Genomic DNA, 230686 nt, shown 5'->3' with positions numbered 1-230686 from the left:
AATGCGCACGGGACCTGGTGCATGCAGCAGCGCGCGTGTTTCGTCCGGCACATAGAGCCCTGACAAGCGCCTGAGCACTTCGCGCGCCGCATCGCGGTCCATTTCCGGGCCGGGGGCATCGCCGTAGACGGCGGTCTCGGTGATGATATTGGCGATGATTTCAGCCTGGGCGGAGAGTGAATCCACCTTGGCGTCCACAAGGCCGCGCCGGTTCTCAGTGATAGCGAACATGCCGCCGATCACAACGCTGAGCGCCACCAGGTTGGTCATTATGATGGTGGCGCCCAGGCGCGACAGCAGGAGCGGTTTGAGCTGGGCTGAGAGGCGCAGGGCGGCGCGGCGCGCGACCTTAAGCCTCCTTATAACGGTAGCCGACGCCATAAAGGGTCTCGATGCTGTCGAATGAGTCGTCCACGTCGCGGAACTTCTTGCGGATGCGCTTGATGTGGCTGTCGATGGTGCGATCGTCCACATAGACCTGATCGTCATAGGCCGCATCCATCAGGCTGTCGCGGCTTTTCACGAAGCCGGGACGGTTCGCCAGCGCATGCAGGATCAGAAATTCCGTGACCGTGAGACGCACCGGCTTTCCGGCCCAGGTGCAGGTGTGCCGATTGGGATCGAGCAACAACTGGCCGCGTTCGATGACCTTGTGCTCTCCGGTCTCACCATCCGAAGAACCCGCCGGATCCGCCTGCGCGCGGCGTAATACGGCCTTGATCCTGCGGGCCAGCAGCTGGTGGGAGAAAGGCTTGGCGATGTAATCGTCCGCACCGAGGTCCAGACCCAGCGCTTCATCGAACTCACCATCCTTGGAGGTCAGGAATATGACCGGCAGGTTGGAGGACTGACGCACGCGGCGCAGCAACTCCAGGCCATCCATGCGCGGCATCTTGATGTCGAAGATCGCCAGATCGGGCGGCGTTCCGGTCAGATGCGGCAGCGCCTCGGCGCCGTCCGTGAAAGTGCGCACGTCATAACCCTCGTTCTCCAGAAACATGGAAACGGAGGTGAGGATGTTTTCGTCGTCGTCCACAAGGGCGATGGTCGCCATCGTTCGTATCCTGTCTTCTCTCGGTCAAACCGATGTCTATAGCGCTTCATACTATTTGCTGCGCAAGATCAAGCAAAGACATGGTTACCTAGGGTTAAGGCCGGTAGTGCATTACTGTCCGAAACTGCTGGGGAATGAGGCGGAAATGGCGCACGAAGACGTCCATTACGAGGTCTTTCTGAAGAAAAACGTGAAAGCTTCCTGGACCTTGGTCGAGGCGCTGAAGGATCGTAATGCCGCAATGGGGCTGGCCAAGAAGCTGCAGACCAATCATTCCAGCGGGTCGATCCGTGTCGTGCGCGAGGTCTGGGACGCGGAATCGGGCGGCTTTCGCGGCGGGTCGATCTTTGAAGTCGGCCCGGAGAAGTATGCGGGCGACGAAAAACCCGCTGAAGCGAGCATTCCCTGTCTGACGCCGGATGATCTGTCAGGGCCTGCGGCGCGTGACACCTTGCGCCGGGCATTGTCAGATTGGCTTGAGCGCTCTCAGGTCTGCCCGATGGAGTTGCTGCATCGGCCTGACCTTATCGAAGAGCTCGACGGGTCTGATACCGATCTGCAGCACGCCATTCAGAAAGTGGCGATCGCGCGCGCGCAAAACAGCGACGCCTCAGTACACGCCTATGTGCGTTTGATCACCGAACTGGTCCAGCGCGGCATCGAGCAATCTCGCAAGGAAGCCAAGGCGGGCGGCAAGCCGCCGCGTGGAAAATCCTTTGCGGAAACCGCCAGACTTGTGGCCGGAAAGTCTGCGCCGGAAAAACAGATGCGCCGCGCCATCGCGGACCAACTCTCTGAATCCTATGATATGGGCGACAAGGTGCGCCGTCTGCTCGACATGCATGATGACCTGCCTGAGGACGCCCAGGCGCGCGCCTTGGCGGCGACGCATACGGACGCCTTCATGGCTGAAATCCTGTCCTTTGATTCCGCCCTGCGCCGGGTTCTGGGCGATACGGTGGATTTGGGCGACGAGGTTTTGCGCCTGACGGGAATTTATGAAGGCGCGCCTGACAGCCCTGATCTCAGCCGGGCGCCGGATACCGCGCGTCGGCTCGCCACCCAAATCAAGCAAGATTCCTTGCCCGCCGCTCATAATGAGCTGGCCCAGCAAATCCTGGAAAAACTGCGCGCGCCCAAGCGGTTTCGCCCCCGCTCGGTTATGGCGGAGATCGAGCTGGCGCGTAAACTCGCCCAGCGCCTGATTGTCTCGGCGGGGCAGAATCTCAATCTTAATCCTGAAGCGCTTGTAGAGGCGTTCACCCACCGTTCGGCGCGTCTGTTGCAGCCCGACGCCATCGAGGAAGCCTTGTCAGGCGCTCACACGCCAGTCGATCAGATCGAGCGCTTGTTCGCGATGGAAGACCATCTGGTGGGCGAGGAGAACAAGAAGAAGCTCGCCAGCTATATCCGCGGCAAGGTGCAAGCGAACACCACGGTGCAATTCTTCCTGCGCGGTGCGGGCCAGCCGCTCGAGCGTCTGTCGCAAGTGACCCATCTTCAGGCGCGCGCCGTAAAGGGCGGCTTCCCGAAAGCGGACAAGCGCGAGTTGGTTGAGGCGTTCGATACGCTGGGATTGGCGATTCTTGACGCCACAAAGGTCATGGACCGTGTGGCGGGCTCCAATGCGCCCGTTCTGGACCGGGCGGCGGCGCTGCTCAAGCTTGCGGCGACGGGGCTGCTGCCTGAAGGCCGGTGTCGGTACGATGCGCAGGCGCGTGCGGTGCGAATGATGGAAAGTGATGAGGGTCGGGTCGCGGCCGCGTCGCCGGGCGGAGAGCAGAAAATGTTGGCGGTCCAGCAATTGCTGGCGCAGCTGGCGCCGCCTGAAACCCAAGGTGCGCCCGAACCGGACACACCTGAAGAAGGCACAGCCGCCTAGCGCGTCAGGCCGGCATCTTTCAAGCGGTCTTTATAAGCGGTTAGCAATGCGTCGCCGTTCTCGCCCAGCTCGCGCAGATAGTCCCACGAGAAAATGCCACTGTCATGGCCGTCATCAAAGCTCAGCCGAACTGCATAACGGCCGACTGCATCGGCGGCCGTGACCCGAACGTTTGACTTGCCGGGCACCAGCTTCTTCTGGTCAGGGCTGTGCCCTTGTACTTCAGCGGACGGGCTTTCCACGCGCAAAAGTTCGAACGGGATGGCGAAGCGCGCCCCATCGTCATATGCGATGTCCAGCACGCCGTCTGACGCCTTGAAGCTGAGACGGGTCGGCCAGGGGCGATCACTCATGGTTTAATCGTCCAGATTGCGAGCTTCTTCCGGCAACATGATCGGCACGCCTTCGCGGATCGGATAGGCGAGGCGAGCCTGTTTCGAGACCAGCTCATTGGCCTCGCGATCATACTCGAGCGGGCCGCGGCTGACCGGGCAGACCAGGATCTCCAGCAATTTGGGATCCAGAACGGCGTGTTCAGATTTCACATCACTCATGACACAACTTCTTACGTGGGCCTCTGGCGGGCGTCTAGCCTGCCGAGCCGCTTGACGCCTGGCTGAGGCTGTCTTGCATCAGAGTGTCGAGCAGTTCGGCCCGCTGGGGGATGGAGCTCGCCTCCAGAAGGCGTTGTTTGGCGACCGGATCAAAGGGCGCGGCCATGGCCGTCTTGTTGATCACCAGAGACAAGGGCGCCTGTTCCAGCGCTGGCCAGTCGGTTTCGATCCCGACCAGATCGAAATAGGCGTGCAATCGATCCAGAAGACCCGTCACCTCGATCATGGGCGTGAGATGCGCTTCGACCAGGTCCTGGGTAAAGGGCCGGTAGTCTGCACGGGCGACGCGATAGGGTTTGCGCACATCCAGTTCTTCTTCGACAGCGAAGCGCATCACGCCTTCCAGCACCAGCAAATAGCGCCCGTCGGAGGTTTCCTGATGGCTGACGATGCGGCCGGCGCCGCCGACCTGCTCCAGCGCAGGCTTGTCAGAAGAGCCGCCGGGCGCGGGCTGAATGACGCCGATGAAATTGTCGCCCGCCAAAGCGTCATCGACCATGTTGAGATAGCGCGGCTCGAAGACGTTCAGCGGCAAATGCTCCCCTGGCGGCAAGATGCAGCCGCGAATGGGGAAGAGTTTGATCTCGCTTGGCGGTTTGATGATCTGGGACATGGGAGGTCGCTCTTCATGCTGTCGTCTTAACCCAGATAGCCCGATCGGGACCGCAGTCGAGCACTGCAGTCCCGAGAGGGGCTCAGGAAAACAGGATGGAGGAGAGACGGCGACGACCGTTCTTGGCCAGCTCCGAGCCGGCGCCGGCAGATTCAAATACGCGCAGCAATAATTGACGCGCAGCGGCGTCATCATAGTCGCGATCAATCGCAATCGACTCAAGAAGCGCATCCGCTGCGCCGTCCATATCGCCGGCGCCGAGACGCGCCCGGCCCAGAGTGTGCCAGCTCCCGGCGTCGGGCGCGCGCTGAACCGCTGCTTCCGCCTCGCTGACATCCGGCGCGTCCTGGGCTTCGCCAGCCAGCTCCATGGAGGCGCGTACGGCGGCGATGGCGGGGGCGGACTTCAGCGTTTCGGGGGCATTGTCCAGAATGGCCTTGGCCTGAACCGGATCGCCGCTTGCCAGATGCACGCGCGCCATGCCGGCGAGAGCGTCGGCGTTTTCCTTGTCCATTTGAAGAACCGTAGCAAAGTCTTGCGCCGCGCCGCCCAGATCGCCCTGGTCCAGGGCTTCTTGTGCGCGCTCGACCAGGGCGGTCACTTCTTCTTCAGAGACTTCGCCTGTCATGCGGTTGATGAAGTCATTGACCTGGCTTTCGGGCAGGGCGCCCATGAAACCGTCCACCGGCTGGCCGTCCTTGAAGGCGATGACGGCGGGGATGGACTGGATCCGCAGCTGGCCGGCGATGCCGGGGTTCTCGTCGATATTGACCTTGACGAGCTTCACCTTGCCGCCTGCCTTGGTGACCGCGCGTTCGATCGTCGGTCCCAGCTGACGGCAGGGTCCGCACCAGGGCGCCCAGAAATCCACCAGCACCGGCACGTCCTTGGACGGTTCGATCACATCGGTCATGAAGCTCTGGTCGGAGCCGTCCTTGACCAGATCAGCGCCAGCGGGCGCCTGATGACTGTTCGTTCCAAAATTTTCCATGACTGGGGTCTCCTGCAGGGAGCGAAAGTGATTTTTCTTTAGGTGGCCGCTTCAGGGCCGCGATGCAAGCGCATCCACTCACTCCTTAAGGGTCACAATTTCCGGAGCGCGGCCGAGCGCTGTCAGAAATCGCAGCAGATCATGGGAGCGAATGGCGGTGGTGGCGTCGTTCTTCAGCGGATGGAAATTGACGGTGTCGTGCTCCATGAGCGCCTGATCGAGCACGAAGCGCACCTTGTGTTCAGGGTCATTGATCAGGGCGAAGGCCGTGACCGATCCTGGTGTAACGCCCAGAGCCTCTTCAAGTAATTCAGCCTTTCCGAACGATAATCGTCCGCAATCCAGCGTCTTGTGCAGATGTTTGAGGGCGATCTGGGTGGATTGCAGGGCTGAGATCAGGATCAGCACGCCCTTCTTGTCCTTCAGAAACAGGTTCTTTGTGTGGCCGCCGGGCATCTGGGCCTTGATGGCTTCCCCTTCATCGACAGTGAAGACAGGTGCATGCTCATAGGTTTCATGCGGTATGCCCAGTGCGTCCAGATAGTCAAACAAGGCCTGCCGGGAGGCAGGGCGGACGGGAAGCGGGGGCGTTTGGGTCATGGCGTCAGCTCAGCAAGACAGGTCTGAAGAGGCAAGCTGCGCATATACTGCAAAAGCTGTACAGGACAGGCTTGCAAAACGAACGTCGATAAGCGATATACCCGGCCTCGGCGCAAGCCGGACCCTGTACGCAGGTAGTGAGCGGGCGTAGCTCAGGGGTAGAGCATCACCTTGCCAAGGTGAGGGTCGTGCGTTCGAATCGCATCGCCCGCTCCATTTTCTTCAGACGACTATAAGGCTTGTACCTGCAGCCGGGCATTACGCCCGGACAAGCCCCCCAGTTGCCGGCCCGCGGGCCGGCGAAATGCGTTTGAGGCTGCGCCAGCTGTCCCTGTCCATGATCAGGGGCGGACGCAGACCGCGTATCAGGATGGACTTTGCGGGGCGGATCAATCGTCAGCCTTCCCCCGAGGCGTCAAACGGCTTCCAATCCCTCTGGACCGCCTACGGCTTGATCCGCCCCGCCCCATCCCGGTTTACAGTGTTGCCGATCCGGAAACACACATTTCACGCAAGCGTGAGCTTCGATGTGTGGCGAAGACGGTTGCCGCGTCCCATATCTGAATTCGCCAAGGACGGATCTGGGCCCACCGGTCTCCTCCCCAACCGGAAGGCTGCGAAACGCAACTGCGTTTCATCGCCTCCCCGCTCCGGTCTTGGCCAATCGGCTGCAAGCCGAAAACAAGAAAAGAAAGAAGGTTCAACCATGGCCCGCGCCGTTTCACTCGTGATCGCAACTGGAATTTTTCTGACTGTCAGCCTCGTCGCCGCTTGCGCTTCGGGTAATGGTCTCTACATCAGCTCTTGATGAATGAGATTCGCTGAAACCTGTCAGTGAGCCCTACAGGCCTCAGAGTGCGTCCCCCCAGCCTGCCCGATGAGGCCTGCAGGCGCCGCCGGACATGCCTGTCCCCGTCCGGCGGCGCCGCTTAAATATAAAAAACCCCGCAGCCTTGGGCTGCGGGGTTTTTCATGTCTGAGACGGGCGACTATCCTACCAGGGCAGGTCTTCGCCGCTAACATGAAAAAAGCGGCCGCTCATCGCCGGATTGGCGCGAGCGATCAGATCAAGCTGTGCGCTCACCGCTTCGGTGGGGGTCAGAAGGCCGTTCGGTCCGCCCATGTCAGTGCGCACCCAGCCTGGATGCAAGGTCAGCACGACGACGCCCTTGTCCTTGAGATCAATGCTCAGGGATTTGCCCACCGCATTCAGCGCCGCCTTTGAGGCGCGATAGGCGTACCGGCCGCCGCTGTCATTGTCCGCGATGGAGCCCATCCGGCTTGATTGCAGCGCAATCACCTTGAGCTGGCTTTGCGCCACTTGATCAGCAAAGGCTTCCGCCAGCGCCAGCGGCGCCAGAGTGTTGATGCGAAACGTGTCCAGAAAGCCGTCATTGGCGGCCTCACCGAACGATTGTTCCTTTGGCCCCATGACCCCGGCATTGGCGAAGAGGATGTCGATCGGTCCCTTGACCTGATCCTTGAGCGCCTTGGCGGCGTTCAGATCGCTTGCGTCGTACGCCAGGATATTCAGTCGGCCATCGCCGGGATCGAGCGCCTTGAGCGCATCGGCGCTCTCGGGGTCGCGCACAGCTGCGCTGATGGTCCATTCGCGCTTAAGAAGTTGGCTGACATGCTCAAGGCCCAGGCCGCGATTGGCGCCGGTGATGAGAGCGTGGGGCATGGTCGTCTCCGATACGGAAATCTGTTGTTTTTCTGGCCTGAAATCAAGCACAGCCATGATTGCAGGTCTAGCCGCTCAGTACCGCTTGAACCCAGCGCGTGCGGGAGTAGGCTGCAAAGCATATGTTCAGCCTTTTTCGATGAACATTGTCCACCGTCCACCTCTTTTCCGTTTCAGGAGCCCTCTATTATGAACGCCGTGGTCAGCGTCAGGCACGCATATGACAGAGAGGCCTTTTTAAAGGCCGCACGCAGCCGGTTTAAAGCGGCGTTTGGCGACAACGGGCCGGATTCAGAGAGCTTCCTGGACCAGCTCTGGGGCGATGCTCTGGCGGATGACCTCGCGAGCGTGAGTGAACAGGATGCGATTTCGCTGGCCGAAGAGTTCTGGCGGTACGGCGAGGCGCGCCCCGCGGACAAGATTCTGATTCGCGTGCGCACCGCCCATGGCGCGGACGGACGCAGTCTGGATCGCGATATCCTTGAAGTGATCGGTCAGGACCGGCCGTTCCTGGTGGATTCGGTTATGGGTGAGATCGCCAGCCAGGGCTTGGACGTCATGGCGATGTTTCACCCTGTGGTTCAGGTGCGGCGCGATGAAGACGGGAATCGGGCGCCGTCCGGCGGTCGGTGTCTGAACGAATCCATGATCCAGGTGCATCTCGACCTGCTCAGCGACGATGTGCGCGAGCGTCTGGAGGCGGGCGTCCGCGCCACGCTCGACGATGTGCGCGATGCGGTCGAGGACTGGAACGACATGCGCGCGGAGATGGACGATGCGATCGATCATCTGACCAACGCCAACACCTCCGCTTCCAAGGAAGAACAAGAAGAAGCCGTCGCTTTTCTGCGTTGGCTTCGCGACAACCATTTCGCCTTTCTGGGCAGCCGCACCTATCAGTTCGACTTCGACGCTGACAGCGAGATTTCACAGAAGCCGGAAGTGAAGTCTGAATCCGGGCGCGGGGTTCTGCGCGATCCCGACCGCAAGGTGCTGCGCAAAAGCGCAGAACCGATGATGCTGACCCCGGCGATTGAAGCGTATATGCGCGCGCCTTCGCCGGTGATCGTGGCCAAGGCGAATATGAAGAGCCGCGTGCATCGCCGCGTTTACATGGATTATATCGGCGTCAAACGGTATGACGCCGACGGCAATGTGGTGGGCGAAACCCGTTTCGTGGGTCTGTTCACCGCCGAAGCGTATGACCAGATGGCGCGGGAAGTGCCGCTGATCCGCCGCAAGGTCCGCCGTGTGCTCGACAAGGCTGCGAAGGCGCCCGGATCGCACTCCGCCAAAAAGCTTCAGAACATCGTGGAGAACTATCCCCGCGACGAGCTCTTCCAGACTGACGAACAGGATCTGCTGGATATCTCGCTGGGCATATTGCATCTGCATGATCGCCCGCGCACCAAGCTGTTCATGCGCCGCGACCAGTTTGACCGCTTTGTCTCCTGCCTGCTGTTCGTACCGCGTGATCGCTATAATTCGAAAGTTCGTGAACTGGCGGGCGAGACCATTCGGGCGGCGTTCAATGGACGTCTGTCGGCGTTCTATCCGCAGTTCGGCGATGCGCCGCTGGCGCGAGTGCACTTCATCATCGGGCTTGACCCGTTCAACCACCCCGAACCCGACCCGTCCGAACTGGACCGTGAGATGGCCGCTCTGGCCCGGACCTGGGAAGACGAGCTGCATCAGGCGGCGCGCGCTTCGGGCGAGGCGGATTTGCGCCGTGCGGTGACACGCTATCTGGACGGGTATTCCGCCGGCTATCGCGAACGGTTCACCCCCGTAGAGGCGCTGGCCGATATTGGTCGGATGGAGCGCGTAACCACGCGTGGGGAAACCGCCGCTCGCGCCTATCGTGTCGAGGGCGACGCGAAGGACCGGCTGCGCGTGAAACTCTATCGCTGCGGCGAGCCGGTTGCGCTGTCGGGTGTCATGCCGGTGCTTGAGAATCTGGGCCTGCATGTGTTGGCCGAGGCGGGCTATGCGGTGCAACGGCACTCGGATTCCGGTGATGACGCTGTATGGGTGCACGAGTTTGAAGCCTCGCTGAACGGGGAGAGCGCCGAAAAGGTTGAAACGGAAGCGGCGGCGTTTGAAGACGCGCTGCTGGCCGTGCTGGAAGGCCGCACCGAGGATGACGGCTTTAACAAGCTGGTGCTGGGCATTGGTGTCAGCTGGCGCGAAGCGGCGTTCCTGCGCACGGTGGCGCGGTATCGCCAGCAGACCGGCCTCGACCCCTCTCAGGCCATTCAGGAAGAAGCGCTGGCGGAAAACTCTGAAATCGCGCGCGGCCTGATGGAGCTGGTGAACACCAAGTTCAATCCTGACCTCGATTTCGGGGGTGAGAGCCGCGAAAGCCACGCCAAGGATGTCAGCAAGGCGATCCGCATTCTGCTGGAGCGGGTGGAGAGCCTTGACCATGACCGGGCGCTGCGCCGGATGTTGCGCCTGATCGAAGCGGTCTTGCGCACCAACTTCTTCCAGACCGACGAAAACGGTCAGGCCAAGCCCTGGATCTCTATGAAGATTTCCAGCCGGGATGTGCGCGAACTGCCCGATCCCAAGCCTTATCGTGAGATTTTCGTCTGGAGCCCGCGCGTCGAAGGCGTGCATATCCGCTTCGGCCCCGTCGCCCGCGGCGGCTTGCGCTGGTCAGACCGCCGCGAAGACTTCCGCACCGAGGTGCTGGGTCTGGTGAAGGCTCAGCAGGTCAAGAACGCTGTCATTGTGCCGGTGGGCTCCAAGGGTGGGTTTTATCCCAAGCAATTGCCGGACCGTAGTGATCGCGACGCCTGGTTGGCGGAGGGCCAGGAAGCGTACAAGACCTTCTTGCGCGGCCTGCTCGACATCACAGACAACCTTGTTGATGACGCGGTCAAACGCCCCGACAAGGTGGTGTGTTGGGATGACGAGGACCCGTACCTGGTCGTCGCCGCCGACAAGGGCACGGCCACCTTCTCCGACATGGCCAATGGGGTGGCCCAGGACGAGTACGACTTCTGGCTCGGCGACGCCTTCGCGTCGGGCGGCTCGGCTGGCTATGACCACAAAAAAATGGGCATCACCGCGCGTGGCGGCTGGGTCAGCGTCCAGCGCCATTTCCGTGAAATGGGCAAGGATATCCAGTCTGAACCGTTCAGCGTCATCGGCGTGGGCGACATGTCCGGCGACGTGTTTGGCAACGGCATGCTCTTGTCCAAAACGACCCGCTTGATCGCGGCCTTTGACCATCGCGATATCTTCATCGATCCGAATCCAACCGACACCGAGAAAACCTGGAAAGAGCGCAAGCGCCTGTTCGAGTTGGGTCGGTCGAGCTGGCAGGATTATGACAAGTCCCTGATTTCAAGTGGCGGCGGGGTTTTCCCGCGCTCTGCGAAATCGATCAAACTCTCCGATGAAGTTCGTGAACTGACCGGGTTGACCGGCAACACCGCTTCGGCCGCCAATCTGATCCGCGCGCTCCTGAAAGCAAATGTGGAGCTGTTGTGGTTCGGCGGGATCGGCACGTACATCAAAGCGTCGTCCGAGCAGAACTACCAGGTCGGCGACAAGGCCAATGACGCGTTGCGCATCGACGCCAGGGAGCTGAACGCCAAAGTCATCGGCGAGGGCGCCAATCTGGGGGTCACCCAGGCGGCCCGGATTGAGTTCGCCCGCAATGGCGGCCGGGTGAATGCGGACTTTGTGGACAACTCAGCAGGCGTCGACAGCTCCGACCATGAGGTCAACATCAAGATCTTGCTCAACCCGATGATGCGCGAGGGCTCGATGAAGCTCGAAGACCGCAACACCTTGCTTGAATCCATGACCGATACGGTCGCCGATCATGTGCTGGAGCATAATTACGATCAGACCCTGGCGATCACCATCGCCAAGGAACATGCGGTTGAAGACCTGGATGCGCATGAGCGGATGATGGAGCGGCTCGAGCAGGCGGGGCGTCTGGATCGGAAGGTTGAAGGTCTGCCGGCTTCTGACCAGATCCGCGAACTCAAGGATCAGGGCCAGGGCCTGACGCGGCCGGAAATCGCCGTTCTGATCAGCTATGCCAAAATTGCGCTGTTTGATGCATTGGTGGACTCCGATGTCCCGGATGACGCGCATTTCAACCGCTCTTTGGTGACTTACTTCCCGGACAAGCTGGAGAAATTCTCCGACGCCATGCAGGGGCACCGGCTGAAGCGCGAGATCATCGCCACACGCCTTGCCAACGACATGGTCAATCTGGGCGGGCCGACATTTGTGAATCGCGCGATCGAGAGCACAAGCGCGGATATCGCGGCGATCGCGCGTGCGTTTGAGGCCGGGCGCAGCATTTTCCGCTTCAAGGATTACAGCGACCGGATCAATGCGCTCGACAACAAGGCTCCGGCCGAAGTCCAGATCGCCCTTCATGACGAGGTGATCCGTCTACTGCGCCGTCAGACCTACTGGCTGTCGCGTCGGACGCTGGGGCAGGACGCTGTACCGATTGCGGATGTGATCGCGGCCTATCAGCCCGGCGTGGATGAGTTGAAACCGCTGGTGACAGACATCGCCAGCCCGTTTGATTGCGAAGCGCTGGAGAGCCGGTTTCAGTCTTATGTAGCCGCCGGCGCTCCTGAAGACATTGCACGCGACGTGGCGCGGCTGCGTCCTTTGACGTCGTCCTCGGACGTGATTGATCTGGGCAAGTCATCGAATTGGCCGCTGGCTGCAGCGGGTCGGCTCTATCACGCTGTGGGCGCCCGCTTCATGTTTGACCAGCTGCGGGCGGCGGGCAATCAGCTGTCCTCCAACCTGCACTGGGACCGCTTGGCCATGCGTCGTCTGATCGAGGATTTGTATGGCAGTCAGCAGGCGATTTGCGAGGGCATGATGGCCTACGCGCAGGCGGAGCGGCCGGATCTGGTCAAGGATCTCAGCGCGCCGGGTGCGGATTGGGCGTCAGAGGTCGTCAGCGCCTGGGCGGAGGCTCAGAAGCTGATGGTGGCGCGCGCGGACCGGGCGCTGGAGGAAATCACAGCCACCGGTGGCTGGACGCTGTCGAAAGTCGCGATTTGCTCCACGCAATTGCGCGAGCTCGCAGCGACTGTGGACAAGAGCTAGCCTCAACTCTGAGGATTAGAGCCAACCGTTTTCGCGGGCGATCTGAAACGCCTCGATGCGGTTGGCGGCTCCCAGCTTTTGAGTGGCGTCAGCGAGATAGTTCCGCACCGTGCCAGGCGACAGGCTGAGCGAGCGGGCGATATCCTTGTTGGATTTGCCCTCTTCCACCAGTTTCAGTATGTCGCGTTCACGCGCCGTCAGCATCACCGGTGCGCTCCAGGCGCTCTCCGCCAGTTCCGCAGCAATGGCGCGTTGACCCTGCGCCACCCGGCGCACGGCGTTCGCCAATTCCTCGCTGGGCGCGTCTTTGAGCACATAGCCGAGGACGCCGGCCTGCAGCGCCCGCTGAAGATAGCCGGGGCGGGCGAAGGTCGTGACGATCAGAACACGGGTCTCATTGCCCGACTGGCGCAAGGCTTCGGACGCCTCGATGCCGGTCAGTCCCGGCATTTCAATGTCGGTGACGAGAACATCAGGTTTGAGGTCCTGCACAAGACGCACAGCCTCTTCGCCATCCTGCGCCTGGGCCAACAGCTCGATATCAGGTTCGAGCGTCAGAAGGGCGGCCAGCGCGCCACGCAGCAGCGACTGGTCTTCAGCGATGACAATGGAAATCATGAGACTTGCTCCAGGCTCTGCTGGCCAGGTTTGGCGGGAGGCAGGCTGAGGGTGACGCGCACGCCGGAATCCCCACTCTCGATCGTCATCTCTCCTCCCAGGGATTCAATGCGCCGACGCATGCCATCCAGGCCGGTTCCGGCATGAAGCTCGCCGCCACAGCCATCATCCTCGATGATCAGCGCGCCTTCAGGCGCAAACCGGATACGAGCGCTCCGCGCGCCGGAATGGCGAATGATGTTGGTGACCGCCTCTCGCAGAGCCAGGCCCAGCGTGGAATGGGCGGCTTGGTCGAGCTCTGGCGCCTCGCCTTCGACGCTTAACCGGATCTCGGCGGCGGCAAGCGCGGATCGGGCGCGCGCCAGTTCTTGATGAACGGTCGTGACATGCATGCCCGCGACGGCGGCGCGCACATCCTTGAGAGTGATGCGGGCGGCGTCGCGGATTTCGATAATCTCGGTTTTCGCCCGCTTCGCATCAGCGTCCAGAAGGCGCGCGGCCAATTCCGATTTGACGGCGATCGTCGTCAGCGTATGGCCCAACAGGTCGTGCAGATCCTGCGCAATCCGTTCGCGTTCACGCAGCGCCGCCAATTCAGCCTCCATGCGCAAATTTCGCTCGCGTGTCGACACGCGCGCCGCGGTATCATAGCCCGCCATGGTCGCCATGCCCGCCATCACGGCGATGAATTGCGACAGCACCATCTCAAAGATCGTGACATTCAGCAGCCAGGAAGCGCACAGATAAAAAGCGCTGGCGCCCGCCATGACCAGAAGGGCGGTTTTCTGTGGTCTCAGTCCGGCCAGAAGGGTGACAGCGAAAATATGGAAATTGCCGCTCATCCCCACCACAGGGATCAGCGCCAGCGACAGAAAGGACGCGTAGCCGGCGGCCATGAGTATGCGGTGGGTTTTGACGCCATTGCGGTATGGATCACCGGCGTTGGCGTACAGATACACAGGAATGAAACTGCCCACGGCCGCAAAACTGATCAGAGCATCGCGCAGGCCCGGCAGCTGAAAAAACCAGGGTGTGAAATAGAAAGCCAGATAGATCAGGTAGAAGGCCGGACTTTCAGACAAGCCGCGTACGCGACCCGTCCATTTCTGCCCTCGATCATGGGGTGCGGCGTCTTGGGACAGCCTATCGAGCTTTTGGGTCGGTTCTGACGCCATGATGGACGTGTTTCCTGTAGCAAGCAGCGGAGCCGGGTCAGGATTACCCTGCCCTGCTCCGCCACTCAGAGCCAGCCTCTAGCGTTGACGCGCCCAGGCCAGAAGCGCCAGACCCGCCGCAATCGCTGTGATCACAAGCGTTGCCAGGACATGCTCCAGCATCGCTGTGTCTCCACCGGCTCCGCTGACAGAGAGCGCGATTTCGGCGAGATGGAAGCTCGGCAAAGCCTGGGCGATCTCCCTCATGATGCGTGGGAAGATGCTGACCGGCATCCATAAACCGCCCAGAACCGCCATTCCCAGATAGAGAATGTTGGCGATCGCGACAGCGGCGTTGGCCCCGAACACAAAACCCAAAGCCAAACCGATCAGGACAAAGGGAATGGCGGAGAGGACGTGGACCGCCAACAGGCCGAGCCAGACCGCCGCGGGCAGGCTGACACCAGCCGCGAAAGCGGCCACGGCGTAGATCGCAGCCAGCGAAACGCTGGCGATCAGGATGGTTGCCGCGGTTTTCGCCACCAGCAAAGCGGACGCGGGCGCCGGCACGGCGCGCTTGAGGGTCAGCCAGCCGCGCTCGCGCTCCTGCGCCACGCCGGCGCCGAAACCGAACAAGGCCGGCCCCATCACCGCGAAGACGCCGAAGGTGGACAGCAGGTATGGCGCGTTGTCGCGACTGCCGGGGATGATCACGCCGAACAGGGTGAAGAACATCACCGGGAGGATCAGAGTCGGGATCGCAAACTCGGGCATGCGCGCAAGTTTGAGAATTTCAGCCTTGATTTCAGCCAGATATGCATTCGCCATGAGATCAGGCTCCCTCTGGATCAGATTGGCCCGTCAGCGCTTCAAAGGCGTCTTCCAGGGTGGGTTGAGCGACGCTGAGATCGCTGAGGGCGGAATCTGCGCTCAAGAGCGCTTTCAGAAAGGCGACCGACTCGCTGACCTGAAGGCGAACCTTGCGTCCTGACCGGTTCATCGCGATTAATCCGGGCAAGGCGTGAAGCGCCTCATCAGACAGGCTGGTGACGCAGCTGATCACCGCACCGCCCAAGCGGGTGCGCAGACCGTCCGCCGTGTCGTCAGCAATGACGCGTCCGTTTTGCAAAACGACCACCCGGTCGGCCAAGGCGTCCGCTTCTTCGAGATAATGCGTGGTCAGCACCACCAGAGTTCCGTTCGCCGCCACTTCGCGTACGACGGCCCACAGGGCGCGGCGCGCTTCGATGTCGAGCCCGGTGGTCGGTTCGTCCAGAAACAACAGGTCCGGCTGGCCGACCAGAGACAGCGCGAACTGGATGCGCCGCTTCTGACCGCCAGAAAGCTGGCCGTACCGCCGCTTGACGAAATCAGTCAGCGCGCACCGCTCGATCAGGGAGTCGAGATCAGCCGGGTCCGGGTAATAGCTGGCGAACAGTTCCAGTAATTCACGTCCTGTGAGCGTGTCCGCCAGATCTGTATCCTGCATCATCACGCCAACTCGCGTCTTGATGGTGTGATCTCCCGGCTTGGCGCCAAACACGTGCAAGGCGCCCGCGCTGGGGCGAACCAGACCCAGAGCGGTTTGCACGAATGTGGTCTTGCCGGCGCCGTTGGGCCCCAACAGCGCCAGAACGCCGGCGCCGGACACGCTTATGTCCACCGCATCAAGCGCTGTCTTTCGGCCATAGCGCCGGGTGAGCGCGCTCGCCTGCAGGACAGGCGCAATGTCAGGGGATGAAGTCATGGGCTCTCACAGATTGGTTCAGTGGAAACCAAACTCTGTCAGGCCTGAGCATGAGATAGGAGTGACGCGCGTCATCCGGCGCAGGTGACAGATGTCACCTTTTGCGGAGTTCAACCAAACAGATGGATCGCGCCGCCCACCATTGCGCCCCAGAAGGCGCCGCAGGTGAAGATCAGAAAGGCGAGGGTTTGCCGTGGGCTCCAGCGGTTTTCAATCACCGGCTCGGCGAATGCGGTTTCCAGTCGCTCCTGCAAGGCGTGCGCAGGAGAAGGAATGGCGTAAGCCGCAGACGGATCAGCTTTCGGGAACGGAGGCACAACGCCTTGAACAGCGCTCTCAGCGGGAGCGGCAGAGGCGGGGTCGGCGTGCGATTCAGTCTTGCGGTGTGCCTGCATGACAGTCCTCCATGATTATCGAAGGTAGCCGAAAAGGTTGAACAAAGCCCCAACCAGCGTTGTAAATAAAGTATTAACAGGCTCTAAATCATGCAGGCAAAATCAAACAAGACTAGGCTGTGCGCCCTTTATAGGACCGCCACCAGGCCACATACCGTTGCAAGCCCTCGGTGAGCATGACTTTGGGTTTATAGCCGATTTTCGCGTTGAGTCGGCTGATGTCGGCGTAGGTGGCTGTCACGTCGCCCGGTTGCATGGGGCGCATGATTTTGTCCGCTTTCATGCCCAGAGCCTGCTCAAGGGAGGCGATCATATCCATCAGCCCCACGGGCTGGCTGTCGCCAATATTGTAGATTTCGTGCGCGTTGCGTGCCGGCGGTGCATCCAGAACGCCGATCACACCATCAATGATATCATCAATATAGGTGAAGTCGCGCGCCATGCGGCCCTGGCCATAGACCTCGATCGGCTCGCCGCGGGCGATCATCTCGGTAAACTTGTAATAGGCCATGTCCGGGCGACCCCATGGACCGTAAACGGTGAAGAATCGCAAACCCGTTTGCGGAATGCCGTAAAGATGGGCGTAGCTCTGGCTGATCAGCTCACAGGACTGCTTGGTCGCGGCATAGAGCGAAACCGGTGAGACGGTGGGATCGCTTTCCTTGAAGCCTTCGCCCGTCAAGGGGCGGTCGCCATAGACCGAGCTGGAAGAGGCGTACACCAGATGCTCAACGTCGTTATGACGCGCCGCCTCCAGCACCGACAGGTGACCGGCGAGGTTTGAGCGCTCATAAGCGAAGGGATTGTCGATGGAGTAGCGGACACCGGCTTGGGCGGCGAGATGCACGATCCGTCTGGCGCCGGAGCGCGCGACCAGCGCCTTCAACGCGTCGTGGTCGGCAATGTCGGCGCGGACCAGTTCAAAACCTTTGTGGGCGCACAGCCGGGCGGCGCGCGCCTCTTTCAGGGCGGGGTCGTAATAGGTGTTAAACCCGTCAATTCCGATGACGGTTTCACCCCGCGCCAGCAGACGCTCCGCCGTATGCATGCCGATGAAACCGGCGGCGCCGGTGACGATCACAGGCGAGGTCATGCCTGCAGTCTCCCTCCCCGTCGCGGGACGCCGAGGGGCGCGCGAACGGCATTATAAACCTCATCGTCTGCGTCAGGTCAGAAACTGACGACCGAAGCCGATCGCATCGCGCAGAGATGATCAGCCGGTCGTGAAGACGACTGATTCCTGGCGCGACCATGCCCCAAGCCGTCCCCAGCGTCCATATCTGGTCGCTGCGCGCGCCGACGTGTCCTAGACTCCCTCGCCGGCGAACGCCTTCTCGACCACGAAATCGCCCGGCTTGGCGTTCGAGCCTTCCTCAAAACCGCGCGCTTCGAGCATGGTCTTGAGCTCTTCGAGCATCGCCATGGAGCCGCAGATCATGACGCGGTCCGTTTCAGGGTTCAGGGCGGAACGGTCAATCAGCTCAAAAAGCGCGCCGGTCTCGATCAAGGTCGTGATGCGTCCTGTGCGCGGCCCGTCCTCGCGGGTGACGCTGTCAAAATAGACCAGTCGTCCTGCAGCGGCCTCGCCCACCAGCGGATCGGTTTTGAGCGCTTCGACGAGGCTGCGCGAATAGGTCAGCTCGGCGCTGGTGCGGCAGGTGTGGGTGAAGACCACTTCGTCAAATTGCTCATAGACGCCCGGTTCCCGGATCAGGCTGGCGAAAGGCGCAGCGCCGGTGCCGGTGGACAGCATATAGAGGCGCTTGCCGGGCTTGAGCGCATCGGTGACCAGCGTGCCGGTGGGCTTGCGTCCGACCAGCACCCGGTCGCCGGGCTGGATATGACGCAGGCGGGAGGTCAGTGCGCCGTTCTCCACCTTGATGGAGTAAAATTCCAGTGTGTCGTCCCAGCTCGGGCTCGCCACGGAATAGGCGCGCAGAATGGGTTTCTTTTCGCCGTCCAGCCCGATCATCAGGAACTCGCCGGGGCGGAATCTCAAGCTCGAGGGTCGCGCCGTGCGAAAGCGGAACAGATCGTCGGTGAAATGCTCCACTTCTGTGACCTTGCAGGCGAAAAACGCGCCTTGGTCAATCACGTCAGCGTCTTGTACGGCGTCAAGCATATCGGTCTCCGTCAGGCGCTCAGGCCCGCTACAGCGTCCGGTTCAGTCCAGGGCGGAACCGGCAGCCCGCGGGCGCGCAGGAAATCAGGGTTGAAGAGTTTGCCGGCGTAGCGCGCGCCGGAATCACACAAGAGGGTGACGATGGTCTTGCCCGGTCCGAGGTCTTTGGCGAGGGCGATCGCGCCCGCGATATTCACCCCGGCGGACCCGCCCAGCGACAAGCCCTCAGTCTGGATGAGATCAAACAGGAGAGGCAGGAAGTCAGCGTCTTCAATGCGATAGGCGTGATCGACCTCAAGGCCTTCCAATTGACCGGTGATCCGGCCAACGCCAATGCCTTCGGTGATCGAGCCGCCTTCAGATTTGAGTTCGCCTTGGGAGAACCACGAATAGAGCGCGCCGCCTGCAGGATCGGCGAGACCGATTGTGACGGCTGGCTTGGCCGCGCGCAGGGCGGACGCAATCCCCGCCAGAGATCCGCCCGTACCGGCCGCGCAAATGAAGCCATCCACCTGACCGCCGGTCTGTTCAAGGATTTCATGGCCGGTGGTGGCGGCGTGGAAAGCTTTGTTGGCGGGATTATCAAACTGGTTCGCCCACACAGCGTTGGGCAGGCTTTCAGCGATCCGGCGCGAGGTATGGACGAAATGATGCTCGCTGGAATAGGGGGCGGGATCGACTTCAATGATTTGCGCGCCGGCTGCGACCAAGGCTTCGCGTTTGCCGGCGCTCTGCCCGCGCGGCATGACGATCAGCGCCTTGTAGCCCAGCGCGCCCGCGACAAGCGCCAGACCGATGCCGGTATTACCCGCCGTGCCTTCAACGATGACGCCGCCGGGTGTGAGCGATCCGTCCGCTTCCGCCGCCCGGATCAGCCCCAGCGCGGTGCGATCCTTTACTGAGCCGCCGGGATTGAGAAACTCGGCCTTGCCGAAAATCTCACAGCCCGTAGCGTCAGACGCAGCTTTCAGGCGGATCAGCGGCGTGTCGCCGATCAGCTCCACAATCGGTGCGGTCATATTGCGTCCTCTTTGATCAGCCGCCTCAGATCAGGCGGACAGCGCCAGCGCGTTTGGCGCGCTCAGCGCGCACCGGATCAAAGATGCCGCACTCTTCGCGGTCCTGGCCAGCCCAGCGGCCATCGCGAGAGCCGGGCGCGTCCGAGGGCGCGGTGCAAGGCCAGCAGCCGATGGAGGCGTAACCGTCTTCCGCCAGCGGGTGGCGAGGCAGGTCGAGCGCCTTGTAGCGGGCCGAAACCTCTTCGGGGCTCAGGAAGGCGAAGGGATTGATCTTCACCCGCTCCCCGTCAAACTCCACAGCCGGAATGTCGCCGCGCTGACCCCCATGATAACGCTTGCGGCCCGTGATCAGCGCGTCAAACGGGTCGAGCGCGCGGCCCAAGGGGCGGACTTTTCGCAGATCACAGCAGGCTTGGCCGTCTTGGTCATACAGTGTTTCGTCAGGGTCTTGAGCGCGCACCTCGTCTTCATCGGGTGTCAGGACATGCAGGTTGGACAATCCCAAATGCTCGACCAGGCGATCACGATAACGCAGCGTCTGAGGAAAATGCAGGCCTGTGTCCAGAAACAGGATTGGCGTGTCTGAGGCAATCTCGGCCACCAGCGCCAGTCCCAGCGCCGCTTCCGCACCGAACGAGGACAGCATGGCCATGCGCCCGGAATAGATCCGGGCTGTGGTCGCCAGAATGGTTTCGGGAGTCGCTCCGTCCAACTCTGACGCGAGCGCTTCTGCAGTCGCCCTGCGCGCCGCCAGCGCCCGGATATGCAGGGCGGTCGGGCGCGCCGTCACCGCACCGGGGTCAGGCTGGTAGATATAGGGTGCGCCGCCGGTATTGCGGTTGCGGGCCGGGCCTTCGGGGCGTTCGATATCCACTGCGTCAAAGCCCATCCGCAACAGATCATCGACCTGATCGGGCAGCACGGGGCCGACCGCGCGCAACTCGCCCTCAAACCCGGAGCGTCGCAGCAGCGCGGCGAGAGAAAATCCGCGCCCATCCTTGAAGGTCGGAAAACGGATCACGACCCGCTCCGCGCCTTCAATGGCGGCTCGCGCGTCGGCAGGGGCGGCGTCGCCCGACAATTCCACGGACTGGGTCTGCTGGACCCGAGCGAGAGCATCACGCGCCATAGACGGCCTCCTTGAAGGGTTCAGTTCCCAGCCGATTGAGGGTCTGGATGAAGGTTTCCTGGGCGTGAGCGTGCTCGGCATAGACACGTACGCAGGCGATGACGGCGGTCACGGCGTCATCCGCCGACAGGCCGGGCCCGAGGATCTTGCCGATGGCGGCGGCGCCGTCCCCCACACCCCCTAGAGTGAGCTGGTAAACCTCCTCCCCCGCCTTATCGACGCCGAGAAGTCCGATATTGGCCACATGGTGGTGGCCGCAGGCATTGATGCAGCCTGAAATCTTGATGGTCAGATCGCCGGTCGCGTCATCAAGACCGGCCTCATGAAGGCCGGTCGAAATCGCTTGCGCGATGGGGATGGAGCGGGCGTTGGCGAGATTGCAATAATCCAGCCCGGGGCAGGCGACGATGTCGCTGGCGCGGCCCGCATTGGGCGTGGCGAGCCCCGCCTCATCCAGCAGTGCGAAGAGTTTGCCCAGCGCCGCCTTGTCCACATGGGGCAGAACCAGATTCTGCTCTTTGCTGACCCTTATTTCGCTCAGCGCGAACCGGTCGGCGATATCGGCGATGAGATCCATCTGATCCGCGCTGGCGTCGCCCGGTGTGGCGCCCGGCGCCTTGAGCGGGATGACCACGACGGCGCGGTTTTTCACCTTGTGCGGCTTCACATTCACCGCGCGCCAGCGGGCGAAGGCCGAGCCGGTCGGGATGTCGGTCAGCGGCTGGCCTTCAGCGGGCAGGGCGAAATAGCTGCTGACCCGCTCGATCTCTTCCACCGGCAAGGTCAGGGCGCGACCCCGGCTGGCCTCATATTCGGCCTCGACGGCGTCGCGAAATGCGTCAGGTCCCATGGCGTCGACCAGGATCTTGATGCGCGCCTTGTACATATTGTCCCGGCGGCCTTCGAGATTGTAGACGCGCAGGATCGAGGTCAGATAGGCCAGAAGCTCGCGCTGAGGCAGGAACTCCCGGATGATTTTGGCCACAATCGGCGTGCGGCCCTGACCGCCGCCCACATGCACTTCGAACCCGGTTTCTCCGGCGTCATTCTGCACCAGGCGCAGGCCGATATCATGTACGCCAATGGCGGCGCGATCTTCTGGAGACCCGGTGACTGCGATTTTGAATTTACGCGGCAGCCAGGTGAATTCAGGGTGCGTCGTGGACCATTGCCGGATCAGCTCGCACCAGGGACGCGGATCGGCGATCTCGTCCGCCGCGGCGCCCGCAAACGGGTCGGTGGTCGTGTTGCGGATGGTGTTGCCCGAAGTCTGGATGGCGTGCATTTGCACGCCCGCCAGATGGTCGAGCACGTCCGGAATATCCACCAGCGCAGGCCAGTTATACTGGATGTTCTGGCGTGTGGTGAAATGGCCATAGCCCCGGTCATAGGTGCGCGCGACATAGGCGAGCGAGCGCATTTGTTCTGATGACAGAACGCCATAAGGGATGGCGACCCGCAGCATATAGGCGTGCAGCTGAAGATAGACTCCATTCATCAGGCGCAGCGGCTTAAACTCGTCCTCGCTCAGCGCGCCGGAGAGGCGCGCATGAACCTGCTCGCGAAACTCCGCGGTGCGAGCGTCCAGGACGGCGCGGTCAATGTCGTCATACTTATACATGCGCGCCACCCGTGTTCGAGGCCAGCTTGGTGGAGCCCGCGCTGGGGCCGGACAGACGAATGGTCTCGCGCACATGCTTGCGACCTGCCGGTGCAAAGCCGTCCGCCTCAGCATCAATGTCGATGGCGTAGGGGCCGACCACCAGCAGGACATCGCGCAGGCCGATGTTCAAGGCGGCCTCGACCTCATCGGCATTGAGACGGATGGCCTCATCGGCGTGTTCGGTCCAGCTATGGTCCGTCGCCAGATAGACCACACGGCCATCGGTAAGGCGGTTTGCTGTGATGGTTTTCATGCGGCGTGCTCCAGCGCTTTCTGGCTCAGGCTTGCGAGATGCTCGGGCGCATAGGCGACCACATCCCCGATCACGAGGACGGCTGGGCCGCTAAGCTTTTCAGACGAGAGGGTGTGCGCCAGCGCGCCGAGCGTGGTGAAAACCCGCCGCTCGGTGCTCAAACTGGCGTTCTCGATGATCCCCACGGGCGTGGCGGGCGAACGTCCAGCCTCAACCAGACGACGCGACAAGGTCGCAGCCACCGCGACGCCCATATAGACCACAAGGGTGTGGGTGGTTGCAGCGAGGGCGGAATAATCGAGGTCTGGGCCGCCGAGTTTCGGGCGTCCGGTCACAAAGGTCACGGCCTGAGCGGCGTCACGATGGGTGAGCGGGATCTGCGCCTGGGCGCCTGCAGCCAGCGCCGCAGAAATGCCGGGTGTGACATGAACCTCGATGCCAGCCGCGCGAACGGCGTCAACTTCTTCGCCGCCGCGCCCGAAAATGAAGCTGTCGCCGCCCTTCAGGCGCACGACCCGGCGACCGAGCTTGGCCTGCTCGACCAGGATTTCGCATATGCGCTCTTGCGGCACCGGGTGGTCGCCCTGGCGCTTGCCCACATCAATGCGGTGGGCGTCGCGGCGGGCGCGGTCGATGATTTCAGGTGAAACCAGCCGGTCATGCACGATCACATCCGCGTCCCGGATCAGACGCGCAGCTTTCACCGTCAGAAGTTCAGGATCACCTGGTCCCGCGCCCACCAGATGCACCACGCCTTTGGGGGTGGGGGCGTCATCCTTCAGGGCGTCCAGAAGCGCATGACGCACGCCGTCTTCATCGCCCGCATCGGCAAGTTGGGCGGCGGGGCCGCGCAAGGCGCGCTCCCAGTACTTGCGGCGTGCGTCTACGCTCGGGAACGCATCTGAGACGCGCTGGCGCAGCCCTTTCGCGGTTTGCGCCAGCAGACCCACGCCCGGCGCGATGACGCTTTCCAGCGCGCTGCGCAGATCACGCACCAGCACAGGACCGGCGCCGCCAGAGGACAGCGCGATGGTGATGGCGCCGCGATCAATCAGGGCGGGCGTGTAGAAATCGCAGAGCGGCAGATTGTCGACCACATTGACCAGCGCCCCGGCCTTGCGGGCTTTGGCAGCGAGTTTCACCGCGCGCTTTTCATCCTCGATCCCGATGAACACCAACCGGGCGCCTTTGAAGACGTCGTGCGGCCGCGCGCGGGTGTCGATGCGCGTGTTGGGGTTCAGATCCGAGGGCAGGACCGGGGATACGCCGAGCGTGCACCAGATCAGCTCGCAGGGCGCCGTGCGGAACAGGCGCAGCTTGTTCAATGCGGGTTCGCCGTCGCCCAGCACGACCACACGGGCGCCGGAGAGGGGAATGGCGGGCAGGAACTGGTCCATAGAGAGAGGCCTCTTTTCAATCGGCCCCGACTGTCGCCATCATGCGATCTTTTTACAAATCAGTATTTTTGCGCCATATAGAAAGAAATTCTTTTGATGGTGGCATATGGCTGGTCTCGCCCCTCTCAACGCTCTGCGCGCCTTTGAAGCCGCCGCCCGTCAGGGCGGATTTGTCGGCGCTGCGGAGGAGCTCAACGTCACGCCCGCCGCCGTGGGCCAACAGGTGCGCCAGTTGGAGGCGTTGATTGGCGCGCCCCTGTTTGAGCGCGAAGGCCGCAGGCTCGTGCTGACCGAACGCGGTGCGGCGGCGCTGGAGCCCTTGCGGCGCGGATTTGAATTGATGGGGGAGGCCAGCGCGGCCTTGCGGGCCGTTCAGGCGACGCCGACCCTCACGCTGGCGGCGGATCACGATATCATGATCGCCTGGCTCAGCCGGGATTTGCCCGGCGTCGACGCTGCAATTCGTCTGGTTGGGCCTGACGAAGACGCGGAGTTGACGTTGACACGCTCGACCGTGGCCTCGGCGCCTGCCGGGGCGGAGCGTTTGATGGATGAAGTTCTAACCCCTCTGGCGCGGCCCGGCCTTGTATCTGCAGATGCTGGGCTGGACGTGCTTGAGACCCTGCCGCTGATCGAGGATAGCCACAGCGGGCTGGGCTGGGCGCAATGGTTGAGTGCTCGAGGCGGCTATGGGCTGCAAGCGGAAGCGCGCTTGAAAGTCAGCGACTCCCAAGCTGCTCTGGCTTTGGCGGAACAGGGGGCGGGGATTGTGCTGGGGCGTAAGCCTCTGGCTTATGACGCCATCCGCGCCGGACGGCTGGCCCCGGTTTTCGCCAATGGCGATCAGCCCAGCGATCAGGCGTATTTTCTTCACTTTGCCGCCGGACGATCCCCATCCGCCGCCGCAACACGCATCGCTCAGCACCTCAAGGCCTGCGCGGCGGCGCGTCAGGACCTTGCGGGAGAGCTGTGATCAGTTTGTGAGAGCGCAGAGGGGATGAACGGGCCCCATCTCCGGCTCGATATCGGACGCCGGATGATGCGCGGGCCATAGCCAATGGGCCAGAGCTTCCAGGCTGTCGACAATGCGCGGACTAGAGCGGCTGAACAAGCGGTTGCCGTCGAACACGGTGAGCTGACAGCCCTGAGCCTCCAGATGGCGCAACGCGGAGACGGTCTCGCTATCGGATGCAATGTCTTCGATCGTACGCGGTACAGGAAAGCCGCAAGGCGCAATGACCAGTCGCTCAGGATTCAGGGCGAGAATCTCTGTCCAGCTTGTCGTTCGGCTGGGGCGGTCGGCAGTGTTGCCCGCATCCTGTCCCCCCGCCAACGTGATCAGTTCGTGCATCCAGTGCCCGCCAATAAAAGGCGGGCTGGTCCAGTCCAGAAGCACAGTGCGTGGCTGCGGGCCGGGCAGAGAATCTGTACGAACGGCGACAGCGTCAATCCGGGCCTGAAGACTGGCGCGGAGCGCCGCAGCGCGATCACTGACCCCGGCGGCGTCACCAATCAGTGTAATTGTTTCAAGGATGTCGCCCAGCGAATAGGGCTCGAGATTGACGAGCGTGGGCAGCGGAGTGAGCTGGCTCAGAACCTGACTGACCTCGGCGCCGGAGACCGCGCAGACATCACATAAGGCCTGACTGATGACCAGATCCGGCTTGAGCGCAGCCAGCGCCTTCGCATCCAGCGCATAGATCGCATCCTGTCCCTGCAGTTTCTCGCGCACGGCTTTGTCGATGTCACGCGCGGTCTGCGCTTCGAACAGCGCGCTGGTCAGGGACGGCAAGTTATGAACTTGAGGCGGCCAGTCACAGCAATGGGAAACCGCGACCAGATTGTCGGTCAGCCCCAGGGCGGCGACGATCTCGGTCGAGCTTGCGAGCAGGGAGGCGATGCGCATTCGGCAGACTCTAACGGTCAGGTGTCGGGCGTGCGACGAAGGGCGCGATGCCGGTCATCAGATGATAAATCATGCTGGCGGGCACATGAGAGACCGCGGGTTCGAAGTCCTGATCCAGCCGGTCCACCCATCCATGGGCGGGTCCTGGGTTGAGGAAGCGGCTATGAATCTCGTCGATCATCGCTTTCACCGGCGCCTGAGGTGACCCCAAAGTGATATAGGTGCGGAGCCGTTCAAGCTGCGGCCACAGCCGATAGCCGACATCGCCATTGCCCAGCATGTTCAGCGCCATGCCGTCGCGGATGCCGTTGCTCTCTGTGAAGGTGTGTATCCGGCGCAGCCAGCTGCCGCAATCGCGGCCCACAAGGCGGTCGGTCTCGCTCAGCAGATAGATCCATTCATAGCAATGTCCGGGTTCGATCCGGTCGTCGCGGATGCGCGTCCAGTCCGGCCCGAAACGTTCGAGCACCGCGCCGGTCTCAGGCGCGAACATGAAGCGTTCAAACAGCGTGGCGATGGTCTGGATGCGATCAGCAGAAGCGGAGTCGCCCATGACTTCGTAATAGCGCAGGCTGGCTTCCAGAAGATGCATGTGCGGATTGGACAATTTGCCGCCGCCGCCGGTTTCGTGGTCCACCCAGCCGCCATAAATGTCGTCGGCAAAGAGCTCATCGATCAGGGTGAAGGCTTCTTCCGCCAGCGCTTGCCCGCGCGGATCGCCCAAAGCGGCGAGTTCCGCGCCCGCCAGCGCTACAAAGGCATGGTCGTAAAAGTCGCGGCGGGGGTCATTGATCTGGCCCGCGCCGTCAAAGCCATGCGCCCAACCGCCCTGAGGCGCGCGCGCCGGGCCGTTCAGAAACGCGATGGCGGCTTCGATGATGGCGTCCGCGGCGCCCTCCGGGTTCCAGCCCAACTGCTTGGCCCGTGCGAAACTGAACAATTGCCGGGGCGCGACGCGCCCGCGCCGGGGCAAGGCGCTTGCGGCCTCGCCAGCCATGTCGAGGCCTTCAACAAAGCCGCCGGTTGCAGGATCGATCGCCCGCGCGGCCCAGCCCGGCATCACGGTGTTCCAAAGCCAATCGCCCAGGCGCTGGCGCTGGTCAGCGCGCAAAAGGGTTTGCCCCAGAGTCTGGATGGCGGACACGGCCGGCTTGATCCCGGCGGCGCCGTCCAGGCTCGACACCAGCACAGCGTCTCGCGTGGCGATGACCGCAATCGCGTCGAGCCCATGCACAGCCACTTTGGGTCCTGAGGATTGGATGAACACACGCTCGGCGCCCGGCGCGACCACCGCGCCGCGCAGAACGACCGGATCATGGGTCGCCTCGGCGTGCAGGGCGTGCACGGCGCGAAAATCACCCACATCGCTCCATCCCATGGAGGCGGGTAGCACGGAGATATTGTCCGCGGCTTCCATCACCGCATAGTCGATGGATTCAGAGCGGCATTTTGAAAACGCCGTGCGATCCAGCTGGCCGTCTTCGGTCAGGGCGGCCTCTACACTCTCCAGAATGTCGGGCGCATGGGCGGCCAACGCTTCGCGCATCACTTGAGCTGTGAACATGAAGATGCCCGCATTCCAGTAAAACCGTCCGGTTTCGATATAGGTGCGCGCAGTTTCCACATCGGGCTTCTCGACGAAGCGCGCCACGGGTTTGGCGGCGCTGTCGGCGGGCAGGGCTTCGATATAGCCATAGCCGGTGGCGGGGAAGTCAGGCTTGATCCCGAAGGTGACGATCTGCCCCTCGCAAGCGGCGGGCTGAGCGTTGCGGATGGTGCGGTGAAACGCGGCCACATCCTTGATGTGGTGGTCCGCAGGCAGGATCAGCAGGATTTCATCAGGGTCGGCCAGCAAGGCCGCTGCGGCGATCGCGGGCGCGGAGTTGCGGCCCATGGGTTCAAGCACCAGGCGAACGCCGGGCAGTTCGTGTTGCAGCGTATCACGATGGCGACTGGAGCCGATCGCCAGGGCCGGTCCGAACAGGCCGTCATCACTGACACGCGCCAGGGTCTCCGCCACCATGGATTTTGGGCCGGTCAGAGGCAGAAACTGCTTGGGGGTTCGCGGCGTGGACAGGGGCCAAAGGCGGGTGCCGCCACCGCCGCACAAGATGACGGGCGTGACTTTGGTCATGTTCGCTCTCCCCCGGATGGTCAATTCCGCGCCTGTACGCGATCCAGCTATCGCAGGTGCTTTCACGGCATGCAATCAATTGTGTGCAGAGCTGTCTCAGCGAGCGCTTTCTGATCCTGTCCGGCGCCGTTGAGCGCGTGTCAGGCTGGACCCGCCTGGGGCGTCTCATCACTGAGCGCCGCCCAGGCGTCATGCTGGGAGAGGAAAACCTCACCGCTCAGGGCTTTGAGAAAATGCGTATCCTTCAGCTTGTCCATCACAGGCCCCTTCACCTCTGACAAGTGCAGGCGGACGCCCATTTCCGACAGTTGTGCGTTGAGCGTCTCCAGCGTTTCAAGGGCGGAATAGTCCACCTCGTTCACCGCAGAGCACATCAGCACCACATCCCGGATCGTCCCGGCGTCGCGGCTGAGCCGGTTGAGGATCATGTCTTCCAGGAAATTGGCGTTGGCGAAGTACAGGCTCTCATCAATCCTCAGCGTCAACAGCGAGGGCGCGGTCTCAACGGCGTGACGGTGGATGTTGCGAAAATGCTGGGTGCCCGGCACGCGCCCGACTTCGGCGATATGGGGTTTAAAGGTCTTGGTGATGTGCAGCAGGACCGACAACACCACGCCCGATGCGACGCCCACCTCCACGCCCAGCGACAAGGTCAGCAAAATGGTGGCGAACACTGCAATGAAATCGGAAGTGGAATAGCGCCAGGTCGATTTCAGGATCGAGAAATTCACAAGGCTCAGCACCGCGACGATGATGGTGGCCGCCAGAGTCGCCTTTGGCAGAAAATAGATCAGCGGGGTTAGCGAAATGGCGGCGAGCGCGAGGCCGATAGCGGTGAAGGCCCCCGCGGCGGGGGTTTGCGCGCCGGCGTCGAAATTGACCACCGACCGCGCGAAGCCGCCCGTGACCGGGTACCCGCCGGTGAACGCTGCGCCCAGATTGGCTGCGCCCAGTCCGATCAGTTCCTGGTCCGGGTCGATGCGCTGGCGCTTCTTGGCGGCGAGGGTCTTGGCCACAGAGACCGATTCCACAAACCCGATGATCGAGATCAACACGGCGGGAATGAATAAGGCGCGCATCAGCTCCAGCGACACGTCCGGCGCCGTCAGGGGCGGCAGGCTCCGGGGCACGTCGCCGACTAGCGCGACGCCGCGGGCGTCCAGATCAAACCCCCAGGCGAGCCCTGTAGTGGCGGCCACCGCCATCACAGGCCCGGCCTTGGTGATGAAATCGGCCAGTCGCATATTCACGCCGAGCCGGGTCAGAAGAGGCTTCAAGCCCGACCGCACCCCGAACAGGAGTGCGATCACGCCAAGTCCAATGGCGGTCGTCAGCACATGGATATCGCCGGCATGGCCGACGAGCGAGAGGATCATCTCGATGAGCGTATGGCCGTCAGCTGGCACGCCCAGCACATGTTTCAGCTGGCTTGCGGCGATCAGAACGCCGGAAGCGGTGATGAAGCCGGCGATGACGGGATGGCTGAGAAAGTTCGCCAGGAACCCCAGTCTTAAAAGGCCGAGCACCACCAGAAAACCGCCCGACAGAAAGGCGAGCGTCAACGCTGCAGCCGCATAACTCGCGGTTCCGGCTTCGGCCACTTGGCCGATGGTGGAGGCGGTCAGCAATGACACCACGGCGACCGGCCCCACCGCCAGCACCCGGCTGGTTCCGAACAGGGCGTACAGAAGGATGGGCGCGATTGAGGCGTAAATCCCCGCCTCGGGCGGCAGGCCCGCCAGCAGCGCATACGCCAGTGATTGCGGGATCAGCATCAAGGTGACGATCACCGCTGCTGTCAGATCATGCCCCAGCGCCGCTGTGTCATAGCTGCGTCCCCATTCGAAGATCGGGAAATAGCGTTTGAAGTCGGCCATGGGGCTGGGTCGCCTTTCAACGGTGTTCGCAGGGGGCAACACAGCGTCCGCCTGACATCGCCGCTTTGCGATGCAGTATCGGTCCGTCTGAAGACTATGTCAGCCTGTAATCCCCTGAAACATCAAAGCCGACCTGCGGCTTCATGTCGCCGAAGCGACAGCCGCTTGAAGGGCTTTCAGCCTGCATTTCGTCAGGCGCATAGGGTTAATCCAGCGACACGCCCCACCGGGGCGCATGAAACGCCCAGGCGTGTTCAATGATGGTTCTGGCGTCAGACTGGGTCGGCGCAAAGTCGAGACACGCCCGCGCCGTTTGCGATAAGTGCGCGTATCCAAGCCCATGGAAAATAGGTACTTTGCGCCCAGTGTTGATACTGTAGCGTACGGCCAAGCCATTCAGCATGTGATGAGTCAAACTAAAGACGCGCAGAACATGGAGAAGGTACAAGCCGAGCTTTAGAGGCGATACTCAGCTGAACGCATGCTCTCACAATAGTAAGCGCTTCAGAAGGAACTACCACTTCACGCCAGCCAGTCATAAAGGCCGTTGTTAAGGGCGTCGAAATGAGACTGAGGAATGAGTGCGAAGGCCGTGACTGCACCGCCCCAGCCCTCTACCGGGCCGCCCGCTGAGTCAGCGGCTCCGCGCGCGCCAAGCACCATCTGTCCGCCGTTTGTGATCAGGCCGCCAGGCCCGGCGTGGGCGTTATCCTGACGGACTTGACCGTTGCGGATCAATTGGGCGCGGTTGGCGCCCAGGCTCAGGATGAAGCGCGTGTCTACGGTCACGGCGCCGTCGCCCCAAGCGTTGATGCCGGGCGCGGCGTACCAGCGCCAGGTCAGGTCAGGTCCAATGGAGAGCGCCGTGCCGGGCGCGCCATTCCACCAGGAGACGGGATTGTCCCAGGCGCCGCCGGGCGCACCGCGCAGCCGCAGCGCCAGGGTGGCGGGCGCGCCGTCGGGCAACGGGCTGGGCGCGAACAGATGCTGGTCCGGGGTGAAGCTGAGCTGACCCGCGCTCCAAACGGGTTGATGGGCCGGGTTATCCTGACGCAGGACATGACCCAGCCCGCCGCCGTCTCGCCAGTGCGAGACCCGGCCCTGCGCATCCATTGTCATCGTGTCGGGCAGTCGGGCGTCAAACCAGATCGCGCCGGGGTGAAGAAGGTCGGGCGTCCAGGCGGGCGCCGACGCGCCGGAAAACACGGTTGCGCCGATCATGCCAGCACGACCGCGCCGGACGCCGTGGAGCCGCTGGCGCGCACCCGCGTCAGCGCCAGCGGATAGATGACGCCCGGGCGAAGGGCGGGCAGGACGAGCGTATCGCCATCAGCCGTGATGACGGCGAGGTCGCCCGCCGCGGCGACCATCAGCGCGCGGCTCTCAAAGGGCAGGTCGACAGCGTCGTCGGGGGTGATTGACGCGGCGCGGGTCAGCGGGCCCATGGCGCTGCGCGCGCGATGGGCGAAGAGGGTGTCGGTCATGAGGATCTCCAGGTTTCAGCCATGCCCGCTTGGGGCGCCAGACGGATCAAGACTAGCTGCGCGCGAGACCCCTGGGGATGCGTTGCAAACCGATGAAGGTGAAGGCCTTGGCGTCAAACGCGAACGCCCAGGCGCCATCAGGGACAAGTCATCTGGACTGCCCGGTCCCGGTCGTGACGCGCTGAAGGCTCAAGGCCGATCGCATGCTGCTCATGGTGAAACCGATGAACCACGCCGATGACGGGTGCAAAGTCCGCGTGAAGCCTCAGCGAGGATTGGCGGGGCAGACGCGGAGGAGAAGGAGAAAATATGTTGGGCGTCAGATTAGCTTGGATTTTATTATAAAAAAATCAGGGGCTTAAATCTCCGCCACGTCCAGCGTCTTTGGACTGAGTATTCTAAATGCTTGGACAATCCGCCCAGCTGTCAATGAAAGTTGGACAATTTCTATCAAAAAAAGGACCGCGCGAGCGCGGTCACAAGATTGAGAAAGGTTTTAGAGGATTTCGTGAAGCTCGAGCGCGCGGCGTGCGACCAGATCCAATAATGCAAGCGCTTCTTTGCTATCTTTATCGCCGGGAAGTGGTGCCGCCTCCTGCAGCTCGAAGCCGTCGCCTGATCGGCTTTCAACTTCTGCACCGGGCCAAATGTTTTCCGGTTCAATCTGCTGATCGCGGATCTCTCTTAGTCGGCGGTCCTCTTTCCCCTGCCTGAAGCGTGCCCGCAGTTTGACGGTCTCTTCGCGAGCAATAGCGCGAATATCGAACGACCATTTTCGCGATGTTGCTTCGACCACCAAAGTCGGTTCGCAGGTCAATCGGACGGTAGCAGGAATGTGTCTCGTCACGAGGTGCGACTGAAGCGCGTCACGTAAGGAAGTCAGGCGCTCGTCATGAGCATGGCCATCCACCTGAACACCGACCTTTTCATGCACTTCGACTTTACTCACATAGCAGACGGTTCCAGGCCCATAGCTGTTAATCGCCGAAACACCACGCTCGCGAAGACGCTTCATAGCTGCCCGTGGAGTGCAACCCAGAACCGGGGCACACATCGAGGCTCGAACATAATTCGCCTCGAACCGATCTAATGATTCTTGGTCAATCCGCGGTAAATCGTTCCCATCAATACGCTCGCGGAGAAAGCCTAAAGCAATTAGCTCAGCTAACCCTTCGCTAGACACACCTAGACGTGACTTCACCTGGGCGCGGGTCAACGCGTCACGCACCTGAGCGCCCGGGCGAAGGCGAGTATTTCGAAAGTAAGCGACCTTTAAGCCGTCAAAAAATTGTTTATCTGCATCGTATTCGAGCACACCGATCTTCTGATTTCTGATGAGCATCGAGTAAGCCTCAGAGCGCTGGATCGAAGCTTGATTAGCAAAATCGGCCAGGCTGATCCCATAAGGCTCAAGGTTGGTTTTACGGACATCCAGAGCTTTTTCTACGAAAGCTGTCAGCGCTTCAAAGGTGAAGTATCGGCACTCGCCGCGCCGCAACTCCATTTGTAGTGTGCGGCGATTTACGAGATCTTCCACCTCTTCTGTCGAGCACCCCAACCGCGACCCGACATCTTGGGTCGAGAGTAAACCTTCGAGGTGGATTCTGACCTGTACAAGGTCTTGGTCGCTCAGTCTGTGGGCGCGCGTGTTCGGACACCTATCTGAGGACACACCAGCCGCTGCCATAGCTTTCTTCAGGTACTTGGTCTCAAGCTGTAGTTGAGCCGCGGCGGATGACAGCGTCCAAAAGCCATCTGCACCGTCATATCGAGCGAGTTTTCCAGACGGCGTCGCTAAGCCATTTGCAATTCTCGCTTCCCCGAAGGCATCTGAAAGCAATGCCCTCAACTGCGGTGACTTCACGGTTGCAAGTAGTTGAGGCAGATAATGGCATCGAGCGTCATAGCGCTCCTTATCGCTATCGGGCTGAAGCCAATCAGCGCCCCTTAAAGTAGAGATGATCGTTGCAGGGCCTTTTGTTAGAATATCATAACCGGTCTGAGCTGTGCGCCTTATTTCAGTAGGGTTTGCCGGCTTCGGCTCCGTTGCACTGAGCATCCGAGACAAGACTGAAGCTGCCTGCAGTAAGTCTTCAAGCGGCTCGAACTCTTGAGAACCTTCATCTCCATCCGGAACACCGCGTATACGGTCGACGATCGTCCGGTCGAGTAGGCTGGCTGGATGATCTATTGCGTGCTCCAGTCCAATCCTGACCCCGGCGCGGGTCATTCCAATGACGGGTTCGGACCATGCCAAGGGGTCATCCGGCAAGCTGTCGATCAACAGAGTGTTGTGATCCGGGCAGGCCTGTACCGCCACAATGTCCCACCAGCTGCGGACGTGCCGGCTTTCCGCGAGGCAGGCCGGGCAGACCCGTCGAGCTCCCTTCAGGATTTGACGGCTGGCAAGGCGCTCGCCAGCGATTTCATAACCGCCGTCGATCTTCTTGGGCGTGAAGTGGGCCAGCTCACTGAGTCCTTGGATTGGCAGCCCCTGAGCGAAACCAAGTTGCTCATCATAATCCCAGTCGATCCCGCCTAGCCCCAGCGACTGGAGGAACGTGACCGTGCTGAACGCGTAGTTTGCTTCTGCAAGGCGGCTTATCCAGCCATAGATTGGCTCTTCGCTGAGCGAGGCTTCAGGCCAGCGTCTAACTGGCAGTTCATTCAGCGGGTTGATGTTATGAATGGTCATGCTTTCCCTCTCACGCTTAGCTGATTTCATGCCGGAACGGATTGAAAGTCTGACCAGGGCGCTTGCGCTCGTCGTACACCTCGGCGAAGTGGCGCCGCTCGATCCGCGGAGAGTCCTCGTTGAGTGCACTTTCACCGGCCGCCAGTATGAGGTTCTTCAGCAGGCCAATACTGCCCAGAGACGCATTGAACAGTCGGGACGAGTAATCCAATTCAACTAAGCCTGAGCTTTCAAAGGGCAGCTCTTCATCAAACTTCTGGCATAAGACTCTGAAGTTTTTGCGATCATCTGGGTCGTTCCAGTCATAGGGTTGAACGGACTTGTAGGGTAATCCACCGCGCCCGATGAGTTGGCTGTCTTCAGCGATGATCGAATATGTTTCCGGTAAACCGATGCACACAATATTGAACCTACGTAGATTCAAGAGTTTGCGCAGGAACGAGCGCGCAAAGGACAGGAGGCGCTTGTTCTTCTCCGGAAACATTTCTTGGGCTTCGTCGATGATGACGAACTCGACTTCCGCCCTTACGACCTCACGCAAGATCATCTGCATCAGGTTTGCGTTAGTTGTCCGGGGCGACACAGTAATCCCAAGGGCGTCCGTGAAGCTCTCGAGCACTGCCCGAACGCCGCCCTCCACTGGGCAGTCCACGACGACGATCGGGACCTTCACTCCATTATTCGAGATGTATTCAGCGTAATCGGAAACGAACTGCTGCACCCCGTAGGTCTTCCCGGTCCGGCTCGGCCCAATGACAGCGGAAATGTTCCCGCGACCGTGCAGCCCGCCTTCAACTGGCTTGTACGCACGATTGATGAAGCGCATCACCTCACGGTTTCGGGCATGATTCACGAATATGCTGTGCAGCTGCGCATGCTTTTCTGCGCGCTCACTGAAGAGGCCGTCATGCATCGTCTCGTCTCCCGCTCTCTGTACGCGCTGCTTCGCGAAGAATTTCGCTGAGGTCGTCGACATCTTCCTCCGGCCGGTCCGGCTGCTCGTCTTGAAGGAGCGTCGCATCCCTCCACAGCTCGGATTGATCATTCGGCCAGATCTTGTCGCCACCGGTTGAAGCAGACGCGCGCACGAAGGTAGGCTCTTCAACGATGGGAGAGAGCGGAATCGGTTCTGAAGCCACCGGGATATTCCGGATCGTCTCACGCATCTGAATCTCACGGTGCTGTTTGCCGTAAAGGAAGCGCTTGAGCTGCCGATCGATTTTCTTGCGTTTGGTGGTGTCGACAGCGCCTCTCGCGATCTCGGTCAGCTCCTGCCTCGCTCGCCATAACGCGTCTGGCTGCGCCCTCTGGCTTTCCCGAACGCGCGCGTGCTCCAGACACGCACGATGTTGGAAAACCGTGAGCTCTTTTGTGTAGTCTTGCCATCTTTGGCAGACTGGAACCTCAATCACTTCATTTTGATGGTGGTTGCTCAGATAGACCTTTGAAAGGTCATATGGGTCACGTCTGACAGTGTACTTGGCCGAAGCCTTACCGCGAGAAATCGAGCGGTGGTCCGGGTGAGCCAGAATGCGATCAAGCTCTGGTGACCAATAAGTGATGTGGTCCCATTCGACACCGTACTTCTGAACGGTGCGTTCAGTGACTTGGCCAGCCAATGCAAGGAATAGCTCACGGTGTGGCAGCGCTGGAAAATCCAGCATATCGACCTTATCGCGCCAAGCATCGATCGGAGCCTTTCCGACGCCGGGCGTGTCACCGAGGGTCCTGTTCAGCGAACGATTAAAGACGGTGACAATCCATTTGATCGTCAGGTCTGTGAACTCTTTCAGTGTCAGAACGGGTGGATCCAGATCTTCAAAATCGCGGCGCACTACAGCGTTAGACATCGTCGTTCCGGCGAACTGATGTACGAAGCGTGCGTAGTCCGCGAATACCCGCTCATTCCCGCCTTTCGTCCACGGCTCTCGTGGCTGTAGTCGGTGAATTTCGAAACCGAGCTCAGTGGCCGCTGCAACGAGCTGCCCATTGGCGAACTCACGACCATTGTCGATAAAAAGACGGTCAATCCGCCCCATACAGGGCCAGTCTTCGTCAGACAGCCCCTCGATGTGGCTGATGGACTTGCGGTAGATCGTGTGCTTAAGGCCTTCCATGACGGAGGCGTAGCTCGGCTCGTCGAAAGTCACCGCAACACCGATAATCATCGCCGTTGCACGATCTCTAAACATAATAACATTGGGGCGACCAAGGTGGGTGCCGTTATCGGCTATGAGGACGATATCCGCTGGCGTGAAGTCGACCTCCACCTCTTCGTAGGGTCGTTGCGGTCGCGCCCTGGTTTGGTAGGTGCGATGACGCTTCTTTGCGTAATGGCGGCCAACTCTAGCTGTGTCTCTGACGAATGGGGAAACCTGCCGTAAGGCCCGACGAAAAGTAGAGATGCTTGGGCAAACCAGGCGGCCTTTAGAGTCGAGATGCTGAGGCTCGAGCGAGCTGCAGAACGTGCGTCCGTGTCGAGAGCAATTGAAATCATCGATAAACTTCTGGACCTCGCAGAAGGCATCTTCTGCGGTCCCGCCTTGGAGGAACCGGTTTACGCCGACTTCTACGGCCTCCTGTTGCGGTGCAAGCAGGCGAGACTCCCGGCTCCCTTTCAGGTCATGTCTTGGTGCATACGCCGCCAGCCCCAGCTCGTTGAAATAAGCTCTGTGACGCTCCACCCAGTTCAGGACCGAACCAGGTGAGGGGGGATTGTCATCCGCCAGCCGCGCCGCTGTGGACTGAATGGTTTTCTTCAGCCAAGGCTTGGACCTTCGAAAGCCCTCTGGATGGTTCAGCGCGGCCTGAACGTAGGCATGCTTACGCGCTGCCACATCCTTTGCAGCTGGATCTGTTATCGTATCGCTGATGGGCGAGAGCGGAGCCGTTCTTGAGCGCCTCGATCTAAACTTTAACGCCCCGTCACCGTATATTCGCAGCAGTTCGGTATTCTCGAGTACCTTCAGCTCATTATCCTCGGCGCGGACTAAGAGCCATTTTGTCCCCTGCTTGGATTGGACAAAAAACTCCTCTTGGTCGAGCCAGACTTGCTGGCCAGACGAAAGCCGCAATGCTGGATAGGCTCCAGGCTCAAGAGCGTGGGTCTCTATAGTCTCAGTCATCGCGTACCCCTGCCAAGCGCACCAGGGAGTTGCGATCAATCCTACAGTCCTGACTGATCTCAACCTCATTGCCCAACGCCAGACGCATGATCGCTGAGAAGCAGCGTGCTTCGTCTACACAGACAGATTCGCAGACGGCGCTGCAAATAGCCCCGATTGAGGTTTGGTCAGAAGCTCTGGCGATCTCAGCCCTGACGGCAAATTCAACGGTTTTGTCCTGCGGCGCGAAGCGGTGCCGGTAGAGCGTACGAGCGTTGGACAGCCGCGGTTCGGCGAGCAGCTCAGCTTCTGACCAGATTACAAGCTCCGCCCTCCATTGCGTTTGACAGGCTTCACGGATGAAGGGTTCTCGATGCCGCCACCTGTCCTGCTCACAAAACCACCTAGCTTTTGCGTCGATAACTAGCAGCTCATCTGCTTGAGTGAGCGCGACAAAGTCTGGCGTATATTGATGCGGGGTTAGTCCGCCATTCTTATCGGGCATCCAATAGGACAGCGCCTCCGGCTGGCAGACATATTCCCGAATTCGATAATCGACCGAGAGGTGGAGGTGCGCCACCGCCTCCAAGCGGCTTTCAAAGGCTGCGTGTCGGTTTCGGCATTTCGAGCTTTTCGGGAAGATGCCATCGCGCGCAACCCAAACCTTTCCGGGCTTCCAATCGCGAGTGGGCTTGGTGCCGACCTCGAAACCTAGAGCGGCTAGCGTGCCTTTGCGCGCTTCAGTCCAGGCGTGGTTCGTGCCGTCGTATGTCTTAGGATCAGTCATGCCGCATACTGTGCAGCAATTTTTGAAAATCGTCAACGTCAATTTCTAAAAATTGACGAGCCGCTCGCGCTGTGCCAAGTTAACTATAGTTTGGAGGGTGCAATGAAATTGAATTATGTAATTGTAGATATTGAAGAAATAGAGTTCGGCCCTAAATCGATTTCGGAAATGTCGACCCTAGCGATGGACGGGCAACGTAACTGGCGCCAGCGCGGTCACCTTTCACCACCGGACGGGCCGCGCGGCAAAATGAAGGTCCGCTCAATCGCGGCGCTGGCCGTTCGAGCTTGGGCTTCGTTTTTAGGATACCCTCCAAGCGAAAGCAGCAAGATCGGAGCCGACGCGGCTTCGAGTGTGATCTATTGGGCGTTGTTGTCGGAAGTCGCTGGTGTTGACCCGCTCTTGGTGGTCGGGCCGCGTTCGGCTGTAGGCGCGTTCCATCAGAAATTTGATGATGACCACGAAACAGCGCTGAGCATTGCCCAGTTTGAGGGCAAAAAACCATTTACGTTTGTTTTTTGGAGCGATCGCGATTGCCCGAACCTTCGTCATGGTTCCACCGAGGTTGCAGATGAGGATGGCCCCATAGTCACGCGTAGCATCAATCTGGTCGCTTTAGGACGAAATATCGTGGAAGCGGCTCATGGCCCATTATTCAAGATAAGTGTCGGAAATCCTTAGGGGTAGTCTGCTTTGGCGGTCGAAATGAAGTGAGACACAAGTTGTGTTAATCCTGTGTCAGGCCACAGAAAGTTCGCGGGTTGCAGCGATCTGCGGCAAGGAAGGGGGTTACGCTTACCCGTGCCCTGGATACGTGGTCAGCTGTCGTGAATTCGGGCTTCAGCTTCGCTGGGATGAAAGATTGGATTTCTTCGACCCAAACCTCCTGCTTCCTGAGTGGCGCACCATGATTTAGGCGTCACCGCATGAGGAGACTGGCATAATTCTATAGTCAATGAGTAAGATTTAGTCGGCTGGCTCGCTTGGGCTGAAGGGCATGTATCCTTCCGCCCTTGCGCCTTCACGCCAGCTCGGGGCGGCCTCCAGTGAGGCGGCAAGGCGCCAGCGATGTTTGCGCTTGGTGCCGATGTTCCGGACGCTCGGTCGATTGGAGGCGCTTAGCGCATTCATGGACGCCTCGAGCATCCGTTTGTTTGGGGTCGCCGGAACCACGTGCAAAGATCGGCTTTCCAGATGCTCCAGGAAGAACCGGGCGACGTAAGCCAGATCATCCTCTGACAGCTCCACCTTGCGATCCTGAAGAGCCTTGCGCAGGGCTTTTACAATCATCCGCCAGTGCGAAATATCGACTTGGTCAGCCATTGGAAAATGGTCTCGCTGTTTTTGTTTTGTCGGCCCGGTGCAGGGGCAATGAGCTAAAGCGCCATGAGGCGAAGACCGGGTTTGAGTGCCCGTCCTTTCATGCAGCAGCTCATCTTTGAAGTGTCTTTCCTGGTGAGGCGGCAACGATGATAAGTGTGATGAGAGGTGGCACAGGAGTCAAATCAATTTATTGAATTAATTGACTTTTCGTTCTGTCAACATGGCGTTGACGGAACGAAAGCCTTCTGGAAATGAGCTCGTGAGCCACCATGGAGCGCGCATTTGGCTGCCGCATGGATAGATGTACGTCCGTTTGCGCGTGATTTGATCAAATGAGGGCGAGAACAGTTTGCTTCTCCGGTCATTTCAGCGCGCAATCTATAAGGACGAGACCAGCCGGCGCATTACAGATCGAACGGTCGGTTCCCTATTTGGTGGCGCTGAGGAGGAACAGGATCACGCGAGCAGAGCGATCTATGTCCTGAGAAGCAAGTCGGCCAATCCAGCCGTCGCAGAGAAGCGTGAGGTGCTCCACAAGAGTGGAAGGGGCTTCGGCTTCCTGTTAGCCGGAAGCTTGGGTTTAACTTGTTGGTGGCGTTGCCTTGATATTAGAGCATAGTGCCTATCGCTTCTAAAGTACAGAAAATGCTTCCAAATTCATATAGATAACTACTTTGCATTATGCCGATAAGATTCTACATTACGTTTTGTCAACACGTGCATGTGTGGTGATATGGAAAAACTAATTGAACTTCAAATTTTATTTGATATAGTTAAATCAAGGTCGCGCGGGGCGCGCCTTTCCCCCAAAAATAACTTATACCCAATGGACGTGTGAATATGATCACAGCTATCACGGCGTGCGACCCGCGCGCATTTGCCGATAATATGCAGCGCATACCCGATCTGAGTTACGTTATGCGGAGCTCAAATCCATGGGTGCCGACTAGTGTCATGAGCGAAGGGATTATGGTGCCAGCAATGCGGTTGGCTGGCGATAGGTATGTTGATTGTTCTTGGTCGCCTTTGTCTGGACTCAATGTTGACCCGAGTGAGCGTAAGGACCTTGATGCAATTCCAACGGTTGTTCCGTTCAGCACTGTGAGGATGAAATGTGAGAGTCCTTCAGGGCCACACGTTTTCGCTGATCTGAAGCCGGAAATCCTGGGGACTGTACATCTTATCGCTGGCTACTTGAGGCCGACAACTGAAGAGGGTCCAAGTCTAGGCTTTTTTCCTCACCTTATTGAGCCCATACCGGGGCGGAGCGCTTGGGTCGACCGTGAACCCTTGATCTTGAGCTTTGGAGCATTGCGTGCCTGGCTGAGCGTTCACAACGAAGTCCTGCCCAAGGCATTCAATTCGGAATTCAAAGAGGTCAGCGTTAGCCTTGCTATGCGGTGAGGTGGTGATGCCAGTTAATCCGAACCGATGTCGAAAATTAGCATGGCACAGTACTTTAGGAGTGCGGCCCACGCCTCGGTGATCACCGAGGCGTGGGCGTCTTTGAAGGGATGGCAGCATTCCAGAAAGGGTCGTAGCTGATGTCGATGCCGTGCACGTGAAGGAACTCCTACACAATGCGCAGCGACAGCGAGAACAGAAGGTACATCATCATCGCCAGGCGGATGATCTCGGATGATGTCCTGGAATGTTGGAAGGGTTTGGTTGTGCGAGCAGGATTGCCGAAGCTAACGGGCTGTTGCCTCTAACAGCCCCCTCATGAGGATTGAAATGAGGGGCAATGAGCGGGCTTTATGAGGGGTGTGGGCCCCAACGTCGCGCATGAAATGCCCAGGCATGCTCGATGATAGTGTCCGCATCTGACAAAGCAGGCTTAAATCCTAGAAGCTCATCTGCCAAAGAGGGGTCGGACACCAATTGCGCCGCGTCGCCCGGTCGTCGCGGGGAAATTGAATGCGGGACGGGGCGTCCGGTGACGCGTTCGACTGCGCCTATGATTTCCTTGACCGAGATACCTTTGCCCGTGCCGAGATTGCAGGCGAATGACTGAGCGCCGCCCTTGAGACGATCAAGCGCCTGGAGATGGGCTTGGGCGAGATCCATCACATGGATATAATCGCGAACGCAGGTGCCATCGGGCGTATCGTAATCATCGCCGAACAGGTGCATGGGGCCGCCCAGACCGGCCGCGGCCTTGAGCGCGTTGGGCACCAGATGGGTTTCCGGGTCATGCTCTTCGCCGATCTCTCCATCCGGGCTCGCGCCAGCCGCGTTGAAATAGCGAAGCGCAGCGTATTTGAGCGATCCTCTGGATGAGACATCTTCAAGCATCAGCTCGACCACGTGTTTGGTCTGGCCATAGACATTGACCGGCGTTCGGGGCTCATCCTCGGTGATAGGAAGCGTTTGGGGCTCGCCATAGACGGCGCAGGTGGACGAGAAGACCAGATGGAGCACATCCGAGCGCTCCATGGCCTTGAGCAGTGCAACGACCCCAGCGACATTGTTATCCCAGAACGCCAGCGGCTCACGTTGGCCTTCACCAACCTCGATATTGGCGGCGAAGTGCATGACGGCGTCGATGCCCTGGTCTGACATCGCCTGTGTCACGGCGCTGACATTGCGTACATCTTGCTCGATCAGAGGCCCCCATTTCACCGCGTGGCGATGACCGCGAGACAAGTTGTCGAGGACGATCGGGGTATCGCCTCTTTCAGCGAGCGCTTTACAGATGTGCGAACCGATATAGCCCGCGCCGCCAACGACTAATACTCGCATCAAGGCCCCCATTACTGCGATGCAGTGTAAAGAAGGCGAGCGGAAAGCGCGAGCGCAATAGTTGCATAATACGCAAGTTGAAGCGCAAGGAATGCGGGGGGGCGCCGGTCAGTGAGGCTGCGGCTGTCTCTCACGCAGGATGATGAGCTGCGGCCTTCAGGGCGCTCGTAATTCCGGCTCACCGGCGCCAGGGAAACGGGCTCTGGGTTAATGCGTCATTATCTATAAGCACAGGCTCCCCACTATAGTTTGGAGCCGCTGCGGCTCCGAGTTGCCCCTCATTAGACGAAATCTGTGTGTACGCGAGAAAAAGAGCATCTAGAACAATGCACTAAATGGAAACTTGAGTTTAGATAGTCTTAAGGTTACTCTCAAGTAAAATAAATAAAGTGTTAGGGTAAATTTATATTAAGCAAGTAAATAGTACGAATTTTATAAGTTAAAAGGCCAGTCTCCTCGTGCGCAGAAGCACGCAGGAGAACAGACGTGTCCACTCAGAATGAGCAACGGTCCCGGCCCACCCTTTTGTCTCTTCTTGGCCTTGCCCTGGCAGGTCTGTGGTTGACGGCTTGCTCAGCCACCACGCCCGGCGCGCCTCACCTTGTGGCCCATCAGGTGACGGCGCCTCCCGTAGGCGCGTTCGCATTCTGTATGGAAAACCGTGAGGCTTGCGGACTTGTCGACGCAGAGCTGGTGACGAACAATAAAGACATGAGCAAGTCTTCTCCAGCTGTGTTGGAGGAGACGCCAGAGGTATCTGATGCGGTTTCTGAACAAGAGTATTCTGATGAGCAATTGCTCGCTATGGCGTATGTGGTCAACGCCGCGATCAACACCGCGATCTCCTATCGAAGCGATGCTCTGACCTGGAACATGGAAGAACGCTGGGTTCTGCCCATCCGATCGGAAGGCGTCACTTACGGGGATTGTGAAGACTTCGCGCTTGAAAAGCGTGCCGCGCTTCTGGAGGCTGGCGCACCCGCTGACCGGATGCGCATGGCGACAGCCTGGTCACCAGGCACGGGTTTGCACGCTGTCCTGATCTTGCGCCTTGAGGCGGGAGATTATGTGCTCGATAGCGTGTCGCCTCATATCCTCACGGTGGGGCAAACCCGATATGAGTGGCGCTCGCTTCAGACGGGGCCAAGTCTGCTTGAATGGTCGTCGGTCTCAAATGATCCGCTGGGCGCTTCTTCTGCGTCTTATACAGCAGGCTGACGGCTGATGAGGCTCAGCGCGTTGAAATGAACTCGACGCCTGCAGAGCTGATGGCTGCGGCGGTCAGAACGCCGGTCTGGTAGGCGCCCGTATCCAGACTAATCCGTCTGTTATCCTTGCTGGGTTCGGATTGCGGCGTGTGCCCGTGCACGATCATGTAATCAAGCTGGCGCGTATCGTTCAGAAACGCATCCCGGATCCAGAGAAACTCCGCATCTGTCTGTTGGTCTATAGCTTTATCGGGGTCTATGCCAGCGTGTACAAAGAAGTAATCACCACGGATCGCGAAGCTCGAGAGCGATCGGTAAAAGGCGAGATGCTCAGCTGGAAGCTTCTCAGATAATGCCTTTGCAGTTTTCGCCCACGCAGCCTCGTCCTTGCTAAGCCTCACATCCTGGACGCCATAAGAGAGCAGGGTTTCAAAGCCTCCATAGGTGCTCCAGGACGCGCCGACTTCAGGCGTGTCCAAAAACTCAAGCAATGTGGCTTCGTGATTGCCTTTCAGATAGGTGCAATCAATCCCAGACAGTGTGTCTGAATGGATGAGATAATCCACCACGCCCGCCGAGTCCGGGCCGCGATCAATATAATCGCCTAAAAAGACCAACTCGTAATCCGAGTGGCCTGCGTGGTCTGTTATGAGGGGAACAAGACGCTCAAGCAGGTCTTTGCGGCCGTGGATGTCGCCAATCGCGTAAACAGTTAGGTCGGGGGGCGCATAGGACCGTTTGCGTCGGAACAGATCGATGAATGACTTCATCTTGTGTCTATGACCTTCTCAGTCTGCGCCGGGTCAATCTGAATAGTATTTTTGATACGAGCGATAATAATAACCGCCCTGATCATAGCCATAACGCGCTTGAGCTTCCAGATCGACATTATTGAGGACAACGCCGAGGATATTGGCCTTGGAGGCCTCGATTTCATGGATGGCCTTACGCACCACGCTGGTCGAACTCTTCTTCCAGCGCACGGCGACCAGAACCCCGTCAGCTCTTGAGACGATCGCGCGCGTATCCGCCACCGCCAGAACAGGGGCGGTATCAAGAATGACCTGATCATAGCGCTGACGCAGCTGATCAAGCAGCGCTTCAAAAGCGGATGAGCCGAAGACATCGCGCGGTGTAAATGTTGTTTGCGCAACGGGCAAAACGTCGAGACCTGTGTCTGCGTCGCTTACGATGACGTCCTCAAGGTTTGCCGTACCAGACAGGACTTCAAGCAAGCCTTCCTTGGCATTAGGATGGAGCGCTTCAGTCAATAGCCGGCGTCGAAGATCGCAATCAACAACAATGCTGCGAGACCCCGCCATCGCCGAAACGCGCCCAAGGCACAGCGCAGTTGTGGTCTTGCCATCACCAGGCACGGCGGAGGTGATCGCAACGACAGTATTTTGATTGTCGATACCGCTGATCCGGATAGCTGAGCGAATTGTGCGGAAGCTCTCAGAGAAACTCGACAAAGGCTTGGCGAGCACATACTCGCCTGGATCAATGGTTTTACCGCTGATCCGGTCCGCCAACCCTACTTTCAGGCGCGGGACAGAGGCGATATGCGCCAAGCCGAATTGCTTCTCGATATCAGCGTCTGTGTGTATGCCGCTATCAAAGATTTCGAGCGCAAAGACGACGCCAACCCCTGCAATGCCGGCCAGAACGATCCCTAAAGCCAGATTGAGCATGACGTTGGGGGAACTTGGGGTTTGAGGTGTGGAGGCTTGGGCCACCACACGGGCGTCCGCTTCAGCAAGACCCTCGGTCTCATTGGTTTGACGGAAGCGGTTGAGGAAGCTTTCGAACAGGGCGCGGCTGGCCTCTGCCTCACGCTCAAGCGCACGCAGTTGGACAATGGCGCTATTATTCTCTGAAAGCTCGCCCCGAGCTTCCAGCAGGCTGTTCTGCAAGGAGCTGACGCGTTGGGCAGAAACGTTCACTTCGTTCTCCAGGCTGGCGACGATGCGCCCGATCTCCGCTTCAATCTGGGAGTTGATGTCTGCAAGCTCGCGCTGGACGGTCAGGATTTCCGGGTGGCGAGGCCCATAACGGCCACTGAGGTCGGCCTGGCGGCGGGCGACTTCGCCCTGCTGTCGACGCAATTCGCGGATCACTTCGGAGGCGAGAACTTCGGCGATGGTGTCGGACGCCACGCCGCGCTGGAGCTGGCTACGAACAGCGTCAAGCCGGGCGCGGGCTTCGGACAATTCTGCGCGCTGGATAGCGAGCTGACTGTTCAGATCCGCAACCTGTTGCTCTGCGACGGTCGCGCCCTGAGCGTCAATCAGACCGTTAGCGTCGCGGAAACGGGCCACGGCAGCCTCACGCGCCTGAACTTCGTCGCGCAGGGTTTCCACACGATCGTTGAGCCACTCATTGGCGCGCTCGGTGGCGTCGAACTTGGCTTCAAGCTGAGAGGTCAGGTAAGCCTCGGAATAGGCGTTCGCGATATCGCGCGCAAGACTAGGCGTTTGGGACGTCGCCGAGATCTGGATAACGTATGTCAGCCCTGCGCGTCGGACGCTGAGCGCCTCGAGCAGGGCGTTAACTACGGCTCCGCGCTCGCGCTGAGCTTGCTCCTCCGACGTCGGCTGGTCGCTATCGCGTCTGGGAAGTAGCGCGCTGACAAAGGATTTGAGGCCGCTCAGTAGGCCTCTAGAGTCAGAGAGCGCCGCATTGAATTCCGGCACTGCCGTCAGATCGAGCTCGTCCACGACGGTTTCGGCCAGAGAGCGGCTGCGCAGCACCTCGACCTCGGTGTCGACCATGGCGGAATCGGGCGGCATGCCCGAGAGCACCGCCTCGATATCGACCACCTGCGACTGACGGACATTCAACACGACGCTTGCAGTCGCAGTGTAGAGCGGGGTCGCCTGAAGCGTGAAGATCACCACCGCCACGAAGGTGAGAAAGCCCGCCGCGAGCAGGCTCCAGAACCGTCTGCGGAAAACCGCAACTAGCTCACGAATGTCAATCAGATCATCAATCTGAGAAGACGATGAGGGCGGGTTCACATCAGACATGGCGCAACTGTTTCGTCAAAGGACTATCCCGCCTCGTCTTGCACGAGGCGGGCCAGTCGGAAAGAGATTGGAGTCGAGTCTAGCGGCGAAGAACCAGGCTCAGACCAATCATATTCTTGGTATAGTCCTGGTTTCCGGCTGCGCCTGAGGAATCCTGGTCCAGATAATTATAGCTCGCACGAATGCCTGCCGTGCGATTGAGGAAATAGGTGACGCCAGCGGTGATGTTGAGGCGCTCATCGGTGCGATCAATGCCCGAATAGTCGTCTTCGCTAAGGCTGAAGCCGGCCGAGACAATCACATTGCGACGCAGCTCATGGTCCACATTGACACCTGCGCTGGTCGCGAAGAATCCGCCGGAGCCCGCGATGGCGGAGTCCTCGACCGAACGGGACGCATTGAAAGTCACGGTTGTGAGCTGGGTGGGGAACCATTCGACTTGGCCCTCGATGCTCAGACCATCGATGTTCTCAAAGGCCGCGCTATCATAATCCTGCTCGGTGTAGCCGATACCGATCATGCCTCGGGCCATGCCGCGGATGTCGAAGTCGGCGCCGACATCAAAAATGTAGCCTTCAGAGTCGCGCAGGATCGGCACGCTCGGCGGCGCCAGGTCATAAGCGCGTTCATTGTAGCGCAGACGACCGAAGACGGCCGTGTCCGGGCTGATAGCGACATCGCCACGCGCAGAGAGAATGTAGACCTCGCGATCACGGAAATCCTGATCGGCGATGCCGCCGCCGAAGAGCGGCGCATCATCATAATCAAAGGTGTTGAAGTCAAAGCGCCCCTGGAGTTTCACGCGACCGGCGGCGCGCTCTGCCCCGATGAAGCTGGTCCAGGCGTCATACTCGATCGGCTCGGCAGCCTGACCGGCAGCGCCTGCAGAGGTGCGCGGTTCTGTCAGGTTGGAGTACCGCAGGCCCGCATTGATGTTGGCTTCGCGATTGATGTCGAGCTGTCCGCCGAGGCCGCCCGTATAGTTCCATACGCTTTCGTCAGAGTAGTCGAAATGTTCGCGGCGGGTGGCCGAGATGTCCCCGGAGAGGGCGTGACGCGACCAGGTCGTGTCGAAATTCAGCGCCGGGCGAAGAATGGCGATCGTGTCGGATTCCTCGTTGGCGGAGGTGCCGAAGACGTTGTCGGTGAATTCCAGTCCCAGGGTCAGCTCCGGATAGAAAAGAAAAGCGCCGTTCTGCACGCCGCCCGCCGTGTAGTCAGGGCGCGGACGTTGCTGGACGCTGACATTGCGGTCGCGTTCGAACATGCTGTCTGCGCGGTCGGCCTGGGCGATTGCGACGGGCGCAAACCCGACGAAGCTGAGAAGGACGAGGCTGGTCGCTTTCAAAATCATAGTAAACCCCCACCAGCGCGCAGGCCGGTCTTCTTGTCATGAAAAGGGCGGGGCGATGAGCACCCCGCCCGACTATGGTTCAGTCGACGCCCGGCCTAGTAGTCCGAGGTGCCGCCGCCCGCGCCGCCGCCAGCCGGGGGCGGTGAGCCTGCCCCGTCGCCTGCCGGCGCGCCGCCGGCGGTGACGCCGCCAGGCGTCTGGCTGGGTGGGTTGGTGGCGACGTTGGTCGCCGCGATCACGATCGACGGGTTGGTGGCGTTGTTGGTGGCGACAATCACCATGGCCTGAGCCACAGTGGCCGCGTCTGCGCCCGTACCCGCCACAGCAGCTGCGATAGCAGCTTCGATCTGCTCTTCTGTTGCGTCCTCAGGAAGCGCATCGATTGCAGCCTGAACGATGCCGGCAAGCGCAGTCGCGTCAATGGCCTGAGTTTCCCCAGCCGCCGGAGGCACTTGTGCGAATGCGAACGCAGGTGCAGCGAATGCAATGGCGATCGCGCCAAGAACCGAGCTCGCACCCTTGAAAAGATTGTGTTTCATGCCTGTCCCCTCGTGCAGGAGTGCCCATTGGTTAAAAACCATTAGAACAACCGTACCAGCTTTGAACGTCAGGGGCGAGTCGGTTTTCCGGATTCTCCACGCCCGCGGCGCGATGTTGCAGGTGCGCAACACAAGTTTTGCGCGAGTGAAGGCGGTGCCGGAGCATTTCCCTCCCTCAGGGCTCTGGATTATCGATCCCGACCTCACGGCGCCAGCGTTCAGCCTCTCTTCTGGACAGGATGCGGGCTTCACGCTCGGCCATGGACCTTAGATCCTCGGGCAAGCCGTTCCAGGTTTGCGCTGCGAAAGCCAGGCGCCAGGACCGGAACTCATCGTCGCCATAAGGTAGGAGATAATAAGATTGCCTGAGTGCAGTTTCTGTCTCGCCAGCCATGACGGGAATAATGGCGTAGTTGGCATAGGCCAGTTTCGCCCAGACCTTGCCGCTGCGAGGCTCTTTGTCGAGACTCATCAGAAAGGCGGCGCGGGCGAGCGCAAGGTCAGGCTGTTCCAGTCGCAAGGCGCGATCCCCGATGGCTTCCAGCCTGGCGGGGGAGCCGCTCAGGGTTTCGGTTCGGGTCGAAAAGGCGACAAAGCGCGCATCATCCATCTGGGCGAACGAGTGCGCAGAGTAGCGGTCCAGCCCGGCGTAAAGGCTCAACCCGGCGCTGAGCAACAAGGCGCCGATGACCCCGATCCTGAGCCAGCCGGGTCCGGATGCGCGCTTGCGTCCGGAGGAGCCGCCTGCTGCAACCCCGGCGCCCAGGCCGAGAACAAGCGCGAAAAGCCAGAAGAAGGCAGGGATTTCTAGCGCATAATCGACCATGCCATGGGTCATGACGAAGGCTGCGACAACTAGGACGGCGCGCAGGATCAGCGTCTGACTGCGCCGCCGCGCCAGGCCTTTGCGAATGTCGAGAAGCAGCGCGGTCATCAAGGCAAGGGCTCCCAGAGCGCCGATGAAGCCTGTCTGGAACAGCCACTGGAAGCCGATATTGTGTGCGGCGTTCTGGCTGGTGATCAGGCGGGCGTCATCGGCCTGGGCAAGAAAGTCGTTGATATAGGCGAAACTTCCCAAGCCAGAGCCCAGACTAGGATAGAGCCAGATCCCCTCAAGATACCGAGTGAACATGGCGCCGCGCGCATCATCGCCAATGAGTATCCCGTCCTGGGCCAGACGGTCGGCATAAAGACTGCCAGACACGCCATACATCACAAGGCCCAGCATCAGAAGCGCGCCGGGCCCGGCCAGCGTGCGCCACAGGCCTTGACCTGCCCTCAAGTGCGGGGAGCTCTCTGGCTGGCCGAGGCGTGCGCGCCAGGCGGCGGCCCGATCCCATGCCACAAGCAGCAGCGTGCTGAGCATAAAAAGGCTGATGCCGGCGCGCGACCCTGAGAGGAAAAGGCAGCTGGCGCAGACCAGAAGGGCCGTGGCGGGCAGGGACAGTCGCTGGATGCGCGCATCCGCCCGGCCGCCGCGCTTCATCGCGCGCAACAGGCTGGCGAGGGCCAGAAGCCCGATGAGCCCATAGAAGGTCGCCGCAGTGTTCGCCGAGAGGAAAGGCGCAGACAGGCGATCGATCCGATAGGCTCGCTCCAGCCCGAACAGGGTCGTGGGGTCTAGGAAAAAGTCAACGAAACTTGCAAGCCCTATCAAAACACCCATGCTCAGGGTTAGGATGATAACCCACGCCGCGTGGTCGGCCTTGAGCGCTGTCTGGCGCGCAACCATGAACACACTGGCACCAGCCATCAGGCTGGCGTATTCCGCCGCTCCGGTTGACGCCCAGCCCTTGATAAGCCCGATGACATAGAGCGTGCCGCCGCCCAGCAGCCACAGCGCTCCCAAGGCGCTGACCCGCGCTCCGGGCAGGGCCAGAGCGAATGCGGCCAGAGCGCATAAGAGCGTGGAAAACACGAGCGCAGCCAAGGGCTGGTCCGCGCCCAATGTGAGGGCTGCGAGCGCTATGACTGCAAGCGAAGTCGCAGTGGGCCACAAGGATCGAAGCATGCCTGCGCCCCGGTTTCGGGCCTAGAAGAAGCGCTCTGCGATCCGGATGGTGTCGCCCGGCATGACCCTCAAGGTAGCGTTTAGGGGAAGTTCCACCTCGGCGTCGGTATCGGCGCGTTTGATGAATACGGTGCGGGTGTTGGCGCGATAGGTGAAGCCGCCTGCTCGCGCCACGGCGTTCATCACGGTCAGACCGTCCGTGTAGGGATACTCGCCCGACTCCTCGACTTCGCCGAGGATGTAAAAGGGGCGATAGTTGAGCACTTCCGCGCTGACGCGGGGGTCATTGAGGTAGCCGTCAGACAGTCGGCTCTCCAGATCGCTGCGGAATTGCGCGACCGTCTTACCGGCGGCCGGGACTTCGCCCACGAGCGGCAGGGACACCATTCCGGCGCCGTCAACGAAGAACTCGCCCGACAGGTTGTCTTCCCCGAACACGATGATGCGCAGCTGGTCGCCCGAGCCAAGAACATAAGCGGGAGCGAGGCTGGGTTCTGTACCGGCGGATGCGGCGGGATCCAGGGCGGTGTCGGGCGCAGGCGCAGCGCTGGTGGCGCATCCCGCCAGGATCAAGATCGCTGAAATGATCGCAATTGCTCGCAGCAACATCGTGTAGCCCTCACCCTCAAGTCCGCGCATCCTGCCATGCTGCAGAAGCGTCTTCCGAGTAGGTCTAAACGCTTGAGCGATGTTTTCAAGCATATCTGGCGAGGACTTGAATGCGCCAGGAGCCTCTGCTGGCCGGGCAAGAACATCAGGGCGTGTCAAATGATGTATGTACTGGAATACCTTGGGCGGCTCCGATACGCGGCAGGCTGTCGTTGATCCGGCCGCAAGCGCGGCCCGCTGAGGGGCAAATCGTCTGGTGCTTGAATGCGGAGGCTGCCGGACGGCAGTCGGGGTTGCGCAGGCTCGAAAGCGGCGTTCATCGCGTCTGCCGTGTGCCGCAAGATCAGGTCCGGGCTGGTGTTCGCGGGGACTCGGGTGGGTCATGAAGTCCCTGATATTTTGTGATTAATCTCGCTTCGGGTGAGGTGGGCCGAACAGGGCGTGCCGCCCCCTAGGATTAAAAGCTCCTTTATTTACAACTGACGGCGCGCAATAATAGATTGTATGCTGCACAGCAGCAGAGGCTGTGTGTGGGGATCAGGGACGGTCAGCAGCTTGTATCGGGGGACAGTATGAGACGCGAAGCCGTGGGAGAGCTTGAAGAGCCTTCTTCAAGATCAGCGCGCCGCTTTAAGCTGGCGTCGCTGGTTCTGGGCGATGTGTTTGCCGGCGTGCTGGCAGCGAGCGTCTCTTATCTTCTGACCAACGCCTTTCGCCAGAGCGTCGGCTTTGATCCCATCGCAATTGATAGCGCCACCTTCCGGTTGCACCTGTTCATCATCACCAGCCTGACCCTGACCTTGCTGATCTGGTTCCGCTCGAAAGGGCATTACCAGCGGCGGCAGGCTCTAGCCGACCAGATGGGTTCGGTGCTGGCGGGCGTGTTCTTCGCCATGTTGTGCGCGGTGATGGCCCAGTTCGCCACGGTGGAAGTCGGCTCGCGCGTGCTGACGCTGTCTTACTGGCTCCTCCTCTTCCCCAGCCTGATGGCGGGGCGGCTTCTGGCACGTCGTGGGCTGAAGGCGATGAACGCCTGGTCCACCCCGGCCATACTGTTTACATGCACGGCGCGGTCGAGCGAGCTGAACGGCCTGATCCAGCGCCGCAACGAGATTGGCGCCCAAGTCACGAGTCTTGCGACGATCAATGATCTGGGCGCGGACGATCTGGTCAGTGAGATGGCCGAGGCTGCAGCGCGCGGCTTCATCGTGATCTATGCGCCCTCGTGCGGCGACCCGCTCCAGCCGCTCATCACCGAAGCGCTGGTCTTGCGCGGCGTGCCCTTCATTTTGTCGCCGCAGCTGGGGCCGGTGCCGGACCATGCCGAAGTGCTGACCTTCCCGCCTGAAGACCTGACGCTGATGGAGATCCGCAATCCGCTGTCGCGTCCCATGGCCAAAGCGTTCAAGCGCGGGTTTGACCTGGTTCTGGCCGGGTTGGCGCTGGTCGCGCTGTCCCCGCTGCTGGTTCCGATCATCCTGCTGATCCGGGCGGATGGCGGTCCGGCCTTCTTCCGGCAGACCCGCGTGGGACGCCGGGGCGAGGTGTTTGACTGCCTGAAGTTCCGCTCCATGACGGTGAACGCCGAAGAGACCCTGCAGCTCATGATCGAGACCGATCCGGCGATCGCGGCGGAATGGAAGACCTACCAGAAACTGCGCAAGGACCCGCGCATCACCCGCGTCGGACAGTTCATCCGCAAGACCAATCTGGATGAGCTGCCCCAGCTGATCAACGTGCTGCGCGGGGATATGAGTCTTGTGGGGCCGCGCCCCATGACGGTTCAGCAGATCGGCGAATACGGAGTCCAGTTCGCCGCCTATAAGCGCATGCGGCCGGGCATCACCGGCATGTGTCAGGTCAATGGCCGCAATCAGACCACCTTCACCGAGCGCGCGCGACTTGATGCTTTCTATGTGCGCAATTGGTCGCTCTGGCGGGATGTCGTCATCCTGATGCGCACAGTTCGTGAAGTTCTTTTTGCGCGCGGGGCTTAGTTGATTAGATAAGATGCGCATACTCATTCATGGCATAAACTATGCTCCGGAATTTGTTGGCATAGGCAAGTATTCGTCAGAAATGGCGGAGTGGTTTGCTTTGCGTGGCCATGAAGTCAGATTTCACTGTGCGCGCCCGTATTATCCTGAGTGGAAAGTCGCCGATGGGTATGAAGACGGCGGGCTTGATCGGGAAATCCTCAACGGAGTCGATGTGCGGCGCCATGGCATCTATGTGCCAAACGAACCGACCGGTCTTCGTCGTTTGCGGCATCATCTGTCCTGGTTGACCAGTTCACGAAAGGCCGTTGTTAAGTCATCCAAGGCTTTTCGTCCTGATGTTGTGGTGGCGATCGCACCGTCATTGATCGGTGCGCCTGCCGCTCTGGCCGCGGGGCGGGCCGCACAAGCGCCAACAGTCCTGCACGTGCAAGATTTCGAAGTCGGCGCTGCGGGCGCCTCGGGTCTAATAAAGTCCAAGACACTGCTCAAGATCGCGTCCTGGGTCGAGCGCTCACTCATTGAGCGCTTTGATTATGTGACCACGATTTCTGACGCGATGTTGGCGCGACTTCATGCCATACAGATCGAACAAGGACGTACGGCGCTCGTTCGAAACTGGGCCGATGTCGAGGCGATTGGCTATCAATCGCCCAAAGAATCCAGTTTCCGCTCAGAGCTGGGTATCTCAAGTGATCAGACGGTATTGCTGTATGCGGGAACCATCTCTCGCAAGCAGGGGCTTGAGGTTGTTCTGGGCGCTGCTCGCAAGCTGAAAGATCGACAGGATCTTGTCTTTCTTATCTTCGGAGAAGGACCGACAAAGCATGACTTTGAGGCTCAGGCTGCAGACCTGCCCAATGTCAGGTTCGGACCTTTTCAGCCAAAAGATCGCTTCTCCGATTTGCTTGCCGGCGCCGATATTCACCTTCTGCCTCAGATTGAAGAAGCGGCGGATCTCGTTCTGCCTAGCAAACTGACGGGTATGCTCGCGTCAGGCCGGCCCGTGCTCGCTACGACGCCTCTACTCTCCGGTCTCGCTACAGAGGTGGAGGGTTGTGGCCGCATTACGCCGCCTGGAGATGTTCAAGCCTTGGCTGACGCTATTGTTGAGTTGGCGGCCTCTGCTGACCAGATGGCTGCACTTGGCAAAGCGGCGCGGGAGCGCGCCCTGTCACGCTGGCGCATGGAAGCGATCCTGCGGGATTTCGAGAGCCAGCTTTTAGACTGGATTGATCAAACAGACCGTACGCAAGCGAATGAAAGCGTTGAAGCCAGTCTCAATAAGAAGTTCGCCGGCGCTTCTGCGCTGGATTTAAAAAAGTGAGTTTGAGTTTGACCAAGACAGCACTCATCACCGGCATCACCGGTCAGGACGGTTCCTATTTGGCTGAATTCCTGTTGGCCAAGGGGTATGAAGTTCACGGTGTGAAGCGGCGTGCATCTATTTTCAATACGGCCCGCATCGATCACATCTATGAAGATCCGCATACAGATAACGCCCGCCTTAAACTTCATTACGGGGACCTGACAGATACGTCCAACCTCACCCGGCTTATCCGGGATATCGAGCCTGACGAGATCTATAATCTGGGCGCCCAGTCGCATGTGGCGGTCAGCTTCGAAGCGCCAGAATATACAGCGGATGTGGACGCCATAGGGGCGTTGCGTCTGCTCGAAGCGATCCGCTTTCTGGGGCTTGAGAAGAAGACGCGCTTTTATCAGGCGTCCACATCCGAGCTTTATGGCCTAGTTCAAGAAACGCCCCAACGCGAGACGACGCCTTTCTATCCGCGCTCACCCTATGCCGTAGCCAAGCTCTACGCGTACTGGATCACGGTGAATTATCGCGAGGCCTATGGGCTGTATGCGTGCAACGGTATTTTGTTCAATCACGAATCTCCGCGCCGGGGTGAAACCTTCGTGACTCGCAAGATCACACGCGGCCTGAGTAATATTGCTTTGGGGTTGGAGCCTTGCCTGTATATGGGCAATATTGATGCTCTGCGCGATTGGGGCCACGCTAAGGACTATGTTCGCATGCAGTGGATGATGCTGCAGCAGGAAGAAGCAGAAGATTTTGTCATCGCCACCGGCGTGCAATATTCCGTGCGCGAATTCATTGTCTGGACCGCGCGCAATTTGGGCCTGACGCTGGAATTTCGCGGTGAGGGGATTGAGGAAACGGCGACCGTGACAGCGGTTGAGGGTGATCTTGCTCCGGCTGTAGGTGTCGGCGATGTGGTGATGCGTATTGATCCGCGTTATTTCCGTCCTGCCGAAGTGGAGACCCTTTTAGGAGATCCCATTAAGGCAAAGGAGAAGCTGGGCTGGACGCCTGAGATCACGGCACAGGAAATGTGTGCGGAGATGGTCGTGGAAGACCTGAAAACCGCGAAACGCTATGCTTTGATGAAAGAGCATGGTCTTGAAATGCCGATCTCAGTAGAGGGGCGATAAGGGCTAGGTTGGGTGTTAAGACTATGAGTTGTTATTCATCTCTTATTTGGTGCTCAGTTTAGCTCGTGGTTCAAGTTTAAGAGGGGCGTAAATGTCATATACTTCAAAAGAAATTTCCATTGATGGGTATGTTTATGAGAGTTCCACGCAAAATGAATCTCATGGCTATCTGGTGCCTGCACTGGAATATTTCTTTGATAAATACGGGCCAAAAGACAAAAGTGAGCGTATTTTCGATTTGGGCTGTGGTAATGGCTCTGTGGCTAATCATTTTCATCAACGAGGGTATAATATTATCGGTGTTGACCCTTCAGTAGAAGGAATTCAGCATGCTAATAAAGCTTATTCTTTTTTAAATTTAAGAAATGGAAGTGCGTATGATGATCTAGCCCATGAATATGGAAAGTTCAAGTTTCTATATAGCTTGGAAGTTGTGGAACACGTTTACGCTCCTAGAGATTATGCTAGGACTATAAAGTCTTTACTGGCAACTGATGGTGTAGCTATTATTTCGACACCATATCATAGCTACTTAAAAAACCTCGCTTTGGCCATAACGGGAAAAATGGACGCGCATTTTACTGCGCTTTGGGATCACGGGCACATTAAGTTTTGGTCTATAGCCACATTGACAGAACTCCTGAATGAAGTCGATCTTCAAGTTGTTGAAATAAAACGTATCGGTCGTACACCTGTTCTTGCGAAATCAATGATGTTTGCCGTAACTCATAGTAATAAGCTTTCGTGATTATTATGTATCCGCTTGCAAAAAAGAGAATTTGGGTTGCGGGCCATCGTGGGATGGTAGGCTCTGCGCTTGTACGTCGGCTCGCCGCTGAGCAGCCTTCTGAGATCCTGACTGTGACCCGCCAGGAGGTAGACCTAACCCAACAGGACGCGACGCGCGATTGGCTTGAACGCGCGCGCCCGGATGCGGTTTTCGTTCCGGCGGCCAAAGTAGGCGGCATTCTCGCCAATGACACCTACCCCGCGGACTTTCTGTATGAGAACTTGATGATCGCAGCGAACATCATTCATGCCGCTCATGCGGTCGGTGTTGAGAAGCTGCTGTTCCTAGGTTCATCATGCATCTATCCCAAATTCTCTGTACAGCCGATCGTGGAAGAGGCTCTTTTGACTGGCGCGCTTGAGCCGACGAACGAATGGTACGCCATCGCCAAGATCGCCGGCATCAAACTGTGCCAAGCCTATCGGCGGCAGCATGGGGATGACTTCATCTCCGCCATGCCGACCAATCTGTACGGTCCAGGGGACAATTACGACCTCAAGTCCAGCCATGTGATCCCGGCGCTGATCCGCAAGGCACACGAGGCGAAGCATACAGGCGCGGCCAGCATGGAAATCTGGGGTACAGGCGCACCAATGCGCGAATTCCTCCATGTGGATGACTGCGCGGACGCCCTTGTACACCTTATGAAAGTGTATTCGGACGAGGGCCATATAAATGTAGGCTCGGGCGAGGACCTCACTATAGAGCAGCTGGCGCGGCTAGTCATGGAGGTGGTAGGCTTTGAGGGAGAGCTGACCAAGAATACGTCCAAGCCCGATGGCACGCCGCGTAAGCTTATGAGCGCTGACCGCCTTCGCGGCCTAGGCTGGGAGCCGACCATCGCACTGCGAGACGGCCTGGCCCACGCGTACGCTTGTTTTCTTCAAGCAAAGGCTGGCTGAGATGAAACTCGCACTACTGCGATTCCAAGTGCGCTTTTCATATAAAGTGGCCAATTTCGTGGGGCTTGTTTCAGGTTTCGTAGTGGGTCAAGGGTCCATTTTTATAGTAAATAGCTACTTAATTTTCAATCAAGATTACGAATCCGCATTTACATTTTCATTATACTTTTCAATAGCAACGTTATTAATTACGCTTTGTGAGTGTGGCAGCATTCAAATTCTTGCAAGGCATGGTGTTGATAGCTTATCACAGGATGAAAAAAATATACACTTCGACGAATATTTTATTTATATTTGTATTTGGAGGCTATTTTATACCATGTTAATATTATCGCTATCGCTTATGGCGTTCAGTATTTATCATGACGGAAAAATAGCGAACTTCATTGCAGCTTTTTCGCCTGCACTGATCTTTTGGTCAGTAAATTCTGCAGGATTAATAGATTCGCGAGGGGCGTCGGGTGTATCTGGTATTTTAAATAGCATCCCATATATTGCTGCGACATTGGGATTAATACTCTGTATTTTGTATTTCGGTGGACTCAATGAGATTGTCTTAGGAATTTCAATGGCTGGAGGGTATTTTCTTGTAGTGGGCTTACAAACAGTTTATCTGTTAGTAAGTGGATCACGTATAAGTATAAATACCATAAATTTTTCAATATTTAGGAGTGCTGGGCTATCCACTATATCAATGATGGCAGCCATAGCGCCCGGTCAGCTATATCAACGGCTATTGCTTTTGATCGTCGGCGGCATGCTGCCCGTAGAGTATGGCGCAGCCTATGCTTATGCAAAGAACCTCGTATCTGCCGCATCGCAGTTCGTGGGGTTCGCGCGAAGAGTATCGTTTCCAAACACTGTGAGGCTTGTCGGACCAGGGGCCAAGTCACACAGACCAAGTTTGAATGAATTGTTTCAAGCGCAAACGCTTCCATTTTATCTATCTATAGCATTAACGCTTTTTGTTGCAGTCTATGGCCTTGCCGCCATATCGGCTATTAGTGCACAAATTGGACTAATCATAATTTTATTTTCCTTGTCGATATTCTCAGAGTCAGTTTCATCCTCAGTTACTGAGATTGTTATAGGTCGAGGTCTATTTAGTAGGGTCGCCATTGTGCGAATAGCTGCTGTCATTTTTGGAAGCGGAGCGGCTGTTCTTTTAATACCCACTGTTGGAATAACAGGAGCTTTCGTTTCTGATATAACGGTTCACACGACTGTGGCGATTCTAAATTTTTATATAGTACAAAGATGGAGGGCGCAATTATGATATTAATGATTATGTTTACGGCGTTTTCAATAACGCTTGCTCTGGCGCGATACTCTGGAATTCGAAATGCCACGGGATTTTTTGCACTATATGTGATTGTAGGTGGGTTTCTGCCCTATACACAAGTACTCTTCTCTGATCAGCCACCTAGTGGCTTTTTTCGGTACATTGAGGGAGCTGATGGGGATAAAGCGCTCGCTGTTTTAGTATTCGCATCGATAGTGGCTATATTGATTGGGTCAGTTAGATTATCAACCTTCGAGAAAGGCGTATCAAATAAAAATATCGCTTATTCAATTGACGCTAAGCTTACAGCTTACATTTTTGCAATATCCATTGCCTGCCTAACTATATACTTGTGTGTCATGGCCATATCTTATGGAGGAATGGCCCAGTTTACAGGGGCGTCTTATCGGCGTGCGCAGCTGCTGAATTCAACAGTAAATTACTTTAGTTTGGTCAGTTGGGGAGGAATATGCGGAACAACTATAGCTTTCCATTGCTATCGTCGATTGAGTAAGAAACCTGTTCTTACCGCACTAGCTATAATCTCAGTATCTCTTTGCACAGTAGTGACATTAGCATCAGGGGGGCGGTCTGTTTTTATTCTATTCATATTCGGACTATTTCTTGATAAAATCGTTTCCGCCCGTCCGCTCCGCTTATTTGCTTACGCGTCCGCTGGTGTGGTTTTTACCGCCCTGGCATCTTACATGATGTTAACTGCCCGTTATCGGGCTCAGGGTGCGTCCATTTTGGATCAAAATGCTCCGTCAATAATTGAGGGAGCACTGACAGGTACGAGTTACGTTGATCATGTAGCTATATCGATACAGTATGCTGAAAGTGAGGGATATGATTATGGCCAATCCTATATAAACGCCTTTCTTTCATTTATTCCTAGATCAATTTATTCTGACAAGCCTCAATTATTATCTGCTGAGATACGGGCCTTTTTGTTTGGTGACTACTCGGGGGGCGTCCCTCCTGGAATTTTTGGTGAGGGCTATATTGCATTGGGAATATTTGGAGTGACAATTATAGCTTTATTGTATGGTATAGTCCTTCGTCGTACCAATCGTTTGGTGCGGAATGCAATGATAACGAACTGTCCGCTGCGATATGCATGTGCTGGTATAATAATACCATTAGTTGGTTTTGTGTTGGTTCGAGGCGGTGTTGACATAGGTGTTTTTAGAGTTGGAATTCCATTGTTTTGGATTTTTGTATTCGTTACGTTGATACATCGTTTTAACAAAACTCGCTCGACGGCTTCAGGCTCTAACTAAATAGAAAATATTCGATATCTTAGAGAAAGAAGAAGGTATTATGAAAAGAGTTCTGATCGTTAACGCGTACGGTCGCTCTAATCGTGGTGACTCCGTCTTGCTAGATGAGTGTATCGCTGAGATTCGGGAGGCCTTACCCACAGCTGAGTTGTCGGGCGTCCTGTTCGAGGGCCTCGATGATGCTAGGCGAGTTCATCCCGACGTCGTCTGGACTGAACGCATCGGCAACAGCCACGGCCGGCTCCATCGCATTCTAACTTTGGTAAGGCTATCCATCAGCTTATTGGCGATATCCCTCCCGGGGTTTCGCTTTGAGCGGCTGCTTCCAAAATATCAAGCTGAAACTGTTAAACAATTTCGCCAATCAGACATCGTAGTTAGTGCTCCAGGTGGATACATCCATGATACAAACTTTGCATATTATATAGCAATCTTCCATATATACTTAGCGGTGTTTCTAGGTAAAACGGTGGTTCTGGCTCCTCAAAGTATTGGGCCAATTAATGGCCGATTTGGGCGATTTGCAGCAAAGAAAGTTCTGTCTCAGGTAAAGTATATCTGCACACGGGAGGGTTACTCATACAATTTTTTAATCGGTCTGGGACTTGATACGGAATCTATTTATCAAACAGGTGATAGTGCATTCTGGAACGAGGATGTACTAGACGACGATAATATCATCGGATCGGCACTTGCTGAAATCGGCGTCGTTAGTAATGAGAAAATAATCGGTATGACCTGCGTTGACTGGAAATTTCCGCAACATCAGCATCCAAATGCTGCTAAGCAATCCTATTTAAACAGTATGGCTCAGATTGCAGACTTTGTTTATTCTGTTTATGGGCTTCGCAGTGTTATTTTTAATCAAGTAAATGATGATATTTCTGCTGCGCTCGAGATTCAAAAGCGGGCTAGTTCTCCGGTTCTGGTGGACCGTATCCCTCGAGAGCCTAATACGCTTCGTGCATTGATACGCAAATCTCAAATCTTTATCGGGACACGATTTCATTCGTGTATTTTTGCTCTTTGTCTCGGCCGCCCAACTATTGCTGTTTCCTATCTGCCTAAAACAGAATTTATCATGAAGGACTTGGGTTTATCACATCGTGTGCTAAATATCGATGATTTGGAGCTTCAGGTTGCTGAGCGGTTAATCCGCATTGATTTAGCTGATTTGGCCGCTGCAGAAGTGGAGATCGCGGGGGCAGTGAATCGTTACCGTAAGAAGTTCAAGCGATTGAGTGCCGTCATCAATCTTATCCAGACGAGTTAGGTCAGATGATACGCGTAGCCCACGTATGTCCCTCCATTTCTAGAACTGGTGGCGGCGTTTCAGAGTCTGTCCGTCTCCTCTCTAAAGCGGTTGGTGCTAAGGATGGGATCGAGGCTCGGACGTTTTCCCTTCATGATGAGCACTCCGCCGCCGATGTTGCTTCGTGGGACGGTGCACCTCCTAGCCTGTTCTCTCCATGGCCACCCCGGCGGTTCTCGTACTCACATTCCCTATACCGAGCACTTGCGGAGTATGATCCCGACGTGATTCACGTTCATGGAATATGGATGGGACACTGTCTCGCCGTACATCTCTGGGCGTCCCGCGCTCACAAGCCCTACATCATCAGCCCTCACGGCATGCTTCAGCCTTGGATTCGCAAAAGATCAAAGTTTTTAAAGTCAATGGTTAGCCTTGCATTTCATGATAATTTTTTGCGAAATGCGACGAAATTCCACGTCCTGACAGAGGTAGAGCGCCAAGATGTTGCGGAATACGCAACCCGGGATCGCGTATCCGTTATACCGAACTATGTCGATCCTTTTTTGAGTGATTGCCAACGGCCGACTTGGTGGCGTTCTGAGTATGGGAATAGAGTTCTATTTCTGTATTTGGGGAGAATACATGAAAAAAAGGGTTGCCTAGAACTATGTGAAGCATGGGATAAATTATCTTCCAGCAGTGAATTATTTAGAACGCAGGGCCAATTAATTATTGCTGGTTGGAGTGACGGATTGTCAGGATTTGATAAAGCAATCGAAAGACTGCGCGTCAAGTATAGTAATGCAGAATTTGTTGGACCGCAGTATGGGGAAGAAAAGACGCGCACCCTTAGTGCTGCATCTTTCTTCATTCTTCCGTCCAAAAGCGAAGGTCTTCCAATGTCCGTCATTGAGTCATGGTCAGCCGGAGTGCCAGCACTACTGACACCTGAGTGCAATCTGCCGGTAGGTTATTCCAGTGGCGCGGCGTTCCGGCTCTCATCGGATACTTATGGTATCGCCAAAGGAATCGAGCGAGCATTCAATCTTTCATCGCAGGAACGTAGTATTGCGTCTGCTGCTTCTCTTGAGATCGCCAAGGCCAAATTTGCCATTGAGAACGTCAGGGTGGACCTAGCCGATCTTTATCATTCGGCAGTCAGTTCTGTGAGAGTTGGTGATTAGTGTCCCGGAGAAAGAGTTTCGTGACCGCCCCGCTGGAAGCTTCTCGCTCAACACACAAGCCGATGGAAGGTGGGGCGAGTTATCCGCTTCGCCATCGGTTACTGCGTATGGCATGGAAGATCGCTTGGGCGGTGTTGGCGTCCTGGACGCCGCCCCAAGCCAGGCGATGGCGCGTGCTTCTTTTGCGAGCCTTTGGCGCACAGGTTCACAGCTCAGCGAACATCTATGGGAGCGCGAAAGTCTGGTATCCACCCAATCTCTCGATTGGCGCTCAGGCAACGCTGGGGCCAGACGTGATCTGCTATTGCATGGACCGGATCGAAATCGGTGAGCGGGCAATCGTTTCACAGCGCGCGCATCTGTGCGGCGGGACACACGATATTGACGACCCCGATTTTCAGCTTCGCGCCTTCCCGATAATCATCGGCGCGGACGCGTGGATTGCCTCGGAGGCGTTTGTCGGGCCCGGAACAGGGATCGGAGAGGGGGCCGTATTGGGAGCGCGTGGGGTGACGGTCAAGTCTCTGGATCCATGGACCGTTTACGCCGGCAATCCTGCAAAGCCGATACGAGCCCGCAAGCGCAGAGGCAACGCACATGACTGACCTGGCCGTTATCATCCTCACCCATAATGAGGAACGTCACATTCAGCGAGCGATTACCTCGGTGCGCGCGCTCTCCAACGAGATTTTTATTATAGATTCAGGATCGATCGACCGCACCATCGAGCTAGCTAGTGCCCTTGGAGCGACCGTGCTGCACAATCCATGGGTGAACTACGCAGTTCAGTTCCAATGGGCACTGGACAACGCTCCGATCACGGCTAACTGGGTTATGCGACTGGACGCCGACGAGGTTATAGAGCCCGACCTCGTGGCCCGAATTGCCGAGGAATTGCCCACTCTTCCTGCCGAAGTCACCGGGGTGAACCTGAAGCGCAAGCATATCTTCATGGGCCGGTTCATCCGCCATGGCGGGCGCTATCCGCTCGTCCTGTTACGCCTTTGGCGACGTGGTTTCGGTCGGATCGAACAACGCTGGATGGACGAGCACATGATCCTGGAAGGCGGAACGACGGTGACGTTCGAAGGCGGGTTTTCAGACGTCAATCTTAATGACCTCAGCTTTTTCACCGAAAAGCACAACAAATACGCCACACGTGAAGCGGTCGATGTGCTGAATCAGCGATACGACCTATTTTCACGCGACGAAGCTCTATCGACGGAGAGTACGTCCGTGCAGGCATCTACTAAGCGATTCCTAAAAGAGCGATTGTATAATCGGTTGCCCCTCTGGACCGGGCCTCTTTTCTACTTCCTCTATCGCTATTTCATCCAGCTCGGCTTTCTCGACGGTCGAGAGGGGTTAATCTACCACTTCCTCCAAGGGTTCTGGTACCGCTTCCTTGTCGGCGCAAAGGTGTTGGAGCTCGATCGGGCGATCCGCGATCTGCCAGGGCGGGACGAGCGGCGGCTTGAGCTAACGCGCCTTACCGGGCTTAGACTAGGGTAACCCCCCTTCACCCCGTCATCGCCTGTACTCTGCATCGCTGACGACGCGCGGTAGTATGGCGAGCTCGATCAGGGTGCCGTTAGGGCAGTCTAGGATGGAAGGCGGACACGCGACTCCCTTATCCTTTGAGTTACTGTCAAAGGATAAGGGATTTACCGTCCGACGCTGACATAATGAAAGCCGCGCTCTTTCATGTCTGCGGCATCGTAGATATTGCGCAGGTCGACAAGGGGTGAGCCCTTCATGGCTTCCCTGACACGGTCCAGATCAAGCGCCCGGAACTGGTTCCACTCGGTGATGATCACCAGCACATCGGCATCTTCCGCACACAGGTAAGCACCTGACGTCATCTCGACATTGTCCAGAAGCTTCTCCGCTTCCAGCGCCCCGGCCGGGTCATAGGCCTTGATCTTCGCGCCGGCTTTCTGAAGCGCCGGAATGAGGTCGAGGCTGGGCGCGTCGCGCATATCATCCGTATTAGGCTTGAAGGTCAGACCCAGCACCGCCACGGTCTTGCCCGCCACATCGCCGTCGCACGCCTCGATGACCTTGTCCGCCATCGCCGCTTTGCGAGCGTCATTGATCTCGACCACCGTCTCCACCAGTCGCACCGGGCTGTCATATTCCTGGGCCGTGCGGGTCAGCGCCAACGTGTCCTTGGGGAAGCACGACCCGCCATAGCCCGGACCGGCATGCAGGAACTTGTTCCCGATCCGATTGTCAAGGCCGATGCCCTTGGCCACATGCTGCACATCCGCGCCGACCGCCTCGCACAGATCCGCCATCTCGTTGATGAAGGTGATCTTCATCGCCAGTAATGCGTTTGCGGCATACTTGATCAGCTCGGACGTCCGGCGCGCGGTGAATACGATCGGGGTCTCATTCAAAAACAGCGGGCGATAAAGCGCGCGCATCACCTCGCGCGCCTGGTCGTTCTCCACACCCACCACTACGCGATCCGGGCGCTTGAAGTCCTCGATCGCGGCGCCTTCGCTCAGAAACTCAGGGTTGGACACCACAGCGAACCCGGCGTCAGGCAGCGTCTTGCGGATCACCGCCTCGACCTCATCGCCTGTCCCCACCGGAACGGTGGACTTGGTCACCACAACCGTGAACCCGTCCATGGACCGGGCGATCTCTTTTGCCGCGGCGTACACATAGCTCAGATCCGCATGGCCATCGCCGCGACGCGACGGCGTGCCTACTGCGATGAACACCACACCGCGGCTTTCACCGCGTCCGTCAGATCGGTTTCAAAATCAAGACGCCCCTAGCGCACATTGCGCTCGATCAAAAGATCAAGGCCCGGCTCGTAAATCGGCACCCCGCCAGAGCGCAGCTGGTCGATCTTCTCAGCGTTCTTGTCGATGCAGGTCACATGGTGACCAAAATCAGCAAAACACGCCCCCGAGACCAGACCCACATATCCAGTGCCGATCATTGCTACGCGCATATTGTCCTCCAAGATTGCCCGATACGGGTTTAATGGAAGCGCACAATTCCAACAACTGGAAGAAGAGCCATTGCTGTTTAGCCTATTGATGGAGATTCGATTGGCCCGGGGCAAATAGGTAAGGCAGAGATCTGCCCCGATAAAGCGTTTTCCATAAGCGTGGTGACAGGGTGGTGACTAGAGCTTTCGCTGAAAATTTGCAGAACGCCTAAGTCATTGAAAATAATGGCGTATCCAAGAGGGTCCGAACCTCTGACCTCTGCCTTCGGAGGCATAAAATGTTTTAATGACAGATACTTGGCGAGGCCAAAGGATGTGGCGCACGTAAACAGTATGCAGTTCACAGGCTGGCGAGAGCTTCAAAGCTATCCAACTAAATTGGATTATGTCCAACGTTCTGTGAGTTCCAACAAAATATGGCGCGCCTTGAAGGTAATTCTTCGAACGCGCTATTTGAAACATTACAGGATTGGGAGCACCAACTCAAACACTCTGAGATAGACTTCCAAGCTATCTCTCAGAAGCCAAAGGGGCCGCAGCTATGAGCGGCCTTGAGAAAGCAGCAAAGATGGGCGTTAGCGCCCGTTTCAAGGCTGCTGCGGCGCAGCAAGACAAATCCAAGCCCGCACCGCCATTCTCCCTGCGTTTGACCGTTGGAGAGCGCGCAAAGCTGGAACACATGGCCAATGGCATGTCGCTCGGCGCTTATATCAGAAAGCGCCTGTTCGGTGATGATGCAGAGCCGCGAAAGTCACGCCAACGCAGGCCGACTGTTGACCGTATAGCTCTAGCGAGAGCGCTGAGCATCTTGGGCAATTCACGCCTCGCCTCCAATCTCAATCAGATTGCAAAAGGCATCAACAACGGGACACTGCCGTTGGGGCCTGACCTCGAAGCTGAATTGGTAAGCGCATGCGCTGATATTCAGACCATGCGCGAAGAACTCATGAGGGCACTTCGGACGGGCACTGAGGGGCCGTCATGATCCTCAATGGCAATCAACGCGGCGGCGCGAAAGACCTGGCAGTTCACCTCATGAAAGATGAGAACGATCACGTCGAGCTGTATGAGCTTCGCGGCTTTGTGGCCGATGACTTGATGGGCGCTTTTGGAGAAGCGCAGGCGATCAGCAAGGGCACGCGCTGCAAACAGTTTTTGTTCTCGCTGAGCCTGAATCCACCCGAAAAGGAGTTGGTGGCTGTTTCAGAGTTTGAGGCCGCGATCGATAAGGTCGAGAAAAAGCTCGGACTGGAAGGCCAGCCTCGTGCCATCGTCTTTCATGAAAAGAATGGGCGTCGTCATGCTCATGCTGTGTGGAGCCGGATAGATACGGTCAACATGACAGCGATCCAGCTTTCTCACTCTCATCGGAAGCTGAGAGACGTGTCCCGCGAAATCTACAGAGAGCATGGGTGGGAGTTGCCGACTGGTCTGATTGATCGCGACGCCCGTGATCCGAAGAATTTCTCGCTCGCCGAATGGCAACAGGCTCGGCGCGTTGGGAAGGACCCACGAGCGATCAAATCAGCGCTGCAAGATGCTTGGGCCATCTCTAATTCCAAGTTGGCATTGGTGGAAGCGCTTGGAGAACGGGGGTTCACCCTCGCAAAAGGCGATCGACGTGGTTTTGTTGTCCTTGATCGGGACTGCGAGATTTATTCACTTCCCAAATGGCTTGGCATCAAAACGAAGGCCGTTCGTGAGAAGGTCGGGCCTTCTGCCTCTCTAAAGAACGTCGAGGCGGCTAAAGCCGAGACCGCATTGGCCATGACACCGGCGATGCAACGCCTGGAAGCTGAACGGCGCGCCAAGGCGAGAGTGGAGCGTGAGGCTCTAAACAAGCAGCGCAAAGAGCTTGTCCGCGTGCAAATAGCGGAGAGGAAGTCGCTGGAAGAACGTCATCGTAAGCGCACTATTGTCGAAGCCCAAAGACGGCAGGATCGCTATCGCTCCGGAATCGCTGGTATGTGGGACATGCTGCGGGGCGAGACGCGTCGGATCAAGCAAGAAAATGAATTTGAGGCTTGGCAGTGCCGGGTTCGCGATCTTTCCGAGTTGGATGCACTCATCTTTGAGCACTTAGATCAACGTCGCGAACTTAGCCGCGAACTGAAGCAACAGCATCAACGTCAGGCCGAATTGAAACTTTCTCTCACTGATGAGCAACGCAGATACGAGCAAATGCGCAAGCATCTACAACGATCCGCAAAAGTGCTATCATCGCGGAATCTGGACCTGGAACGATAAAGATAAATTGGAATCAAGCATCTTCTTCTGGGACCAAGAGAACACATGGATCACTTTTCGGTGTCAGAATGGTAGTGCGTTGACGTCCTCGGGTCACGCTGACTCGAAAGTTTTGACGTGATCCGTCGTTGACTTCTGCACGATCATTGTTCCGAACGATGCGATCAGGATTTACGACGATTTTGCCCTTCGGTTTGAGCGGCCAGCCTTCAAAGATAATGACCTCGTCGAATTGCTTACCTTTTGCCTTGTGCATGTTCATCACCACCACACCATTCTCAGGCTTGGAGCTGGTGGCAAAGTGTTCCTGTACAAACGCCAGCTGAACGATTGACAGTGCGTTGGCATATGAACCGTTTTCACGCCAATCCCGTGCGAGGTCTTGTCGGAGCTGCGCGCCTCGTTCCAATAGACGGATGTTTCGAACCTCGGTGCCGACTTCCTTTAGGCGTTTACACCCGCCATTTTCCAGCACTGCCCTCACTCCGCGCCAGTCCTTGTCGGGGTCACCGGTCAATTCAAGGGCCCGCGCCGCATCGAAAACCTCGAAGGTGGCCCGCAGGACGCTGTTGCCTGGCGGATTTTTTCCTGCATCGAGAGCTGCGCACCACTTCGCATAGGCCTTCCTTAAACCATAAGCCTCCTTCAGTGCGCCCTTAGTAGGTTTATCACCCCCTTTGCCTTGAAAATAGTTGCAGAGCAGGTCTACGAAAGCCTCACGGTTGCCCGCGCCTTCAGCCTGCAAAAGGTAAGCGATGATATCTGAACCTAGAATTGCGGCCTCCAACTCAATAATAGCGCTATGCGAAATGGCCTGCATTCCCGCCGGAGGTTCACGGAAATTATCGGAGACGAGACGAGTCATCTTTTTAGTTGGCACGAGGACGGCCAACGACCAGTCAATTCTCCCTGCGTCGATCAAGCGTTTCCGAGCCTTGTAGACCGTCGTAACTAGCGCCGTCATTGCTTGGTTGGCGTAAGGTTCAAATAGGAGGCAATCGATTCCTTCGTAATCGTCCTGCCTGAAATTTCCGGAGAGCACATCGTTGCCAAATTTGGCGATGTCAGTGCCCGCACTACGGTGATTGGCATCGCTGAAATCAATTTCAGTGGGATTGAAGGTATCTCGGAAATGGTCGAGGCGTTCGGGATCGGCTCCGATGAAATCGAAGATGCGTTGTTCAGGGTCAGCCAAAGCAATGATGTTTGAGTAAATGCCAAGAGATTTAACGACATGCCATTGCTCGGCATTTGTATCCTGAAATTCATCAAGAATAATGTTCGGGTGCATAGTTGCCAGTAAGCGCCGCAGTCGGTCGCTCCCATGGAGCAAATCGCCAACAAAAGGCGCAAAGAGGTCAAAGCAGATACGTCCCTCCTCGAAAGCTAGCCGCTTCTTCTCCGCAACCTCGGCGTCTTCTTTATTTTTCTTTTCCCGGTCAGAAAGTTTATTGTCTGCGTCGAAGGCATTTCGAACGGCAGAGAGGGCAATGGCCTCTGCAGGTGGGGTGAGTATTTCCAAACGCCGCGGTAGACCGACGAGGTAGCCATGCGCCTTTAGAATCCGCCAGAAGAACGAGTGGTAGGTTTCGACTTCAATTTTTTGCTTGGTATCGCGAGCAATGGTCTGTTCCTGTTCAATCGCCTCGACGACACGAGAAACGCTAGCTCGCGCGAAGCTCAAGAAAAGCACCTTTTGTTGCGGTTTGAGCTCGGTCTCAGCAAGCTGGGCAGCTTTCAAGATTGATACGGTTGTCTTTCCGGAGCCGGGTCCGCCAGTTACGAGCAAATGACCATCACTGGTCAAAACTTGACGCTGCTTCTCAGTCAGCTCCATTGACGGCGGCTCCGAGCTCGGATTGTTCCTCGGTGGGAGCATCAGCTTCACCCTCGACTGTTGCCGGCTCACAAGCCTGCAACAGTTTCTGGCAGGCTTCGCGCAACCACTCCGGAATCTCTTCTTCAGTACATTGAGCAAGAAAGTCCGAAAGCCCCCAATTGCCTTTCGCCCATGCAAAATACTCAGAGAGTGCATTGCGGGCATCAGCAATCGGATCAGGGTATTTTTGAGCCAGATGCGGTGGCCACTCCAAGGTTCCAGCAAATCGTTGAAGGGCCGCGTCCGTAGTGCCCTCAAGGACTAGTGCTTCAATTCCTTTTTTCTCGTGCATAAGAAGAAGCTCGACCTCGGCTTCAATAGCAGCCTGATTTGTAGCGTCCTGTTTGTCGCATAGCGCGAAGGTTCTCTTACCAAGGTCTGCGAAGAGTTTGGCCATTCCAGCGATCTTGGAGTCGCTAGCTGCGTTTAGGGTGCAAATTCCCAAGGCTTCTAGTGATTTGTAACTCGCCGGATTCAACTCTGCCAATCGGCGGCAAACAACTGGGAAAGCAGTGGTTTCTGTTTCGCCTTCTGCAATGAGGACACGCCGCGCGAGCAAACCTTCGCAGAACCGTGTTCGGAAATCTTGCCGGTAAGCCTTTAGTTTCAAATTAGCAGGGAGCGCAATCGACTGCTGACTAAGCTCGCCAACTGCATTTCGACCGAGCACGACGGTTTCATCGAGTCCAAACTCTTCGAGAACGTATGGAGAGTGGGATGTGAACATTGCCTGTGAAGCCAGTGAACGAATTTCGTGCACAATGCGCTTTTGGGCATAAGGGGGAATGGCCGTTTCGGGTTCTTCCATCGCGAATATGACGTTCTGCTTATCAGCGGCGATTTGTGAGAGCATCGCAAGAACCAACATGTTGATGGTTCCAGTGCCCTGCCGATAAAAGGGGGCAGCATGATTGCCCTCACCTGTAGCGATAAAGGCTGTAATCACCTTCCGCAGATGCTCTCTCGTGAGATTTGAAATTTTGAGGTGAGGTTCAACGCCCCACTCCTTGGGCACATATTTCTTTAGGGCCGCATTAATGCTTTCCAAGATGCCGGAGATGCCCAACTTGGGGTCCGCTGCGACCGTAAAATCCGCGAGCTTGTCGATAGTGTCTTCCCACATCTGCGGGCGGACTTCCTTTAGCCTAAGGATGATATCCAGAAGGCTCCCTCGCTCCAGGCTCAAAGCGCGGCTTCCAGTGCGTAAAGAGCGCAGATACAAGAAGCCGCATATCTGCTTGTCCTTTTTTCGGAACTCGACAGGCGTGCCAGCCTCGTTCAGGCTGCGGGTGAAATAAGTCTTCCCCTGGAAGTCGTCTTCATCCGGATCGTACCAGCCGTGAAAGGTGACGCGAAGCGCTTCAGTAATATGATCTGGGTCAACACCTTCTGGGTTTGGATCGTCGTAGAATTTGTCCGCTTTCGCGTCCCAAAATTCCACATAGTCTCCGAAACGAGCCTTCTGGTCTTCTGATAGTTCAGCGATAGCCACCTCGATTACAATGCGTGGAGCTTCGCCAAGCTCGACGTCTCCCGCGTCGGAGGCTTCATCCTGATCTCCCTCGGCTTCACTGTCGCCTTTCGAAACTTGGGCTAGATATTGTCCCTGGTAGAAGTCATGTTCATCTATGGGAGGAAAGCGATTGAGGCGGTCCGGGCCGAGCGCAAGATCCAAAGCTTCAAGGATTGTGGTCTTGCCGGTATTATTATCGCCTATGAGAACGGCATGTTTGGGAAGGACGATGGTCGAATTCTCAATACCGCGGAACTTCCTTATATCGATCTTTGAGACTCTCATTTGCGCCTCACTAAGTTTGCGCCACTTGTATCATAGGCATAATCCGCAATTGTGCCGTCCTTGAACTTTTCAATCGCTTCGTCGATCACGAAAAGCGGGACTAGGAACCACTCACGTGGCTCAACCGGATTTCCGAAACGGTCTTTGATATCGATCTTCAACTGCGCGGGCTCGAAGACGCGGTGTATCAGGCGCTCAAACTTTTTTCGATTGATATTGAAAAGCTCGTAAGTCGCGACAACTTCGACGTCGGCCAAAAGATAGGTCGCATCTTTTGCTGCATTGGCGATGCGCTTTTCAACACTGCCACCCGTAACCCCGATTTTGTGCAACACCTCCCGATTTTCGGCGACAACTGGATGGCTGGATTTGCTCCTCAGCACGTAAATTGTCCCACTGGCCAGGTCTTCGTCTTCCTGCTCTCCTCCGAACAAAGGGCCAGCCGAGAGATCGGTGATGCGGCGTCCGGCTTCATCCTTGTGAAGCGCTCGTTGAAGTGACCGCATTAGCATGTTGCTCTCCGTACCGTTGTCGAAAATCACGCGGAGACGCGCATCGGTCATGCCCTGTGGCGTCAAAAATGCCTCGTCCATATGAGCCACGTAGGCTTTCTGACCGCCAACGACAAAGAAGCGTCCAGGCGCAATTTCCGCTTTCCGCTCGAACGGACGAGTGGTTCTCATTCCGGTATCGAGTTCGTGTTGGACTTGATCGAATAGCGGTTTGAATTTTTCGAAATCATCGCATTTCTCACGATTGGCGATTTCCTCGGCCGCTCGCTTCTCAGCAGCAGATCGCACATGACGCAATTCGGTGATCGACGCAGTTTCGCTCTCGACGCCCAGTTCGCGGAGAAGGGCATCGTCATCAAGCTCTTCTACATCAGGCGAGTCCGCTGGCGATGTTCCTGCCAACAGCCCCTGGTGATCGAGCGGTTCGACCAGTGCCCGGCACTCTTCCAGCTTACGGATACGATCTAACCGGACGGCATAGAGACGCTCGAAAATATCTCGCTCTTCGCCGTGTTGCGGGACGCGATCATGTTCTTCGACGAAGCGCTGAATTTCCTCAAAGCCCGCGATGATACGCTCCTCGCGCGGTGTGCGTGTGACCGCTTTCTTCGCTTCGACCTCGACGCCTAGTTCGGCTAATAGGGCATCATCTTCTTCTGTGAACTCTTTAGCCATTGGCAGCCTCCGCTTTCATGCGGGCGAGGAAGGCGACGCCTTCGGCCATTTTCTTTTCCCAGGCATCTTGCGAGGTAATCGACGGCAAACGTCCACGTTCCTGCTTGAACTTGAGGGCACGTTTAGCGAGGTCTCGCGCCTCTTCAGCGGTGAGCTTCACCTGCTTACCAGACATGATCGCTTTGACCTGTTTCAAGCGGTCTTCGTTCATAGTCTTGGAGAGGATGGCATAAGCCTCTGAGAACGGATTGATCCGGTCGATCAGGTCGATATCCAGTTCGCGAACATCTGTAACGTATTTGCGGACGCCTTCGACAAAGGCCGTATTCGCCTTGATCTCGTTGTCGCTGTTTTCATTCGCGGCCTTCTTGGCTTCTTGAGTGAGGTTCAGCGCCGCGATAGCGCGTTGACGTACTGCTTCCTGATCATCTTCGTCCAGTTCGGGGTAGCGATCCTTGATGATCTTGCCCATACGCACCTGGGTCAGTTCTTCGGGCACAAGCTCCTCATCGAACAAGCCGCGCTCGATGGAGGTTTTGTCCTGTACGAACGCTGTGATGACCTCGTTTAGGTCTTCGCGGCAAATTCGTTCGGCCTCTTGTGTCTTTGGCTCTTTCAAGCCCTTGATCTCGATCTGGAACTGGCCGCTGTCCTCGTTGAAACCGACATTGCATTTATTTGGATCGTAGCCGTCTTCGCCATAGTCGAAATCGGCCTGCGGCCCAGTATTCGGATTTTTAGGTGTGAAGTTAAAGCGTGGCGCGAGAACTTGCTCCATGAGCAAGCTTGCGGCGATGGCTTTCAACGTATCGTTCACCGCTTCAGTCACCGCTTCCTCGGAAGCGTCAGGCTCAGCTATTAGATTGGTGAAGCGGGCTCGTGTTTTGCCTTCAGCGTCACGGGTGGCGCGTCCAATGATCTGTACAATCTCGGTGAGGCTCGAACGGTATCCGACGGTCAGAGCGTGCTCACACCAAATCCAGTCAAACCCTTCCTTGGCCATGCCCAGGGCGATGATGATATCGACATGATCGCGATTATTCTTTTGGCTCGGGTCTTTCAGCGCGGCTGAAACCTTGTCCCGCTTGGACGGATCGTCATCGACCAGATCGGCGATTTTGAGGATGCGCCCATCTGGGCGTTTCACCAGTTGGAAGCCCGTGGTCGGGTCAGTTCCTTGCCAGTCACCCAGCTCCTCAATGATGTGCTCCACCTCGCGGATTTTGTCTTTTGTGCTCTCGCGAGAGTTCACGCTTGGAATGTGAATGATCGTTTTCTGATCAGGATCAAGCACTTTGAGAATGTCGTCGGCGTAAGCACCTGAATAGAAGAAGTAGCCGATATCGAGCGACTTCAGCCACGTATAACCATTGAGCTGCTCGTAATAGGTGTAGGTGACCGGCTCGAATTTCGCTTCATCTTCCGGCATCAGAACCGGGTCGGCATCGCCACGGAAATAGGAACCCGTCATCGCGACGATGTGAACCTTGTCGCGCGCGATGAGAGCGGCGAGATGCTGACCTAGCTTATTGTCGGGATTGGCTGAGACGTGGTGAAATTCATCGACCGCAATCAGGCGACCATCGAAAGCTTCGATCCCGAATTTATCGACGGCAAAGCGGAAGGTCGCGTGGGTGCAGACCAAAATCTGATCGTCGCTTTCGAGAAAGGCTTTAACAGAATTGACCTTGCCGCCGTCTTCCCCAGGCGCGTTGCAGAGATTCCACTTTGGAACGACTGACCAGTCAGCCCAGAAACCGAACTTGGAAAGCGGCTCATCATTGAAGCTTGAGCCGATAGATTTCTCTGGCACAACGATGATCGCTTGCTTCACACCCTGATTGTGCAGCTTGTCGAGCGCGACAAACATGAGTGCGCGGCTCTTCCCTGAAGCAGGAGGGGATTTGATCAGGAGGTATTGCTCACCTCGCTTTTCATAGACCTGTTCCTGCATCGGGCGCATGCCCAGCTCATTCGATTTCGTCGAATTGCCATTGGCAGAATATTGAACTGATACTGATGGAACAGATTTTTCTTTCATAAATACCTCAAGTGTTTGTTTTTACGGCAGCACAACCAAGTCGCCACGCGGTCTCAATATCGTTTTCATCTGCGAGATAAAATTCGCCGCCAAGCCATTCTGCATGGCTAGCCAAATGTCGCTTCATGGCGTCCTCACCGAGCACGGCAACGGCATGGTTAGCGCATAAGGGCAAGCCCAACGACTTGCGTGTGCGATCCACCGTCCAGCGAAATGATCCGCGCGGTATCGCCTTCTGCAAGGCTTGCCGTCGTAGGTCCGGGCTCGCGGACAGGCCGATCTTGATGATTGAACGTGTCTCCCCCTGCCGTCCGAGATAGGCGGAAACATCCCCTGACAGCCTGAGTATGTAGAGATCACGCGGCAGGCTGTGTGAGCCTTGGATCACTTCATAGCCTTCGCTGGCCGCAGGCCCGGCGCGAACCAGCCCACGCTGCGGCTCTTCTTCGGATAACGTCTGCGCAGCAATAGGCTGATAAATCTCGACCTCTTCACAGGGGATCGCTCTCAGACGCGCGATGATCTGCGGATCGGTGAGAATCTCCCCCATCGCCGCAATATGGCGCGCATGACGCCCCAGATCGGGGAAAACCTCCATCGCGCTTGGCCGATATTCCGGAAGATAGCTGAAGGCGCGCAGCGCGCGGTTCGAATGACGCCATTTAGCCGGTTCCCGACCGTGGTGGATGGGATGGGTGAATTCATTACGGTCGCCAGTGTCGTGACTGACAAGGTAGAAGCCCGCAATCTTGCCTTTTAGATCAGGGTCCGTGTCGGTCTGATTGCTGGTCACATAACAAACCGTGATGAAGGGGTTGGATAGCTGCGCCATCAGATTGGCACGGCGCGTTAAGCCGCGATCGCCCGACCAACCAACCGTGCCCCAGGTTTCCGGACTCCATCCCCAGAAAGAAGTGAACAAGACCGAGGTGGCATCGGTCCAGACCTCACTCACATCGGCTCGGCCACGCGCGACGGTCTGGAAATGCGCCTCGAAGGCGTGGACGCTGCCATAGGTTTCGACGACGCGTGTCTGAACCTTGCGCATCATGTCTTGGCCGCGCTCTGGCCACTGGTGGTAGGCGAACATGGCGGTGAAGTCACCGAAGATGCGCTGAGCAATGTCGGATATGACTTTGGCATCACCGCCGGGGCTGTAGGGTCGATCGCTCATGCCGCCCCCTTGGTTCTAGTCATTTTGGTGTAAAGCTCGAACAGCTTTTCGAGCCTCTCAGTGTCATTCTTGAAACGACGCCCAATGTAGATGCGTTCAAGGACTTCATCGTTACGCTCATGCGCAGCACGCAGATCGGCGGGCATTCTCTCGGGGTCGTAGAGATCGGCGATAGTAGCGGGCCAGTGAGCTTCACGAGCCAACAAAATGTCCTCTACGCTTTGTGTTAAGTCGGCTTGGTTCTTTTCTGTCAGTTTGGGAAGCGGAAACGCATTCCATCCCAATGTGTTTGAGTAACGAAAATCTGTTTTTATCTTTCCGCATACTGTTGCGATCCAAATGAGGTGCAATCTGGAACCGATAATCGCCATGTTCCAGTAGGGAGCATCATAGATCGCGAGCGCACTGTCGGAGACAATGGCCTCCTTTGGGAGAAGCCCGAAAGGAAGATATTCTCGTCTTTCAGAAGTATGGCGCGGAATAATTATTGAATGCCGTTGCGCTACATCCTGTATTTGACGAAATTTGTGAGGGTATTGCGCGTAGGGGCGTGTGGTTGCGGCCTTTGCATTAAGTCGGAATTCTCGAACACCATCTAAGAGTTTTTTGATCGGTTCAATTGCTTGGACAGCATCAGCTTGGTTGTCTTCTATCCATAGGCAATAGCGCAAACTACCCTGAATAAAGTCTCTTGATCCGCTATATTGCCGTACGAATTTTGATGCGCTTGGATGCTCCCTACAAAGTTGTCGCGCATTTTCTGGCTCGAGAACTAGAAACCCACCATCTGAGGGCATATTGCCTTTGTACATCAAGCCCAATCCCTTCGGTGGTTTGGAGACTCCATTTACAACGATATTTGAACCCGCGACCAAATATGGGTTTATACCTGAAACGTCGCGCCGGACGGTCTCTCCAGAGCCGTTCACTGTGTAGAGCGTCGAGTTAGTTCCTCTGTTCGACGTACAGCCTACTATAACAACGGTAACTCCAGCGTTGTGTGCAGCGAGGTTTGACCACTTGAATGAAGAGTGTGCGAAAAAAATACGAATGCCACGATTGAGCAGTAGTGGCCAGATTAGAGGCACCTGTTGCCCTTGGCATATTGAATTTGTACTGACAAAGGCAAATTCACTACGGCAGGATTCCAAGAAAATGGCCGCCTTAAAGAACCACCCAGCAATGTAATCTAGGTTTTTCCAGGAACCAACATGACTAGAGAATAAACACTCTAAGTCGGATTTTTGATCAATTGTTTGAATGCTGCTGCCAATGTATGGCGGATTTCCACAAATGTAAGTCTCGCCGCCCTCGTTGTCGAAATCGATCTCGGCTTGATCCAGTGGCGTTTCAAACAGGTCATCCGATGAAATTTTCACACCTGTCCCTGTGGGAGGACAGATGCTCAGCCAATCCAGACGAAGCGCGTTGCCGCAGGTGATCCAGTTCATTGCGTTCAACGGTAGGAATTCTTTCAAAGCTTCCTGTTGTCCGCGATGAAGAACGTCACATTGGAACTCAGCGATGATGAGTGCGAGGCGCGCAATCTCTGCCGAGAAGTCTCGTAGTTCGATGCCACGAAAATTGGTAAGCGGGATATCTGTCCGGCGCTCTTTCTCTCCGCGCCGCTTGTTGATTTCGGCCTCTATCGCACGCATTTCCTTGTACGCAATCACAAGGAAATTGCCTGAGCCACATGCTGGATCGAAGACGCGAATTTTCGCCATTCGGTTTCGAAGATTCAGAAGCTTGCGTGAGTTGTCGCCTGCCTCCTCCAACTTCTCGCGCAAATCATCCAGAAAAAGCGGATTCAGCACCTTCAGGATGTTGGGCACGCTCGTGTAGTGCATGCCCAAAGCACCGCGTTCTTCATCATCCGCGACCGCCTGGATCATTGAACCGAAAATGTCAGGATTGATTTTCTTCCAATCGAGACTGCCGATATGGAAGAGATAGCGCTGTGCGATACGGCTGAAGCGCGGAACATCTGTCGAGCCAGAAAAGAGGCCGCCATTCACATAGGGGAATTTGTCGGCCCAGCGTGGAATTTTGGCGTTGGCGCGTTCCTCAAACTTCGTGTTCATCGAACGGAACAGCTCGCCAATAACCTCATGCGTGTTTGAAGAATCGCGTTCGCTCATTTGCTCAATCGTGGCGGTGAAAAGGTTCTCACCATCGAAGATGTCGGTGTCTTCCGCAAAGAAACAGAAGATCAACCGCGCCATGAAGTGATTCATGTCGTGTCGGCGTTCTTCCGTCCCCCATTCAGGATTGTCTTTCAAAAGCTCGACATAGAGCCGGTTCAGACGACTGGTCGCCTTTATGTCGAAGGCGTTTTCACGGATTTGCTTGACGGTCGAGATACCCGCCAGCGAGAGAAAGAAGCCAAAATGATCGGGGAAGTCTTTGTAGGCACAAGCGACCGTCTCGCCGCCAATCAGGTCTTCCGCCTCGAACTCGTTTCCATCAGTCGCGAGCACATACTTGGCTTTGGCCTTTGTCGTCGCAGGGCTTTCCTTCAACGCGCGAAGCGTCTCCGTCACCGTGCCAGGATTGCAGACTTTGATATGGATGTTGTTGGTTTGAAGAACGCCGCCCTGATCTGATTTGTTCGATGCACCAGATCGAAGCTTCTTGATTGTGGTGGCCTTGTTGCCAAACGCCTCAAGGAACGCGAACGGGAACTCCTGCGGCTCAAAAGGCTGCTCAGCTAGCTCCGAAATAGCTTCTTCAATTTCAACTGCGTTCACGGTCGGACGTATCCTTGTTGTCTTGTTCTGCGTCGTGATCCCGGATGTGAGCACGCATGTAATCCCGAAGGACTTGCGCCGCTGGGCGATCCTGCGCGCGACAGACTTCTATGAATTTTTCACGGAGGTCTCGTTCCACGCGGATACGGAAACCGGAATCTTTTCCCGACATCTAAAAAGTGTATCCATTGTGATCACGATTGTGAAGCAGAAACTCAACCTTGCATAGCGTCAACGATCGGACACCCACGGCGGAACGTAAAACGAACAATTATTGATTAACAATAATTTCTCATGTATTAAGGTTAACGAGATAATTGTCACTGCGTGTAGCAGGCGGAGCAAGTTGTATGGCTGAAAGTCAAATTGAATGGACAGACTCAACGTGGAACCCAGTTGCTGGTTGCTCGATCATGTCTAGCGGATGCACAAATTGCTATGCGATGCAGATGGCGTGGCGACTTGAGGCGATGGGCGTTGAAAAATACTCGGGGCTGACCCGGAAAAGCGGGAAGCGCTCGATATGGACAGGTGTCGTGCGAGAAGACCGAAGTGCGTTGGAGATTCCTAAGCGCTGGCGAAAGCCGCGCAAAGTGTTCGTCAATTCCATGAGCGATCTGTTTCATGACGAAGTAAGCGACGCATTCATAGCAGATGTGTGGGAAGTAATGCGTCAAACCCCACAACATAGCTATCAAATTCTCACAAAGCGGCCGGACCGAATGGCCCGTATTCTTAATGACAATATTGAAGATGTTCTCCCGAATGTATGGCTCGGTACTAGCGTCGAAAACGCAACTGTGGCCGACCGCATAGACGCCCTCCGGCTCACACCCGCTGCAATCAGGTTCATCTCGTTTGAACCGCTGATTGGCTCCGTAGGTGACATCAATCTTCGCGATATTCATTGGGCGATTGTGGGCGGTGAGAGCGGACATGCTGCTCGACCTATCCGGGAGGAGTGGATCGATGAGATCCATAATTTGTGCCGGAAATACGGGACGGCTTTCTTCTTCAAACAATGGGGTACTTGGGGAGCGGATAACAAGAAGCGCTCTAAGAAAGCAAACGGACGACAGTATCGCGGCAAGACCTGGGATGAAATGCCAACGGTCGTCGCTGCTACGATGTAAACAAACTAGAGGCAGCGCGGTGGCGAAAAAAGAATACGATTGGGAAGGTGGTGCGGAGCTTAAAGACCACTCCAAAAAGAAGCATAAAGTGCTCAAGGAATATATCGCCGAATATATGAATGTGCGCTGTAGGTTACCGCAACAAAGTCGATTTCGCTTGGCTGTCGTGGATGGTTTCGCTGGAGCGGGACGCTACAACAACGGCGAAGCAGGTTCGCCGATAATTTTATTGGAAACCATACGGGACGCAGCGATCGAGATTGCAATTAGGCGAGGCGTTGAGAACATGGCGCCCATCGAAATTGATTTACTGCTCGTACTCAATGACGCAGACACCGGCGCTATCGAGCAATGCCGTGAAAATTTGGCGCCTATACTCGCCGCCATACCTGACAGCGCGGCTCAGTTGAACGTTGAAACGCTTATACTTTCTCAAGCATTTGAGGAAGTATACCCTCAGATAAAGTGCGAAATCGCAAGCCGTGGCTTTAAGAGCAACGTGATCTTCAACTTGGACCAATATGGCGTTTCACAAGTTTCGTTTGACACGCTACGTGACATCCTAAGTAGTCACCCGTCAGCAGAGATTTTTCTCACTTTCGCGATCAACACGTTGGTCGCGTATTTGCCCAAACACGATATCGAGATGTTGAGAGCAAGACTCTTACCGTTCGGCGTGGACGTTTCTGCTTTGACTGATCCTGAAGCTGTGCTTAGCAGAGATGAATGGCTAGGGGCAGCAGAACGCTTAGTCTTTCAGGCGTTACTTGGCGTCAGCCCGTACACTAGTCCGTTTTCAATACACAACCCACAAGGTTGGCGTTATTGGATGGTCCACTTCGCAAACAATTATCGTGCGCGCCAAGTCTACAACGATATTCTCCATCAAAATGCGAGTTCTCAAGCGCACTATGGTCGGTCGGGATTGCGCATGCTTTCTTACAACCCCGATCATAACGAAGGTGCGCTATATCTGTTTGGTGAAGAGGACCGCGCGCGGGCTAAAGCCGAGCTTTATGACGATATCCCACGCACGGTCGCGAACTACGGTGATGCGTTGGAAGTGGGCGAATTTTATGAGCGCATTTACAATGAGACGCCCTCGCATTCTGACGACATTCATTCGATGATGATCGAAAATGAGGATATCCAGATAATTACGCCTGGTGGGGGCGAGCGACGTGTACCAAACACGATTTCTCGAAACGATATGATTTTGCTGAAACCGCAAAAGTCCTTTTTCAGTCTATTGTTTCCTGGCGGCAAGAAAAGCTAAGTCGGCCCTTCGTTCACATACATTAGATGGGTTTATATGTTTGTAGGCAAATGCCTGACCGGCATCCAATCGGCGCACGGTTGGTCTCGATGAAGTCGTCTCCATGACATGGCCATGGGGGTATCGGGGGAGCTTGGAGGCTCCCTTGATCTGCGATCGAACGGCAGGCTGTTCGGACATGGGGAGGTGTTGGAGGGGAGAGGTCATTCTCCGCCTCTGACGAGGGATCAATCGGCGATACGATTGGATGGTGCTGGGTAGGTTCAATACCTGGTCAGCGCCAAGGCTTGGGGTATCCAACAGGGGGCGCAGCAGCCCCTTTGGCAAGGTCGGCGTTGTAGTACAACGCACACCTTGCGCGTCAAAAAACGCGTCCAAATCAGGTAAAAACCGCGAAACACCCGGCTTTACTGCACTTTTGACGATTTCCGTGCTACGTCGATTCCCATCGAGACGTGGAGTGCGATGTGTCTGATAGCTGGGATGAGAAACACGCCCGGAACAAAGGAGCGGCGAAAAATGCCTTCGAAGAGAAGGCTTCGGACACTCCAAAAGAGGAGCCGTCGAGCGACCTTTTGAAAGCGCTCGAAGGGCTGAATGACCGGCGATCGGGTGTCCCAGACCGCCGGAACTCTGATGTTCACCGCATCGCACAAGAGCTGGATGACGAGGCTCAGCAGGAAGAGGAAGCCGAACTTCCCGAACTGGAAAAGCCGCGTCCCAGACCACCTTCGTTGAGCCTGGGCGGTGAAACTATCCGGCCAGCCCCAAAATATGCCGCGCCTGAACGCGATAAAGCTGCACGCGATCGTATGCGGACTCTTTTGCAACGCGGCAAAGAGCAAGATCGAGAACGCGACCGTTAGCGAAAAAATCTGCGGGCATTGGCCGCTAATTTCGCAAAACGGGCGATTGGCTTAACTTTCGATAATAAACGGCACTCACACACGTTGACAGTTTTTCAACGTAAGAGGAGTGCCCAAACGATGGACCCAATAGTTTCTTGGTTCCGTGCCCTATGGGACGGCATACACGGTCTTATCGATCCAGAACGAGCGAAACAGCTTCGCGCAAAAAGAGCGACGGAAGCGTATCTTCGGAGCAAGCCAGGATCAAAAACATCTCCTGAACCGAAGGCTAAGGCAGAAGCCAAACCATTTCTCAAATGGCTCGGCTGGGGCGCGCTCGCTGTCTTCGGTGTGGCCGTCACCGTGGCCGTCGTGAGCTTTGGTCTCAGCGGCGAAGAAAGCGGCGGCAATCAAATCCAATATGATGCCTATGGCATGCCAGTCGGCGGCGGTGATCTTGACGCTGCCATGAACCCAATGCGCGGCCTCACCTTAAGCAGCCTCATGGGCGGATTTGTGCTCGGGGTTGGATTGGTCGCAATCCTCGCCTTTTGGCGTTGGGTTGTTCACAAACATGGATGGGTCGCGCTCGTTGTTCTGTGCGCGTTGCTCGTGCTCATTGGAGACACAAGCGATTCTGCATCGACAACATCCATGGCGTCGATGCTGGCCTTTATCACTGGCTTTAGTGCGGGCATTGCCCTGGCGGCGAAGTTTCTTCTCGTCATCAGACCGCCTACGGAAATACCGGACATCTTCGGCTCCTCACGGTGGGCGACGTTCGATGACATCACAGATGCCGATCTGATTGGCTCAATGGACAAGGGAGACGGTCTTTTCCTCGGCAAAGAGCAAGAGAAAGGCGTCCCGCTCGTCTATCGAGGTGACATGCACGCTTTGACGGTCGCGCCAACGCGAACGGGTAAAGGTGCTGCCGCCATCATTCCGAACCTTCTCCGGTCAAAAAGCTCAATTCTCGTCATTGATCCCAAAGGAGAGAATGCGCGGCGTACGGCAGCAAAGCGTGCTGCGATGGGTCACAATATCAAGATTGTAGACCCGTGGGGCATCGCTCAAGAAGCCGATAAATTTGGTCCTGGGACCGATGCGGGCTTCTATGCCCATTTCAATCCTTTGGACGCTCTTCGCGCAGATGATCCAGACCTTGGATCGGACGCGATGCAACTCGCGGACGCGCTCGTTGTCTCAACTGACAAAGAGCCCTTTTGGAGCGACGAGGCCAAAGCACTGATTGCTGGTTTCATCCTCTACGTCGTCGTTGCTCCCGAAGAAGAGGGGAACCGAACGCTTGGCCGAGTCCGGGATATCCTGTCGCTGCCTCCGGCTGCGGATACAGAAGATGAGAATCTTCCTGGCACAATGGATGAGATTTTGATGCGGATGGCGGTCTCGCCTCATCCGCTGGTGAGCGCCGCCGCTTTCCGCATTGCTCAGAAGGCGGAGAAGGAACGCTCTGGTGTGATCTCCTCGGCGCAATCGAACACGCATTTTCTCGATAGCCCGAAAATCCGTGACAGCCTGGCCAAGTCAGACCTCAAGTTCTCCGATCTTAAAACTGCTGATGTGCCAACGACGATTTATCTGGTGCTGCCTTTGGATCGTCTCTCTACGTTCAATCGCTGGCTTCGGTTGATGATCTCAAGCGCCATGATCGATCTGACACGCACCCCTGCAAAAGAGGACGCTGAGCCGGTGCGCGTGATTTTGGATGAGTTTGCAGCCCTCGAAAGGCTGAAGATTATTGAGACAGCCTTCGGGACGATGGCGGGCCTTGGCGTACAGCTTTGGGCGGTTACGCAAGACCTCTCCCAGCTCATGCGCCTGTACGGCGATAAGGGCTGGCAGACATTCGTCAGCAATGCGGGCGTGTTTCAGTATTTTGGAAGCCGCGACTATGAGACGGCGAAATACGCCGAACACTTGACCGGCATGACGACGATGAAAAAGCGTTCCATCAGCTTCGGATCGTCCTCATCGGCAACCACGTCTTACCCGAGTAGCTCGTCCACTACGGGCCATTCGAAAACTATCTCGTATGACGATGTACAGCGTCCGCTGGCATATGCAGATGAGATGATGACGCTTCACCGCGATTTGCAGATTCTCTTCGTGGAGAACAACTATCCAATCATCGCTCGAAAACACTGGTGGTTTCGTCAAGCGAAGGCCAGCAAGCCTTTGAGCCCTTGGGACTCATAGCATCGCAGCCTTTACGGATATGCGGCGCTGAACCGAACCGATCGACACCCATTGCCTGAAAATTGTGTGGCGGGACAGGCGAGGTGCTCGAACGGTTCGGTCGCCGCAATTATAAACGTAAAGGAGCGACGCGATGTCTCTTCAAATCATTTCAAAGGCGGAAGCTGCCCGCATGCCGATAGCGCAGCTTCGAGCGCTGCATCAATTGCTCTCTGAAGAGCTGGCAAATAGCGAATGCGGTTCACAGCTTGCTCAAGCGATTGCGCATAATCTGCATATCGTCATGAACGAGCTAGCGGGTCGAAATCGGCTCAGCCGTCTGCCACGGCTTTAACTGCTCTCTCGAATTGGGTCGCCCAGCTTATAGCTGGACGATCCATTGACGATTGCCGAGTTCGAGTTCGGTAACTTCACCGCCCAGGCGCATGTCGCGGGCAAAGGCCTCGACATCGAAATAGTAGCGCAGGCTTTCCGGTAGCAGGTCAAGAAGCCCGGTGCTCTCGACGTAATCCTCAGCGTATTCGAGAAGCGTGCCTTCAAAGAGCATCACTTCGTCCAGGCGGTCGATGATCTCTTCTGCCGCGATACATTCGTATCCAGCGAGGTATACGGCGCGCGCGGCCTCATCTTCGTCGAGGTCTTCAAATTGATCGAACCACAACGGCAGATTTGCTTGGTTCACGCCGATCGCTTTGAACAGCTCGTAATTGTCGCCGTCAATGAACTGAATCTCATATTCTTCGACGGGATCGCCGTACTCATTGCGATGTCGCGATGCTCGCTCGCGGTACTCATCGAGCGTTTCGAAATAGAAACCCGTCGCTGAAATGTCGTAGGGCGTAGCATGGTAAATGTTGGGCATATTGTCCTCCTTTGCTTTGAACGCAGGAGGCTCGGGCGACTGGAATAAAGGCACGCTGCAACTGCCTTCACGGTCACTGGTGCGGAAGGTCGGTTGCAGTGGGCCTGCCAGTCGCCACGGATGCGGTTATCTCAAAGCGGAGGACGGTTTTGCCCAGGCTCGGATGCCTCGGCTGACAGGAGGCGTTCAGGCTTTTCGTAGCGTTTGCTTACATGCCTCGAACATCATCGTCATATGATTGCGCCGGGTCGAACCCAATCGCTTCATAGCTTCATCGTCTTTGAGGGCACGGTCGAGTTCAATGTCGCGGAAACGGTCATAGACCAATGCCGTAAGAAACACCGATTTGAAGCTTCCTGTAGGAAGGCCACGTTGCTCTGTTCTGAGATGCCGAAGTGTGCGGAGCAACATGGGGCGCGGCTGGACGAGTGGCAGAAACTCGCACGCTGAACAAAGGCGTCTGTTGCCGAGAAGGGCTGTTCCTGGACCATCGACGCTTTCGAACGACTCTCTGATTTCAGACGGACAGTCGAATATGCAAGTGTGAAGGCGCTGCCAAAGCGGATCGTCATCGTCAGGCCAGCCAGACGGAAGGCCGATTAGATGGAATAGCGTGTCAGAGCGAGCAATCATATCGCGCAGCTTGCGCATGGTTTCAGCGGCTGATCGCTCGGAAATACCAGCATTCTCACTGGCAATCGGCACAGAAAAGTTTGAGCAAACCGCCCAAAGGAGCGCTTCGACCTGTTCATTGCTTAGTTTTGAGCGGGCGATGTAACGGTTTGCCATAGAAAATATTATTTAATCTCAGAGCGTTAACCGACTCTTCTTCCTCTGATCGGGACAGGTAATTGTCGCATCGCAATAAGCACCGCATTTTGAGTTCGAACATTGCGAAACGGTGCTTTTATGCCGGATAAGTTATGCACAAAAAGGGCTGAAAGCCTTGAAAATGCTGGACTTTTTAATCCTTATACGGCATAATAAAAATAGAGCCCCCTTCGCGTGCGTGAGACACAAGAAAGGAGTTCAGGATGCCAGACGATCAAAAGAACATCCTGCAATCGTCAACCGTTGACGGTTTTAATCAGGAGGCTCGCAAGGTTCGTTTCGATCCTGAAGCGTACGCTCGCCACATTGCACAACTCGACCTCACCGAGACGCAGAAGCTAACGCTCATGCGAACTGTTTGGGACCTGATGGTTCTGTTCGTAGACGCTGGCTTCGGTATCGATGGGCCGACTCTGGCAATGGCTGATAAAGAAAACCAAGAGGCTGAACGCGAGGACAAACCTCGAAAGCAGCTCGAAACGCCGGAGAGCACACCATGATGAATCTAACGAACAAGAAAAGCGAAACCGGCGGAATCGCAGTGATCTACTGCCGTGTGTCGAACGTCAAACAGACGACGCGCGGCGATGGCCTTGGAAGCCAAGAAACACGCTGCCGGGAATATGCTGGCTACAAGGGCTATCGCGTAGAGCAAGTCTTCACAGATGATATGAGCGGCGGCGTAGCTGATCGTCCTGGCATGATGGAGATGCTGGACTGGCTCAAAGAACACCATGCAGAAAATCCGGTTGTCATCATCGATGATGTGTCGCGTCTCGCACGGGGGCTGGACGCGCATATTCGATTGAGAACGGCAATCGGTGGCGCGGGAGGCCGGTTGGAAAGCCCATCGATCGAATTTGGGGAGGACTCAGATTCGGTACTGGTGGAAAACCTTCTGGCCTCGGTGTCGCAACACCAAAGACAAAAGAACGCAGAGCAAACCACGAACCGCATGCGCGCTCGGGCCATGAACGGTTACTGGGTATTTGCCGCGCCTAAAGGCTATCGCTTCGAGCGCTCCAACGAAGGCAAGGTTTTGGTTCGCGATGAGCCTCTCGCCTCAATCGTTCAAGAAGCTCTTGAAGGGTTTGCATCTGGCCGTTTCGGCACGCAAGCGGAGGTGAAGCGCTATCTCGAAGCCCAGCCTCTTTTCCCAAAGGATTTGCCGGGCGGATTTATGCGCAACCAGCGTGTGAACGATCTACTCACTCAGCCGCTTTATGCCGGTCTGATCTCAATTCCGAAGTGGGGAATTGCGATGCGTGAAGGCCGTCATGATGGATTGGTCTCTGTCTCGACCTTCGAGAGAATTCAAAAGCGCCTGGCGAACCCTGACCGACAAATTATCCGCAAAGACATGCGCGAAGACTTTCCGCTACGCGGGGCTGCGCTGTGCGGAGATTGCGATCACCCTCTGACGGCGGCGTGGTCCACGAGCAAGACCGGAACAAAGCATCCGTACTATCTCTGCTATAACCGTGACTGCGAGAGCCACAGAAAGTCTATCAGACGCGATGCGATCGAAGGGGAGGTCGAAGCGGCGCTCGCAAGCGTTACGCCCGCCAAGAGCCTTTTTGAGCTTGCCAGAGCAATGCTGAAAGACCTCTGGGATGGTCGTGTTGATCAAGAACAATCACGGGCGAAAGAAGCTCAAGCGCGTATCAAGGAACTCGACAAGAAGATCGATCAACTCCTCGACAGGATCGTTGATTCTAACTCTTCACGCGTGATCGCGGCATACGAAGCCAAGATCGAAGGATTCGAAAAAGATAAGCTACTACTTCGGGAACAGACGAACCGAGTAGGCCAAAAACCGCACACCTTCGAGGAGATGTTCGAACTCGCCTGCCAATTCCTCGCAAACCCTTATGAAATATGGACAAATGGCACTTTAGCGGTGCGCAAATTGGTGCTGAAAATGGTGTTTCCAGCCGGTGTTACCTATGATCGGGAAAATGGACTTCGAACCCCAGATTTAGCCTTACCGTTCAAGGTGTTAGGCGGTCTCGAAGGTGGTGATTGTAAAATGGCGCACCCATCAGGATTCGAACCTGAGACCTCTGCCTTCGGAGGGCAGCGCTCTATCCAGCTGAGCTATGGGTGCGAACGCGATCAGTGTGTAGCTTGCTATGGGCTCAAGTTCAATCGCGACTGCGCAGCACGTGTGGCGTTTGAGTGAGCCCGTCAACTGAATCCAATTTGTATATATTAATCAATTGTTGACATAGGTAAAACTGTGTGCACGGAATACGTGTATTGTCCTCGTTAACGCGTTGTGTGTCAGGAAGCAGGGGTGATGTTGATGTCTTTCACGCCTCGAGTCCTGCTTGTGGAGGATGACCCACAGGATTCTTTTCTTGTGCATCGGCACCTGTCGGATCTGCCCTATGGCGGTGAGGTTGTGTCCGTCACCCGCATTCAGGAGGCGCAAGCCCGTCTCAATGCCGCTGCGGACATCGCCTGTGTTCTGGTGGATCTCAAACTGACGGACGGCTCCGGCGCGACGCTGATCGAGTGGATGATGGAGCAGGACGCCCTTAAAGACATTCCGGTCATCGTCCTCAGCGGCGACCGGTCCGAGCACCCGGAGCTGGACACGTATTCAAACGTGGCGTGCCTGATCCAGAAACCGTCTTCCATCAACGGCTATGAAGCCTTGGCGCAGGCGCTGCATCCTATCGTCTCGAGCGCGCTGGCGCGCTCCGTTTACGCGGCGCAATAACCCTATTTCAGCACACCTGTCGCGTAGATCCGGATCTTCAGGCCCCCGTGATCAATGGGCGCGCTAATCGTGTCAAAAGCGAGCCCCGTGGCCTTGGCCATTTTGTCGTCCGTCGTGATCAGCGCCGCCCGCCAGCCGCTGAATCGCTCGCGCATGACCTCGCCAAACGTTTTGTACGCGCCGAACACCGCTGTTTTGTCGCCGATCCGGGCGCCATAGGGCGGGTTGGTCACCACCCAGCCTGGCGCGCCATCCGGGCGGGCCAGGTCCTTGAGCGCCCCTTCAGCGAACTGGGTGAAGGCTGAGACCTCAGCGCGCTCGGCGTTCTCGCGGCTCATGCGGATGGCGCCGGGATCCCGGTCAAATCCCAAACAGACCGCTTGGGAACGGGCGTGGGGCGGCTGGTTGCGCAGGGCCATGAAGGCGTTGCGGTCAAAATTGGCCAGGCGTTCGAACGCGAAGCTGCGTGCGCGGCCTGGCGCCAGACCTGCCGCCAGTTGAGCGGCCTCGATGACGAACGTCCCCGATCCACACATGGGGTCGAGCAGCGGCGCACGCCCGTCATATCCAATTTCACGCAGCACCAAGGCGGCAAGGGTTTCGCGCAAAGGGGCTTTCGCCACGGCTTGTTTATAGCCGCGCTTGTGCAGCGGCTCCCCGGAGGTGTCCAGGCTGAGCGTGACGACGTCATGATCGATCCGGACACGCACGGTGATTTCAGCGTCGTCTCTGATTTCGGCCAGCGCCGTGCGGGCGATGGCGTCGCTCACACGCTCTTCGGCGGCGCCGTTATGATAGATGCGCGACTTGCGACAGGTCGCCTCCACCTTCACCGGTGTTCCAGGGTGAAAGAGGGTTTGCCAGGGCGTTTGCCGGGCATGCTGCCCAAGCGAGTTGAGGTGCTGGGTCTTGAACTGATCCACGACCGCAAGAACGCGGGTGGCGCCCCGGATCTGAAGATTGGCGCGCCAGACATCGCTCCACCCGCCCTTGATCGTGACGCCGCCTTGTCCGGGGCGGCATTTGGCGAAGCCGTTTTCCGCCAGCTCGCTGGCGAGGGCGGTTTCTAGGCCTGGAGGGCAGGTGAGGAAGATGTCAAAGCGTTGTTGTGTCATGATGGAGCTTCATAGGCCATGTCCGGGCCCGATGCGACGAGATTGCGCCGTGTGCGTCCAACGCTATGTTGCAAATCCCTGTAGCCAAGGCTGTCCCAGGTGACGTACATGCACGGCCCAGCAAGCATGAGGACCTGATGAGTCGGCTAATCGTCTTTGATGTGGATTCCACACTTTTGAAAGTCGAGAGCCTCGACTTTGCGGTCGAGCATGCTTTGGCTCAGGCCCCCGATGGGGGCGAGCGGACCGCGCGCCTGAAGGCGCTGACCGATCAGGGCATGTCCGGCAAGCTTGATTTCCGGCGCTCGCTTGAAGAACGTCTGGCCATCGCCGGGCTGACCCGAACCGCTGTCGAGACGGCGCGGGAAATCCTGCGCAGTCAGCTGACCGATGGCATGGCCGACCTGATCGAGCGTTTGCGGTCTCGCGGCAATGACGTGGCGGCGGTCTCGGGCGGGTTCCAGGACCTGATCGAGCCGGCTTTGATCGATCTGGGCTTTGACAAGGGCGAGATGCGCGCCAATCGCTTTGTCTTTGACGGCGATGCAGTGACGGGTTTTGATCGGCAGAATCCGCTCTCGCGGTCGGGGGGCAAGGCGCCGGTCGTGGCGTCGCTCAAGACTCTGACCGGCAAGCCGCTGGCGATCATGATCGGCGACGGCATGACCGATTATGAAGCGTTCGAGAAGGGCGCGGCGGACAGTTTCATTGGATTTGGCGGCGTGACGGCGCGCGCGCCGGTGCGGGCCAAGGCGCCCGCTTTTGCCGACAGCGTCGATGATTTGCGCACGATGATTTTGGGCTGACGCTGGACCAGAGCGAATTGTCTTGCCAAACCAGTGCGCCGGGTTCAAAAGCGCGCACCTTTTGGTTGGAGACGCTTTCGTGGACCTGGATGTCTGCCCGCAGCCGTTCTTTTCTGACAATCTGACCGCCTCCCTGATCGCGGATCTTGAGGCGCGTGGCTGGGCCCATGCGCCCGGCGCGCTTGATCCAGAGCTGGTCGCAGCCTTGCGATCAGAAGCCGAAGACCTCGAGCAGGCGGGCGAGACCCATATGGGCCGGGTCGGGCGGGCGCAGAACGAGACCCGCGCGCTGTCCATCCGAAAGACCCGCATCGCCTGGCTCGACGGCGCGAGCCCGGCCCAACAGCGGTTCATGGCCGGCGCTGACGCCCTGCGTATCGCGATGAACCGGCGATTGTTTTTGGGTCTGTTCGAATTCGAGGCCCATTTCGCGGTCTATCCGCCCGGCGGCTTCTATGCCCGGCATATGGACGCCTTCACCCTGCCTACCGCCAGCGCGGGCGCCTTCACAGGGCGTCGGGCCGAACGCGCGCGCGTTGTGTCCATGGTGGCCTATCTCAACGCGGATTGGTCCCACGCTGATGGCGGCCAGCTTGCCCTGTGGGAGAGCGCGTCTCTGGGAAAAGGTGGGCGACCGGATATGAGCCAGTTGGACGACGTTCCGCCCGTCGCCGAACTTAAGCCTGAAGGCGGCGGTCTGGTGTTGATGCTGTCAGAAGCCATCCCGCACGAAGTCCGCCTGTCGCACGCGACCCGCTACGCGATTCCGGGGTGGTTCCGCGTCAACACCAGCGTCGGCGGCGCGCTCGACCCGGTGCGTTAGGGCTTGCGTCAGCCCGGGGGTGGAAGCAAGGCCCGCGCGCTGTCTGGCATCAGGTGCGGCAACATCTCGATCCCGTGTGCTGCTGCGACAGCGTCCAGTATGGCGGGGAGATCTGCGTCGGGTCCGGACGCGGCCAGACGCTCTGCGACCGCTTCGAAGAATCCGTCAAATTCGGATCCGCTGACGATCAGCAAGACGCGGGCTTCAGTGTCCCCGGCGTTCCAGAAGCTGTGCGGCGCCCCCCGCGGCAGGATCAGCAGGGAGCCGGGACCGGCTGTCACCGTGTCCTCGCCCGCAAGCGCGGACAATTCACCTTCCAGAACATAAAACAGTTCATCTTCATGGGCGTGCCGGTGCGGAGGCGCGCCGAGGGTGCGAGGCGGCTGGATGAATTCGAAGACGGATATCCCGCTTTCAGTATCGGCGCGCGCCGCCAATTTCACCGTCTCATGTATCGGAAAGCCCAGATCCTCGAGATCGTCGGCATGCCGGACGTCAGCATGCATGGGATGGGCCGCAAGCAACGCGGCCACGACAAACGACAGCATTTCCCAATCCCCCAGTGTCAGGTTGCACAAGGTTCAAAGGCTAGGTGCAGACTGCAGAGACGACAAGCCTTAGTGCGCCTGCCCCCAGGTGTTCGCAGCCTTGGCTTCGACCTCGAGGGGCACGGACAGGGACTGCGCTGGCGCAGCCGCGCCCATCATCACCTCGGTGACCAGATTGATCACCTGATCTGCCTCGCTTTCGGGGGCTTCAAACACCAGTTCGTCATGCACCTGCAGCAGCATCCGGGTTTTCAGGCCCGCCTCCGCCAGAGCGCCCGGCATCCGCACCATGGCGCGGCGGATGATATCGGCGGCAGCGCCCTGAATCGGCGCGTTGATTGCCTGACGTTCCGTAAACTGACGGACGGACGGGTTCTTGTCCTTGATGCCGGGCAGATGGATGCGGCGGCCGAAGATTGTTGAGACGCAGCCCTTCGCCTTCGCCTCTTCTTTCATTGCGTCCATATACGCCTTGATGCCCGGGAATTTCTCGAAATAACTGTCGATATAGCGCTTGGCCTCATCGCGCCCGATGCCGAGATTATTGGCGAGGCCAAAGGCGGAAATGCCGTAGATGATCCCGAAATTGATCGCCTTGGCGTTCCGGCGTGTGGTCGGATCCATCTGATCCAGCGGCACGCCGAACATTTCCGACGCCGTCAGGGCGTGAATGTCCTGACCCTCGCGGAACGCCTGTTTGAGCGCTTCTACGTCAGCAATATGAGCCAGCAGACGCAGTTCGATCTGGGAATAGTCCGCCGCCACGATCACATGGCCGGGCTCGGCCGTGAAGGCTTCGCGGATCTTCCGGCCTTCTTCTGTCCGTATGGGGATGTTCTGCAGGTTCGGTTCCGAGCTCGACAAACGCCCGGTTGTGGTCGCGGCCAGCGAAAAGCTGGTATGCACCCGGCCCGTATCGGGATTGATCGCGGCCTTGAGGGCATCTGAATATGTGGATTTGAGCTTGGAGAACTGACGCCAGGTCAGGAGCGCCTTGGGCAGCTCATGACCTTGCTCGGCCAGTTCATCCAGCACGGCGGCGTCGGTGGACCAGGCCCCTGACTTGGTCTTTTTGCCGCCCGGCAGGCCCATCTCGCCAAACAGGATTTCGCCGATCTGTTTGGGGCTGCCCAGATTGAATTTCGTCCCCGCCGCCTCATGGGCGGTCTCTTCGGCCTCGGCCATTTTCTGCGCGAAGTCTGACGACAGGCGAGACAGCTGGGCCACGTCCACCTTCACGCCCGCCAGCTCCATATCGGTGAGCACCTGCGGCAGGGGGCGCTCCAGGGTTTCATAGACGGTGGACAAGCCCTTGCCTGCAAGGCCGGCTTTCAAAAGCTCCCACAGTCGCAAGGTGATGTCCGCATCCTCGGCGGCGTACTCGGTCGCCGTTTTCAGATCAATCTCGGAGAAGCGCTTCTGGGATTTGCCAGAACCACACACCTCTTTGAACGAGATGCACTTATGGCCCAGATGGCGTTCCGCCAGCTCGTCCATGCCATGATTGTGCAGACCGGCCGCCTGCACATAGCTGATCAGCATGGTGTCGTCATAGGGCGCGACGCGCACGCCATAGCGCTGGAACACCGCCAGATCATACTTGAAGTTCTGCCCGACTTTCAGGATCGCGTCGTTCTCAAGGATCGCTTTCAGACGTCCAAGCGCCTCGCTCTCATCGATCTGGTCGGGCTTGCCGCCGCCATCGGCCAGATCGCCGCCTTCATGGCCGAGCGGGATGTAGCACGCCTCATTCGGGGCGGTCGCCAGCGACACGCCCACAAGCCGCGAGGCGACGGCGGACAGGGCGTCGGTCTCCACATCCACCGCGATGACGCGGGCGCGTTTCGCTTTTTCAATCCATGTGTCGAGCGCTTCGACGGTCTGGACGGTTTCGTATTTCGAGCGGTCCACGGGCGCTGTGGCGTCGCCGGTTTCATCGGCGACCGGGCCGCCCAGTCCTTCCTCGACCCGCCGGGTCAGGGTGCGGAACTCCATGGATTTGAGAAAGCCCACCAGCTTTTCCGCATCGGGCTCCGCCGCGCCGAATACATCAAGCGCGTCCGTGATCGGAACATCAGGCTTCAATGTGACGAGCTGGCGCGAAATCCGGGCGTTCTCGGCGTTCTCGATCAACTTCTCGCGGCGCTTGGGTTGCTTGATCTCTCCGGCCCGCTCCAGCAGCGTGTCGAGATCGCCATACTCGGTAATCAGTTGGGCGGCGGTCTTGACGCCAATGCCAGGCACGCCTGGCACATTGTCCACGCTATCCCCCGCCAGGGATTGGACATCGATCACCTTGTCCGGCGCGACCCCGAACTTTTCGACCACCTCGTCATGGCCGATGCGCTTGGATTTCATGGGATCGAGCATCGTCACATGATCATTGACCAGTTGCATCAGGTCCTTGTCAGAGCTCGCCACGGTGACGCGGGCGCCTTTCTCTGCGGCGAGGCGCGCATAAGTCGCGATCAAATCGTCCGCCTCATACCCCTCCATCTCGATAGAGGGCAGGTCGAACGCCTGGGTGGCTTCCCGGATCAGCGAAAATTGCGGCACCAGATCTTCGGGCGGCTCGGGACGGTTCGCCTTGTACTGGTCGTAAAGCGCGTTGCGAAAGGTTTTGGACGAATGGTCGAAAATCACCGCCAGATGGGTGGGCTGGTCCTCACCCTTGAGGTCTTCGAGCAGCTTCCACAGCATGTTGCAAAAGCCCTGAACCGCACCGACCGGCGTGCCGTCAGACCGGGTCAGCGGCGGCAGGGCGTGATAGGCGCGGAAGATATAGCCCGACCCGTCCACCAGATAGACATGGCTGGATGAATCAACAGGACGAGTAACGGCCATGACAGCGCTCCGGCGGCAGTTCAGCGAGGGAGCGCCACCCTATGCGGCGTCGGGTGAGGGGGCAATCGCAAGCCCCACTCCTAACCCGGAAACGCGACTCCGCTGATCAGGCTGCTGACCAGTGCAATCAGCGGCGCGGCCACCAGATTGATACGGAAGCCGGCCTTGATCATCTGGGTCATGCTGGCTGCCCCTGAGGCGTAGACAATGGCGTTGGGCGCAGTGGCGACCGGCAGCATGAAGGCGCAGCTGGCGGACAGGGCCACGGGCACGATCAGGTGTTCAGGCGGCACGCCGGCGGAGACTGCGACGGCGGCCAGCACGGGCAGGAAGCCCGAAACCGTGGCGACGTTCGAGGTCAGCTCGGTCAGGAAGACCACGATCAGTGCGAGGATCAGCACGGTCAGCGGCAAGGGCAGGGTTGAGACCCAGTTCAGATGCCCGCCGATCCAGCCCGCCAGCCCGGTGGCCTGAATGGCGGCGGCCAGCGACAGCCCGCCGCCGAACAGCAAGATCACTTCCCAGGGGATACGCTTGGCGGTCTCCCAATCCATCAGCGCCTGACCCTGGCCCGATTTGCCGCCGGCGGGGATCAGGAACATGGCGAGCGCGCCCGCCATGGCGATCTGCGCATTGCCAAGGCTCAGAACAATGGGCAGCTCTAACTGTGCGCTGATCCAGGCCAGCAGCGGATTCCAACCGAAGGTGAGGTCGGGCTGGCCGATCAGGAAACCGGGCAAGGTGCGGCCCATCCACAACAGCGCGACGGTTCCGAAGGCCAGCGCCACGCGAACTTCGGGCATCGTCATGGAACCGAGCTCGGCCTTGTGCGCCATGATAATCTCGCGACCCGCCGCATTCGGGGCGTGGCCATCCACCCTGAACACCCATTTGGTCAGGATCAGCCACATGGCGGGAATGATGAGGGCGGCGGCCGGCAGGCCGATCATCATCCATTGGGGGAAGCTGATCACCGCGCCGTATTCGCGCTCCATGAAGCCCATGGCGATCAGGTTTGTCGGCGTGCCCACGGGTGTGGCGATCCCGCCTACCGACGCCGAATAGGCGACGGCCAGCGCCAGCGCCGGTGCAAACTGGCGGGCGTCCACGCCTTCGTCTTTCAACGCATCGGCAACTTTCAACGCGATGGGGATCATCATCAGCGTGGTCGCGGTGTTGGAGATCCACATGGAGAGGACGGCGGTCGCCGTCATGAAGCCCAGCATCATCAAGGCCGGGCGCGAGCCGAACGCGGCCACGATGTTGAGCGCGATCCGGGTGTGCAGATTCCACCGCTCGATCGCCAGCGCGACGATGAAGCCGCCCAACAGCAACATGACGATGGGGTCGGCATAGGGCGCGGACGCGGCTCGCATGCTGAGGATGCCGACCACGGGAAACAGCGCCAGCGGAACCAAAGCGGTGGCGGCGATGGGAATGGCTTCGGTCGCCCACCAGCACGCCATCATCAAAGCGAGCGAGGCCAGCAGCCAGGCGGAGCGATCAAGACCTTCAGGCACAGGCAGGACTTGCAGGCCGATCGCGATCACCAAGCCTGTGATCAGTCCGATACGCTGACGCATCGCCGACGTCTTCGCCTGAGCCATTATGCTCCCCCCTCTGTTCTTTCAGACAGGTATAGGGACAGCGTTTCCGGGATCAATCGAAACCGGAATAATTCAATGACATTTGAAGGGAAGGCTTACGCCTTGGGGTCAGCTTTCGAGCCGCGCAGCACGAAACGACGATCGCAATACCCGCATTCGACGCAGTCAGCATCGCCCATATCGTACCAGACGCGCGGATGGCCCAGCGCGCCGCCGCCGCCGTCGCACATGACGCGCTTCTGGTCGACCACGATCACTTCGGGGGCGGGCAGGGAGGAGGCGTTGGCGGTCTGGGTCATGATGTGCTCTGCCGGTCTATGAGAGGGTCCGGTGAAAGAAGATAGACAGCGACGCGACGTGGACGAGGTCCGCGCACGCCGTTAGGGTCCGCTCCGTCTTAAGGCGCGCGGCGTGCAGGCGTCAATTGCGCACGCGCGGCCCGCCCTTTTTGCTTGCAGATCATGAGCCCGTCCATGTCCGAGAGCCAACCTGAATTCGCCCTTGAAGCCTATGGCCTGAAAAAGACTTATCCCGGCGGCAAGGGCTCGCCCTCCAAGGATGCGCTCAAGGGTGTGGACCTGCAGATTCCGCGCGGTTCGATCTTCGGGCTGCTGGGACCGAACGGGGCGGGGAAGTCCACCTTCATCAATATCTTCGCTGGCCTTGTGACCAAATCCGCCGGCACGGCGAAGATCTGGGGCGTGGATATCGACAAGGATCCGCGCCGCGCCCGCGCCGCCATTGGCGTGGTGCCGCAAGAGCTGAATATGGACGTGTTCTTCACGCCGTCTGAAACACTGGAATTGATGGCGGGGTTTTACGGCGTGCCAAAAGCCGAGCGCCGGACACAAGAGATTCTCGCCGCGCTGGGGCTTGAGGACAAGCGCGACGCTTATGTGCGCCAGCTTTCTGGCGGGATGAAGCGCCGCCTGCTGGTGGGTAAGGCGTTGGTGCACAATCCCCCGGTCCTGGTGCTCGACGAGCCCACCGCCGGGGTGGATATCGAGCTGCGCCGTCAACTCTGGGAATATGTGCTGGAGCTGAACAAGCAGGGCGTCACCATCGTTCTGACCACGCACTATCTTGAGGAGGCTCAGGAGCTGTGTGACCAGATCGCCATCGTCAATCACGGCGAAGTGGTGGCCTGCGAGCCCAAGGCGGATTTGCTCAAGCGTCTGGATTCCAAAACGCTTGTCATTGAACCGGTTGAGCCGCTGGCCGCGATACCGGCCGGGTTTGAGGCCCAGGACGCAACCATCCGCCCTGACGGCTCGCTCGCCGTCACCTACAAGTTCGGCGAAGCGTCGGTTGCGGACATGATCGAGACCTATCGCGCCTCAGGCGCACGGATCGCCGATTTGCGTACCGAAGAGCCGGACCTTGAAGACGTCTTCCTGGCGCTGACCTATCAGGCGGACGCGCAGCAAGGCGCTTGAAGCTGACGCAATTGGGGAGCCTTTTGGCGTCAATGGCGTTAGTATTGAACCATGAAACGGTTTTTCACACGACTCTTGGTGCTCATTCTATCTGGCGCGATCTTGATTGTTCTGCTGGCGGTGCTCTTGCAGATTGAGCCGGTCGGACTGGGCGGCTGGATCGTGTTCGCGCTTTTCGCCGCGGGTGCCGTGCTCGTTCCTGTGGTGCTGTATCGTTTCCTGATGCGCCAGGCGCGCAACCGGCAAGAGGTGCAGGACGCCGCCGGAGCCGGCATCGCGGTCGGCATGGGGCTCGAGCAACAGCGCCAGCGTCGTGATGACAGCGATGACGATATCGATCTCGGCGTGGATTAGAAGATCTGGACGCTCGCCGAGTTCTAGATGGCTAGCACGACTATTCGAGCGGTAATTCCGTGGTGTTCTTGAGCGCTTCCATGGCGAAAGAGGCGGAGACGTCTGACAGGGGCGCGATCGCGATCAGGCGTTTGTAGACTGCGTCATAGTCTGAGATCTCGGGCAGCATGATCTTCAGCAGGTAATCCACATCCCCGCCCATGCGATAAAACTCGACCACTTCTGGCATCCTCTTCACGCCTTTGGAAAAGGCGTCCAGCCAGTCGCCGTCATGTCGGCTGGTGCGGATAAAGACGAACAAGGTGGTTTTCAGGCCCAAAGCGTCCGGGTCCAGCAGGCTGACCTGTTTGCGGATCACTCCAGCGTCGGTCAGGCGCTTGATGCGGCGCGCCGTGGGCGTGGCGCTCAGCCCGATGGCATCTGCGTAATCCTGCACCGTGCGGTCTGAATCTTCCTGCATCAGGCGCAGCAGCTTTTTGTCATAGTTGTCAAGCGTCATCATAATCGCCTTTTGGAGTTAATTTCTCTACGTATCGGGCATTATAATAGAGAATTGAGCGATTATCACTCAGCAAAAGAGTGTTTCATGGGGGCATTGGAAAGGCCCTGTCATGACACATGCTCTCGCCCCGGATCCGATTGACGCAGCACGCGACGCCCTGATCGGCGGGGACGCCGTCTTGCGCACGCCGTTCGGGCTCAAGCCTCTGGTTTATGCCGACTATGCAGCTTCAGGCCGAGGCGATCAGCGCCTTGAAGACCAGCTCATTGCGCTGCAGCCTCTGTATGCGAACCCGCATAGTGATGACAGCGCGACCGGGCGTGAGGCGACGGCCTGGCTGCACCGTTCTGAAGCCGAGCTGAAACGAGCGATCAATGCGGGCGAAGACGATGTGGTGGTCGCCTGCGGGTCCGGCGCCACGGGCGCGATAGAGCGTCTGCAACAGATATTGGGCGTGATCGAAGCGCCCGCCACGAGAGCACGTCGCGAAGCGCATCTGATTGAGATCCTGGGACAGATTGAGGCTGACAGACTCCAGGTCGCGCTTCAGGCGCGAGCGCCTGTGGTGTTTGTGGGACCCTACGAGCACCATTCCAATGAGCTGACCTGGCGTGAGGCGCAGGTCGAGATCGTCCGCATCGGTCTTGATGAAGACGGCGGCGTGGATTTCGACCATCTGGCGCGCGCCCTGTCAGACCCCGCTTATGCTGATCGCCGAAAGATTGGCGCGTTCTCAGCGGCCTCCAACGTCACAGGCATGCGCACGGATGTGGCGCGGCTGGCGCGACTGCTGCACGCCCATGACGCGATCCTGTGCCTCGATTGCGCCGCCAGCGCGCCCTATCTGCCGATCGACATGAATCCGGTCGAAGGCGCGGACGCGGCGCCGGATGCGGTCTACTTCTCGCCTCATAAATTGATCGGCGGTCCGGGCGCGTGCGGGATATTGGCGTTCAAGGCGGCGCTGTATCGCGGTGATTTGCCGCCGACCTTGCCCGGTGGCGGAACTGTGACCTATGTCACGCCGGACAGTCATGATTTCATCACCGATATCGCCGCTCGCGAGCGGGCCGGCACGCCGGGCGTGATGCAGATGATGCGTGCGGCGCTGTCGCTGAAGGCGCTGGGCGCATTGGGTTATGAGCGCATCGAAGATCGTGAACAGCGGGCCCTGAAACGGGCGTTCGACGCCTGGCGCGACCACCCGGCCATCGACATTCTGGGGTCGCAGGATCCCGCCCGGCGCATCGGCATTGTGTCATTCAATATAAGGTCCGGGGACGGCGAGATGCTGCACCCGAGATTCGTTGCGACCTTGCTCAATGATCTGTTTGGCGTGCAGGCTCGGGCTGGGTGTTCTTGCGCAGGCCCTTACGCGCATCATTTGCTTGATCTGGACGAACAGACCACGGCTGACCATCGCAAGGCGGTGTTGTCGGGCTTTGCCGGACTGCGTCCGGGCTGGTGTCGGCTCAGCCTGCACTGGGTGATGGATGAGGCCGAGATCGACTATCTAATCGCGGCCGTGCTGTTCATCGCCGAGCACGGCGCGAAAGTCCTGCCGCTTTACAGCTTTGACGCTGCTACCGGGGCCTGGCGGCATCGGCGACAGGGGGAAGCGGTCGGTATGGCTGCGCCGACGGGCGGCAAGGCGATGATGCAGGCCGCTTTGCACGAGGCGCAGACCCTGGCGCAGACGCTCGAGCCTGACCCGTGTTGCGGGCGTCTTCCTGAATCCGTTGAAGCCTTGCGGCGCTTTCGTGTGCCGGCCTGATCAGCGTGAGAGACGTCGGCTGAGATTGGCGAATAGCTTCGTCGCAGTGAGCATTTCCGGCGAGTGTGGCGTATACTGACGGCTCAAGCTGGCGTGCAGGTTCTCAAGGTCGAACAATAACTCCCTGTCCCCTGCATCGGGAATGTCGCTCTCGATCCAGCCCACACAGACCCGGCGCGCGCCCGATGTGACGGGGGACACTGCATGCAGATAGGTCGAGGGATAAACAAAGACGTCCCCCGCCTGACCTTTGACTGATTGGGTGGCGCCGGCCTGGTCGATGACCAGCTCGCCGCCTTCATAACTGTCAGGATCAGACAGGAAGAGGGTGAACGACACATCTGTGCGCATGCGCTCCTGGCCGCGCCCCATAAAGGGATTGTCCACATGCGCGCCATACTCGCCGCCGTCTGACGTCTCGGTGACAAGAAGGTTTGAAAAGCGCTTTGGTCGTGTGGCCGCGTTGAAAGTCACGTGTGTGGCGAGCGCAGTTTCAAGAAGGGTTTTGAGTTTGGCCCCGGCGCTGGAACTCAAATCCGCTTGACGATTGCGTTTGACTTGCCGGGCGGTCGGACCGGCGGTCTTGGCGCCGTCACGCCAGCGCAGCTGATCCATCAGGGCGCGGGCCTGCGCCAACCTCTCTGCATTCAAGATGCTACCGATTGTCAGATGCATGTTGACTTCCTGCGAACGATTTGCAGTTACTACTTTATCCTCCCCATTTCGGGGTGAACAGGGGGTCCCATGAAACAGCAATTCAAACGTGTCACCGCCATGGGTCTGGGCCTCGTGCTGACCGGCGGCCTCGTCTCCGCATGCGAGCCTGCGACTGACACAGGGGCGCAAGCGCCAACCCCGCATACTGCGCCTGATACGCACGCCGCCGCAGCGCCTGAAGCAGAAGCTCCCGCAACGCCGCCGGGCATGACGGGCGAGGGGGAAGGCGGCGTGGTTGTTGAGGACGCCGCCACTGACCCTGTGGTTTATGGATCCGCTCTCGCGGTGGCGGAAGCGCATGTGATCGCCGCTCGTGACGCTCACGCGATCGGTGAAATCGACGCTGCGGGCGAAATGTTCGCGCACCCGGCCAGCGAAGTGCTGTTTGATATGGAAGACACATTCCAGCAATTGGGCGTCGAGCCGTTTGAAGGGCTGTTCCTGGATGCGTCAGCGGCGGTCTTTAATGACGCCAGCCATGATGAGATTGTCGCGCGCACGGACGCCATTATCGCGACCCTGCGTCAGGCCATGGCCCAGGCGCCCGATGACGGCTCGTCCCAGGCCCGGATCGCGGCCGGAATCGCCGCCGATCAAATCGACCGTGCGGTGGATATGTATCGGATCGCCCAGGATAATCCGGCCTATGGCCCGTATCTGGACGGTTATGGATTTTACAGGGCGGGCCAGACCGCGTTTGAAGAACATGAAGCGATGATCGACGCCGAACTGCCCGAAGGCGCAGCGCGCATTCGAGACGCCCTGGCTTTGCTGGCTCAGGCCTATCCCGGCGCCGCTCCGCAAGACAGCTATCCCATGAACCGCGCCGAGCTGAACACCGCCTCAACGCAAGCGTCGCTGGCCGTCACGCGATAGCCGCACGCAGCCTTTCGAGGATGAACTGACCCCGCCGCAGACCTTTGCGGCGGGGTTTTCATTGAACCTGGCGCCTCTGCGTTCCATGCTCTGGCCCAATAAGCCGCCAGAAACAGAGCGGTTCGCATAAGGGGAGAGATCATGCAGGCACAGGCAAGTTTGCAAGCCTGGCGCGCCGCAGGCGCGTTTTTCAACTATCGCGGTCACGACATTTTTTATCGCACGGGCGGCGACTGGTCCGATGGCTCAAAGCCGGTTCTGGTCCTGATCCATGGCTTTCCCACCGCCAGCTGGGACTGGGTGCGGCTCTGGGATGATCTGTGTAGAGATTACAGGGTCGCTGCTCTCGACATGATCGGTTTCGGCTATTCTGACAAACCGGTCCGGTATGCGTATTCGATCCTGGATCAGGCGGATTTGCATGACGCCTTTTTTGCGCATCTCGAGATCACGGCGTGCCATCTCTTTGTCCATGATTATGGCGACACGGTCGCGCAGGAATTGCTGGCGCGCTATCTCGAGCAAGGAGATGCGGCGGCGGTGAGGCTTCAATCGATCTGCTTTCTCAATGGCGGCCTGTTCCCTGAACAGCATCGCGCCACGGTTACGCAAAAACTGCTTCATTCGCCGCTCGGCCCGTTTCTGGCGCGCTTGATGACGCGCGACAAATTCGCCAAAGGTCTTGGTGAGGTCTTCGGGCCGGACACCCAGCCCGCAAGCGAGGAGATGGACGCCTTCTGGGCCTTGGCCCAGGAAAAGGGCGGCATGCCGCGCATCGGGCACAAGCTTCTGGGATATATCACAGAGCGCCGACAGCATCGCGAGCGCTGGGTGGGCGCGCTTGTGCATTCGACCGTGCCGATGAAAGTGATTGATGGCGGCCTGGACCCGGTGTCGGGCGCCCATATGGTTGAGCGCTATCGCGCGCTTGTTCCGAATGCGGATACTCTCGTTCTGCCCCATGTGGGCCACTATCCGCATTGGGAAGACCCTAAAGCCGTGCTTGACGGATTTATGAATTTCCAGTCCGCTATGCCCAAGGCTCGATAACAGGGCCCTTCAATTGGGAGGACGCCATGACCCATGCATGGGACAGGGTGATTGTCGGCGGGCTGGTGTTTGACGGATCCGGAGCCCCTCCGGTCGTCCAGGATATCGCCATCAAGGATGGCCGTATTGCGGCGCGCGGGCCGGATCTGGATCGGTCTCAAGCCGAAACGGTTATCGAGGCGCAGGGCGAATGGGTGATGCCGGGCTTGCTGGATATCCATACCCATCTCGACCTGGAAGTTGAGTTTGACCCGGCCCTGCGTGAAGTGGTGCGTCATGGCACGACCACTGTTCTGATGTCGAACTGCTCGCTGGGCCTGGCTTACGGCAATCAGCGTCGCAATGGCGAAGATCCGCTGGTGGATTGCTTCGCCCGGGTCGAGAACATGCCCAAGCCGGTCCTGCGCAAGGTCGCCGAGCGCGCCAGCTGGACCAGTTCTGCAGGCTATTTCTCTCATCTGGATGACCTGCCGCTGGGCTGCAATGTCATCCCGCTTATTCCCCATTCCATGCTGCGCGCCCAGGTGATGGGGCTGAACGGTTCGGTGAGCCGCACCGCCGGCGAAGCGGATTTGCGGGGCATGGAAGAGCTGCTCGAGCAGGCGATGACGGAGGGCTATGCAGGCTTTTCTACCGATTCCCTGCCATTTCACTTCCTGTCGGAAGACCCCAATCGCCGCGTAAAAATACCGTCGCAATTTGGTCAGTATAAGGAGCTCAAGCGTCTTACCGCGATCTTGCGACGCAATGACCGCATCTGGCAGGCCACTCCGCCCAAGGACAAGCCGCTGGCCGTGTTCCGTAATTTTCTTCTGACTTCAGGGCGTTTGCATGGGCGTCCGCTCAAGGTGACCGCGGTGGCGGCGCTGGATGTGGCGGCGAACCGGTCGCTCAAAAAGCTGGCGATGATCCTTAGCCATTTGTTCAACTCCCCGATTTTGAACGGGCATTTCCGGTTTCAGGCTCTGGCGGCGCCGTTCAAGGTGTTCTGGGATGGGCCGATCAACCCTCTCGCCGAAGAAGTGCCGACCCTGCGCGAGCTGAACGAGCTGGACCTTGAAGACGTGGATGGTCGCAGGGCGCTGTTGAGAGACCCGGCCTTCCAGGCGCGCTTCACGAAAATGTGGATGACCGGCAAGACCGGGTTCGGACTGGCCCGTCTCAAGCGCATGATGAAGATGGAGAGCCTGGCGTTTGATCGCGATTTCGAGCAGATGATCTTCCATTCCGGCGGTCCGGAAATCTGGACGGGCGAGAGCTTCCAGCAGGTCTTTGATCGCTACCGCGCATGGCGCGTCGATCCAGCGTTCGCCCGCACCCATGATGAGCAGGGCGTGTTTGAGCGTCTCCCCGACACCGCTGCGACCGAAGCCGGCTTTGTGCTGGCCTTGTTTGACGCTTTTGATCTGAGGCTGCGCTGGTGGACAGTGTCCGCCAATCGGGATCCTGAGACGGTCCGTGAGCTGATCAACCATCCGCTGACCTTGCCGGGCTTCAACGATTCCGGCGCTCATATCACTAATATGGCGTTCTATGACGGCAATCTGCGGGCGCTCAAGCTGGCGCAGGAGGAAGGTCTTGAACGCGTGGCCAGCCAGATCCGGCGTCTGACGCGTGAGCCGGCGGACTTTCTGGGCGTCAAGGCGGGCCGGATTGAAATCGGCGATTGCGCGGATGTGACTGTCATCGATCCCGAAGCGTTGGCCGGTTATGATTCAGAAGCGGGCAGCACCTTCATCTGGCGCGAGGATTATGGTCATGAGCAGATGGTCAATCGCTCAGACGGTGTGGTGACGACCGTTCTTGTGGCGGGGGAGCCGGTTTATGCGCAGGGTGACTTCACCCCTCTCGCAGGCCGAACGCCCCTCGGCCGCGCATTGCGCCATGAAAGCTGGAGCGGCGGCCGCACCAAGACGGAGGCGCTGGCGGCGGAATAGGGGGATAGAAATAATCCCGCGCCCGCAGCGAAGCGAGGATCCCTCACGCGAAGCGTCTTTGTGATCAGGGCGCGGGCGTCTTGTCTTTGAATTTGCAGATGTCTGCGATGGGACAGCGCCAACACTCAGGCTTGCGCGCCTTGCACACATAGCGCCCGTGCAGGATCAGCCAGTGATGGGCGCCTTTGAGGTATTGCGGCGGCGTTATGCGCTCCAGACGCTCTTCCACCGCGTCGGGCGTCTTGCCCGGCGCCAGCCGCGTGCGGTTGCTGACCCGGAAGATATGAGTGTCCACCGCAATGGTGTGCTGGCCGAAGGCTTCGTTCAGCACCACATTCGCCGTTTTGCGCCCGACGCCGGGCAGACGGATCAAGGCGTCACGGGTTTGCGGCACCTCACCGTCAAACTCATTCAGGATCATTTGGGACAGGGCGATGACATTCTTGGCCTTGTTGCGGAACAGGCCGATCGTCTTGATGTGCTCGCGCACGCCCTCTTCACCCAAGGCCAGCATTTTTTCGGGCGTGTCCGCGACTTTGAACAGCTTGTCGGTGGCCTTGTTCACGCCCACATCGGTGGCTTGCGCCGACAACGCCACGGCGACCACCAGCGTATAGGGGTTTGAGTAATTCAGCTCGGTCTGCGGCTCGGGGCGATCATCGGCCAGCCGCGCGTAGAGTTCTTCAGCCTGCTCCCTGTTCAGTCCGGGCGGGCGGCGTTTGGCGGGTTTTTTACGAGGCTTTGGCGCTTGGGTCATGGGGTGGCGATAGCCCTCTCGTTGAGCGCAGGCAAGCCCTGCACCTTTGCAATCTGTCGCCAGAGCGGCATAACGCAGTGCAGCACACTCAGTTCCCGGAAGACCATCATGAAGCCTGACGCGTATCGCCTCGACCTTGAAACCTATCCCTTGGTGGCGTCCGTCCCCAGCCGGTTTCAGGATCTCGACCCGTTGGGGCATATCAACAATGTGGCGATAGGCGCCTTCTATGAAGAAGCGCGCGGCGTCTTGAACCGCAAGGCGTTTCCGCTCGAGCTGCGCAAGGCCAACACAATGCGCATGGTGATCGCGGATGTTCACATCGCCTATCTGGCCGAGGCGTTTTACCCCGGCGATCTGGTGGTCGGGTCCGGCATTTTGCGTATTGGCGGGTCCAGCTACACGATCGGCCAGGGCCTGTTTCAGAACGGCCAGTGCATCGGCGCAAGCGAATCTGTTCTGGTGAATACGGATGGGAAAAAGCCAGCGCCGATCCCTGATGAGGGGCGCACAGCGCTTGAAGCCTTGATGATCAAGCCCGTCTAGGACCGTATCGGGCCTTTGGCGTGTAGTTTTGCACCCTCTTGCCGCTTTGCCGCCTTGCTAGCGCCTTTCACGAAGGGGCAAAGTGATGTGATGAAAGCGCTACTCTCCTGTCTCGCCGCCTCTGCTCTTCTTATGGGCGCTTCGGCCTCCGCTCTGGCTCAATCGCGATCTGCGCTCGACCTGTCACGCATGCTGCGTGAAGAGGTGCGAGCGGCAGCCCAGATTGAGGATTTTGAAACAGCGCATCGCATGAATGCGGCGGCGCTGGAGCTGCAGCCCGGCCATCCCGGATTGCTGAACAATGCGGTGCTGCTGGGCGCCATGGCCGGCAAGACAGAGCATCAGTTTGAAGCTCTTGAAGCCATGGCGGGCGCTGGTCTCAGTTATGATCTGGACGGGTCGGTTCGAAATCTGGGCCAGCTTGAAGCCGCTGATTCAGAGCGATTGAACGCCATACGCTTGGCGCTTGCTGAAAACGCGGCGCCTGCGGGTCAGGCGGTGGCGGTGGCCACGCCGCCCTTGGACGATGCGCTGATTGAAGCGCTGGCGGTCGATAACGAGACCGAGCGTCTGTATCTGGGCGGCGTTGCCCAACGCCGGATCTATCGCGTCGAGCCGTTTGCGCCCGAAGAGTTTGACGTGTTTGCAGGTGATGATGAGCCCATTGGCTCGATCTTCGGGCTCGCCGCAGATCGACGGCATGGCCGGCTTTATGCGGTTGAGGGCATGGTGGAGCAGACTCCGCTCGCGCCAGATGAGCAGCCCGAAACCGCGCTGTTAGTGCTGGATCTTGAGACCGGAGAGCGGATTGCACGCCATACGATGGAAGGGGCGGAGCGTATGGGCGACCTGACCGTGCGCGACGGCGTCGTGTTCGTCTCGGACGCTGAAGCCGGGCGGATTTACCGCCTCAACGGCCCTCGCGCCGAGCTGGAGCTTTATGCGCAGGATGAGCGTTTTGCGTCTTTGCAGGGTCTGGCTCAGGCGCGCGGCGCATTATGGGTCGTCGATTACGCTGTGGGGCTGTGGCGGATTGATCCGGTCAGCCGGGTCGCGCATCTGCAACCCAGCCCGGACGGCGCCAGCCTGATCGGGATGGACGGTCTGGTGGCGGATCGGCTGGGGCGCCTGTTCGTGGTGCGCAACGGCGCAGCGCCTTTCGGCGTCTTTGAACTGGTGTTTGATGACGCCAACCAGCTTGTCGGTCTTGAGCCGGTTTTGACGGGTGATGCGCGGTTGGGCGAGCCGACGACGGTGCGGATCGCGGATGATCGTCTGTTTGTGAATGCGGATGCGCCTTGGGACCAGTTTCCCGCGGATGGCGCGGCGCCGGATGCGCCGCGGCGATCGCCTGTCATACTGGCGCTTCCGATCCCGTAAAAACTGTTGTCGGTTAACGCGGATTAACCCGTCGGGAAGACTCTTTGAGGCAATCTGGAGGTCATGAAAATGGCGGCCGATCCCTCTTTGGAGTCTGAAACCCCGGTGCGACGCAGGCCGGGGCTGATCGCGCGCGTCCGCACCGCGGTGGTCGGCTTTGTCATGACCGTTCTGGGCGCGTTCGTGATCGTATCCATGCTGAGCCATAATCCCCTGGATCCCAGCTTGAACGCGGCGACGGGCCAGGCCGTGACGAACTGGATGGGCGGGCCAGGCGCAGTGACGTCTGATCTTGTCTTGCAGGTCTCAGGGTGGGCGGGCGCTGCGGCGGCGCTGGCGGTGATGGGCTGGGGGGCGATCTTGCTGGTTCGAGGTCCGCGCGGCCGCACCAAGACGGTCTCCGCCTTCCGGATCATTTCGGGTCTTCTGGGCGTAGGCGGGTTCGCCATGGCGGTTTCGGCTTTGCCCATGCCCGCGAACTGGCCCTTCGCGACCGGGCTGGGCGGTCTGGTTGGCGACGGGTTGCTGGGCCTGATCCAGGCGTTGACCCAAGAGGTCAATGCGCCGGGCGGACGGGTGATCGCAGGCGGTCTGGGGCTGACGCTGGCGGTGTTTGGCGTGTTTTTCTGTTTTGGCCTGACCGTGCGTGACCTGACCGCGGCGCGAGACGCCGCTGAGCTGGTTTGGGCCACGGTCCGGGTCTGGATTGATCAGAGTCTTGGCGCCATTCCGCGCGCCTGGGGCCGCGGCGAGGTCGAGGTGCAGACCCCTGCCTCGCCCGATGGTCGCGCGGAAACCGCGCCAGCGTTTCTCAAGCGTGAGCGCCGGTCTGGCGCAGAATCAGCGCGCACCCCGCCGCGCATCAGCCGCGAACCCGTTGATGACGATGAGGACGGGTATAACGATACGGCCATGCCCGCCACCGGCGCGCCGGCGCGTCCAAACCCCGTTAAGGTGGCGCGCAAGAAGAGCGTGCGCGAGTCAGATCGTGAAGCCCGTGAGGCCCAGGGCGCGTTGCCGTTCAGCGGCGATTCCTCCGGGTTTGAGCTGCCGCGCCTGGACTTGCTGGCGCCCGCGCCGCCGCGTGCGGATACAGTGGACGCCGACGCCCTGGCTCAGAACGCCGAGCTTCTGACGGGCGTGCTGGCGGATTTCGGCGTGAAGGGCGAAGTGGTTCAGGTGCGCCCAGGTCCTGTGGTGACGCTGTATGAACTGGAGCCTGCCCCCGGTGTGAAAACCAGCCGCGTGATCAATCTGGCCGATGATATCGCCCGATCCATGGCGGCGGTGGCCTGCAGGGTGTCGGTCGTACCGGGCCGCAACGCCATCGGCATCGAGCTGCCCAACCAGCATCGTGAGACAGTGTTCCTGCGCGCGCTGCTGGCGTCCAAGCCCTTCGAGGCCGCCAAGGCGGAGCTGCCTATGGCGCTGGGGGAGACCATTGGCGGCGAGCCGTTCACAGCGGATCTCGCGAAAATGCCCCACCTTCTGATCGCGGGCACTACTGGGTCGGGTAAGTCGGTGGGTGTGAACGCAATGATCCTGTCGCTGCTCTACCGGCTTCCGCCTGAAGAGTGCCGGATGATCATGATCGATCCCAAAATGCTGGAATTGTCGGTCTATGACGGCATTCCCCACTTGCTGAGCCCCGTGGTGATCGATCCGAAAAAGGCGGTGGCGGCGCTCAAATGGACCGTGCGCGAAATGGAGTCGCGCTATCTGAAGATGTCCAAGGTCGGCGTGCGCAACATGAAGGGCTTTAACGAGAAGGCCCGGCAGGCGCGTGAAGACAATGACGTGCTCAGCCGCACTGTTCAGACCGGCTTTGACAAGGAAAGCGGCGAGCCGGTTTATGAGACCGAGACGATCGAGCCCGATCCCATGCCCTACATCGTCGTTGTGATCGACGAGATGGCGGACCTGATGATGGTCGCCGGCAAGGATATCGAGGGCGCGATCCAGCGTTTGGCGCAAATGGCGCGGGCGGCGGGCATTCATCTGATCATGGCGACCCAGCGACCGTCAGTGGATGTGATCACCGGCACGATCAAGGCGAACTTCCCCACACGGATCAGCTATCAGGTGACCTCCAAGATCGACTCGCGCACCATTCTGGGCGAGCAGGGCGCTGAGCAGCTTCTGGGCATGGGCGACCTTCTGTACATGGCGGGCGGGGGGCGCATCCGGCGTCTGCACGGCCCGTTCGTGTCCGACCGCGAAGTCGAGGATGTGGCGAACTTCCTGAAAGCCCAGGGCACCCCGGAATATCTCGACGCGGTCACCGAGGATCTTGATGAAGAGGGCGGAGACGGCGCGCTCGATCTGGTGGGCGGCGGTTCGGGCGATGATCTGTTTGATCAGGCGGTCGCCGTGGTCGCGCGCGATCGCAAGGCGTCCACCAGCTATATCCAGCGCCGCCTCCAGATCGGCTATAATCGCGCTGCGACCTTGATTGAGCGTATGGAGGATGAGGGCATGATCGGCCCCGCTGACCATGCCGGCAAGCGCGAGATCTTCCTGCCTGAACACGGTGAATAGGGACGGAAGACTGGCTGCGCACCAGGTTTTCAGACCTCTTGTGCGATGACCGCGTAGAAACCGTACCCCTGATGAAAGCAGGCCGCGATCCAGACTCCGCTCAGGGAGTTTGAAGCGCGGCCCGTCAGTGCAGGGGGGTTAACGCGGCTAGACTAGCTGCAGTTTTGGGAAAGCCGGGTCAGGGGGCGAACCGGAAGCCGGAGTTCCGCGTCACGCGGTCCTGGCATGGACGCCAGATGCGCCTGACCTGAGGCATCCAGGCCGACCTGATACCATCCCAGGAAGGTCTCTGACTCTTGAGCAATGAAGCCCGCCGCTGTCTGAGCAGGATCAGCGACGCTGCGTGCAGGGAACGAACCGCCTGAGCCTGTTGGTGAGCCGTTATTGTAACGGACCAGATCGCCGCGCAACTCCAAGCCCTGGAAGCTATAGGCGCCGGTCAGGTCGGCGGGGATTGTCACACTGGCGACCAGCCATCCTTCTGGGAGGTCGAAACGCCGACGATCCTGGGGATCTGCGTCATATCCGAAAGTGAAGGCGATCTCGTTTGAAGCGGTCTGGGCGACGCCCCCGCAATGCGAAGTCGCGTTTGAGAAACGAATATCCAGGCTTTCTTGAAAATTCGGCGCCATGGCGTTCTGCGACAACTGTTCGGCGGTGGCATTCGCGCTGCCTTCGTGAACAGCCAGCCACACTGTCGTGTCTTGTGCGAATGCCGCCGGAGCGCCGCTCAGTGCGGTCAGAGCAACTGTTGTAAAGATCAATCCTGATTTGAACGCCATAACACTCTCCTATTCTCCTCAATCGAGAGTAACACGCACTTTTTCTCCCCGAAAGAGAGATTTGATCACTCTTGGAGTGAAGCCTGCGTCGGTCATGTCGGCTTATCGCGCCGTTAACCCTCTTGCCCGGATGTGCTGGCGTCAGGGCCTGTTTTCCAACCATGCTCATATGTTGAGCGGGGTAGGAGACCGGCGAAATGTTCAGCCGCCGTCCATATGATCTGAAAAATCTGATGCGAGGCGGCTCAACGCCGCGCGTGCTCGACCTTTATGGTCTGCACAAGCGGTTCCCCGATCTGGCGCAGACCCCCTATCCCCTGTTCCGCCATCGCGGTCTCAACCGGTGCTTTCTGATCAAGCACAATCTGCGCCGCAATGAGCGCTCTCTGGTGCGGTCGGGCCGCAATATCGTGACCAAGCTGGTCCTGCCCATCGACCCCAAGGATCCAGGCGCCGGCGCGTTCTGGACCTTCATAGAAGCGCCAAACCTCGAAGCCTGGCTGGAAGAGGCGCTGGGGCGTGACCGCAATCTCTATGAAGAAGAGTTTTCCGAGGATGTGCGCACGCTGTCGCGGCTGAAATCAGCGCCGGCGTTTGATCCCTTCCTGCTCGAAGCCCTGTTCCCCGAGCGCGAGCTGGACCCACGCTATTTCACCATGGCCAAGGCCGACGAGGCCGAGTTCAAGATGTTCGCCGCTCGGCACATGGCCGACATTTCCGCCAAGGCGCTGGGCGAGACGACCACGCGCAAACGCCCCGAACGTCTCGCCGCCGTTCTGTTCAACGCCAAGAGCCACGCTCAGCGCGAAGATTTGCGCAACGCCCTGCGCATGGATCCCGAAGACTTCACCGTCGGCGTCTTCGGTTGGAAAGGGCTTTTGTATTATCTGTGGCGCATGAACATCCTGACCGAAGAGCTGGCGAGTTTCCTGCGCGATCTGGCGCGGCTGGAAAAGGAAGACGGCTCCGCGCCCTTCCGTCCGTTAGCCGCACCCATCAGCCGTATTCGCCGTTCGATCCGTCTGCGCTGGGAAGATCTCAAGGCCGGGCGTGAGAATTATTACCGCGTGGTCTCCGCCTTCCTGGATGACGGCGACCCTATCGCCATGCGCATGCTGCTTTTGAAAGCGCCGAACCTGTTCAGCCGGATCGGCGATGATGTGGCGGCGCTAACCCACCTCACCACCTATTGGAGTTATTGGCGGCGTCAGCGCGGCGAGGGGATCATCCGTCATGAAATGGCGACAACCCTGCTGCCCGACCTCGCTGGTGACATCGCCCGTGATCTTGACGACGACATGCCGCTCTATCACCAGCGCGGCGTGGCTTAGGACGAGCCGCTCTCTTCACGCCATCCCCTATCATTGAAACCCCGGCCAAGCGCAGCGCCGAGCCGGGGCCTCCTTCAGGTTAGGGCGTTTAACGGGGAGAGGGGTCAAGCGCTCGCCCGGGAATTCAACTCCGTCCAGTCACTTATCCGCCCCTTCTGATTCTCCTCTATCCTGTCGCTCTCCTCGCTTGTGGAAGGGCGGATCGCGACCGTCGGGTGGGGCGAGGAGAGGCGGCGCAAGCTGTCGGCTGAGCCTTGGGTGTGACAGGGCGAGGCCAGGCGTAGGGAAGGCCGGATCGGCGCTTTCGCAAGACGAACCCCAGACTATCCAGCCGGACCGGCTTTCCCGCGTTCGCCCCTCGGCCCTTTGGGCGCGAGGCGTTTAGACGTGTCTGATCCGCGATTCAGCTGGCCCGCACCTTGCAAATCTCTTTTCAAAACGTGAACGCGTTTATGGAGGTGTGCCAATGCGAGATCGAATTCGGGTTCTGGACGCGCTGCGCGGCTTTGCCGTGCTGGGTTTGCTGATTGCGCATTTCCCCTCCACCGGCGGGACGAATTTCGCATTTTCCGACCCGCGCCTTCTGGGCTGGACACCTTGGGAGATGGGGCTGTGGGGAACGCAGGCGGTCTTTATTGACGCGGTGATGCGCGGCGTGTTCGCCAGCCTGTTCGGCGCCTCCATGGCGATCATCCTGACAGGATCCGGCGACATGCTGACCCGCCGGGCGGGGTTTCTGGTGCGCTGTATCGGCCTGTTGGTGCTCGGTCTTGTTCATATGAGCCTTCTGGCATGGTCGTCTGATATTCTGGCGATCTACGCTGTCGCGGGCATGGGCGTGCTGATCCTGTCCTGGTTGCCGCCACGCTATCTGTTCGCCTTTGCGGCTGTGGGATGGGCGGTTGTCGTGGCTTATGCCGGGTATCGCGATATCGCCACTGAAACGCCAAGCTATGCCGAGATGATGGCGGTTCAGGCCGCCCGGGCTGAGGGCTATTGGCCTCATGTACAGGCTTCAGTTGAGACCTGGATCATGATGATGACCAACGCCTCGGTGTTGGGACGGATCGCGGAAGCGGGCGGCTATATGCTGCTGGGGCTGGGCTTGATGCGCTCGGGCGCGCTCAATCTTTCTGCGCAAACGCTGGTGCGCGTCGTCTCGATCGCAGGCGCTGTCGGCGTGGCGCTGGCCGCGGGGACGGCGATCCATGCGGCGCTTTCCGGCTTTGTCTTTGACGCCAGCCTTCACCCGGTGATGCGCTTTTCCAAACCCTTCATCGTCATCGCCATGCTAGCGGGTTTCGTGCTGGCCATGCGCTCAGAGCTGTTTGCTCATGTCAGCAAAGTGATCTTCGAGCCGGTCGGCAAGATGGCGCTGACCGCCTATATGGGCAGCTCGTTGATGATGCTGTGGCTGTTCACCGGGTTCGGGCTGGAGCTTTACGGCCGGTTTGATCGCGTCGCCCTGTGGGGCCTGATGATCCCGGCGAGCGGCTTCATCATCATATCGTGCAATCTGTGGCTCTCCCGGTTCAAGCAAGGACCGATGGAGAAGGGGCTGCGCGTGTTTGTGGATCGCGGGACGGCGCTGATCGCGCCGGTGCTGCGGCCCCGCGCCAAGACTATGCCGGCGGAGTAGATGCCTGGCGGAGCGTTGAGGGGCGCTCCACCGCATTGTTGTTCAGCCCGCTGGCGCGTGCGTCCCCGGTTTCTGGGAGCCGGGGACGCATCGATTCTGGTCCGACGCGTTAGTCGTTCTCGCCCAGACGGTGCTTGCGTTGCGCCAAAAGCTTCAGACGCAAGGCGTTCAGGCGGATAAAGCCTTCTGCGTCCTTCTGATCGTAGACGTCGTCTTCTTCAAAGGTGACGTGCTCGAGTGAGTACAGCGAGTTGGGCGAAGATCGACCGACCACCAGCACATTGCCCTTATAGAGCTTGAGGCGGACCTCTCCGTTTACATGGCGCTGGGAGTGATCGATCGCCGCCTGAAGCATTTCGCGCTCCGGGCTGAACCAGAAGCCATTGTAGACGAGCTTGGCGTATTTCGGCATCAGCTCGTCTTTCAGGTGCATGGCGCCGCCATCCAGGGTGAGCTGCTCGATGCCGCGGTGCGCGGTCATAAGAATCGTGCCGCCCGGCGTCTCGTAAATGCCGCGCGATTTCATGCCGACGAACCGGTTCTCCACCAGATCCAGTCGGCCAATACCGTGTTTGGCGCCCAGATCATTGAGCTGGGTCAGGAGAGTCGCCGGGCTCAGCGCCTGACCATTCAGGCTGACCGCGTCGCCGCGCTCAAAACCGATGGTGACATATTCAGGCTGGTCTGGCGCATCCTCAGGATGGCAGGTGCGCAGGCAGACCTCGTTGAACGCCTCTTCAGCGGGATCTTCGAGCATTTTGCCCTCCGAGGAGGTGTGCCACAGGTTGGCATCAACCGAGAACGGGGCTTCGCCGCGTTTGTCGGAGGGCACTTCAATGCCGTTCTCCTCGGCGTAGGCGATGAGCTTGGTGCGGGAGTTCAGATCCCATTCGCGCCAGGGTGCGATGACTTTCAGGCTGGGATCGAGCGCCGCCACGCCCAGTTCGAAACGCACCTGATCATTGCCCTTGCCGGTGGCGCCGTGGGCGACGGCGTCCGCGCCGGTTTGGTGGGCGATCTCGACCAGGCGTTTGGAGATCAGCGGCCGGGCGATGGAGGTGCCCAAGAGGTATTGGCCCTCATAGACAGCGTTGGCGCGCACCATGGGGTAAACATAATCGCGAACAAATTCCTCGCGCAGGTCATCAATGAAGATGTCCTTGATCCCGGCCTTCTCCGCTTTTCGCCGCGCGGGCTCCAGCTCTTCGCCCTGACCCAGATCGGCGGTGAAAGTCACCACTTCGGCCTGATACGCGTCCTGCAGCCATTTGAGAATGACTGAAGTGTCCAGCCCGCCTGAATAGGCGAGCACGATTTTTTTGATGGTCTGGCTCATGGCGCGTCCTGGAGTGCGAGGTTTCAAACGGGCGGCAATCTAGACCCTGCGGCGGTGCAGCGAAAGCGCCAGTCGCTTAACTGACTCACAAGGCTATTTGTGCAGATTGGAACCAGTATCAGGAGTCTTGGCATGTCCGAATCCATCGCAAAACCCTGTTGCTCGATTATTGAGGATCAGGATCGGCTCGAGGCGGTTCGGGCGCTGCTGGATAACGCTTTGGATCAACGCGGCGATCTGGACGCCTTGGCGCGTTTGACCGCCTTCGCATTCAAGGCGCCCATCTGCGTGGTTTCGCTGGTCAGCGACACAAGCGTCCATTTCATCGGCAAACAGGGCCTGGATGCATGTGAAGTGGCGCTCGACGACTCCCTGTGTACACAAGTTGTCTGTCGTGAGGGTCCGGTCGAGATCCTCAATCTGTCCATCCATCCCCAGTTCAGCACGCACCCGGCGGCGGTCGGTCCGCCTTTCGTGCGCGCTTATTGCGGTCAACCGCTGCTCTCGCCTGATGGGCGGATCCTGGGCGCCGTCGCCATTGTCGACACAGCGCCGATTTTTCGCTTCACCGATATCGAACGCGACGCCTTGAAGGCGGCGACCGAAATGGCTCAAAGCCTGATTTTCAATGGTCTGCGCGGTCTCCCTTGTTCAGAAGCGGCTGAATAGACGTCTCACTCCGGGTCTGTTTTCCAGATCAAGTCAGAGAGCGCCAGCTCGCCCGCCGTCATCGGGGCTTCGCGCATCGGACGCTTCACCTAAAGTGTACGCGTTGAGTAAGGCGCCATTACCAACGCACCTGAGTTCTTTTTATCATCAGCGCGAGTTTGCGTTGATGATAAAACCAAGGCGTCAAGATATGGAGAGCCCTGATGATCCGCACACTGATTACCTTATTGCCGGTCGCCGTGCTGGCCGTCGCTTGCGGCTCCCAGCCAGAGCAATCTGACTCCAACACATCGTCAGACATCGAGCGCGAGCAAGCGCAAGCGCCCGCGGACCCGGCGTTTGACGGGCGTTGGGCCGGCGTGCTGGAGGCCGGCGCGCAACCCTTGCGACTGGAGCTGGAGATTGACCTGTCAGGCGATGACCCGTCCTTGATCCTGATTTCGGTCGATCAGGGGGGCGCCCGCGCGCCCATGTCCATCGTTCGATTTGACGGCGCTCTGGTGCATTTCTCAACACCGGGTCTGGCTTTGCAGTATGACGGCGTGCTGGAAGACGGCGTGATCACCGGTACGTTTGATCAAGGCGGATTGAACGCGCCACTGGTGTTTGAGCCGGTGCAGGGCGAGGAGCAAGAGACGATGTCCGCCGAGACCGCCCCGATTTATGGCGAGGGCGTTGTCGTCGAAGTGGCGCTGGAGGACGGTCGGTTGGAAGGCGTGCTCACAGCTCCGACGGCGCCTCGCGCCGGGCTGGTCCTGATCAGCGGGTCCGGGCCACAGGATCGCGATGGCAATATAGCGGGCCATCCCGTGTATGCGGCTGTGGCGGATGCGCTGGCTGAGTCGGGGGTCGCCAGCTTGCGGTATGATGACCGGGGGGTAGGCGGATCGCAGGCGCCCGCGCCTTCGGCCCCGGCTGATCTGGCGGATGATGCAGTGCGCGCACTGAATGTTCTCAAGGCGGAGACCGGGCTCTCTTGCGTGGGCTATCTGGGCCATTCCGAAGGCGGGTTTTTAGGGCTTCTGGCGGCCAACGCCTCAGACGCCGACTTCCTGATCTCGCTCGCCGGTCAGCATCAGGACATGGCGACCTTGCTCTACGATCAGTCTGAAGCCCTGATACGGGCGTCCGGGCAGGATGAAGCGGCTGTCGAAGCCAATCGCCAGTTACAGACCCTGGTGTTTGACGCCATCGAGAACGCCGCGCCAGGTGAAGCGCCCGCTGAGATTGAGGCGGTCCTCATGGCGCAAGGTCTGCCCGAAGCCATGGCGCGTCAGCAAGGACAGATGTGGGGGCAGCCCTATGCTGTGGCGATGTTTGACAGCGACCCGGCGGCGGCGGCCGCTGCGTTTGACGGTCCTGTGCTGGCGCTGTTCGCTGAAAAGGATCTCCAGGTCCTGCCCGAAGCCGCTCAGGCCGCTTTGCTGGACGCCCGTGGCGATCATCCCACGCGCACCGTCATCGTGCCCGGCGTGGACCATATTTTTGAGGACAGCGAGACTGGGTCGCCAGCCGAATATGGCGCGGCGGGGCATGCGCTTTCACCCACGGCCCGCGCAATCCTTATCGAGGAAACCCGGAGCCTGATTGATCAGGCGTGTACAGATTAAGCCTCGCGCTTGGTTCTGGACAGAGCAGGGCGGAACGGTCACCCTCTTGATCTGAGAATTATCTGCGGATTGGAGATTTCATGGCCCGTCGTCTCGCTCTTGTGACAGGTGCGTCTTCCGGTATTGGCGCAGCGTATGCGCGTGAATTTGCGCGCCGGGGATGGGATCTGGCGCTGGTCGCGCGTCGTGAAGACCGTCTGAAGGATATGGCTGAGGAGCTCAAAGCCCAGTTCGGCGTGGATAGCCTGGTGATCGCGGCGGACCTGTCCAAGCCGGACGCGCCGGAGACGATCGTCAAGGCGGTCACCGATGCGGGCCGTCAGATTGATGCTCTGGTCAACAATGCCGGCGTGGGGCGTCCGGGGGCTTTCGTAGAGCTGAGCTGGGACGATCAGGCGCAATTCATGGAGCTCATGGTCACGAGCTATCTAAAGCTGATGCATCTGGTCGCCAAGCCCATGGCTGAACGGGGGTTCGGGCGGATCATCAATATCGCTTCGGTGTCCGCGCTCTTGCCCGCCGCCAACGCCCATACGCGCTATTCCGGCACGCTGTATCCCGGTGCGAAAAGCCTTCTGATCAAGGTCTCCGAGGCGCTGGGGCTCGAGCTCAAGGATCGCAATGTCCACGTCACCGCCGTGGCGCCGGGCTATACCTGGTCAGAATTTCATGATGTGAACGGCGCGCGCGGCACCGTCTCCAACCTGCCCTCCTTCTGGATGCTGACGGCGGAAGAGGTGGCCGTGTCGGGTTATGACGCCGTGGAGCGCGGGGTGCCGCTGCGCGTGCCGGGCGCCTGGTACAAATTCCTGGTCGCGCTGTCGCGCGTGCTGCCTGACCCTGTGGGGCAGGCGATCATGCGCCTGCAGGAGAAGCGCATGGTCGCGAAAGCTCAGGCCAGCGCCGCATCCTGACGCTTGATCACGCGCCCGCAGCGGTCTAGGCCGCTGCAACCATCTTTGTCCGAGGGGTGACCATGACCGACCGCCGCCTGATCACTGCGCTTGACCTGCCCACGATTGCTGACGCCGAGGCGCTGGTGGAGACGCTGTGCGAGGCCTGCGCGCACTACAAGATCGGGCTTCAGCTCCTGCCCATTGGCGGCATGGATCTGGCGCGGTCTCTGAAAGCCCGCGGTCATGACGTTTTCTTGGACTTCAAGCTCCATGACATTCCCGCCACCGTCGAGAAAGCCACGCGCTCGATCACGCAAGCGGGCGCCGATCTTCTGACAGTCCATGCCGAACCGCCGGTCATGCGCGCGGCGGTCGAGGGGCGTGAGGGGTCTGACCTCAAGATCCTCGGCGTTACGGTCCTCACGGCCTATGACGATCCCATGCTGACGCAGATGGGCTATGCCTATGGCGCGCGCGATCTGGTCATGCGGCGCGTCGATCAGGCGCTTGAGTGCGGACTGGACGGTGTCGTCGCCTCGCCGCAGGAGGCTGAGGCCATTCGCGCTCGCGTCCCCGATGATTTCCTGATCGTCACCCCGGGCGTGCGTCCGGCGGGCGCGGCGCTGGGTGATCAGGTGCGCGTGGCGACGCCTGAGGCCGCCTTGAAAGCGGGCGCGTCGCATCTGGTGATCGGGCGGCCTATCAGCCAGGCGGATGACCCCTTTGCGGCGGCGCAAGCGATCGCCGACGAGATGGCGAAAGCCTGAACATGAAAAACCCCGGACGCGTGGCGTCCGGGGTTTTCGGGATCCATGAGAGGGTCAGCGCCTAGACGGCTTCGTTGATCCATTCTTCGATCTTGGACTTGGCCATGGCGCCGACCTTGCGGCTGACTTCTTCGCCATTCTTGAAGATCAGCAGGGTCGGGATGCCGCGCACGCCATACTTGCTGGGGGCCATCGGGTTTTCGTCGATATTGACCTTGGCGATGGTCAGCTTGCCTGCCTTGTCGGCGGCGATCTCTTCGAGCGCCGGGCCGATCTGCTTGCAGGGGCCGCACCATTCCGCCCAGAAATCGACCAGCACCGGGCCGTCGGCTTTCAGAACATCAGATTCAAACGTGTCGTCGGTCACCGCTTGGGTCGCCATGAGCCTTGCTCCTTACCAAAAATCCTAAAGGCCCGCTTCCGCCCGGAATCGGCGCGGCTACGGGTTTGAAGTTGACCGGAGACCTAGGAAGCCCCAGCGCATCGGTCAAGCATCCGCTGGGCGCCCGGCGCGGCTGAGCACTGCGTCCAACCGGTCTTCGGGCAGTTCCATCAAACGCGGCGCATCTGTCCAAAGTAGGGCGCAGCGCACCGGTTTGTCGGGGTGAAGGCCCTGCAATAGCGCGCGATAGGCGGCCATTTGCGCCAGATAGGCGCGGGGGACGTCCGCAACATCTGTGGGCGGTGGTCGATTGGTTTTGTAATCGACGATCAGGACTTCGTGATCGGTGACCACCAACCGATCAATCTGACCGTTGATCACCATGCCGCCAGGCAGACCCGCCGCCTGGCCGGCCACCGCCGCTTCGGCGCGTGAGCCGGGCTGGAACAGGGCGGCGAAGGCGGGATCAGCGATCACCCGCAGGGTTTCTGACGCGATCTCCTGGCGTTGGGTTTCGCTCAGATCGGTTTGGGTCTCCAGATACCGCAAGGCCGATGCTTCCCGGCGCTCAAGCTCGATATCGGGCAGGGTCTGGAGCAGCTTGTGGATCAGCTCGCCGCGACGGAATCGCGATTGTCCGCCCGCCGCCAGGGGAGACAGGGAGGCAGGCTCAACCCCGTCCTCTTCCTCGCCCAGAAGGTGAGAGGGTGCGACCGAACGCACAGGCGCCGGATCCGCGGGGGGCGGCCGTGTCGCCCAATCGGGCAGGGCCATGGGGGCCGGCGGGGGCGCCGCGCTGGCGACCAGCGGCTTGGGATCGGCGCCAAAGCGCAGCCCCTCATGGGCGGCCCAACCGTTTTCTTCGGCCACGGCGTCCAGCGTCGTGCGGATCGGGCGCCAGTCTTCACCCGTCCAGCTGCGCTGACAGCGATCATACCAGCTGCCCGCATCCACCTTGCCGGCGACGCCATGGGTATGCCCGCAGACGATCAGGCGATCTCGGGCGCGGGTCATCGCCACATATAACAGGCGCTGATATTCGCCATCGGCGTCCAGCTCCTTGCGCTCGGCCATGGACGCCATGAGCGGCGGCGGCGTTTTCATGTCCGGCGCCCACAAAAGCCCGGCCTCTTCATGGACGAACAGACCGCCCGAGCGGTCTTTGGGCATTTGGGTGGTGTCGGGCAGGAAGACGATCGGCGCTTCAAGTCCTTTCGCGCCATGTACGGTCATGACCCGCACCTCGCCGCGTCCGGCTTCCATCTCGCGCTTGATCTGGGCGGTGTCCGCCTGCAGCTCAGCCACAAATCGAGACAGTGAGGGCGCGCCCTCCACTTCATGGGCAAGCGCGCGGTTGAGAAACTCTTCCGCCGGATCACGCGCCTCTTCACCCAGGCGCGCATAGAGCCTTGCCAGACGGCTTTCTCCGCTAGGGCTGGCTTCGGTCAGAAAGCGCGCGAAGAAGGCGTAGGGCGCGTCCGTCTCAACGCGGGCTCGGGCTTTATCGAGCACTGTACGGGCTTCGGCGAAACGCGGATCCTCGCTCTGGCGCAGCTTGTCCCAAAGTCGCGCGCCGGGCTGGCGGCTGAGGTCAAACAAGGCGTCGTCGTCAAGGGGCGGGGTGGGCGTGTTCACCGGATGAAAGAACGGGCTTTTGAGCACTTCTGCCAGCGACAGATCGTCTTCGGGCAAAAGCGCGAAGCGGGCGAGAGAGAGTAAATCCTCCACCACCAGCTGATCAGGCAGGGTCATCCGGTCCGCGCCCGCCACCGGCACGTTTTTAAGCTTCAGCCGCCGGATGATCTCCTCAAACAATCCGCCGCGGCGCCGCACCAGTACGATGATGTCGCCGGCATGGGCCGAGCGCAGCCGCCAGGGCTTGCCTTCTTCCCACACCCCGTCGCCGCGCTTGAGAATGTCGGCGATCTCAGCGGCGACAGCTTCCGCCAGCTGATTGCGCGCGGAATCCTTGCGCTCGGCGTCCACGGGCCGCAGATCTAGCTCGTCCTCCTGCCCGCCTTCGGGTTTGGGGACCGCCGGCCAGATCTCCACACAACCCGGCGCATGGGCGCGGGCGGCGAGATGGCCGTCATAGCGATGAAACGCCAGCGGATCGCGCCGCTCCAGCGTTTCAGGGTCGCTCATCAGCAGCTTGGTTTCGAGCCCTTCCACCACGTCCTTGCGCTCAGGGCTGAGGGCGGCCGCTTCAGCGGCGAAGCAGGCGTCCACCGCCGCCAGGATTTCAGGGCTGGAGCGGAAGGAGACGTTGAGCGGCGGGCTCTCAAAACGCAGGCGCGCCAGTCGCGCTTCGGTCTGAAGCCGCTGACGCTGGGCCAGAAACTCGCGCGGGTCGGCGTTCTGGAACGAATAGATGGATTGTTTCTCGTCGCCGACGCAAAACACGGTGCGCTGAAGCGCGCCGGGATGGTGTTCGGCATGGGCGCTTTCGCCCGCGAAGAATTCCTCGGTCAGCGCATTGATCACCGACCATTGTTCCGGCGCGGTGTCCTGGGCTTCATCCACCAGCACATGATCCAGTCCCTGATCGAGCTTGTAGAGCGCCCAGCCCCGTGCTTCAGAATCCGTCAGCAGCAAGCGCGCGCGCTCCACAAGATCAGAGAAATCCACCCGGCGCAGACGGTTGAGGCGTGCTTGATACTCGCTCAGCAAGCGCTCGGACAGACGCAAGGCGGCGCGGGTCATCCGGTTGGCGGCGGCGGCCGCCAACCGGGGCAGGATCTCATCGCCCACCCGGTGAATTTCCGCGCCTTCATCACCGAACAAGGTCACAAGGATGCGGTAGTTTTCGCCGGTCTTCTTTGAGAAGATGGATTTGGGCTTTTTCAGCGCGCCGCTCTTGGTGGTCAGAAACTCGATGTAGTAGTCAAAGGCTTCTGCGGGGTCTTCTTCGGCTATATCCAGAATTTCCAGCAAGGCTTCGGCGCTCGCCTGATCGGTTTTCGTCCCGCCGGTTTGCAGCCCGCTTAATGCCGCTTCCAGCGCGCCCACATCAGTATCCGCCCAGGCCTCGGCCAGCACCTGATCCACATCCAGCTCGGGGTCGACGCCCAGGAGCGCGCTCGCCTGTTCCAGCAAAGCGTCCAGCGAGCCGGCTTGCGCAAGCGCCTGAGTGATTTCATGGCGTTTGGACATGACGAAGCTGGCGAGCCTTGGCAGGGCGTCCGCCCCGGCATTGTCAATCAGCGCAGCGATCGCCTGAGCGATCTCGCCTTCAGGCTCCTGGTGGGCCAGTCCCGACACTGCATCCAGCGCCTCGGCCTGCAGCGCCTGACCGGCGGCGTCATCCTGGACCTCAAAGCCGGGCGGCAGGCCGGCCTCCAGCGGGAAGCGCCGCAACAGGCGCTCACAAAACGCGTGCAGGGTCTGGATTTTCAAACCGCCGGGCGTTTCGAGCGCGCGCGCAAACAGGCGCCGCGCTTCAGCCAGTTCCGGGCGCTGGCCCTCGGTGACCAGGGCATCCAGTTCCGCGGTCAGCGCGTCATCGGGCAGGGTCGACCAATCGCCCAGCTTGCGAAACAGGCGCGTCTGCATTTCGCCCGCCGCGGCCTTGGTGAAGGTCACGCACAGGATGCGGTCAGGCTTGGCGCCCGCGAGCAGCAGGCGCGCCACTCGGTCCACCAGAACGCGGGTCTTGCCCGAGCCGGCATTGGCCTCGACAAAGACGCTGGCGGACGGGTCCGCGGCGCGTGATTGCGCGGCGCTCGCGTCCGAGACGACGGCGGGATCAAATCCGGGCTGGCTCATGACGCGCCTCCCTCTCCATTCTCGTCGCCGGGCGCGCTCGCCCATTCCTTGCGGCGGGCCAGATGGTCGTAATCGCCCCATCGATTGACGAATTTCACGCGCGGCTGGCTGGGATAAGTCCGCCGGGGGTCGTCAAAAGTCGCCACCCATTTCACCAGTCGGTCCAAAGCCTGCTCGGCCAGAATGCCCGCATCGTCGCCATCGGGATTTCTGACCATGGATTTGGGCTCGCCGGGCACGCGCCCGCCGGACAGGCGCACATAAATGAGATCGCCCGGCTCGTGACTGGGCGCATCTTCAAACGCGCCGCGCGCGGCCATTGCAGCCTCCAGCGGTAATTGCGGGGCGAACCCGGCGGCGACTTCCTTGGCGGAAGGCGGCTGACCGGTCTTGTAATCGACGATATCGAGCGCGCCGGAGGGTCTGAGATCAATGCGGTCGGCGCGTGCGGTCAGGGTGAACAGGCCGCCGGGCGCCTCAAAGGTAATATCGCCCAGCGCTTCAAGGGCGGTCGGCAGGAAGCCGTAATCGCGCCGCTCCTCTTCAAAAACGATCATGTATTGCGCCACGCGCTCAAAGCGTTTCATCTCAACGCCCAGCGCATTGTCGCTGAACCCGGCCTGGATCAGCGCGCTTTCCCCCTCTTTCAGCAGCCGTTCCAACGCGTCGCGTGGCAAGGTGTCGGCGTCGCCCAGGCTGCGCACCCAGCTTTCCAGCGCCGCATGATAGGCCGTGCCGCGTTCGGGCGGGCCGGCAGGGCGGTCCAGCGGGTCGAGCTTATCGAGGCGCAGGATTTTGCGGGCGAAGATCGAATAGGGGTCTCGCACCCAGGTCTCGATCTGGGTGACGCTCAATTGCCGGGGGCGCGCCTCAACCGGCGGTGCGGGCTCGGGCGGTGTGATGAAGGTATGAGCCGTCGTGGCGTCGAGCGCGTCGGCCAGCGCCAGATAATCGCGTTTCGGCATCAACGCCTGCTCGGACTGTTCGCCCAGCGCGCCGCGCGCCAGGGTTTTAAGGCGCCACAGCCAACGAGAGGCGACGGTGGGCGCGCCATCCAGCTTGGCCGAGCGGGTCAGGGTCACGTCGCGGGCGCAGGCGAGTTGAGCGAAATCATGGGCGGCGAGGCCGAAGCGTTCTTCGGGCGCGGACAAGCCCGCCGCCCTCCGCATGCCGCGGCTCAGGAAGGGGTCTGACTTGGGCGCGGCGGGCCAGACGCCCTCATTGAGCCCCGCCAGGATCACCCGGTCTGCTTCCGCGAGACGCGCTTCGAGCGGCCCCAGAATTTGCAGGCGCGGATGCGCACCATAGCGGGGGCGAACCAGACGGGACCGGGCGGTTTCCAGCACGGCGCGGGCAAAGTCATGCAGGCTCAAAGGCGGCAGCGCCTCGGCGTCTTCCATGAATTCCCGCATCAGAAGGGCGGCATTTTCGCCGGCATCGGTCGCCCACAGGCGATCTGCGCCCGCCATGTCATTGGTGCGCGCCAGCGCTTCAGCGCTTTCAACCAGCGCCTGGGTCCAGGCGCGCATGGTATGCGCGCCCTCAAGCGCACTTAGGGGCGACAGCGCGTGAGCCAGCGTGTCGATGATTTTGCCCCAGCGCTCGCGCCGGTCCTCATCATCGCCCGCGGCGTCGCGCACATGTCCGGCCAGCGCCATCCAGCTATAGCCCGGACGGCGACCGCGCAGGGCGCGTCGCTCCATGGCGCCCAGAACGGCGCGCAGGGGGGCGCGCTCTTCGCCCAGAGCAAACAAGGGCGATGTGGCGAGCGCGGAAAACGCCAGCGCTGACCCGGGGTCCAGCGCAGCCTGCAGAACGCGGATAAGGAAGGCCCCGGAGGGCGTGTCGGATAAAGGCTGACCGGCGGAATCGTCCACCGTCACGCCAAAGCGGGCCATTTCGGTGATCACCCGGCGCGACAGATTGCGGTCAGGGGTCACCAGAATGCCGCGTGCGCCCGGCGTCTCTAGCGTCTCACGCAGCATCAGGGCGATGGCGCGCGCCTCTTCGGCCGGCGCCGGCGCATCAATCACGCTGAGGCCTTCAAGGGCGGTTTCAAAAACGTCTTCGCCCCAGGCTTTTTTCAGGTCCTCCACCCGGCGCAGCCAATCCGCCGTGGCTTCGGCGGGGCGCAGGGCTTCGGCGATGACGCGTGCCCGCGGCGCCTCCTGTCGACCTTCCTCGGCCCCGGGCCAGAAGCGGACCTGATCGCGATCCAGGCCGATCTGTTCGATCAGGGTTTTCATGGCGCGCTGGGGGTGGCCGTCATCAATGGCCGCCCAGGCGTCTTCATCCATATCCCGTGCAAAACCGGGCAAGACCACGCAGCCCTGAGGCAGGCTCGCGACTGCACTCAGAAGCTCTGCGGCGGCGGGGATGGAGCCGGTCGAACCGGCGGCGATGACAGGGTCGGCGGGCGGGGTCTCGCGCCAGCGCGCCGCCAGCGCCTTGAGCAGAAGCGAGCGCCGCCGCGCCGGATCCACACGCTGCATCTCTTTCAGGCGCGCAGGCCAGGCCTCCAGCACAATGTCCAGAAACAGCGCGGCTTCTTGCATGTGGGCAGGCAGATTGGCGCGCACGTCTTCGGTCAGAGCGCCCAGATCCTCCACATCCTCGGTGGCGAGATCATCCAGTAAGCGCGCCAGATCATCCGCCAGCGCCAGTGCGCCGCCTGCACCCATGGAGCGACCGACCGCTTGTTCCTTTTGCAAGATCAGGCTCGCGAGCTCGAACCGGCGACGGGCGGGCGAGACGGCTTCAGGGGCGATGTCGGCGAGTTCCCCCGGTTCAAAGGGCGGCTCATCCGCGTCCACATCTCCGATGGGGCGGATCATCGGCAAGAGCGCGGCGCCCGGCGACAGGCGGGTGAAGGCTTCGGCCAGTTCGCGCCCGGCGCGGCGGGTGGGGATCAGCACCGTCACCCGGCTGAGCGCATCCGGATCGGAAAAGGCGTCTTTCAGGCCGCGCGCCAGTTCGGTCAGGAACGGCGCGGCGGGCGGCAGGGTGAAAACCCGCGGCGAAGGGTGTGAAAACAGGTGATCAGCGCTCATGCCAATGAGCGTAGCCGATTCTCGGCGGCTTCACGCGCTTCAGGATCGCCCACATGCATCCAGAACGCATCCATGACGCAGCCATGGACGCGCCCGGCTTTGAGGGCGGTGTTCCAGATCAAATTGGTGGAGAAAGGCTCGACGGTCAGGCCCTTGAGGACGCGCGGATGCAGAATCTGAACACCCGTATAGGCGTAGGGAGCCGCCGGTTGATCATTGCGGCGTGTGAGCTGGCCATCCGCCTCAAGAAAAAAGTCCCCCGGTCCGTCAAACCCGAGCGTGTTCTCCACCGGCGTGATCAACAGCAGCACGTCCATGCGCTCGGGATCAAAGGCTTGGGCGAGCTTTGACAATTCGCTCGGGCCGTCCGTCTCGCGCCAGACGGAATCGATATTCGCCACAAAGATCGGCGCCTCGCCCAGCATCGGCGCTGCCTTGGCGAGGCCGCCGCCGGTTTCCAGCAAGTGCTCACGCTCGTCGGAAATCACGATCCGGGGCGCCGTGCGGCCCGCAAGATGCGCCTCAAGCCGGTCAGCGAAATGGTGGACATTGACCACGGCGGTCTCAACGCCAGCCTGCAGGAGCGTGTCGAGGGTCCAGTCGATAAGCGCTTTATCGTCCAGCTCCACCAGCGCCTTGCAGCGATCATTCGTGAGCGGGCGCATACGGGTGCCAAGGCCCGCCGCCATCACCATGGCTGTGGTCGGCGTCGGGATCATGATCCGGCGTCCTTGAACAGGGCCGGGGTCAGGGTTTTGGCGACCGCGCGGACGGGCGCGAGAGCCGGATGGGCGAGATCGCGGACGAAATGGCGCTCCACACGCGGCAAAAGATCCAGATAGCGCGGCTTGCCGTCGCGCTGGGCGAGGCGCACGAAAATTCCCAGGATCTTGGCGTTGCGTTGGGCCGCCAGAACCGCGGCGGCTGCGTCGAACGCCTCGCGGTCACCCAGGCCCGCCGCAGTGAAAAAGCGGTCGGTCAAAGGGGTCGCCAGATCGGGCGCCACATCGCGGCGCGCATCCTCGATCAGCGAGACCAGATCATAGGCGGGATGGCCGAACAGCGCGTCCTGAAAGTCCAGAAGCCCGACCTTGGCCTCATGCGCGCGCTGGGGCAGCCAGATCAGGTTCTCGGCGTGGTAATCGCGCAGCACCAGGCCCGGTGCATGGGCGTTCAGAACCGGCAGCACCTCCGCCCAGGCCTTGCTCCAGTCGGCTTTGTCCGCCTCGGATGGGGATTGGCCTTTATGGGGGGCGTACCAATCGGTGAACAGTTCGGTCTCTGCGCTGAGCGCCAGCGCGTCATAGTCCTGAAGGGTCCAGCGATGGCCAAACGCTGTCGGTTCACGCTCAATCGAGGCGCGATAGATCGCCGCCAGCGTTTCAACCGCGGTCGCATAAAGCGCGCCTTCATGGGCGACGCTCGGGATCAGGCGTGCGAACAGGGCGTCCGTCAGATCCTCGATAATTAAAAAGCCCTGATCAATATCCGCCTCGAATATGCGCGGCGCGGAAAAGCCGCGCGCGGTCAGGGCGTTGGCGATGGCGGCGAAGGCGGCGGTGTTGTTGCCGGCCAAGCGCGCGACGGCGTTATAGCCCAACGCCTGCCGCTCAGTGTCGCTGGCGTCCACGGGACAGGCCGGGGCTTCAGACCCGCCGGGCGCGTCCATGAGTATGGCGGTGTCAGTCCCGCGGTTCAGCCGGAAATAGGACCGGCTGGAGGCGTCGCCCGGGAAGGCGCGCACATCCGCATCGCCCCAGCCCGCCGCCTTGATGAAGTTGGCGCGCGCGTGTGCGCGGGCATCAGTCTGCAAGTCCGCCAAGGCGCGTCTCCCAGCTTCCAAAAGCTTCAAGGCGTGCGGTGCGTCCGCCAGCCTCTGTTTCCTTCAAGACTATCTCAAGCCGGTCCGCCGGGCGCCAGCGCCCCATGCGGTCAGGCCATTCGATCAGGGCGGCGCCGTGATCCAGCGCGTCATCAATCCCCAGCTCATCAAGCTCTTCGGGATCCTCAAGCCGGTAAAGATCGGCGTGCAGCAGCATGAGGCCCTGATCGGTCTCATAGGGCTGGACGAGCGTGTAGGTGGGGCTGGGCGCATCTTTTTCGCCGGTCAGCGCTTCAATCACGCCGCGCGCCAGCGTGGTTTTGCCCGCGCCCAATCCGCCCTCAAGCAAGACAGCGTCGCCCGGCCGGAGCAGGCGCGCCAGGCGCGCGCCCAGCTGCGCATTGGCTTCAGGGTCTGGCAGGGTCAGGGTCAGGACAGTCATGATGAGGCTGATAGGACGGCTTGCGCATGGCGGCAAGACTTGGCGCAGCCTCGTTTGCGCAGTCCGGCGCTTGACTTGACCCCGAGGGCGCGGCGCCATGCACTTATAAGAAACGAGATGTACAGGGAGCGCGGATCGCAGTGTCCGGAACGGTCATTATCGGAGGCGGCCAGGCCGCCCTGTCCGCAGCGGCTGAATTGCGCAAGCGCAAATATGACCAGCCGATCATCGTGTTGGCGGGCGAAACCGCCGCGCCGTATCAGCGCCCGCCCCTGTCGAAAGCATATCTCGCGGGCGAGTTGCCGGTGGATCGGCTCTGGCTCAAGCCCGCCGAATGGTATGACAAGGCCGAGATTGATTTGCGCACCGGCGTGCGCGTCACCGCCATCGACCGCAGCGCCTGCGATATCATCACCGAAACCGGCGACCGCATCGCTTATGACCGGCTGATCCTCGCCACGGGCGGGGAGGCGCGTCGTCTGGCGCTGCCGGGCGCGGACCTTGCCGGCGTGCACGTATTGCGCACGCTGGCTGAAACCGAAGACCTCGCCGCCTCCTTTAAGGACGCACGCTCCATCGCCATTATCGGCGCGGGCTATATCGGGCTTGAAGTCGCCGCGTCCGCCCGCAAGCGTGGCCTGGACGTCACGGTGCTGGAGGCCGCCGAGCGCCCGATGGCGCGCACGGCGAGCGCGCTACTGGGCGGCTGGTTCGGGGCGATCCACCGCGGCTATGGCGTCGATCTGCGTGTTCAGGCGCCGGTGGAGGCGATTGTGGGCGAGGGCGGCAAGGTCGCAGGCGTCGCGCTGGCCGATGGCGAGACCGTGAGCGCCGATACGGTGCTGGTGGCCGCAGGGCTGACGGTGAACGACTCGCTGGCGCAAGCAGCCGGGCTTGAGTGTGAGAACGGCATATTGGTGGATGAGACCGCCCGCACCGGCGATGACCGCATTTACGCCATCGGCGATGTCGCGCGCTTTCACTCCAAACGCTATGGACGCTCGATCCGGCTGGAATCGGTGCAGAACGCTATAGATCAAGGCAAGGCGGCGGCGCAGGCCATATGCGGCATGGATGTGGATTATGACCCTGTGCCCTGGTTCTGGTCGGACCAGTATGACATGAAGCTGCAGATCGCCGGCCTGATCGAGGGCGCCGACCAGATGATCCGCCGTGGGGACCCCGAAGAGGGCAAGTTCGCGCTGTTTCACCTGATGGGTGGACGCCTGATCGCGTGCGAGGCGGTCAATTGCGCCCCTGAATACATGGCCGCTCAGCGTATGATCGCTGCGAACGCCAAGCCTGATCCGGACCGTTTGCGCGATCCCGGAGTGGCGATGCGCGACTTCCTGTCCTAAATAGCGCCCCAAATGCGGGCAAAGCCTGCCTCACAGATTCTGGAAGACCTCTCACATGGCCAAAATCACCTATATCGAGCATGACGGAACCGAGCATCAGGTTGATGTCCAGGACGGGCTGACCGTGATGGAAGGCGCGATCCGCAACATGGTGCCCGGCATTGACGCCGATTGCGGCGGCGCCTGCGCCTGCGCCACCTGCCACGTCTATGTGGACCCGGCCTGGACGGACAAGACGGGCGAGCGCTCCTCCATGGAGGAGTCCATGCTCGATTTCGCCAGCGACGTTCAGGAGACCTCGCGCCTGTCGTGCCAGATCAAGGTGAGCGCGGCGCTCGACGGTCTGGTCGTGCGTTTGCCCGAAGAACAGGGCTAGTGCGCTTGACCGTGGGGCCGAGCCCCGCTTAAACACCCTGACTACGCGACGGTTCTCCCGCGAGGGAGCGAAGAGGGAACACCGGTGCGACGCGCAAGCGTCTGGTCCGGGGCTGTACCCGCAACTGTGAGCGGCGAGGGATGCGCCTCATGCCACTGGATCGTCAGATCTGGGAAGGCGGCGTATCGCATTGACCCGCAAGCCAGGAGACCTGCCATCGCGGTCGCTCGTTCTGGGTGCGGGAACACACCAGTAGAACGCGGACGCCTTCCGTTTGCAGCGACGACCGGCGCGTCGAGCGTCGTTCCGATTTCGTCGGAGCGAAGCGCCGTTGCATCGCTGTACGCCGAGAGCCGCTCACGCTCCCGGCGCCAACGGAGGCTTCAAGATGAAAGCCCAATTCTCTCTAGCGGCGCTTGCCGTCGCCCTGTCAGCCGCCCCCGCGTTCGCTGAGGATCAGTCCGAGGACACCGTCGTCGTCACCGGTGTGCGCGCGCCCAGCCTTCTGGAGCGCCTGCCCGCCACCCTGGACGTGATTGATCGCGCCGAGCTGGATCTGAACACTCACATCACGCTGGTTGAAGCGCTGTCCGCTACGCCGGGACTCGCCATGGTTCAGTCCGGCCCGGCCGGGTCAACCGCCAGTGTTTTTGTGCGCGGGTCGAATTCCAAACACATCCTCGCGCTCTATGACGGCATCCGTCTCAATGACGTGTCGGCGTCCAATGGCGCGTTCAATTTCGGCTCGGATCTTGTGGGCGATGCGGGCCGCATCGAGCTGGTGCGCGGCCCGCTGTCCTCGCTTTATGGCTCAGACGCTGTGGGCGGGGTGGTCAACATCCTGCCGCGCCGGGCGCCCGAGAGCGGCTCCGAGCTTTATGGCGAAGCGTCCGTGGGCGCGTTCAACACCTATCGCGCCCTTCTCGGCGGCGGCGTGCGCGAGGGGCGGTTCAACTTTGCCGCGACGGCAGAGTATCAAGAGAGCGATGGCTATGACGTGACGCCGGATCGCATCTCCACCTCGACCGGGGATCCTGACCCGTCGCAATTTTCGGTGCTTTCGGCCAATGGCGGCTTTGCCTTGACCGAAGCGCTGAGCGTCGAGGCGCTGATCCGGCATCGCGAGTCCGAGGTGGACTTTGACACGTTCTCGGGCGGCCCCACGGGGTTCCAGCGGGCCGACGACACGGATCTGCGCAGCGAGGACTCCCAGAGCCTGTGGAGCCTGGGGCTTGTCTATGCGCGCCCGTCCAATGATTTTCAGAGCCGCCTTCGCGCAGGCCGCGTTGAGATGTCGCTCGACAGCTTCAATAACGGCGCAGTGACTGACGAGTATGCGGGCGAACGTGATTTCGCCCAATGGTCCAATGTCTGGACGCCGGACGCGTTGTCCTCGCTGATCGACCCTGTGGTCAGCTTCGGAATCGAATATCAAGATGAGACCGCAAAGACCGATACGGCCTTCAATGCGCCCTTGTCGGTCAGTGAAGACTTGTGGTCCGCCTACGCCGCCGTACAGGCTGGTCTGACCGCGCGGTTTGACATCACCGGCTCAATTCGTTTCGACGACTATGAAGCGTTTGGCGACCAGACCACATACAATCTGGGGGCGGTCTACCGTCTGGATGCGCTGAATACGCGACTGCGCGCCAGCTATGGCACGTCTTTCAAAGCCCCGAGCCTCTCGGAACGGTTTTCAAGCTCCGCTTTCGTTTCCGCCAATCCGGATCTTCAGCCTGAAGAGGGCGAGACGTTCGAGATCGGTTTTGACAGCGCTCTGGCGCTGGCGGGTCGCGAGGCGGCGCTTCGTTTCGGCGCCGTCTGGTATGACACCGAGATCAAGGACCTGATCGAGTATGTCTATGACGGTGCGCTGTTCATCGGCCAAAACCGCAATGTGGGTGAAGCAGATTTGCAAGGCTATGAAGTCTTTGCGCAATGGTCGCCGGTTGATCAGGCGTCGGTGCGCGTGGACTACACCTATACGGACGCGCAGAACGCGACCACCGGCGCGCAATTGCTCCGTCGTCCCGAGGACAGTTTCGCCGTCACAGGCACATGGCGGCCGATCGAGATCGCGTCGCTCAGCGCCACCTGGCGTCATGTCGGCGAACGTCTGGACGTGACGTATGATGATAGCGGCTTTTTCACCAGTAGCGCAGGTCAGACCCCGTCTTATGAGACGGTCGATCTGACAGGCACGCTGGATGTCTACGACCGGCTTCAGCTGGTCCTGGGCGTTCGCAATCTCTTGGATGAGACCTATGAGCCTGTCTCAGGGTTCGCCGGCGCGCCGCGTGCGGTGACCTTCGGCGTGCGGTTGCGTCCGTGAGCGCCCGGGCGGCGGTTCTTCTCGTCGCCCTGATGTTGGGCGCCGTCGCCGGTTCGGCGGCGGCGCTCCAGCCGCGCGTTGTCTCGCTGGACTATTGCGCGGATCAATATGTTCTGGGGCTGGCGGATCGCGAGGCGATCGCAGCCGTGTCCACGCATGCCGATGACCGTCATTCCTATCTGCGTGACCAGGCGCGAGATCTGCCTCAAATCCGTGACGACGCCGAAGACGTTCTGGCCTTGGCACCGGATTTGATTGTGCGCGGCTATGACGCCGGTGGCCGGGCCAGCACGTATTATCAGCGTTTGGGGCTTGAAACCTTTGAGCTGGGGTTCAGCGCTGGGTTTGATGATGTGGAAGCTGTCATCCGGCGGACCGCCCTGGCTCTTGGCCAAGTCGACCGCGGCGAGGCGCGTATCGCGCATATGCACAGCCAGTTGGCGCGCGCCGCTGACGGGCCGCGACTGCGCGCGCTCTATATGACGCCTTCGGGCCTCACAACAGGGGCGGGCACCTTGATTCACGCCTTCATGACGGCGGCGGGCTTTGACAATGTCATCGCCGAGCAAGGCAAGTCAGGCTGGGTGAGCGTGCCGCTCGAACAGCTGCATGAGCAGGCGCCTGACGTCATTCTTGCGGCGTTCTTTGACGGTGAGACCGCCCCCATCGACAGCTGGTCGGCCAGCCGGCACTCGGTCTTTCGGCGGATGATGGAGACCACGCCTGTCATTGAACTGGATGCCGCGGCGCTCTCGTGCGGGGCCTGGTTCATGGCGGACGAGGCGCTCCGCGCGCGGCAGGCCGCCAATGCGCTCACCCTGGAGCTGGAGGGAGCTGAGTCATGACGCGTCTGATCCTCTCCGCCGGTTTAGGGGCGTGTGCTGTCATGGTGCTTCTGGCTTCGGTGCTGTTGGGAACTTCAGAGCTGTCCTTGCCGCAGGCGTTTGTGGCGCTTTGGGGCGGCGGCGATGAAACCGCTCGCATCATCGTCTGGGAGATCCGCCTGCCGCGGGCGCTTGCGGCCCTGGGCGTCGGCATGGCGCTGGGAGCGTCGGGGGCGCTGATGCAAGGCTTGCTCAGAAACCCGCTGGCGGAGCCGGGGGTGCTGGGGGTGTCGGCGTCCGCATCTCTGGGCGCGGTGATCGCTCTTTATTTCGGGATCAGCGTGCTGGGCGCATTCACCGTGCCGGCCTTCGCCATTGCGGGCGCGCTGGCGGCGACCTGTGTCTTGAGTCTACTGGCCATGGTGCGGATCAGCGCCGTGCAACTGATCCTGGCGGGGGTCGGTCTGTCCAGTTTTGCGGGCGCATTAGGCGCGCTGGCGATGAATTTGGCGCCGAACCGGTTCGCACTGGCGGACATGGTGACCTGGATGCTGGGGTCGGTCACTAATCGCTCACTGGATGATCTGGGTGTGATTGCTCCGTTCTGGGTTGCGGGCGCGGTGCTTGCGGTGCTGACGGCGCCGCATTTGCGCGCTCTGGCGCTGGGCGAAGAGACGGCGCAAACCCTGGGCGTTGATCTGGGCCGCACCCGAACCGGGGTGATCGGCGCCGCAGCGCTGTTGACCGGCGCCGCTGTTGCGATTTCAGGGGTGATCGGTTTTGTCGGCATCGTCGCACCGCATATTGTACGGCCCTTCGTGCGTCATGACCCGTCTGATCTGGTCTGGCCGAGCGCGCTTCTGGCCGGCGTTCTGATTGGTTTGGCGGATCTGGTGCTGCGCTTGGTCCCGCTGGATCAGGAATTGCGGCTGGGCGTCATGGTGGCCCTGATCGGCGCGCCGGTCTTCATCCTGATCGCTGCGCGCAGCCGGGGGATGGGGCGATGAGCCAGGAGGGGGCGACCAGTCTTGTTCTCGATCATGTGACCGTGAAACGCGGCGGTGTGAGCGTGCTCAAGGATGTCACTCTGGGCGCGGCGCGCGGTCAGATGACGGCTCTGGTCGGGCCGAACGGGGCGGGCAAGTCCACTTTGATAAAGACAATTCTGGGACTGTTGAAAGCCGAGAGCGGCGCCGTTTGGGTGGAAGGCGCGCCCGTTCAGAGTCTGTCGCCGAAGGCCCGCGCCCGCACCATGGCCTATCTACCGCAAGATCGCAGCCTCGCCTGGTCCATGACGGGCGGTGATCTGGCTGCATTGGGGCGCTTCGCCTGGGGCGGGGCGGCTTATGACCGATTATCACATGCGGATCGGGCTCAGGTGGACCTGGCGTTGGAACACGCCAGCGCCAGCCATCTCAGGGATCGTCTGGTTCATGATTTGTCGGGGGGGGAACAGGCGCGGCTCCATCTGGCCCGCGCCTTGGCGTCTCAAGCCCCGATCTTGTTGGCGGACGAGCCGATTGCAGCGCTTGATCCCCGCCATCAGCTGGAAGCCATGCAGGTGCTGCGCCGCCAGGCGGATGAGGGCGCGACCGTGATCTGTGCGCTTCATGATCTTGAGCTGGCCCGCCGTCACGCCGATCAGATCGCCGTGCTTGATTGCGGGCATCTGCGCATCAAAGCCGCGCCGCATCAGGCGCTCAGCGACGAGATTCTGGCCGAAGTGTTCGGCGTGCAACGCACCCGGTCTGACGGCTTTGACCTGTTATAGTCTCTCGATCGCCTCTAAATAAAAATCTGAAACCAATGCCTTTTTCATCGCCGTTCGGTCGGGGCTCGCTGTTTGAGCGTCGTCAGTCGCCCGCCGATGATCCATGGGGCTTCGACCAATGTCGGGCTGCCCGCTCCGGCGTCTGACTGACACCCTTCCTGTCATACGGGGAAAACCCCGAAGAAAAGGGAGGAGCACGATGGCTGACTCAGACCATCCGACCACCGGTGAGCCGCCACAGGGGGCGTCCGGCGACCACACGATTTCCGAGGACAAGTATCGGCGCTACTGGCAGGAAAACCTCAACCTGATGGGGATCCTGCTCGCGATCTGGTTCACCGTGTCCTACGGCTTCGGGATCTTGTTTCGTGACTTTCTGGACAATTTCTCCATTGGCGGTGCGCCTCTGGGGTTCTGGTTCGCGCAGCAGGGCGCGATCTACGTCTTTGTCATTTTGATCTTCGTCTACTCCGCTTTGATGCATCGCATCGAGCGCAAGTATGACGTCGAAAATGAGCACGAGTAAGGGAGGCGGATATGGAATCGACCATTCTGGGTCTCGACACCACCTTGTTCTGGACCGCGTTTTTCGTGATCGGAACTTTTGGTCTCTACATCGGCATCGCCATCTGGGCGCGCGCATCGACCACTGAAGACTTTTATGTGGCCGGCCATGACGTGCACCCGATCTTCAACGGGATGGCGACCGCCGCAGACTGGATGAGCGCCGCCTCCTTCCTCTCCATGGCGGGGCTGATCGCTTTCATGGGCTATGACGGCTCGGTCTTCCTGATGGGGTGGACCGGCGGGTATGTGCTGCTGGCGCTGCTCTTGGCGCCCTATCTGCGCAAATTCGGCAAATTCACCGTGCCCGACTTTGTGGGCGACCGGTATTACAGCCAGGCGGCCCGCATCATGGCGGTGATCTGCGCTCTGTTCATCTCCTTCACCTACATCGCCGGCCAGATGCGCGGCACGGGCATCGCCTTCTCCAACTTCCTGGGCGTGCCGATCGAGATGGGCGTCATCATCGGCGCGATCATCGTGCTGTTCTACGCAGGTCTGGGCGGCATGAAGGGCGTCACCTACACCCAGGTGGCGCAGTATTGCGTGCTGATCTTCGCCTTCACCGTTCCGGCGGTGTTCCTGAGCTTGCAGATCACCGGCACGCCGATTCCTCAGCTGGGCTTTATCGGCAACACGACAGACGGGACGCCCTTGCTGCTCAGCCTGGATCGAACACTGACCGATCTGGGTTTCACCTCGTATCTGCAAGGTGAGAAGGCCATGATCGACGTGGTGGCCATTACGGCGGCCCTCATGGTGGGGACGGCGGGACTGCCGCACGTGATCATCCGCTTCTTCACCGTGCCGCGCGCGGCTGACGCTCGCAAATCGGCGGGCTGGGCGCTGATCTTCATTGCGGCGCTTTACACCACGGCGCCGGCTGTGGCGGTGTTCGCCCGGTCAAACTTCATCGAGACCGTGAATGAGAGCACCTATTCAGTTGAGGTCGCCCGTCAGGACGCACGCGCCGCTGACATGGGCGAGGGGGCGACCCCGCAATGGTTCTACAACTGGGAAAGCACCGGGCTTCTGGGCTTCACCGACAAAAATGGCGATGGCCGGATTCAGTATCGTGCGGATCCTGAGGTCAATGAAGTCACCACGCTTGATCGTGACATCTTCGTGCTGGCCAACCCCGAAATCGGCGGTCTGCCCGGCTGGGTGATCGGCCTTGTCGTCGCAGGCGGTCTGGCGGCGGCGCTGTCCACCGCAGCGGGTTTGCTGATGGTGATCAGCTCGGCGGTGTCCCATGATTTGTGCCGCAAGGTCCTGATCAAGAATATGAGTGACACTCAGGAGCTTCTGGTCGCCCGGATCGCGGCCGTCGGTGCGGTTGTGGTGGCGATCTATGCGGGCATCAATCCGCCCGGTTTCGTCGCAGCGGTGGTCGCTTTCGCCTTCGGTCTGGGCGCCGCCAGCTTCTTCCCGGTGATCTTCCTGGGGATTTTCTGGAAGCGCATGAACAAGGAAGGCGCCATCGCCGGCATGGTGGTCGGCCTCTCGATCACTGCGGCCTATATCGTGCACTTCAAGATCGGCTTCAGCCCGACCGTGCTCGGCGTGGTCGCCCTGATCATCAGCGTCATCCTGCTGATCATGTATTTCGGTCTCAAGGAAGAAGGAGACACCCGGCCCATGCTGATCGGTGCGGTCGTGTTCGGAGTGATCTTCCTGGGCGGATTGTTCGGCCTCTTGCCTAACATTCCCCAAGGCACGACCGATCAATGGTTCCTGGGCGTGTCGCCAGAGGGCTTTGGCGCGGTCGGCATGGTGATCAGCTTCATCACCGCAACAGTGGTGGCGCTTGCAACCAAGGCTCCGCCACTGGAAGTCCAGAACCTGGTGGAGGACATTCGCATGCCGTCCTCCGTCACCCATGTCACCCATGCCAAGGCGACGGGCCCGGCTGAATAGCCAAAGCCTGTGCCTCAAACCGAACGCGGCGGCTCATCGAGCCGCCGCGTTTGTGTTTGATCAGAGCGTTGGCTGGTCAGGGCTTTGAATAATCGTCTATCGTTCACACGAGTCTGATCCAGAAGACGCCCTCGGGACCGTCAGGAAGGAGAGCCTTTGCCGCTCAGTCTCGCGCTAGTGGTGCTTGGCGCCTATGTAGCCTTGCTGTTCGTGCTCGCCGCTTGGGGGGACGCGCATGCCGCACGCTTTGACCGCTCCGCCAAGCGCCGGGCGGTTTTGTATACGCTGGCGCTGGCGGTCTATTGCACCAGCTGGACGTTTTACGGTGCGGTGGGCGAGGCTGCGCGCGCCGGCTGGGATTATCTGCCCATCTATCTGGGACCGGCGCTGGTGTTCTTGCTGGGGTTTCCCATTATTCGCCGCCTTGTGGCGCTGGGGCGGGAGCACGACACAAGCTCGATCGCAGACTTCCTGTCCTTGCGCTATGGCAAATCCGCTGCGGTGGGCGCGCTGGCGACGCTGGCGCTGCTGCTTGCGCTCATCCCTTATATTGCGCTTCAGCTCAAAAGCGCCGCCGCCTCGCTTGATCTGTTGACCGATGATCCTCTGGGGCGCGGCTGGGGATTGCCCGTTGCGGTCAGCCTGGCGGCCTTCGCCATGGTGTTCGGCCAGCGCCACACCGACACCGCCGCCAGTCACCGGGGGCTGGTGCTCGCGGTGGGGTTTGAATCTCTCGTCAAACTCGCGGCGATGCTGGCGGTGGGCTGGCTCGCCGTCGAAGTGTGGATGAACGCCTCGCCGCAAATGCGCCTGGACGCGTTGGCGCAATCGCCCCTCACGGCGCCGGGCGTGGACTTCCGGTTTGTGGTGCTGACGCTATTGGGGGCGTTTGCGGCGCTCTGCCTGCCGCGACAATTTCATATGATGGTGGTGGAGGTTTCCAGGCCTTCCGACGCCAATCTGTCGCGTTGGGGGTTTCCGGCGTATCTGGCGCTCGTCGCGATCCTGGTCCCGCCCATCGCCTGGGCGGGGGGCACGCTTCTGAACAGCCCCAATCCCGACGCCTATGTGCTGGCTTTACCGCTGGAGTTCGACGCGCAAGGCCTCGCCGTACTGGTGTTTCTGGGCGGGTTCTCGGCCGCCGCCGGCATGGTGACCGTCACAGCGCTGGCCATGTCCACCATGCTCGTGAACAATCTGGTCGGGCCCTTGTTTCTGGCGGGCGCGCAACGCGGCGGACTGGCCAAACGGTTCCTGATGTGGCGCCGCGCCATGGTGCTGGGACTGGTCGGGCTGGCTTATCTGTTTCATCTGGGACTGGACGAGCAGGCGGCGCTGGCCGGAATCGGACTGGTTGCGTTCGCCGGCGTCGCTCAGCTCGCTCCCGCCTTGTTGTTTGGCCTTTACTGGCGCAAGGCGAACCGGGCGGGCGCCTTGGCGGGCATGGGCGCCGGGATCGGGCTTTGGGTCGCACTGATTTTGATCCCCAGCTATGCCGGCGCACCGCCACCGGGGCCGGAGGGTGTGGATTCGTTCGCTTTCGCTGCCATCGTTTGCCTGCTGGCCAATGTCATCGCCTTCATCGGCGCTGTGGCCTTTTCCTCCTCCGGGCTGGTGGATGAGTTGCAGGCTGACGCGTTCACCGGCGTGCGCCCGCCCGAAACTGCGCCCGCCATGGGCGCGCGCATATCCGATCTTGAAACGGTTCTGGTGCGGGTGCTGGGCGCTCAGCAGGCTGAGCTCGCATTGTCAAACCTGTCCCAAGCGGTCGCCAGACCCTTGCGGTCAGGGGATGTCCTGACCTCAGCTGTGGCGGGGTTGGCCGAGGCGCGCCTGGCGCGGGCTGTGGGCGCGGCTTCCGCGCGCATTCTGATGACGCGCGTCCTACGGGGCGCCCGCGTCAGTCCTGGCGACGTGGTCAAACTGATTGACGAGACGGCCGAGCAATTGCGCTCCTCCGAGGACCGCTTGAAGGAAAGCGAACGCTCGATCCGGTTTTACACCGACAATCTTCCGGTCCTGCTCAGCTATGCTGATCGCGATTACTGTCTGCGCTTCGCCAATAAAGGCTATCTGGATTTCTTCAATCTGGATGCGTCTGTGATTGGTCGTCCGCTGGCTGAATTCATGAGCGAGGACGAATACGCCTTGCGTCGGCCGCATATGGAGGCGGCGCTCAATGGCGAGCGCCAGGTGTTTGACATTTCTCGCCGCAAGGGCGGTGGCCGCGCCCGTTCCTGGCAGGTGGTCTACCAGCCCCGCACCGAGAACGGTGAAGTGGTGGGCTATTTCGGCGTCTATCAGGACAACACCGCCCGGCGCGAGGCGGAAGAAGGGCTCAAGCGCGCTTACGACATGCTGGAATCGCGCGTGGAGGAACGCACGGCGGCGTTGAAGGCGGAAAGCGAGGCGCGGCTGCAGCTGGCGCAGGATCTGGAAGCGGCTCGGCACGAAGCGGAGGCCGCCACCCAGTCCAAGACCCGGTTTCTGGCCGCAGCCAGTCATGATTTGCTGCAGCCCTTGTCCGCCGCCCGGCTTTATGCCGGCGCTCTGGAAGGGGCGCTGGGCGAAAGCGGGTCTGAAGGCAATCGCAATCTTGCTCATCAGATCGAACGGGCCATTGACCATGCAGACCGTTTGTTGCGCGCGCTTCTGGATATTTCACGGCTGGATGCGGGCGGCGTCGCCCCGCGTCCCAGCGTGTTCGCCATTGATGAGCTGATTGAGGAAACCGCCGCCCAGTTTCGGGCGCGCGCTCTGGCCAAGGGCCTGGAGCTGCGGGTGGTCCGCAGCCGGCTGGCGGTCTTGTCGGACCGGGGTCTGATGACCAGCGTGGTGCAAAACCTCATATCCAACGCCATTCGCTACACGTCCAGCGGCAAGGTGCTGGTGGGGGTCCGGCGTCACGGGGATCAGGTGCGCCTGCAGGTGATCGACACCGGGCCGGGCATCGAGCCGGATCGCCAGCAGGCGATCTTCCGGGAGTTCCATCGCGGCGTGGTTGACGCCGGGGAAGATCAGGGGCTCGGGCTGGGCCTGGCGGTGGTGGACCGGATATGCGCGTCTCTGGGTCACAAACTGGTCCTGAAAAGCGCTTTGGGAGAGGGGGCGACCTTTGAAGTCATCCTGCCACGCGCCGCTTCGCGCGACCGGCAGACCGTGGCGCCGGCGCGCCGGCGTCCGGGGGATCTAGCCGGGCTTTCCGTCCTGTGTGTGGATGACGATCCGGGCGTGCTGCAGGCTCTCTGTGCGTTACTGGACCGTTGGGGCTGTGATGTCCGCGGAGCAGAGGACGCGGCTACGGCGTCAGCCGCATATGCGGAACAGCCGCCTGACCTGGTGATTGTGGACTATCAGCTCAATGACGCGCTTACGGGACCGGAGCTCTATGAGTCGCTGTGTGCGCATTGGGGACGGCGTCCGCCGGGGCTTCTGGTCACCGCAGAACGCAGTGACGCCGCCGAGGATGAGGCGCGTGCGGCAGGGCTGGATCTGGTGCGAAAGCCCGCGTCCCCCGCCGTTCTGCGCGCCAGCCTTGCTTCGCTCAAACGGAAATTAGAGGCGGGTTAGACAGACTGCTCGGCGGGCGGTTCGACGTTGAGCGCCTGAGCGACCAGCACCGCCTGGGTGCGGTTGATCACATCGAGCTTTCTGAAAATCGCCGTCACATGCGCTTTTACGGTCGCTTCAGAAATCCCCATATCGTAGGCGATCTGTTTGTTCAGGCGGCCTGCAGACAAACCATGCAGCACGCGCATCTGCGCCGGGGTGAGTTGGGCGATCTTGGACGCCGCTTCCGCCGCCTCCTGCGCCTGAGGATCGCCGCTTTCATCCGGCGCCCAGACATCCCCGTTCAGGACCGCTGTCAGCGCCTCTACCAGCTGAGCCATGCTGGCGGTTTTGGGGATGAAGCCCGATGCTCCAAACTCCAGCGCGCGCGCCGCCACGCCAGGCGACTGGCTGGCGGAGATGACCACCACCGGCGCGCTGGGATAGCTTTTGCGCAGCTCCGCCAGGCCAATGAAGCCTGAGCTGTCGGCCATGTGCAGATCCAGACACACCAGATCCGCCGGACCGTCTTTCAGGGCGCTCAGGGTTTCCGCCAGCGTACTGGTCTCCACTAGGGTGCGTCCTGGCGCAGCTTTACTTACCGCAGCGCTGAGCGCGCCCCGGAACAACGGATGGTCATCAGCCAGAATGACCCGGCTTTGCGCGGAGTTTGCAGTCACACATGTCTCCTCGTCTGTAGGTGCAGTCTAAAGGGCTTCATCCAGGGCCGTCGTCTGAGCAAAAAGTAGCACACGCGAAGTCCCATATTTCGACGAACGTCCCATACCGCCACGCTCTCTGTACAACGATACTTCCAAGATAAAGCCGAAAAAACGGCTCGAGCCTGATGGCTATCTTTGGGAGGGACACCTTAATGACTACGCTCAGTATTCGAAGTGTTTTTGCGGCGACCGCCTCGGCGCTGGTTCTCACGGCGGCGTCAGAGGCGCAAGACGTCACCGCTCTAGAAGATCGACTTGCGGCGCTGGAAGCCATGGTGGCGGATTTGCGCAATGAGCTCGAGGATGCGCGCGCTCAGGCGGATGCTGCGACTGACCGGGTGATTGAAATCGAACAGAGGACCGCATCGGCGCCGGCGGCTCCAGCCGCTGCCGCGTCTTCTGATCGCGGCTTCACCATGGGCAATACCCAGGTGACCTATGGCGGGTATGTGGATCTGGACGCCCATGTGACAGACCTCAGCGATGGAGATATCGGAGCGACCTCCATTGCGCGCGATTTCTATATCTCCGGCGCGACGCCGGTCGGCGGCGCGGGCGACGGCGAAACTGATTTTGATTTCACCGCCAAGGCGAGCCGCTTCTTCTTCGCCACATCCACCGAATCCGATATCGGCACGGTGACGGGACGGATCGAATTTGACTTCCTGGGGTCGCCGGGCGGGAATGAGCGTGTATCAAACTCCTATAATCCGCGTATGCGCGTCGCCTGGGCCCAGATCGGCAATTGGCGCGTGGGCCAGGACTGGTCGACCTTCACCAACACCGCCGTGATCCCCGAAAGCGCCAGCTTCCTTGTGGGGTCTGACGGCATGCTGTTCGGACGACAGGCCCAGATTCGTTACACCCATGGCGGTTTCCAGTTCGCGCTTGAGAACCCGGACACCACGGTCACCCCATTTGGCGGCGGGGGACGAATTGATAGCGGCGACGGTGCGCTTCCGGACGTCGTGGCGCGCTATAACTGGAGCGGCGACTTTGGCGCCATGACCGTTTCGGCGCTGGGTCGCAATCTCGCTTATGAAGGCGGCGGCGTGGACGGCGAAGCGTTTGGCTGGGGCGTCAACTGGTCCGGCCGCGTGAATGTGGGTGACGGCTCGGACCTGCGTTTCTCGCTGACCGGCGGTGAAGGCATTGGCCGCTATATCGGCCTGAACGCTGTGAACGGGGCCGTTGTGACGGCCTCGGGCGATCTGGAAGCGATTCCGGTCTATGGCGGTCTGGTGGCCTGGCGTCAGCAATTGGGTCAGGGCCGCCGACTGTCGGTCGGCTATTCCATGCTGGAAGCGGATAATGACATCACATTGACCGGGACGGGCGTCACCAAGCGCACCTGGTCCGCGTTTGGCGCCTATCTCTTCCCGGTGGGGCCTGTGACCCTTGGCGCAGAGATCCTGTTTGGCGAGCGGGAGCTTGAAAATGGCCAGAGCGGGACGATCACCCGCGCCACCTTCTCTACGAAATATCCCTTCTGATGCGGCGGGCCTGGCGCGTCTCTGGATGCGCCGGGCTGCTCGCCGCCCGGAAGGGCTCCCCTGCGCTGGCGTCAGAGATTAACCAGCGCGTCCTTGTACGGCCGACGCCCCCTCGTGTCGGCCGTATTTTTTGGCTACGGATCCGGACAGGGTGTCTGAGTGGAAGACCACGCTCAGCCGACGATGCATCTGACTGCGGGCCTCTTGCGGGCTCAATTTATAGATCACACAACGCCTGAGAACGCCCAGGTACAGATCAAGCAGGCTTTCCGTCAGCAGATCCGGGCATTCATGCAGGTCGACCGACGGGTCATCGGCAGCGCGGGTCAACACGTCCCGAACGGGTGACCAGGCGGACTCCAGGCCAATGTGCAGGGCTTTGAAATCGGCCTCATTGGTCAGCCAGTTATGACCGATGGCGGCGCGGAAAAGCTCAAGATCATTGACATGACGGTCAAGGTGATAGTCCAGCACGGCTGTGACGCAAGTGACCAGATCGCTGTCAAAGCGCCGCACCAGTTCAGCACTTTCAACGCGCAAACGTTCGAAATCATCCACCATCACTTCGCACAAGAGAGCGATCTTGGTGGGCGCCGCATTGAGCACCGTTCCCGGAGAGACATTGGCCGCACAAGCAATGTCGACGATTTTCGCGCGCTCATAGCCTTGCCGGTGAAACTCTTCCCGCGCCGCACGCAAGACCGCGAGTCGGGTCGCCGCTTTCTGGCGCGCACGTTTTGTCGGTGGCAGGTTCATTCGTTCGCCTGTCTTCAGTTCCGGTCTGATAGGGATATCGTCCGTCGAGATGCGTTCTTACATTAAAGCCTGTTAATGTGATCGCGCCAAGCACATGTTGTGAAATAGCCTTTTGTGCCTGCCTGGAACGGGCGCCGGCCTGTCTTTCAAGGACCTCATGTCTGAACGCTTCGACCTTGTGATACTGGGAGCCGGGCTGTCCGGGCTGGCGTTGGCGGGTGCGGTGGCCCGGAGCGGCCGACGCTTGCGCACATTGATCATCGAGCCCCGGCGAGTTGCGCCGAACCCGCGACACTGGTTGTTTCCCGCCGCGCCCGGGCATGGTCTGCGCCGATACGAGAGCAGCCGGTTGACCGGTTTTGAAGTGGAGAGCCCGACGGGCGCCGTGCTGCATCGACCTCTGAACCGCATGATCCTGGCGCGGGTTAGCGCGCAAGCGGTCCAGGATGCGGCGCTGGACGCTATCGCCGCCGAACCGCGCATGCGGCTGGAGGAGGGGGCGAGCGTCGATCAGGTCCAGGCCAAGCAGACTCACGTGGCGTTGGAGACCAGCGAGGGCCAGGTGCGCGCCAGCTGGCTGGTCGACACACGGCCGCTTGAGGATGTGGGCATGCCGGCGGGGCGGGTGGTGCAGCTGTCTCGCCTCATGACCGCTCCCCGTGAAGCCGGGCACGAAGACCGGCTCTGTCTGAAGCTCATGGGCTCTGAGACTCCCGGCCTTGAGCAGTTAAGCCTCAGCCCTGATCGCATCGTGCATGAGCAGGCGCGCTTTGTGTTGGCGCCGCCGCCTGACCTGCCGCCGCAGCCAAACCCAGAGACTATGCTGCAATGGGGCGGGCGTCCCGAAGCCGTGCGTCACGCACAGGGCGTCTGGCCGTTGAGCTATCGCGCCTCGAACCGTCAGCGCGGGCGCGTGGTTCTGGCGCCAGCGGATGCTTATGGCTTGCGCTTCGCGCCAGGCATGGCGGCGCTGCGCTTGCATGATTGGGCGCATGCACAGGCGCGGCGGTTGAGTTATGGGCTCAGCCTGTGCGCGCCGCCGCCGCCGCCTCTGTCCGCACGGCTGTCAACGGCGCGCATAGAAATGATGATCCGGCGCGACCCGCGCCAAGCGGCGGCGCGCTTGCGGGCCTTGCTTTATGACGCGCCCGCCGACGGCGTGATGCGCACCTTGTCCGGCGCCGCGCGCTGGACCGATCTGGTTCGCGCCTGGCGGTCGGGAACATGGTAGGGGCGCAGCCGCTGGCGCTGCATTCGGCGCGCGTCTCGACTAGAGTGCAGACATGAGTGATTCCGCCCATTCCGCCGATCTCGACGCGCCGGTTGAAACCGGCCCGCGCCTGGTGCTTGTAACCACGCCGATCGGCAATCTGGGCGATATGACGCCGCGGGCCTGGGACGTGCTGCGTGAAGCGGACGCGATCGCCTGCGAAGATACGCGCACAACGCGCCGTTTGCTTGAGCATGGCGGCGTCACCGACAAGCGCCTGATCGCCTGTCATGATCATAACGAGCAGGCGAGCGCGGCCGGCATTGTCAAGCTGATCGAGGACGGCGCGACGGTGGCTCTGGTCAGTGATGCAGGGACGCCGGCGATCTCAGATCCCGGCTTTCGCGTGGTTCAGGCGGTGGTCGATGCAGGGCTGACAGTCAGTGCTGCGCCGGGCGTGTCTTCGGTGATCATGGCGCTGTCGATCTCGGGCCTGCCGACCGATCGTTTCACGTTTCTGGGCTTCCCGCCTCGCAAATCCGGCAAGCGTCAGGCGCTATTTGACCTTTATGGCGAGCTGCCCGCCAGCCTCATTGTCATGGAGAGCCCGCAGCGACTGGCGGACTGTCTGGCGGACGCCCGCGCCGTGCTGGGCGATCGCCGCGCTGCTCTGAGCCTTGAGCTAACCAAGCGTTTCGAGCGCGTCTGGCGCGGAACTTTGTCCGAGCTTGAAGCCCGGCTTGTCGATCCGCCCAAAGGCGAAGCCGTTATCGTCATCGAGGGCGCCGAAGAAGTGCGCGAGAAGAAGAACAAATACGCCGCATTTTCCAAAGCCCCCAAGCGCGATTAAGATTTCATTAGGATTTGCAATATGCGGGGGGGACCCCTGCAGCATTGCGACCGACGCTGACATCTCTGTGATGGGCGTCGGGCCTCGACGCGCAGACCTCGCCTTCGTTAGGGTGCGCCCCGTACTGACCAAGGAGTTATCGTCATGAACCGTCCACTGTTCACCGGCGTTCTGGGTTTTGCTGCAGCGTGTGCGCTCGGCGCGCAGACGCAGGCGCAAGACCCTTTAACGCTGGAAGATCTGTTCGAAATCCGTCAGGTGTCAGGAATCGACATCTCGCCCGATGGCGACCATGTCGCCTTCACCGTGTCCACGCCCCGCAACGTGGTGGCGGGTGAGGATGACGGCACGCCGCAATCGGCGCTGTTTATTGCATCCGGCCCGGATGCGGCGCGCCCCTTCATCACCGAGGGCGGCGCTGGCGGGGTGGAATGGACGCCTGATGGCGACGCTCTGACGTTCCTCGCCCGTCGTGACGGTGACAGCGGATCGGCGCTGTATGAAATCGCAGCGGATGGCGGAGAAGCGCGCCGTATCTACAGCCATGATGAATCGATCCAGTCCTATGTGATCGCACCGGACGGTGAGACCCTTTATTTCATTGCGCGTGAAAAGGCCGACCCGATGCAGCAAACGCTGCGCGATCGCGGGTTCGTGGCCAATGTCTATGAAGAGAATGGCGTCTTTTCTTATGTCTGGCGCGCTGATCTGACCGAGCCTGACGCTGAGCCGGTGCGGTTTGACCTGCCGGGTCATGCCTCCTCGCTGACCTTGAGCGAAGACGGTTCGCGCCTCGCCGTGACGCTGGCGCCGACCACCCTGGTCGACGACTCGCTTATGGAGCGTCAGTGGCATGTGGTGAATGCTGCGGACGGCGCGGTGATCTCGACGATCGAGACGCCAGGCAAGATCGGCATGGCGGCGTTCTCGCCAGACGCCTCCCGCCTCGCCTTCATCGCGGGCGCCGACCGCGCCGACCCCACCGCCGGCACGCTGCACATCGCGGATGCGCAAACCGGCGAATACATGGCCATCGCCCGCGACGCCGAGCAGCATGTGAACCAGCTCGCCTGGATCGATCGCAATTCCGTCTTGGCTCTGGCCAGCGTGGGCACGGGCACGGCGCTTGTCGAATACAATATCAATGGCCGTGAAGAGCGCCGCACGCCGACCGAGGCGGGCGTCATTTCGTCCATGGATTATGACCGTGATGACCGGGTTCTGGCGGCGACAGTGCATGCCCCGACCCATCCGCGTGAGCTGTTCGTGGGCGACCGCCGCTCTCTGCGCCAATGGACAGATCACAACCCCCAGCTTGACGACATCGCCTGGGGCGATCAGCGCGTGTTCGAGTTTGAAGCCCGTGACGGTGAGCGGATTGAGGGCGTTCTGGTAACGCCGCAGGGCGATGCGCCGACAGGTGGCTGGCCGATGATCATGACCGTGCATGGCGGCCCGGAAGCCCATGACAGCAATGGCTGGGTGAACGGCTATTCCAATCTGGGCCATATCGGCGCGGGTCAGGGCTTTGCGGTCTTCTATCCCAACTATCGCGGCTCGACGGGCCGGGGTGAACGCTTCGCCAAGCTCGACCATCTGGACGCGCCGGGCGAAGAGTTCTGGGATCTGGTGGACGCCATCGGCGCCCTGTCAGACGCGGGCATCGTGGATGCGGATCGTGTGGGCATCACCGGCGGTTCCTATGGCGGGTTCGCATCGGCTTGGGGCGCGACAGTGGCGAGCGAGCATTTCGCGGCGTCGGCCCCGTTTGTGGCGCTGACCGATCTGATCAGCTTTTACGGCACGACCGAAATTCCGATCGAGATGGTGGATGTGCACTTCATGCAGCCGCCCTGGGAAGACTGGATGAGCTATCTCGAACATAGCCCGACCTATCATGCGCCGGGCTCCACCACGCCGACGCTGATCCTGCATGGCGAGGCGGATACGCGGGTGGACACCAGCCAGTCCTTCATCCTCTATCGTATCCTCAAGCAGACCTCGGACGCGCCGGTGCGGCTCGTCACCTATCCGGGTGAGGGCCACGGCAATCGCCGCGCCGCCGCCCAGTATGACTACGGTCTGCGGGTCCTGCGGTGGATGCAGCATTACCTTCAAGGCGAAGGCGGCGAACCGCCGGCGCCGGAGCTGGACCTGGCCGAGCGGCTAGGGCTTGAAGACACCGAATAAAGTCGGAAAGGGAGGCGGAGGCGCCTCCCTTTTTCGTTGCAGGCGCCCCCTCGCCATCACCCCAATCCCCCGTTAACGTGCCGCTTAACGCATTAAGTGACGTGAACGGGAGGACAATCATGTCAGAGAAAGACCTGTCGCTTGACGGCCGTGTGGTTCTGGTCGCTGGCGCGAGCCGTGGTATTGGCGAAGCCGCCGCCAAGCGCATGGCGCGCAATGGCGCCATGGTGATCTGTTCGAGCCGCAAGATCGCCGATTGCGAGCGCGTGGCTGAAGAGATCAAGGCCGAGGGCGGCAAGGCCCGCGCCATGGTCTTGCATCTGGGCGAAGGCGAGCACCGTGAAGCGGCGATCGCCAACATCAAGGAGACCGAAGGCCGTCTGGACGTTCTGGTCAATAACGGCGCCACCAGCCCTTATTTTGGCGAAGCCAAGGACACGCCCGAAGACGCCTGGGACAAGACGTTTGAGGTGAATGTCAAAGGCCCGTTCTTCCTGTCGAACCTGGCGATCAACACCTTCATGAAGGATCAGGGCAAAGGCTCGATCATCAATGTGGCGTCGATCAACGGCATCCGCCCGGGCTATTTTCAGGGCGCGTATTCCATCTCCAAGGCGGCGGTTATCTCGCTCACCCAGGTGCTGGCGCAGGAATGCGGTCATCTGGGCGTGCGGGTGAACGCGCTGTGCCCGGGCCTGACGGAGACCAAGCTCGCCTCGGCGCTGACGTCTGATCCGAACCTTGAAGACATGATGAACCGCAATTTCTCCATCAAGCGCGTCGGCCAGCCTGAAGACATGGCTGCTGCCATCCACTTCCTCGCCAGTGACGCATCAAGCTATATGACGGGCCAGGAATTTGTTGTGGATGGCGGCATCACCCAGCGTGGTCCGCTGTAAGAGGGACACTCAATGCTGACGCGCGAGGCCTGCGAGGCGCTGGATAAGAAAGACCCGCTGAAAGACAGACGCGACCTGTTCGCGTTACCCGAGGGCGTGATCTATCTGGACGGCAATTCGCTGGGCGTGCCGCCCAAGGCGGCGCTCGCGCGTTTGCGTAAAGCCTCTGAAACCGAGTGGGCGGTGGGTCTGATCCGGTCATGGAACGATGCGGGCTGGATGGATCTGCCGCTGACGCTGGGCGCCAAACTCGCTCGTCTCATGGGCGTCAAAGCCTCTGAAGTGATCGCGGTCGACACCGTCACCATCAACCTGTTCAAGCTCGCCACGGCGCTCCTGGAGCGAGATGGCGGCGGCATCGCGGCGGAAGCGGGCGAGTTTCCCACCGACAATCATGTGATGGAGGGAATCTCCCGCATCACCAGCGCGCCAATGCACCGGGTCGCGGCCAATACGCGTCCGAAGGACCTGCCTGGCGGCGTGAAAGTCCTGATCAAATCGGCGGTGCATTATAAATCCGCGCAGATCGCCGATTTTGAAGGCTATGAACGCGAAGCGGCGGCGCGCGGGCTCAATATCATCTGGGACTTGAGCCACGCCACGGGACTGGTTGATCTCAAGCTCGCGCAGTGGGGCGCGAAATACGCGGTGGGGTGCGGCTATAAATTCCTCTCTGGCGGGCCGGGCGCTCCGGCCTTTCTGTATTGCGCCGAAGATCAGATCCAGACGCTGGAGCATCCGGTTTCGGGCTGGCTGGGCCATAAACGCCCTTTCGGGTTTGAAGACGCTTATGAACCTGACGACACCATCGTGCGCTGGCGCACCAGCTCGCCCTCCATTCTCGCTCTGTCCGCGTTAGACGGCGCAGTCAGCGCCTATGACGGCGTGGACATGGCGCAAGTGGAGGCCAAGGCGATTGCGCTGGGCGACCTCATGCTGCAGCACGCTGATGCGCTGGGACTTGAGCACGCCTGTCCGGGGCCGGGCGAACGGCGGGGCGGCCATGTGGTGCTGCGTCATGAGCAAGGCTACGCCATCGTTCAGGCCCTGATTGATCGCGGGATTATCGGCGATTTTCGCGCGCCGGACCTGATGCGGTTCGGGTTCAATCCGCTGTATAATTCCTACACGGAAGTCTTTGATGCGGCGCAGGCGCTGGCGGATGTGATCCATAGCGGCGCCTGGAATGATCCGAAATTCCTCGCCAAAAAAGCGGTGACCTGATCGCGCTTGCCCGTTTTGCGCTTCTCCCTCAGAGTAAAAGAAAAACACTTAAGGGGAGGGCGCAATGCTGCGCTGGATTTTGGGTGGCCTCGCTGCTCTTGTCGTGATTGTGGCGATCGCCGCCTACGGGCCGGGTTCGCTGAAAGCCTATCCATTTGATCCGACCGCGCCTGATCCCGCGCTGATGGCGCTGTACGACACGGCCGCGGAGCCAGAGCGCCGCGAAGTGCCGAACTTGCATGGGGCGGAAGACCTTGAGCCCGGCCCCGATGGGCGACTTTACGCCAGCCTTGCGGACGGCCGCATCATGGTGCGGGACGTGGATGGCGGCTGGTCGGAATACGCCAACACCAATGGACGTCCGCTGGGCCTTTCGTTTGCGCCGGACGGCGCCTTGTTCGTGGCGGATGCGCTCAAAGGCCTGATGCGGCTGGAAAGCGACGGCGCGTTTGACGTCTGGCTGGCTGATGAAAGCGAAGGCGGGCCGCTGGTCTTCACCGATGATCTGACGGTTCTGGAAGATGGCAGCATTATCCTGACCGACGCCTCGCGCCGCTATGGCTATGGCGAATACATGACCTCCTTGCTGGAAGGCGAGCAGACGGGCGTCATCTACAAGGTGACGGGTCCGGACCAATACGACGTGCTGGCGGAAGGCTTCGGCTTCATCAACGGCGTCGATCATGATCCCAGCACGGGCCGCGTCTTCGTCAATGAAACCTGGGCGGGCCGGGTGATCAGTCTGGATCCGGACACAGGCGATTACGCCGTGCTGATCGATGGATTGCCAGGCTATCCTGACAATCTTGAATATGACGCAGAAACCGGGCTGATCTGGATCGCCTTGCCGTCGCAACGCTCCCCCCAGATCGAAAACCTGCATCCCAACCCATTTGTGAAGCGCCTCGCCTGGCGCTGGATTCAGATCGCCGGCCTGCCGCCCTTCCCGCCGCGTCCCGTTATGGGCATGGCGGTGACCGCCGCAGGTGAGCCGGTTCATGCGCTATACGGTCCGGATGAGGCGCCGTTCGGCGTCACGACGGTGACCCCGTGGCAGGGCCAGATCTGGGTGGCGGGGCTGGAACGTGACGGCGTGGACGCCTACGCCGTACCCGAGCGCCTGCCATGAGCCGGACAGCCCTGATCTCTGGCGGATCCAGCGGGATTGGTCTCGCCCTGTCTGAACGCCTTCTTCAGCGCGGGTTTCGTTTGCTCTGGGTGTCGCTGGATGCGGATGAGATCAGTCGCGCGCGCCAGTCACTACTGGAGCGCCACACGCACGCCGAGATTGAAGGGCGCGCCATGGACCTCGCCGATCCGCAATCTGTGGCGCGCTTGGTCCAATGGGCGCAGGGGGAAGGCGGGCTCGACCTTCTGGTCAATAATGCCGGCTTTGGCGTCTACGGGCCGTCCGTCTCGCTGGCGGTGGAGGTCGAGCAGGCCACGATCGATGTCAACGCCCGCGCTGTGCACGCGATGACGCGCGCTTTCCTGCCCCTGATGGAGCAAGCGGGCGGCGGAACAATCATCAACATCGCATCAAATTCCGCCTTTGTGCCGACGCCGGGCCTCGCCGTTTATGCGGCGACCAAGGCCTTTGTCCGGCATTACTCAAACGCGCTTTCCCAGGAATTGGAGCAAAGCGGCAGTGCGGTGCGCGTCATGACGGTCTGCCCCTCCGCTGTGTCTGACACCCCCTTTAAAGAGCGCGCAGCCGCCTTGGATGTGCGAACGTTTTCAAGCTTCAGCGCCACCACGGCCGGAGAAGTCGCGTCTGATATTCTCAAGGGCTATGACCGGGGCGCGTCCGAGGTGATCACCGGCGCTGCGATGCGCCGGGCGATGTGGCTGATGCGGTTCTCGCCCGCACCTCTTGTACGATGGTTGACCCGGCGTGAGACGCAGCGGATCGATAGCGCTTAGCGTGTTTTGCTTTTTCTCTGGGCCAGGCGCGTTTTCGAGCCTTCATGGATGACGCGCAGCTCGTTAAGCGTTGTTTCGATCTCGACCTTCTTTTCTTCGAGCCGTTCGATTTCTTTCGCGGTCATTTCGATCACGAATTCCAGCTGCCGCACCCGTCCTTCGCCTTCCTGGCCGTAGAGCTCCAGGAAGGTCTTGATGTCGCTCAGCTTGGTGCCGATGGTCTTGGCGCGCAGGATCAGCGCGAGGCGCTTCTTGTCCGCCTGGGTGTAGACCCGTTGCCCGCCCACGCGCTGGGGTTTGAGCAATCCCTTGTCCTCATAGAACCGGATCGTCCGCGTGGTGATGCCAAACGCATCAGCCAGCTCGGCGATGCCAAACAGGGTGTCGTGGGTCTGCGTGTCGGGGGCGTGAGTCATGGTGCCTGTCCTTGTCCGCTCCCTTCTTACGATGAAGTCCTTCCGCAAACAAGATGTGCTTGACGTATACGTTAAGCCCTGCGAAGCTCGTCTCAACACCGGCGAATACAGACCGGACCAGTCAGGGAGGAGACGGGCGCACAATGAGCGATAACGCCGCACACGCCCGCTATGACAGCGTCTTCAGGCCTGATCTGTTCGAAGGGCAGATCATCATCGTCACCGGGGGCGGATCGGGGATTGGGCGCTGCATCGCCCATGAGCTGACGGCGCTCGGCGCACACGCCATTCTGGTGGGGCGCAAGCCTGAAAAGCTCGACGCCGTCGCGCAAGAGATCACCGCTGACGGCGGCTCGTGCGAGACCGCATCGTTTGATATTCGCGATGAAGAGGCGGTTGCGGCGGCCATCTCCGACATGGCGGCGCGGCATGGCCGCATCCATGGCCTTGTAAACAATGCGGGCGGGCAATTTCCCGCGAACGCCGAAGACATCTCCAAAAAGGGGTGGGACGCGGTGATCGCGACCAATCTGACCGGCGGCTTTCTGATGAGCCGCGAAGTCTTCAAGGCTTCAATGGCTGAACAGGGCGGCGCCATCGTCAACATCACCGCTGACATGCATCACGGCATGCCGGGCATGGCGCATTCCGGCGCTGCGCGGGCCGGGATGGAGAACCTGACCAAAACCCTGGCGTTTGAATGGGCGCCCAAGGGCGTGCGGGTGAACGCCGTTGCGCCGGGCTGGATCGCGAGCTCCGGCATGGACACCTATGGCGGCGCGTTCCGGGCGATGATCCCGCTTTTAAAACAGAATTTGCCCGCGCAACGCATGGGGTCCGAGGCTGAAGTGTCGGCGGCGGTGACCTATCTGTTGTCGCCAGGCGCAGCCTTCATCACCGGCGTCCAGCTGCAGGTGGATGGCGGGGCGCCCTTGGGCGAGCGTCATTACCCGCTGACAGCCCATGAGAAATCCGAGGTCTTTAATGGCTTTCACCGGGCGGTGGATCCGGCGGTGTTGCGCGGTGAGGGGGCTGAGTAATGGCGGTGCTGCACAGCCGGATCAGTCCGGGCTCTGACGATTTTGAAGCGGCGCGCGCCAATATGGCTGAAAAGCTTGATGAAGCGCGCAGCGCTGAAGAGCAGGTGCGCGCCAACTCCGCCGCCAAGAAGGCCCGTTTTGACGAGCGCGGCCAGCTGCTTCCTCGTGAGCGCGTGGCGCGGTTGGTGGATCGCGATGCGTCCTTTCTCGAAATCGCGCCGCTCGCTGGCCTGAAAATGCATGATGATGACGGCGGGCGCGGCGCTTCGGGTGGCGGCGCGGTGGTTGGCATCGGCGTTGTGTCCGGCAAGCGCTGCGTCATCGCCGCGTCTGACAGCGCCATCAAGGGCGGCACGGTCGCGCCCATGGGCTTGCGCAAATCCTTGCGGGCGCAAGAGATCGCGTTGCAAAACAAGCTGCCCATGATCCATCTGGTGGAATCGGGCGGCGCAAACCTTCTTTATCAGGCGGAAATCTTTGTGGATGGCGGGCGCAGCTTCGCCAACCAGGCGCGCCTGAGCGCGGCGGGCATTCCCCAGATCGCAGTGGTGCATGGCAGCTCCACTGCGGGCGGCGCCTATCTGCCGGGGATGAGCGATTATGTGGTTCTGGTGCGCGAGAAGTCGAAAATCTTCCTCGCCGGCCCGCCGCTGGTCAAAGCCGCCATCGGCGAGGATGCAGATGATGAATCCCTGGGTGGAGCTGATTTGCACGGCGAGGTGACCGGGCTTGGCGAATACGTCGCTGAGGATGACGCCCAGGCGCTCGCCTATGCGCGCGACATCATGGACAAGCTCAACTGGAGCAAAGCCACGTCGCCCGGCGGCGGCGATGCACCGCTCTATGACGCTGAAGAGCTGATGGGCATTGTGCCGGCCGATGACCGCACGCCCTATGATGTGCGCGATGTGATCGCGCGCGTCGTCGACGGTTCGGACTTTCTGGAATTCAAGGCGCGCTACGGGTCTGAAACCGTGTGCGGGCATGCTCGCATTGGCGGTCAGGCGGTCGGGATCATCGGCAATAACGGCCCGATCCAGCCGGAAGGTTCCACCAAGGCGGGTCAATTCATCCAGCTGTGCGACCAGTCGCAAACGCCGATCCTGTTTCTGCAAAACACCACCGGCTACATGGTCGGCTCGGCGGCGGAACGCGCCGGTGCGGTCAAACATGGCTCGAAAATGATCCAGGCCGTGGCCAATGCCCGCGTGCCCAAGATCACGATCGTCCTGGGCGGCAGCTTCGGCGCGGGCAATTACGGCATGTGCGGGCGCGGCTTTGATCCGCGTTTCATCTTCGCCTGGCCCACAGCCCGCACCGCCGTGATGGGCGGCGCACAGGCGGCGAAGGTGATGGAGATCGTCACCCGCGGCAAGAATGCGCGCGCGGGGGTGGAGACCGATGAAGAGGCGCTCGCCCAGATGAGCGCCATGATCACCCAGAGCCTGGATGAGCAGAGCCAGGCGCTCTTCGCCACCGCCCGGCTCTGGGATGACGGGATCATTGATCCGCGCGACACCCGCGCGGTGCTGATTGAATGCCTGAATATTTGTGCTGAGGCGGATCGCCGTCAGCTGAACCCCAACACGTTCGGAGTCGCGCGGTTCTAACAAGACGCGGCCCACCACCGGGAGGACACGCCATGCAGTTCAACGAGCAACACGAACAGCTTCGCGACACTGTCGCCAAGTTCGTCACGAACGAAATTAATCCGTATGTGGATGAATGGGAGGCGGCTGACCAGTTTCCCTCGCATGAAGTCTTCAAGAAGATGGGCGATCTGGGGCTTCTGGGCTTGCGGTATCCCGAAGAGTTTGGCGGCGCCGGCCTTGATATGACCTATTCGCTCGTCCTGGCGGAAGAGCTGGGGATGATTGATTGCGGCGGCGTGCCCATGGCCATCGGCGTGCAGACCGATATGTGCACTCCGGCGCTGGCGCGGTTTGGTTCTGACGATCTGCGCAAGCAATTCCTGGCGCCAGCGATTTCAGGCGACATGGTGGGCTGTCTGGGCGTGTCCGAGCCGGGCGGCGGTTCGGATGTGGCGGCGGTCAAGACGACGGCGAAGTCTGACGGGGATGACTACATCATCAACGGCACCAAGATGTGGATCACCAACGGCCTGAAGGCGGATTGGTGCTGCCTGCTGGCGAACACGTCTGACGGCAAACCCCATGAGAGCAAATCTCTGATCATGGTGCCGATGGATCTGCCGGGCATTGAAAAGCAGAAGATCCACAAGATCGGCATGCACAGCTCTGACACCGCGCAATTGTTCTTTGATGATGTGCGGGTGCCCAAGCGCTATCGCATTGGCGATGAAGGCGCGGGCTTCATCTACCAGATGCTGCAATTCCAGGAAGAGCGCATCTATGGCGCGGCGTCGTCTCTGAAAAACCTCGACAAGCAGATTGACCTGACCATCGAGTATACGCGCGACCGGCATGCCTTCGGCCAGCCGCTGCTGGACAATCAGGCGATCCATTTCCGCCTGGCGGAGTTGCGCACCGAAGTCGAGATGCTCCGTTCCCTGACTTATCGCTGTGTGGATGACTTCAACCAGGGCAAGGACATCACCAAGCTCGCCTCCATGGCCAAGCTCAAATGCGGCCGTCTGGCGCGTGAAGTGTCTGACAGCTGTCTGCAGTTCTGGGGCGGCATGGGCTATACGACCGACAACCTGGTCAGCCGGTCCTTCCGTGATGGTCGTCTGATCTCCATTGGCGGCGGCGCCGATGAAATCATGCTCGGCATCATCGCCAAGCTGGAAGGCACGCTGCCGAAGCGCCGCAAGCCTGAAGGTAATCAGTAGTCATGTCCGCGCCGCGCACGCTTCTGATCGAGCGCCGGGCTCGGGTTCTGCATGTGACGCTGAACCGGCCTGAATTGCGCAACGCCATGTCGCTGGAGATGGTGGATGAGCTGATCAACGCGCTCGCCGATGCTGAGCAGGCGGGCGATCGCGCCATCGTCTTGCGTGGTGCGGAGGGGCATTTCTGCTCGGGCGGCGACATCAAGGATATGGGCGCGGCGCAAGGCCAGCCTGTGTCTGACGGCGTTGATCCGATCGCGAACGTCAATGCGCGATTTGGGGAGTTGTGCGTCGCCTACGCCAGCACCGGCTTGCCCGTGGTGGCGGTCGTGGAGGGCGCGGTGATGGGCGGCGGCTTTGGTCTCGCCTGTGTGGCGGATGTGGTGCTCGCCTCAGAAACGGCTTTGTTCCGTCTGCCTGAAACCGGGCTCGGGATCGTGCCGGCCCAAGTCGCACCCTTTCTGGTGGAGCGGCTTGGCTATTCAGAAGCGCGGCGTTTGGCGGTTACTGGCGGCAAGCTGGACGCCTCAAAGGCGCTAGGCGTCGGGCTAGTGCACGCCGTTCACGCGACGTCGGATCTGGACGCGGCGCTGGACGCCGAACTGGCTCAAATCCGCAAGGGCGCGCCAAACGCCATCGCAGCGACCAAGGCGCTGATGCGTCGGGCGCGGCTCGAAGCGCCCGCGAGCCTGGTTCAGGATGCAGCCGCGGCGTTCGCAAGGGCGGCGCGCTCTGACGAAGGCGCGGAAGGCATGACCGCTTTTCTTGAAAAACGTCCCGCCCGCTGGGCTCAAGAGGGATAAGAGATGGCTGAAACGCCCTTTAACAGCGTGCTGGTCGCCAATCGGGGCGAGATCGCCGTCCGTGTGCTGAATGAAGCTAGGGATTCCGGCCGCACAGCCATCGCGGTTTATTCTGAAGCGGACGCGCAGGCCTTGCATGTGCGCGAAGCGGACCTGGCGGTTTGCATTGGTCCGGCGCTTGCCAGCGAAAGCTATCTCAATAGTGAAGCCGTGCTTGAGGCGGCCCGAAAAACAGGCGCCCAGGCGATCCATCCCGGCTATGGGTTCCTGTCAGAGAACGCCGCTTTCGCCCGCGCGGTGATCGAGGCGGGGCTGGTCTGGATTGGCCCGCCGCCGGACGCCATTGACGCCATGGGCGACAAGGCGCGCGCCAAGCAATTGATGATCAAGGCGGGCGTGCCGACTTTGCCGGGCTGGCAGGGCGCGGATCAATCGGACGCCAATTTGAAGGCTCAAGCCGACACGACCGGCTACCCGCTGCTGATCAAGGCGGTGGCGGGCGGCGGCGGTCGCGGCATGCGTATTGTGCGCAATTCAGCCGAATTTACCGAGGCGCTGGTGTCAGCCCGCCGCGAAGCGAAATCCGCCTTTGGCGATGACGCTGTCCTGATCGAAAAATTCGTCGAGCGCGGCCGCCATGTGGAGATTCAGGTCTTTGCAGATCAGGCTGGGAACACGATCCATCTCGGCGAACGCGATTGCTCGGCCCAGCGTCGCCGTCAAAAGGTGATCGAGGAAGCGCCGTCTCCGGCGGTCGATCCTGATCTGCGTGCAAAAATGGGCGCTGACGCCGTCGCGGCGGCGAAAGCCGTGGGCTATGCGGGCGCGGGCACAGTGGAGTTCTTGCTCGACGAGAGCGGGGATTACTACTTCCTGGAGATGAACACCCGGCTTCAGGTCGAACATCCGGTTACGGAGGAAGTGACCGGGACCAATCTCGTTCAATGGCAGTTTGAAGTGGCCTCCGGTGCTTCCTTGCCGCTCAGCCAGGACGAGGTTTCGCTGGACGGCTGGGCCATCGAGGCGCGGCTTTACGCCGAAGACCCCTATAATGGCTTTGCCCCGCAATCGGGCCTTGTCCTGTCTTATGACGGAGAGGTCTCCAGCGCGGGCGGGCGTGTGGATGCGGGCGTTGAAACCGGGGGGCGGATCGGAACCGATTACGATCCGATGGTTTCAAAAGTCATTGGCACGGGCGCGACCCGCACGGAAGCCATCGCGGCCTTGCGGGCCGCCTTGATGGATGACCCGCTTCTGGGCGTCACCACCAATCGCGATTTCCTGCTGGCCTTGCTGGACGGCGAGGCCTTTCGCCAGGGCGAGATCTGCACCGCGGATCTTGATCAATGGGCGGCAGACGGCGCAGGCCCCTTCGCAAAGCCTGATCTGGACCGCAGGGCAGTCGCGCTTGGCGCGGCGCTGCTCGGCGCCGCCCCTCAAGGCGTGATCCGCTCAGGCTCTGTCAGTCGATTTGATTTGCCTTTTAAGGTCAACGCAAAGGCGCTGACGGTGCGTCTCGAGCAGACCGGCCCTAACGCAGTCAGCGTCGGATTCGCGGGCGAGGGTCAGGTCAGCACGGTGGCGCTGTTGAGCGAAGAGACGCCCGGCGAGATCGCCTTCCGCCTGGATGGCGTGGACGCCCGCGCCCGTGTGGCGCGCGCGGCGGACGGCGCGCTTCATATCGCCTTGGGGGCGCAGATCATCGTGCTGGAAGAAGCGTCGCCCTGGGGCGCGGACGCAGCGTCTGACCCGTCCAAGATCACTGCGCCCGTCTCCGGCGCGGTGGTGGCGGTCAACGTCAAACCCGGCGACCGGGTGAAGGCGGGGGACGTTCTGATGGTGATGGAAGCCATGAAGATGGAGATGCGCCTGACCGCGCAAGCGGATGGCGAAGTCGCCGCCGTTCACGCCCAACAGGGCGGACAAGCGGCGAATGGCGCTGTTTTAATTGAACTTGATATAGATATTCAGGAGTAGACCGATGGATAAGGCCGTTCTGACCTGCGCGCTTAACGGCGTGCTGACCAATCCGAAAACTCATCCCGTACCGGTCACCCCTGAGCAGATGGCCGCCAGCGCGCGCGAAGCCTATGACGCCGGCGCCAGCGTGATGCATGTCCATTACCGCATGCAGGATGATGATCATGGTCATTTCCCCAGCTGGGACCCCGAAGTGGCCGCCAGCTTGGTGGACGCGATCCGAGATGCTTGCCCGGGTGTGATCATCAATTCGACCACAGGCATTGTCGGCCCGGACGTGTCCGGCCCTATGGCGTGCGTCAAGCGGGTGAAGCCGGAAATCGCGGCGTGTAACGCGGGCTCGCTCAACTATCTCAAGCTCAAGCGTGACGGATCCTGGGCCTGGCCGCCAATGATGTTCGACAACCCGGTCGAGAAGGTCCAGGCCATGCTGGACGCCATGGCGGAAGTGGGCGCGCACCCGGAATTTGAGTGCTTTGATGTCGGCATTGTGCGCTGCGTGAACATGTATATCGAAAACGGCATGGCGCCGTCGGCCCATTATAATTTCGTGATGGGCGTGGCCTCGGGCATGCCAGTGGATGCGCGGCTTCTCAAATTGCTGCTCGATTACAAGCGTGAGGGCGATCCCTGGCAGACCACCTTGATCGGCCGTCAGGAGATCTGGCCGGTTCACCAGGCGACCGCCGATTTAGGCGGTATGCTTCGAACCGGACTTGAGGATACCTTTTATCTGCCTGATGGCGAACGCGCCACGGGTAATGGAGCCTTGATCGAGGCTCTGGCGCAATGCGCCCGGAACGCCGGGCGTGAGGTCGCGTCGCCTTCTGAGGCGCGCGAAATTATGGGCCTGAATGCGGCGGAGACCGCTCATGCCTGACATGTTCTTTAGGGAGGAGACGCATGGAGGCGCGCGCGAGTGAGCTGCCCCGTATAGGGGCGGACAATTGGTATCCGTCCACCCCGGCCCGATTGCTGGAGAAAGCGGAAACGCGTGGCTCGGATCCCGCCTATGCCGTGCGGCAGGGCGAGGGCTGGGCCTATACGTCGTGGTCGGACTACGCCGATCAGGTTCAGACTGCCGCTCGTGCGCTGGTCGCGTTGGGTCTGGGCGAGGACGAGACCGTCGCGATTTTGGGCTATAACCGCCCTGAATGGACGATCATGGCGATCGCTTCGATGATGGCGGGCGGTCGGCCGGCGGGGGTGTACTGGACCAGCGCCCCGCCCGAAATCGCCTATATCCTGCAACACTCCCAGGCGCCCGTGCTGTTGGTGGAGACCGCTGAGCATGTGGAGCAGGCGCTGGCGCTGAAAGCGGAGTGTCCGGCCCTTGAGCACATCATCGTCATGGATGGCGTGGCGGGGGATCACGCGGACGTTCTGAGCTGGGCGCAATTCATGGCGCTGGGCGTGGAAGATCATCACGACGCGGTCAGCGCCCGCATGGCGGCGATCCATGAAAGTCGCATCGGCTCACTGATCTATACCTCCGGCACCACAGGCCCGCCCAAGGCTGTGATGCTCAGCCATGGCAATATTTCCTGGAGCGCCGCCAAGCTCAGCGAGATGTTCAAAGCCCAGCCCGGCGACCGAACCCTCTCTTATCTGCCAATCGCTCACGTGGCCGAGCAGCAATCAAGCGTCCATAACCATGTGATGAGCGGGGCGACCATGCATTTCGCCCAGTCCATGGAGACGCTTGCCGATGATCTCAAGGCCTGCCGCCCGAACGTGTTTTTCGGGGTGCCGCGGGTCTGGGAGAAGATGTCGGAGACCATCCGCGCGCGCCTGTCAGAGGCGTCTGGCGTCAAGGCGTCGCTCGCGAAATGGGCGATGGACGTGAACCGCCAATGGCATGAAGCCGTGCTGGATGGCCGCTCGCCCTCGCCGCTCGTCTCGATGCAGAAACCGCTCGCGAATGCACTGGTCATCAAGAAGGTCCAGGCGGCTCTGGGCCTTGAAGACTCCCGGTTGCTGATTTCCGGCGCAGCCCCGATCAGCCCCGAAGTCCTGCGCTTTTTCACCGGGCTCGATCTGTTGATTTGTGAGGGGTATGGCCAGTCTGAAACCAGCGCCCCCACCGCGTTCAGCATGCCCGGCTCAGTCCGGATCGGATCGGTCGGCAAGATGATTGACGGCATGGAGGCGCGGGTTTCCGAAGAAGGCGAGCTTCAAGTGCGCGGGCCGAACGTCTTTGCGGGCTATATGAACAATAACGAGGCCACCGAGAACACCTTCACCCGGGACGGCTGGATGAAAACCGGCGATGTGGTGCGCATTGACGAAGACGGCTTTGTCTTCATCACGGGCCGGATCAAGGACATCATCATCACGTCTGGCGGCAAGAACATTACGCCCGCCAATCTCGAGACCGATCTGATGAATGCGCCTTTGGTAGAGCATGCGGTGGTGGTCGGGGATGCACGCCCCTATCTCAGCGCCTTGCTGACCCTGAGCGAAGACGCCTTGGCGGATTTTGCCGCCAAACAGGGGTTGAGCGTCGAGGAGGCGCGTCAGAGCGAGGCGCTTCAGGCGCACTTGCAAGCCGCGGTCGATGAGATGAATGAGCGCTATGCTCGCGTTGAAAATATCCGCAAATTCCGGGTGCTCGACGCGCCGCTGAGCGTTGAGACTGGGGAGCTGACGCCGACCTTGAAAGTCCGGCGCAATGTGGTGACCGCCCGCAATCAGGCGCTGGTGGACGAGATGTATGCCGAAGCGCATGACTGAAGCGGGCTCGCCAGAGCGCACTGACGTTCTCATCATCGGGGCCGGCATGTCCGGCCTCGCCATGGGCCGCCAGCTCAAGCACGCAGGGGTGACGGACTTCCTTATTGCTGAACGCGCTGACGGGCCGGGCGGGGTATGGCGCGCCAACGCCTATCCGGGCGCGGCGTGCGACGTACCCAGCCATCTGTACTCATATTCGTTCTATCCCAATCCGGACTGGAGTCGGAAATTCGCGCCCCAGGCCGAGATCAAGGCCTATTTCGAACGCGCCAGCGCAGCGTTCGGGTTAGAACCGCACATTCATTACGGCAAAAGCGTCCGTGCACTGTCTTATGAAGAAACAGACGGTGTCTGGCGCGTCGAGTTTGAGAATGGCGACACGCTGATTGCGCGCGCTGTCATCAGCGCCGTGGGGCAATTGTCAGAGCCGTTTTCACCTGCGTTCGAAGGCCGCGATCAGTTCCAGGGCCAGATCGTTCATACGGCCCAGTGGACGCCGGACATCGACATGACAGGCAAACGCGTGGTGATGATCGGCAGCGCTGCGAGCGCCATTCAGGTGCTGCCGCACGCGGCGAAGGCGGCGTCCGAGCTTGCGGTGTTCCAGCGCACGCCGAACTGGGTCATCCCCAAGCCGGACCGGGCTTTTACGACCCTGGAGAAAGGGCTGTTTCGCCATCTGCCCGGATATCATTGGCTCTACCGCATGGGCAGCTTTGCACTGCATGAGCTGCGCTGGCCGGCCTTCCGGTCTGGCGGTTTGGCGGCGGCCTATACGCGCCATCGCCTGACACGCCGTATCAAGGCTCAGGTCGAGGACGCGGCAATGCTGGCGCAGGTGCTGCCTGATTATGCGCCGGGGTGTAAGCGCATCCTGCTTTCGAATGATTTTTTTGAAACCCTGAACCAGCCCCATGTGCGCCTTCTGACTGATGCGGTGCAGCGTTTCACATCCAAGGGTGTGATGACGGCGGGCGGCGAGGCCATCGACGCGGACCTGGTGATCCTGGCGACCGGGTTCAAGGCGACCGAGTTCCTTCCCAATCTGGATGTCAGAGGGCGAGGTGGACAGAGCCTGAAAGCGGTTTGGGGCGATAGCCCCAGGGCCTATAAAGGCGTCGCCCTGTCGGGTTTCCCGAACCTCTTCACCCTGTACGGGCCAAACACCAATCTGGGGCACAATTCGATCATCTTCATGATTGAACGCCAGACAGAGTTCGTCCGTCGACAGATTATGCGGCTTTTGAATGCCGATGCGAGAAGCATTGAAGTGAAAGCCCTGGCGCAAGCCGCGTTCAACGCGAGTCTTCAAAAACGTCTGGACCAGACCGTCTGGGCGGGCGAATGCCCGTCCTGGTACAAGAGCCCGGACGGGATTATTGTCAACAACTGGGCGGGCCCCGCTAGCCGCTATGCGCTGGCTTTGGCGGGGCGGGACTCAGACGCGTTCACGCTCGAAGCGTCCTAGTCCTAGTCCGAAGACGTAGCCAGGATCGGCTCCGCCCACTGAGTCAGGCGCTCCAGCGCCATATCCGCCTCCGGCAGGAGCGGGGCGAACAGTGGGAAGTCATGCCAGAGCGCGTCCCAGATCTCGCATTGCACCGGCACGCCCGCCTGTTCGAGTTTCTCTGCGAAGCGTATGGAGTCATCGCGCAGGATTTCCGCGTCCCCGGTCTGTATGAAGACAGGCGGAAAGCCCTTCAGATCCGCGAAGAGCGGTGAGGCTTCCGGCGTGTCTGCAGGCGTTGTGTCCAGATAGAGCGCAGCGCCAGTCGCAAGCCAGTCCGGTTTGAGCATTGGATCAGATTTGGCGCGGGTGCGCGTACTCTCGCCGCTGGCGGTCAGATCCGTCCAGGGTGAAATCAGATAGACGCCTTGTGGCAAGGGCCGGCCATGCTCTCGCTGTCGCAGTATGCTGGCCAGCGCCAAGCCGCCGCCCGCGCTGTCGCCTGCGATCAGGACAGGGCCGTCGCTATGGGACATCGCCCAGTTGAGCGCTGAGCACCCATCTTCAACGGCGCAGGGAAAGACATGCTCAGGAGCCAAGCGATAATCGACGGAGACCGCTTTTATCTTCAGGGCTTTCGCGAGACGGGTCACCAGGGGGCGGTGGCTTTTGGGCGATCCCAGGCAGTATCCGCCGCCATGCAGGAACAGCAATAATCCGGGCCGATGATCATCGGGTGTGAAGCTCAGCGCGTTCACTCCGGCGAGTGTCGTGCTCTCGATCTTGACGTCATCGGGCGTTGGTAAACGGTCCGCACCCGCATCCATGCGCTTTCGGGCGATTTGCCTGGGGTTGTCAGGCGACATCACTGTCTTGCCCGCTGTGCGCGCCATGTGCCGCGCCAGAAGGCGTCGGATGCTGACAGCGCTCTGTTTGGGAACCCGTTCGATCACGCTTCTCTCCATCAATGTCCTGACAAATAGCCTTCCCGTATTTCTTCGCTCTGACAAGCACTTCGTGGGCATTACGCGGACACTCAATCAGGCGTGGAACGGAGCATTAAGCTCAACTGGCGAGACTGGCAGGAGATTTTGGGAGAGACTTGAATGCCACTGGACCTGTCGGTCATTTCGGCTCATGAAGCGTTCATTGCTGGCCGTGCTGGCGGCTGTCGCGCGTTCTTCCGATTTCAGGATCTGGCTGGCAGCAACTTGATGAAGCGCAAACTCAACGGCATTGAGTTTATTGGCTGTGATCTGTCGAAATCCAATTTCGCTCTAACCTCTTTGGTAACAGCCTCCTTTTATTGTTCGAGCCTGCGTCGCGCTGATCTGAGAGGCGCAGACCTGTCGCGAGCAGACTTGCGCGGAGCGATCTTGCGCGGCGCGGATCTGTACCGCGCCAATCTGGACGGTGCGGACTTTCGCAAGGCGGTGTTGTACAAGGACGAGCGCGACGCTGAGTTTAAGCAAAATGACTGGGTCATCGATGCCGAAGGCGATGGCCGGGATGGTGCTGTGGATTTCCGCGATTGCACGCTCAGAGGTGCGCGACTGAGTGCAGCCAAGCTCAAAGGCGCCGACTTTTCGGGCGCCATGCTGGACGGCGCCAAACTCAATCAGGCCGATTTGCGCGACGCCAATTTTGAAGGCGCAGTGCTGACGGGCGCCGATCTGGACGGTACGCGTCTTGAAGGCGCGAACATGGAAAGGGTCGTTCGCGATCCGGCGGCTGAAGCGATGGCTCGCGCTGAAGAGCTTCAAAAACGGCGCGAGCAGAGCGATTTGTACACTCGCTCACGCGGCGAACAGGGGCAGCGCGCGAATTTCGAAGGCGAAGACTTGCGCGTTCTGGGGCAGGCTTTTCGCCAAAAAGGGTTGATCGGCGCCAATCTGCGCGGCGTCTGCGGCGTGGGCATCGACTTTTCGGGCGCTTCGCTGATCGGCGCCGTCTTTACAGGCTCTGACCTGCGCGGCGCCAATTTCACGGGCGCCAATCTGAAGGGCGTGAACTTCAAGGACTGCAATCTCAATCACGCCATCTTCAAATCTGCCGATTTACGCGCGTTCACCGGCAATACCGGTCGCGCCTTTCTGCCGACTTTTGACGGCGCGTCCACGCATGCAGCGCGCTTTGAAGGCGCCATGATGGATCGTGAAGCGCTTGGATTGACGCCGTCCGAAGACCTTGCGGTGGAGATAGAAGCCAAAGCCTCCTAGCCTTGTTGGCGGGCTACGCGCTCCGCCCAGTCGGCAAAGTCTGATTGCGCCATCTCATATCCGATATCATTGAGCGTCTCGTGCCGCGCTTGCGGATCGCGTCGCATGGTCACGTCTGAAAAGCGCGCATTGTAAAGACGCGAGGCGAGCACTTTCGCCGCCTGGCCCTTGTCGGTCGCGGGGTCTTCGCCGCCCGCCGCCAGATGGATGGCGAGATCGGTGCGCATGGCGCGCAAACGGTTCTCGCTTTCCCCCAGTTCCGTGCCTTCAATCAGGTCGCGCCACAGCGAGATCGAGGCCGGCCACCCGCACTCGGGATCATTGATGTAAGCGTCCACTTCTTCAGGAATACGCGATAGCCAGTCAAACTCAGTGCGACGGTTTTTGACCTGCTTGCCCCAGGCCTTGAAGGTCAGACCCTCCAGCCAGGTGGATGCTGATTGGGGTTTCTTGAACAGGCTTTCGATGTTGAGCACAGCGCGCATCAGGCCCGCCCGCCCGCCAATCGCCAGATTGGAGTTCCAGACCGCAAGCCCTGAAATCTCGCCCTTGCGCTCCATGGCGTGGTTCATGGCCACGACGCCGCCCATGGAGTGACCGAAGACGATATGGGGCAGGCCGGGGAAGCGCGCCTTGAGATGGTCTTCCACCGCCAGAGCGTCCTCAACCACCTTGCTCCAGCCCTTGGGCGCACCGAACACGCCCCGCGGCGCGTCCTCGGCCGTGGTCTGTCCGTGCCCGCGATGGTCATGGGCGGCCACATGAAAGCCGCGACTGGCCAGATAGGCGGCGAAGCGGGCGTACCGCGCGGAATGTTCGGCCAGGCCATGATGGATCTGGATGACACCCAGCGGTTGGCCATCGGCCTCTTGTACATGCAGGCGCAGGCTTGCGCCGCTTGGGCTTTCAAAAGTTTCCGCGACAAACGCCATGAGGGCATTCTCCATCCGGTCAGAACAGCTTAGCTTGATCACTACCATAGACCGCCCGGAGCGTTTCACCATGTCCCGTCCTGCATTGCTGGCTCTTGACCAGGGCACGACCTCGTCACGCGCATTGGTCTTTGACGAGACCGGGCGCGTGATCGCCACAGCCCAGGAAGAGTTCGCCCAAGGTTATCCCCAGCCGGGCTGGGTCGAGCATGATCCCGAGGTGATCTGGGCGACAGTGCTTTCAACGGCCCGCAAAGCCATGAGCGCAGCAGAATCCCAAGGCTGGATGGTCCAGGCGATCGGCGTCACCAATCAGCGTGAGACGACTTTGGTCTGGGATCGTGAGACGGGTCAGCCCATTCATAACGCGATTGTCTGGCAGGACCGGCGCACGGCCAGAACCTGCGCTAACTTGCGCGCCGAAGGCGCCGAAGCGCTGGTGCGGGAGCGGGCGGGGCTGGTGCTTGATCCCTACTTCTCCGCGTCAAAGCTCGCCTATATTCTCGATATCGTTTCCGGGGCCCGGGAGAAAGCGGAGGCGGGCAAGCTGGCCTTCGGCACGGTGGACAGTTTTCTGATCTGGCGGCTCACGGGCGGCCGGGTCCACATCACAGACGCCACGAACGCCAGCCGCACCAGCCTTTATGCGCTGGAGGCCGCGGACTGGGATGAGGCGCTGCTGCGCCTGTTCAATGTCCCGCGGGCGGTTCTGCCGGACGTCGTGGACAGTGCGGGCCGGTATGGCGAGACCGACCGCTCCATTCTGGGCCGGGCGATACCCATTTGCGCCGCAGCCGGGGATCAGCAAGCGGCGGCGCTGGGGCAGGCCTGCCTGCACCCCGGCGAGGTGAAGTCGACTTATGGCACGGGCGCGTTCTTGTTGGTGAATACAGGCGACAGGCCTGTCCGGTCTGAAAACCGTTTGCTGGCGACCACGGCCTGGCGGTTGAACGGGAAATCCTCCTTTGCCCTGGAAGGCTCGATCCTGTCCGCAGGCGCGACGGTGCAATGGCTGCGCGATGGTCTCGGGATGATCGCGCGCTCGTCTGAAATCGAGGCGCTGGCGCAAAGCGCTGACCCTGAATGCGGTGTCTATCTGGTGCCTGCCTTTTCAGGCCTTGGCGCGCCGCATTGGGACCCTGATGCGCGCGGCGTGTTGTGCGGGCTCAGCCGCGGGGCGGGCCGCGCCGAGATCGCGCGCGCGGCGCTGGATTCCACCGTGTATCAGACCCAGGATCTTCTGACGGCTGTGGCCAGCGACGGGGTGGACGTCCGTACACTGAAAGTCGATGGCGGCATGGCCGTCAATGACGCGCTGATGCAGCGTCTGGCCGATATTTGCGCCGTGGAGACCGTGCGCCCGGTCAACGCCGAGGCCACCGCCTGGGGCGCAGCCTTCCTGGCGGGGCTGGGGATCGGGATGTTCTCGGACCTGTCAGAAGCCGCAACGCTCTGGCAGGCGGAACGGGCGTTCGCGCCGCAGTTGGAGGACGCCCCGCGTCAGCGCCAGATGGCGGGCTGGCATGATGCGGTGCGCCGCACGCTCAGCTAGGCCCTGCGACCGGTCGCCGCGTGCGACGTCGGGTCCACTGCTCTGTCCGGGGCTCGCACGCTAAAGCGGGGCTCTCTTGCACAGAAGTGGAGCCCGTCATGGCGTCCCGGATCAACACCTTGCTGCGTTATGGCCAATACCGCAGCCCGCGCTACACCAGCTATCCCACTGCGCCGCATTTTCATTCGGGCGTCGATGCGGCGGTTTATGGCGACTGGCTGGACACGCTGGATCGCGGCAAGCCGATCTCGCTCTATGTCCATGTTCCGTATTGCAAATCCCTGTGCTGGTATTGTGGCTGTAACACCCGGGCGACCACCTCAGAAGGTCCGATTGAGGCCTATCTGACAATCCTGTTGCAAGAGTTGACCCTGGTCGCGGACCGTTTGCCGGGCCGGATGCGGGTGTCGCACCTGGCGCTGGGCGGTGGCACGCCGGCGATCCTGACCCCTGCGCAGATGGACCGCCTGATGAGCGCGATCCGGGACCGGTTTGATTTTGCGGATGACGCAGAGCTCGCCATCGAGATCGACCCGCGTCACTTCACCCGCGATGACGCGCAAGGTCTGGCGCGCAACGGATTTACGCGCGCCTCGACAGGCGTGCAGAGCTTTGATCCGGCGGTGCAGCGCGCGATCAACCGCATCCAGCCCTATGAAGTGGTGGAAGCGGCGTTCACCCGGTTGCGCGAGGCGGGGGTGATGAAGATCAATGCTGATCTTCTCTATGGCTTGCCGCTTCAGACCGATGACAGCGCCCGCGCCAGTGCAGAGGCGGCCGCGGCGTTGAACCCCGATCGTCTGGCGGTGTTCGGCTACGCTCATGTGCCGCACATGAAATCTCATCAACGCCTGATCAAGGACGAGGATTTACCCGACGCCAAGGCGCGTTTGAAACAGGCGGACGTCATGGAGGCGGCGCTGACGGCGTGCGGCTATTCGTTGATCGGTATTGATCATTATGCCCGCCCTGATGATCCGATGACGCGGGCGCTTGAAACCGGAACCCTGCGCCGGAACTTTCAGGGCTACACCACGGACAAGGCCGACACCCTGATCGCGCTGGGCGCGTCCGCCATCGGTCAGACGCCGCAGGGTTACATGCAGAACAAGGCTGATGTCCGCAGCTGGATGCTGGATGTGCAGGCCGGGCGTCTGCCCGTCGGCAAAGGCGTCGTGGTCAACCGGGAAGACGCGATGCGCGCCGCGATCATCGAACAGGTGATGACCTATCTCAGCGTTGATCCGGAAGCGGTGGCGGCTTGTTATGGCCTGCCGGCCCCTCAAGCGGACCTTGAGGATCTGACCCGATCAGGCGTGGTGATGATCGAGAGCGGCCTTATCATCGTCAACCCGGTCTATCGCCCGCTGGCCCGGCTCGTGGCGGCGGCGTTTGACGGATATCTCGCCTCAAGCGAAGCCCGGCATTCGGTTTCGGTCTAGAGATTTGAAGGCGTGCGGCGCAGCACGCTTTATGGACAGGCCCGAAGTGAGGAATTAAACGGAGATGAGCGTAATGTTCTTACGTTCATCCCAACCTCTTATTTGTCATAGAAGCCTGAAAAATCATGTCGCAGGATAACTTCCCGGTAGAGACGCGCCGTCACTCCGCAGCCCATCTGATGGCTGCGGCGATCAAGGACCTCTGGCCGAACGCCAAGTTTGGCGTGGGTCCGGCGACAGCCACAGGGTTTTATTATGACATCCAGCTCGAAGAGCCGCTGACGGTCGAGGACCTTCCGAAGATCGAGAAGCGCATGAAAGAGCTGCGCAAGAAAAAGAAAAAGTTCTATTGCGAAGCGCACGGCATCGACGAGGCCATCGACTACATGGCCAAGGAAGGCCAGGACTTCAAAGTCGAGCTTCTCAAACTTCTGCGCGACAAGGGCTCGACCGCTATCGCCAAAGAGACGGGGGACGAATCCGTCGCGGGCGAGGGCCTGGACGAGATCACCTTTTATCGCACCGGCGATTTCGTTGATCTGTGCCGCGGCCCGCATGTGGAGCATTCGGGTCAGGTGGGTGAGTTCAAGCTGCGTTCGATCGCCGGCGCCTATTGGCGCGGCGATGCGAACAACGCCCAGCTGCAGCGTATCCATGCTCTGGCTTACGAGACAAAGGACGAGCTCGAAGCCGAAGTCACCCGTCTGGAAGAACAGGCCAAGCGTGATCACCGCAAGATCGGCAAGGAGTTGGGCCTGTTCACCCTGGTGGAAGAGGTGGGCGCCGGCCTGCCCATGTGGCTGCCTGCGGGCAATGTGATCCGGGACGAGCTGGAAAAGCTTGCGCGCATCACCGAGCACCGCGCCGGCTATCGCCGCGTCTCCACCCCGCACATCACCAAGGGCGAGCTTTATCATCGCTCGGGACATTTGCCGTTTTATGCGGAAGACATGTATGCGCCCATCATGATTGATGAGCAGGAATACTATCTGCGCCCGATGAACTGCCCGCACCACCACATGATCTATGCGCATGACCAATGGTCTTATCGTGACCTGCCGGTACGCCTGTCTGAATACGGCCAGGTCTATCGCTATGAGGCTTCAGGCGGTCTGTCGGGCCTGATGCGTGTGCGTGGTTTCTGTCAGAACGATGCGCATATCTATTGCCGTCCCGACCAGGCCAAGGACGAGTTCCTGGACGTGATGCATATGCACGCGGATTATTACCGCCTGTTCGGCATTGACGATTTCTGGATGCGCCTGTCCCTGCCGGATATGGAAAACCTCGACAAATATGTCGATGACGCCGAGGGCTGGAAGACGGCGCTGGATATCCTCAAGCAGGCGATGGACGAGTCCGGTTATCCGTATAAGGAAGTCGAGGGCGAGGCGGCCTTCTACGGCCCGAAGGTGGACTTCATGGTGAAGTCGGTGGTCGGCACCGAATACGCCATCTCCACAAACCAGCTCGACTTCATGGCGACCAAACGCTTTGAGCTGGAATACACCGCGGCTGATGGCGATAAGAAGCCGGTTTATGTGATCCACCGCGCGCCGCTGGGCAGTCATGAGCGCTTCACCGCCTTCTTGATTGAGCACTATGCGGGCAAGTTCCCGACCTGGTTGAGCCCGACCCAGGCGGTGGTGATCCCGATTGCGGATCGTCATGAAGAGTATGCCCAGGCTGTCAAAGACAAACTCTTCCTCTCTGATGTGGACTCGGTGAACACGGGCGTTCGCGTTGAAACGGATTTCGCCTCCGAGCGCATGCAGAAGAAAATCCGAAACGCCCAGAACCGTCAGATCCCCTACATGCTTGTGGTCGGCGATGCGGAAGCGGAAAACGGCGAAGTGGCCGTGCGTCACCGCGATCATGGCGATCTGGGCACAATGAAGGTCGAAGACCTGATCGCACGCATCGCCAAGGAGCAATCGGGCCGCGCGGATTTGCCCAAGCCTGAATAGGGCTGTTGTCCTGAGACGTTAGAACCCCGCCTCGCGAGAGGCGGGGTTTTTTGTAATGATCTTATGCCTTATGGCTGCCGTATAATCAGGACTTAGAAAATTTCATGATTGTAGGTCGCGATGCTCCTCTCACTTGCCGTTTTGACACTGGCTGTCACTCAAGCTGAGCCGCCCAATATCCAGTTCGACCCTGAAGAGGTCCGCGAAGACCTGGCCCTGGCGCGTGACGCTTTGGAGCGCCTGCATCCTGGATATGATCGCTATACTGAACGCGCCGAGCTGGACGCACATTGGGCGGCCATGGCGCAGGCTGCCGAAGACGGGGCGGATTTAGCAGAGTTGTATCTGGGGCTCTCAGCGCTCTTGGCCGATATCCGCTGTGATCACACCAAGGCGGAATTGCCTGATCTTGTTGAGCAGTCATGGGAAACAGAGCCTGTCTATTTGCCGTTCCGCATGCGTCTGTTTGAGGAGCGCATGTATGTGGAGCATGTGGCGGAGGGGTCGGCTCTCACACGCGGCGATGAAGTGCTTCGCATTGACGGCGACCCGGTCTCAGAGCGCCTTCAGGCCGCGCGCCGATACATGCCCGTGGATGGCTACACCGATCATGTGCGCGACGCACAACTTGAGAGCTCCGGTGAATTTCTCGGCTCGGGCTTCGATCATTTCGAGGCTTTGCTTGCGCCGGATGATGATCAGGTCGTGCTTGAAATTCAACGTCCTGGTGAGCCTGAGATCCGCACCATAATGCTGTCCCGTATTGGCTATGCCGACTTTCGCGCGCTGAGCGGGGAAACACGCTGGCGTAATTTCTCAGATCCCGATGCGGTCAGCGTCACACGACCGGCCGACGGCGTGGCGGTGCTGAGCGTGGAAACGTTCGTGAATTATCGCACGCCGATCAGCCCCGATTCGGTCTTCCAGCCGATCTTTGCCGAGCTGAACGCGGATGGGGTTGAAACCCTGATCGTTGACGTGCGCCGCAATGGCGGCGGATCGACCGAGGTGATGCAGAGCCTGCTCTCTTATCTTAGCTCGGACACGCCCATACAGCATACCAGCGAGATTTGGGTGACGACGATCGATTTTGAGGGGGTGCGCGATCATATCCAGACTTGGGATCCGAACGCCCTGTCACCCAATCCGGACTGGTATCCTGAACGTCCTGACGGACGTCGGGACGTCAGCGCGCGCGCGAACAATCAGACCGTTCCCTTTACCCGAGCCGCAGATGCCTTTGAGGGTGAGATCATTATCCTGACCAGTCAGCGCAATGCCTCCGGGGTCACGCTGATGTACGGGGTGCTGGCTGAACAATCCCATGTCACCTTGGTCGGTGAGCGTACAGGCGGCAGTCAGGAAGGACCGACGGCCGGGATCATTTGGTTCTTGAATCTACCCAATAGCGGCATTGTGGTGCGTGTTCCCTGGCTTTACCAGCGCAGCGCCATGCGGGATCCAGAGTTCGGGCAGGGGTTTACCCCTGACGTACTGGCTCCGGAAACCTATGACAGTTGGCTTGAGGGGCGAGACCCTGCTTTTGAAGCCGCCTTGGAGCTCGCCCGCTCTAGGCGGTAACCCGGCGCCGTCGCCAGATCCGCCAGCCGATCAACCCGCCAATCGCAGCCAGGACGATCAACCCGATCAATCCGGCGATGTTGATCAGGACCAACCCCGCTATCAACGCGGCGATCCCCGCCAGGCTTTTGAGGGGCGCGCCGCGCAGATCGTCGATGATCAGCACCAGTGCGGGCAACAGCATCAGAATGGAGATCGAGGCGAAGACGAGGCCCGCGCCCAGCGACACCGCCATGGGCACCAGGAACTGGGCTTGCGGGCTTTGCTCGGCGATGATCGGCAGCAAGCCCAGTGCGGTTGTCAGCGTGGTGACCAGGACCGGGCGAAAGCGGCGACCGGCGGCCTCGGCGATCGCGTCCACCGATGACAAGCCACGTTCAGACTGGTTGAGATTATAGCGGTCGATCAACACGATCGAGGCGTTCACCACCACGCCCGACAGCGCCACCATGCCGAAAATGGATGGGAAAGACAGCGAATATCCGAGAAAGAAATGCCCCAGGATCGCGCCGCCTATACCAAACGGAATAGCGATCAGGATGATGATGGGCTGCACATAGCTGCGCAGCTGGGTGGCGAGCAGGGCGTACATGATCACGATGGCGATCAGCAGGCCTTGGCCCAGGCTTGCGAAATCCTCGGCCTGTTCGCGCCCGGCGCCCGCCAGGGTCCAGCGCAGCTCGGGATATTGCTCCACCAGTTGCGGCAATATGGTGGTTTCAACCTGCGCCCGCGCTTCTCCGGGGGTGAGGCGCGCTTCGTCCACATCGGCGGTCACTTCAACGATGCGGCGTCCGTCAATGCGCTCGATCCGGGTATAGCTGCGGCTTTCGGTGATCGTGGCGGCGACGCTGAGCGGCAGGCTTTGTCCGTCGGCGGTGCGAATGCGCAGGTCGGTCAGGTCTGACAGGCCGACGCGCTCCTCCTCCGGATAGCGGACAAAGACCCGCAATTCGTCGGAGCCGCGCTGGATGCGCTGCACTTCTTCACCGAAGAACGCCTGGCGCACTTGCCGGGCCACATCGCGCGGGCTCAGACCCGCCGCCTCGCCCGCCGGGGTGAGGGTGAAGTTGAGCTGGCGTTTACCGATGTCGAGCCCATCCTCGATCTCTGAGACGCCGTCGAGCTGGGCGAGAGACTCCGCCAGCTGGCGCACGGCCGCTTCCAGAGACGGGGTGTCAGGGTGAGACAATTCATAGGCGATGTCTGAGTCTTGCGGACCAGCCGAAGAAATAATGGAGAGTTGCTCCACCCCCGCCAGTTGACCGGTGCGTTGGCGCCAGAGCGCTTCGAGCTCGGACGAGCTGGTGGTCCGATCCGCGGACGGGGTCAGCTGGATCTGTATCTGGGCGGCGTTGGACGCGATGGTCGTGGTCGAGCTGGAGCCCGGCCCGCCGAACAGGCTGGTGCGGCCGCCAATGGTCGCTTCGATGGACTTGAAGACCGGTTCGCCGTTCTCAGCGTATTCGCGCTGGATGCTTTCCGCGGCGGCGATCATATGCTCTGCGGCGTCACGCGTGGCTGTGAAGGGCGCTCCGTCGGGCAGGCTGATATCGGCGGTGATCTGTTCAGATTCAATCGCCGGGAAGAATACGAACCGGACAATCCCGGAGGTCGCCAGCGACATGACCAGAACCAGAATGGCGATGCCGGCGGCCGCCACCAGCCAGCGCATGCGCGCCGCGAAGCGCGCCCAGCGGCTGACGGTTCCATCAGCGAAGGCGGTGAGCAGCCGGGCCACCCGCGCCTGAATCCGCGCCAGCGGACCCCGCGACCAGTGTCCGCCATGAGCCAGGTGAGAGGGCAGGATCAAGAAAGCCTCGACCAGGGAGATCGCCAGAATTGAAATCACCACGATGGGTATGGGGCGTGTGATCTCTCCAAACGTGCCGCCTGAGAAGATCAGGGGTCCGAAGGCCGCCATGGTGGTCAGAACGCCGACCAGAACCGGCGCGGCGACGCCCGTCACGCCTGCGATTGCTGCGTCTTCGTTAGAGCGGCCTTTCTGGCGTTCTCGGTCGGTGTTCTCGCCCACCACGATGGCGTCATCCACCACGATCCCCAGCACGACGATCAGGCCGAACGTGGTGATGAAATTCATCGTGACCCCGGCGATGCCAAACAGGGCGAATCCGCCCAGGAACGAGATCGGAACGCCCATGGACACCCAGAAGGCCAGGCGCAGATCGAGAACCAGCACGAGAAGCAGGAACACCAGTGTGAAGCCGATGATGGCGTTCCGCGCCAGGAGTGAAATCCGGTCCCGAAAGACTTGGGACTGATCAACCACCAGCTCCATCTGCACGCCGGGCGGCAGGTCCAAGGTGTCCGCGAACGCCATGGCGGTGTTGCGTACGCCCAAAAGGTCTTCAGAGCCCTGGGTCTGGACATCAATGAAGACTGCGGGCTGACCGTTGAAGCGCGAGATCAGCGGATCTTCCTCAAACCCGTCATTGATTTCGGCGACATCCCCCAGACGGACCCGCGCCCCGGTTTCAGACGAGCGCAGAATGATGTTTTCAAACTCTGCGCCGGTCTCGCGCCGGGCGTTGGTGCGCAGAAGGATATCACCGGCCTGGGTTCGGATTTCACCCCCTGACAGGTCCACCGAAGCCGCGCGCACGGCGTTCGCGACTTCCGAGAAGGTCAGTCCATACTGTCGCAAGGCGTCTTCGGACACAGAGATGGATATTTCCAACGCCCTGACGCCGCGCAGTCGCACGGTGGAGATCCCGTCTTCGGCCAGCATGTCACGTTCGATGCGCGAGCCGGTCTCCCGCAAGGAGGCCTCATCGACAGCCCCGGTCAGCGCGAACGTAAGAATGGTGGTGACAGGCTGAGGGACGCGGATCTGGGGCTGCTCGGCGTCAGCAGGCGGAAAATCGGCGATGGCGGAAACAGCGGTTTCCACGTCATCTTTGACCACTTGGGCGTCGGCGAAGTCCTGGAGCTCGATGGTCACTGTGCCGCGGCCTTCAGAGGCGACCGAGCGGACCCGATCCACACCTTCCAGCCCGATCACGGCCTCTTCGATGCGGCGGGTGACAGAATCTTCCACATCCCCGGGTGTTGCGCCGGGATAGATCACCGCCACTTGCACATTGCGGGGTTGAAGGGTGGGAAACACCTCTGTCTGCAGAGTGAAGGCCGTAATGCCGCCGCCCAGAAGAAACAGGACCATCAAAAGGTTGGCCGCAACAGGGTTGCGGACGAACCAGGTGATCAAGCCTTTGGCTGGCCAGCTTGAATGCGCGGAAGGGGGCAGAACGGGCTCGGTCACAGAGCCGCCTCGTCACCGCTCAGAATGTTCGCGCGGCGCCCCAGAGCGTTTTCCGGGACGGGTGTGATGATCACGCCCTCTCCGAAATCGAAGGGGCGGAGGAAGACCTGATCGCCAACGCGATCCAGTACGATCACTTCAACTTCCGCGATGCGGCCCTCACGCACGATCCGGACCTGGTTTAGGCCTGCAAGCGCGGACGCGGGCGCCACGACGCTGTCATCCAGATCCGGGCCCGAGATCCGAACATCAACAAACTGCCCGGGTCGCAGGGCGTCCGCAGACGCCGGCTCGATGAACAGGTCGATGAAGCGGGTGCGCGCGTCCAGGCTGGCGCCCTCTCGAACGATCTCACCTTGAAGGGTCAAGGCGCTCTCTCCGACGGTCAGGTCGGCCTGACGCCCCACAGCCGGGGCCAGGCGCTGCAGATCAGATGGCGCGATCGGAGCGATGATTTCCAGGCGGGCTATGTCGTAGACCGAGCCATAACTCTGACCGGCGCTGACCAATTGCCCCGCTTCGACGCGGCTTTCAATCACGCGGCCGCGGAAGGGAAAGCTGATCTCGGTGCGTTCAAGATTGAGACGGGCTTGGGACAGGTCGGCTTGGGCGGAAGCGACACGCGCCCGCGCAGCGGACAGTTGCGGCTCGCGGGCGGCGAGGGGCGTGATCTCACGATTGGGATATTGACGACGCCATTCAGCGCGATTGATCTCAGCCTCGGCCTCCACTTGCTCGAGTGCGCTCTGCGCATCGGCGAGGCTGGCCTGTGCGCGAGACACCGCCACTTCGTAATCGCGGGGGTCGATGCGAAACAAGACCTCGTCCGGCTCGAAATGAGCGCCGGCGCGCACCGCCTCCGATACCTCAATGACGCGACCGCTGACTTGCGGCGTCAAGGTGACGTCAGATGGGGACGCGACGGATCCGGTGAGGGCGACTTCAACTTGATGTGCGGCGGGCGCGGGTCGGATGGTTTGTACGGGTGTCGCCGCGCGTTCAGGCGCCGCTTGGGGCTCGCGTCCGCCGCCTGACGATAACACCGCTGTCATCATCATAGCGATTACGATGATCGCAATGATCGCGGCAATCTGTATCCAGCCGACCCAGCCTGATTTGTCCGGCTCGACTTCGTCCTGTTTGGTCGAGGTCTGCATGCCCAACCAATCCCCTTAATCAATCCTGCCCACATCGGATTTAGCACGGACCTGTAAACCCGCCATCACTGAATGGTGATTTTTACAGTTCTGAGGAGAAGCTGCGTCAAAAAAGACCCCGCCGGAACGACGGGGTCTTTAAAATGAAAGTCTAGAGCGGTGCGTTAGCGCGTATCAGCATCGTCGTCAGATATCTGCGCCAGCTCAGACATCTCAGATGAGATCGGCTCGACCTGTGCGATGCCGAGCGCTTCCCTGATATCGGGCAGATTGCCTGTGGCCAGGAAGGGTAGTCCCAGAGCCATGGCTACTGAAATCACCAGGCCAATCAGCGCACGGATAATGTCAGTCGTCACGTCAAAGGCTGCGTCTTTCACGCCGCGCAGTTTCGCAACGATGGAAATGGCCAATTCGCGCCCCGCCAGCAGCCCCAGGAAGACCCAGGTCGTGCTCATGGGGATGTCGTTAATCTCTTTGAAATACATCAAGATGATGCCGAAAGAGAAATCAACAATAGTGGCTGCGCGCACATCCACGGTATTGGTTTTGGACAAAACGATCTTTTGAATCTCGCCGCCGCGGGCCGCGAAGATCAGGGCGTGCAGGCCCAGCATCAGCAAGGTCGCGAAGACCAGAAGCCCGAACGAGAAGGTGACGCTGACATCGCCGGACACCGGGTCCACAACGGTCTCGCGCGGCAGGTAGACAAAAATATTCGCCAGATCCTGCATCAGCCACTGCGACCACAAAAAGCCGGTCGACAGCCATTGCAGAACGAACCAGGTGTTGAAGCGATGGGTGACCAGAGCCAGGACGATGCTGCCGGCAAGCACAAACCCGGTCGCGATCCAGTTGGCGTTGGCGAGGTCGGGCAGGGTCGGCCCGCTCACCAGCAGGTAGACCAGAAGTGAAGTCAGCCCGGCGACCATGGGAATATGCCAGTTCGGGGTGCCGTGGTCTTCTACATCGGTCTTGAAAACCCAGGTCTCGAACATGCGCGAGATCAGCGCGAAGAGCAGCGCGCCCGCGGCGAAGGCGACCAGATAGCCCATCAAGGACTTGATCATCATGCTGCCCAGCACGCCTGCCGTGGCGGCGCCGCCGGTTAGGGTGAATATGGTCAGGACGAGGAAGGTGGTGGAGACCGGGATGCCGAACCGCGTCAGGATCAGCAGCACAAGCGGCGGCAGGATATGCCACCATTGAATGCCGGTTTCGGGATAAGGAATGCGGTTCAGGCGCCCAAAGGCGATATCGCCGTCTTGACCGAAATACCCGTAGAGCATCACCGCAACAATGATGGAGGCGGCGAACGCCCAGAGCACCAGCCAGGGACGTTTGGCGTTGGACGCCAGAAATGTACCGAGTGTCTGGATGACATCGTTCGCCACGATGGCGTAGGCGGCGAACATAAAGCCTATCAGCGCAAAGAGCGGGACCCCGAAGACGCCCAGCTGACCAAGATCCGCCATAAGATCATTTCCTAGTTGTTTGGCCCCTCACAGCGCCAAGACGCTGCTTTGCGCCACCCGATAGCAAGGGCGAGGCGATGCGGGAAGTCAAACCGTCCGCTCGAGCCGCCTTTTTCAAGATTCTGTCACATCCGGGCCTGTACGCGGTCCTGGAACAAGAAAATCTGTACCGTCTGGTCGGTTTGGGGTTGTAAAACCGTCCAGACGGTATAGATGCAGTGCAGCAATCATGTTCCAGCTTTGAGGCGTCCCTTTTGAATTATACCCCGTCAGCCCCGTCTTCTGATGACAAGCCAAGCACGTCCGAGCTTATCCTGGACGCGGCGGAGCGCGTGGTCGCGCGTGACGGGGCCAGCTTGACCATTGATGCGGTTGTCAAGGAAAGCGGGTTTTCGAAAGGGGGCGTTCTTTACAATTTCCCGTCCAAGAAAGCGCTGATCGAGGGCATGATCCAGCGTATGATCGATCGTTTTCTGGAGCGGCATGAAACTGCAAAAGCGCAGGCTCTCGCAGAGAACACGCCGCTCCTGCCCGCACTGATCTCGGCGTTATTTGACGACAAGCATGTGGACCGGCAGGTGCATATGGGGCTGCTGGCGGCGCTGGCGGAAAGCCCTGAGCTCATTGAGCCGATCCGCCAAGTTTATCAGCATATCCGCGAAGACATGCTGACCTACGCCTCCGACCCCTATGTGGCCCGGATCGTCATGCTGGCCGCAGACGGCCTGCATTTCTCCGAAATTCTGGGTCTTGAAACCTGTTCGCCAGATGAGCGCGAAGCCATAGAAGCTCGCCTCATCGCTCTTGTTACGGAGCCTCCCCGATGAACACCCGAAAACTGATGCTGGGGGTAATCGCCTTTGGCGTTCTCGCCGCCTGCTCTCCCGCTGAACCAGAAGAGCAGGCGCCGCCCAGGGCCGCGCGCATCGAAGTCGTACAAGCGGCCGCCACCTCCAACCAGCGTGAGTTTGTGGGGCGTGTGGAAGCGCGCCTCACTGTCGATCTCTCCTTTCAGGTCGGAGGTCGACTGTCGGAGTTTCCGGTGTCGGAAGGCCAGCTGATCGAGCAGGGCGCCCTGGTAGCCCAGCTTGAGGCCCAGGATTTCGAACGCGCCCGACGCGAGACGCAGGTTCAGCTGCAACAGGCGCGTCAAAACCTGGATCGGCAGAGAACGCTCAATGAACGCGGCATTGCATCGGACGCTGCGCTGGAAGATGCGCAGACAGCTTACGATCTGCGCGTCGTCGCGCTCGACACGGCCCGTCAGAATCTTGAGTACGCGACAGTCAATGCGCCCTTTGACGGGCTGATCAGCCGACGGCTTGTCGACAATTACACCACCGTCTCGGCAGGCCAGCCGGTGGTGCGCATCCAGGATGTCAGTGAGTTGCGGGTCGCCATCCAGGTGCCTGAAAGCATGATCGCCCAGATGGATCGTGACGAGCGGCCAGGCATGACCGCGCGTTTCCCCTTCCTGCCCGATCAGAGTTTCGAGCTGGAATATCGCGAGCTTGTGGCGGAGCCGGATCAGGCGTCTCAGACCTATACGGCTTTGCTGGCGCTGCCCGACACCGTACCCGCGAACATTCTGCCGGGGATGACCGCTTCTGTGACGGTCAATGTGCCGCAAACCCTGTCAAACCAGGCGCAGGGCGTCGTCGCGCCGCTGTCTGCGCTGGCGTCCAATCCTGACGGCAGTTTCTCAGTCTGGCTCTTTGACGCTGAGTCCGGCGCAGTGAGCCGCCAGCCTGTGCTTGCAGGCCCGATCGAGGGTGGTCAGGTGGTCATCCATACAGGGCTGGAGCCGGGGGATGAAATTGTCACCGCCGGTGTGAATGCGCTTTATGAGGGGATGCGCGTGCGCCCCATCACGCCCAGCAATCGCTGACGGACTGAGACAGGGAGCGTCTGATCATGACCGAAACCGCCCAGTCCGGGGTCGGCGGCAAGTTCAATCTTGCCCGACTGTCAATCGAACGTCCGGTTCTGACCTGGCTTGTCATTCTGTTCTGCCTGTTGGGCGGGATACAGGGCTTCATGTCCGTGGGGCGCTTGGAAGACCCTGCTTTCACCATCAAGGAGGCCATTGTCGTCACGCCTTATCCTGGCGCGACTGCGGAAGAGGTGGAGGACGAAGTCACCGAACGCCTGGAAACCGCCATTCAGCAGATGAGCCAGCTCTATGAGGTGTACTCGGAAAGTGCGCCGGGCGTCAGTGAGATCCATGTGCGCATGCGCGACGAATTTGACGGTTCGCAATTGCCGCAGATCTGGGATGAGCTGAGGAAGCGGGTCAGGGACGCCGCCCCGAGCTTGCCGCCCGGCGCCGGAAGCTCGCAGGTTCTTGATGATTTCGGCGATGTGTACGGCATTCTCTATGCCGTCACAGCGCCGGGCTATTCTGATCGTGAAATCCGCGATATCGCCGATGATCTGCGTCGTGAATTGCTGGTGGTGGATGGGGTCTCCAAGGTTGAGGTCGCCGGCGTCACTGAAGAACGCATCTATATCGAAATTTCCCAGGAAGACCTGGCGCGTCTGGGGCTTCCCGTGGAAGCCGTGCTCTCCACGCTCTCCAATGAAAATGCGGTCGTGACTGCGGGCGAGGCGCCGTCGGGAGATCGCCTGTTACGCATCGAAATGCCCCAGTCGATCGGCGGCGTTGAATCCATTGAAAACCTGCTGATTTCACCGCGCGATGCGGGTCAGACCTTGCGTCTGTCTGACATCGCCAGCGTGACGCGCGCACCGGTCGAGCGGGCGGACGTCTATATTTACCATAATGGCGAGCCATCCTTCACTCTGGGCGTGTCCGGTCTTGAAGACGCCAATATCGTCGATGTGGGCGAAGCTGTGGAAGCCCGGCTGGCCGAGCTTGAGCAGGACCTGCCGGTCGGCGTCGAGCTCAAGCCGATCTATGAGCAACACACCGTCGTGGCCGAAGCGACCAACGGATTTCTGATCAATCTGGCGATGTCGGTCGCCATTGTGATCGGGGTGTTGTGCTTGTTCATGGGCTGGCGGGCCGGGGTGACGGTGGGGGTCGTGCTGTTGCTGACCGTGCTCGGCACCTTGTTCTTCATGAACGCGTTTGACATCACCATGCAGCGCATTTCGCTGGGCGCCCTGATCATCGCCATGGGCATGCTGGTGGATAACGCCATTGTGGTGACCGAAGGCATTCAGGTGTCCGTCCAGCGCGGCGAAGACCGGATGAAGGCGGCCGAAGACGCGGTCAGCTCAACCCAATGGCCGCTGCTGGGCGCGACCGTCATCGGCATCATGGCGTTTTCGGGCATCGGATTGTCGCCGGACTCTACGGGCGAGTTTCTGTTTTCGCTCTTCGCCATTATTGGCATTTCACTGGTGCTGAGTTGGGTCCTGGCGATCTCGGTCGCCCCCATGATCGCGTATCATTTGTTCAAGGGCGAAAAGGCTAATCCTGACGACCCCCATGGCCGCGGCATATATGGCGTCTATCGCAATATGTTGGTGACCGCGCTCAAGCACCGGATCGTGACCGTCTTGGCGCTCGTGGTGGTGTTTGTGGCGTCCATCATCGGGTTTGGCTCGGTCAAGCAGGCTTTCTTCCCGAACTCGAACACGCCGATGTTCTACGTGAACATGACCATGCCGCAGGGCTCAGACATTCTGGCCACCGACGAGGTGATCCGTGATGTGGCGCGCTTCGCCGGTGAGCAAGAACATGCACGGTCGGTGGATGCGTTCGTAGGGCGCGGCGCGACCCGTTTCATGCTGACCTACACCAGCGAACAGCCCAATCCCGCCTATGGTCAGCTCATTGTGCAGACCGAGACGCTGGACGAAATACCGCCATTGGCGGACGCTATAATGGCGTATGTGACCGAGACCCATCCTCAGCTCGAAGCCCGGTCTGAGCGGATCGTGTTTGGTCCGCCCTCCGGCGCCCAGCTGGAGGCGCGGTTCATGGGGCCGGACGCAGAGGTGCTCAGGTCTTTGACTGAAGAGGCTCTGCGGCGGCTCAGCGAGGCGGGCGAGTTCCGTGATCTGCGAACGGATTGGCGCAATCGTGAGCTTGTGCTCGTGCCGCAGATCCAACCGGATCGCGCCAGAACCATTGGCGTCACCCGGGCGGATGTGGCCGAGGCGCTGAGCTACGCGACGTCCGGCTCGCAAGTGGGCGTGTTCCGTGAAGGCGATCTGCTGATTCCAATCATTGCCCGGGCGCCGGATCATGAACGCGCCCAGCCCGACAGCCTGACAGACCGGTTGATATGGAGCCCGTCTCAGAATGCTTATGTGCCGATCAGCCAGGTGGTCAGCGGGTTTGCGGTTGAACCTCATGAAAGCCTGATTCAGCGTCGAAACCGCGTGCGCACGCTGACTGTACAGGGCAATCCTGCGTCCGATGACACCACGGCGGCCTCGGCTTTCCCCCGCTTTGCGGAAGTGGTCAACGGCATTGATCTGCCTCATGGCTATTCAGTCGAATGGGGCGGGGAATACGAAGCCTCCAGCGAAGCCAATGAATCGCTGGGCGGCGTGTTGCCGCTTAGCTTCGTGGTCATGCTGGTGATCAGCTTTGTCCTGTTCCAGACCGTGCGCCAACCGCTGATCATCTGGCTGATCGTGCCGATGTCGATCAGCGGCGTCAGCATGGGGCTTCTGGCCACCAATGTGGCCTTCTCATTTACAGCGCTGTTAGGGCTGTTGTCGTTGTCCGGGATGCTGATCAAGAACGCCATTGTTCTGGTGGACGAAGTGGATCAGCGCATCAATCGCGGCGATCCGCGCTTTGACGCCATGGTGAAAGGCTCGGTCAGCCGTTTGCGACCGGTGCTGCTGGCGGCGGGGACGACGATCCTGGGCATGACTCCGCTCATTTTTGACGCCTTCTTCCAGGGCATGGCGGTGACCATTATCTGCGGACTGGCGTTTGCAACGATCCTGACCATGATCGCGACGCCGGTCTTTTATGCCCTGTTCTTCAACATCAAGGATGACGAGGTGACGGCCTAGCCGCCGAGCGGCGATGTCGCCGGGCGGTCAGGGCCTGCCCGGCGCCACAGGCGTCGACCCATCCATTTCACGCTATGTTAAGACCTTCGCAAGGTGAGTGCGATCTGGTGTCGAAGTAACTGACGCAGGGACCGGGGTGATTCGCTCCGGGAAGGGACTCATGGAGCTCGCCACCGCAGATGCTGTTCAACCCCGCGAGGGCGAGGCCGCGTTCATTCTGCAATTGCGACCACCGCAAACCGCGAACGCGGACGCGCTGGCTTCGGGACTGGATCGTTTCACCTCTTTGTTCCTGGAGCGGGCGGTCAGCGACCGGGTGCGCTTCTCCCCGCTTGGCGCTCTGACCTGGGCGTTGTGCGCGCCGACAGAGCATGTGGACGATGTGGACGCCGCCTGTGATGAGCTGGCCTCTACCTTGTTCGGTGACCCGGCGAGTGAAGCCGTCCATCTGGCGCGACAGCCCGACCAGCCACGACAGGAAGATTACCGCATTCAAAATCAGGCGTTGTCTGATGAAGAAGGCGATGCCGTGATGCAGGATCTGGCCGAACACGAATGGGATCTCGACGCAAAGTCTGAGAGCGCGGACCCTGAGACAGCCCCGGATGACGACAGCTTTGATCTGGATGACCCGACGATTGATCTAGATGCGTTTGACGCGTCTGAGGACGGTGACTGGGATCTTGGCAAACCTATTGATGAAGATCAGGTCGTGGTCCTTGATGTAGGCCCTGAAGACACTGAGCTTGAAGCTGAGGCTGTAGCTGAGACAGAAACAGAGAGTGCGGACACGGCTCTGACCGGCGCCGAGGCTGACTGCAACGATCATGATTTCACCGAAATAGACGATGCAGAGCGCTCTGACCCGGAAGAAGAGTTTGAGCTGGCCGCTATGGGCGACGACAGCGCAGACGAGGTGGGCGTTGACGAGGCTACAGTCGAGGAAGACACGCCGACAAACGCCCATGACTCGCTCGAGCCCAGCGATGATGGTGATTATGTACTGGCGCTGGATGATCAAGACGGCGCGGTTGATCTTGAGGCGATGGCGCAGGACGACCAGCTCGCCAACGTGCTGGAAGATGCGCTCGACGAGATCAACGCCACATCGCGTATCTGGGATGAAAATGCGGACACGGTTGATATTGATGACATCGCGGCCTCGGCGCTGCATGAGACCCGCCTTGGCAGTCAGGTCGATATCGCCGCTGAACTGAGCGCCTTCCGTGAAGAGATGAAAACGATCGCTAAATCCATTCCCTCGGGCGGCATGGATGCGGCGCTGTCAGATTTCCGGGCGGGTCTGGAAACCTTGTCCGGTGAAATCGGCCAACGTGTTGACGGCGCGGCGCAGCGGATTGAAGCGGCCGTCGGCCAGCTGGACGTGAACCGCTATGACGCCGCCAGTCAGCGTGTGGAAAGCGCTGCGGCCTTGATGGAAACGAGCGTTCAGGAAGCTCTTCAAGCGCTTAAGAGCGCCAGCGCGGCCATGGCCACGCCGTCGGCCAGCGATATGCTTGCAGAAGCAGATCGGGAGTCGGTCTGACCCGAACCTTTCCGCTTGTTAATGAACATCGCGTAATGTTAGGCTTTCCCCGTAAACGCCGGGGAGGGCGATATGCGGCTACTGATAGTGATGGCGGGCGTTGGTCTGTTAAGTCTCGCACTGAGCGGCACTGCGCTTTACGCGTTTTGTTCTGATGTGTCGCAAGGCCGGGCGGAAGAGGCTGTGCGCTTTGTGGAGCGCTTCCTTGAAAGCGCGCCTGACGGCTTCAACACACCGCCCACGCGCCGGACCTGATCCCTTATTTACGCTTCTGATCTGGGCGGCCGCGGCACGAACGCTGAGGTTCTTGCCTTGTAGCGCGCATAGTCTGGACGCCGATCTTCTATATCCGCTTCCTGCAGGGTGACGCCGGACAGTTTGAGCAGGGTAAAAGTCACGAAGACCGGGCCAGGCAGAGCAAGCACGCCCCATCCGGTCTCCGCTGCAATGAGCCATAGTCCCCACCAGACGCAGACTTCGCCAAAATAATTGGGATGACGGCTCCAGGCCCATAACCCGGTATCAAGCACCTGACCTTGTTTGGAGGGATCGTGTTTGAAACGGCTGAGCTGAGCGTCGGCCAGGCTTTCATATACAATCCCGAACAGCGCCAGAGCCGCTCCGGCAATGCCCAGGGCGCCGAGCGCCGCATCACTGGCGAACGCCTGTCCCAGCTGGACAGGCAAGCTGGTCAGCCACGCCAGGACGGCTTGGGGCAGGAAGACGAACACCGCCGTTGTGAGCGCAAAGCTCCAGCCGCGTTTCTTACGCACTGAACTGAGCAATTTCACATAGCGGCGGTCCGCCCCCTCTTTCCGCCAGCGCAGAAACAGGTGAACGCCCAGCCTCATTCCCCACAAGGCCGCCAGTCCGGCAATCAGCATGTGTCGCCATGTCGCGCCATCGGTCAGCAGAAAGCTCAGCCCGGCGATCATCAGAATAGAGAAAGCCCAGAACGCATCAATAAAGCTGGGGTCTCGATTGATTTGAGCAATCCCCCATAGCACTGAAAATAATACTAAAACTGCCCCAAGGTTGAGGGCGAGCAGGCTCAGGGCGCTCATCATTTCAGCGACCTCCGGTCGATGCGAAAGGCGGGCGCGGCAGCGTTTTGCCGCGTGACACAGACATAGGATCAGAAAGTTCGACTGTGAGGAAGACTTGTCACTGGCGGTCAGGATTTCAATTATCAAAAAACGTAAGTTCAAATTGAGTAGACAAGGGTCCCGATCCATGGGCGCCGAACTAGACCTGGTTGAGTTGCGCGACCGCGCGGACGAAGTCGCCAGCCTGATGAAAATTCTCGCTCACCCAGGGCGTTTGCTGGTGGCCTGCGAGTTGATGGAAGGCGAGTGCTCGGTCTCTGAAATCGAGTCGCGCACAGGCGTGCGCCAGCCCAATCTGTCGCGGGATCTGGCGCGCATGCGCGATGCGGGCCTTGTCACGCCGCGCCGGGACGCCAAGCACGTCTATTACAGTCTGGCGGATGTGCGCATCCAAAAGCTGGTGTCAGCCTTGTGCCAGGCTTTCGGCCCCCAGGTTTCAAAAGGAGGCTTTGTGTAAAGATGACAAACCCTGCTTCACGTCTGAATCCGGCGGTCAAAGCCTTTTTTGACCCCGACACCTTTACGGTCAGCTATGTGGTCTCAGACCCGGCTACGTCAAAAGCGGCGATCATTGATTCCGTTCTCGATTACGACCCCAAGTCGGGACGCACCACTCATAAAAGCGCGGACGCCGTCATCGCTTATGTGAGAGAGCACGGGCTGGACGTGGATTGGGTGCTGGAAACCCATGTTCACGCCGATCATTTGTCCGCGGCGCCCTATCTGAAAGCCCAGCTGGGCGGACAACTGGCGATTGGCGCCAATATCCGCGCCGTCCAGTCGGTGTTCGGTGATGTGTTCAACGCCGAAGATGCGTTCCGGCGTGACGGCTCCCAGTTTGATCATCTCTTTGAGGATGAAGAGCGTTTCTTTATCGGCAAACTCGAAGCGCGCGCCATTCACACGCCCGGGCACACACCAGCCTGCATGACCTATGTTATCGGGGATGCGGCCTTTGTCGGCGACACCCTGTTCATGCCAGACTTTGGTACGGCGCGGTGCGACTTTCCCGGTGGTGACGCGCGCACGCTGTATCGCTCCATCCAGAAAATCTTCGCCCTGCCTGACGAGACGCGCCTGTTCATGTGCCATGATTACAAGGCGCCGGGCCGGGATGAATACGCTTGGGAGAGTACGGTTGCGGAGGAAAGAGACTCCAACATCCATGTTGGAGGCGGTGTTGATGAAGACAGCTTTGTCGCCATGCGTGAGCGGCGCGACGCGACGTTGGACATGCCCAATCTGATTCTGCCCAGCGTTCAGGTGAATATGCGCGCCGGCGAATTGCCGCCCGCCGAAGATAATGGCGTTCATTATCTGAAAATCCCGTTCAACGCGCTTTAGGAGTGAGGCGATGGCCTGTGTTCCGGTAACGTCTGACTTCTTCATTTCGGGACAGATCATGCCTGAACAGGTGCAAGCGCTCGCAGATCAGGGCTTCACCGCATTGATCAACAACCGGCCGGATGGCGAAGAGCCGGGACAGCCCGCTTCCGCGATCATCGAGGCGGCGGCTCGGGCTGCGGGTCTGGATTATGTGCACGCGCCCATGCACGGGGCGCAAATCCGCGAAGACGACATCACCCGTATTCATCAGGTGACACGACAGCCGTCAGGAAAAGTGCTGGGCTTTTGCCGCTCGGGCGCGCGCTCCATGCTGGGCTGGGCGCTGGCTCAGTCGCAAGACCGATCTGCGGATGATGTGATCGCTCTGGCGCGAGAGGCGGGACATGACCTGTCGCCGTTTCGCAGCGCGTTCGAGAGCCGGTACAGTTCGGGCGCTTGAGGCGCGTCACCTCATAGGTGAAAACGCCCTTCGTCATTCAAACTTCACAAAACCCTTAACGAGACGTGCACAGGCGCCACACTCGCGTGAACGCCTGTGTTGACTGGTGAATGCGCGCGCTCTTCCGAGGCGGCGTCGATTTTTTATGCGTGAATGGACCGCCTCAAAAAGCGTGTCACGGCTTCGTCACGCAACTGAGAAATCCACGTAACAATCTTGCTGTCTTTTCACCTCCCGAGCGACCGCCTGTGCTTGCAGCCAGTGCGGCGTGTTTTGAATGTTGCGCCACATAAAGTCCCTCGGGGGGTTCTGATGAAAGTTCAAATGTCCAAGCTGAAACTGCTGCTTGCAGGTGCGTCCTTCGCCGTGATCGCTGCGTGTTCGCAAGGATCCGATATCGCCTCTCCTGGCCCGTCGGCCCCGGGCACGCCTCCGGGCGGCGGCGGTGGCGGCGGCGGTGGCGGCGGCGGCACGGTGTCGTGCCCCTCTGGCTTCACCCAAACCGGCTCTGTGGGCGATTTCACCGCCTGTGAAGTCAGCGGTCAGATCCTGTCGAACCTCACCCTGGAAGCTGTTGATGGCGTCGCTTACCGCATCAATGGCCGGATCGATGTCGGCGCGGATATCGGCGCAGACGGCAACAAGGCGGGCGGCCAGTCCGCACGCCTCACCATCGAGCCGGGCGCCGTCGTCTACGGCGCATCGGGCGCTGATTACATCGTCGTGAACCGCGGCTCGCAGATCGAAGCGCTGGGCACCGCCTCTGCGCCGGTCATCATGACCAGCCAGGCCGACATCGAGCGCCGCGCTGCTGACGCGTCCGACCTGGGCGGCTCCAACACCGCCGAATGGGGTGGTCTGGTGCTGCTCGGCCAGGCGCCGATCAACCGCTGCCTGAGCGCCGCGGCGGCTCCGGGCTCTGTCGCTTGCGAAAACATCGTGGAAGGCGTGACCAACCCTGACGCCATTTACGGCGGCGACGACGCCAACGACAATTCGGGCATTCTGCGTTACCTGCAGGTTCGCTTCGCAGGCTTCGCCATCAACACGGCGGGCAACGAGCTGAACGGCATCACCTTCGCCGGCATTGGCGCAGGCACCGAAGTCAATCACGTTCAGGTTCACAACAACGAAGATGACGGCGTCGAATTCTTCGGCGGCAACGTCAACGTTCGCAACCTGGTCTTGACCGGCAACAAAGACGACTCCATCGACACCGACAACGGTTATCAGGGCAACATCCAGTTCGCGATCGTTGTTCAGAATGACGACATCGGCGACAACATCGTCGAAGCCTCCAGCGTCGCTCCGGGCGCCCTGCCGGCGTCTGACGCGACGATTTCCAACTTCACCTTCGTGGGTAACCGTTCGAACGCGTTCCGCCTGAACACCGGCACCGTCGGCACCTATGTGAACGGTGTGGTCGATTACGGCCAGGAATGCTTCCGCTGGCAGGACAGCGCTGGCGACGGCAACACCAGCTTCAACGCAGCAACCGACCCGAGCTTCCGCTCTGTCGTGTTTGATTGCGACGGCGGCCTGGCCTCCTCGAACTCTGTCGCTGGCGTTCCGGCTGCGGCCGTTGCAGCGGATGCGAACAATGTGGTCGGCGCCAACTCGCTGGCCTCTCGTCTGTTCCCGGGGCCCGTCGAGCAGGGCGTGACCGCGGTCGATCCGACCACGCTGGATCCGTTCTTTGAGCCGGCCAGCTATGCCGGCGCTTTCAGCGCTTCTGAAACCGAGACGTCCAACTGGGCGGCTGGCTGGACCTTCGGCCTGTTCCCGGAAGCCGCGTGCCCGACCGGCACTGCGGACACCGGTCTTGAGCTCAACGGTGAAACCATCTGCCGTGTTTCCGGTGTTCTGACCGACGATCTGCGCCTGACGCGCGGCAATGTCTACGAGATCTCCGGTCGCGTGGACGTCGGCATCGACGCCGGCGCTGACGGTACGGCTCCGAATGCGGATCCGGCTGTGCTGACCATCGAATCGGGCGTGACCCTGTTCGGCGACAGCGGCGCTGACTACATCGTGGTCAACCGCGGCTCCCAGATCTTTGCGAACGGCACCCGCGAAAACCCGGTGATCTTCACCTCTGAAAACGATCTGACCGGCAACCAGGTCGATCCCGACACCGCCACCGCGGAATGGGGTGGTCTGGTGCTGCTCGGCCAGGCGCCGATCAACCGCTGCTCGACCGGTTCGGTCGCAGGCGGTGATTGCCAGAACATCGTGGAAGGCGTGACCAACCCGGATGCGATCTATGGCGGCAACGACGCTGACGACAATTCCGGCGCGCTGCGCTTCATGCAGCTCAAATATGCCGGCTTCGCCATCAACACGGCGGGCAACGAACTGAACGGCATCACCTTCGCCGGGATCGGTCGCGGCACCACGGTCGAATACGTCCAGGTCCATAACAACGAAGATGACGGCGTCGAGTTCTTCGGCGGCAACGTCAATGTTCGCCACCTGGTCCTGACCGGCAACAAAGACGACTCCATCGACACCGATAACGGCTATCAGGGCAACATCCAGTTCGCGATCGTCGTCCAGAACGATCAGCTGGGTGACAACATCGTGGAAGCCTCCAGCGCGGGTAACGGCGTTACGCCGCTGTCCAACGCCACGTTGTCGAACTTCACCTTCATCGGTAACCGTTCGAACGCGTTCCGCCTGAACACCGGCACCGTCGGCCGCTATGTCAACGGTGTGGTCGATTACGGCCAGGAATGCTTCCGCTGGCAGGACAGCGCAGGTGACGGCGTCGCCGGCTACGACATCAACAATGATCCGCGCTTTGACTCGGTTCTGTTTGATTGTGACGCCGGTCTGGCCCGTTCGGGCTCTGACACCGCCGCCGCACAAGGCGCTGTGGACCAGGGGTCCAACAACTCCACCGCCATCGCAGCCACCCTGTCTGGCACGTTCGTCAACGGGACCGCAGAGAATGCGCGTCCGGTGTTCGACCCGACCACGCTGGATGCCTGGTTCGAGCCGGTCACCTATATCGGCGCCGTCGAGAACAGCTCTGACCGCTGGTGGGCGGGCTGGTCCTGCGGCCTGGAAGCGTCCTCTCCCTGCTAAGCGCACTTGAGCGCGAGCCGTCGGCGTCATGCGCCGGCGGCTCCGCTTCCTGCAGCTTGCTGGTGATGACCTGACAAAAGGTTCTGATGATGAATACGATGAAACTCATGCGTGGAGCGCTGCTCGCCTCGAGCGTTCTCCTCGCCCCGTCCGCTGCCTTTGCGCAGCAGGCGGATTCGGAGGCCGCGTCCGCTTCCAATCAAGTCGAAGACGTGGTGGTGGTGCGCTACCAGTACGTCCCCGAACCCCAGCGTCGCACCGCACAGGTTGCGAGCTTTCTGTCGGCTGAAGACCTGGCCCGGACGGGCGATTCAGACGCCGCCGCCGCTCTGGCCCGCGTCAGCGGCCTCAGCATTGTAGGCGGCCGTTTCGCCTATGTGCGCGGCCTCGGGGATCGCTACTCCTCGTCCTTGCTGAACGGATCGGTGCTCCCGAGCCCCGAACCGCTTCGCCGCACCGTGCCGCTGGATCTCATCCCGTCCGACCTTCTGGACGGTATTGAGGTTCAAAAGACTTATTCGGCCAATCTGCCGGCCGAATTTGGCGGCGGTCTGATCAATATGAGCACCGTGCGTCGCCCGGATGAGGACTTTTTCAGCCTCAAGGCCGGCGTTTCCTACAACAGCGAAGCGACGTTCCAGGACGGCCTGACCCATTCAGGCGCCGACCAGGACTGGACGGGCTATGATGACGGCCTGCGCAGCATGCCGTCTCCGCTGGCGGACCTGATCGCGACTCGCACGCCGCTGAACACCCAAAGCGATGAGTACATCGAAAACGCGGGTGAAAGCCTGACCAACTCGCCGGTCAACGTCATCCAGAACACTGAATATCTGCCGACCGGCTCGTTCAGCTTCGAGGCCGGCGCCTCGCGCATGCTGGGCCAGCTTGAAGTGGGTGTTGTGGCGACCGCTGGCTATGACAGCGACTGGTCATACCGCGAAGCGAACCGCCAGCGTGTGCTGGGCGGCATCATCGGTAATGATCAGACGGCTGTTGAAGGTCGTTTTGAAGCCGCCACGAATGCTCTGGTCGCCCTGTCTGCGGGTCTGGACAATCATGAAGTCCAGGGCCTTGTCTTTTACTCGCACGACACGGACAAGCGCTCTGAAATCACCACCGGCACCGACTTCAACGCGCCGGGCGCCACGGGTGAAATTCATGACGAGCAGACCGGCTGGTATGAGCGTGAGCTCACCATGTATCAGCTGAACGGCGAGCACGTCTTCGGCGATCTTGAGCTGAGCTGGCGTGGCGCGTATGCGGAATCCACCCGCGATGCGCCCTATGAGCGGACGCTGCGTCGTCTGATCGACCCGGTGACGGGTCAACCGAGCTATCTCGTGGCCAACAGCTACGACATCCGCTTCAGCGATCTGACCGATGAAGCCACCAGCTTTGGCGGCGATGCGCTCTACAATCTCGACCTGATGGGTTGGGACACGGTGCTGTCTGCCGGTTTCGACACGTCGAGCACCGAACGCGAATACAATCTCTACGCCTTCCGTTTCGTGGGCGGCAACTCGCTGCCGGACGATGTTCGCGTGGCGCGTCCTGACTTCCTGTTCTCGCCGGACAACATCGCGCCGACGCGGTTCATCCTGCAAGAGCTCTCCACCACGAACGACTCCTATACCGGCGAGCTGGACGTGGACGCTTATTACGCCCAGGCCGATGTGGAGTTCACCGACTTCATCCGCGCCACCTTCGGCGTGCGTCGTGAAGAAGCGACCCAGTCCGTGCAAACCTTTGATCGCTTCGGCAATCTGGGCGCGGGAACGGTCGACCTCGAAAACGAGTACACCCTGCCGGCCTTCACGGGCACCTGGACCTTCGCTGAGAACCTTCAGCTGCGGGTCGGGTATTCGGAAACCATCGCACGCCCGCAGTTCCGTGAACTGGCGCGTTCGAGCTATTTCGATCCTGAATCCGGCCGCGCCTATCGCGGTAACTCGGGCCTCGTGGACACCGAGTTCAAGAACTATGACGCGCGTGTGGAATACTATCTGGGCCGCGATCAGTTCATCACCGGTGCGGTGTTCTACAAAGAGCTGACCAACCCGATCGAAGAAGTGCAGTTCTCGACCTCGACCTTCGTGTTCGAAACCACCTTCATCAACTCGCCAAAAGCTGTCGTTCAGGGCCTCGAGCTGGAGTATCGCACCCAGTTCAACATTCCTGGCGACATCTTCTTCCTGTCGGATCGCGATTGGCGCTTTGGCGTCAACTACACCTACACCGACTCTGAAGTGGAAGCGGGTGATGGCGATCTGATCTTTGATCCGATCAGCCAGAGCTTGCAGCCGGCTGCGACCTATAACCTTGACGGTTCGGTGCTGCAGGGCACGCCTGAGAACATCATCAACGCGCAGCTGGGCTGGGCGAGTGATCAGGACGAGTTCAACCTGCTGCTGAACTGGGTGGATGACCGTGTTCTGCAACGGGGTCTGAGCCAGCCGGGCGCCGAGCTTCCCGACGTGATGGAAGATCCGGGCGTGATCCTGGACGCCACCTATCGCCGGGACCTCAATTACATCTATGAGGGCCTGTCTCTGAGCATCAATGCCCGCAACCTGCTCGATGAAGATCACATCGAGTATCAGGTCAGCGAAGGCATTGGCGAAACTCAGTTCAACACCTACGCCCGCGGGCGTTCCGTGTCTGTCAGCCTGACAGCGCGGTTCTAGGAGGACTGACGGGGCGGCCTTGCGCCGCCCCGTTACGCCCTTGCAGACCCAACACACAGGCAAGCGGGCGGACCTTGAGGTCTGTGCGCTTGTCTTTGCTTTCAGAGCGTGTTGCACAAGCGGGACGCGAAATCATAGGTTCGCGCTGATCCAACGTCCGTGTACGATGCACCATCCTTCCGCAGAGGCCTGACCGCACAGATGCTTACCGCGCACGCCAGCAAAACCGCAGCCCGCAGACCCGAGGCGATCTCGGCTCTGGCGATGCTGCGTCATGGTGTGGAGGCTGCGCTGGTCATCGTGATCGCATTGATCGTATCGCAGGCGATCTGGTTCGGACTTTATGGCTCTGACGCCTTGAGCGCGGATGTCAGCCCCTCGGGCGGCTCAGCCCGATCAGCTGCTTCAGCGCCGCAATCCATCGGCGATCTGAGCGGCGTATTCGCCACGCTCGCCCAGAACGCGGCGCCGGTCGCTCCGGAAAGCCGGCTTGGTTTCACTTTGCGCGGTGTGCGCGTCGGCGCGACGCCTGGTGAGGGATCCGCCATCATCGACATTCCTGGCGAAGGTCAGCTGCGGGTCGCTGCGGGCGAAACCCTGAGCGCGAACATCGTGCTGGAGGAAGTCCATGCCGACCGGGTGGTGATCAGTCGGCGGGGCGTTCTGGAAAGCCTGTTTCTGACCGATGCGGGCCGCCGCCGCGCCCAGTCTGGCGCAGCGCCTGAGGCCGCCGTGTCGCCCGCTCAGACCGAGGGCGTCAGTGTTCAGATGAGTGAACGGCACATGGCGCGGGGCTGGCTGTCGGGGCTCAGCCTTGAGCCCGATTATGAGAATGGCGCCGTACGCGGATTGCGCGTCAGCGGCGACGCCGGTCAGCTCGCAAATCTGGGGCTTGAACCTGGCGATGTGGTTATGAGTTTGAACGCAGCGCCGCTCACCAGCGAGGCAGAGGCTGTGCGCGCTTTCGCGCTGTTGGAATCCGCCGATATGGCGGTGGTGCGCCTTTGGCGCGACGGCGAAGACATCACTGTGGAAACGTCGCTGCGTTAGCGGCGCTCTAGGGGAAGCCAAGCATCATGCAGGCGATCATGACATCATTTTCCGGCATCGCGACAGCGATGGTTCTCGCGTTTGCGGCCCTGGCGCCGGCTTACGGGCAACCCTCCGGGCAGACCCTGAATTTCCGTGAGGCCGAGATCGGCGCGGTGATCGACGATATGGCCCTGATGACCGGCTATACCTTCGTCGTTGATCCCGAAGTGCGCGGCCGGGTCTCCATCGTCTCGCAGACGCCGCTGACCGCTGATGAAGCCTTTCAGGTGTTTCTCTCGACCTTGCGGGTGAACGGATACACCGCACTGCCGATGGCGCCGGGCGTCTACCAGATCGTCCCCGAAACTGAAGGTGTGCGCATGGGCGCGCCTTTGGCCGCTTCGGGCTCTGACTCTGTCATACTCAGCTCTGTGCACCGCTTGCAAAACACTGCGGCGCTGGACGCAGTGCGCGCGATCGCGCCGATGCTCAGCCAGTATGGCGCGGCCAACTCGATCGCTTCGGGCAATCTGGTGGTCATCGTGGATTTCGCCTCCAATGTGCGCGCCATTGAAGCGGCGCTGCGTGAAGCGGACCGTGACACCTCTACAGTTGAAATGCTGACGCTGGAGAACATTCCCGCTGAGGAGATGGCAGGGATTATCGGGCGCCTGCAAGTGCGCGCTCAGGGTTCCGAAGCGGATGCGCCCACCAATGTGACTTTGGCGGCGGTGCCGTCCTCGAACGCCTTGCTGTTGCGCGGCGAGCCTGCGGCGGTGGGCGAGATGGTCTCGCTGGTGCGCCGCATTGATGCGGTCAGCGCGTCCAACCAGACCTTCCGCGTCGTGGCGCTCAACCATGCGCGCGGTGACGAACTTCTGCCGATCCTCGAGCAGTTCACCGAAACCATGAACGCGTCCGAGACCGGCGGACGTCCTGTTTCCATCGCGCACCATCCTGCGACCAACGCCATCATCATGAACGCCGATCCGGACGTGCTGCGCGATCTTGAGCAGGTGATCCGCCGCCTTGATGTGCGTCGTCCCCAGGTTCAGGTGGAAGCGATCGTTGTGGAGATTTCAGACCAGACCGCGCGCGATCTGGGCGTTCAGTTCTTGCTGGCGGGGGATGGCGATGACGCCACGCCCTTCGCCTATACGCGGTATGGCTCGACCCGGCAGCCCGACCTTCTGGCGCTGACAGGCGCGCTTCTCACGGGCGGCTTGTCATCGGACGGCGACGACACGACCAGCAGCACGGATGTCAACTTGCGTAATCTGGCGCTGTCCTCGCTTGTGAACGCCCGCGGCGGCGCCTTCGGATTTGGCGGTGAGCTCAATGATGGCTCGCTCTTTGGTGTTATCGTCAATGCGCTCGATACGGATTCAGATTCCAATGTCCTGTCCAAACCCCAGCTGATGGTGCTCGATAACGAGGAAGCCAATCTGATGGTGGGCCAGGAAATTCCGATCACCACGGGCGAGACCCTGGGCTCGAACAATTCCAATCCATTCCGCCAGATCGAGCGCGAAAGCGTCGGCGTGCAGCTTTTTGTCCGTCCCCAGATCAATGACGGCAACGCCATCCGTCTTCAGATCCGTCAGGAAGTCTCCTCGGTGGCGGGGCCTGTCAGCGCCGATTTCGTTGAGCTGATCACCAATCAGCGCAAGATCGAGACGACGGTGCTGGCCGATGATGGCGAAATCATCGTGCTGGGCGGCCTGATCGAGACCGATGACCAGGAAGCGGAAAGCGGCGTGCCGGGGCTGAGCCGTATTCCCGGCGCCGGGCGTCTGTTCCGCAATGACAGCCGGTCCACCACGCGCCGCAATCTGATGGTCTTCATCCGCCCCACAATTGTGCGGGACGCCGCCAGCATGCGCGACGTCACCCGCACAAGCTATGATTATGCGGTTGGCCAGCAGCGTGACGCGACGGGCGGCGAATCCAGTCTTGAATCCATTGTCGATATGATGATGGGCGGCGGCGATCCTTTCGCCCGTCCGTTGCCGAACGCGGATGCGGGGCAGGAGTAAGTCTTGAAGCCTCTGAATTACGGGTTTGCGCGCGAGCGCGGCGTGGCGCTCCAGACCGGGGACGCCCCGGTTTTCCTGCTGCGAGAGGATTTTGATCCGATCGCGCTGTTGGAAGCGCGCCGGGCGGCGGGCTCTGCGCTTGAGATGCGCACCCTGGACGCGCGCGCCTTTGATCGCGCGCTGTCAGAAATCTACGCCTTTGACGGCCTGGCGCATTCCATGTCCGACACGGCCGAGGATGCGGCGGGCGAGAGCCTGTCTGACATCATCAATGACATCCCCAAGACCGCAGACCTGCTCGACAGCGCGTCTGACGCGCCAATCATTCGCCTGATCAACGGACTGATCGCCGAGGCCGTACGGTCAGGCGCGTCGGACGTGCATGTGGAGCCGTTTGAAGACCGGGTGTCGGTGCGGCTTCGCGTCGACGGTGTCCTGCGCGAAATGGTCTCGCTGAGCGGACGTCTGGCGCCTCCCCTGACCAGCCGGATCAAGGTAATGGCGCGGCTCGATATCGCTGAAAAACGCGTACCTCAGGACGGACGCCTGACATTGACGCTGGCGGGCAAGGGCGTGGATGTGCGCGTCTCGACCCTGCCGTCTCGCTATGGCGAACGGGTGGTGCTGCGCCTTCTGGACAAGGAGAGCGCGCGCTTCACCCTCGATCAGTTGGGCATGTCCCCGGCCCAGCTCAGCGATTTCCAGGCCGTGTTGGCTCAACCCAATGGCGTGGTGCTGGTGACCGGCCCCACGGGGGCGGGCAAGACGACGACGCTCTATGCCGGGCTCAATCTTCTCAATGATCAGACCCGCAATATTCTCACCGTGGAAGATCCGGTGGAGTATGCCGTGGAGGGCGTGGGCCAGACCCAGGTCAACACCAAGGTCGGCATGACCTTCGCAGCCGGGCTGCGCGCCATACTGCGCCAGGACCCCGATGTGGTGATGGTGGGCGAGATCCGCGATGTGGAGACCGCCGAGATCGCGGTGCAAGCCTCGCTCACCGGTCACCTTGTTCTGTCGACCGTACACACCAATTCTGCGGCCGCCGCGGTGACGCGCCTGCGCGATATGGGGGTTGAGAGCTATTTGCTGGCCACCACGATCAAGGCGGTGGTGGCCCAGCGTCTGGTGCGCCGGTTGTGCCCGTCCTGCAAGGAGGCTTATGAGCCCGACGCGGGCGAGCGCCGCATGATGGAGCTTGGCGAGGACGAGCGTGCGCTGCTCTATCGGCCCAAAGGCTGTGACGCTTGCGGCGGCTCGGGCTTTTCCGGACGCCGGGGTGTTTATGAGCTTCTGGTTGTGGATGAGAGTATCGCCTCCATGATCCACGAGGATGCGCGCGAAAACGAGATTGCGCGCCAGGCCTTCAAATCCCGCCATACGCTGTGGCGGTCCGGCGTTGAGCTGGCCAAGGCCGGTGAGACCAGCTTGGCCGAAGTGATGCGGGTGTGTCGCGAGGATGGCGAGCGCGATGGCGGCGTTTGAGTACGAAGCCCTGGACGCAGCGGGCAAGCGCACCAAAGGCCTGTTGTCCGCGGACTCAGAAACCGCCGCGCGCAAGGAATTGCGCCGCCGGCGGCTGGCGCCGCTGTCGGTCGCTCGCGCCAGTGATCGCTCAGAGAGCGGCGTTCTTAAAACCCTCATCAAGCCCAAAGGCTTGTCTGAAGAGGATCTGACGGGCGTCACCCGCCAGCTCGCCACCTTGATCGACGCCGGCATGCCGATTGAAGAAGCGGTGGGGCTGGTTGGCGGTCAGGCGGACAAGGCGCAGGTGGAGCGCGTGCTGATGGGCGTGCGCGAGAAGGTCACCGAAGGCGAACGCCTGTCAGAGGCCATGGCCGCCTATCCTGACAGCTTCCCCGGTGTTTATCGCGCCATGGTGGCCGCGGGCGAGGGCGCGGGCGGTCTGGGCCGCGTGCTCGACCGGCTGGCGGAGTATCTGGAAAAAGCGGGCGCGCTGAAGCGGCGGGTCGGCGCAGCGCTGATCTATCCCAGTGTCCTGGGCGCGGTGGCGCTTTTGGTGGTGTGCGTGCTTCTTGTGGCCATCGTGCCCAAGATCGCCGAGCAGTTTGACACCATGAACATGACCTTGCCGTTGCTGACGCGGGTCATGATCAGCCTGTCCAATGGCTTGCAGGCAAGCTGGCCGGTCCTGCTGGTTCTTCTTCTGGGGGGCGGGCTGGCATATGCGGTCGCGATCCGCCGCAAGCCTGTAAAGCGCGCGGTGCAAAGCACGCAGCTAGGGCTGCCGGGGCTGGGCGGGTTTGCTCGCAAGGTCGAGGCGGCCCGGTTTGCGCGCACCATGGCGATCTTGATCAATGCCGGTGCGGTGCTGCCGGAGGCTTTGCGCGCCGCGCGCCTGGCATCTGACAACCTGCCGTTTCAGGATATGATGAGCAGCGTGATCGACAAGGTCGAGACCGGCAAGGGGCTCGCCGATGCGCTGCGTCAGGCGCGCTGGTTCCCACCGCTCATGGTCTACATGGTCGCCGCCGGGGAGCGTTCAGGTCGTCTTGCGGAGATGTTTGAGCGCGCCGCCGAGCATATGGAAGCGGATGTGGACGGCGCCATCACGGTGGGTTTGAGCCTTCTGGAGCCGGGCATCATCATCGCCATGGCCGTGGTGGTAGTCGGGATCGTGTTATCGATCCTGTTGCCAATCCTGCAGTTGAACACCGCCGCGCTGGGATAGCGCGGCCAGCAAGGAGACTGAGAGATGCTGCTCACCGATCATGACGCGCGCCGTCTCGACGATGACGAAGCCGGGCTGAGCCTCGTGGAGGTGATGGTTGTGGTGGTGATCATCGGGCTTCTGGCCACGATCATCACCATGAATGTCCTGCCCATGCTGGGCCAGGCGAATTCCTCGACCGCCGCCACCCAGATCAGCCAGCTTGAGCAGGCGCTGGAGACGTATCGTCTGCGTATGGGGCGTTATCCCGGTACGGACGAAGGGCTGGAGGCGCTGGTGACCCCGCCCTCTGATGCGCGTCTGGCGACCCGGTTTCCTGAAGGCGGTTTCATCAACAACCTGCCGACTGACCCCTGGGGGAATGATTTTCTGTATCTCCACCCCGGCGAACATGGCCGCTTTGACGTCTGGACCTATGGCGCGGACGGTCGTGAAGGCGGTGAGGGCGAGGACGCCGATATCGGCAACTGGACTGAAGAGTCGTAGTGAACCCGACTGCGCCCCGATCCTGTCAGGCGGGCGTCTCGTTGATCGAGACGCTGGCGGCGCTGGCGATCATCGCGCTGGTGACAGGCGTGGCCGTGGTGATGCTGCGCCCTGAAGATGCGCCCGAACAGATTGAGGGCGAAGCGCTGGTGCGTGCCCTTCATGAAGCGCGTCAGGATGCGCTGGTGACGGGGCGGCATGTGGGGTTTGCAGCGCGGCCTGACGGTCGCGGTTATCAGTTCTTCCAGTTCGAGGACGGCCTCTGGCGCGTGCGAACGGACCATCCGGCCTTTGACGCGCATCGTTTTTCTGACCCTGATCTGGTGTTGTCGGTGCAAGCTGGCGCGATCGCAAGGCGGGAGGAGTCCGGTCTGTCCAGCGGCGCTCCTGACATTCCCGCGCCTGAGGTCTGGTTTGATCCGACGGGTTTTGATCAACCCTTCGCTTATGAATTGCGCAGCGCGCAGGGCGTGCGCCGCGTTACGCGGGACGGGCAGGGGCATTTGAGCCTTCTCAACCCCGACACGTCGGAGACGGCGTCATGACCGCGCGTCTGCAAGCCGGATTCTCGCTGATCGAAATGCTGGCGGCGCTGACCATTCTGGCGCTGGCGGGCGTGGCGTTGATGAATGCGCTGACCATGTCCACGCGCTCCGCCGCCCTGGCGCGGGAGATGACCCTGGCGCAGATCGCGGCGCAGAACCTTATCAGTGAACAGATCCTCGACACGGATCCCGGCCAGATGCGCGAGCGTAGCGGCGAGTATGCGTTGGCCGGGCGCAATTTCGCCTGGAGTCTAGAGATTGAAGCCACCGGCCAGCCTGATCTCGTCCGCCTGCGCCTGGTGGTGTCCGACCCTGAAACCGAGGCGGTCTACCAAGCGCTTGAAACGCTGCGGAGGACGTCATGACCGGGCGTTCTGAAGCGGGGTTTTCACTGGTCGAAGTGCTGGCCGCTGTGATGGTCTTCGCTCTGATCAGCGCGATCAGCGTCGGGCTTCTGACCACGTCTTTACGGGCGAAGGAAACGTCTGAAGCCGTGCTGTCTGATCTGGCGGCGGTGCAGCGCATTCATGCCCTGATGGCCGAGGATGTCGGTCAGATGGTGATGCGCACGGCGCGCGATGAGGACGGGCTGACCGATCCGCGCCTGTTCGCGCTGGATGTAGAAGGCGCGGATCCGCTGGCGCCGGCGCGTGAGGGCGAGGCGCGGGAAATTCTGGTGCTGACGCGGACAGGCTGGGCCAATCCGGGCGGTGTGCAGCCGCGCTCGGGGCTTCAGCGCGTGGCATGGATCTATGACGGCGACCAGCTGTGGCGTGAAGCGGGCGCTTATCCGGATCAGGCGCGCGGCGCAGCCCCGGTCCGCCAGCTGATCGCGTCAGGCGTTTCCGATTTGCGTCTCTCAGCGCTGATGGGCGCGGTGTGGACCGATATCGTCCAGGTCCGGCCTGTCCCCAATAGCGAGGGGAGCAGCCAGGCTCCACGCGCGCTGCGTCTGTCCTATACGCAGGCCGAACTGGGTCCGATGGAGCATGTTGTCCTGTCGCCCACAGCGGAGCGGGGCGCATGAGCACGCAGCGGGCAGACCAAAGCGCTGAGCGCGGCACGGCGCTGATCGCCGCTTTGTTGCTGGTCGCGTTGATGGCGGCGGTCGCAGTGCAGCTGATGGATGTAACGCGTTTTGCGGCCTTCAGAACTGCTCAGATCGACCAGCGCACCCAGGCACTTTGGATGGCGCGCGGCGCACGCGAGCTGGCCGAAGCGGCCTTTTTGAACGCGGGCGAGCCTGGCCGCGCCATCATGCGCCCGGATGAGGCGTGGCTTGCAGGGCCTGTGGTGTTTCCGCTCGAGACCGGCCAGGTGGTCGGGCAGGTGTTTGATCGCAACAATTGTCTGAACATCAATGCTTTGGTGCGGCCTGAAACCTCGGGCGAAGACCCGTTAGAGACAGAGGCCGCGCAGCTGGAAACCGACCATTTGCGACAGGGCTTCTTGCGTCTGTCTGCTGAACTCGGCGTCAGGCCGGGCGAGGCCGAAAGCGTGCTCGCCCAGATCATAGACTGGATGGATATAGATGGCTCCACCGAGCCGGGCGGCGCGGAAGATCGCGCCTATGCCGCGTTCACGCCCCCTTATCGAGCGGCCAATCAGCGCTTCATCGAGCTCGAAGAGCTACGCGCCCTGCCGGTGATGACGCCAGAGCTTTATGCGCTCTACCAACCTTATCTGTGCGTCTTGCCGATTTCTGAGCAGCCGCCGCTCAACATCAACACCGTCTCGCTGGAGCGCGCTGTGCTATTGGCGGTGCTGCTGGATGAAAACCTGACCCCGGGCGATGCCGAGACGGTCCTGTTCCGTCGCCCGCCCGCCGGGTATGAGAGCCTGGAAGAAGTCTGGGCTGATCCCCTGATCGCCTCGCTTGAGCTGAGCGATGAGGCGAAGACGCGGCTGGGCTTGCGCAGCCAATGGTTTCGGATGGAGGTGAGCGTGCGTCTCGCCGATACGCAATTTCAACTTGAGCAGCTGGCCGAGCTGCGCGACAGCAATGATCTGCGCCGCCGCAGCCAGCGCTTTGGAGCCTTTTGATGACTGACGTGCTGATCCTTCAGCCGCCCCGCGCCAGTGCGCAGCAGACCGGTCTTCGCTGGAGCGTGATCCGATCGGGCGCGGTGATCGCTGAAGGCGATCTGTCGCCGGGCGAGGTGCTGGAGCCTCCCCAGACGGTGCAAATCGACCATGCCATCGTGCTGCTGCCCGCTGAAGACGTGTTTGTGCGCCGACTGCCGGTGCCGGGCCAGTCTGAACGCGATGCGCGCCGGGCGGCGCCGTTCCTGATCGAGGATCATCTCGCGCAATCACTTGAAGATGTGCACGTCGCTTTGGGGCCGGTGGGCGCTGATGGCGCGCGTTTGCTGACGGCGGTGGATCGCACCACGCTGAAGGCATGGCGCGAAATGCTGGCGGGCGTTCTGGTCAAACCGGTGTATGCGCTGAGCGACGCGCTGGCGCTCAAGGGCCAAGACGCGGACCTGACGGTGGTGAGCTATGGCGATCACATCGTCTTCAAGACGCGGACGGGCGATCTGGCCGGGGGCGAAGGCGCACAGGCGCGCGATCTGGACGCGGCGTTGTCTGATCCGGTGTGCGGCGCCATCGAGCCGCACATGTTGGCTCCGGTCCTGTCAGGACTTGGGCGCCGCCTGAGTCCGCGCCGTGTTCTGATCAGTCCTGATCTGGACCTCGCCGCTGTGGCGCAGGGCGACGCATCTGTCTCCGCCACGCGCCTTGAGGCGCCGGATCTGCGCCTCGAGGCGGCCGAGCTGACCCTCTCGCAGCTGGAATCCTTGCCGCGCGTTCTGGGCGATGAGTTCGCTACGAGCCTTGATTGGGCGGGGCTGCTCAAACCCTGGCGCTGGGCGGCCGGCCTGGCGCTGACCGCTTTGATGAGCGCAACTGCTCTGATGGCGGTGCAGGCGGCGTATCTCGATGACCGCGCGGACCGCTATGAGGCAGCGCAGGCTGAGGCGTTTCGCACGCTGTTTCCCGATGCTCGGATCGTCAATGTCCCGGTCCAGATGCGTCAGGCGCTCAATACGATGCGTGGCGGCGCCGAGGGCGGGACCGGGTTTCTGCCGCTGGCGTCCGCGCTGGCGGATATGATGCGGGATGTCGACGATGTGCGGGTGGATTCAGTGCGCTATGACGCCAGCCGCGGCGAGTTGTCGGTGAGCGCGCTCTATTCCGGCTTTGGCGATTTCGAGCGTTTGCGCAGCGCGGCTGAAGCGCGCGGAGTGGTGCTGGAAGATGGCGGCGCGCGCCAGAGTGCGGCGGGCGTATCGGCTGAATTTACGGTGAGGCTGCCATGAGCGGACAAAATGTTTTGACGCCGGTGCGGCGGGCCTTTCTGGCGCGAACCGTGCGTGAGCAGATCTTGCTGGCGGGCCTTGCGGCCTTGCTGGCGCTGACCGTGATCTGGTTTGGTGTTCTGGGACCGGTGATCAGCTGGCGCTCTGATGCTTTGCGAGCCTTCTCCCGCTCCGCGGAGGGCTATGAAACCTTGCTGGTCCAGATTGAGGAGTATCGCGCGCTGGCCGCTGAGGTCACAGCGCCGGAGGATCAAGAGCCCTTGCGCACTCTGGCTGATCGCACGGCGCGTGAGCGCGCTTTGGCGATCAGCCGTGTCCAACCTCTGGAAGACGGTCGTCTGGGCGTCTGGTTGGAACAGGCGGACGCTAACGCTGTATTGGCCTGGCTGGACTCGCTGGCGCGCGAGCAGGGCGTGGTGGTGGAGCGGATCAGCCTTGATCGTGAAGCCGATGAACGGGTGCGGGCGCAATTGACGCTGCGCCGTGTGAGCGAGGCGACATGATGCGCGTTATCCTGAGTGTGCTGTTCGTCATCGCCTTGATCGCCGGGCTCGTGATCTTTGCGCCGGCGCGTCTGGTCTATGACGCGCTTGTCCCCTCCGGCGTGCAGGCCGGATTGGTGCAAGGCACAGTCTGGAACGGACACGCGCTTCGGGTGCGCCGTGGCGATCTGGAGCTTCAGCGGGTGCAGACCACGCTCGAACCGGGCTCGCTGCTTTCGGGACGCATGCGCGTGCAGACCGAGATTCTCGACCCGCGCGTTCAGCTTCGTGCTGTCATCGGCGTGGGCTCAAACAGGATCGACGTTCAGGGCGCTGAAGGCGTGGTCGCCCTGTCCGCTTGGCCGGGCCTCGCCGCCATCCCAGCTTTGAGCCTGGCTGGTGATGCTGCTGTTCAGCTGGACGGGGTGGACGTCAGTCTTGATCAGGATGGGCGATGCCTGTCGGCTGAGGGCGCGATGATGAGCCCGGCGCTCGCCGATCTGGGCGTGCGCTATGATGTGGACCTGCCGATCATCGACATGATGCTGTCTTGCGTCGGCGAGCATGTTGCGCTCACTCTGACCGGGACGGGACCGACGCTGGATCTTGACGGCAGGATCGTGCTGAGCGCGCCCCGGCCGTCTTATCGCCTTCGGGCGACGGCGCATGACCCGTCGGCGGGGCCAGTGCTGTCATTGCTGGGACTTCAGGCTCAGGGCGCGGATTGGGTCGCCGAGAGCGGCGCGATGGAAGAGGGATGAGCATGCGGTGGATTCTTGCAGGATTGAGCGCGCTGGCGGTGAGCGCTTGCACCTCGACCGCCCTCCAGCCCGGCCCGGCGTCTGCATCGGCCCAGAGCGCGCCGGAGCACGTGACCAGCCTGCCGCCGCAATCGCTGCCGGACGGGGCGTGCGGCGTCTTCCTGTTTGGCGTGAGCGAGCGTCATCCGTTTGTTGTGTTTGAAAACGAACGTGAAAGACGCGCCCTGATCGTTCATGACGGCGCAGTGCATACGTTGGACGTAACAGCTCAATCGGGCGCCTTCGTGATGGGGCAAAGCTTCTCCCGGATCTATGCGGCCTCCTCCAGCGACCAGACTTTCAGACTGAACGGTGAGGTGGCCGAGGAGACCGGATCCGGGCCGAGACTGACCAATGTCTTGTTGCGGGTGCGCGAGAGCGATGGCTCCGAAACGGTGCGGCCTTTGGGCGGCGTCTATTCGTGTCGCCAAGGCGCAGATCGTCTCTCGGCGTCGAGGCTTTAGAACCCGGCGGGACCTGACAGGCCGCTGCGCTGCAATAGCCAGACAAGGGCGATCCCGAAGGCCAGAAACGGGCCAAAGGCGATCATGCTGTCGGCGGTCACGCGCTTGCGCAGAACGAGCTTCAAGGCGAGCGCGTACAATAGCGCCGCCAGGCTTGAAAACAGCAAAACCGCCGGCAGGGCCAATGCGCCGCACCATGTGCCTGCGGCGGCGAACAGCTTGGCGTCGCCCCGGCCGAGCCCGGCCCGCCCCCTCAAGCGCTCATAACTTTTCTCGATCAGCACCAGGGCGGAATACCCGGCGATTCCTCCCAGAGCATGCAGCCAGACCGGGGCGCCCAGCAGCGCCGCCGCGATCACCCCGCCCGCGATCAGCGGCAAGGTGATCCGGTCAGGCAGAATGAACCGCCGGGCGTCGATCACCGACAAGGCGATCAAGGCGCCCAGCAGGCTCAAGGTCAGAAGAGGGCTGAGGACAGCGGACATATCGCCTTATCCCCTTCTGACGCGGTTTCGCCAAGTCAGGGCGGCAGGTCAGTGTGTGTTCGGCGCGGGCAGAACCGCGAACGCCTGGGCGATCACGTCCAGAAACACTGGGTTATGCGTGCGCTTATACGCGTCCAGCACGGCCTCGGTCAGCTTGATCATGTGATCATCGCCATGCTGGGCGGCGCGTCTGGCGGGGTCGCCGGGCGGCAGGGCCTTGCGGGGGGCTTCGCTCTGCAGCGCTAGCGGCGTGAAGGCCGCTTTCAACGCTGCGCCATGTTCGAAGGCCCTGAACAGAAGCTGTCGGCCTACGGCGTCAGGAACGATCTGTGACAGGGTTCGAGCGGCGGCCGTTCCGGTTACCGCATGAGTGAAGACAATGACGGTGTAGGGCGTGCGCGCCAGCGATAAAAACACAGACGCCATCACGGCCATGAGCGCGTCAAAGCGGGCGTCCAGATCGCCGGAGAGGTCCACAAGGCTCACGTCTTCGGCGAAACCTGGCGCGTGCACCAGTTGAGCGTATCCGGCGGTGATCGCGCCCTCGCCAGGGGCCTTGTCAGCGCTCAATGGCGTGATCGCGTTCAGTGCCGCCTGAAAGTCCAGAACGCCTTGATTGGGCAAGACGTCCACAGGCAAGGGGCTATATCGGCTCGCCCAACCCGCCAGTGCATTGGCAAGGGCGCGCAAGCGCTGGGGCGTCGCGTCAGATTGCAAAGCGCGGGCCGCGTGCGCGGTTTGGAGCAGACCATGGGCAGCCGAGCTTGAGAAGCCGAACACCAACCGGTTGACCCAGATCGCGACGACTTCCCGCCAGGGATCGGTCTCAAGGGCGTTCTGAAAATAGGCGCGCCAGTCGGCGTAGCGGCCGGGGGCGGCGATCAGGGCGCGCCAGTTGTCGGGATTGAGGGGGCTGGTCTCAGCGTCCACGGGGGTGAAACTGTCCGCTTCGCGCTCGAGCCACGCCAGCGCTTCGCGCCCTTGCCCCATGGCGCTCAAGGCTTCCACCACCATGGGGGCGTGATTGTAATAGCCGTTGGTGAGCGCTGGTGAGATGCGGTCCAGCTGCGCAAGAGCAGAGTCATGCTGGCGATAATCGGGGCGGGTTTTCAGCGCGCTTCCGGCGGCTTGGGACAGGGCGCGATCTGCGTGCCAGCTGCGCGCTTGCGGTTGAGGGCAATCAAGGGCGGCGGTCATGGGCAACTCCAACAATCAAACGGGTGATGTTGGCAATCGTAATTTCTCAAGTTAACTTGAGGTCAAGGTTTTTAAAATCAAGGAAAAACAATCTGATGGCGCGGCGTCAAAAACTTCTCACCATTGGAGAACTGTCTGCGCGGACCGGCGTGGCCGTTTCCGCCATCCGCTATTACGCCGATGGCGGGCTGGTGTACGCCTATCGCACCAATGCAGGTCAGAGAAGGTTTGCGCGCGCTGATATCCGCCGCGTCTCCTTCATTCTGATTGCGCAGAAATTGGGGCTCAGTCTTGAAGAGATCCGCAGCACGCTCGAGCAGCTCCCCGATGGGCGGACGCCGAACAAGGCCGACTGGGCGCGTATTTCAAAGGGGATCAAGGCGCGTGTGGATGCGCGCATGGCGGAGCTGGAGCGGATCCGGTCGCGGCTTGACGGTTGTATCGGCTGCGGGTGCCTGTCTCTGGAGACCTGCCAGCTTTACAACCCTGATGACATGATGGGCAAACAGGGCAGCGGTCCCAGGCGCTTGCTGGCGGACTGACCCTGCGTCGGACAGGGCCAGCCGCACCCTTGCGTCTTAAAGCGGATAGTCGCGCTCGGGATCGACACCGGCCGATTCCAGAAATTTGCGCATCTGACGCACTTCATCCTTGGGCAGGGAATGGGAGGCGTGATGAAAATTGGCCGTATGCCCGCCCAGAGTGACGGCGAATTTTGCGCCGGACCGCTCGCTGATCTCAGCGCCGAGATCAATCAGCACATGCTGCACATCGGCAGGGGACAGATTGGCCGGTTCAGGGTGAGCGAACAGGGCGTGCAGGGTTTTGCGGTGTTTGTGGTTCATCTCGGTCTCCTCCCGGTGATTGGGTCCATACCCACATTGGCAGGCGGGAATTAGGAGGGGAATGCGACCTCGTGTCCATCTGCAGCGGATCGTGAAGTCCTTGTTTGTGCTTGTGGTTTTGAGGCTGTTCACGCTAAAGTCGCAGACGTGCTTGGCCAGTTTCTGTCTTTCCGTTAACATTTTCGGGAAAAGGAAAGTGAGACTGTGGGTTCCCCATGCATCAGCCTTTGAGCGGTCTTCGAATTTTAACCCTCGAACAATACGGCGCAGGGCCTTACGGCACCCAGTTGCTGGCCTCTCTGGGCGCCGACGTGATCAAGATCGAAAACCCGTCCGTCGGTGGTGACAGTGCGCGCTTGGCGGGCCCGTATTTTCTGGGCGATCATGACAGCGAGTTCTTTCAGACCTTCAACCGGGGCAAACGCTCCATGGCGCTCGATCTCAAAGATCGCGGCGATCGCAGGATTTTTGACCGGCTGGTGATGAGCGCGGACGCTTGCGCCAATAATCTGCGCGGGGACCAGCCCGCCGAATTGAAAGTGGATTACGCCCATCTCAGCGCAGTGAAGCCGGACATCGTCTGTGCGCACCTGTCCGCCTATGGCCGTCAGGGCGAGCGCAAGCACTGGCCGGGATATGACTATCTGATGCAGGCCGAGGCGGGCTTGATGGCGATGACCGGAGAGCCTGACACGCCGCCCACGCGCTTTGGCATGTCGATGATTGACTATATGGGCGGCACGATGATGGCGCTGGGACTGGTGTCGGCGGTGCTGGGCGCCAAGCGTACGGGTCAGGGCTGTGATGTGGACGTGTCGCTGTTTGACGCGGCCCTCCACCAGCTTTCCTATTCGGCCACATGGTTTCTCAACGAGGGCAAATGCGCCGAGCGCCTTGAACGCTCCGCCCATCCCTCCGTCGCACCCAGCCAGCTGTTTCGCACTGCGGATGGCTGGATCTTTGTGATGTGCCAGCTTCCCAAATTCTGGGGTGCGTTCTGCACGGCGGTGGGGCGACCGGACCTTCTGGATAATCCTTGCTATGCTGATATGGCGGCGCGCCGGGCGAACCGGGTGAAGCTGCAAGAGGAGCTGGACGCGTTCTTGTCGACGCGGACGACAGCGGAGTGGATGACGGTGCTGGGCGGCGTAGCGCCGGTGGCCCCCGTCAACTCCATGGCGTGCGCGTTATCCTCGCCCCAGGCGCGACACATGATCGAGACCGTGCCGCATCCCGACAAGCCTGACGGGCTGAAAATGATCCGCGACCCTTTCCGGATCAACGGCGCACCGACGCTGACGCGCCGCGCGCCCAAGCTGGGCGAGGATACTCAAGCCATTCTCGATGAAATGCTGTCAGAAACCCATGAGGACAGGGCGGCGGAATAGGCTAGTCCACTTCGCGCTGCATGGTCATTTCATAGGTGAAGCGGTCCGCCGGGTGCACGGTGTCTGAGAGCGCGATGATGCGCCCGCCCTTGTCATAATAGCGCCGCATGGTGCGCAACACGGCGGTCCCCGCTTCAGCATCAAGCGCTTCGGCTTCGGTATCGGTCAAAAGCCCGCCCGAAATGGTTTGTTCGATCCGGGCGGTGGGGGCGCCGCGTTCGGTCGCCATCCATTCGGTGACGCCGCCATTGAGCTCGACGAACACGTCCACCGGCGGCGCCAGATCGGATCGGATATACATGTCGGTCAGGGCGAGCGGCGCGCGATCGGGCTGACCGCGCAGGCCATGCACATGCAGATAATCGCCGCCGGGCGCCACACCAAAGGCGCGCGCGACCGCCGGGTCCAGCGGGCCGGTACGCTGACGGATCGGTTTCAGACGTGCTGCGCGCGTGTACTGCATCAAATCATCCACGCTGCCCAGCCGCTGGGCGAAGCCTGCGCGCGCTTCGGAGGCGACGACCACGGTGCCGGCGCCGCGGCGGCGCGCGATCAGACCGGCCTCCGCCAACAAACGCAGCGCTTCACGCACGGTATGACGCGATACGCCATATTGCTCAGTGAGAGCGTGCTCGGTGGGTAAAAGCTCGCCGACCGCCGGATGACCGGATGCAATCCCGGATCGAAGGGTTTCCGCCAGCGTCATATAGCGCGGCGCACTGGAAATCGGTTCTACGCCTGAATGATCGGACACAGGATTCTCCCGCCTGAAAGACGCCGCTAACATAGTCGCTGCATCCAGGAATGCGAGGCGCGCCTGCATGGTGCAGGGCAACACGAGGATCAGGGTTTGGGGAAATCAGGATGCCGTTTGTCCAGGAAGGCCCTGTAGCCTTCCTGAAAATGTTCGCCGGAAAACGCCTCCAGAAACAGTGCCCGAGTCTGGTCGCAGTCCTGGTCCTGACCGGCCTCGATCCGTGCGATCATCTGTTTGGTGACCTTGGCGGTGTGGCTAGAGGCGCGGGTGATGTGGCTGGCGTAATCCTTGACGGTTTCCTTGAGGATGCCCGATGGCGTAAGCCGGTTGATCAGACCGATCTGCAAAGCGGTCTCCGCATCGATCAGCCGCGCGGTGAACAGCAAATCCTTGGCGGCTGCAGACCCGACCGCGTTCACCAGTCGGCGCGTATCGTTAAAGGGGTAGACCAGTCCCAGCCGAGCCGGGGTGACGCCGAACCGCGCGCCCTGGGCGGCGAAACGCAAATCACAAGCGAGGGCAAGGGCGCAGCCGCCGCCAATACAGGCGCCTTCAATGGATGCGATTGTGGGTTTGGGAAAGCTCGCGAGACCATCCAGGGCTTGGCCGATGGCCCGCGAATAAGCCTCTGCACGTTCTGGCGTAGCGTAGACGTCCTCAAACTCGGAAATGTCCGCGCCTGCCGCAAATGCGCCGCCTTTACCGCGCACAATCAGAATCTGGATGTCGCTGTCAGCTTCGGCTTCCGCCAAGAGTTCCGAAATCTCCCGCCACATCGCTTCAGTTAGAGCATTATGCTTGGCGGGCCGATTGAGCACCAATGACGCGACCGTGTCGTGTCGGGTGAGATAGACCGGTTCATCGTGCATGGTTTTGCCTTGGAACGTCTTGCAAACTGAAGTGTTTCTTGCGTCAGATTATAGTGAATCGTCAAGAAATTAGAGGTGAGACGTAATGTCTCCGGTGCGGAAAAATTGTCCGTGTTCTGTCAAAAAACTTGACACTGGAATTGAAAGGTGACACTTTTGTAACGGTGAGCAATCAATGGAGGTCCACATGTCTCATCTCATTGGTGTGGGTCTGATCGCCGCCTGGTTGGCTTTTGCTGTGTTGGCGCCGCGTTTGGCGTCAGCTGAGGTGACAAGCCTTCTGGCCTTGGTCGGCATGGCGCTGACTTTGGTCGTCCTGTTCGCCACTGGCCGGCTGACACGGCCGGATCCGCTGGCGTTGAACCTGACGGGACGGCGTCCGTACTGGGAAACGCGTTCTTAAGCGCTACTCCTGGAACAGACCCTATAAAAAAACCCCGGCGCTATGGCGCCGGGGTTTTTTGTTGTGATGGTGCGGACCGGATCAGGAAAACGCTTGAAGCCCGGTCATGGCGCGGCCCAGGATCAGGGCGTGCACATCATGGGTGCCCTCATAGGTGTTCACCGTCTCCAGATTAATGGCGTGGCGCAGGATATGGTATTCTTCGGCGATGCCGTTGCCGCCATGGATGTCGCGGGCCTCGCGAGCGATCGCCAGAGCCTTGCCGCAATTATTGCGTTTCATCATGGAAATGGCTTCGGGCGCCCATGCGCCCTGATCGAGCATGCGTCCCAAGGCCAGAGCGCCCTGATAACCCAGGGCGATTTCGGTCTGCATGTCGGCGAGTTTCTTTTGCACCAGCTGGGTGCCGGCGATCGGCTTGCCGAACACCACGCGGTCCATCGCATACGCGCGAGCGGCGTGCAGGCAGAATTCAGCCGCCCCCATGGCGCCCCAGGCGATGCCGTAGCGCGCCTTGTTCAGGCATGAGAACGGGCCGCGCAGGCCTTTGACGTGCGGCAGCAGGTTCTCTTCCGGCACAAGCGCGTCATTAAGCGAGATCGACCCGGTAATGGAGGCGCGCAGGCTCAGCTTGCCGTCGATCTTGGGGCAGTCAAAGCCATCAGTTCCCTTGTCGACGATAAAGCCGCGGATCTCGCCATCGAGTTTGGCCCAGACCACTGCGAGGTCGGAGATCGGTGAATTGGTGATCCACATTTTCGAGCCGTTGAGCACATAGCCGCCATCGACTTTTTTCGCTGTGGTGCGCATGGCGCCGGGATCAGAGCCGCCATCAGGCTCGGTCAGGCCGAAACAGCCCACATATTCGCCGCTGGCGAGCTTGGGTAGGTATTTGTGTTTCTGCTCCTCGGTGCCGAAAGCCTCAATCGGATACATCACGAGGGAGGATTGCACGCTCATCGCCGAGCGATACCCGGAATCAATCGCTTCCACTTCGCGGGCTATCAGGCCGTAGGCGACATGTGACAGGCCTGCGCCGCCGTATTCCTCGGCCACGGTGGCCCCCAGAAGGCCCATCTCGCCCATCTCGGTCATGATGGCGGGATCAAAACTTTCCTCGCGATAGGCGTCGATCACGCGCGGCAACAGCTTCTCGCGGCAATAGCTGCGGGCGCTGTCGGCGATCATGCGCTCGTCTTCGCTCAGCTGCTGCTGAAGATGCAGCGGGTCTTCCCAGGAAAAGCTGAGGCCGGTGTCTTTCGCCGCCATGGGGATATCCTTCTTCGTCTCTTTGAGCCTTATATGGCCCGTCACGGGCCTCAAGGCCAGCGGGGCCGAGGCCTGTTTTCCTTCATGGCCGAGGGTGGTAGCGGAGGGAGCGACCAGCGGGCAAGCGAGGCATAACGTCTTCACTGTGATTTGCAGCGTTTGACACAGGTGTGACCACAGGCGGCGCCGTCTCAATCTGGACCTTTCCACTTGAAGGGCGCAGGTTTGAACACAGTTTTTACGCTGTAGTCCGGAGCGCCCCGATGTACCGCCCAATTTTGCCTGACGCGACTGACATAGCGGATGTGCCGACGCCTTATGGCTCTGCGCCGGACCCCAGGGGCGCGCTCGGAAACGCTGAATACGCAGCCCGGTCCGGCAAGCGCGTACTGGCGGTGTTCGGCGCGGATTGGTGCCCGGATGCGCGCCGCTTCGCCAGCGTGCTCGCTTTGCCGCAGCTGCAGGACTTTCTGAGCGAGCGCTATGAAGTCGTGCTGATCGATGTGGGCCGGTATGACAAGAATATCGATTTGGCGGCCAGCTACGGGCTGGACAAGGTGGAAGGCGCGCCCGCCATTATCGTGGCGGATGGCGATGGCCGCGTCATCAATCCGGGCGGCGCTTATGACTGGCGCACCGCCCGCTCGCGCAGACCGCAGGAGTTTGCGGACTTTCTCGCCGTCTACGCCGAGGCGCCCGCTCCATGACACGCCAGGTGGTGCTGGTCGGCGCGGGGCATGCCCATATGGAGGCGCTGAGGCAGGCGCGCCGTTTCGCCAACGCCGGACTGTCTCTGACCCTGATCGACCCCGGCGCCTTTTGGTATTCCGGCGCTGCGACGGGCGTGTTGTCAGGCGCGCTGGAACCGAACGCCGCTCGCCTGAATCCGTCCGATCTCGAGGGACCGTTTGAGCATGTGCGCCAGCGTGTGCTTGCGGTGGACCCACAAGCGCGGACGGTGACGCTGCAAGACGGCGTACGACGCGCGTATGATGTCTTGTCCCTGAACACGGGCAGCCGCATCGCCGAGACGCCCTTGCTGGCGGCGGGCGCGATCCCGGTCAAACCTGTCAGCGCTCTGGCGGGCTTGCGCGCGACGCTGGAGGCCAATCTCGGTCAGTTGCGACTGGCGGTGGCCGGCGCCGGGGCGACGGGCGTTGAAATCGCCTTGTCCATGGCCAGCTTGCAGCGACGTCTGGGGGCGCGGCCACAAACCTTGCTCGCAGGGCCTGAACTGATGACGGGCTGGCCGGAACGGGCGCGGCGACTGGCGCTCGACGCGATGGCGCGCTGCGGCGTGGAATATGTCCCCCATCGCGTAAAGGATCTGTCGCTGGGCTTGGTGCATTTCGGGCAGCGCAAAGTCGCGCCCGTGGATATTCTCGTAGCCGCAACCGGCCTCAGCGCCAATCTGCCGGAGGGGCTGGGCGCGTCAGAGGCGGGCTTGCCGATCAACACGGATTTGTCCTGGACCGGGGACGAAGCGGTGTTCGCCATTGGCGATTGCGCGTGCATGGTCAAGCATCCCCGGCCCAAGCTGGGCGTATTCGGGGTGCGCGCCGCACCAGTTCTAATCCAGAATCTGATCAACGCCGCGAAGGGGCGACAGGCGCGCCGCCAGTACACGCCCCAATCGCGCTGGCTGTCGATTCTGGATGTCGGCGACGGCACCGGACTGGCGCGCTATGGCGATCTGGCGTTTCAGGGCAAGCCGGCCCTGAAGCTCAAACGCTGGCTCGATGGCCGTTTCCTGCAACGCTACAGGGTGGAGCACTGATGGAATTTCCCTATGCCGAGATGCATGCCTTTCCCGATGGTCACACACCGCACACGGGCAATCCGGCCGGTGTGGTGATGTTGCACCGCGATGTGCCCGATGCAGACCTTCTGGGCGTGGCGCAATCAAACAATTTGTCTGAAACCGCCTATCTGAGGGCCATGGGCGAGAAGGACCAATGGGCGCTGCGCTGGTTCACGCCGGGGCTGGAAGTGGAGCTGTGCGGGCATGCCACGCTCGCCTCGGCCGCCTGGTTGTTTGAAACGGGACGCGTGGTCGGACCCGAGGCGCGCTTTCATACCCTGTCGGGCCTGTTGACAGTGTCCCGACTGGAAGATGGCCGTTATCAGATGGATTTCCCGCAGATCGGCTTTGAACCGGGGCAGGACGACGCCGCAGTGATCGCCGCGATGGGCGCGGATGCGCCCGAGGCCGTCTACGAGATCGAGCGGGTGCATGGCAATCGCTATCAGATGCTGGTCTACGCGGATGAGGCCGTGGTGGTCGGGCTCAACCCGGACATCAAGGCGCTGGCCGCCACGCGCACCAATGTGATCGCCACAGCGCCCGGGCGGGCGTCTGATTTCGTGTCGCGCTTTTTCGGGCCGGCCAGCGGCGTGGATGAGGATCCGGTGACAGGCTCGGCGCATTGCACGCTGGCGCCGTACTGGTTTGACCGTTTGGGACAAACGGCGTTGAAGGCGCGACAGGTCGGCCCGCGCCCGGGCGCACTGGAAGTGCGCGCCGGAGCTGCGGGCCGTGTGTTGCTGGTGGGATCGGCCAAACGGTATCTGGATGGCGTGATCCGGATCTAGCGCGGTCTAGTGGCGGCCGCGTCCGCGGCCACGACCATGATGATCCCAATCCCGGCCTCGGCCCCAGGCATGGTGATCGCGGCCATGACGGCCTCGCACCACGTGGACAGGCACCGGGCCCCAGCGGGTCTCTACAAAGAACTCACCGGAGCGGCGGTCCAGATAGGCGCGGTCGGGACGCAGGCGTTCGCCGGTGCGGCCCTGGCGCAATTCACGGCGGCTGGGGACGTACTCCCACGAACGCGGCGGACAGTCGATGACGCGGCGATCGCGGCGGTCTTCACGACGATCGCGCCAGCCCGTGTCATAGCGACGGTCGCGGCGGTCTTCGCGCAGATCCGGGCAGGTGCGGGCATAAACGACGAAATGACCTTCGGGGCCATTCCAGCGCCCGCCGCGATGATGCGGTTCATACCCGCGGTTGCGGCCATAACCCTGGGCTGTGGCGGTTGAGGCGGTCGAAGCGGTCGCAGTTTCAGCCAAGGCGGCGGAGGGGGCGATTGTAGCGGCCAGTCCCGCGAAGGCGGCGGCCGCAGCAAGTTTGGCGAACAGATGCATGGTGTCTCTCCTTCATCATGGGCCTGGCGGCCTGATGGGAGCACTTTGGGGGATCGCACCTGAACGCGGGCTGGGCTATGCCTTCATGTTCTATTCAACCAGATGAACGATAGTATCTGGCAAAGGCGCAAGGGGGCGCGCCACAGACGTATTGGGGACGACCACATGATCAAATCCGTTCTGGCCGCCGCGGCGAGCTTCATGCTGCTTGTGGGCGGCGCGCAGGCTCAGGAACTCGACTGGCCCCAAGCTCGCGCTGACGCGTTCTCCAGCCGCGATTATCAGCGGCTCTTGCACCAGGTGACCAAGCCGGGCGCCAACCCTGTCGCCGGAGCCAGCGCTGTGCCCGGGGACGACAGCTGCCGCTACGCCAATGACAATGAGTGCGACGAGCCGGGCCTGGGCACGGGCGCGTGTACAGCAGGCACGGACCGGTCTGATTGCTGGCGATTGATGGCGGGGGTCGAGGATGATTCATGCCAATGGGCCAATGACGGCGAGTGCGATGAGCCGGGCTTCGGCACCGGCGCCTGCGTACAGGCCACCGACCGCACCGATTGCGGCCCGCTGATCGAACTGCGCTTTCGCAATGACCAGTGCGACACGGCCTTTAACGGAATCTGTGAGGAGCCCGGCGTCGGCAACGGCGCCTGTGCAGAGCGCTCAGATCGTGCCGACTGCATTGGCCGCGAGCGCCCGATGACCATTCAGGACCATTATTTCGGTAATGATGACAGGGTCTTGATGGATACTGGCGTGTTCCCGTGGAGCGTGGTGGGGTATCTCGACTTTGATGCAGGCGGAACTTGTACGGCAACCCTGATTGGCGAGGATGTGCTGATCACGGCGGCGCATTGCATTTCTGAAAACGGTCGGATCGATGCGTCTGGCGTGTTCCGCACCGGCGAGAACCTGCCCGGCGGCGCACGGACCGCACGGGTGGTCGACTATTTGATGGATGACAACTGGGATGAAGCGGAGTTCAGCGCGGGCGATGCTCTGGATGGCACGGACTGGGCGCTGCTGCGTGTGGACCAGCCGCTGGGCGTGGAGCTGGGCCATGTGGGCTATGAAGCGCTGATCGATGAGCAAGGGGCGCGCGCCGCCTTGCGCGCGCCGATCCGCCAGGCGGGTTATTCGTGGGACACCGGCTCAAACCTGTCAGGCAATCTCGATTGCCGCATCATCGAAGTCTTTGACGACAATACGATGGCGCATAATTGCGACACCACGCGCGGCGATTCCGGCTCGCCCTTCATGACTGAGCGCAATGGCGAATGGCGGATCGTGGCGACGGATTCAAATTTCCGCTCCAACCCCGACGGCCCCTTCATCTATATCGCGGCGCGGTCAGACCGCTGGGCGCCGATGGTTGAGGACTTCGCTGCGGGCCGGATCGGCAATGGCGGATTGCGCGCCCAGGGGCCAGGCAAGCCGGGCAAGCCCGAGCCCATCAAGAAATAGGCGCGCCTAGAATTCCCGGATCAGGGCGAGGTCGGTGCGGCTGTCACCGGCCTCAAACCCGGGTTCGGGGTCAAATTCATAGCGATAGCGATAGCGCACTTCCAGGGACCATAAATCGCCCAGATCCGTGTTCAGACGGAAGAGCTGGTCAGCGCGTGCGCTGTTGGAGGCCAGAAGTCGGGTCTCGGATTCCAGGCGCATGGTGTCGCTAAGTTGCAGCTCCATGTCCGATAACAGGTCGAACGCGCCCTCCAGATAATCGCCATTGTCGACTTCACTGATATAGCGGACGCCTGGCGCGGCCCGCAGCGTCCACTCCATCTTGTCGCCTTGCACCGCGCGATAGCCTGCGCCGACGCCCAGAAATCCGGTCCAGTCAAAGCCTGACACCTGGTCACGCTCCCATTCGGTATTGCTGAACAGGGTCCAGCGCTCGCCCGCTTCGCGTTCTCCGCGGGCTTTGAAAATCAATTCGTCCCGGCCCACATTGTTGTCGACTTCGGAATAGGAATAGGTCGCGCTGGTCTCAAACCCCCAGCCGACAAGCTCGCGTTCCGCCTCCAGCCCGAGTGTGTAGTCCAGGCGCTCTGTGTCTCCGCCGTCAGCGCGCACGCCAAGACGCAGCTTGCCCTTCCACAGTTCAGAGTGTGCTTGTCTGATCAGCTGAACGGCGCTGGCTGGCCCGGCGATCCAGAAGGGGTCTCGCTTGGAGATCAGCGCTGTGTCCATCGCCGCCTCGGTCTCGACGGCGATTGCGACCGGCTCCGGCGCCGGGGTTACGGGCGCCATCGGCAAGCCAAGAATGCGACGTGCGGTCACGCCATGGCGGTGTGAGATGCGCGCGGCCCCCGCGGCAATGCGCTCGGCAGACCGGGTCAGCGCCAGGACGCTCACTGCGTTGGTGAAAATTGCATCGTCGTCTTCGGCCGCCGCCGCCGTCAGCAAAGCCTGGTAAGGCGGCTCAAGCCCCTCCGCCGGTGACAGAGCGAGCGCAGAGGCGGCGAGAGCGGGCAAGATCATTGGCGGGGGACTCCAGACAAGAGCGTAATATCAAACACATCAGACGAAATGTGACAAATCTCCAAGCGTGCAGAATGGCCCGGTGACTTGACGCTTGCGCAGGAAAGCGGCACGCCTTTGACCTGATTGGCGCCCAAACATGACGAGTTCGTTTATGACCGACCCTGCCTCTGATCGCTACGCCCGCACCGAACCTTTGTTTCCGGACTGGGCGGCGCCCATCTATCTGTGGGTCTCGGTGGCGGCTTCGGTAGTTTATCTGGGTCTGGACCTGACCACGTATTCCATGCCGGGACTGGCTTTGACCAAGGCTCTGGGCGTTATCTTGTTGGGGGTGTATGCGCTTTTGAAGCGTGCGCCCGTGCTGGCGCTCGCCCTGATGCTGTCAGCGGGTGGCGATTATGCGCTGGCCATGAGTCCGCCACAGCTGGAAGCCGGGATCGGCTTTTTCGGGGCTGCGCATCTCACTTATATCGTGATCTTCGCCCTGATGGTGCTGGGCGGCGGCTTCAAGCGTGAGGGGCTGGTCCTGGCGAGCGGATTGTTCGTGTTCGGCGTCGCCATGTGGCTCTGGCTCAACCCCGGCATGGGCGCGCTGACCGTGCCCGCCAGCATCTATCTGGGGATTATCCTGGTGATGGCCATGGCGGCGGGCCTGGTCAAAGCGAACAATCTCATCGTTATCGGCGCCTTGTTGTTTGTCGTGTCAGATTCCGTGCTCGCCATGCGTTGGTTCCGCGGCGTTCTGGTCTTTGAAGACAGCCTTGATTGGGGCGGAGTGATTGTCTGGGTGACGTATTACGGCGCGCAGCTATGTCTGACCTTGGGCGTGGTGCGCGCCAAGGCCGGGACTAAAACTCAGGCTGTGAACGCGGACGTGTCCGCCTAGGCGGGCATCAGGCCGCGGTCTTCAGCGAGCCGCTTCATCTCGTTTTGCAGTTTTTCAAACGCGCGCACTTCGATCTGGCGGATGCGTTCGCGGCTGACGCCGTAGACCTGTGCAAGGTCTTCGAGCGTTTTCGGCTCTTCGGTCAGACGACGTTCCTGAATGATGTTTTGCTCGCGCTCGTTAAGCGCGCCCATGGCCTCTTGCAGGAGGGTCATGCGGGTGCTGAATTCATCAGATTCCGCCAGCTCTTCCTCAGCATCGTCCGCATCGTCATCGGCCAGCCAGTCTTGCCATTCCGCTTCGCCGTCTGCGCGCATCGGCGCGTTCAAAGAGGCGTCCGGGCCTGACAGGCGCCGGTTCATGGAGATCACGTCGTCATCGGTGACGCCCAGTTTTGTGGCGATCTGCTCGACCTGATCAGGGTGCAGATCCCCTTCTTCCAGGGCGCGCATCTGGCTTTTCATCCGGCGCAGATTGAAGAACAGCTTTTTCTGGGCCGCCGTGGTGCCCATTTTCACCAGCGACCAGGAGCGCAGGATGTATTCCTGGATCGAGGCGCGGATCCACCACATGGCGTAGGTGGCCAGGCGGAAGCCCTTGTCAGGGTCAAACTTCTTCACCGCCTGCATCAGGCCCACATTGCCTTCGCTGATCACTTCGGCGATCGGCAGGCCGTAGCCGCGATAGCCCATGGCGATCTTGGCGACGAGGCGCAGATGAGAGGTGACCAGCTGGTGAGCGGCGTCAGAATCTTCGTGCTCCTGCCAGCGCTTGGCCAGCATGAACTCCTGATCCTTCTCAAGCATGGGGAATTTGCGGATCTCCGCGAGATATCGCGACAGACCGGCTTCCGGCGACATTGTCAGCGCTGATTTCATATTCGCCATGTGTCACTCCCCAGCGAGCCTTGGCGCTGACAAAATGAGCAGCGCCGCGTTCATTTAGGTAGCCCATTTCCAGATTAACAGGGGTCACAAGCCAGTGAGCCTGAAACACAATCCTTCGGGCCTGCTGACTAGAACAGATAACGGCGCCCGGATTAAGGCCTGGCGCGGAAAGAATGTATTGCCCTGAAGGACGAGCCTCGCGAAAACTCACCGTATGACGATTTCAGTGCGACAAGCCCGCTCGGGCGATCAGCATGCCCTGGCCCTTGTGGGCGCGGCGACCTTTCTGGAAAGCTATGCCGGCGTCGTGGACGGCGGGGCGATCATTCGTCATTGCGTCGAGCGGCATGCGCCGGAGGTATACGCACAGGCGCTGGAGACGCCCGGCCATGCGCTCTGGCTGGCCGAGCAAGATCCTGGCGCGGCGCCGGTGGGCTATCTGCACCTGACCGCGCCTGATCTGCCGGTTGAAACACGCGCTGACGACCTTGAGATCAAACGCATCTATGTGCTGGCGAGCCTGCATCGGTCGGGTCTGGGACGGCGTTTTCTTGATGAGGCGACTGACCATGCCCGTGCGGTTGGCGCAGACCGTCTGTTGCTGGGCGTTTACAAGAACAACACCCGTGCGCTCGCCTTTTATGACCAAATGGGTTTTGAGAAAATCGGGACGCGCCAGTTTGATGTGGGCGGGCGCATCTATGATGACTGGGTGTTGGCGTTGAAGGTTGGAGCGCCCATTAAGAACCGCAAAAACCATAATTGAAATATGCCTTTATGGGCCCCCTTAAGCGCTTTAGGGTGAGGGTATGGAAAGTCTGTTTGCGCAAGTCCTGCTGCCGCTCGCCCTGGCCTTTATCATGTTCACCCTCGGGGTGGGGCTGACGTCGGCCGATTTCAAACGTATCGCCCTGCAACCCAAGGCGTTTCTTGTGGGGACGGCGTTGCAGTTCATCTCGCTGCCCTTGATCGCGATCGTCCTGGTGGCGTTCCTGCCGATCGCGCCGATTGTGAAAGTGGGCGTAGTGCTCCTGGCGGCCTGTCCGGGCGGGACCACTTCCAATCTGCTCACCCATATGGCGCGCGGGGATGTGGCGCTCTCGGTGTCTCTTACAGCGATCACCTCGCTTGCGTCTGTCGTGACCGTGCCGCTGGTTTTGATGCTGGCGCTGGCGCTGTTCATGGGGCCGGACGCGCCCCAGGTGGGCATGGTGTCCACGGGCGTGGTGATTTTCGCGCTGACGGTTATTCCGGTCGCGCTGGGCATGGGGCTGCGCAAGATCGCGCCGGGTTTGGCGCTCGCGCTCGAACGCAATTCGCGCTTCATGTCGGCCCTGGTGTTCACCGCAGTGGTCGTAGCGACGATCATCAATGAAGGGGTGGGCGAGACCCTGCGACGTCTGACCCAGGCGGGCGCCGTGTCGCTGGCGCTGAATGTGGCGGCCATGGCCGTCGCGTTCGCGGTGTCGAGCTGGATGGCGTTCAAGATGCGTCAGCGCATCGCCCTGACGCTGGAGTGCGGTTTGCAGAACGCCACGCTCGCCATTGTGGTGGCGAGTTCCTTGCTGGGCGATATCGACTACGCCATGCCCGCTGCGATCTACGGCCTGATGATGTTCGCCACGGCGGGCGTGTTCATCCTGTGGGCGCGGCGCTGGTCGAAAGCCGCGGTGCGCGCGCGGGCGATGGCGCGCTAGATCCGCTCCAGAAAGCCTTCCAGCCTTTGCATGTCCTTGGGCAGGTCGGTCTCGAACCGGACCTGTTCCCCGGTCACAGGATGCTCAAATCCCAGCACGGCGGCGTGAAGCGCCTGACGCCGGAAATCCTTGAAGTCCTTGCCGCTGTCGAGTTTCGCAAGCGGGGTGGAGCGACCCCGGCCATACACCGGATCGCCCAGCAGCGGGCAGCCGATATGGGCCATATGCACCCGGATCTGGTGGGTGCGTCCGGTTTCGAGCCGGCACCGCACCAGCGCGCACATGGGATGGCCGACGGATTTGCCGGGCTCCTGACCAAAGGTTTTCAGCGTTTCGTAATTGGTGATCGCGTGTTTGCCCGCCTGCGAGCCGGGCGTGTCGATCACTGCCATCTTCTTGCGGTCATGGCTGGAGCGCGCCAGTCGCGTTTCGATCCGCCCCGAGCGGGGCTGAGGTGCAGCGCGGGTGAAGGCGAGATAGGCGCGCTCAACGCTGTGCGCGGCGAATTGTTCTGACAGCCCCTGATGCGCCTTGTCAGTCTTGGCGGCCACCATCACGCCGGATGTGTCCTTGTCCAGGCGATGAACGATGCCGGGGCGCTCCACCCCGCCAATGCCCGAGAGCGATCCCGCGCAGTGATAGAGCAGCGCATGCACCAAAGTGCCGGTCCAGTTGCCCGCCGCAGGGTGGACCGCCATGCCGGCGGGCTTGTTGATGACGATCAGATGCTCGTCCTCAAACAAGACATCGAGCGGGATGTCTTCAGGCTTGGGCGTCGCTTCCACGGGGGCGGGCACGTCCAGGCGATAGACCGCGCCTTCGCGCACCTTGGCGGAGGGATCGGTTAGCGGCGCACCATCCATAAACAGGCAGCCTTGCTCGACCAGCGCCTTGCAGCGTGACCGGGACAAGTCATCCCACAGGGCGGCCATCCAGCGGTCCAGGCGCTCGCCGTGATGTTCGTGCTGGGCGATCTGTTCTCTGGGGGCTGGGTCCGGTCTGGTCAAAGGCGACGCCTTCTTGAGGGCTGTTGCGTGACATTATGGGAACACCTGACACTGAGTTCCACAGAGCGCCCGTGCCGTGACGAATTGGTAAGTGAACGGACGTATCCCATCCCTTTCCGCATTCGGTACGTGATCACCGGTGTGAACGCTATGCAACAAGATCAGGGATACTGACAATGACGTTTAAAGCTCGCTTGACTGTGTGCACCGCCCTCCTGGCGCTGTCACCCGTTGCGCCTGCTTTTGCTCAACAGGGCGAGACACAGGTTACGGACGTGATCACCGTAACGACGCAGAAACGAGAGCAGTCCGTCACGGACGTTCCGATCAATCTGACCGCGTACGACACCCGGCGCCTGGACGTTCTGGGCATCGAGCAGTTCGATGAATTGTCTGATTTTGTTCCGGGTCTGGAGATTCAGGAGCAGTCGCCCAATACACCCGGCTTCGCCATTCGTGGCATCACGTCTGATGACACCACGGCGACGGGCGAAGCCCGGGTCGCCGTGTTTCAGGACGGCGTGCCCATCTCGCGCGCCCGTGGCGCGTTTGTGGAATTGTTTGATGTCGAGCGCGTGGAGGTGGCCAAAGGTCCGCAACCCACCCTGTTTGGTCGCGGCGCGCTGATTGGCGGCATCAATATCATTCAGAACAAGGCTCAGCTGGACGATGTGTCGTCCGGTGCTGCGTCTGTGACGCTGGGTGATTACAATCGTCGAGAAGCGCGTGGGCATGTGAACCTGCCGCTCAGCGACGCCTTCGCCCTTAGACTTGCCGCTGCTCACAAGGCGCGCGACGGCTATGTCGACAATGTGCTGGGCGGACCGGCGATGAACGCTGTCGAGCTTGAAGCCTATCGCATTTCCGCCCGTTGGGAGCCGACGGACGCCCTGCGCCTGGATGTGATCGCCAATTACCAGGACGACACCCCAGAAGGCGGCACATCGTTCAAATCGGGGGTGTTCGCGCCCGCGCCGGGCGTCTCGCTTGAGCCCTGGGCGCCTGCTGCGCTGAGCACCTTGCCGATTTTGGAGAATGGCGCGCCTTTGGGCATCAACCGTAAGGTCTATGGTGTGACGGTTCTGGGCGATTATGACTTGAACGACACATGGTCGGTCTCCTCCATCACCGGCTGGCGCGCCCTGGAGACCCGCGAAATCCTGGATTCAGATGGCTTTGCCGCTGATTTGCTCGCGGTCGCAGATAATGGTTCCGGACATCAATGGAGTCAGGAAATCCGCTTCAATTATGACGCCGGCGGTCCTCTGACGGGCTTTTTCGGCGCGTCGTATTTTTACGAGCGCAGCCGACAGGCGATTGCGTTGGCCACGGATGAAGCCGCGGTTCAGGCCCTGTTGGCGCCTCAGCTGGCGGCCGGCGCGGGCCTGAGCGTGGCGCAGGTCGAAGCCTTGCTGGCGCTGCAGGGCGTCCCCAATGCGAATGGCTTTGACGATTTGCTAAACCCGTTGGGGCTGTCCGTGCTCAGCCTGCTCACAGCTGGTCAGCTCGTCCCGCTGAGTGCGTATCGTGAAGGCACGACCAATTACGGCGAGACCACCGCCCTTGATGTGTTTGGTGATGTGTCCTACGCGGCGACAGATCGCCTGACCCTAAGCGCCGGATTGCGCTGGACAACAGAAGACAAGGAGGCCGGTATCTCCGGCTGGCATATCGACGCGCCAAACCGTGTCACGGGCGCCCCGACCGTCTTCCTCCCCGCGACGCCGAATGGTGTGATGCTGAATTCAGGCGAGCGCAGTTTTGACGACTTCACCTGGCGCGTGACCGGCCAGTACGATCTCACTGCAGCGGTGAACCTGTTTGCGTCCTATGCGCGGGGGCGCCGTCCGGACGTGATCAGCTATTCCAACAATCAGTTCGTGATCGCGCCGGCTGAAATCGTCGACAGCTATGAGCTGGGCGGCTACTGGACGCTGGCATCCACCAACATCCAGGCGTCTGTGTTCTATTCAGAATACGAGAACTTCCAGAGCAGCCGTCTCGAGCCGCAAAGCGCCACCTATATCGTCGATAACGCCGGAAGCGCGACGCAGTACGGGTTTGAAGGCCAGCTCGACCATCAATTCACGGATCACCTGTCCGTCTTTGCGACCTATGCGTACAATATCTCCGAGTTTGACGACACGGACTCCGATGGCCGGGCGCAAGAGTTCGCCGGCAACACCTTCCGCCTTTCGCCCGATCATGCGCTGTCTGTCGGCGGGCTTGCCGAGTTTGAGACGCGGCTGGGCCGGGTGTCGCTGATCCCGACCTGGACCTGGCAGTCAGAGGTCTTCTTTGACAATGACAATGATCTGACCGATGCCCGGCAGGACGAGCTGCAGGGGGAGTTCGGTCTCATCAATCTCCGGGCGCGTCTGGATCTGCCCAATGAGCGAGTCTATGGCGAGGTCTTCGTCAACAATCTGGCGGATGAGAGCTACATCATCGATGCGGGCAATACCGGCGACAGCTTCGGTCTGCCCACCTTTATCGCTGGGTCGCCCCGTATGGCGGGCATCAAGATCGGCGCGAGCTTCTAGTCAGGGTCTCAACCCTGCTCGGTAGGGACGGGCGTGGGGCGTGGCTTTCGGGTGACGTCACATGCCTTATGCCTTACCGTAACCATAGTTTTATCAACTCGTTAGTGAAGCGTCACACTTCGCCCCTAACAGCGAGCAGCCTGCGATCGCCGCGCTGATCGCTATCAAACTGTTCAGGGGTCCCCATCATGACGTATAAAGCTCACCTGTCTGCGTGCGCCGCGCTGATCGCGCTGGCGCCCGCCGCGCCCGCCTTCGCCCAAGAGGTCAATTCCCAGATCACCGATGTGATCACGGTGACCACCCAGTTCCGCGAACAGTCTCTGGCGGATGTGCCGATCAATGTGTCGGCGTTTAACGAAGAGCTGATCGAGCGTCTGGACATCCGCAACCTCGAAGACATGGCCCTGTTCACGCCGGGTCTGGTCATTCAGGAGCAGAGCCCGAACAATACCGGCTACTCCCTGCGCGGCATCACCACCGATAGCGGCGTCGCCACCGCCGAAGCGCGCGTCGCCATGTTCCAGGACGGCCTGTCCATCTCGCGCTCTCGCGGCTCTTATGTGGAGCTGTTTGACATTGAGCGCCTGGAAGTCGCCAAAGGCCCGCAGCCGACCCTGTTTGGTCGCGGCGCGCTGATTGGCGGCATCAACATCATCCAGAACAAGGCCGAGTTTGAAAACTCCGCCAGCGTGTTCGCCGGTCTGGGCAATTATGACGCCTATGAAGTGGGCGGCCATGTGAACTACGCCCTGGCTGATAATTACGGCCTGCGCTTTGCCGCTGTGAACCGCGTGCGCGACGGCTTTATCGACAATCTCGGCGATGGCGACGACCTGCAGGGTCGTGACGTGTTGGCGGGCCGACTGGTCCTGTCGGGCGAACCGATGAGCAATTTCAGCTTCGACCTGATCGCCAACTGGCAGCAAGACAGCGGCCCGGGCACCTCGTTCAAGTCCGGCGTTCTGGCGCCGGTCGGTGGCGACACCTCGCCTTACACCGCGGCGGACCTGCGCCTGATCGACGGGTTCCTCAACGGCGAACCGCTGGGCCTGGACCGCTGGGTCTGGGGCGTGACCGCGCTCACCAGCTGGGACATCAATGACAGCTGGAACCTGTCCACTGTCACCGGCTACCGCGCGTACGACTCCCTTGAGATCTTTGATCCGATCGGTGGCGGCATCGAGTTCCTGAACTTCGCCGAAGACGCGACCGGTCGCCAGACCAGCCACGAAATGCGCCTCAGCTTTGACAATGGCGGCCCGCTCACCGCGTTCGGTGGCGTCACCTATTTCTACGAAGCCAACACCCAGCGGATTCCCGGCATCTATAACGAAGCCGCTGTGCAGGCCTTCTTTGTGGGCGCGGGCTCCTTCGGAGATCCGGCGGTTATCGCTGGCGCACTGGGCCTGCCGGTCTCGGCCATCACGGATGTGACCAACCCGTTCCCGTTCTCCATCGCGGCTTTGACCAGCGGTCTGGGCCAAGTCCCGCTGCGCCCGAACTATTACGAAGAATCCGCGAACGCCGGTTCGACCGAAGCGCTGGATTTCTTTGCAGACGCCTCCTACGCCGTCACGGATCGCCTGACCCTGACCGCCGGCGTGCGCTATACTGACGAGAGCAAACAGTCATCAGGTTATGGCGGCACGGCCATGGGGCCGAACCGCGTTACGTTTGGCCCGATGCTGATCCTGGCGGGCACGCCGAACTTCGCCACGGTGAACGCCAGCGCAGATTTTGACGCCTGGACCTATCGCGTGAACGCCGCTTACACGCTCAGCGATCGCATCAATACCTGGGTCAGCTATGCCCGTGGCCGCAGCCCGGACCTTCTCTCGCTGGACAGCAATTCACCGTCCTTCTTCGCGACCGCCCCAGCCGAGATCGTGGACTCGATCGAAGCGGGCGCCTTCATCACGCTGGACCGCGGCACGTTGACCGCCTCGATCTACCGGTCCGAGTACGAGAACTTCCGCACCTCGGTCTTTGACCCGCTGACGGCGACCTTCACCCCGCAAAACAATGGTGAAGCGACCCAGACCGGCGCCGAACTCCAGGGCGATTTCCGCCTGACCGATACGTTCGATCTGATGGTCAGCTATTCTTACAACATGGCCAAATTCAACGACACGTCGGGCGGCCAGCCGCAGGCGTTGGGCGGCAACCGCTTCCGCTATGCGCCGGAACATTCCGTGGCGCTGGGGGCCCGTTGGGAAGTGGCCGCAGGCGACTGGGGCAATCTGACGGTGCTGCCGAGCTATTCCTGGCAGTCGCACGTCTTCACCGACAACGACAATGATCGCTTTGTCGGCGTGCGTCAGGACGCCTATGGCCTGCTGCGGGCCCGTGTGCGCTATGAAAGCGCGGATGAGGGCTATTTCGCTGAAGTGTACGGCAACAACCTGACGGATGAAGAATTCCTCATCGACGCTGGTAATACCGGCGCCGGCTTTGGTCTTCCAACCTTCATCCCGGGTGCGCCGTTGACTTACGGCTTCCGCATCGGCGCCAGCTTCTAGAAGCAGGCGCTCAAGGTCTCGTCTGGGGGGACGGGGCTGTGGCCGGCGCAAGGAGAGGGGCCTTGCGCCGGCCTTCTTATTTGTTCTCTACTTTTCCGTGACTCGTCGCACACGAGCGTAATCGGGGGGAAGACCATGTCAGATGAAATTAAACTCACGCGCCGGGCGGCGCTGGCGGGCGTTGCAGGGCTGGGCCTTGCCGCCACGGCCTGTAGCCGTGAGGAACAGCGCTTTGCGCCGCGCCCACCCGCAGACGGGCCTTTCAAGCATGGTGTGGCCAGCGGCGACCCCGACCAGAGCTCGATCATGTTGTGGACGGCGATTACGGCTGACAGCCTTGACGCCCCGGTGCGGGTTCAGCTGGCGGAAGACCCCGAGTTTCAATCCGTGCTGATCGACGCCGAGGCGGCGCCCGCCGCAGAAGCGGTGCGCGACATGACGCCGTTCAAGCTGCTGGCGGATGGGCTGCAGCCAGGACGGACCTATTGGTATCGCTTCTCCTTTGGCGGCGAGCTGAGCGACACCGGTCAGACCCGCACCTTGCCTGAGGGCGCGGTGGACAGCTTCAAGATCGCTGCGTTTTCATGCTCGAACTACCCAGCGGGCTTTTTCAACGCCTATCGCGCCGCTGCAGACCGCGGCGATGTCGATCTGGTCGTCCATCTGGGCGATTATCTCTATGAATATGGCCGTGGCGGCTACGCCATGGAGGATGATGAGCGCCTGGGCCGGGTGGTCGAACCCGCCCATGAGATCGTCAGCTATGACGATTATGTGCTGCGCTACGCCCAGTATAATGCTGATCCGGACCTGAAAGCATTGAAAGCCGCGGCCCCTTTGCTGACGATCTGGGACGATCACGAGACGGCGAACAACGCCCATCTCACCGGCGCGGAAAATCATGACCCTGATGAAGGCGAGGGGGCTTGGCCGGTGCGGGTGAACGACGCCTTGCGCGCTTACTATGGCTGGATGCCGGTGCGCGAGCCCGAGAATCGTCTGGCGCGCTATGGCGCCCTGGAAATCGGCGATCTGGCCACCTTGATCTTTCTGGAAAGCCGGCTGCTGGCGCGGTCTCAGGAAATGACCATGGAGGGCTTTCCTATCGCGCTCGATTCTGATCCCTCAGACCCTGACGTGCAGGCGCAGGTTCAAGCCTGGCTTGATGAGCGGGTCGGTGGCGAGGACCGCACCTTGCTGGGCGCGGAGCAGTTCGATTTCGTCATTCGCACGCTCGAGCAATCCGTAGCAGCCGGCAAGCCTTGGCGCCTTTTCGCCAACCAGGTCCTGATGGGCTCGGCCACAGCGCCCGATTACACCAAGGAAACGCCCTTCTGGCTGCGCTGGGGCATGCGGATCGCAGGCGGCGACATCTGGGATTTCGCGCGTCAGACCCAGTTTGGCGTTCCCATGACGCTCGATACCTGGGACGGGTTCCCGGCGGAACGTGAGCGTCTGTTTGAAGCCGCTCGAAACGCCAACGCCGATTTCATCGTGTTGACGGGCGACAGCCATAATTTCTGGACGGTGGACTTAAAGACCGATGCTGGCGAGCGTGTCGGCGTCGAGTTTGGCGTCACCTCTGTGACCAGCCCGTCCGACTATGAATTCGTCAATGCGCCCAGCGTGGATTTCGGCCAGATGACCCTGCAGGCCAACCCGCACATCCTCCATCACAGCGTGTACGCGAAAGGGTTTGTCCTGCTGACCCTGACGCCGGAGGAGGCGATCGCGGACTTTGTGACGGTATCGACGATCAAGGATACAGCGTTTGAAACAGGGCTCGACAGCCGCTGGCGCGTCACGCCTGCATCGGGGGGCGCAGTGCCGTCGGTCGAGCGCCTGGCCGGCGCCTGACCGGGGGTTGCATCATTTTAAGGTACATGCGCCTAGACAGGGGCATGGCCGTAGGCCAACTTAAACCTTCATTCGGGGGTGAAATAAGGGGTTCCCATGTCGTCTGACGAAAACATCGTGGCGCGGATCTGGCGCTATATCGGCGCTGTCCAGCACGGAATATTGCGCGTCTTCGGGATAGTCGTGATTGCGTTTTTCCTGATCGCTTTCATTGGCAGCCTGTTCTCCAGTGACGAGTTTGATCTCGCCGACAGCGGCGTTCTGATTTTCGCGCCTGAAGGTCCGATCGTTGAAGAGCCCACAACCCTGTCGCCCAATGACGCCTTCACTGCGTCCTTGCTGGGCGGCGGCCCGGGCGATGAAGTGCTCTTGCGGGATGTTGTCGACGGGTTCCGCCAGGCCGCCCAGGATGATGACGTCACGGCTATCGTGATGAATCTGGAAAACTTCGCCGGGGGCTATCCGGCCGCCCTGCATCAGGTCGCCCACGAAATGGAAGCGTTCCGCGAGGCTGGCAAAGACATCATCGTCTATGGCGACAATTTCTCC

Annotated in this window: 190 protein-coding genes, 2 tRNA genes, 2 pseudogenes and 1 riboswitch (2 of these 195 running past the window's edge); of the genes and pseudogenes, 111 read left to right on the top strand and 83 right to left on the bottom strand. The window is 60.5% G+C overall.

Features of this window, described 5'->3' with window-relative positions; genetic code table 11:
- Positions 1–381: the start of a stimulus-sensing domain-containing protein gene (locus ACP154_RS04060; RefSeq protein WP_421856464.1), read on the bottom strand. Its footprint begins 1272 nt before the window's first position; the window shows 381 of its 1653 coding nt (coding positions 1–381); it begins with the start codon at positions 379–381; its stop codon lies beyond the left edge, outside the window.
- Entirely contained in the window at positions 350–1054 is a 705-nt protein-coding gene (locus tag ACP154_RS04055) for a response regulator transcription factor (protein ID WP_107711752.1), read from the bottom strand. Before ACP154_RS04055 ends, ACP154_RS04060 begins: the two co-directional genes overlap by 32 nt.
- Positions 1055–1199: 145 nt before the next feature.
- Here ACP154_RS04055 and ACP154_RS04050 point away from each other — a divergent pair, with 145 nt between their 5' ends.
- The gene (locus ACP154_RS04050) at positions 1200–2936 is read left to right on the top strand and encodes a hypothetical protein (RefSeq protein ID WP_421856467.1); all 1737 of its coding nucleotides are present in this window, start codon (positions 1200–1202) and stop codon (positions 2934–2936) included.
- Here ACP154_RS04050 and ACP154_RS04045 read toward each other — a convergent pair.
- The 5 genes from ACP154_RS04045 to ACP154_RS04025 form a co-directional block, all read right to left on the bottom strand.
- Entirely contained in the window at positions 2933–3289 is a 357-nt protein-coding gene (locus tag ACP154_RS04045) for a gamma-butyrobetaine hydroxylase-like domain-containing protein (RefSeq protein ID WP_107711750.1), read from the bottom strand. The two genes, ACP154_RS04050 and ACP154_RS04045, sit on opposite strands and share 4 nt — an antisense overlap.
- A gap of 3 nt (positions 3290–3292) precedes the next feature.
- A complete protein-coding gene (locus tag ACP154_RS04040) occupies positions 3293–3490 on the bottom strand; it encodes a Trm112 family protein (RefSeq protein WP_107711749.1) in 198 nt (65 codons plus the stop codon).
- Between the two features lie 34 nt (positions 3491–3524).
- Positions 3525–4163, bottom strand: coding sequence for an LON peptidase substrate-binding domain-containing protein (locus ACP154_RS04035; protein ID WP_107711748.1), 639 nt, complete (start codon positions 4161–4163; stop codon positions 3525–3527).
- An 82-nt stretch (positions 4164–4245) separates the two neighbouring features.
- Positions 4246–5154, bottom strand: a complete 909-nt coding sequence (gene trxA / locus ACP154_RS04030) for a thioredoxin (RefSeq protein WP_421856472.1) — start codon at positions 5152–5154, stop codon at positions 4246–4248.
- A gap of 78 nt (positions 5155–5232) precedes the next feature.
- Positions 5233–5754, bottom strand: coding sequence for a prolyl-tRNA synthetase associated domain-containing protein (locus ACP154_RS04025; RefSeq protein ID WP_421856475.1), 522 nt, complete (start codon positions 5752–5754; stop codon positions 5233–5235).
- Between the two features lie 141 nt (positions 5755–5895).
- Here ACP154_RS04025 and ACP154_RS04020 point away from each other — a divergent pair.
- Positions 5896–5970: transfer RNA gene (locus ACP154_RS04020), tRNA-Gly, on the top strand.
- Between the two features lie 778 nt (positions 5971–6748).
- Here the strand turns inward: ACP154_RS04020 and ACP154_RS04015 are convergent.
- Positions 6749–7438, bottom strand: coding sequence for an SDR family oxidoreductase (locus tag ACP154_RS04015; protein WP_421856478.1), 690 nt, complete (start codon positions 7436–7438; stop codon positions 6749–6751).
- Positions 7439–7627: 189 nt separating this feature from the next.
- Here ACP154_RS04015 and ACP154_RS04010 point away from each other — a divergent pair, with 189 nt between their 5' ends.
- Positions 7628–12535, top strand: a complete 4908-nt coding sequence (locus ACP154_RS04010; protein ID WP_421856482.1) for an NAD-glutamate dehydrogenase — start codon at positions 7628–7630, stop codon at positions 12533–12535.
- Between the two features lie 15 nt (positions 12536–12550).
- On the opposite strand, the gene ACP154_RS04005 is transcribed toward ACP154_RS04010, so the two are convergent.
- The 12 genes from ACP154_RS04005 to cysG form a co-directional block, all read right to left on the bottom strand.
- Positions 12551–13153 (bottom strand): response regulator transcription factor, encoded by a 603-nt coding sequence (locus tag ACP154_RS04005; RefSeq protein WP_107711744.1) that lies wholly within the window; start codon positions 13151–13153, stop codon positions 12551–12553.
- Positions 13150–14328: a sensor histidine kinase gene (locus ACP154_RS04000; protein WP_421856485.1), complete on the bottom strand. Its 1179-nt coding sequence runs from the start codon at positions 14326–14328 to the stop codon at positions 13150–13152. Before ACP154_RS04000 ends, ACP154_RS04005 begins: the two co-directional genes overlap by 4 nt.
- 78 nt (positions 14329–14406) lie before the next feature.
- Positions 14407–15135 carry an ABC transporter permease gene (locus ACP154_RS03995; RefSeq protein WP_421856488.1) on the bottom strand — a complete coding sequence of 243 codons (729 nt, stop codon included), beginning with the start codon at positions 15133–15135 and terminating at the stop codon, positions 14407–14409.
- A 4-nt stretch (positions 15136–15139) separates the two neighbouring features.
- Positions 15140–16054: an ABC transporter ATP-binding protein gene (locus tag ACP154_RS03990; RefSeq protein WP_421856491.1), complete on the bottom strand. Its 915-nt coding sequence runs from the start codon at positions 16052–16054 to the stop codon at positions 15140–15142.
- Positions 16055–16164: 110 nt separating this feature from the next.
- Entirely contained in the window at positions 16165–16449 is a 285-nt protein-coding gene (locus ACP154_RS03985; protein ID WP_107711740.1) for a hypothetical protein, read from the bottom strand.
- Positions 16450–16561: 112 nt separating this feature from the next.
- Complete coding sequence (locus ACP154_RS03980) at positions 16562–17542, bottom strand: NAD-dependent epimerase/dehydratase family protein (protein WP_421856494.1); 981 nt, start codon at positions 17540–17542, stop codon at positions 16562–16564.
- A gap of 213 nt (positions 17543–17755) precedes the next feature.
- Positions 17756–18571, bottom strand: a complete 816-nt coding sequence (locus tag ACP154_RS03975; RefSeq protein ID WP_421856496.1) for a ferredoxin--NADP reductase — start codon at positions 18569–18571, stop codon at positions 17756–17758.
- Positions 18572–18582: 11 nt separating this feature from the next.
- Positions 18583–19590 carry a cysteine synthase A gene (locus ACP154_RS03970; protein WP_421856499.1) on the bottom strand — a complete coding sequence of 336 codons (1008 nt, stop codon included), beginning with the start codon at positions 19588–19590 and terminating at the stop codon, positions 18583–18585.
- A gap of 25 nt (positions 19591–19615) precedes the next feature.
- Positions 19616–20719: a phosphoadenylyl-sulfate reductase gene (locus ACP154_RS03965; RefSeq protein ID WP_421856502.1), complete on the bottom strand. Its 1104-nt coding sequence runs from the start codon at positions 20717–20719 to the stop codon at positions 19616–19618.
- The gene (locus ACP154_RS03960; protein ID WP_421856505.1) at positions 20709–22340 is read right to left on the bottom strand and encodes a nitrite/sulfite reductase; all 1632 of its coding nucleotides are present in this window, start codon (positions 22338–22340) and stop codon (positions 20709–20711) included. Before ACP154_RS03960 ends, ACP154_RS03965 begins: the two co-directional genes overlap by 11 nt.
- A complete protein-coding gene (locus ACP154_RS03955; RefSeq protein ID WP_421856508.1) occupies positions 22333–22635 on the bottom strand; it encodes a DUF2849 domain-containing protein in 303 nt (100 codons plus the stop codon). The genes ACP154_RS03960 and ACP154_RS03955 overlap by 8 nt, the downstream gene beginning before the upstream one ends.
- Complete coding sequence (gene cysG / locus ACP154_RS03950) at positions 22632–24032, bottom strand: siroheme synthase CysG (RefSeq protein ID WP_421856510.1); 1401 nt, start codon at positions 24030–24032, stop codon at positions 22632–22634. Before cysG ends, ACP154_RS03955 begins: the two co-directional genes overlap by 4 nt.
- A 106-nt stretch (positions 24033–24138) precedes the next feature.
- On the opposite strand from cysG, the gene ACP154_RS03945 reads away from it, so the two are divergent.
- A complete protein-coding gene (locus tag ACP154_RS03945; RefSeq protein WP_421856513.1) occupies positions 24139–25005 on the top strand; it encodes a LysR family transcriptional regulator in 867 nt (288 codons plus the stop codon).
- On the opposite strand, the gene ACP154_RS03940 is transcribed toward ACP154_RS03945, so the two are convergent.
- The 9 genes from ACP154_RS03940 to ACP154_RS03900 form a co-directional block, all read right to left on the bottom strand.
- Complete coding sequence (locus ACP154_RS03940; RefSeq protein ID WP_421856516.1) at positions 25006–25938, bottom strand: ABC transporter substrate-binding protein; 933 nt, start codon at positions 25936–25938, stop codon at positions 25006–25008.
- 10 nt (positions 25939–25948) lie between these two features.
- On the bottom strand, positions 25949–28072 hold the full coding sequence (locus ACP154_RS03935; protein WP_421856519.1) for a sugar phosphate nucleotidyltransferase: 2124 nt from the start codon (positions 28070–28072) through the stop codon (positions 25949–25951).
- 140 nt (positions 28073–28212) lie between these two features.
- Positions 28213–29949, bottom strand: a complete 1737-nt coding sequence (locus tag ACP154_RS03930) for a sulfate permease (protein WP_107711729.1) — start codon at positions 29947–29949, stop codon at positions 28213–28215.
- A 522-nt stretch (positions 29950–30471) separates the two neighbouring features.
- A complete protein-coding gene (locus tag ACP154_RS03925; RefSeq protein ID WP_421856522.1) occupies positions 30472–31170 on the bottom strand; it encodes a hypothetical protein in 699 nt (232 codons plus the stop codon).
- On the bottom strand, positions 31167–31433 hold the full coding sequence (locus ACP154_RS03920; RefSeq protein WP_421856525.1) for a spike base protein, RCAP_Rcc01079 family: 267 nt from the start codon (positions 31431–31433) through the stop codon (positions 31167–31169). The genes ACP154_RS03925 and ACP154_RS03920 overlap by 4 nt, the downstream gene beginning before the upstream one ends.
- 496 nt (positions 31434–31929) lie before the next feature.
- Positions 31930–34128 (bottom strand): TniQ family protein, encoded by a 2199-nt coding sequence (locus ACP154_RS03915; RefSeq protein ID WP_421856528.1) that lies wholly within the window; start codon positions 34126–34128, stop codon positions 31930–31932.
- Positions 34129–34144: 16 nt separating this feature from the next.
- A complete protein-coding gene (locus tag ACP154_RS03910; protein ID WP_421856531.1) occupies positions 34145–35041 on the bottom strand; it encodes an AAA family ATPase in 897 nt (298 codons plus the stop codon).
- Positions 35034–37253, bottom strand: a complete 2220-nt coding sequence (locus ACP154_RS03905) for a Mu transposase C-terminal domain-containing protein (RefSeq protein WP_421856534.1) — start codon at positions 37251–37253, stop codon at positions 35034–35036. Before ACP154_RS03905 ends, ACP154_RS03910 begins: the two co-directional genes overlap by 8 nt.
- The gene (locus ACP154_RS03900; protein WP_421856537.1) at positions 37246–38019 is read right to left on the bottom strand and encodes a hypothetical protein; all 774 of its coding nucleotides are present in this window, start codon (positions 38017–38019) and stop codon (positions 37246–37248) included. Before ACP154_RS03900 ends, ACP154_RS03905 begins: the two co-directional genes overlap by 8 nt.
- A 102-nt stretch (positions 38020–38121) precedes the next feature.
- Here ACP154_RS03900 and ACP154_RS03895 point away from each other — a divergent pair, with 102 nt between their 5' ends.
- Positions 38122–38700 (top strand): hypothetical protein, encoded by a 579-nt coding sequence (locus ACP154_RS03895; protein ID WP_421856540.1) that lies wholly within the window; start codon positions 38122–38124, stop codon positions 38698–38700.
- 285 nt (positions 38701–38985) lie between these two features.
- Here ACP154_RS03895 and ACP154_RS03890 read toward each other — a convergent pair whose 3' ends face one another.
- Together ACP154_RS03890 and galE are read right to left on the bottom strand one after the other, a co-directional pair.
- Positions 38986–39342, bottom strand: a complete 357-nt coding sequence (locus tag ACP154_RS03890) for a hypothetical protein (RefSeq protein WP_421856543.1) — start codon at positions 39340–39342, stop codon at positions 38986–38988.
- Positions 39343–41097: 1755 nt separating this feature from the next.
- Entirely contained in the window at positions 41098–42084 is a 987-nt protein-coding gene (gene galE / locus ACP154_RS03885; protein ID WP_421856546.1) for a UDP-glucose 4-epimerase GalE, read from the bottom strand.
- A gap of 711 nt (positions 42085–42795) precedes the next feature.
- Between galE and ACP154_RS03880 the strand changes: the two genes are divergently transcribed.
- Entirely contained in the window at positions 42796–43302 is a 507-nt protein-coding gene (locus ACP154_RS03880) for a transglutaminase-like cysteine peptidase (protein WP_421856549.1), read from the top strand.
- Between the two features lie 13 nt (positions 43303–43315).
- On the opposite strand, the gene ACP154_RS03875 is transcribed toward ACP154_RS03880, so the two are convergent.
- The 6 genes from ACP154_RS03875 to ACP154_RS03850 form a co-directional block, all read right to left on the bottom strand.
- Positions 43316–44062 carry a metallophosphoesterase family protein gene (locus ACP154_RS03875; RefSeq protein ID WP_421856552.1) on the bottom strand — a complete coding sequence of 249 codons (747 nt, stop codon included), beginning with the start codon at positions 44060–44062 and terminating at the stop codon, positions 43316–43318.
- A gap of 33 nt (positions 44063–44095) precedes the next feature.
- Positions 44096–46318, bottom strand: a complete 2223-nt coding sequence (locus tag ACP154_RS03870; RefSeq protein WP_421856555.1) for a polysaccharide biosynthesis tyrosine autokinase — start codon at positions 46316–46318, stop codon at positions 44096–44098.
- A 79-nt stretch (positions 46319–46397) separates the two neighbouring features.
- Positions 46398–47672 carry an outer membrane beta-barrel protein gene (locus ACP154_RS03865; protein WP_421856558.1) on the bottom strand — a complete coding sequence of 425 codons (1275 nt, stop codon included), beginning with the start codon at positions 47670–47672 and terminating at the stop codon, positions 46398–46400.
- A 95-nt stretch (positions 47673–47767) separates the two neighbouring features.
- Positions 47768–48211: a hypothetical protein gene (locus ACP154_RS03860; protein ID WP_421856560.1), complete on the bottom strand. Its 444-nt coding sequence runs from the start codon at positions 48209–48211 to the stop codon at positions 47768–47770.
- Positions 48212–48386: 175 nt separating this feature from the next.
- Entirely contained in the window at positions 48387–50222 is a 1836-nt protein-coding gene (locus ACP154_RS03855; RefSeq protein WP_421856563.1) for an O-antigen ligase family protein, read from the bottom strand.
- 21 nt (positions 50223–50243) lie between these two features.
- Positions 50244–50861 (bottom strand): polysaccharide biosynthesis/export family protein, encoded by a 618-nt coding sequence (locus ACP154_RS03850; RefSeq protein ID WP_424993765.1) that lies wholly within the window; start codon positions 50859–50861, stop codon positions 50244–50246.
- A gap of 542 nt (positions 50862–51403) precedes the next feature.
- Here ACP154_RS03850 and ACP154_RS03845 point away from each other — a divergent pair.
- From ACP154_RS03845 to ACP154_RS03795, 11 genes are all read left to right on the top strand, one after another.
- Positions 51404–52828 carry an exopolysaccharide biosynthesis polyprenyl glycosylphosphotransferase gene (locus ACP154_RS03845; protein ID WP_424993764.1) on the top strand — a complete coding sequence of 475 codons (1425 nt, stop codon included), beginning with the start codon at positions 51404–51406 and terminating at the stop codon, positions 52826–52828.
- A gap of 13 nt (positions 52829–52841) precedes the next feature.
- On the top strand, positions 52842–54155 hold the full coding sequence (locus ACP154_RS03840; protein ID WP_421856573.1) for a WcaI family glycosyltransferase: 1314 nt from the start codon (positions 52842–52844) through the stop codon (positions 54153–54155).
- 8 nt (positions 54156–54163) lie between these two features.
- Positions 54164–55288: a GDP-mannose 4,6-dehydratase gene (gmd, locus tag ACP154_RS03835; RefSeq protein WP_421856576.1), complete on the top strand. Its 1125-nt coding sequence runs from the start codon at positions 54164–54166 to the stop codon at positions 55286–55288.
- Positions 55289–55379: 91 nt separating this feature from the next.
- On the top strand, positions 55380–56036 hold the full coding sequence (locus tag ACP154_RS03830; RefSeq protein ID WP_421856579.1) for a class I SAM-dependent methyltransferase: 657 nt from the start codon (positions 55380–55382) through the stop codon (positions 56034–56036).
- Between the two features lie 5 nt (positions 56037–56041).
- On the top strand, positions 56042–56980 hold the full coding sequence (gene fcl / locus ACP154_RS03825) for a GDP-L-fucose synthase (protein WP_421861401.1): 939 nt from the start codon (positions 56042–56044) through the stop codon (positions 56978–56980).
- Between the two features lies 1 nt (position 56981).
- Positions 56982–58256, top strand: a complete 1275-nt coding sequence (locus tag ACP154_RS03820) for a hypothetical protein (protein WP_421856582.1) — start codon at positions 56982–56984, stop codon at positions 58254–58256.
- On the top strand, positions 58253–59545 hold the full coding sequence (locus ACP154_RS03815) for an O-antigen polymerase (RefSeq protein ID WP_421856585.1): 1293 nt from the start codon (positions 58253–58255) through the stop codon (positions 59543–59545). The genes ACP154_RS03820 and ACP154_RS03815 overlap by 4 nt, the downstream gene beginning before the upstream one ends.
- A gap of 40 nt (positions 59546–59585) precedes the next feature.
- Positions 59586–60818, top strand: coding sequence for a polysaccharide pyruvyl transferase family protein (locus ACP154_RS03810; RefSeq protein WP_421856588.1), 1233 nt, complete (start codon positions 59586–59588; stop codon positions 60816–60818).
- A gap of 5 nt (positions 60819–60823) precedes the next feature.
- On the top strand, positions 60824–61984 hold the full coding sequence (locus ACP154_RS03805; RefSeq protein ID WP_421856591.1) for a glycosyltransferase: 1161 nt from the start codon (positions 60824–60826) through the stop codon (positions 61982–61984).
- 62 nt (positions 61985–62046) lie between these two features.
- On the top strand, positions 62047–62589 hold the full coding sequence (locus tag ACP154_RS03800) for a putative colanic acid biosynthesis acetyltransferase (protein ID WP_421861404.1): 543 nt from the start codon (positions 62047–62049) through the stop codon (positions 62587–62589).
- Entirely contained in the window at positions 62582–63496 is a 915-nt protein-coding gene (locus ACP154_RS03795) for a glycosyltransferase family 2 protein (protein ID WP_421856594.1), read from the top strand. Before ACP154_RS03800 ends, ACP154_RS03795 begins: the two co-directional genes overlap by 8 nt.
- A 152-nt stretch (positions 63497–63648) precedes the next feature.
- On the opposite strand, the pseudogene ACP154_RS03790 reads toward ACP154_RS03795, so the two are convergent.
- A pseudogene (locus ACP154_RS03790) lies at positions 63649–64949 on the bottom strand (UDP-glucose dehydrogenase family protein).
- Positions 64950–65490: 541 nt separating this feature from the next.
- On the opposite strand from ACP154_RS03790, the gene ACP154_RS03785 reads away from it, so the two are divergent.
- The gene (locus ACP154_RS03785) at positions 65491–65934 is read left to right on the top strand and encodes a hypothetical protein (RefSeq protein WP_421856597.1); all 444 of its coding nucleotides are present in this window, start codon (positions 65491–65493) and stop codon (positions 65932–65934) included.
- Positions 65931–67196 (top strand): relaxase/mobilization nuclease domain-containing protein, encoded by a 1266-nt coding sequence (locus tag ACP154_RS03780; RefSeq protein WP_421856600.1) that lies wholly within the window; start codon positions 65931–65933, stop codon positions 67194–67196. Before ACP154_RS03785 ends, ACP154_RS03780 begins: the two co-directional genes overlap by 4 nt.
- 13 nt (positions 67197–67209) lie before the next feature.
- Here ACP154_RS03780 and ACP154_RS03775 read toward each other — a convergent pair whose 3' ends face one another.
- Genes ACP154_RS03775 through ACP154_RS03745 form a run of 7 tightly spaced genes read right to left on the bottom strand, consistent with a single transcriptional unit; the run spans position 67210 to position 78197 of the window.
- Entirely contained in the window at positions 67210–69033 is a 1824-nt protein-coding gene (locus ACP154_RS03775) for a UvrD-helicase domain-containing protein (RefSeq protein ID WP_421856603.1), read from the bottom strand.
- Positions 69020–70873, bottom strand: coding sequence for an ATP-dependent nuclease (locus ACP154_RS03770; protein ID WP_421856606.1), 1854 nt, complete (start codon positions 70871–70873; stop codon positions 69020–69022). The genes ACP154_RS03775 and ACP154_RS03770 overlap by 14 nt, the downstream gene beginning before the upstream one ends.
- Positions 70870–72060: a GIY-YIG nuclease family protein gene (locus tag ACP154_RS03765; RefSeq protein WP_421856609.1), complete on the bottom strand. Its 1191-nt coding sequence runs from the start codon at positions 72058–72060 to the stop codon at positions 70870–70872. The genes ACP154_RS03770 and ACP154_RS03765 overlap by 4 nt, the downstream gene beginning before the upstream one ends.
- Positions 72053–74101, bottom strand: coding sequence for a DEAD/DEAH box helicase (locus ACP154_RS03760; RefSeq protein ID WP_421856612.1), 2049 nt, complete (start codon positions 74099–74101; stop codon positions 72053–72055). Before ACP154_RS03760 ends, ACP154_RS03765 begins: the two co-directional genes overlap by 8 nt.
- Positions 74102–74108: 7 nt before the next feature.
- Entirely contained in the window at positions 74109–75275 is a 1167-nt protein-coding gene (locus ACP154_RS03755; RefSeq protein ID WP_421856615.1) for a hypothetical protein, read from the bottom strand.
- Entirely contained in the window at positions 75272–78025 is a 2754-nt protein-coding gene (locus tag ACP154_RS03750; protein ID WP_421856618.1) for a class I SAM-dependent DNA methyltransferase, read from the bottom strand. The genes ACP154_RS03755 and ACP154_RS03750 overlap by 4 nt, the downstream gene beginning before the upstream one ends.
- Positions 78012–78197, bottom strand: coding sequence for a hypothetical protein (locus ACP154_RS03745; protein ID WP_421856621.1), 186 nt, complete (start codon positions 78195–78197; stop codon positions 78012–78014). Before ACP154_RS03745 ends, ACP154_RS03750 begins: the two co-directional genes overlap by 14 nt.
- Positions 78198–78375: 178 nt before the next feature.
- Here ACP154_RS03745 and ACP154_RS03740 point away from each other — a divergent pair, with 178 nt between their 5' ends.
- The 5 genes from ACP154_RS03740 (at position 78376) to ACP154_RS03720 (ending at position 83836) form a co-directional block, all read left to right on the top strand.
- Positions 78376–79158: a DUF5131 family protein gene (locus tag ACP154_RS03740; protein ID WP_421856624.1), complete on the top strand. Its 783-nt coding sequence runs from the start codon at positions 78376–78378 to the stop codon at positions 79156–79158.
- 19 nt (positions 79159–79177) lie between these two features.
- The gene (locus ACP154_RS03735; protein WP_421856627.1) at positions 79178–80434 is read left to right on the top strand and encodes a three-Cys-motif partner protein TcmP; all 1257 of its coding nucleotides are present in this window, start codon (positions 79178–79180) and stop codon (positions 80432–80434) included.
- Between the two features lie 455 nt (positions 80435–80889).
- Positions 80890–81300, top strand: coding sequence for a hypothetical protein (locus tag ACP154_RS03730; protein WP_424993763.1), 411 nt, complete (start codon positions 80890–80892; stop codon positions 81298–81300).
- Positions 81301–81420: 120 nt separating this feature from the next.
- Positions 81421–83502 carry a type IV secretory system conjugative DNA transfer family protein gene (locus ACP154_RS03725; protein WP_421856633.1) on the top strand — a complete coding sequence of 694 codons (2082 nt, stop codon included), beginning with the start codon at positions 81421–81423 and terminating at the stop codon, positions 83500–83502.
- A 133-nt stretch (positions 83503–83635) separates the two neighbouring features.
- A complete protein-coding gene (locus ACP154_RS03720; protein WP_421856636.1) occupies positions 83636–83836 on the top strand; it encodes a hypothetical protein in 201 nt (66 codons plus the stop codon).
- A 27-nt stretch (positions 83837–83863) separates the two neighbouring features.
- Here the strand turns inward: ACP154_RS03720 and ACP154_RS03715 are convergent, their stop codons facing one another.
- Positions 83864–84364 carry an antirestriction protein ArdA gene (locus ACP154_RS03715; RefSeq protein ID WP_421856639.1) on the bottom strand — a complete coding sequence of 167 codons (501 nt, stop codon included), beginning with the start codon at positions 84362–84364 and terminating at the stop codon, positions 83864–83866.
- A 186-nt stretch (positions 84365–84550) separates the two neighbouring features.
- Positions 84551–85153, bottom strand: a complete 603-nt coding sequence (locus ACP154_RS03710; protein ID WP_421856642.1) for a hypothetical protein — start codon at positions 85151–85153, stop codon at positions 84551–84553.
- A 245-nt stretch (positions 85154–85398) separates the two neighbouring features.
- Here ACP154_RS03710 and ACP154_RS03705 point away from each other — a divergent pair, with 245 nt between their 5' ends.
- Both ACP154_RS03705 and ACP154_RS03700 read left to right on the top strand, forming a co-directional pair.
- Positions 85399–85695: a hypothetical protein gene (locus ACP154_RS03705; RefSeq protein WP_421856645.1), complete on the top strand. Its 297-nt coding sequence runs from the start codon at positions 85399–85401 to the stop codon at positions 85693–85695.
- Positions 85692–86732, top strand: a pseudogene (locus ACP154_RS03700) (recombinase family protein); the annotation flags it as partial. The gene ACP154_RS03705 and the pseudogene ACP154_RS03700, both read left to right, overlap by 4 nt.
- 493 nt (positions 86733–87225) lie before the next feature.
- Here ACP154_RS03700 and ACP154_RS03695 read toward each other — a convergent pair.
- Positions 87226–87302, bottom strand: a tRNA-Arg gene (locus ACP154_RS03695).
- Positions 87303–87500: 198 nt separating this feature from the next.
- On the opposite strand from ACP154_RS03695, the gene ACP154_RS03690 reads away from it, so the two are divergent.
- Positions 87501–87920: a response regulator gene (locus ACP154_RS03690; RefSeq protein WP_421856648.1), complete on the top strand. Its 420-nt coding sequence runs from the start codon at positions 87501–87503 to the stop codon at positions 87918–87920.
- 2 nt (positions 87921–87922) lie between these two features.
- Here the strand turns inward: ACP154_RS03690 and ACP154_RS03685 are convergent, their stop codons facing one another.
- Positions 87923–89035, bottom strand: coding sequence for a THUMP domain-containing class I SAM-dependent RNA methyltransferase (locus ACP154_RS03685; RefSeq protein ID WP_421856651.1), 1113 nt, complete (start codon positions 89033–89035; stop codon positions 87923–87925).
- A gap of 137 nt (positions 89036–89172) precedes the next feature.
- Here ACP154_RS03685 and ACP154_RS03680 point away from each other — a divergent pair, with 137 nt between their 5' ends.
- Both ACP154_RS03680 and ACP154_RS03675 read left to right on the top strand, forming a co-directional pair.
- Positions 89173–89841 carry an HAD-IB family phosphatase gene (locus tag ACP154_RS03680; protein ID WP_133724142.1) on the top strand — a complete coding sequence of 223 codons (669 nt, stop codon included), beginning with the start codon at positions 89173–89175 and terminating at the stop codon, positions 89839–89841.
- Between the two features lie 79 nt (positions 89842–89920).
- Positions 89921–90664 (top strand): 2OG-Fe(II) oxygenase, encoded by a 744-nt coding sequence (locus ACP154_RS03675; protein WP_421856654.1) that lies wholly within the window; start codon positions 89921–89923, stop codon positions 90662–90664.
- A gap of 8 nt (positions 90665–90672) precedes the next feature.
- Here ACP154_RS03675 and ACP154_RS03670 read toward each other — a convergent pair whose 3' ends face one another.
- The 4 genes from ACP154_RS03670 to ACP154_RS03655 all read right to left on the bottom strand — a co-directional run bounded on the left by ACP154_RS03670 (position 90673) and on the right by ACP154_RS03655 (position 95962).
- Positions 90673–91212: a cupin domain-containing protein gene (locus tag ACP154_RS03670; RefSeq protein ID WP_421856657.1), complete on the bottom strand. Its 540-nt coding sequence runs from the start codon at positions 91210–91212 to the stop codon at positions 90673–90675.
- A gap of 69 nt (positions 91213–91281) precedes the next feature.
- Complete coding sequence (gene polA / locus ACP154_RS03665; RefSeq protein WP_421856660.1) at positions 91282–94056, bottom strand: DNA polymerase I; 2775 nt, start codon at positions 94054–94056, stop codon at positions 91282–91284.
- An 80-nt stretch (positions 94057–94136) separates the two neighbouring features.
- The gene (locus ACP154_RS03660; protein ID WP_421856663.1) at positions 94137–95663 is read right to left on the bottom strand and encodes an SLC13 family permease; all 1527 of its coding nucleotides are present in this window, start codon (positions 95661–95663) and stop codon (positions 94137–94139) included.
- 95 nt (positions 95664–95758) lie between these two features.
- Positions 95759–95962, bottom strand: a complete 204-nt coding sequence (locus ACP154_RS03655) for a zinc-finger domain-containing protein (protein ID WP_107711722.1) — start codon at positions 95960–95962, stop codon at positions 95759–95761.
- A gap of 174 nt (positions 95963–96136) precedes the next feature.
- Here ACP154_RS03655 and ACP154_RS03650 point away from each other — a divergent pair, with 174 nt between their 5' ends.
- Together ACP154_RS03650 and ACP154_RS03645 are read left to right on the top strand one after the other, a co-directional pair.
- Positions 96137–97099: an ABC transporter ATP-binding protein gene (locus ACP154_RS03650; protein WP_421856666.1), complete on the top strand. Its 963-nt coding sequence runs from the start codon at positions 96137–96139 to the stop codon at positions 97097–97099.
- Positions 97100–97150: 51 nt separating this feature from the next.
- Positions 97151–97453 (top strand): hypothetical protein, encoded by a 303-nt coding sequence (locus tag ACP154_RS03645; RefSeq protein WP_421856669.1) that lies wholly within the window; start codon positions 97151–97153, stop codon positions 97451–97453.
- Positions 97454–97493: 40 nt separating this feature from the next.
- Here the strand turns inward: ACP154_RS03645 and ACP154_RS03640 are convergent, their stop codons facing one another.
- Positions 97494–97955 (bottom strand): Lrp/AsnC family transcriptional regulator, encoded by a 462-nt coding sequence (locus ACP154_RS03640; RefSeq protein ID WP_421856672.1) that lies wholly within the window; start codon positions 97953–97955, stop codon positions 97494–97496.
- Positions 97956–98064: 109 nt separating this feature from the next.
- Between ACP154_RS03640 and ACP154_RS03635 the strand changes: the two genes are divergently transcribed.
- Positions 98065–99729 (top strand): aminotransferase class V-fold PLP-dependent enzyme, encoded by a 1665-nt coding sequence (locus tag ACP154_RS03635; protein WP_421856675.1) that lies wholly within the window; start codon positions 98065–98067, stop codon positions 99727–99729.
- Here the strand turns inward: ACP154_RS03635 and ACP154_RS03630 are convergent, their stop codons facing one another.
- Positions 99730–100404: a Fe2+-dependent dioxygenase gene (locus tag ACP154_RS03630; RefSeq protein WP_107711717.1), complete on the bottom strand. Its 675-nt coding sequence runs from the start codon at positions 100402–100404 to the stop codon at positions 99730–99732. It abuts the gene before it with no gap.
- Positions 100405–100473: 69 nt separating this feature from the next.
- On the opposite strand from ACP154_RS03630, the gene ACP154_RS03625 reads away from it, so the two are divergent.
- From ACP154_RS03625 to ACP154_RS03615, 3 genes are all read left to right on the top strand, one after another.
- Positions 100474–101322 carry a hypothetical protein gene (locus tag ACP154_RS03625; RefSeq protein ID WP_421856678.1) on the top strand — a complete coding sequence of 283 codons (849 nt, stop codon included), beginning with the start codon at positions 100474–100476 and terminating at the stop codon, positions 101320–101322.
- Between the two features lie 141 nt (positions 101323–101463).
- The gene (locus tag ACP154_RS03620; protein ID WP_421856681.1) at positions 101464–102372 is read left to right on the top strand and encodes an alpha/beta fold hydrolase; all 909 of its coding nucleotides are present in this window, start codon (positions 101464–101466) and stop codon (positions 102370–102372) included.
- Positions 102373–102398: 26 nt separating this feature from the next.
- Positions 102399–104309: an N-acyl-D-amino-acid deacylase family protein gene (locus tag ACP154_RS03615; RefSeq protein ID WP_421856684.1), complete on the top strand. Its 1911-nt coding sequence runs from the start codon at positions 102399–102401 to the stop codon at positions 104307–104309.
- Positions 104310–104373: 64 nt separating this feature from the next.
- Here the strand turns inward: ACP154_RS03615 and nth are convergent, their stop codons facing one another.
- Positions 104374–105066, bottom strand: coding sequence for an endonuclease III (nth, locus tag ACP154_RS03610; protein ID WP_421856687.1), 693 nt, complete (start codon positions 105064–105066; stop codon positions 104374–104376).
- A 108-nt stretch (positions 105067–105174) separates the two neighbouring features.
- On the opposite strand from nth, the gene ACP154_RS03605 reads away from it, so the two are divergent.
- The 3 genes from ACP154_RS03605 (at position 105175) to ACP154_RS03595 (ending at position 109530) form a co-directional block, all read left to right on the top strand.
- Positions 105175–105612: an acyl-CoA thioesterase gene (locus ACP154_RS03605; protein WP_107711712.1), complete on the top strand. Its 438-nt coding sequence runs from the start codon at positions 105175–105177 to the stop codon at positions 105610–105612.
- Positions 105613–105702: 90 nt separating this feature from the next.
- The gene (locus tag ACP154_RS03600) at positions 105703–106992 is read left to right on the top strand and encodes a hypothetical protein (protein ID WP_421856690.1); all 1290 of its coding nucleotides are present in this window, start codon (positions 105703–105705) and stop codon (positions 106990–106992) included.
- 63 nt (positions 106993–107055) lie between these two features.
- Complete coding sequence (locus tag ACP154_RS03595; protein ID WP_421856692.1) at positions 107056–109530, top strand: DNA translocase FtsK 4TM domain-containing protein; 2475 nt, start codon at positions 107056–107058, stop codon at positions 109528–109530.
- 152 nt (positions 109531–109682) lie between these two features.
- Here the strand turns inward: ACP154_RS03595 and ACP154_RS03590 are convergent, their stop codons facing one another.
- A complete protein-coding gene (locus ACP154_RS03590) occupies positions 109683–110312 on the bottom strand; it encodes a hypothetical protein (RefSeq protein ID WP_421856695.1) in 630 nt (209 codons plus the stop codon).
- Positions 110313–110509: 197 nt separating this feature from the next.
- On the opposite strand from ACP154_RS03590, the gene ACP154_RS03585 reads away from it, so the two are divergent.
- Both ACP154_RS03585 and ACP154_RS03580 read left to right on the top strand, forming a co-directional pair.
- On the top strand, positions 110510–111643 hold the full coding sequence (locus ACP154_RS03585; RefSeq protein ID WP_421856698.1) for a hypothetical protein: 1134 nt from the start codon (positions 110510–110512) through the stop codon (positions 111641–111643).
- Between the two features lie 466 nt (positions 111644–112109).
- Entirely contained in the window at positions 112110–113282 is a 1173-nt protein-coding gene (locus tag ACP154_RS03580; RefSeq protein ID WP_421856701.1) for a DUF418 domain-containing protein, read from the top strand.
- Between the two features lie 109 nt (positions 113283–113391).
- On the opposite strand, the gene ACP154_RS03575 is transcribed toward ACP154_RS03580, so the two are convergent.
- Entirely contained in the window at positions 113392–114618 is a 1227-nt protein-coding gene (locus ACP154_RS03575) for an argininosuccinate synthase (RefSeq protein ID WP_421856704.1), read from the bottom strand.
- Positions 114619–114750: 132 nt separating this feature from the next.
- Here ACP154_RS03575 and ACP154_RS03570 point away from each other — a divergent pair, with 132 nt between their 5' ends.
- The 4 genes from ACP154_RS03570 to pyrF all read left to right on the top strand — a co-directional run bounded on the left by ACP154_RS03570 (position 114751) and on the right by pyrF (position 118560).
- Entirely contained in the window at positions 114751–115287 is a 537-nt protein-coding gene (locus ACP154_RS03570) for a GAF domain-containing protein (protein WP_421856707.1), read from the top strand.
- Positions 115288–115490: 203 nt separating this feature from the next.
- Positions 115491–116897: an alpha/beta fold hydrolase gene (locus ACP154_RS03565; protein ID WP_421856710.1), complete on the top strand. Its 1407-nt coding sequence runs from the start codon at positions 115491–115493 to the stop codon at positions 116895–116897.
- Between the two features lie 80 nt (positions 116898–116977).
- Complete coding sequence (locus ACP154_RS03560; protein ID WP_421856713.1) at positions 116978–117811, top strand: SDR family NAD(P)-dependent oxidoreductase; 834 nt, start codon at positions 116978–116980, stop codon at positions 117809–117811.
- A gap of 62 nt (positions 117812–117873) precedes the next feature.
- Complete coding sequence (gene pyrF / locus ACP154_RS03555) at positions 117874–118560, top strand: orotidine-5'-phosphate decarboxylase (RefSeq protein WP_421856716.1); 687 nt, start codon at positions 117874–117876, stop codon at positions 118558–118560.
- Between the two features lie 61 nt (positions 118561–118621).
- Here the strand turns inward: pyrF and trxA (ACP154_RS03550) are convergent, their stop codons facing one another.
- From trxA (ACP154_RS03550) to tsaE, 6 genes are all read right to left on the bottom strand, one after another.
- A complete protein-coding gene (gene trxA, locus ACP154_RS03550) occupies positions 118622–118942 on the bottom strand; it encodes a thioredoxin TrxA (RefSeq protein WP_022701204.1) in 321 nt (106 codons plus the stop codon).
- 105 nt (positions 118943–119047) lie between these two features.
- The gene (addA, locus tag ACP154_RS03545) at positions 119048–122707 is read right to left on the bottom strand and encodes a double-strand break repair helicase AddA (RefSeq protein ID WP_421856720.1); all 3660 of its coding nucleotides are present in this window, start codon (positions 122705–122707) and stop codon (positions 119048–119050) included.
- Positions 122704–125757, bottom strand: coding sequence for a double-strand break repair protein AddB (addB, locus tag ACP154_RS03540; protein WP_421856723.1), 3054 nt, complete (start codon positions 125755–125757; stop codon positions 122704–122706). Before addB ends, addA begins: the two co-directional genes overlap by 4 nt.
- The gene (locus ACP154_RS03535) at positions 125754–126476 is read right to left on the bottom strand and encodes a nucleotidyltransferase family protein (RefSeq protein ID WP_421856726.1); all 723 of its coding nucleotides are present in this window, start codon (positions 126474–126476) and stop codon (positions 125754–125756) included. The genes addB and ACP154_RS03535 overlap by 4 nt, the downstream gene beginning before the upstream one ends.
- Complete coding sequence (locus ACP154_RS03530) at positions 126473–127579, bottom strand: aminoglycoside phosphotransferase family protein (RefSeq protein WP_421856729.1); 1107 nt, start codon at positions 127577–127579, stop codon at positions 126473–126475. Before ACP154_RS03530 ends, ACP154_RS03535 begins: the two co-directional genes overlap by 4 nt.
- Positions 127560–128021: a tRNA (adenosine(37)-N6)-threonylcarbamoyltransferase complex ATPase subunit type 1 TsaE gene (tsaE, locus tag ACP154_RS03525; protein ID WP_107711697.1), complete on the bottom strand. Its 462-nt coding sequence runs from the start codon at positions 128019–128021 to the stop codon at positions 127560–127562. The genes ACP154_RS03530 and tsaE overlap by 20 nt, the downstream gene beginning before the upstream one ends.
- 140 nt (positions 128022–128161) lie before the next feature.
- Between tsaE and ACP154_RS03520 the strand changes: the two genes are divergently transcribed.
- The 9 genes from ACP154_RS03520 (at position 128162) to ACP154_RS03480 (ending at position 140733) form a co-directional block, all read left to right on the top strand.
- Positions 128162–129379 (top strand): NAD(P)/FAD-dependent oxidoreductase, encoded by a 1218-nt coding sequence (locus ACP154_RS03520; RefSeq protein ID WP_421856732.1) that lies wholly within the window; start codon positions 128162–128164, stop codon positions 129377–129379.
- 55 nt (positions 129380–129434) lie between these two features.
- The gene (locus ACP154_RS03515; RefSeq protein WP_107711695.1) at positions 129435–129755 is read left to right on the top strand and encodes a 2Fe-2S iron-sulfur cluster-binding protein; all 321 of its coding nucleotides are present in this window, start codon (positions 129435–129437) and stop codon (positions 129753–129755) included.
- Between the two features lie 33 nt (positions 129756–129788).
- A riboswitch (cobalamin riboswitch) is annotated at positions 129789–129988 on the top strand.
- 155 nt (positions 129989–130143) lie between these two features.
- Positions 130144–132087 (top strand): TonB-dependent receptor domain-containing protein, encoded by a 1944-nt coding sequence (locus ACP154_RS03510; protein ID WP_421856735.1) that lies wholly within the window; start codon positions 130144–130146, stop codon positions 132085–132087.
- On the top strand, positions 132084–132932 hold the full coding sequence (locus ACP154_RS03505) for an ABC transporter substrate-binding protein (RefSeq protein WP_421856738.1): 849 nt from the start codon (positions 132084–132086) through the stop codon (positions 132930–132932). Before ACP154_RS03510 ends, ACP154_RS03505 begins: the two co-directional genes overlap by 4 nt.
- On the top strand, positions 132929–133918 hold the full coding sequence (locus ACP154_RS03500) for a FecCD family ABC transporter permease (protein ID WP_421856741.1): 990 nt from the start codon (positions 132929–132931) through the stop codon (positions 133916–133918). The genes ACP154_RS03505 and ACP154_RS03500 overlap by 4 nt, the downstream gene beginning before the upstream one ends.
- The gene (locus tag ACP154_RS03495) at positions 133915–134682 is read left to right on the top strand and encodes an ABC transporter ATP-binding protein (RefSeq protein WP_421856744.1); all 768 of its coding nucleotides are present in this window, start codon (positions 133915–133917) and stop codon (positions 134680–134682) included. The genes ACP154_RS03500 and ACP154_RS03495 overlap by 4 nt, the downstream gene beginning before the upstream one ends.
- Before the next feature lie 199 nt (positions 134683–134881).
- Positions 134882–135208, top strand: coding sequence for a DUF4212 domain-containing protein (locus ACP154_RS03490; protein ID WP_107711690.1), 327 nt, complete (start codon positions 134882–134884; stop codon positions 135206–135208).
- An 11-nt stretch (positions 135209–135219) separates the two neighbouring features.
- Entirely contained in the window at positions 135220–137163 is a 1944-nt protein-coding gene (locus ACP154_RS03485; protein WP_421856747.1) for a sodium:solute symporter family protein, read from the top strand.
- A 156-nt stretch (positions 137164–137319) separates the two neighbouring features.
- Entirely contained in the window at positions 137320–140733 is a 3414-nt protein-coding gene (locus ACP154_RS03480; protein WP_421856750.1) for an ATP-binding protein, read from the top strand.
- Here the strand turns inward: ACP154_RS03480 and ACP154_RS03475 are convergent.
- Complete coding sequence (locus tag ACP154_RS03475) at positions 140730–141392, bottom strand: response regulator transcription factor (protein WP_107711687.1); 663 nt, start codon at positions 141390–141392, stop codon at positions 140730–140732. The genes ACP154_RS03480 and ACP154_RS03475 overlap by 4 nt on opposite strands.
- A gap of 194 nt (positions 141393–141586) precedes the next feature.
- Between ACP154_RS03475 and ACP154_RS03470 the strand changes: the two genes are divergently transcribed.
- Positions 141587–142927 (top strand): DcaP family trimeric outer membrane transporter, encoded by a 1341-nt coding sequence (locus ACP154_RS03470; RefSeq protein ID WP_421856755.1) that lies wholly within the window; start codon positions 141587–141589, stop codon positions 142925–142927.
- Between the two features lie 78 nt (positions 142928–143005).
- Here ACP154_RS03470 and ACP154_RS03465 read toward each other — a convergent pair whose 3' ends face one another.
- Complete coding sequence (locus tag ACP154_RS03465; RefSeq protein WP_421856758.1) at positions 143006–143683, bottom strand: TetR/AcrR family transcriptional regulator; 678 nt, start codon at positions 143681–143683, stop codon at positions 143006–143008.
- A gap of 157 nt (positions 143684–143840) precedes the next feature.
- On the opposite strand from ACP154_RS03465, the gene ACP154_RS03460 reads away from it, so the two are divergent.
- The 7 genes from ACP154_RS03460 to ACP154_RS03430 all read left to right on the top strand — a co-directional run bounded on the left by ACP154_RS03460 (position 143841) and on the right by ACP154_RS03430 (position 151979).
- Positions 143841–144914, top strand: coding sequence for a lycopene cyclase family protein (locus tag ACP154_RS03460; RefSeq protein ID WP_421856761.1), 1074 nt, complete (start codon positions 143841–143843; stop codon positions 144912–144914).
- Positions 144915–144966: 52 nt separating this feature from the next.
- Positions 144967–145743: a 16S rRNA (cytidine(1402)-2'-O)-methyltransferase gene (rsmI, locus tag ACP154_RS03455; RefSeq protein ID WP_421856764.1), complete on the top strand. Its 777-nt coding sequence runs from the start codon at positions 144967–144969 to the stop codon at positions 145741–145743.
- 144 nt (positions 145744–145887) lie between these two features.
- A complete protein-coding gene (locus tag ACP154_RS03450) occupies positions 145888–147933 on the top strand; it encodes a S9 family peptidase (protein WP_421856766.1) in 2046 nt (681 codons plus the stop codon).
- A gap of 119 nt (positions 147934–148052) precedes the next feature.
- Positions 148053–148832 carry a glucose 1-dehydrogenase gene (locus ACP154_RS03445; protein WP_107711681.1) on the top strand — a complete coding sequence of 260 codons (780 nt, stop codon included), beginning with the start codon at positions 148053–148055 and terminating at the stop codon, positions 148830–148832.
- A 12-nt stretch (positions 148833–148844) separates the two neighbouring features.
- Complete coding sequence (locus tag ACP154_RS03440; protein WP_421856769.1) at positions 148845–150056, top strand: hypothetical protein; 1212 nt, start codon at positions 148845–148847, stop codon at positions 150054–150056.
- 64 nt (positions 150057–150120) lie between these two features.
- The gene (locus ACP154_RS03435; protein ID WP_421856772.1) at positions 150121–151185 is read left to right on the top strand and encodes an SMP-30/gluconolactonase/LRE family protein; all 1065 of its coding nucleotides are present in this window, start codon (positions 150121–150123) and stop codon (positions 151183–151185) included.
- Positions 151182–151979 carry an SDR family NAD(P)-dependent oxidoreductase gene (locus ACP154_RS03430; RefSeq protein ID WP_421856775.1) on the top strand — a complete coding sequence of 266 codons (798 nt, stop codon included), beginning with the start codon at positions 151182–151184 and terminating at the stop codon, positions 151977–151979. The genes ACP154_RS03435 and ACP154_RS03430 overlap by 4 nt, the downstream gene beginning before the upstream one ends.
- Here the strand turns inward: ACP154_RS03430 and ACP154_RS03425 are convergent.
- Positions 151976–152395: a MerR family transcriptional regulator gene (locus ACP154_RS03425; protein WP_421856778.1), complete on the bottom strand. Its 420-nt coding sequence runs from the start codon at positions 152393–152395 to the stop codon at positions 151976–151978. The two genes, ACP154_RS03430 and ACP154_RS03425, sit on opposite strands and share 4 nt — an antisense overlap.
- A gap of 143 nt (positions 152396–152538) precedes the next feature.
- On the opposite strand from ACP154_RS03425, the gene ACP154_RS03420 reads away from it, so the two are divergent.
- From ACP154_RS03420 to ACP154_RS03385, 8 genes are read left to right on the top strand one after another with little or no spacing between them, the layout of a single operon-like run.
- Positions 152539–153435, top strand: coding sequence for an SDR family oxidoreductase (locus tag ACP154_RS03420; RefSeq protein ID WP_421856781.1), 897 nt, complete (start codon positions 152539–152541; stop codon positions 153433–153435).
- Positions 153435–155045 (top strand): acyl-CoA carboxylase subunit beta, encoded by a 1611-nt coding sequence (locus tag ACP154_RS03415; protein WP_421856784.1) that lies wholly within the window; start codon positions 153435–153437, stop codon positions 155043–155045. Before ACP154_RS03420 ends, ACP154_RS03415 begins: the two co-directional genes overlap by 1 nt.
- A gap of 32 nt (positions 155046–155077) precedes the next feature.
- Positions 155078–156247, top strand: a complete 1170-nt coding sequence (locus tag ACP154_RS03410) for an acyl-CoA dehydrogenase family protein (RefSeq protein ID WP_421856786.1) — start codon at positions 155078–155080, stop codon at positions 156245–156247.
- A gap of 2 nt (positions 156248–156249) precedes the next feature.
- Positions 156250–157050 carry an enoyl-CoA hydratase/isomerase family protein gene (locus ACP154_RS03405; RefSeq protein ID WP_421856789.1) on the top strand — a complete coding sequence of 267 codons (801 nt, stop codon included), beginning with the start codon at positions 156250–156252 and terminating at the stop codon, positions 157048–157050.
- Positions 157051–157053: 3 nt separating this feature from the next.
- The gene (locus tag ACP154_RS03400) at positions 157054–159027 is read left to right on the top strand and encodes an acetyl/propionyl/methylcrotonyl-CoA carboxylase subunit alpha (RefSeq protein ID WP_421856792.1); all 1974 of its coding nucleotides are present in this window, start codon (positions 157054–157056) and stop codon (positions 159025–159027) included.
- Positions 159028–159031: 4 nt separating this feature from the next.
- Positions 159032–159910, top strand: coding sequence for a 3-keto-5-aminohexanoate cleavage protein (locus ACP154_RS03395; RefSeq protein ID WP_107711670.1), 879 nt, complete (start codon positions 159032–159034; stop codon positions 159908–159910).
- 23 nt (positions 159911–159933) lie between these two features.
- Positions 159934–161763 (top strand): AMP-dependent synthetase/ligase, encoded by a 1830-nt coding sequence (locus tag ACP154_RS03390; RefSeq protein WP_421856795.1) that lies wholly within the window; start codon positions 159934–159936, stop codon positions 161761–161763.
- A complete protein-coding gene (locus ACP154_RS03385) occupies positions 161744–163231 on the top strand; it encodes a flavin-containing monooxygenase (protein ID WP_421856798.1) in 1488 nt (495 codons plus the stop codon). The genes ACP154_RS03390 and ACP154_RS03385 overlap by 20 nt, the downstream gene beginning before the upstream one ends.
- Before the next feature lie 2 nt (positions 163232–163233).
- Here the strand turns inward: ACP154_RS03385 and ACP154_RS03380 are convergent, their stop codons facing one another.
- On the bottom strand, positions 163234–164163 hold the full coding sequence (locus tag ACP154_RS03380; protein ID WP_421856801.1) for an alpha/beta hydrolase: 930 nt from the start codon (positions 164161–164163) through the stop codon (positions 163234–163236).
- Positions 164164–164316: 153 nt separating this feature from the next.
- On the opposite strand from ACP154_RS03380, the gene ACP154_RS03375 reads away from it, so the two are divergent.
- Positions 164317–165429: a pentapeptide repeat-containing protein gene (locus tag ACP154_RS03375; RefSeq protein WP_421856804.1), complete on the top strand. Its 1113-nt coding sequence runs from the start codon at positions 164317–164319 to the stop codon at positions 165427–165429.
- Here ACP154_RS03375 and ACP154_RS03370 read toward each other — a convergent pair.
- Positions 165426–166361, bottom strand: coding sequence for an alpha/beta fold hydrolase (locus tag ACP154_RS03370; protein ID WP_421856806.1), 936 nt, complete (start codon positions 166359–166361; stop codon positions 165426–165428). The two genes, ACP154_RS03375 and ACP154_RS03370, sit on opposite strands and share 4 nt — an antisense overlap.
- A 70-nt stretch (positions 166362–166431) precedes the next feature.
- On the opposite strand from ACP154_RS03370, the gene glpK reads away from it, so the two are divergent.
- From glpK to ACP154_RS03350, 4 genes are all read left to right on the top strand, one after another.
- Entirely contained in the window at positions 166432–167913 is a 1482-nt protein-coding gene (glpK, locus tag ACP154_RS03365) for a glycerol kinase GlpK (protein WP_421856809.1), read from the top strand.
- Positions 167914–168011: 98 nt separating this feature from the next.
- Positions 168012–169355, top strand: coding sequence for an oxygen-independent coproporphyrinogen III oxidase (hemN, locus tag ACP154_RS03360; protein ID WP_421856812.1), 1344 nt, complete (start codon positions 168012–168014; stop codon positions 169353–169355).
- Positions 169356–169480: 125 nt separating this feature from the next.
- Positions 169481–171322, top strand: a complete 1842-nt coding sequence (gene thrS / locus ACP154_RS03355) for a threonine--tRNA ligase (RefSeq protein ID WP_421856815.1) — start codon at positions 169481–169483, stop codon at positions 171320–171322.
- A gap of 120 nt (positions 171323–171442) precedes the next feature.
- Complete coding sequence (locus tag ACP154_RS03350; RefSeq protein ID WP_421856817.1) at positions 171443–172903, top strand: S41 family peptidase; 1461 nt, start codon at positions 171443–171445, stop codon at positions 172901–172903.
- Here ACP154_RS03350 and ACP154_RS03345 read toward each other — a convergent pair.
- The 3 genes from ACP154_RS03345 to ACP154_RS03335 form a co-directional block, all read right to left on the bottom strand.
- Complete coding sequence (locus tag ACP154_RS03345; protein ID WP_421856820.1) at positions 172893–176183, bottom strand: efflux RND transporter permease subunit; 3291 nt, start codon at positions 176181–176183, stop codon at positions 172893–172895. The genes ACP154_RS03350 and ACP154_RS03345 overlap by 11 nt on opposite strands.
- Entirely contained in the window at positions 176180–177340 is a 1161-nt protein-coding gene (locus ACP154_RS03340; RefSeq protein ID WP_421856823.1) for an efflux RND transporter periplasmic adaptor subunit, read from the bottom strand. Before ACP154_RS03340 ends, ACP154_RS03345 begins: the two co-directional genes overlap by 4 nt.
- A gap of 164 nt (positions 177341–177504) precedes the next feature.
- Positions 177505–178812, bottom strand: coding sequence for a hypothetical protein (locus ACP154_RS03335; RefSeq protein ID WP_421856826.1), 1308 nt, complete (start codon positions 178810–178812; stop codon positions 177505–177507).
- Positions 178813–179066: 254 nt separating this feature from the next.
- Here ACP154_RS03335 and ACP154_RS03330 point away from each other — a divergent pair, with 254 nt between their 5' ends.
- From ACP154_RS03330 to ACP154_RS03310, 5 genes are all read left to right on the top strand, one after another.
- Positions 179067–179639, top strand: coding sequence for a TetR family transcriptional regulator (locus ACP154_RS03330; protein ID WP_158267823.1), 573 nt, complete (start codon positions 179067–179069; stop codon positions 179637–179639).
- Positions 179636–180700, top strand: coding sequence for an efflux RND transporter periplasmic adaptor subunit (locus ACP154_RS03325; protein ID WP_421856829.1), 1065 nt, complete (start codon positions 179636–179638; stop codon positions 180698–180700). The genes ACP154_RS03330 and ACP154_RS03325 overlap by 4 nt, the downstream gene beginning before the upstream one ends.
- A 26-nt stretch (positions 180701–180726) precedes the next feature.
- Entirely contained in the window at positions 180727–183813 is a 3087-nt protein-coding gene (locus ACP154_RS03320; protein WP_421856832.1) for an efflux RND transporter permease subunit, read from the top strand.
- Between the two features lie 160 nt (positions 183814–183973).
- A complete protein-coding gene (locus ACP154_RS03315) occupies positions 183974–185359 on the top strand; it encodes a hypothetical protein (RefSeq protein ID WP_421856835.1) in 1386 nt (461 codons plus the stop codon).
- A 72-nt stretch (positions 185360–185431) separates the two neighbouring features.
- The gene (locus ACP154_RS03310; RefSeq protein WP_421856838.1) at positions 185432–185614 is read left to right on the top strand and encodes a hypothetical protein; all 183 of its coding nucleotides are present in this window, start codon (positions 185432–185434) and stop codon (positions 185612–185614) included.
- An 8-nt stretch (positions 185615–185622) separates the two neighbouring features.
- On the opposite strand, the gene ACP154_RS03305 is transcribed toward ACP154_RS03310, so the two are convergent.
- Positions 185623–186426, bottom strand: a complete 804-nt coding sequence (locus tag ACP154_RS03305) for a DUF1295 domain-containing protein (RefSeq protein ID WP_421856841.1) — start codon at positions 186424–186426, stop codon at positions 185623–185625.
- A gap of 166 nt (positions 186427–186592) precedes the next feature.
- Between ACP154_RS03305 and ACP154_RS03300 the strand changes: the two genes are divergently transcribed.
- The 18 genes from ACP154_RS03300 to ACP154_RS03215 all read left to right on the top strand — a co-directional run bounded on the left by ACP154_RS03300 (position 186593) and on the right by ACP154_RS03215 (position 205888).
- Positions 186593–186922 (top strand): metalloregulator ArsR/SmtB family transcription factor, encoded by a 330-nt coding sequence (locus ACP154_RS03300; protein WP_107711651.1) that lies wholly within the window; start codon positions 186593–186595, stop codon positions 186920–186922.
- Positions 186923–186924: 2 nt separating this feature from the next.
- Complete coding sequence (locus ACP154_RS03295) at positions 186925–187809, top strand: MBL fold metallo-hydrolase (protein WP_421856844.1); 885 nt, start codon at positions 186925–186927, stop codon at positions 187807–187809.
- A 10-nt stretch (positions 187810–187819) separates the two neighbouring features.
- On the top strand, positions 187820–188251 hold the full coding sequence (locus ACP154_RS03290) for a TIGR01244 family sulfur transferase (protein WP_107711649.1): 432 nt from the start codon (positions 187820–187822) through the stop codon (positions 188249–188251).
- A 312-nt stretch (positions 188252–188563) separates the two neighbouring features.
- Positions 188564–191338, top strand: coding sequence for a hypothetical protein (locus tag ACP154_RS03285; protein WP_421856847.1), 2775 nt, complete (start codon positions 188564–188566; stop codon positions 191336–191338).
- A gap of 86 nt (positions 191339–191424) precedes the next feature.
- Positions 191425–194025: a TonB-dependent receptor domain-containing protein gene (locus ACP154_RS03280; RefSeq protein WP_421856850.1), complete on the top strand. Its 2601-nt coding sequence runs from the start codon at positions 191425–191427 to the stop codon at positions 194023–194025.
- A gap of 201 nt (positions 194026–194226) precedes the next feature.
- Positions 194227–195075 carry a type II secretion system protein N gene (locus ACP154_RS03275; protein WP_421856853.1) on the top strand — a complete coding sequence of 283 codons (849 nt, stop codon included), beginning with the start codon at positions 194227–194229 and terminating at the stop codon, positions 195073–195075.
- A 38-nt stretch (positions 195076–195113) separates the two neighbouring features.
- A complete protein-coding gene (gene gspD / locus ACP154_RS03270) occupies positions 195114–197093 on the top strand; it encodes a type II secretion system secretin GspD (protein ID WP_107713592.1) in 1980 nt (659 codons plus the stop codon).
- A 3-nt stretch (positions 197094–197096) separates the two neighbouring features.
- Entirely contained in the window at positions 197097–198581 is a 1485-nt protein-coding gene (gspE, locus tag ACP154_RS03265; RefSeq protein WP_421856856.1) for a type II secretion system ATPase GspE, read from the top strand.
- Positions 198568–199788: a type II secretion system F family protein gene (locus tag ACP154_RS03260; RefSeq protein ID WP_421856859.1), complete on the top strand. Its 1221-nt coding sequence runs from the start codon at positions 198568–198570 to the stop codon at positions 199786–199788. The genes gspE and ACP154_RS03260 overlap by 14 nt, the downstream gene beginning before the upstream one ends.
- A 24-nt stretch (positions 199789–199812) precedes the next feature.
- A complete protein-coding gene (gene gspG / locus ACP154_RS03255; protein ID WP_107711643.1) occupies positions 199813–200274 on the top strand; it encodes a type II secretion system major pseudopilin GspG in 462 nt (153 codons plus the stop codon).
- The gene (locus tag ACP154_RS03250) at positions 200274–200819 is read left to right on the top strand and encodes a GspH/FimT family pseudopilin (RefSeq protein WP_421856863.1); all 546 of its coding nucleotides are present in this window, start codon (positions 200274–200276) and stop codon (positions 200817–200819) included. Before gspG ends, ACP154_RS03250 begins: the two co-directional genes overlap by 1 nt.
- Positions 200816–201184 carry a type II secretion system minor pseudopilin GspI gene (gspI, locus tag ACP154_RS03245; protein WP_421856866.1) on the top strand — a complete coding sequence of 123 codons (369 nt, stop codon included), beginning with the start codon at positions 200816–200818 and terminating at the stop codon, positions 201182–201184. The genes ACP154_RS03250 and gspI overlap by 4 nt, the downstream gene beginning before the upstream one ends.
- Positions 201181–201846, top strand: a complete 666-nt coding sequence (gene gspJ / locus ACP154_RS03240) for a type II secretion system minor pseudopilin GspJ (protein WP_421856869.1) — start codon at positions 201181–201183, stop codon at positions 201844–201846. Before gspI ends, gspJ begins: the two co-directional genes overlap by 4 nt.
- The gene (gspK, locus tag ACP154_RS03235; RefSeq protein ID WP_421856872.1) at positions 201843–202862 is read left to right on the top strand and encodes a type II secretion system minor pseudopilin GspK; all 1020 of its coding nucleotides are present in this window, start codon (positions 201843–201845) and stop codon (positions 202860–202862) included. Before gspJ ends, gspK begins: the two co-directional genes overlap by 4 nt.
- Entirely contained in the window at positions 202862–204142 is a 1281-nt protein-coding gene (gene gspL, locus ACP154_RS03230) for a type II secretion system protein GspL (protein WP_421856875.1), read from the top strand. The genes gspK and gspL overlap by 1 nt, the downstream gene beginning before the upstream one ends.
- Entirely contained in the window at positions 204139–204645 is a 507-nt protein-coding gene (gene gspM, locus ACP154_RS03225) for a type II secretion system protein GspM (RefSeq protein WP_421856878.1), read from the top strand. Before gspL ends, gspM begins: the two co-directional genes overlap by 4 nt.
- Positions 204642–205385, top strand: coding sequence for a type II secretion system protein N (gene gspN, locus ACP154_RS03220; RefSeq protein ID WP_421856881.1), 744 nt, complete (start codon positions 204642–204644; stop codon positions 205383–205385). Before gspM ends, gspN begins: the two co-directional genes overlap by 4 nt.
- Positions 205386–205387: 2 nt before the next feature.
- Positions 205388–205888 carry a hypothetical protein gene (locus ACP154_RS03215; protein ID WP_421856884.1) on the top strand — a complete coding sequence of 167 codons (501 nt, stop codon included), beginning with the start codon at positions 205388–205390 and terminating at the stop codon, positions 205886–205888.
- Here ACP154_RS03215 and ACP154_RS03210 read toward each other — a convergent pair.
- Positions 205885–206373 (bottom strand): prepilin peptidase, encoded by a 489-nt coding sequence (locus ACP154_RS03210; protein ID WP_107711634.1) that lies wholly within the window; start codon positions 206371–206373, stop codon positions 205885–205887. The two genes, ACP154_RS03215 and ACP154_RS03210, sit on opposite strands and share 4 nt — an antisense overlap.
- Before the next feature lie 48 nt (positions 206374–206421).
- Complete coding sequence (locus tag ACP154_RS03205; protein ID WP_421856887.1) at positions 206422–207570, bottom strand: hypothetical protein; 1149 nt, start codon at positions 207568–207570, stop codon at positions 206422–206424.
- A gap of 95 nt (positions 207571–207665) precedes the next feature.
- On the opposite strand from ACP154_RS03205, the gene soxR reads away from it, so the two are divergent.
- The gene (soxR, locus tag ACP154_RS03200; RefSeq protein WP_421856890.1) at positions 207666–208112 is read left to right on the top strand and encodes a redox-sensitive transcriptional activator SoxR; all 447 of its coding nucleotides are present in this window, start codon (positions 207666–207668) and stop codon (positions 208110–208112) included.
- Positions 208113–208148: 36 nt separating this feature from the next.
- Here soxR and ACP154_RS03195 read toward each other — a convergent pair whose 3' ends face one another.
- On the bottom strand, positions 208149–208415 hold the full coding sequence (locus ACP154_RS03195; RefSeq protein WP_421856893.1) for a hypothetical protein: 267 nt from the start codon (positions 208413–208415) through the stop codon (positions 208149–208151).
- A gap of 215 nt (positions 208416–208630) precedes the next feature.
- Between ACP154_RS03195 and ACP154_RS03190 the strand changes: the two genes are divergently transcribed.
- Entirely contained in the window at positions 208631–209803 is a 1173-nt protein-coding gene (locus ACP154_RS03190; RefSeq protein WP_421856895.1) for a CaiB/BaiF CoA transferase family protein, read from the top strand.
- Between the two features lies 1 nt (position 209804).
- Here the strand turns inward: ACP154_RS03190 and ACP154_RS03185 are convergent, their stop codons facing one another.
- Positions 209805–210557, bottom strand: a complete 753-nt coding sequence (locus ACP154_RS03185; protein WP_107711629.1) for a GntR family transcriptional regulator — start codon at positions 210555–210557, stop codon at positions 209805–209807.
- Positions 210558–210646: 89 nt separating this feature from the next.
- Positions 210647–211429 (bottom strand): enoyl-CoA hydratase/isomerase family protein, encoded by a 783-nt coding sequence (locus tag ACP154_RS03180; protein ID WP_421856899.1) that lies wholly within the window; start codon positions 211427–211429, stop codon positions 210647–210649.
- Positions 211430–211616: 187 nt separating this feature from the next.
- Between ACP154_RS03180 and ACP154_RS03175 the strand changes: the two genes are divergently transcribed.
- Entirely contained in the window at positions 211617–211832 is a 216-nt protein-coding gene (locus tag ACP154_RS03175; RefSeq protein ID WP_133724054.1) for a hypothetical protein, read from the top strand.
- Positions 211833–211913: 81 nt separating this feature from the next.
- Here the strand turns inward: ACP154_RS03175 and ACP154_RS03170 are convergent, their stop codons facing one another.
- Complete coding sequence (locus ACP154_RS03170) at positions 211914–213101, bottom strand: acyl-CoA dehydrogenase (protein ID WP_421856902.1); 1188 nt, start codon at positions 213099–213101, stop codon at positions 211914–211916.
- Between the two features lie 263 nt (positions 213102–213364).
- On the opposite strand from ACP154_RS03170, the gene ACP154_RS03165 reads away from it, so the two are divergent.
- The 3 genes from ACP154_RS03165 to ACP154_RS03155 are packed head-to-tail and all read left to right on the top strand — an operon-like array spanning position 213365 to position 215693.
- Positions 213365–213808 (top strand): thioredoxin family protein, encoded by a 444-nt coding sequence (locus ACP154_RS03165; RefSeq protein WP_421856905.1) that lies wholly within the window; start codon positions 213365–213367, stop codon positions 213806–213808.
- Complete coding sequence (locus ACP154_RS03160; protein ID WP_421856908.1) at positions 213805–214878, top strand: NAD(P)/FAD-dependent oxidoreductase; 1074 nt, start codon at positions 213805–213807, stop codon at positions 214876–214878. The genes ACP154_RS03165 and ACP154_RS03160 overlap by 4 nt, the downstream gene beginning before the upstream one ends.
- Positions 214878–215693, top strand: coding sequence for a PhzF family phenazine biosynthesis protein (locus ACP154_RS03155; protein WP_421856914.1), 816 nt, complete (start codon positions 214878–214880; stop codon positions 215691–215693). The genes ACP154_RS03160 and ACP154_RS03155 overlap by 1 nt, the downstream gene beginning before the upstream one ends.
- Before the next feature lie 6 nt (positions 215694–215699).
- Here ACP154_RS03155 and ACP154_RS03150 read toward each other — a convergent pair whose 3' ends face one another.
- The gene (locus tag ACP154_RS03150) at positions 215700–216251 is read right to left on the bottom strand and encodes a hypothetical protein (protein WP_133724049.1); all 552 of its coding nucleotides are present in this window, start codon (positions 216249–216251) and stop codon (positions 215700–215702) included.
- A 165-nt stretch (positions 216252–216416) separates the two neighbouring features.
- Between ACP154_RS03150 and ACP154_RS03145 the strand changes: the two genes are divergently transcribed.
- The gene (locus ACP154_RS03145) at positions 216417–217715 is read left to right on the top strand and encodes a trypsin-like serine peptidase (RefSeq protein WP_421856917.1); all 1299 of its coding nucleotides are present in this window, start codon (positions 216417–216419) and stop codon (positions 217713–217715) included.
- Between the two features lie 6 nt (positions 217716–217721).
- On the opposite strand, the gene ACP154_RS03140 is transcribed toward ACP154_RS03145, so the two are convergent.
- Positions 217722–218735 carry a DUF481 domain-containing protein gene (locus ACP154_RS03140; RefSeq protein ID WP_421856920.1) on the bottom strand — a complete coding sequence of 338 codons (1014 nt, stop codon included), beginning with the start codon at positions 218733–218735 and terminating at the stop codon, positions 217722–217724.
- 154 nt (positions 218736–218889) lie between these two features.
- Between ACP154_RS03140 and ACP154_RS03135 the strand changes: the two genes are divergently transcribed.
- Positions 218890–219624 (top strand): lysoplasmalogenase, encoded by a 735-nt coding sequence (locus ACP154_RS03135; protein ID WP_421856923.1) that lies wholly within the window; start codon positions 218890–218892, stop codon positions 219622–219624.
- Here the strand turns inward: ACP154_RS03135 and rpoH are convergent.
- Positions 219621–220511, bottom strand: coding sequence for an RNA polymerase sigma factor RpoH (gene rpoH, locus ACP154_RS03130; protein WP_107711619.1), 891 nt, complete (start codon positions 220509–220511; stop codon positions 219621–219623). The genes ACP154_RS03135 and rpoH overlap by 4 nt on opposite strands.
- A 214-nt stretch (positions 220512–220725) precedes the next feature.
- Between rpoH and ACP154_RS03125 the strand changes: the two genes are divergently transcribed.
- Together ACP154_RS03125 and ACP154_RS03120 are read left to right on the top strand one after the other, a co-directional pair.
- Complete coding sequence (locus ACP154_RS03125) at positions 220726–221277, top strand: GNAT family N-acetyltransferase (protein WP_421856926.1); 552 nt, start codon at positions 220726–220728, stop codon at positions 221275–221277.
- 43 nt (positions 221278–221320) lie between these two features.
- Positions 221321–222208: a bile acid:sodium symporter family protein gene (locus ACP154_RS03120; RefSeq protein WP_421856929.1), complete on the top strand. Its 888-nt coding sequence runs from the start codon at positions 221321–221323 to the stop codon at positions 222206–222208.
- On the opposite strand, the gene ACP154_RS03115 is transcribed toward ACP154_RS03120, so the two are convergent.
- Entirely contained in the window at positions 222205–223215 is a 1011-nt protein-coding gene (locus tag ACP154_RS03115) for an RluA family pseudouridine synthase (RefSeq protein ID WP_421856932.1), read from the bottom strand. The genes ACP154_RS03120 and ACP154_RS03115 overlap by 4 nt on opposite strands.
- Before the next feature lie 176 nt (positions 223216–223391).
- Between ACP154_RS03115 and ACP154_RS03110 the strand changes: the two genes are divergently transcribed.
- The 4 genes from ACP154_RS03110 to sppA form a co-directional block, all read left to right on the top strand.
- Complete coding sequence (locus tag ACP154_RS03110; RefSeq protein WP_421856935.1) at positions 223392–225758, top strand: TonB-dependent receptor; 2367 nt, start codon at positions 223392–223394, stop codon at positions 225756–225758.
- 188 nt (positions 225759–225946) lie between these two features.
- A complete protein-coding gene (locus tag ACP154_RS03105) occupies positions 225947–228280 on the top strand; it encodes a TonB-dependent receptor (RefSeq protein ID WP_421856938.1) in 2334 nt (777 codons plus the stop codon).
- 135 nt (positions 228281–228415) lie between these two features.
- Complete coding sequence (locus ACP154_RS03100; RefSeq protein WP_421856941.1) at positions 228416–230137, top strand: alkaline phosphatase D family protein; 1722 nt, start codon at positions 228416–228418, stop codon at positions 230135–230137.
- 96 nt (positions 230138–230233) lie between these two features.
- Positions 230234–230686: the 5' portion of a signal peptide peptidase SppA gene (gene sppA / locus ACP154_RS03095; protein ID WP_421856944.1), read on the top strand. 1413 nt of this gene lie beyond the right edge of the window; only the first 453 of its 1866 coding nucleotides appear in the window; the start codon lies at positions 230234–230236; its stop codon lies beyond the right edge, outside the window.

This window comes from Oceanicaulis sp., assembly GCF_965249665.1.
Lineage (GTDB): Bacteria > Pseudomonadota > Alphaproteobacteria > Caulobacterales > Maricaulaceae > Oceanicaulis.
The sequence above is the reverse complement of the archived record's forward strand: the minus strand, read 5'-3'. Positions and strand labels throughout refer to the sequence as shown.

Excerpts from the sequence above, each read along its gene's own strand:
- ACP154_RS03845 (WP_424993764.1), top strand. The coding sequence starts at position 51,404 with ATGAGACGCGAAGCCGTGGGAGAGCTTGAAGAGCCTTCTTCAAGATCA.
- ACP154_RS03485 (WP_421856747.1), top strand. The coding sequence starts at position 135,220 with ATGGAATCGACCATTCTGGGTCTCGACACCACCTTGTTCTGGACCGCG.
- ACP154_RS03100 (WP_421856941.1), top strand. The coding sequence starts at position 228,416 with ATGTCAGATGAAATTAAACTCACGCGCCGGGCGGCGCTGGCGGGCGTT.
- ACP154_RS03805 (WP_421856591.1), top strand. The coding sequence starts at position 60,824 with ATGATACGCGTAGCCCACGTATGTCCCTCCATTTCTAGAACTGGTGGC.
- ACP154_RS03175 (WP_133724054.1), top strand. The coding sequence starts at position 211,617 with ATGTCTCATCTCATTGGTGTGGGTCTGATCGCCGCCTGGTTGGCTTTT.
- ACP154_RS03595 (WP_421856692.1), top strand. The coding sequence starts at position 107,056 with ATGAAAATGGCGGCCGATCCCTCTTTGGAGTCTGAAACCCCGGTGCGA.
- ACP154_RS03680 (WP_133724142.1), top strand. The coding sequence starts at position 89,173 with ATGAGTCGGCTAATCGTCTTTGATGTGGATTCCACACTTTTGAAAGTC.
- ACP154_RS03500 (WP_421856741.1), top strand. The coding sequence starts at position 132,929 with ATGACGCGTCTGATCCTCTCCGCCGGTTTAGGGGCGTGTGCTGTCATG.
- ACP154_RS03145 (WP_421856917.1), top strand. The coding sequence starts at position 216,417 with ATGATCAAATCCGTTCTGGCCGCCGCGGCGAGCTTCATGCTGCTTGTG.
- ACP154_RS03905 (WP_421856534.1), bottom strand. The coding sequence starts at position 37,253 with ATGACTGAGACTATAGAGACCCACGCTCTTGAGCCTGGAGCCTATCCA.
- ACP154_RS03350 (WP_421856817.1), top strand. The coding sequence starts at position 171,443 with ATGCTCCTCTCACTTGCCGTTTTGACACTGGCTGTCACTCAAGCTGAG.
- ACP154_RS03110 (WP_421856935.1), top strand. The coding sequence starts at position 223,392 with ATGACGTTTAAAGCTCGCTTGACTGTGTGCACCGCCCTCCTGGCGCTG.
- ACP154_RS03465 (WP_421856758.1), bottom strand. The coding sequence starts at position 143,683 with ATGAACCTGCCACCGACAAAACGTGCGCGCCAGAAAGCGGCGACCCGA.
- ACP154_RS03575 (WP_421856704.1), bottom strand. The coding sequence starts at position 114,618 with ATGAGCCAGACCATCAAAAAAATCGTGCTCGCCTATTCAGGCGGGCTG.
- ACP154_RS03670 (WP_421856657.1), bottom strand. The coding sequence starts at position 91,212 with ATGCTGTCGTTTGTCGTGGCCGCGTTGCTTGCGGCCCATCCCATGCAT.
- ACP154_RS03705 (WP_421856645.1), top strand. The coding sequence starts at position 85,399 with ATGCCAGACGATCAAAAGAACATCCTGCAATCGTCAACCGTTGACGGT.
- ACP154_RS03300 (WP_107711651.1), top strand. The coding sequence starts at position 186,593 with ATGGGCGCCGAACTAGACCTGGTTGAGTTGCGCGACCGCGCGGACGAA.
- ACP154_RS03470 (WP_421856755.1), top strand. The coding sequence starts at position 141,587 with ATGACTACGCTCAGTATTCGAAGTGTTTTTGCGGCGACCGCCTCGGCG.
- ACP154_RS03685 (WP_421856651.1), bottom strand. The coding sequence starts at position 89,035 with ATGACACAACAACGCTTTGACATCTTCCTCACCTGCCCTCCAGGCCTA.
- galE (WP_421856546.1), bottom strand. The coding sequence starts at position 42,084 with ATGCGAGTATTAGTCGTTGGCGGCGCGGGCTATATCGGTTCGCACATC.
- ACP154_RS03830 (WP_421856579.1), top strand. The coding sequence starts at position 55,380 with ATGTCATATACTTCAAAAGAAATTTCCATTGATGGGTATGTTTATGAG.
- ACP154_RS03940 (WP_421856516.1), bottom strand. The coding sequence starts at position 25,938 with ATGCGCATCGCCTCCCTGCTCGCAAGCTCGACCGAGATCGTCGCCGCC.
- ACP154_RS03945 (WP_421856513.1), top strand. The coding sequence starts at position 24,139 with ATGGCTGGTCTCGCCCCTCTCAACGCTCTGCGCGCCTTTGAAGCCGCC.
- ACP154_RS03955 (WP_421856508.1), bottom strand. The coding sequence starts at position 22,635 with ATGAAAACCATCACAGCAAACCGCCTTACCGATGGCCGTGTGGTCTAT.
- ACP154_RS04050 (WP_421856467.1), top strand. The coding sequence starts at position 1,200 with ATGGCGCACGAAGACGTCCATTACGAGGTCTTTCTGAAGAAAAACGTG.
- ACP154_RS03445 (WP_107711681.1), top strand. The coding sequence starts at position 148,053 with ATGTCAGAGAAAGACCTGTCGCTTGACGGCCGTGTGGTTCTGGTCGCT.
- ACP154_RS03615 (WP_421856684.1), top strand. The coding sequence starts at position 102,399 with ATGACCCATGCATGGGACAGGGTGATTGTCGGCGGGCTGGTGTTTGAC.
- gspG (WP_107711643.1), top strand. The coding sequence starts at position 199,813 with ATGCTGCTCACCGATCATGACGCGCGCCGTCTCGACGATGACGAAGCC.
- ACP154_RS03105 (WP_421856938.1), top strand. The coding sequence starts at position 225,947 with ATGACGTATAAAGCTCACCTGTCTGCGTGCGCCGCGCTGATCGCGCTG.
- ACP154_RS03370 (WP_421856806.1), bottom strand. The coding sequence starts at position 166,361 with ATGGCGTTTGTCGCGGAAACTTTTGAAAGCCCAAGCGGCGCAAGCCTG.
- ACP154_RS03890 (WP_421856543.1), bottom strand. The coding sequence starts at position 39,342 with ATGGCTGACCAAGTCGATATTTCGCACTGGCGGATGATTGTAAAAGCC.
- ACP154_RS03900 (WP_421856537.1), bottom strand. The coding sequence starts at position 38,019 with ATGACTGATCCTAAGACATACGACGGCACGAACCACGCCTGGACTGAA.
- ACP154_RS03800 (WP_421861404.1), top strand. The coding sequence starts at position 62,047 with ATGGAAGGTGGGGCGAGTTATCCGCTTCGCCATCGGTTACTGCGTATG.
- ACP154_RS03640 (WP_421856672.1), bottom strand. The coding sequence starts at position 97,955 with ATGATGACGCTTGACAACTATGACAAAAAGCTGCTGCGCCTGATGCAG.
- ACP154_RS03775 (WP_421856603.1), bottom strand. The coding sequence starts at position 69,033 with ATGGAGCTGACTGAGAAGCAGCGTCAAGTTTTGACCAGTGATGGTCAT.
- gspM (WP_421856878.1), top strand. The coding sequence starts at position 204,139 with ATGAGCGGACAAAATGTTTTGACGCCGGTGCGGCGGGCCTTTCTGGCG.
- ACP154_RS04055 (WP_107711752.1), bottom strand. The coding sequence starts at position 1,054 with ATGGCGACCATCGCCCTTGTGGACGACGACGAAAACATCCTCACCTCC.
- ACP154_RS03925 (WP_421856522.1), bottom strand. The coding sequence starts at position 31,170 with ATGATCGGCGCAACCGTGTTTTCCGGCGCGTCGGCGCCCGCCTGGACG.
- ACP154_RS03995 (WP_421856488.1), bottom strand. The coding sequence starts at position 15,135 with ATGGCGAATGCATATCTGGCTGAAATCAAGGCTGAAATTCTCAAACTT.
- ACP154_RS03770 (WP_421856606.1), bottom strand. The coding sequence starts at position 70,873 with ATGAGAGTCTCAAAGATCGATATAAGGAAGTTCCGCGGTATTGAGAAT.
- ACP154_RS03590 (WP_421856695.1), bottom strand. The coding sequence starts at position 110,312 with ATGGCGTTCAAATCAGGATTGATCTTTACAACAGTTGCTCTGACCGCA.
- ACP154_RS03865 (WP_421856558.1), bottom strand. The coding sequence starts at position 47,672 with ATGATTTTGAAAGCGACCAGCCTCGTCCTTCTCAGCTTCGTCGGGTTT.
- ACP154_RS03150 (WP_133724049.1), bottom strand. The coding sequence starts at position 216,251 with ATGCATCTGTTCGCCAAACTTGCTGCGGCCGCCGCCTTCGCGGGACTG.
- nth (WP_421856687.1), bottom strand. The coding sequence starts at position 105,066 with ATGACCCAAGCGCCAAAGCCTCGTAAAAAACCCGCCAAACGCCGCCCG.
- cysG (WP_421856510.1), bottom strand. The coding sequence starts at position 24,032 with ATGGACCAGTTCCTGCCCGCCATTCCCCTCTCCGGCGCCCGTGTGGTC.
- ACP154_RS03280 (WP_421856850.1), top strand. The coding sequence starts at position 191,425 with ATGATGAATACGATGAAACTCATGCGTGGAGCGCTGCTCGCCTCGAGC.
- ACP154_RS03215 (WP_421856884.1), top strand. The coding sequence starts at position 205,388 with ATGCGGTGGATTCTTGCAGGATTGAGCGCGCTGGCGGTGAGCGCTTGC.
- ACP154_RS03930 (WP_107711729.1), bottom strand. The coding sequence starts at position 29,949 with ATGGCCGACTTCAAACGCTATTTCCCGATCTTCGAATGGGGACGCAGC.
- ACP154_RS03260 (WP_421856859.1), top strand. The coding sequence starts at position 198,568 with ATGGCGGCGTTTGAGTACGAAGCCCTGGACGCAGCGGGCAAGCGCACC.
- ACP154_RS03740 (WP_421856624.1), top strand. The coding sequence starts at position 78,376 with ATGGCTGAAAGTCAAATTGAATGGACAGACTCAACGTGGAACCCAGTT.
- ACP154_RS03895 (WP_421856540.1), top strand. The coding sequence starts at position 38,122 with ATGAAATTGAATTATGTAATTGTAGATATTGAAGAAATAGAGTTCGGC.
- ACP154_RS03715 (WP_421856639.1), bottom strand. The coding sequence starts at position 84,364 with ATGCCCAACATTTACCATGCTACGCCCTACGACATTTCAGCGACGGGT.
- ACP154_RS03385 (WP_421856798.1), top strand. The coding sequence starts at position 161,744 with ATGCCGAAGCGCATGACTGAAGCGGGCTCGCCAGAGCGCACTGACGTT.
- thrS (WP_421856815.1), top strand. The coding sequence starts at position 169,481 with ATGTCGCAGGATAACTTCCCGGTAGAGACGCGCCGTCACTCCGCAGCC.
- ACP154_RS03400 (WP_421856792.1), top strand. The coding sequence starts at position 157,054 with ATGGCTGAAACGCCCTTTAACAGCGTGCTGGTCGCCAATCGGGGCGAG.
- glpK (WP_421856809.1), top strand. The coding sequence starts at position 166,432 with ATGTCCCGTCCTGCATTGCTGGCTCTTGACCAGGGCACGACCTCGTCA.
- tsaE (WP_107711697.1), bottom strand. The coding sequence starts at position 128,021 with ATGACTGTCCTGACCCTGACCCTGCCAGACCCTGAAGCCAATGCGCAG.
- ACP154_RS03390 (WP_421856795.1), top strand. The coding sequence starts at position 159,934 with ATGGAGGCGCGCGCGAGTGAGCTGCCCCGTATAGGGGCGGACAATTGG.
- ACP154_RS03820 (WP_421856582.1), top strand. The coding sequence starts at position 56,982 with ATGAAACTCGCACTACTGCGATTCCAAGTGCGCTTTTCATATAAAGTG.
- ACP154_RS03285 (WP_421856847.1), top strand. The coding sequence starts at position 188,564 with ATGAAAGTTCAAATGTCCAAGCTGAAACTGCTGCTTGCAGGTGCGTCC.
- ACP154_RS03660 (WP_421856663.1), bottom strand. The coding sequence starts at position 95,663 with ATGGCTCAGGCGAAGACGTCGGCGATGCGTCAGCGTATCGGACTGATC.
- ACP154_RS03655 (WP_107711722.1), bottom strand. The coding sequence starts at position 95,962 with ATGACCCAGACCGCCAACGCCTCCTCCCTGCCCGCCCCCGAAGTGATC.
- ACP154_RS03165 (WP_421856905.1), top strand. The coding sequence starts at position 213,365 with ATGTACCGCCCAATTTTGCCTGACGCGACTGACATAGCGGATGTGCCG.
- ACP154_RS03435 (WP_421856772.1), top strand. The coding sequence starts at position 150,121 with ATGCTGCGCTGGATTTTGGGTGGCCTCGCTGCTCTTGTCGTGATTGTG.
- ACP154_RS03450 (WP_421856766.1), top strand. The coding sequence starts at position 145,888 with ATGAACCGTCCACTGTTCACCGGCGTTCTGGGTTTTGCTGCAGCGTGT.
- ACP154_RS03495 (WP_421856744.1), top strand. The coding sequence starts at position 133,915 with ATGAGCCAGGAGGGGGCGACCAGTCTTGTTCTCGATCATGTGACCGTG.
- ACP154_RS03210 (WP_107711634.1), bottom strand. The coding sequence starts at position 206,373 with ATGTCCGCTGTCCTCAGCCCTCTTCTGACCTTGAGCCTGCTGGGCGCC.
- ACP154_RS03780 (WP_421856600.1), top strand. The coding sequence starts at position 65,931 with ATGATCCTCAATGGCAATCAACGCGGCGGCGCGAAAGACCTGGCAGTT.
- ACP154_RS03785 (WP_421856597.1), top strand. The coding sequence starts at position 65,491 with ATGAGCGGCCTTGAGAAAGCAGCAAAGATGGGCGTTAGCGCCCGTTTC.
- ACP154_RS03195 (WP_421856893.1), bottom strand. The coding sequence starts at position 208,415 with ATGAACCACAAACACCGCAAAACCCTGCACGCCCTGTTCGCTCACCCT.
- ACP154_RS03855 (WP_421856563.1), bottom strand. The coding sequence starts at position 50,222 with ATGCTTCGATCCTTGTGGCCCACTGCGACTTCGCTTGCAGTCATAGCG.
- ACP154_RS03315 (WP_421856835.1), top strand. The coding sequence starts at position 183,974 with ATGGAGCTCGCCACCGCAGATGCTGTTCAACCCCGCGAGGGCGAGGCC.
- ACP154_RS03635 (WP_421856675.1), top strand. The coding sequence starts at position 98,065 with ATGACACATGCTCTCGCCCCGGATCCGATTGACGCAGCACGCGACGCC.
- ACP154_RS03305 (WP_421856841.1), bottom strand. The coding sequence starts at position 186,426 with ATGATGAGCGCCCTGAGCCTGCTCGCCCTCAACCTTGGGGCAGTTTTA.
- ACP154_RS03405 (WP_421856789.1), top strand. The coding sequence starts at position 156,250 with ATGTCCGCGCCGCGCACGCTTCTGATCGAGCGCCGGGCTCGGGTTCTG.
- pyrF (WP_421856716.1), top strand. The coding sequence starts at position 117,874 with ATGACCGACCGCCGCCTGATCACTGCGCTTGACCTGCCCACGATTGCT.
- ACP154_RS03310 (WP_421856838.1), top strand. The coding sequence starts at position 185,432 with ATGCGGCTACTGATAGTGATGGCGGGCGTTGGTCTGTTAAGTCTCGCA.
- ACP154_RS04025 (WP_421856475.1), bottom strand. The coding sequence starts at position 5,754 with ATGACCCAAACGCCCCCGCTTCCCGTCCGCCCTGCCTCCCGGCAGGCC.
- gspK (WP_421856872.1), top strand. The coding sequence starts at position 201,843 with ATGAGCACGCAGCGGGCAGACCAAAGCGCTGAGCGCGGCACGGCGCTG.
- ACP154_RS03755 (WP_421856615.1), bottom strand. The coding sequence starts at position 75,275 with ATGAGCGATCGACCCTACAGCCCCGGCGGTGATGCCAAAGTCATATCC.
- ACP154_RS04005 (WP_107711744.1), bottom strand. The coding sequence starts at position 13,153 with ATGATTTCCATTGTCATCGCTGAAGACCAGTCGCTGCTGCGTGGCGCG.
- ACP154_RS03275 (WP_421856853.1), top strand. The coding sequence starts at position 194,227 with ATGCTTACCGCGCACGCCAGCAAAACCGCAGCCCGCAGACCCGAGGCG.
- trxA (WP_022701204.1), bottom strand. The coding sequence starts at position 118,942 with ATGGCGACCCAAGCGGTGACCGACGACACGTTTGAATCTGATGTTCTG.
- ACP154_RS03490 (WP_107711690.1), top strand. The coding sequence starts at position 134,882 with ATGGCTGACTCAGACCATCCGACCACCGGTGAGCCGCCACAGGGGGCG.
- ACP154_RS04045 (WP_107711750.1), bottom strand. The coding sequence starts at position 3,289 with ATGAGTGATCGCCCCTGGCCGACCCGTCTCAGCTTCAAGGCGTCAGAC.
- ACP154_RS03910 (WP_421856531.1), bottom strand. The coding sequence starts at position 35,041 with ATGCATGACGGCCTCTTCAGTGAGCGCGCAGAAAAGCATGCGCAGCTG.
- gspL (WP_421856875.1), top strand. The coding sequence starts at position 202,862 with ATGACTGACGTGCTGATCCTTCAGCCGCCCCGCGCCAGTGCGCAGCAG.
- rpoH (WP_107711619.1), bottom strand. The coding sequence starts at position 220,511 with ATGGCGAATATGAAATCAGCGCTGACAATGTCGCCGGAAGCCGGTCTG.
- ACP154_RS03620 (WP_421856681.1), top strand. The coding sequence starts at position 101,464 with ATGCAGGCACAGGCAAGTTTGCAAGCCTGGCGCGCCGCAGGCGCGTTT.
- fcl (WP_421861401.1), top strand. The coding sequence starts at position 56,042 with ATGTATCCGCTTGCAAAAAAGAGAATTTGGGTTGCGGGCCATCGTGGG.
- ACP154_RS03815 (WP_421856585.1), top strand. The coding sequence starts at position 58,253 with ATGATATTAATGATTATGTTTACGGCGTTTTCAATAACGCTTGCTCTG.
- ACP154_RS03420 (WP_421856781.1), top strand. The coding sequence starts at position 152,539 with ATGAGCGATAACGCCGCACACGCCCGCTATGACAGCGTCTTCAGGCCT.
- ACP154_RS03690 (WP_421856648.1), top strand. The coding sequence starts at position 87,501 with ATGTCTTTCACGCCTCGAGTCCTGCTTGTGGAGGATGACCCACAGGAT.
- ACP154_RS03515 (WP_107711695.1), top strand. The coding sequence starts at position 129,435 with ATGGCCAAAATCACCTATATCGAGCATGACGGAACCGAGCATCAGGTT.
- ACP154_RS03565 (WP_421856710.1), top strand. The coding sequence starts at position 115,491 with ATGATCCGCACACTGATTACCTTATTGCCGGTCGCCGTGCTGGCCGTC.
- ACP154_RS03875 (WP_421856552.1), bottom strand. The coding sequence starts at position 44,062 with ATGAAGTCATTCATCGATCTGTTCCGACGCAAACGGTCCTATGCGCCC.
- ACP154_RS03625 (WP_421856678.1), top strand. The coding sequence starts at position 100,474 with ATGAAACAGCAATTCAAACGTGTCACCGCCATGGGTCTGGGCCTCGTG.
- ACP154_RS03605 (WP_107711712.1), top strand. The coding sequence starts at position 105,175 with ATGAAGCCTGACGCGTATCGCCTCGACCTTGAAACCTATCCCTTGGTG.
- ACP154_RS03320 (WP_421856832.1), top strand. The coding sequence starts at position 180,727 with ATGACCGAAACCGCCCAGTCCGGGGTCGGCGGCAAGTTCAATCTTGCC.
- ACP154_RS03745 (WP_421856621.1), bottom strand. The coding sequence starts at position 78,197 with ATGTCGGGAAAAGATTCCGGTTTCCGTATCCGCGTGGAACGAGACCTC.
- ACP154_RS03325 (WP_421856829.1), top strand. The coding sequence starts at position 179,636 with ATGAACACCCGAAAACTGATGCTGGGGGTAATCGCCTTTGGCGTTCTC.
- ACP154_RS03920 (WP_421856525.1), bottom strand. The coding sequence starts at position 31,433 with ATGACCGACACCCTCTTCGCCCATCGCGCGCGCAGCGCCATGGGCCCG.
- ACP154_RS04035 (WP_107711748.1), bottom strand. The coding sequence starts at position 4,163 with ATGTCCCAGATCATCAAACCGCCAAGCGAGATCAAACTCTTCCCCATT.
- ACP154_RS03650 (WP_421856666.1), top strand. The coding sequence starts at position 96,137 with ATGTCCGAGAGCCAACCTGAATTCGCCCTTGAAGCCTATGGCCTGAAA.
- trxA (WP_421856472.1), bottom strand. The coding sequence starts at position 5,154 with ATGGAAAATTTTGGAACGAACAGTCATCAGGCGCCCGCTGGCGCTGAT.
- ACP154_RS03290 (WP_107711649.1), top strand. The coding sequence starts at position 187,820 with ATGGCCTGTGTTCCGGTAACGTCTGACTTCTTCATTTCGGGACAGATC.
- ACP154_RS03935 (WP_421856519.1), bottom strand. The coding sequence starts at position 28,072 with ATGACCAAAGTCACGCCCGTCATCTTGTGCGGCGGTGGCGGCACCCGC.
- ACP154_RS03720 (WP_421856636.1), top strand. The coding sequence starts at position 83,636 with ATGTCTCTTCAAATCATTTCAAAGGCGGAAGCTGCCCGCATGCCGATA.
- ACP154_RS03760 (WP_421856612.1), bottom strand. The coding sequence starts at position 74,101 with ATGAAAGAAAAATCTGTTCCATCAGTATCAGTTCAATATTCTGCCAAT.
- addB (WP_421856723.1), bottom strand. The coding sequence starts at position 125,757 with ATGAGCGCTGATCACCTGTTTTCACACCCTTCGCCGCGGGTTTTCACC.
- ACP154_RS03960 (WP_421856505.1), bottom strand. The coding sequence starts at position 22,340 with ATGTATAAGTATGACGACATTGACCGCGCCGTCCTGGACGCTCGCACC.
- ACP154_RS03860 (WP_421856560.1), bottom strand. The coding sequence starts at position 48,211 with ATGAAACACAATCTTTTCAAGGGTGCGAGCTCGGTTCTTGGCGCGATC.
- ACP154_RS03560 (WP_421856713.1), top strand. The coding sequence starts at position 116,978 with ATGGCCCGTCGTCTCGCTCTTGTGACAGGTGCGTCTTCCGGTATTGGC.
- rsmI (WP_421856764.1), top strand. The coding sequence starts at position 144,967 with ATGAGTGATTCCGCCCATTCCGCCGATCTCGACGCGCCGGTTGAAACC.
- ACP154_RS03600 (WP_421856690.1), top strand. The coding sequence starts at position 105,703 with ATGAAAGCGCTACTCTCCTGTCTCGCCGCCTCTGCTCTTCTTATGGGC.
- ACP154_RS03125 (WP_421856926.1), top strand. The coding sequence starts at position 220,726 with ATGACGATTTCAGTGCGACAAGCCCGCTCGGGCGATCAGCATGCCCTG.
- ACP154_RS03975 (WP_421856496.1), bottom strand. The coding sequence starts at position 18,571 with ATGCTTGACGCCGTACAAGACGCTGACGTGATTGACCAAGGCGCGTTT.
- ACP154_RS03415 (WP_421856784.1), top strand. The coding sequence starts at position 153,435 with ATGGCGGTGCTGCACAGCCGGATCAGTCCGGGCTCTGACGATTTTGAA.
- ACP154_RS03120 (WP_421856929.1), top strand. The coding sequence starts at position 221,321 with ATGGAAAGTCTGTTTGCGCAAGTCCTGCTGCCGCTCGCCCTGGCCTTT.
- ACP154_RS03510 (WP_421856735.1), top strand. The coding sequence starts at position 130,144 with ATGAAAGCCCAATTCTCTCTAGCGGCGCTTGCCGTCGCCCTGTCAGCC.
- polA (WP_421856660.1), bottom strand. The coding sequence starts at position 94,056 with ATGGCCGTTACTCGTCCTGTTGATTCATCCAGCCATGTCTATCTGGTG.
- ACP154_RS03980 (WP_421856494.1), bottom strand. The coding sequence starts at position 17,542 with ATGACCTCGCCTGTGATCGTCACCGGCGCCGCCGGTTTCATCGGCATG.
- ACP154_RS03710 (WP_421856642.1), bottom strand. The coding sequence starts at position 85,153 with ATGGCAAACCGTTACATCGCCCGCTCAAAACTAAGCAATGAACAGGTC.
- ACP154_RS03840 (WP_421856573.1), top strand. The coding sequence starts at position 52,842 with ATGCGCATACTCATTCATGGCATAAACTATGCTCCGGAATTTGTTGGC.
- ACP154_RS03580 (WP_421856701.1), top strand. The coding sequence starts at position 112,110 with ATGCGAGATCGAATTCGGGTTCTGGACGCGCTGCGCGGCTTTGCCGTG.
- ACP154_RS03180 (WP_421856899.1), bottom strand. The coding sequence starts at position 211,429 with ATGCACGATGAACCGGTCTATCTCACCCGACACGACACGGTCGCGTCA.
- ACP154_RS03395 (WP_107711670.1), top strand. The coding sequence starts at position 159,032 with ATGGATAAGGCCGTTCTGACCTGCGCGCTTAACGGCGTGCTGACCAAT.
- ACP154_RS03410 (WP_421856786.1), top strand. The coding sequence starts at position 155,078 with ATGCAGTTCAACGAGCAACACGAACAGCTTCGCGACACTGTCGCCAAG.
- gspD (WP_107713592.1), top strand. The coding sequence starts at position 195,114 with ATGACATCATTTTCCGGCATCGCGACAGCGATGGTTCTCGCGTTTGCG.
- soxR (WP_421856890.1), top strand. The coding sequence starts at position 207,666 with ATGGCGCGGCGTCAAAAACTTCTCACCATTGGAGAACTGTCTGCGCGG.
- ACP154_RS03880 (WP_421856549.1), top strand. The coding sequence starts at position 42,796 with ATGAGCAAGTCTTCTCCAGCTGTGTTGGAGGAGACGCCAGAGGTATCT.
- ACP154_RS04000 (WP_421856485.1), bottom strand. The coding sequence starts at position 14,328 with ATGGCGTCAGAACCGACCCAAAAGCTCGATAGGCTGTCCCAAGACGCC.
- ACP154_RS03295 (WP_421856844.1), top strand. The coding sequence starts at position 186,925 with ATGACAAACCCTGCTTCACGTCTGAATCCGGCGGTCAAAGCCTTTTTT.
- ACP154_RS04040 (WP_107711749.1), bottom strand. The coding sequence starts at position 3,490 with ATGAGTGATGTGAAATCTGAACACGCCGTTCTGGATCCCAAATTGCTG.
- ACP154_RS03850 (WP_424993765.1), bottom strand. The coding sequence starts at position 50,861 with ATGCGCGGACTTGAGGGTGAGGGCTACACGATGTTGCTGCGAGCAATT.
- ACP154_RS03155 (WP_421856914.1), top strand. The coding sequence starts at position 214,878 with ATGGAATTTCCCTATGCCGAGATGCATGCCTTTCCCGATGGTCACACA.
- ACP154_RS04010 (WP_421856482.1), top strand. The coding sequence starts at position 7,628 with ATGAACGCCGTGGTCAGCGTCAGGCACGCATATGACAGAGAGGCCTTT.
- ACP154_RS03205 (WP_421856887.1), bottom strand. The coding sequence starts at position 207,570 with ATGACCGCCGCCCTTGATTGCCCTCAACCGCAAGCGCGCAGCTGGCAC.
- ACP154_RS03870 (WP_421856555.1), bottom strand. The coding sequence starts at position 46,318 with ATGTCTGATGTGAACCCGCCCTCATCGTCTTCTCAGATTGATGATCTG.
- ACP154_RS03460 (WP_421856761.1), top strand. The coding sequence starts at position 143,841 with ATGTCTGAACGCTTCGACCTTGTGATACTGGGAGCCGGGCTGTCCGGG.
- ACP154_RS03970 (WP_421856499.1), bottom strand. The coding sequence starts at position 19,590 with ATGACCGCACCGATTGTGGAGCTGATCGGCGACACGCCGCTGATCCGC.
- ACP154_RS03430 (WP_421856775.1), top strand. The coding sequence starts at position 151,182 with ATGAGCCGGACAGCCCTGATCTCTGGCGGATCCAGCGGGATTGGTCTC.
- ACP154_RS03340 (WP_421856823.1), bottom strand. The coding sequence starts at position 177,340 with ATGCAGACCTCGACCAAACAGGACGAAGTCGAGCCGGACAAATCAGGC.
- ACP154_RS03795 (WP_421856594.1), top strand. The coding sequence starts at position 62,582 with ATGACTGACCTGGCCGTTATCATCCTCACCCATAATGAGGAACGTCAC.
- ACP154_RS03725 (WP_421856633.1), top strand. The coding sequence starts at position 81,421 with ATGGACCCAATAGTTTCTTGGTTCCGTGCCCTATGGGACGGCATACAC.
- ACP154_RS03170 (WP_421856902.1), bottom strand. The coding sequence starts at position 213,101 with ATGGCGGCGAAAGACACCGGCCTCAGCTTTTCCTGGGAAGACCCGCTG.
- addA (WP_421856720.1), bottom strand. The coding sequence starts at position 122,707 with ATGAGCCAGCCCGGATTTGATCCCGCCGTCGTCTCGGACGCGAGCGCC.
- ACP154_RS03535 (WP_421856726.1), bottom strand. The coding sequence starts at position 126,476 with ATGATCCCGACGCCGACCACAGCCATGGTGATGGCGGCGGGCCTTGGC.
- ACP154_RS03160 (WP_421856908.1), top strand. The coding sequence starts at position 213,805 with ATGACACGCCAGGTGGTGCTGGTCGGCGCGGGGCATGCCCATATGGAG.
- ACP154_RS03965 (WP_421856502.1), bottom strand. The coding sequence starts at position 20,719 with ATGGCGCGTGATGCTCTCGCTCGGGTCCAGCAGACCCAGTCCGTGGAA.
- gspJ (WP_421856869.1), top strand. The coding sequence starts at position 201,181 with ATGACCGGGCGTTCTGAAGCGGGGTTTTCACTGGTCGAAGTGCTGGCC.
- gspN (WP_421856881.1), top strand. The coding sequence starts at position 204,642 with ATGATGCGCGTTATCCTGAGTGTGCTGTTCGTCATCGCCTTGATCGCC.
- ACP154_RS03190 (WP_421856895.1), top strand. The coding sequence starts at position 208,631 with ATGCATCAGCCTTTGAGCGGTCTTCGAATTTTAACCCTCGAACAATAC.
- hemN (WP_421856812.1), top strand. The coding sequence starts at position 168,012 with ATGGCGTCCCGGATCAACACCTTGCTGCGTTATGGCCAATACCGCAGC.
- ACP154_RS03570 (WP_421856707.1), top strand. The coding sequence starts at position 114,751 with ATGTCCGAATCCATCGCAAAACCCTGTTGCTCGATTATTGAGGATCAG.
- ACP154_RS03630 (WP_107711717.1), bottom strand. The coding sequence starts at position 100,404 with ATGCATCTGACAATCGGTAGCATCTTGAATGCAGAGAGGTTGGCGCAG.
- ACP154_RS03645 (WP_421856669.1), top strand. The coding sequence starts at position 97,151 with ATGAAACGGTTTTTCACACGACTCTTGGTGCTCATTCTATCTGGCGCG.
- ACP154_RS03810 (WP_421856588.1), top strand. The coding sequence starts at position 59,586 with ATGAAAAGAGTTCTGATCGTTAACGCGTACGGTCGCTCTAATCGTGGT.
- ACP154_RS03135 (WP_421856923.1), top strand. The coding sequence starts at position 218,890 with ATGACCGACCCTGCCTCTGATCGCTACGCCCGCACCGAACCTTTGTTT.
- ACP154_RS03375 (WP_421856804.1), top strand. The coding sequence starts at position 164,317 with ATGCCACTGGACCTGTCGGTCATTTCGGCTCATGAAGCGTTCATTGCT.
- ACP154_RS03585 (WP_421856698.1), top strand. The coding sequence starts at position 110,510 with ATGTTCAGCCGCCGTCCATATGATCTGAAAAATCTGATGCGAGGCGGC.
- ACP154_RS03440 (WP_421856769.1), top strand. The coding sequence starts at position 148,845 with ATGCTGACGCGCGAGGCCTGCGAGGCGCTGGATAAGAAAGACCCGCTG.
- gspI (WP_421856866.1), top strand. The coding sequence starts at position 200,816 with ATGACCGCGCGTCTGCAAGCCGGATTCTCGCTGATCGAAATGCTGGCG.
- ACP154_RS03765 (WP_421856609.1), bottom strand. The coding sequence starts at position 72,060 with ATGGCTAAAGAGTTCACAGAAGAAGATGATGCCCTATTAGCCGAACTA.
- ACP154_RS03985 (WP_107711740.1), bottom strand. The coding sequence starts at position 16,449 with ATGCAGGCACACCGCAAGACTGAATCGCACGCCGACCCCGCCTCTGCC.
- ACP154_RS03335 (WP_421856826.1), bottom strand. The coding sequence starts at position 178,812 with ATGGCGGATCTTGGTCAGCTGGGCGTCTTCGGGGTCCCGCTCTTTGCG.
- ACP154_RS03425 (WP_421856778.1), bottom strand. The coding sequence starts at position 152,395 with ATGACTCACGCCCCCGACACGCAGACCCACGACACCCTGTTTGGCATC.
- ACP154_RS03140 (WP_421856920.1), bottom strand. The coding sequence starts at position 218,735 with ATGATCTTGCCCGCTCTCGCCGCCTCTGCGCTCGCTCTGTCACCGGCG.
- ACP154_RS03990 (WP_421856491.1), bottom strand. The coding sequence starts at position 16,054 with ATGACTTCATCCCCTGACATTGCGCCTGTCCTGCAGGCGAGCGCGCTC.
- ACP154_RS03915 (WP_421856528.1), bottom strand. The coding sequence starts at position 34,128 with ATGACCATTCATAACATCAACCCGCTGAATGAACTGCCAGTTAGACGC.
- ACP154_RS04015 (WP_421856478.1), bottom strand. The coding sequence starts at position 7,438 with ATGCCCCACGCTCTCATCACCGGCGCCAATCGCGGCCTGGGCCTTGAG.